Source organism: Vibrio neptunius (assembly GCA_019339365.1).
GTDB lineage: Bacteria > Pseudomonadota > Gammaproteobacteria > Enterobacterales > Vibrionaceae > Vibrio > Vibrio neptunius.
This window is the reverse complement of record CP079859.1, coordinates 2,479,874-2,710,559: the sequence shown is the minus strand read 5'-3', so window position 1 is coordinate 2,710,559 and position 230,686 is coordinate 2,479,874. Positions and strand designations below refer to the sequence as shown.

174 protein-coding genes, 36 pseudogenes and 1 other annotated feature (2 of these 211 cut by a window edge) are annotated in these 230,686 nt (G+C 45.1%); of the genes and pseudogenes, 120 read left to right on the top strand and 90 right to left on the bottom strand.

Annotation, left to right across the window (positions count from 1 at the left end):
* The 5 genes and pseudogenes from KW548_12820 to kdsB all read left to right on the top strand — a co-directional run.
* A pseudogene (locus KW548_12820) lies at positions 1 to 384 on the top strand (DNA internalization-related competence protein ComEC/Rec2) (it extends 1,853 nt beyond the left edge of the window).
* 31 nt (positions 385 to 415) lie between these two features.
* Positions 416 to 2,164, top strand: a complete 1,749-nt coding sequence (gene msbA, locus KW548_12815; GenBank protein ID QXX06008.1) for a lipid A ABC transporter ATP-binding protein/permease MsbA — start codon at positions 416 to 418, stop codon at positions 2,162 to 2,164.
* Between the two features lie 3 nt (positions 2,165 to 2,167).
* On the top strand, positions 2,168 to 3,175 hold the full coding sequence (gene lpxK / locus KW548_12810) for a tetraacyldisaccharide 4'-kinase (protein ID QXX06007.1): 1,008 nt from the start codon (positions 2,168 to 2,170) through the stop codon (positions 3,173 to 3,175).
* Positions 3,156 to 3,335: a Trm112 family protein gene (locus tag KW548_12805; protein ID QXX06006.1), complete on the top strand. Its 180-nt coding sequence runs from the start codon at positions 3,156 to 3,158 to the stop codon at positions 3,333 to 3,335. Before lpxK ends, KW548_12805 begins: the two co-directional genes overlap by 20 nt.
* Positions 3,335 to 4,087 carry a 3-deoxy-manno-octulosonate cytidylyltransferase gene (gene kdsB, locus KW548_12800; protein ID QXX06005.1) on the top strand — a complete coding sequence of 251 codons (753 nt, stop codon included), beginning with the start codon at positions 3,335 to 3,337 and terminating at the stop codon, positions 4,085 to 4,087. The genes KW548_12805 and kdsB overlap by 1 nt, the downstream gene beginning before the upstream one ends.
* 26 nt (positions 4,088 to 4,113) lie before the next feature.
* Here kdsB and KW548_12795 read toward each other — a convergent pair whose 3' ends face one another.
* The 3 genes and pseudogenes from KW548_12795 to KW548_12785 all read right to left on the bottom strand — a co-directional run bounded on the left by KW548_12795 (position 4,114) and on the right by KW548_12785 (position 9,004).
* Entirely contained in the window at positions 4,114 to 5,652 is a 1,539-nt protein-coding gene (locus KW548_12795) for a SpoVR family protein (GenBank protein QXX06004.1), read from the bottom strand.
* Between the two features lie 23 nt (positions 5,653 to 5,675).
* Positions 5,676 to 6,934: pseudogene (locus tag KW548_12790) on the bottom strand (YeaH/YhbH family protein).
* Positions 6,935 to 7,069: 135 nt separating this feature from the next.
* A complete protein-coding gene (locus KW548_12785; GenBank protein QXX06003.1) occupies positions 7,070 to 9,004 on the bottom strand; it encodes a PrkA family serine protein kinase in 1,935 nt (644 codons plus the stop codon).
* Between the two features lie 338 nt (positions 9,005 to 9,342).
* Between KW548_12785 and KW548_12780 the strand changes: the two genes are divergently transcribed.
* Positions 9,343 to 10,110, top strand: a complete 768-nt coding sequence (locus tag KW548_12780) for a MipA/OmpV family protein (GenBank protein ID QXX06002.1) — start codon at positions 9,343 to 9,345, stop codon at positions 10,108 to 10,110.
* A gap of 66 nt (positions 10,111 to 10,176) precedes the next feature.
* Here the strand turns inward: KW548_12780 and KW548_12775 are convergent, their stop codons facing one another.
* The 3 genes and pseudogenes from KW548_12775 to pflA form a co-directional block, all read right to left on the bottom strand.
* The gene (locus tag KW548_12775) at positions 10,177 to 10,677 is read right to left on the bottom strand and encodes a YfbU family protein (protein ID QXX06001.1); all 501 of its coding nucleotides are present in this window, start codon (positions 10,675 to 10,677) and stop codon (positions 10,177 to 10,179) included.
* 125 nt (positions 10,678 to 10,802) lie between these two features.
* Positions 10,803 to 11,468 carry an energy-coupling factor ABC transporter permease gene (locus tag KW548_12770; GenBank protein ID QXX06000.1) on the bottom strand — a complete coding sequence of 222 codons (666 nt, stop codon included), beginning with the start codon at positions 11,466 to 11,468 and terminating at the stop codon, positions 10,803 to 10,805.
* 69 nt (positions 11,469 to 11,537) lie between these two features.
* Positions 11,538 to 12,279: pseudogene (pflA, locus tag KW548_12765) on the bottom strand (pyruvate formate lyase 1-activating protein).
* A gap of 226 nt (positions 12,280 to 12,505) precedes the next feature.
* Here pflA and KW548_12760 point away from each other — a divergent pair.
* On the top strand, positions 12,506 to 14,386 hold the full coding sequence (locus tag KW548_12760) for a methyl-accepting chemotaxis protein (protein QXX05999.1): 1,881 nt from the start codon (positions 12,506 to 12,508) through the stop codon (positions 14,384 to 14,386).
* On the opposite strand, the pseudogene KW548_12755 reads toward KW548_12760, so the two are convergent.
* The 3 genes and pseudogenes from KW548_12755 to KW548_12745 all read right to left on the bottom strand — a co-directional run bounded on the left by KW548_12755 (position 14,383) and on the right by KW548_12745 (position 19,677).
* Positions 14,383 to 15,383 (bottom strand): annotated as a pseudogene (locus KW548_12755) (lipid A deacylase LpxR family protein). The gene KW548_12760 and the pseudogene KW548_12755 sit on opposite strands and share 4 nt — an antisense overlap.
* A gap of 170 nt (positions 15,384 to 15,553) precedes the next feature.
* Entirely contained in the window at positions 15,554 to 17,830 is a 2,277-nt protein-coding gene (gene pflB, locus KW548_12750; protein ID QXX05998.1) for a formate C-acetyltransferase, read from the bottom strand.
* Between the two features lie 299 nt (positions 17,831 to 18,129).
* On the bottom strand, positions 18,130 to 19,677 hold the full coding sequence (locus KW548_12745) for a DUF3360 domain-containing protein (GenBank protein ID QXX05997.1): 1,548 nt from the start codon (positions 19,675 to 19,677) through the stop codon (positions 18,130 to 18,132).
* A gap of 674 nt (positions 19,678 to 20,351) precedes the next feature.
* Between KW548_12745 and KW548_12740 the strand changes: the two genes are divergently transcribed.
* From KW548_12740 to KW548_12725, 4 genes are all read left to right on the top strand, one after another.
* On the top strand, positions 20,352 to 21,122 hold the full coding sequence (locus tag KW548_12740; protein QXX05996.1) for an ABC transporter ATP-binding protein: 771 nt from the start codon (positions 20,352 to 20,354) through the stop codon (positions 21,120 to 21,122).
* Positions 21,123 to 21,192: 70 nt separating this feature from the next.
* Positions 21,193 to 21,963, top strand: a complete 771-nt coding sequence (locus KW548_12735) for an ABC transporter substrate-binding protein (GenBank protein QXX05995.1) — start codon at positions 21,193 to 21,195, stop codon at positions 21,961 to 21,963.
* Between the two features lie 124 nt (positions 21,964 to 22,087).
* Positions 22,088 to 22,828, top strand: coding sequence for an ABC transporter permease (locus KW548_12730; protein QXX05994.1), 741 nt, complete (start codon positions 22,088 to 22,090; stop codon positions 22,826 to 22,828).
* A gap of 3 nt (positions 22,829 to 22,831) precedes the next feature.
* A complete protein-coding gene (locus KW548_12725) occupies positions 22,832 to 23,509 on the top strand; it encodes an ABC transporter permease (protein ID QXX05993.1) in 678 nt (225 codons plus the stop codon).
* A gap of 60 nt (positions 23,510 to 23,569) precedes the next feature.
* Here KW548_12725 and KW548_12720 read toward each other — a convergent pair whose 3' ends face one another.
* Together KW548_12720 and KW548_12715 are read right to left on the bottom strand one after the other, a co-directional pair.
* Positions 23,570 to 25,252: an aspartate:alanine antiporter gene (locus KW548_12720; protein QXX05992.1), complete on the bottom strand. Its 1,683-nt coding sequence runs from the start codon at positions 25,250 to 25,252 to the stop codon at positions 23,570 to 23,572.
* A gap of 189 nt (positions 25,253 to 25,441) precedes the next feature.
* Positions 25,442 to 25,708 (bottom strand): GrxA family glutaredoxin, encoded by a 267-nt coding sequence (locus KW548_12715; protein QXX05991.1) that lies wholly within the window; start codon positions 25,706 to 25,708, stop codon positions 25,442 to 25,444.
* Between the two features lie 700 nt (positions 25,709 to 26,408).
* On the opposite strand from KW548_12715, the gene KW548_12710 reads away from it, so the two are divergent.
* Both KW548_12710 and KW548_12705 read left to right on the top strand, forming a co-directional pair.
* Positions 26,409 to 26,783 (top strand): hypothetical protein, encoded by a 375-nt coding sequence (locus tag KW548_12710; GenBank protein QXX05990.1) that lies wholly within the window; start codon positions 26,409 to 26,411, stop codon positions 26,781 to 26,783.
* Between the two features lie 498 nt (positions 26,784 to 27,281).
* Positions 27,282 to 28,532, top strand: coding sequence for an iron-containing alcohol dehydrogenase (locus KW548_12705; protein QXX05989.1), 1,251 nt, complete (start codon positions 27,282 to 27,284; stop codon positions 28,530 to 28,532).
* A gap of 35 nt (positions 28,533 to 28,567) precedes the next feature.
* Here the strand turns inward: KW548_12705 and KW548_12700 are convergent, their stop codons facing one another.
* The 5 genes from KW548_12700 to KW548_12680 all read right to left on the bottom strand — a co-directional run bounded on the left by KW548_12700 (position 28,568) and on the right by KW548_12680 (position 33,972).
* Entirely contained in the window at positions 28,568 to 29,422 is an 855-nt protein-coding gene (locus KW548_12700) for a MurR/RpiR family transcriptional regulator (protein ID QXX05988.1), read from the bottom strand.
* Positions 29,423 to 29,700: 278 nt separating this feature from the next.
* The gene (panP, locus tag KW548_12695; GenBank protein ID QXX05987.1) at positions 29,701 to 31,347 is read right to left on the bottom strand and encodes a putative pyridoxal-dependent aspartate 1-decarboxylase; all 1,647 of its coding nucleotides are present in this window, start codon (positions 31,345 to 31,347) and stop codon (positions 29,701 to 29,703) included.
* Positions 31,348 to 31,488: 141 nt separating this feature from the next.
* Entirely contained in the window at positions 31,489 to 32,004 is a 516-nt protein-coding gene (locus KW548_12690) for a hypothetical protein (GenBank protein QXX05986.1), read from the bottom strand.
* 111 nt (positions 32,005 to 32,115) lie between these two features.
* A complete protein-coding gene (locus KW548_12685) occupies positions 32,116 to 33,021 on the bottom strand; it encodes a lysine exporter LysO family protein (GenBank protein ID QXX05985.1) in 906 nt (301 codons plus the stop codon).
* Between the two features lie 30 nt (positions 33,022 to 33,051).
* A complete protein-coding gene (locus tag KW548_12680) occupies positions 33,052 to 33,972 on the bottom strand; it encodes an HDOD domain-containing protein (GenBank protein QXX05984.1) in 921 nt (306 codons plus the stop codon).
* Positions 33,973 to 34,320: 348 nt separating this feature from the next.
* Here KW548_12680 and KW548_12675 point away from each other — a divergent pair, with 348 nt between their 5' ends.
* Complete coding sequence (locus KW548_12675; GenBank protein ID QXX05983.1) at positions 34,321 to 34,908, top strand: TfoX/Sxy family DNA transformation protein; 588 nt, start codon at positions 34,321 to 34,323, stop codon at positions 34,906 to 34,908.
* Positions 34,909 to 34,977: 69 nt separating this feature from the next.
* Here KW548_12675 and KW548_12670 read toward each other — a convergent pair whose 3' ends face one another.
* The 3 genes from KW548_12670 to KW548_12660 form a co-directional block, all read right to left on the bottom strand.
* Complete coding sequence (locus KW548_12670) at positions 34,978 to 35,532, bottom strand: hypothetical protein (GenBank protein ID QXX05982.1); 555 nt, start codon at positions 35,530 to 35,532, stop codon at positions 34,978 to 34,980.
* A 172-nt stretch (positions 35,533 to 35,704) separates the two neighbouring features.
* Positions 35,705 to 36,202, bottom strand: coding sequence for a response regulator (locus tag KW548_12665; GenBank protein ID QXX05981.1), 498 nt, complete (start codon positions 36,200 to 36,202; stop codon positions 35,705 to 35,707).
* A 9-nt stretch (positions 36,203 to 36,211) separates the two neighbouring features.
* A complete protein-coding gene (locus KW548_12660; GenBank protein ID QXX05980.1) occupies positions 36,212 to 38,149 on the bottom strand; it encodes a cyclic nucleotide-binding domain-containing protein in 1,938 nt (645 codons plus the stop codon).
* Between the two features lie 179 nt (positions 38,150 to 38,328).
* Between KW548_12660 and KW548_12655 the strand changes: the two genes are divergently transcribed.
* Positions 38,329 to 39,597 (top strand): DUF945 family protein, encoded by a 1,269-nt coding sequence (locus KW548_12655; protein QXX05979.1) that lies wholly within the window; start codon positions 38,329 to 38,331, stop codon positions 39,595 to 39,597.
* Positions 39,598 to 39,721: 124 nt separating this feature from the next.
* Complete coding sequence (gene serC / locus KW548_12650) at positions 39,722 to 40,804, top strand: 3-phosphoserine/phosphohydroxythreonine transaminase (protein ID QXX05978.1); 1,083 nt, start codon at positions 39,722 to 39,724, stop codon at positions 40,802 to 40,804.
* A gap of 53 nt (positions 40,805 to 40,857) precedes the next feature.
* Here serC and KW548_12645 read toward each other — a convergent pair whose 3' ends face one another.
* Both KW548_12645 and KW548_12640 read right to left on the bottom strand, forming a co-directional pair.
* A complete protein-coding gene (locus KW548_12645) occupies positions 40,858 to 42,870 on the bottom strand; it encodes a methyl-accepting chemotaxis protein (protein ID QXX05977.1) in 2,013 nt (670 codons plus the stop codon).
* Positions 42,871 to 43,037: 167 nt separating this feature from the next.
* Positions 43,038 to 45,318: pseudogene (locus KW548_12640) on the bottom strand (YgiQ family radical SAM protein).
* A gap of 212 nt (positions 45,319 to 45,530) precedes the next feature.
* Here KW548_12640 and KW548_12635 point away from each other — a divergent pair.
* From KW548_12635 to KW548_12625, 3 genes and pseudogenes are all read left to right on the top strand, one after another.
* A pseudogene (locus KW548_12635) lies at positions 45,531 to 48,005 on the top strand (EAL domain-containing protein).
* A 284-nt stretch (positions 48,006 to 48,289) separates the two neighbouring features.
* Positions 48,290 to 48,971: pseudogene (locus KW548_12630) on the top strand (hypothetical protein).
* A gap of 70 nt (positions 48,972 to 49,041) precedes the next feature.
* On the top strand, positions 49,042 to 49,242 hold the full coding sequence (locus KW548_12625) for a DUF4250 domain-containing protein (GenBank protein QXX05976.1): 201 nt from the start codon (positions 49,042 to 49,044) through the stop codon (positions 49,240 to 49,242).
* A 31-nt stretch (positions 49,243 to 49,273) separates the two neighbouring features.
* On the opposite strand, the pseudogene metR reads toward KW548_12625, so the two are convergent.
* A pseudogene (gene metR / locus KW548_12620) lies at positions 49,274 to 50,184 on the bottom strand (HTH-type transcriptional regulator MetR).
* A gap of 275 nt (positions 50,185 to 50,459) precedes the next feature.
* Between metR and metE the strand changes: the two are divergent.
* The gene (gene metE, locus KW548_12615; GenBank protein QXX05975.1) at positions 50,460 to 52,739 is read left to right on the top strand and encodes a 5-methyltetrahydropteroyltriglutamate--homocysteine S-methyltransferase; all 2,280 of its coding nucleotides are present in this window, start codon (positions 50,460 to 50,462) and stop codon (positions 52,737 to 52,739) included.
* Between the two features lie 65 nt (positions 52,740 to 52,804).
* Here the strand turns inward: metE and KW548_12610 are convergent, their stop codons facing one another.
* Positions 52,805 to 53,227 carry an organic hydroperoxide resistance protein gene (locus KW548_12610; protein QXX05974.1) on the bottom strand — a complete coding sequence of 141 codons (423 nt, stop codon included), beginning with the start codon at positions 53,225 to 53,227 and terminating at the stop codon, positions 52,805 to 52,807.
* Between the two features lie 119 nt (positions 53,228 to 53,346).
* Between KW548_12610 and KW548_12605 the strand changes: the two genes are divergently transcribed.
* Positions 53,347 to 53,805: a MarR family transcriptional regulator gene (locus tag KW548_12605; GenBank protein ID QXX05973.1), complete on the top strand. Its 459-nt coding sequence runs from the start codon at positions 53,347 to 53,349 to the stop codon at positions 53,803 to 53,805.
* 1 nt (position 53,806) lies between these two features.
* On the opposite strand, the gene KW548_12600 is transcribed toward KW548_12605, so the two are convergent.
* From KW548_12600 to KW548_12590, 3 genes are all read right to left on the bottom strand, one after another.
* Entirely contained in the window at positions 53,807 to 54,493 is a 687-nt protein-coding gene (locus tag KW548_12600) for a DNA-3-methyladenine glycosylase I (GenBank protein QXX05972.1), read from the bottom strand.
* A 506-nt stretch (positions 54,494 to 54,999) separates the two neighbouring features.
* Positions 55,000 to 55,599, bottom strand: coding sequence for a thiol:disulfide interchange protein DsbA/DsbL (locus KW548_12595; GenBank protein QXX05971.1), 600 nt, complete (start codon positions 55,597 to 55,599; stop codon positions 55,000 to 55,002).
* Positions 55,600 to 55,666: 67 nt separating this feature from the next.
* Positions 55,667 to 55,963 carry a hypothetical protein gene (locus tag KW548_12590; GenBank protein QXX08067.1) on the bottom strand — a complete coding sequence of 99 codons (297 nt, stop codon included), beginning with the start codon at positions 55,961 to 55,963 and terminating at the stop codon, positions 55,667 to 55,669.
* Between the two features lie 197 nt (positions 55,964 to 56,160).
* Here KW548_12590 and KW548_12585 point away from each other — a divergent pair, with 197 nt between their 5' ends.
* Positions 56,161 to 57,360, top strand: coding sequence for a hypothetical protein (locus KW548_12585; protein QXX05970.1), 1,200 nt, complete (start codon positions 56,161 to 56,163; stop codon positions 57,358 to 57,360).
* 61 nt (positions 57,361 to 57,421) lie between these two features.
* Here the strand turns inward: KW548_12585 and KW548_12580 are convergent, their stop codons facing one another.
* Complete coding sequence (locus KW548_12580) at positions 57,422 to 58,153, bottom strand: transporter substrate-binding domain-containing protein (GenBank protein QXX05969.1); 732 nt, start codon at positions 58,151 to 58,153, stop codon at positions 57,422 to 57,424.
* Between the two features lie 131 nt (positions 58,154 to 58,284).
* Here KW548_12580 and KW548_12575 point away from each other — a divergent pair, with 131 nt between their 5' ends.
* Entirely contained in the window at positions 58,285 to 58,746 is a 462-nt protein-coding gene (locus KW548_12575; protein QXX05968.1) for a carboxymuconolactone decarboxylase family protein, read from the top strand.
* Between the two features lie 22 nt (positions 58,747 to 58,768).
* Complete coding sequence (locus tag KW548_12570; GenBank protein ID QXX05967.1) at positions 58,769 to 59,515, top strand: helix-turn-helix domain-containing protein; 747 nt, start codon at positions 58,769 to 58,771, stop codon at positions 59,513 to 59,515.
* A 54-nt stretch (positions 59,516 to 59,569) separates the two neighbouring features.
* On the opposite strand, the gene KW548_12565 is transcribed toward KW548_12570, so the two are convergent.
* Both KW548_12565 and KW548_12560 read right to left on the bottom strand, forming a co-directional pair.
* The gene (locus KW548_12565) at positions 59,570 to 60,418 is read right to left on the bottom strand and encodes a sterol desaturase family protein (GenBank protein QXX05966.1); all 849 of its coding nucleotides are present in this window, start codon (positions 60,416 to 60,418) and stop codon (positions 59,570 to 59,572) included.
* 17 nt (positions 60,419 to 60,435) lie between these two features.
* Complete coding sequence (locus KW548_12560; protein ID QXX08066.1) at positions 60,436 to 61,449, bottom strand: DUF2804 domain-containing protein; 1,014 nt, start codon at positions 61,447 to 61,449, stop codon at positions 60,436 to 60,438.
* Between the two features lie 149 nt (positions 61,450 to 61,598).
* Between KW548_12560 and KW548_12555 the strand changes: the two genes are divergently transcribed.
* The 3 genes and pseudogenes from KW548_12555 to KW548_12545 all read left to right on the top strand — a co-directional run bounded on the left by KW548_12555 (position 61,599) and on the right by KW548_12545 (position 63,875).
* Entirely contained in the window at positions 61,599 to 62,627 is a 1,029-nt protein-coding gene (locus KW548_12555) for an AraC family transcriptional regulator (protein ID QXX05965.1), read from the top strand.
* Between the two features lie 90 nt (positions 62,628 to 62,717).
* Positions 62,718 to 63,489, top strand: a pseudogene (locus tag KW548_12550) (transporter substrate-binding domain-containing protein).
* A gap of 77 nt (positions 63,490 to 63,566) precedes the next feature.
* Complete coding sequence (locus tag KW548_12545) at positions 63,567 to 63,875, top strand: hypothetical protein (GenBank protein QXX08065.1); 309 nt, start codon at positions 63,567 to 63,569, stop codon at positions 63,873 to 63,875.
* A gap of 329 nt (positions 63,876 to 64,204) precedes the next feature.
* Here KW548_12545 and KW548_12540 read toward each other — a convergent pair.
* The 3 genes and pseudogenes from KW548_12540 to KW548_12530 form a co-directional block, all read right to left on the bottom strand.
* Positions 64,205 to 67,013: pseudogene (locus KW548_12540) on the bottom strand (hsp70 family protein).
* 55 nt (positions 67,014 to 67,068) lie between these two features.
* Complete coding sequence (locus KW548_12535) at positions 67,069 to 68,988, bottom strand: Hsp70 family protein (protein QXX05964.1); 1,920 nt, start codon at positions 68,986 to 68,988, stop codon at positions 67,069 to 67,071.
* A complete protein-coding gene (locus KW548_12530) occupies positions 68,988 to 69,620 on the bottom strand; it encodes a DUF2760 domain-containing protein (GenBank protein QXX05963.1) in 633 nt (210 codons plus the stop codon). The genes KW548_12535 and KW548_12530 overlap by 1 nt, the downstream gene beginning before the upstream one ends.
* 309 nt (positions 69,621 to 69,929) lie before the next feature.
* Between KW548_12530 and KW548_12525 the strand changes: the two genes are divergently transcribed.
* Positions 69,930 to 70,460 (top strand): exonuclease domain-containing protein, encoded by a 531-nt coding sequence (locus tag KW548_12525; protein ID QXX05962.1) that lies wholly within the window; start codon positions 69,930 to 69,932, stop codon positions 70,458 to 70,460.
* A 246-nt stretch (positions 70,461 to 70,706) separates the two neighbouring features.
* On the opposite strand, the gene KW548_12520 is transcribed toward KW548_12525, so the two are convergent.
* From KW548_12520 to KW548_12510, 3 genes are all read right to left on the bottom strand, one after another.
* The gene (locus KW548_12520; protein QXX05961.1) at positions 70,707 to 71,162 is read right to left on the bottom strand and encodes a TerB family tellurite resistance protein; all 456 of its coding nucleotides are present in this window, start codon (positions 71,160 to 71,162) and stop codon (positions 70,707 to 70,709) included.
* Between the two features lie 78 nt (positions 71,163 to 71,240).
* On the bottom strand, positions 71,241 to 73,148 hold the full coding sequence (locus KW548_12515) for an alkaline phosphatase family protein (protein ID QXX05960.1): 1,908 nt from the start codon (positions 73,146 to 73,148) through the stop codon (positions 71,241 to 71,243).
* Entirely contained in the window at positions 73,145 to 73,516 is a 372-nt protein-coding gene (locus KW548_12510) for a hypothetical protein (GenBank protein ID QXX05959.1), read from the bottom strand. The genes KW548_12515 and KW548_12510 overlap by 4 nt, the downstream gene beginning before the upstream one ends.
* A 150-nt stretch (positions 73,517 to 73,666) precedes the next feature.
* Here KW548_12510 and KW548_12505 point away from each other — a divergent pair.
* From KW548_12505 to KW548_12495, 3 genes and pseudogenes are all read left to right on the top strand, one after another.
* Positions 73,667 to 74,958: pseudogene (locus tag KW548_12505) on the top strand (MipA/OmpV family protein).
* A 236-nt stretch (positions 74,959 to 75,194) separates the two neighbouring features.
* A complete protein-coding gene (gene hrpA, locus KW548_12500) occupies positions 75,195 to 79,124 on the top strand; it encodes an ATP-dependent RNA helicase HrpA (GenBank protein ID QXX05958.1) in 3,930 nt (1,309 codons plus the stop codon).
* 102 nt (positions 79,125 to 79,226) lie between these two features.
* Positions 79,227 to 79,721, top strand: coding sequence for a porin family protein (locus tag KW548_12495; GenBank protein ID QXX05957.1), 495 nt, complete (start codon positions 79,227 to 79,229; stop codon positions 79,719 to 79,721).
* Positions 79,722 to 79,786: 65 nt separating this feature from the next.
* On the opposite strand, the gene KW548_12490 is transcribed toward KW548_12495, so the two are convergent.
* The 8 genes from KW548_12490 to KW548_12455 all read right to left on the bottom strand — a co-directional run bounded on the left by KW548_12490 (position 79,787) and on the right by KW548_12455 (position 88,413).
* Positions 79,787 to 81,046, bottom strand: a complete 1,260-nt coding sequence (locus tag KW548_12490) for a dicarboxylate/amino acid:cation symporter (protein QXX05956.1) — start codon at positions 81,044 to 81,046, stop codon at positions 79,787 to 79,789.
* A gap of 338 nt (positions 81,047 to 81,384) precedes the next feature.
* Complete coding sequence (gene trpA, locus KW548_12485; GenBank protein ID QXX05955.1) at positions 81,385 to 82,191, bottom strand: tryptophan synthase subunit alpha; 807 nt, start codon at positions 82,189 to 82,191, stop codon at positions 81,385 to 81,387.
* A complete protein-coding gene (gene trpB / locus KW548_12480; GenBank protein ID QXX05954.1) occupies positions 82,191 to 83,381 on the bottom strand; it encodes a tryptophan synthase subunit beta in 1,191 nt (396 codons plus the stop codon). Before trpB ends, trpA begins: the two co-directional genes overlap by 1 nt.
* 90 nt (positions 83,382 to 83,471) lie before the next feature.
* Complete coding sequence (trpCF, locus tag KW548_12475) at positions 83,472 to 84,899, bottom strand: bifunctional indole-3-glycerol-phosphate synthase TrpC/phosphoribosylanthranilate isomerase TrpF (GenBank protein QXX05953.1); 1,428 nt, start codon at positions 84,897 to 84,899, stop codon at positions 83,472 to 83,474.
* Positions 84,900 to 84,922: 23 nt separating this feature from the next.
* Complete coding sequence (gene trpD / locus KW548_12470) at positions 84,923 to 85,921, bottom strand: anthranilate phosphoribosyltransferase (GenBank protein ID QXX05952.1); 999 nt, start codon at positions 85,919 to 85,921, stop codon at positions 84,923 to 84,925.
* Positions 85,922 to 85,933: 12 nt separating this feature from the next.
* Complete coding sequence (locus KW548_12465; protein ID QXX05951.1) at positions 85,934 to 86,539, bottom strand: aminodeoxychorismate/anthranilate synthase component II; 606 nt, start codon at positions 86,537 to 86,539, stop codon at positions 85,934 to 85,936.
* Positions 86,540 to 86,541: 2 nt separating this feature from the next.
* Positions 86,542 to 88,107: an anthranilate synthase component 1 gene (locus KW548_12460; protein ID QXX05950.1), complete on the bottom strand. Its 1,566-nt coding sequence runs from the start codon at positions 88,105 to 88,107 to the stop codon at positions 86,542 to 86,544.
* 131 nt (positions 88,108 to 88,238) lie between these two features.
* Positions 88,239 to 88,341 (bottom strand) — a sequence feature (Trp leader region).
* Complete coding sequence (locus KW548_12455) at positions 88,288 to 88,413, bottom strand: Trp operon leader peptide (protein QXX05949.1); 126 nt, start codon at positions 88,411 to 88,413, stop codon at positions 88,288 to 88,290. Its footprint overlaps the feature before it by 54 nt.
* Positions 88,414 to 88,495: 82 nt before the next feature.
* Between KW548_12455 and KW548_12450 the strand changes: the two genes are divergently transcribed.
* From KW548_12450 to rluB, 5 genes are all read left to right on the top strand, one after another.
* Positions 88,496 to 89,347 (top strand): PHP domain-containing protein, encoded by an 852-nt coding sequence (locus tag KW548_12450; GenBank protein ID QXX05948.1) that lies wholly within the window; start codon positions 88,496 to 88,498, stop codon positions 89,345 to 89,347.
* 67 nt (positions 89,348 to 89,414) lie between these two features.
* The gene (locus KW548_12445) at positions 89,415 to 90,035 is read left to right on the top strand and encodes a threonylcarbamoyl-AMP synthase (protein ID QXX05947.1); all 621 of its coding nucleotides are present in this window, start codon (positions 89,415 to 89,417) and stop codon (positions 90,033 to 90,035) included.
* Positions 90,036 to 90,161: 126 nt separating this feature from the next.
* A complete protein-coding gene (locus tag KW548_12440) occupies positions 90,162 to 90,803 on the top strand; it encodes a hypothetical protein (GenBank protein QXX05946.1) in 642 nt (213 codons plus the stop codon).
* A complete protein-coding gene (locus tag KW548_12435; GenBank protein QXX05945.1) occupies positions 90,800 to 93,136 on the top strand; it encodes an EAL domain-containing protein in 2,337 nt (778 codons plus the stop codon). Before KW548_12440 ends, KW548_12435 begins: the two co-directional genes overlap by 4 nt.
* Positions 93,137 to 93,353: 217 nt before the next feature.
* Complete coding sequence (rluB, locus tag KW548_12430; GenBank protein QXX05944.1) at positions 93,354 to 94,298, top strand: 23S rRNA pseudouridine(2605) synthase RluB; 945 nt, start codon at positions 93,354 to 93,356, stop codon at positions 94,296 to 94,298.
* Positions 94,299 to 94,347: 49 nt separating this feature from the next.
* Here the strand turns inward: rluB and KW548_12425 are convergent, their stop codons facing one another.
* From KW548_12425 to trxB, 4 genes and pseudogenes are all read right to left on the bottom strand, one after another.
* Positions 94,348 to 95,148, bottom strand: coding sequence for a PhzF family phenazine biosynthesis protein (locus KW548_12425; protein QXX05943.1), 801 nt, complete (start codon positions 95,146 to 95,148; stop codon positions 94,348 to 94,350).
* 252 nt (positions 95,149 to 95,400) lie between these two features.
* Positions 95,401 to 97,121 (bottom strand): annotated as a pseudogene (cydC, locus tag KW548_12420) (cysteine/glutathione ABC transporter ATP-binding protein/permease CydC).
* Entirely contained in the window at positions 97,114 to 98,901 is a 1,788-nt protein-coding gene (gene cydD / locus KW548_12415; GenBank protein QXX05942.1) for a cysteine/glutathione ABC transporter permease/ATP-binding protein CydD, read from the bottom strand. The pseudogene cydC and the gene cydD overlap by 8 nt, the downstream one beginning before the upstream one ends.
* Positions 98,902 to 99,013: 112 nt before the next feature.
* A complete protein-coding gene (trxB, locus tag KW548_12410; protein ID QXX05941.1) occupies positions 99,014 to 99,976 on the bottom strand; it encodes a thioredoxin-disulfide reductase in 963 nt (320 codons plus the stop codon).
* Between the two features lie 397 nt (positions 99,977 to 100,373).
* Between trxB and KW548_12405 the strand changes: the two genes are divergently transcribed.
* The 3 genes and pseudogenes from KW548_12405 to KW548_12395 all read left to right on the top strand — a co-directional run bounded on the left by KW548_12405 (position 100,374) and on the right by KW548_12395 (position 103,217).
* Positions 100,374 to 101,033, top strand: a complete 660-nt coding sequence (locus KW548_12405; protein ID QXX08064.1) for a 2OG-Fe dioxygenase family protein — start codon at positions 100,374 to 100,376, stop codon at positions 101,031 to 101,033.
* A pseudogene (locus KW548_12400) lies at positions 101,017 to 102,251 on the top strand (cysteine desulfurase-like protein). Before KW548_12405 ends, KW548_12400 begins: the two are co-directional and overlap by 17 nt.
* Positions 102,252 to 102,384: 133 nt before the next feature.
* Positions 102,385 to 103,217: pseudogene (locus KW548_12395) on the top strand (TauD/TfdA family dioxygenase).
* A 22-nt stretch (positions 103,218 to 103,239) separates the two neighbouring features.
* On the opposite strand, the gene KW548_12390 reads toward KW548_12395, so the two are convergent.
* A complete protein-coding gene (locus tag KW548_12390; protein ID QXX05940.1) occupies positions 103,240 to 104,265 on the bottom strand; it encodes a hypothetical protein in 1,026 nt (341 codons plus the stop codon).
* A gap of 66 nt (positions 104,266 to 104,331) precedes the next feature.
* A complete protein-coding gene (locus KW548_12385) occupies positions 104,332 to 105,075 on the bottom strand; it encodes an SGNH/GDSL hydrolase family protein (GenBank protein QXX05939.1) in 744 nt (247 codons plus the stop codon).
* A gap of 280 nt (positions 105,076 to 105,355) precedes the next feature.
* On the opposite strand from KW548_12385, the gene KW548_12380 reads away from it, so the two are divergent.
* Positions 105,356 to 108,103: an insulinase family protein gene (locus KW548_12380; GenBank protein ID QXX05938.1), complete on the top strand. Its 2,748-nt coding sequence runs from the start codon at positions 105,356 to 105,358 to the stop codon at positions 108,101 to 108,103.
* A 72-nt stretch (positions 108,104 to 108,175) separates the two neighbouring features.
* Here KW548_12380 and KW548_12375 read toward each other — a convergent pair whose 3' ends face one another.
* From KW548_12375 to KW548_12360, 4 genes are all read right to left on the bottom strand, one after another.
* A complete protein-coding gene (locus KW548_12375; protein ID QXX05937.1) occupies positions 108,176 to 109,000 on the bottom strand; it encodes a DUF2797 domain-containing protein in 825 nt (274 codons plus the stop codon).
* Between the two features lie 402 nt (positions 109,001 to 109,402).
* Positions 109,403 to 110,185, bottom strand: a complete 783-nt coding sequence (locus KW548_12370; protein ID QXX05936.1) for a YdcF family protein — start codon at positions 110,183 to 110,185, stop codon at positions 109,403 to 109,405.
* Complete coding sequence (locus tag KW548_12365) at positions 110,158 to 110,472, bottom strand: DUF3392 domain-containing protein (protein ID QXX08063.1); 315 nt, start codon at positions 110,470 to 110,472, stop codon at positions 110,158 to 110,160. Before KW548_12365 ends, KW548_12370 begins: the two co-directional genes overlap by 28 nt.
* Positions 110,473 to 110,528: 56 nt before the next feature.
* Positions 110,529 to 112,217 (bottom strand): NAD-dependent malic enzyme, encoded by a 1,689-nt coding sequence (locus KW548_12360; protein ID QXX05935.1) that lies wholly within the window; start codon positions 112,215 to 112,217, stop codon positions 110,529 to 110,531.
* A gap of 142 nt (positions 112,218 to 112,359) precedes the next feature.
* Between KW548_12360 and KW548_12355 the strand changes: the two genes are divergently transcribed.
* From KW548_12355 to KW548_12345, 3 genes and pseudogenes are all read left to right on the top strand, one after another.
* Positions 112,360 to 114,705 (top strand): DEAD/DEAH box helicase, encoded by a 2,346-nt coding sequence (locus KW548_12355; GenBank protein ID QXX08062.1) that lies wholly within the window; start codon positions 112,360 to 112,362, stop codon positions 114,703 to 114,705.
* A 224-nt stretch (positions 114,706 to 114,929) separates the two neighbouring features.
* Complete coding sequence (locus tag KW548_12350) at positions 114,930 to 115,307, top strand: transporter (protein ID QXX05934.1); 378 nt, start codon at positions 114,930 to 114,932, stop codon at positions 115,305 to 115,307.
* A gap of 166 nt (positions 115,308 to 115,473) precedes the next feature.
* Positions 115,474 to 116,102, top strand: a pseudogene (locus tag KW548_12345) (porin family protein).
* A gap of 59 nt (positions 116,103 to 116,161) precedes the next feature.
* Here the strand turns inward: KW548_12345 and KW548_12340 are convergent.
* From KW548_12340 to KW548_12330, 3 genes are all read right to left on the bottom strand, one after another.
* Positions 116,162 to 117,352 (bottom strand): aspartate/tyrosine/aromatic aminotransferase, encoded by a 1,191-nt coding sequence (locus KW548_12340; protein ID QXX05933.1) that lies wholly within the window; start codon positions 117,350 to 117,352, stop codon positions 116,162 to 116,164.
* Positions 117,353 to 117,559: 207 nt separating this feature from the next.
* Complete coding sequence (locus KW548_12335) at positions 117,560 to 119,065, bottom strand: HD domain-containing protein (protein ID QXX05932.1); 1,506 nt, start codon at positions 119,063 to 119,065, stop codon at positions 117,560 to 117,562.
* A 245-nt stretch (positions 119,066 to 119,310) separates the two neighbouring features.
* A complete protein-coding gene (locus KW548_12330) occupies positions 119,311 to 119,556 on the bottom strand; it encodes a hypothetical protein (protein QXX05931.1) in 246 nt (81 codons plus the stop codon).
* 195 nt (positions 119,557 to 119,751) lie between these two features.
* Here KW548_12330 and KW548_12325 point away from each other — a divergent pair.
* Positions 119,752 to 121,142 (top strand): annotated as a pseudogene (locus KW548_12325) (PLP-dependent aminotransferase family protein).
* Between the two features lie 96 nt (positions 121,143 to 121,238).
* Positions 121,239 to 121,445 (top strand): hypothetical protein, encoded by a 207-nt coding sequence (locus KW548_12320; protein ID QXX05930.1) that lies wholly within the window; start codon positions 121,239 to 121,241, stop codon positions 121,443 to 121,445.
* A gap of 327 nt (positions 121,446 to 121,772) precedes the next feature.
* Here the strand turns inward: KW548_12320 and asnS are convergent, their stop codons facing one another.
* Positions 121,773 to 123,173, bottom strand: a complete 1,401-nt coding sequence (gene asnS / locus KW548_12315) for an asparagine--tRNA ligase (GenBank protein ID QXX05929.1) — start codon at positions 123,171 to 123,173, stop codon at positions 121,773 to 121,775.
* Positions 123,174 to 123,356: 183 nt separating this feature from the next.
* Positions 123,357 to 124,970 carry a methyl-accepting chemotaxis protein gene (locus KW548_12310; protein QXX05928.1) on the bottom strand — a complete coding sequence of 538 codons (1,614 nt, stop codon included), beginning with the start codon at positions 124,968 to 124,970 and terminating at the stop codon, positions 123,357 to 123,359.
* A 293-nt stretch (positions 124,971 to 125,263) separates the two neighbouring features.
* Between KW548_12310 and queD the strand changes: the two genes are divergently transcribed.
* Positions 125,264 to 125,626 (top strand): 6-carboxytetrahydropterin synthase QueD, encoded by a 363-nt coding sequence (gene queD / locus KW548_12305; protein QXX05927.1) that lies wholly within the window; start codon positions 125,264 to 125,266, stop codon positions 125,624 to 125,626.
* Between the two features lie 467 nt (positions 125,627 to 126,093).
* A complete protein-coding gene (locus KW548_12300; GenBank protein QXX05926.1) occupies positions 126,094 to 127,248 on the top strand; it encodes a tyrosine transporter in 1,155 nt (384 codons plus the stop codon).
* Between the two features lie 126 nt (positions 127,249 to 127,374).
* On the opposite strand, the gene KW548_12295 is transcribed toward KW548_12300, so the two are convergent.
* From KW548_12295 to KW548_12285, 3 genes are all read right to left on the bottom strand, one after another.
* On the bottom strand, positions 127,375 to 128,736 hold the full coding sequence (locus KW548_12295) for an L-serine ammonia-lyase (GenBank protein ID QXX05925.1): 1,362 nt from the start codon (positions 128,734 to 128,736) through the stop codon (positions 127,375 to 127,377).
* Between the two features lie 94 nt (positions 128,737 to 128,830).
* Positions 128,831 to 130,084, bottom strand: a complete 1,254-nt coding sequence (locus KW548_12290; GenBank protein ID QXX05924.1) for a septum formation protein — start codon at positions 130,082 to 130,084, stop codon at positions 128,831 to 128,833.
* 290 nt (positions 130,085 to 130,374) lie between these two features.
* Positions 130,375 to 130,983 (bottom strand): CoA pyrophosphatase, encoded by a 609-nt coding sequence (locus KW548_12285; protein QXX05923.1) that lies wholly within the window; start codon positions 130,981 to 130,983, stop codon positions 130,375 to 130,377.
* Positions 130,984 to 131,066: 83 nt separating this feature from the next.
* On the opposite strand from KW548_12285, the gene KW548_12280 reads away from it, so the two are divergent.
* Positions 131,067 to 131,609 carry a heme NO-binding domain-containing protein gene (locus tag KW548_12280; protein ID QXX05922.1) on the top strand — a complete coding sequence of 181 codons (543 nt, stop codon included), beginning with the start codon at positions 131,067 to 131,069 and terminating at the stop codon, positions 131,607 to 131,609.
* Positions 131,610 to 131,613: 4 nt separating this feature from the next.
* Complete coding sequence (locus KW548_12275; protein ID QXX05921.1) at positions 131,614 to 133,305, top strand: response regulator; 1,692 nt, start codon at positions 131,614 to 131,616, stop codon at positions 133,303 to 133,305.
* Here the strand turns inward: KW548_12275 and pabB are convergent.
* Positions 133,302 to 134,669 (bottom strand): annotated as a pseudogene (pabB, locus tag KW548_12270) (aminodeoxychorismate synthase component I). The gene KW548_12275 and the pseudogene pabB sit on opposite strands and share 4 nt — an antisense overlap.
* A 204-nt stretch (positions 134,670 to 134,873) precedes the next feature.
* Here pabB and KW548_12265 point away from each other — a divergent pair.
* The 8 genes and pseudogenes from KW548_12265 to KW548_12230 all read left to right on the top strand — a co-directional run bounded on the left by KW548_12265 (position 134,874) and on the right by KW548_12230 (position 142,556).
* Positions 134,874 to 136,397, top strand: coding sequence for a fumarate hydratase (locus KW548_12265; GenBank protein QXX05920.1), 1,524 nt, complete (start codon positions 134,874 to 134,876; stop codon positions 136,395 to 136,397).
* A gap of 105 nt (positions 136,398 to 136,502) precedes the next feature.
* A complete protein-coding gene (locus tag KW548_12260; GenBank protein ID QXX05919.1) occupies positions 136,503 to 136,688 on the top strand; it encodes a hypothetical protein in 186 nt (61 codons plus the stop codon).
* Positions 136,689 to 136,818: 130 nt separating this feature from the next.
* Positions 136,819 to 138,195, top strand: coding sequence for a YcjX family protein (locus tag KW548_12255; protein ID QXX05918.1), 1,377 nt, complete (start codon positions 136,819 to 136,821; stop codon positions 138,193 to 138,195).
* Positions 138,192 to 139,241 (top strand): YcjF family protein, encoded by a 1,050-nt coding sequence (locus KW548_12250; protein QXX05917.1) that lies wholly within the window; start codon positions 138,192 to 138,194, stop codon positions 139,239 to 139,241. Before KW548_12255 ends, KW548_12250 begins: the two co-directional genes overlap by 4 nt.
* Before the next feature lie 102 nt (positions 139,242 to 139,343).
* Positions 139,344 to 140,888: pseudogene (tyrR, locus tag KW548_12245) on the top strand (transcriptional regulator TyrR).
* Complete coding sequence (gene rimJ / locus KW548_12240; GenBank protein ID QXX05916.1) at positions 140,889 to 141,467, top strand: ribosomal protein S5-alanine N-acetyltransferase; 579 nt, start codon at positions 140,889 to 140,891, stop codon at positions 141,465 to 141,467.
* Positions 141,468 to 141,469: 2 nt separating this feature from the next.
* Entirely contained in the window at positions 141,470 to 142,057 is a 588-nt protein-coding gene (locus KW548_12235; protein QXX05915.1) for an HD domain-containing protein, read from the top strand.
* Positions 142,058 to 142,082: 25 nt separating this feature from the next.
* Positions 142,083 to 142,556 (top strand): DUF2947 domain-containing protein, encoded by a 474-nt coding sequence (locus KW548_12230; GenBank protein QXX05914.1) that lies wholly within the window; start codon positions 142,083 to 142,085, stop codon positions 142,554 to 142,556.
* A gap of 40 nt (positions 142,557 to 142,596) precedes the next feature.
* Here KW548_12230 and KW548_12225 read toward each other — a convergent pair whose 3' ends face one another.
* Entirely contained in the window at positions 142,597 to 143,016 is a 420-nt protein-coding gene (locus tag KW548_12225; protein QXX05913.1) for a BLUF domain-containing protein, read from the bottom strand.
* A gap of 256 nt (positions 143,017 to 143,272) precedes the next feature.
* Between KW548_12225 and KW548_12220 the strand changes: the two are divergent.
* Positions 143,273 to 145,241 (top strand): annotated as a pseudogene (locus KW548_12220) (PAS domain-containing protein).
* Between the two features lie 194 nt (positions 145,242 to 145,435).
* Positions 145,436 to 145,732 carry a hypothetical protein gene (locus KW548_12215; GenBank protein QXX05912.1) on the top strand — a complete coding sequence of 99 codons (297 nt, stop codon included), beginning with the start codon at positions 145,436 to 145,438 and terminating at the stop codon, positions 145,730 to 145,732.
* Positions 145,733 to 145,804: 72 nt separating this feature from the next.
* Here KW548_12215 and KW548_12210 read toward each other — a convergent pair whose 3' ends face one another.
* From KW548_12210 to KW548_12180, 7 genes are all read right to left on the bottom strand, one after another.
* Positions 145,805 to 145,963: a hypothetical protein gene (locus KW548_12210; protein ID QXX05911.1), complete on the bottom strand. Its 159-nt coding sequence runs from the start codon at positions 145,961 to 145,963 to the stop codon at positions 145,805 to 145,807.
* Positions 145,964 to 146,092: 129 nt separating this feature from the next.
* A complete protein-coding gene (locus tag KW548_12205; protein QXX05910.1) occupies positions 146,093 to 146,245 on the bottom strand; it encodes a hypothetical protein in 153 nt (50 codons plus the stop codon).
* 61 nt (positions 146,246 to 146,306) lie between these two features.
* On the bottom strand, positions 146,307 to 146,825 hold the full coding sequence (locus KW548_12200; protein ID QXX05909.1) for a hypothetical protein: 519 nt from the start codon (positions 146,823 to 146,825) through the stop codon (positions 146,307 to 146,309).
* 130 nt (positions 146,826 to 146,955) lie between these two features.
* Entirely contained in the window at positions 146,956 to 147,699 is a 744-nt protein-coding gene (locus KW548_12195) for a hypothetical protein (GenBank protein ID QXX05908.1), read from the bottom strand.
* A 17-nt stretch (positions 147,700 to 147,716) separates the two neighbouring features.
* Positions 147,717 to 148,475, bottom strand: a complete 759-nt coding sequence (locus KW548_12190) for a hypothetical protein (GenBank protein QXX05907.1) — start codon at positions 148,473 to 148,475, stop codon at positions 147,717 to 147,719.
* A 54-nt stretch (positions 148,476 to 148,529) separates the two neighbouring features.
* Complete coding sequence (locus tag KW548_12185) at positions 148,530 to 152,852, bottom strand: LysM peptidoglycan-binding domain-containing protein (protein QXX05906.1); 4,323 nt, start codon at positions 152,850 to 152,852, stop codon at positions 148,530 to 148,532.
* A gap of 134 nt (positions 152,853 to 152,986) precedes the next feature.
* Positions 152,987 to 153,184, bottom strand: a complete 198-nt coding sequence (locus KW548_12180; protein QXX05905.1) for a hypothetical protein — start codon at positions 153,182 to 153,184, stop codon at positions 152,987 to 152,989.
* Between the two features lie 326 nt (positions 153,185 to 153,510).
* On the opposite strand from KW548_12180, the gene metG reads away from it, so the two are divergent.
* Positions 153,511 to 155,070: a methionine--tRNA ligase gene (metG, locus tag KW548_12175; GenBank protein QXX05904.1), complete on the top strand. Its 1,560-nt coding sequence runs from the start codon at positions 153,511 to 153,513 to the stop codon at positions 155,068 to 155,070.
* A gap of 413 nt (positions 155,071 to 155,483) precedes the next feature.
* On the top strand, positions 155,484 to 156,854 hold the full coding sequence (locus KW548_12170; GenBank protein ID QXX05903.1) for a hypothetical protein: 1,371 nt from the start codon (positions 155,484 to 155,486) through the stop codon (positions 156,852 to 156,854).
* Between the two features lie 77 nt (positions 156,855 to 156,931).
* Here KW548_12170 and KW548_12165 read toward each other — a convergent pair whose 3' ends face one another.
* On the bottom strand, positions 156,932 to 157,699 hold the full coding sequence (locus KW548_12165; GenBank protein QXX05902.1) for a prolyl oligopeptidase family serine peptidase: 768 nt from the start codon (positions 157,697 to 157,699) through the stop codon (positions 156,932 to 156,934).
* 421 nt (positions 157,700 to 158,120) lie between these two features.
* Between KW548_12165 and KW548_12160 the strand changes: the two genes are divergently transcribed.
* From KW548_12160 to KW548_12120, 9 genes and pseudogenes are all read left to right on the top strand, one after another.
* Positions 158,121 to 158,297, top strand: coding sequence for a hypothetical protein (locus KW548_12160; GenBank protein ID QXX05901.1), 177 nt, complete (start codon positions 158,121 to 158,123; stop codon positions 158,295 to 158,297).
* Positions 158,298 to 158,458: 161 nt separating this feature from the next.
* Positions 158,459 to 159,097, top strand: a complete 639-nt coding sequence (locus KW548_12155; protein ID QXX05900.1) for a GTP cyclohydrolase II — start codon at positions 158,459 to 158,461, stop codon at positions 159,095 to 159,097.
* Between the two features lie 167 nt (positions 159,098 to 159,264).
* The gene (locus tag KW548_12150) at positions 159,265 to 160,527 is read left to right on the top strand and encodes a peptidase (GenBank protein ID QXX05899.1); all 1,263 of its coding nucleotides are present in this window, start codon (positions 159,265 to 159,267) and stop codon (positions 160,525 to 160,527) included.
* Between the two features lie 116 nt (positions 160,528 to 160,643).
* A pseudogene (locus tag KW548_12145) lies at positions 160,644 to 162,033 on the top strand (c-type cytochrome).
* A gap of 9 nt (positions 162,034 to 162,042) precedes the next feature.
* Complete coding sequence (locus KW548_12140) at positions 162,043 to 163,074, top strand: imelysin family protein (GenBank protein QXX05898.1); 1,032 nt, start codon at positions 162,043 to 162,045, stop codon at positions 163,072 to 163,074.
* The gene (locus KW548_12135) at positions 163,055 to 164,146 is read left to right on the top strand and encodes a DUF1513 domain-containing protein (protein ID QXX05897.1); all 1,092 of its coding nucleotides are present in this window, start codon (positions 163,055 to 163,057) and stop codon (positions 164,144 to 164,146) included. Before KW548_12140 ends, KW548_12135 begins: the two co-directional genes overlap by 20 nt.
* Positions 164,147 to 164,255: 109 nt before the next feature.
* Positions 164,256 to 165,809 (top strand): L,D-transpeptidase family protein, encoded by a 1,554-nt coding sequence (locus KW548_12130; protein QXX05896.1) that lies wholly within the window; start codon positions 164,256 to 164,258, stop codon positions 165,807 to 165,809.
* Between the two features lie 184 nt (positions 165,810 to 165,993).
* Positions 165,994 to 166,533, top strand: a complete 540-nt coding sequence (locus tag KW548_12125) for a DUF882 domain-containing protein (protein ID QXX05895.1) — start codon at positions 165,994 to 165,996, stop codon at positions 166,531 to 166,533.
* 83 nt (positions 166,534 to 166,616) lie between these two features.
* Positions 166,617 to 167,273: an MBL fold metallo-hydrolase gene (locus KW548_12120; GenBank protein ID QXX05894.1), complete on the top strand. Its 657-nt coding sequence runs from the start codon at positions 166,617 to 166,619 to the stop codon at positions 167,271 to 167,273.
* Positions 167,274 to 167,325: 52 nt separating this feature from the next.
* Here KW548_12120 and KW548_12115 read toward each other — a convergent pair whose 3' ends face one another.
* A complete protein-coding gene (locus tag KW548_12115) occupies positions 167,326 to 168,003 on the bottom strand; it encodes a DUF2982 domain-containing protein (protein ID QXX05893.1) in 678 nt (225 codons plus the stop codon).
* Positions 168,004 to 168,224: 221 nt separating this feature from the next.
* On the opposite strand from KW548_12115, the gene KW548_12110 reads away from it, so the two are divergent.
* The 7 genes and pseudogenes from KW548_12110 to KW548_12080 all read left to right on the top strand — a co-directional run bounded on the left by KW548_12110 (position 168,225) and on the right by KW548_12080 (position 174,580).
* A complete protein-coding gene (locus KW548_12110; GenBank protein ID QXX05892.1) occupies positions 168,225 to 168,596 on the top strand; it encodes a MarR family transcriptional regulator in 372 nt (123 codons plus the stop codon).
* Positions 168,597 to 169,028: 432 nt separating this feature from the next.
* On the top strand, positions 169,029 to 170,120 hold the full coding sequence (locus KW548_12105) for a TRAP transporter substrate-binding protein (GenBank protein ID QXX05891.1): 1,092 nt from the start codon (positions 169,029 to 169,031) through the stop codon (positions 170,118 to 170,120).
* Between the two features lie 138 nt (positions 170,121 to 170,258).
* Positions 170,259 to 170,797: pseudogene (locus KW548_12100) on the top strand (TRAP transporter small permease subunit).
* Between the two features lie 10 nt (positions 170,798 to 170,807).
* Positions 170,808 to 172,091 carry a TRAP transporter large permease subunit gene (locus KW548_12095; protein QXX05890.1) on the top strand — a complete coding sequence of 428 codons (1,284 nt, stop codon included), beginning with the start codon at positions 170,808 to 170,810 and terminating at the stop codon, positions 172,089 to 172,091.
* A 79-nt stretch (positions 172,092 to 172,170) separates the two neighbouring features.
* Positions 172,171 to 173,526 (top strand): cache domain-containing protein, encoded by a 1,356-nt coding sequence (locus KW548_12090; GenBank protein ID QXX05889.1) that lies wholly within the window; start codon positions 172,171 to 172,173, stop codon positions 173,524 to 173,526.
* A complete protein-coding gene (locus KW548_12085) occupies positions 173,519 to 174,157 on the top strand; it encodes a response regulator transcription factor (protein ID QXX05888.1) in 639 nt (212 codons plus the stop codon). Before KW548_12090 ends, KW548_12085 begins: the two co-directional genes overlap by 8 nt.
* 84 nt (positions 174,158 to 174,241) lie before the next feature.
* Positions 174,242 to 174,580, top strand: a complete 339-nt coding sequence (locus tag KW548_12080; protein QXX05887.1) for a DOPA 4,5-dioxygenase family protein — start codon at positions 174,242 to 174,244, stop codon at positions 174,578 to 174,580.
* A 110-nt stretch (positions 174,581 to 174,690) separates the two neighbouring features.
* Here KW548_12080 and KW548_12075 read toward each other — a convergent pair whose 3' ends face one another.
* Entirely contained in the window at positions 174,691 to 175,497 is an 807-nt protein-coding gene (locus KW548_12075) for a patatin family protein (GenBank protein QXX08061.1), read from the bottom strand.
* A 246-nt stretch (positions 175,498 to 175,743) separates the two neighbouring features.
* Between KW548_12075 and KW548_12070 the strand changes: the two genes are divergently transcribed.
* From KW548_12070 to KW548_12045, 6 genes and pseudogenes are all read left to right on the top strand, one after another.
* Positions 175,744 to 176,220 carry a DNA starvation/stationary phase protection protein gene (locus tag KW548_12070; protein ID QXX08060.1) on the top strand — a complete coding sequence of 159 codons (477 nt, stop codon included), beginning with the start codon at positions 175,744 to 175,746 and terminating at the stop codon, positions 176,218 to 176,220.
* An 87-nt stretch (positions 176,221 to 176,307) separates the two neighbouring features.
* A pseudogene (locus KW548_12065) lies at positions 176,308 to 176,533 on the top strand (hypothetical protein).
* A gap of 334 nt (positions 176,534 to 176,867) precedes the next feature.
* Positions 176,868 to 178,287 (top strand): annotated as a pseudogene (locus KW548_12060) (basic amino acid/polyamine antiporter).
* Between the two features lie 248 nt (positions 178,288 to 178,535).
* Positions 178,536 to 178,805 (top strand): hypothetical protein, encoded by a 270-nt coding sequence (locus KW548_12055; protein ID QXX05886.1) that lies wholly within the window; start codon positions 178,536 to 178,538, stop codon positions 178,803 to 178,805.
* Between the two features lie 616 nt (positions 178,806 to 179,421).
* Positions 179,422 to 180,906 carry a DUF1800 domain-containing protein gene (locus KW548_12050; protein ID QXX05885.1) on the top strand — a complete coding sequence of 495 codons (1,485 nt, stop codon included), beginning with the start codon at positions 179,422 to 179,424 and terminating at the stop codon, positions 180,904 to 180,906.
* A 5-nt stretch (positions 180,907 to 180,911) separates the two neighbouring features.
* A complete protein-coding gene (locus KW548_12045; protein QXX05884.1) occupies positions 180,912 to 182,258 on the top strand; it encodes a DUF1501 domain-containing protein in 1,347 nt (448 codons plus the stop codon).
* A 94-nt stretch (positions 182,259 to 182,352) separates the two neighbouring features.
* Here KW548_12045 and rarD read toward each other — a convergent pair whose 3' ends face one another.
* A complete protein-coding gene (gene rarD / locus KW548_12040; protein QXX05883.1) occupies positions 182,353 to 183,243 on the bottom strand; it encodes an EamA family transporter RarD in 891 nt (296 codons plus the stop codon).
* A gap of 296 nt (positions 183,244 to 183,539) precedes the next feature.
* On the opposite strand from rarD, the pseudogene KW548_12035 reads away from it, so the two are divergent.
* Positions 183,540 to 183,897 (top strand): annotated as a pseudogene (locus tag KW548_12035) (PilZ domain-containing protein).
* Positions 183,898 to 183,948: 51 nt separating this feature from the next.
* On the top strand, positions 183,949 to 184,233 hold the full coding sequence (locus tag KW548_12030; protein QXX05882.1) for a nucleotide pyrophosphohydrolase: 285 nt from the start codon (positions 183,949 to 183,951) through the stop codon (positions 184,231 to 184,233).
* A gap of 321 nt (positions 184,234 to 184,554) precedes the next feature.
* On the opposite strand, the gene KW548_12025 is transcribed toward KW548_12030, so the two are convergent.
* Both KW548_12025 and KW548_12020 read right to left on the bottom strand, forming a co-directional pair.
* Positions 184,555 to 185,973 carry a DUF1501 domain-containing protein gene (locus tag KW548_12025; protein ID QXX05881.1) on the bottom strand — a complete coding sequence of 473 codons (1,419 nt, stop codon included), beginning with the start codon at positions 185,971 to 185,973 and terminating at the stop codon, positions 184,555 to 184,557.
* A gap of 6 nt (positions 185,974 to 185,979) precedes the next feature.
* Positions 185,980 to 187,644, bottom strand: a complete 1,665-nt coding sequence (locus tag KW548_12020; protein QXX05880.1) for a DUF1800 domain-containing protein — start codon at positions 187,642 to 187,644, stop codon at positions 185,980 to 185,982.
* 461 nt (positions 187,645 to 188,105) lie between these two features.
* On the opposite strand from KW548_12020, the gene KW548_12015 reads away from it, so the two are divergent.
* From KW548_12015 to KW548_11960, 12 genes and pseudogenes are all read left to right on the top strand, one after another.
* A complete protein-coding gene (locus tag KW548_12015; protein QXX05879.1) occupies positions 188,106 to 188,495 on the top strand; it encodes a hypothetical protein in 390 nt (129 codons plus the stop codon).
* Between the two features lie 6 nt (positions 188,496 to 188,501).
* Positions 188,502 to 188,840 carry a DUF952 domain-containing protein gene (locus KW548_12010; GenBank protein ID QXX05878.1) on the top strand — a complete coding sequence of 113 codons (339 nt, stop codon included), beginning with the start codon at positions 188,502 to 188,504 and terminating at the stop codon, positions 188,838 to 188,840.
* Positions 188,841 to 188,955: 115 nt separating this feature from the next.
* Complete coding sequence (locus tag KW548_12005) at positions 188,956 to 189,369, top strand: hypothetical protein (GenBank protein ID QXX05877.1); 414 nt, start codon at positions 188,956 to 188,958, stop codon at positions 189,367 to 189,369.
* A gap of 110 nt (positions 189,370 to 189,479) precedes the next feature.
* On the top strand, positions 189,480 to 189,791 hold the full coding sequence (locus KW548_12000) for a hypothetical protein (GenBank protein QXX05876.1): 312 nt from the start codon (positions 189,480 to 189,482) through the stop codon (positions 189,789 to 189,791).
* A 67-nt stretch (positions 189,792 to 189,858) separates the two neighbouring features.
* Positions 189,859 to 190,110, top strand: coding sequence for a TIGR03643 family protein (locus KW548_11995; GenBank protein ID QXX05875.1), 252 nt, complete (start codon positions 189,859 to 189,861; stop codon positions 190,108 to 190,110).
* 634 nt (positions 190,111 to 190,744) lie between these two features.
* On the top strand, positions 190,745 to 191,977 hold the full coding sequence (locus KW548_11990) for a hypothetical protein (GenBank protein QXX05874.1): 1,233 nt from the start codon (positions 190,745 to 190,747) through the stop codon (positions 191,975 to 191,977).
* A gap of 34 nt (positions 191,978 to 192,011) precedes the next feature.
* Positions 192,012 to 192,152, top strand: coding sequence for a hypothetical protein (locus KW548_11985; GenBank protein QXX05873.1), 141 nt, complete (start codon positions 192,012 to 192,014; stop codon positions 192,150 to 192,152).
* 40 nt (positions 192,153 to 192,192) lie between these two features.
* On the top strand, positions 192,193 to 192,897 hold the full coding sequence (locus KW548_11980) for a winged helix-turn-helix domain-containing protein (GenBank protein QXX05872.1): 705 nt from the start codon (positions 192,193 to 192,195) through the stop codon (positions 192,895 to 192,897).
* A 10-nt stretch (positions 192,898 to 192,907) separates the two neighbouring features.
* Positions 192,908 to 194,526: pseudogene (locus KW548_11975) on the top strand (two-component sensor histidine kinase).
* A 185-nt stretch (positions 194,527 to 194,711) separates the two neighbouring features.
* Positions 194,712 to 195,704, top strand: a pseudogene (locus KW548_11970) (hypothetical protein).
* Between the two features lie 443 nt (positions 195,705 to 196,147).
* Positions 196,148 to 196,444 carry an antibiotic biosynthesis monooxygenase gene (locus KW548_11965; protein ID QXX05871.1) on the top strand — a complete coding sequence of 99 codons (297 nt, stop codon included), beginning with the start codon at positions 196,148 to 196,150 and terminating at the stop codon, positions 196,442 to 196,444.
* 263 nt (positions 196,445 to 196,707) lie between these two features.
* Positions 196,708 to 197,382 (top strand): hypothetical protein, encoded by a 675-nt coding sequence (locus KW548_11960; GenBank protein ID QXX08059.1) that lies wholly within the window; start codon positions 196,708 to 196,710, stop codon positions 197,380 to 197,382.
* Between the two features lie 350 nt (positions 197,383 to 197,732).
* Here KW548_11960 and KW548_11955 read toward each other — a convergent pair.
* The 3 genes and pseudogenes from KW548_11955 to KW548_11945 all read right to left on the bottom strand — a co-directional run bounded on the left by KW548_11955 (position 197,733) and on the right by KW548_11945 (position 199,833).
* Positions 197,733 to 198,451: pseudogene (locus KW548_11955) on the bottom strand (SIMPL domain-containing protein).
* 147 nt (positions 198,452 to 198,598) lie between these two features.
* The gene (locus KW548_11950; protein ID QXX05870.1) at positions 198,599 to 199,288 is read right to left on the bottom strand and encodes a winged helix-turn-helix domain-containing protein; all 690 of its coding nucleotides are present in this window, start codon (positions 199,286 to 199,288) and stop codon (positions 198,599 to 198,601) included.
* A gap of 218 nt (positions 199,289 to 199,506) precedes the next feature.
* Positions 199,507 to 199,833 (bottom strand): hypothetical protein, encoded by a 327-nt coding sequence (locus tag KW548_11945; GenBank protein QXX05869.1) that lies wholly within the window; start codon positions 199,831 to 199,833, stop codon positions 199,507 to 199,509.
* A 122-nt stretch (positions 199,834 to 199,955) separates the two neighbouring features.
* Between KW548_11945 and KW548_11940 the strand changes: the two genes are divergently transcribed.
* The 3 genes from KW548_11940 (at position 199,956) to KW548_11930 (ending at position 201,823) form a co-directional block, all read left to right on the top strand.
* Positions 199,956 to 200,342, top strand: a complete 387-nt coding sequence (locus KW548_11940; GenBank protein ID QXX05868.1) for a DNA/RNA non-specific endonuclease — start codon at positions 199,956 to 199,958, stop codon at positions 200,340 to 200,342.
* Positions 200,343 to 200,454: 112 nt separating this feature from the next.
* Positions 200,455 to 201,195, top strand: a complete 741-nt coding sequence (locus KW548_11935; protein QXX05867.1) for a hypothetical protein — start codon at positions 200,455 to 200,457, stop codon at positions 201,193 to 201,195.
* Between the two features lie 10 nt (positions 201,196 to 201,205).
* The gene (locus KW548_11930; GenBank protein QXX05866.1) at positions 201,206 to 201,823 is read left to right on the top strand and encodes a LysE family translocator; all 618 of its coding nucleotides are present in this window, start codon (positions 201,206 to 201,208) and stop codon (positions 201,821 to 201,823) included.
* A 359-nt stretch (positions 201,824 to 202,182) separates the two neighbouring features.
* Here the strand turns inward: KW548_11930 and KW548_11925 are convergent, their stop codons facing one another.
* Positions 202,183 to 207,264 (bottom strand): Ig-like domain-containing protein, encoded by a 5,082-nt coding sequence (locus tag KW548_11925; GenBank protein ID QXX05865.1) that lies wholly within the window; start codon positions 207,262 to 207,264, stop codon positions 202,183 to 202,185.
* A 787-nt stretch (positions 207,265 to 208,051) separates the two neighbouring features.
* On the opposite strand from KW548_11925, the gene KW548_11920 reads away from it, so the two are divergent.
* A complete protein-coding gene (locus tag KW548_11920) occupies positions 208,052 to 208,528 on the top strand; it encodes a hypothetical protein (protein QXX05864.1) in 477 nt (158 codons plus the stop codon).
* A gap of 72 nt (positions 208,529 to 208,600) precedes the next feature.
* Here KW548_11920 and KW548_11915 read toward each other — a convergent pair.
* A pseudogene (locus KW548_11915) lies at positions 208,601 to 208,816 on the bottom strand (phage integrase N-terminal SAM-like domain-containing protein).
* Between the two features lie 338 nt (positions 208,817 to 209,154).
* Between KW548_11915 and KW548_11910 the strand changes: the two are divergent.
* The 3 genes from KW548_11910 to KW548_11900 all read left to right on the top strand — a co-directional run bounded on the left by KW548_11910 (position 209,155) and on the right by KW548_11900 (position 210,345).
* Positions 209,155 to 209,625, top strand: a complete 471-nt coding sequence (locus KW548_11910) for a GNAT family N-acetyltransferase (GenBank protein QXX05863.1) — start codon at positions 209,155 to 209,157, stop codon at positions 209,623 to 209,625.
* A 133-nt stretch (positions 209,626 to 209,758) separates the two neighbouring features.
* The gene (locus tag KW548_11905; GenBank protein ID QXX05862.1) at positions 209,759 to 210,238 is read left to right on the top strand and encodes a hypothetical protein; all 480 of its coding nucleotides are present in this window, start codon (positions 209,759 to 209,761) and stop codon (positions 210,236 to 210,238) included.
* 14 nt (positions 210,239 to 210,252) lie between these two features.
* Complete coding sequence (locus KW548_11900; protein ID QXX05861.1) at positions 210,253 to 210,345, top strand: DUF3265 domain-containing protein; 93 nt, start codon at positions 210,253 to 210,255, stop codon at positions 210,343 to 210,345.
* 175 nt (positions 210,346 to 210,520) lie between these two features.
* On the opposite strand, the pseudogene KW548_11895 reads toward KW548_11900, so the two are convergent.
* Positions 210,521 to 212,049, bottom strand: a pseudogene (locus KW548_11895) (transposase).
* A gap of 145 nt (positions 212,050 to 212,194) precedes the next feature.
* On the opposite strand from KW548_11895, the pseudogene KW548_11890 reads away from it, so the two are divergent.
* A pseudogene (locus KW548_11890) lies at positions 212,195 to 213,092 on the top strand (hypothetical protein).
* 28 nt (positions 213,093 to 213,120) lie between these two features.
* Here KW548_11890 and KW548_11885 read toward each other — a convergent pair.
* A pseudogene (locus KW548_11885) lies at positions 213,121 to 214,078 on the bottom strand (IS110 family transposase).
* A 210-nt stretch (positions 214,079 to 214,288) separates the two neighbouring features.
* Between KW548_11885 and KW548_11880 the strand changes: the two are divergent.
* The 5 genes from KW548_11880 to KW548_11860 all read left to right on the top strand — a co-directional run bounded on the left by KW548_11880 (position 214,289) and on the right by KW548_11860 (position 217,113).
* A complete protein-coding gene (locus KW548_11880) occupies positions 214,289 to 214,432 on the top strand; it encodes a DUF3265 domain-containing protein (protein QXX08058.1) in 144 nt (47 codons plus the stop codon).
* A gap of 323 nt (positions 214,433 to 214,755) precedes the next feature.
* Positions 214,756 to 214,887 (top strand): DUF3265 domain-containing protein, encoded by a 132-nt coding sequence (locus tag KW548_11875; GenBank protein QXX05860.1) that lies wholly within the window; start codon positions 214,756 to 214,758, stop codon positions 214,885 to 214,887.
* 29 nt (positions 214,888 to 214,916) lie between these two features.
* Positions 214,917 to 215,513, top strand: a complete 597-nt coding sequence (locus KW548_11870) for a hypothetical protein (GenBank protein ID QXX05859.1) — start codon at positions 214,917 to 214,919, stop codon at positions 215,511 to 215,513.
* Positions 215,514 to 215,783: 270 nt separating this feature from the next.
* Complete coding sequence (locus tag KW548_11865; protein QXX05858.1) at positions 215,784 to 216,230, top strand: hypothetical protein; 447 nt, start codon at positions 215,784 to 215,786, stop codon at positions 216,228 to 216,230.
* A gap of 751 nt (positions 216,231 to 216,981) precedes the next feature.
* Entirely contained in the window at positions 216,982 to 217,113 is a 132-nt protein-coding gene (locus tag KW548_11860; GenBank protein QXX05857.1) for a DUF3265 domain-containing protein, read from the top strand.
* A 175-nt stretch (positions 217,114 to 217,288) separates the two neighbouring features.
* Here the strand turns inward: KW548_11860 and KW548_11855 are convergent.
* Positions 217,289 to 218,817: pseudogene (locus tag KW548_11855) on the bottom strand (transposase).
* A 136-nt stretch (positions 218,818 to 218,953) separates the two neighbouring features.
* Between KW548_11855 and KW548_11850 the strand changes: the two are divergent.
* On the top strand, positions 218,954 to 219,523 hold the full coding sequence (locus tag KW548_11850; protein QXX05856.1) for a hypothetical protein: 570 nt from the start codon (positions 218,954 to 218,956) through the stop codon (positions 219,521 to 219,523).
* Between the two features lie 138 nt (positions 219,524 to 219,661).
* Entirely contained in the window at positions 219,662 to 220,195 is a 534-nt protein-coding gene (locus tag KW548_11845) for a hypothetical protein (GenBank protein ID QXX05855.1), read from the top strand.
* Between the two features lie 34 nt (positions 220,196 to 220,229).
* Here the strand turns inward: KW548_11845 and KW548_11840 are convergent.
* The 3 pseudogenes from KW548_11840 to KW548_11830 all read right to left on the bottom strand — a co-directional run bounded on the left by KW548_11840 (position 220,230) and on the right by KW548_11830 (position 222,064).
* Positions 220,230 to 220,461: pseudogene (locus tag KW548_11840) on the bottom strand (IS110 family transposase).
* A 512-nt stretch (positions 220,462 to 220,973) separates the two neighbouring features.
* Positions 220,974 to 221,138, bottom strand: a pseudogene (locus KW548_11835) (transposase).
* A gap of 761 nt (positions 221,139 to 221,899) precedes the next feature.
* Positions 221,900 to 222,064 (bottom strand): annotated as a pseudogene (locus tag KW548_11830) (transposase).
* A 166-nt stretch (positions 222,065 to 222,230) separates the two neighbouring features.
* Between KW548_11830 and KW548_11825 the strand changes: the two are divergent.
* Positions 222,231 to 222,866, top strand: a complete 636-nt coding sequence (locus KW548_11825; GenBank protein ID QXX05854.1) for a LysE family transporter — start codon at positions 222,231 to 222,233, stop codon at positions 222,864 to 222,866.
* Positions 222,867 to 223,171: 305 nt separating this feature from the next.
* On the opposite strand, the gene KW548_11820 is transcribed toward KW548_11825, so the two are convergent.
* Together KW548_11820 and KW548_11815 are read right to left on the bottom strand one after the other, a co-directional pair.
* Positions 223,172 to 224,623 carry a hypothetical protein gene (locus KW548_11820; GenBank protein QXX05853.1) on the bottom strand — a complete coding sequence of 484 codons (1,452 nt, stop codon included), beginning with the start codon at positions 224,621 to 224,623 and terminating at the stop codon, positions 223,172 to 223,174.
* A 363-nt stretch (positions 224,624 to 224,986) separates the two neighbouring features.
* Positions 224,987 to 225,135, bottom strand: a pseudogene (locus KW548_11815) (IS110 family transposase).
* A 189-nt stretch (positions 225,136 to 225,324) separates the two neighbouring features.
* Between KW548_11815 and KW548_11810 the strand changes: the two are divergent.
* Both KW548_11810 and KW548_11805 read left to right on the top strand, forming a co-directional pair.
* The gene (locus KW548_11810) at positions 225,325 to 226,020 is read left to right on the top strand and encodes a hypothetical protein (protein ID QXX05852.1); all 696 of its coding nucleotides are present in this window, start codon (positions 225,325 to 225,327) and stop codon (positions 226,018 to 226,020) included.
* A gap of 622 nt (positions 226,021 to 226,642) precedes the next feature.
* On the top strand, positions 226,643 to 226,873 hold the full coding sequence (locus KW548_11805; GenBank protein ID QXX05851.1) for a hypothetical protein: 231 nt from the start codon (positions 226,643 to 226,645) through the stop codon (positions 226,871 to 226,873).
* 295 nt (positions 226,874 to 227,168) lie between these two features.
* On the opposite strand, the gene KW548_11800 is transcribed toward KW548_11805, so the two are convergent.
* Complete coding sequence (locus tag KW548_11800) at positions 227,169 to 227,408, bottom strand: RNA-binding protein (protein QXX05850.1); 240 nt, start codon at positions 227,406 to 227,408, stop codon at positions 227,169 to 227,171.
* 613 nt (positions 227,409 to 228,021) lie between these two features.
* On the opposite strand from KW548_11800, the gene KW548_11795 reads away from it, so the two are divergent.
* From KW548_11795 to KW548_11775, 5 genes are all read left to right on the top strand, one after another.
* Positions 228,022 to 228,477 (top strand): GNAT family N-acetyltransferase, encoded by a 456-nt coding sequence (locus KW548_11795; protein ID QXX05849.1) that lies wholly within the window; start codon positions 228,022 to 228,024, stop codon positions 228,475 to 228,477.
* A 205-nt stretch (positions 228,478 to 228,682) separates the two neighbouring features.
* Positions 228,683 to 228,970 carry a hypothetical protein gene (locus KW548_11790; GenBank protein ID QXX05848.1) on the top strand — a complete coding sequence of 96 codons (288 nt, stop codon included), beginning with the start codon at positions 228,683 to 228,685 and terminating at the stop codon, positions 228,968 to 228,970.
* Positions 228,971 to 229,119: 149 nt separating this feature from the next.
* On the top strand, positions 229,120 to 229,590 hold the full coding sequence (locus tag KW548_11785) for a dual specificity protein phosphatase family protein (protein QXX08057.1): 471 nt from the start codon (positions 229,120 to 229,122) through the stop codon (positions 229,588 to 229,590).
* A 330-nt stretch (positions 229,591 to 229,920) separates the two neighbouring features.
* A complete protein-coding gene (locus tag KW548_11780) occupies positions 229,921 to 230,448 on the top strand; it encodes a GNAT family N-acetyltransferase (GenBank protein QXX05847.1) in 528 nt (175 codons plus the stop codon).
* 123 nt (positions 230,449 to 230,571) lie between these two features.
* On the top strand, positions 230,572 to 230,686 hold the beginning of the coding sequence (locus KW548_11775; GenBank protein QXX05846.1) for a hypothetical protein. Its footprint extends 482 nt past the window's final position; only the first 115 of its 597 coding nucleotides appear in the window; the start codon lies at positions 230,572 to 230,574; its stop codon lies beyond the right edge, outside the window.

Below are 230,686 nucleotides of genomic sequence, written 5' to 3'. Positions count from 1 at the left end.
CATCCGGAATACAAGCAATCGATTTTGTTGCCTGGAGATATTGAGGCGATTGTTGAATGGCTTCTTGTAAGGGAACCCAAAGCTCTTCGCAGTGACATTTTGATTGTTCCACATCACGGTAGTAAAACGTCATCGACACCTAGGTTTATTGAAGTGGTTAGCCCTAAGGTTGCCATCGCCTCATCGGCATTAAATGGGAAGTGGCGATTGCCTGATCCCAATGTGGTGACACGTTATACAGGTCGAGGCGTGCAATGGTTTGATACGGGAGCAGACGGTCAAGTTAGTGTCAGTTTCTACGCAAACCATTGGAAAATTGATGCCATGAGAGAGTGGAAAGGGCTGGCTTGGTATAGGCAGATGCTACGGAAGGGAGTAGAATAGTACGATTATTGTAAGAAAAATAAGCAGTTCTATGTCTCTTAATCAAGATGAAACAACCTTGCAGACTTTCAAGCGTCTCTGGACCTATGTTCGTCTTTACAAAGCGGGTCTCGCTGTTGCCGTCGTTGCTCTCATTATTAATGCGGTTGCCGATACATACATGGTGTCGTTACTCAAACCTTTGCTTGATGAAGGCTTTGGGGATAGCGAATCTAATTTTCTTCGCGTTTTACCTTTCATTGTATTTGGCATGATGGTTGTTAGAGGGTTGAGTGGGTTTGTTTCTTCCTATTGTTTGAGTTGGGTGTCAGGTAACGTTGTGATGCTGATGCGTCGACGTATTTTTAGCCAATTCATGCACATGCCAGTGTCCTATTTTGATAAAGAATCCACAGGTGGGTTGCTGTCTAGGATTACTTACGATTCGGAACAGGTAGCGGGTGCGACCAGTCGCGCATTGGTGAGTATTGTACGCGAAGGCGCAAGTATTATTGGTCTACTCGTTCTGATGTTCTGGCACAGTTGGCAGCTTTCATTAGTCCTTTTCATCGTAGCACCTTTAGTGGCTTGGGCAATTGGGGTTGTGTCGAAGCGTTTCCGCAAGATCTCTAAGAGTATGCAGGATACTATGGGGCATGTGACTGCCTCTGCTGAGCAAATGCTAAAAGGGCACAAAGTCGTACTAAGCTATGGCGGTCAGAACGTTGAACGTCAGCGTTTTGATCACGTGAGCAACCAGATGCGTCAGCAGTCGATGAAGTTAGTCGCTGCACAAGCTATTGCTAACCCAGTGATTCAGATCATCGCTTCTATCGCTTTAGTTGTGGTCCTGTTCTTGGCGAGTGTGGACTCAATCAAAGAACATTTAACGCCCGGTACCTTTACTGTTGTGTTCTCTGCGATGTTTGGCCTATTACGTCCATTGAAAGCGCTGACTAACGTTACGTCTGAGTTTCAGCGTGGTATGGCGGCAAGTCAGACTTTGTTTGCGCTAATGGACCTAGAAACCGAGCAAGATAACGGTAAGTACGAAGCGAAGGCTGTTCGGGGTGACGTTGTCGTTAAAGACGTCACATTTACCTATCAAGATAAAGAATCACCAGCGCTGCGTAATGTCAGCTTTGATATACCTAGAGGGAAGACAGTTGCGCTTGTCGGTCGTTCGGGTTCGGGTAAAAGTACCATTGCCAATCTATTTACCCGATTCTACGACGTTGATTCAGGCAGCATCGAGCTTGATGGACACGATGTACGTGACTACAAACTGACCAATCTTCGCAGTCATTTCGCGTTGGTGTCGCAAAATGTCCACTTATTCAACGATACTATTGCCAACAATATCGCCTATGCCGCTACGGATGAATACAGCCGAGAGCAGATTGAAGAAGCCGCTCGGTTGGCTTATGCGATGGACTTTATCGACAACATGGATCAAGGTCTGGATACTGTTATTGGCGAAAATGGTACCAGCTTATCTGGAGGTCAGCGCCAACGAATCGCCATTGCCCGCGCTTTACTGCGAGACGCGCCAGTTTTGATTCTGGATGAGGCAACGTCTGCGCTCGATACCGAATCTGAAAAAGCGATTCAATCTGCGTTGGATGAGTTGCAGAAAAATAAAACGGTACTCGTTATTGCGCACAGGCTATCGACGATTGAAAGCGCCGATGAAATTTTGGTGGTTGATGAAGGTGAAATCGTTGAGCGTGGGGACCACAGCACTTTGATTGAGAAAAATGGTGCCTATGCACAATTGCACCGAATACAGTTTGGTGCTTAAGCTGTGATTGAAAAAATCTGGTTTGAAAATCATCCTCTACGCTATGCTCTGTGGCCATTACTTTGGCCGCTTAGTTTGGCGTTTGGAATGATCAGTCGTTCAAGACGGCGAGCATTCATGTCTGGTAGCAAAGCCAGTTACCAGGCACCTGTCCCCGTTATTGTGGTCGGAAATATTACGGCGGGCGGCAATGGAAAGACTCCTGTCGTCATTTGGCTGGTGGAGCAACTACAATCCTTGGGGTACAAGCCAGGTGTGGTGTCTCGTGGATATGGTGCCAAAGCGCCGAGCTATCCACTCATTGTTGAAGAACACACACCGACCAAGCATTGTGGTGATGAGCCCAAGTTGATTTTCAAACGTACACAAGCACCCGTTTCGGTGTCTCCGGTACGCAGTGATGCTGTCAAAGCCTTGTTACCTCTTGGCGTTGACATTGTTATTACCGATGACGGCCTACAGCACTATGCACTCCAAAGAGACATTGAAATCGTCGTGGTGGACGGTAACCGTCGCTTTGGTAGTAAACAATTGATACCACTTGGGCCCTTACGTGAGGCGACCAGTCGGTTGAACGAGGTCGATTTCATCATTACTAACGGTGGACGAGCTCACGAGAATGAAGCGGCTATGACTTTGACACCTAGCTTGGCAGTGAATCTAAAAACCAGAGACAAAACTCCAGTCAGTGAACTTGACCAGCTGGTGGCGATGGCGGGTATTGGTCATCCACCAAGGTTTTTTCAGACATTGGAAAAACTTGGCGCGAGAACAGTCGTCACTCAAGGTTTTCCCGATCATAAAGACTTTGAACCGTCAGAGTTGCAAACCTTGGCTAGCCGTGGACAACATCTGATTATGACAGAAAAAGATGCAGTAAAATGTGCGAGTTATGCAGAAGAAAATTGGTGGTACTTACCAGTAACTGCTAGCTTTAGTCCCGAAGATGAGACGCGCATTTTAAGTAAGATTAAAGAGGTTAAAGAAAAATATGGACCACCGACTGCTTGAGATTGTCGCTTGCCCAGTATGTAAAGGTAAGCTTACCTTCGATAAAGATAAACAAGAGCTGATCTGTAAGTTGGATCGTCTCGCCTACCCGATTAAAGAGGGCATTCCGGTTCTCCTCGAGCCTGAAGCGCGCCACATGAGTATGGAAGAGGGACGATAATGGCCTTTACCGTCGTTATACCTGCACGCTATCAGTCGACACGTTTGCCGGGTAAGCCACTCGCCGACATCAGTGGTAAACCAATGATTCAATGGGTCTACGAACAATCATTGCAGGCAGGCGCAGAGAAAGTGATTGTCGCAACCGATGATGAGCGTGTTGTGAATGCCGTCAAGAAGTTCGGTGGCGAGGTTTGTATGACCTCTGCTGACCATGATTCTGGTACAGAACGCTTAGCGGAAGTTGTCGAACTCATGGGCATTCCTGAAGATCATGTGATCGTTAATGTGCAGGGCGATGAGCCACTGATCCCGCCTGCGATTATTACGCAGGTCGCAAATAATCTAGCGAATAGCCAAGCTCCTATGGCAACGCTAGCGGTTGAAATATCCCATGAAGACGAGGTGTTCAACCCGAACGCGGTTAAAGTGCTGACAGATAAAGACGGTTATGCGATGTACTTTAGTCGAGCGACTATCCCTTGGGATCGAGACCATTTTGCCAATGGCGGTAAAGTGATTGCCCAACCACTGATGCGTCACATCGGTATCTATGCTTATCGTGCTGGATTTGTAAATACTTATATAAACTGGGCGCCAACGGTCTTAGAGAAAATCGAAAGATTAGAGCAACTTCGAGTGCTGTGGTATGGTGAAAAAATTCATGTTGAGGTGGCGGAGCAAGTTCCACCTGCTGGCGTTGATACACCAGAAGACTTAGAAGCAGTGAGAAAGCTCGTTGCCCATCAATAAAAAGGCCCGTTAGGGCCTTTTTATTGCTATATCTTGCCATCGTAGTCGTTGCGTTTTGGGCAGGTACCGAGAATCTCGCGTCGCCCTGACTCTTTCACTTCTTCTAAAATGACGTCGAATCCCCATAGTCGGTAGAGATGCTTCAGCACTTCGTCATAGCTATCATCGAGCGGAATACGATCATGTGGGACATATTGAAGAGTCAGTGAGCGGTCACCTCGCACATCAACATTAAACACTTGAATATTAGGCTCCAAACTACTGAGATTGTATTGACCAGCAAGCTTCTCTCTGATGCTCCGGTAACCGAGATCATTGTGGATCGCCGTGACTTCGATATAGTTTTTCCTGTCGTCGTCAGTAATGGCGAAGAGTTTGAAATCCCGCATTAGCTTAGGAGAGAGGTACTGGCTGATGAAGCTTTCATCCTTAAAATTTTTCATCGCAAAATGAACGGCTTCCAACCAATCGGTCCCCGCTAGCTCTGGGAACCACTCTTTGTCCTCGTCCGTCGGCTCTTCACAAATCCTACGAATATCGCGGAACATTGCAAACCCAAGTGCATAAGGGTTGATTCCGCTGAAGTAAGGACTGTTATAAGCAGGCTGTGCGACAACGCTTGTATGGCTGTGTAGGAACTCAAGAATGAAACGTTCGGTCACCAATCCTTCATCATACAGATGGTTAAGGATGGTGTAATGCCAAAATGTCGCCCAACCTTCATTCATTACCTGAGTTTGTTTCTGAGGATAGAAGTATTGGCTGATTTTGCGCACGATACGTACGATCTCTCGTTGCCATGACTCAAGTAGCGGCGCATGCTTTTCAATGAAATATAAAATATTTTCCTGAGGCTCAGAAGGGAAACGAACCTTTGCTTCTTCTTGTTCAACTTTACCTTTAGGGACGGTTCTCCATAGATCGTTCACTTGGGATTGGAGATAAGCTTCTCGTTCCTCCTGACGCATTTTCTCTTCTGCGATGGAGATCTTCTCCGGGCGTTTATATCGGTCTACGCCAAAGTTCATCAAAGCGTGGCAGGAATCCAGGAGCTCCTCCACCTCTTTGACGCCATGTTTTTGCTCGCAATCCGCAATGTATTTTTTGGCAAACAATAGATAATCAATGATAGAGCTGGCGTCGGTCCAGGTTTGGAATAGATAATTGCCCTTAAAAAATGAGTTGTGACCATAACAGGCGTGTGCCATTACCAATGCCTGCATGGTGACCGTATTCTCTTCCATCAGGTATGCGATACAAGGATCGGAATTAATAACGATCTCATAGGCTAAACCCATTTGACCGTGTTTGTAGCCTTGTTCGGTCTGAATAAACTTTTTGCCAAATGACCAGTGATTGTAATTGATTGGCATACCAATGCTTGAGTAGGCATCCATCATTTGTTCGGAAGTAATGACTTCGATCTGGTTTGGATAAGTATCTAAACGATAGAGCTCAGCCACTCGCTTAATTTCAATGTGATAACGTTCGAGAAGGTCAAATGTCCAATCTGGGCCATCTGGCAGCGTCTTCTTCTTGGTTGCCTTTTTCGTTTTCGTTGCCATAGCAGCCTCCCTAAGCGGTTTCTTTTTTTGAATAGCTCTCGGAATACTGGGAATATGTCTTCAACACTACGAATGTTTTTCATTGCGAAGTTGTCAAAGGCATCTTCCAGCTTCTCGTACTCATGCCATAGGGTCTGATGAGAGCGGCGAGTGATTTCGATGTAGGAGTAGTACTGACAATTGGGTAATAGGTTTCTGGTGAGTAACTCACGACAACGTGGAGAATCATCGGCCCAGTTATCGCCGTCGGACGCTTGCGCCGCATAAATATTCCATTCACCGACAGGATAGCGATCTTCAACGATTTCCTTCATGAGTTTTAGAGCGCTTGAAACGATAGTACCGCCCGTTTCTTGTGAGTAGAAGAACTCATGTTCGTCGACTTCTTTTGCTTGAGTGTGATGGCGAATGAATACCACATCAACGTTCTCGTAAGTGCGGGTTAAGAATAAGTAGAGGAGTACGTAGAAACGCTTGGCGATATCTTTTGTTGCTTGATCCATCGACCCTGATACATCCATCAAACAAAACATGACAGCTTGACTGGATGGAATAGGGCGGCGTTCGTAGTTTTTAAATCTTAAGTCGAAGGTATCGATGAAGGGAACCGTGTCGATCTTTCTTCTAAGGTCCTTAATCTCCTTTTTGAGTCTTTTTTCTTCTAGTAGCTGAGCTGGCTCACTCATTTTTACTTGATCGAGCTCTTCTTCTAATTCTCTCAACATACGTTTTTTACCCGCGGTCATCGCTGTTCGACGTGCGAGAGATTGCTGTAGAGACTTTACAATGGCGATATTAGCGGGCACACCTGCGGTTTGATAACCAGCGCGGTGAGTTTTCCACTCTGTAATTTTGTTGATTTGACTTTTTTCTAAATTCGGCAGCTCTAAGTCTTCGAACAGGATATCCAGATACTCATCTTTTGAAATCTGAAAAACAAATTCATCTTGGCCTTCGCCATCTGGGCTAGCGTCGCCTTCACCGGATCCGCCGCCTTGGCCTCCGCCTTTTGGGCGTTCGATCTTATCACCAGTAATAAACTGATCGTTACCTGGGTGGACTCGCTCTTTCATCCCCCTTTCCCTTGGTGAAAAACAGGTTCTTTGATGTCTTTATGAGGAATCGCGACATCCTCGCCCGTTTCTGTATTCGTGATTGAACGGCGATTGACTGCGTCTGCGACAGATTCTTTGATTTGTTCTTTATGACGACGTAAGAAACGCTGACGGTTTACCGCGCTCTTATTCTTCCCGTTCAGTCGTCGGTCAATAAATTGCGCCATGAGTCACCCCTCTTGTGGTACATGCACTTATTAAGCGCATGCATCTTGTTCGCATCCAATCTCCTGCCAGAGATTCACTCCGGCAGGTACTTCATTGGCTTTCCTCTCTCGTTCAGAGGAAGGTTGTCTTAGCTATTAAGATGATTTACGTACGCGTAAATACCATTCCGATAGCAAGCGGACTTGCTTCTCGGTATAGCCTTTCTCCATCATACGAGCGACAAAGTCGTCGTGTTTCTTCTGATCCTCAGAAGAGGTTTTCGCATTGAAGGAGATCACGGGTAATAGTTCTTCCGTATTTGAGAACATTTTTTTCTCAATCACAGTACGGAGCTTTTCATAACTAGTCCAAACTGGGTTTTGCCCATTGTTATTAGCACGCGCACGAAGAACAAAGTTGACTATCTCATTACGAAAATCTTTAGGGTTACTGATGCCTGCTGTTTTTTCTATTTTCTCAAGCTCGTTGTTTAACGCTGAACGGTCAAATAGCTGGCCTGTCTCTGGGTCACGATATTCCTGATCTTGAATCCAGAAATCAGCATACGTGACGTAGCGGTCAAAGATGTTTTGACCGTATTCAGAGTAAGACTCAAGGTAAGCGGTTTGAATTTCTTTTCCGATGAACTCGACGTAGCGCGGAACCAGATAGCCCTTCAAAAATTCCAAATACTTCTCGGCGGTTTCCTGAGGGAACTGCTCACGTTCGATTTGTTGCTCAATAACGTAGAACAAGTGAACTGGGTTTGCTGCGACTTCGGTTTGATCGAAGTTGAAGACTCGAGACAAGATCTTAAACGCGAAACGGGTGGATAGACCCGACATACCTTCATCAACGCCAGCGAAATCTCGATATTCTTGGTAACTTTTCGCTTTAGGGTCGGTATCTTTCAGAGTTTCACCGTCGTAAACGCGCATCTTCGAGAAAATAGATGAGTTTTCTGGTTCTTTAAGGCGCGACAGAATACTGAATTGGGACAACAGCTCCAGCGTGCTAGGAGAGCACGGTGCTTTTGCCAGTTCAGAGTGATCCAATAGTTTTTGGTAGATCTTCACTTCTTCAGCAACTCGTAAACAGTAAGGCACTTTGACGATGTAAACGCGGTCGAGGAAGGCTTCATTGTTCTTGTTATTGCGGAAAGTTTGCCATTCTGACTCGTTTGAGTGAGCCAGTATCATACCATCGAAAGGCAAGGCTGAAAGGCCTTCAGTACCGTTGTAATTACCTTCTTGAGTTGCGGTTAATAAAGGATGGAGCACTTTTATTGGTGCCTTAAACATCTCAACGAATTCCATCAAACCTTGGTTTGCACGGCACAGGGCACCTGAGTAGCTGTATGCATCTGGGTCGTCCTGAGAATAATGCTCAAGCTGACGAATATCGACTTTACCCACCAATGAGGAAATGTCTTGGTTGTTCTCATCTCCCGGTTCTGTTTTCGCAATGGCGACCTGATCCAAAATAGAAGGACGAACTTTCACGACTTTAAACTTAGTAATGTCGCCGCCGAACTCATGGAGACGTTTAGCTGCCCATGGCGACATAATCGAACGCAAATAGCGCTTCTCGATGTCGTATTCTCGTTTGAGCAGTTCGCCATCTTCACCGACGTCGAACAAGCAGAATGGATGGTCGTTTACTGGGCTTCGTTCACCGTTTGCAGAGAGCACGTAAATAGGCACTTGTTGCATCAGCGCCTTGAGCTTTTCAGCCAGCGAAGATTTACCGCCGCCCACAGGTCCAAGTAAATAAAGGATCTGTTTACGTTCTTCTAAACCTTGTGCTGCGTGTTTTAGGTAGGAAACGATTTGTTCAATCGCTTCTTCCATACCGTAGAAATCTTTGAAGGTTTCGTATCGGGAAATGACCCGATTTGAAAAAATTCGGCTTAAGCATGGATCTTGCGCAGTATCGATTAGCTCTGGTTCGCCGATAGCCATCAGCAAACGCTCTGCAGCATTAGCGTAAGCACTTTTATCATCTTTACATAGCGTCAAGAATTCCTGTAAAGATAATTCTTCATCCTTGGCAGCTTCGTAGCGCGCTTGGTAATGGTCGAAAATACTCATAATGAATTCCCCTCTGAACCTGTCTTTGTAGACAATCAACCCGCATAGAAAAAACAAATCCTTTCCTAGTTAAGACTAGTTGGTTTTTAGAATTCTGCTTAAAAAATATGTGTTTATTTGCAAATTGTGATGTTTGACCGATTGTCGGCTATTGGCTGAATTTGAGCGGCTCAAAGTGCAAATAAGTTGATATCTTCAGTATGAATGTGTTTTCTTACTGGTATAGTTAATGCTCATAAAAACAGGTGATTAATCGGTTAGAGAGGCATTGTTTTAAGGTGTGCCATTCCATATAATGTGTTCGGATGTCAATCCCTACCATAACTTAGGTGCTAAAATTGAAAACCTCTTGGCTTAAACTCGTCATGACCACGGCTTTGTTCACCTCTCCGGTTGTTAATGCAAAGATTTCTCAATGGTCTTTGGGTGTCGCAGCTTCTTATTCCCCTGCTGTGTACAAAGATACGCCGTCTAATGAAACGGTGATCCCTTTAGTGGGTTATGAAGGTGAACATTTGTTTTTGCGTGGCTTTAGTGCTGGCTATCGTTGGTTCCCCGCCGGTTCGCCACAAAACATCATCTTTCGCGTGGCTTATGACCCAAGAACGTTAAAACCGAGTGATTCTGATAACCGTGCTATTCAGCAAATGGACCAACGTAAAGCCACGATTTTAGGTGGAGTCAGCTACCAGTTAATTACGTTAGCGGGTGTACTTGAGGCTACCGCTGGTACGGATCTAGCCGGCAGGCATAATGGTCTATACGCTGAAGCTGCTTGGCGATTACCTTTTCGTCAAAAAGGGTGGGGAGTAACTCCTTCCATTGGATATGCCTACAACAGCGACAAAATCAATGACCATTTATACGGTGTCAGTGAGGCAGAAGCGGCACGAGCACAGATATACGACACGACTTTTAGGGCATTTGAAGCTGATTGGGATGGCCAGTATTTCATTGGTGTTTCTGCTTATGTGCATATTACGCCGAGTGTTCGATTTACGGGTGGAGTTCGCTATACCAACCTAGAAGGAGCGATTGAAAGCTCCCCACTTATTGAAAGTGGTGTGTCAACGTCCGCTAATATTGGTATCGCTTACGTATTTTGATGAAAGAGAGTAGGAGTAAAAAAGGGTTACTTTTGAGTAACCCTTTTTTAGTGTTTTGCGTAATGGCTACGCATTGAAAATCTGTTTCAATTCGGTGTTGCACAGATGGTATTGACGAGGGCAGGCACGCCAAGTGTTTAGCATACGTCGGTATTTGTCCAGCATTGGCATCTGGGCGTTAAAATGATGGTCAGCTTTGTCAAACTGTGGGTATAGACCTTCAGAGTCGACAAGGAATCGTACATAATTAACATGCTGGGCTTCTGTGGCAATGTCGAATCCCAAGAACATCAGGCGGCGTTGATCGACGTCGGCTTGTTCCGTTTGAGTTAGCATTTTGCTCGACTCTTGCATTGCGTGGAACATTTCCATTATATCAATAATTTCTCGACACTCTGTTTCTTGTAAACAGCCAAATTCTTTATCTAGCTCTCGAATCTGAAGCCCGTAGCCGCGTTCAACGATCGTTTGTAAACGACGGTATTTTGCCGCATTCTCTGGGTCCATTTGAGACATCAAATAGTACTGGTTAGATAGGATCAAGCGCTGAGCGTTGGTCATTTCCATAGTGGCCTCACTAAAACAATCTAATACATCTTTAATGTGCTTAGGTTATCTTTTCATTACGCACTGAAACATGATCTCAACACATGTTTATCGTTAAAAATGTAAAGAAATTTCAGTTTGAATAATCACTTCTTGTGGTAGTGGTTATAGATGTAATCACGGTCGGAGAAAACTCGCAACCACTCCGGTTTGAACACCGCAAACATTGCCATCGTCATCCCGTTGAGCAAGCCTTCTGGGAAAGCCAGCAGAGGAATAAACACCATATAATTGTCGAATATGGTGAGCCAATCGTGGGTACCCTGAACAATATGGTAGATAGAGTTAATGGTGAGGTGAACACTGCCTGTAAAAGCCCCGTTGAAGAATCCGGCAATGAAGATGAATACAAAGATGTTCCTCGGTAAGTATTGATAACTCAGCAGAAAAACAGAGTAGCTGACTAATATTGGAACCAAGCAGGAGAAAAGAATGTATTCTGGCAATTGGCTGAAGGTTAACTGGCCGAAAGTGGCAAGCAATAACGAAACGACGATTGAAAGCGCGTAAGCACTTCGCCAGCCATACATTAACGTTGCGGACGTCAAGGCTAAAAAGTGGATGGATAAGCCTTCTTTAACGCCTGCTTGTGCTGACCACAAAGCGAACAGAGCAAAGATAACTGCAAATGTAAGGTGTTGAAAGCCTCGTTCCGCCATGAGTTTTGGAAGTAATACTCGCAATACGTCTTTCCATATAAAACTCATTGAGAGCAGGATAACGAGTAATGCGAAGAGTTCGGAAAGCAGCACAATAGCCTCTCAAAAAAATACCAACCTCGGTCCGGTTGGTATTTTTTCTGAAATGTTCGCCAGATGGTATCAATATTTTACATTTGAGTGATACTGCTCAAGGATCGAGACGATATTGTCCATGGTTTCTTTCGACGGTGGATTGACGCCTTCCAGAGGATAATCCAGACCGAGTGCTTCCCATTTGTGGGCTCCCAACTTGTGATATGGTAACAGTTCAAGCTTTTCAATATTGTCCATATCTTTGATGAACTCGCCAAGCATATGCGCAGATTCATCATCATCAGTATATCCAGGTACGACGACGTAGCGAATCCAAGTCTTTTGTCCGATACGGTGCAAGTAGCGGGCAAAGTCTATGGTGCGTCGATTAGATACACCGATAAAGTCATGGTGAACCTCATCTTTCATGTGCTTTAGATCAAGCATCACCAGGTCTGTCGCCTCAAGCACTTCATCGATGACCTCAGTGTGTTTGCGAATGTAGCCATTCGTGTCCAGGCAAGTGTGGATACCTTCTGCTTTGGCAGAGCGAAAAAAAATCGCGCACAAACTCGGGCTGTAGCATCGCTTCACCACCTGAACAAGTGACTCCACCGCCAGAAGCATTCATAAAGTGACGATAGCTTTTGGCTTCGTTAATGATTTCTTCAACGGTCACTTCCTTACCACCATGAGTGTCCCACGTATCGCGATTGTGACAATACATGCATCGCATTAAACATCCCTGCATAAAGACAATAAACCGAATTCCTGGGCCATCAACTGTTCCACAGGACTCGAAAGAATGGATACGACCGGTTGCTGACATGTGCACATCTCTAATTAGTGATTTGTTCGTTATTTTATTACAAAAAGTAGGGTTTAAATAGCATTTCAGGTTTTTATACTCAAGATTTTACTGACTAATAAAAAAAGCGCACATAGACTAAAATGTATGTTATAAAAATGTTGCCAAATAAGGTTTTTATAATAATTAATAAACAAACTGGCTAGGCAAGTTTTAGTTGCATCCGACTGATGTTTAAGGATTTCTTATGGATATGCTTGCGCTATCACAAAAACAGAAAGTCACACTGTTTTTAATTGTACTGACAATGGGATTTGTCATGCTCGCAGTGTTTACCTCTTCTAGACTCACTCAAATGAGTGAACAGTATCATTCCAGCGGTGATGTCTCTTCTGGTTCCATTTCAATTTATCAGACCCAAAGTAAAATTCTGACCTTGAGTAGCGAGTTGGACAACCTAGAGGGCGCTCAGGTTGCGAAGGCAAAACAAGATATCAGCGATATTGTAGAAGCGGTTACCAATGATGTTGCTTTTCTCAATGTTTTAAATCTAAAGAGTTATTCCACAGGATTGAAGCAAAGTATCGGAGACTTTCAAGCGGCAGTTAATCCTTGGTTAGAGCTCAAGCAAGAACTCGGTTTTAACATCGACGAGGGTAAGTTGGGGGAGTTAAAAAAGCTCGCTAATATTATCGAACAGAAAATTGCTGAAACTGGGATGGTGACGCTCAACTCTGATTTTCAGGCCATGGTTAAATCACAGCAGAATTATTTACTCCAACCGAACGAAGAAAATCTGAAACTGTTCAATCGTGCCATGGGGGCTTTTGAAAGTATGTCCAACGTTTATGCCATGTTGGATTTATATGAAAAAGAGATAGAGCAATACAAAGCGACATTCGTTCGAGTGAGTGAGCTTTCTAAGGAATTGGGTAGTGTTGAACAGCAGCTAATTTCAACCAAAATGCAGTTGACCCAACTGATTGCGGCAGTAACAAGCGAGCTGAGCGGAATCAGTTCTCAGTATCAACTTTCTGCTGAGAAGTCCTCAGAGCAAACATTATGGTCCATCTTAGTCGCCTGTATTGTTCTGGCTGTATTGACCATTGCCATTTTCATTATGCAGAGCACCTCCCTGTCGCGCTCTCTGAACAAGACTCGTGAGATTTTGCACAATGTATCGGCTGGTGACTTGTCGAAACGTATGACTTTGACGGCAAACCGCAATGACGAATTCAACCAATTGGCGCTCAGCATTAATGATAGTTGTGAAAATTTGGGTGAACTGGTCTCAGGTGTACAATCCAGCGGTCAGGCTTTGTCTGGAAATGCTGTCGAACTTAATCAAGGTCTCGACAGGTTGGCTCATCATCAGTCTGAAGTGTTGGGGCAGACTCAGGTATTAGCTTCAGCGACAGAAGAAGTGAGTGTGACGACACAAGAGGTGTCTAATTCATTGGAATTTGTATCAGAAATCAGTCGCTCCTCTACGGAATCGGCGGAGAAAGGGGCGCAAATTATTGGAGCAGCGATTGGTTCGCTTGAAGAGGTGAGTACCATACTCACCTCTGCGGCGGGGCATATTCAGCAGTTGGAGGAAGCATCTTCGAAAGTTGACTCGGTGATGGATATTATTAATGGTATCGCCGAGCAAACCAACCTTTTGGCTTTAAATGCGGCGATTGAAGCGGCACGAGCAGGTGAGCAGGGGCGTGGATTTGCTGTCGTGGCAGATGAAGTCCGTAGTCTGGCGGTGAGAACCGTGGATGCAGTAGCAGAGATTTCTGAAACCATAGACACGATGAAAAAAGAAAGTGCTGAAGTTATCCAGTACATTGGTCAATCTGAAACGTCGATGCGAACCGGGCAGGAAAAAGGTCATGAGGCGATGCAAGCACTGCGCACCATTACAGAAAAAGCCGATGAAGCTTCGCATCAGACAGACGTCATCTTTGCTTCCATTAAAGAACTAGCAACAACCAGCCAATCTATGGCAGACAGCATGACTCAAATTTCCAGTGCGATGAAAGAGCTGGAAGAAAACAATGAACAACTGCGTTCCATCAGTCAGGTCGTGGAGCAAAGGGCTGGCAGCCTGAACAGTGACTGCCAGAGGTTTACTATTTAGAAGAATGCATACAATGCGAGGCCACCCGTACCGTACATTGAATCTTTTGCTTCTTTGTAGTCAGGAGTTTTTGCCGTTGCTGTAATGGTCGCGCCAAAATGCTGGTTATACCAAGCAAAGCCGGCCACTGCGCTGGCTTGCTTTTCTTCTAGCGTCACATTATAGATGCTCGGGTTTTCACTGTTGCGTTGAGCATAATCAACGACACCCGGTCGGTCCCCTTCAATGGTAATATCGTTAAATCGATAGCGAGCTTCAATACCCCCAAATATAAACCAACCCGCTTGTGACGCCCCCAGCATACCTGCGCGGAACGGGTTTTCATTATCAATGTTTGCGGCTCCCATACTTCCTGCCAAGTCCTTGCCCCAACGGAGCATAAAGCCCGTTGAAACATCACTGCGGAAGTTGCCGGCATTCACTTCAGAAACGTTTGATATTTCCCAATCGGTATTAGCAATGGCTCGATCGCGCCAAAGATTGAAGTGGCTAAGGTAGCCAAGGTTGCCGACAAACTCGTCGTCTACCTGATAGGCCCAGCCGCGAGGTTCGTCAGAACCGGTAATACCGTGGACGATATCTTGTGCTTGATCGGCAAGTGAACTCTCACCTGTTGTACCCAATGTCAGATTGAAACGCTGTGCCTGCTGAGGATGAAGACTGATGTAGTTAAACTCAGCGTGCAGGTATCCTGCATAAGGCCTATCATTGATTATTGGTGTGGTGGCCTCAATATCGGACGGTGTATACATTTTGTGGCCAAGTGTGAATTCGTATTTGTCTAGAGAAGCGCCCCCCAGAATGATAAGCTCATAGGGCTGGTTAACCAGTTGGGAGTAATAGCGCCAGAGGTATAGGTGAGAAACAGTCCGTTGGTATAATCCTGATCGACACCAAATACGCCATCATTGTCAATTGAGAACGAGACAGTCGAGCGCTCGGAAGCAACAGCAGTTGAGGCCAACAATATCAAGGGAAGAGTGCGTAATAGGTTCATTTAAATACATCATTTCTGAATGGAGTTTAGATATTACTCCATATCTTATTCATCAGAGAGCAAAGAAACAAAATTGAAATATAAATGTGGCTTGAGTCTAACTTTTGTTTTGCTTGGCAATAAAAAAGCCCCGCTCAATGAAGCGGGGCTTTCAAGTCAATCAAGCAATCTTATAGTGATTCGGTAAAAGTACGTGCGATAACGTCTTGCTGCTGTTCTGCAGTTAGAGAGTTAAAACGTACAGCGTAACCAGAAACACGAATAGTGAGCTGCGGGTATTTTTCTGGGTGCTTAACAGCGTCTTCTAGAGTATCGCGGTTAAGTACGTTGACGTTTAGGTGCTGACCACCTTCGATCCCCGCTTCGTGGTGGAAGTAACCATCCATCAGACCAGCAAGGTTAGCACGCTGTGAAGTCTCTTCTTTACCCAGTGCGTTTGGCACGATAGAGAAGGTATAAGAAATACCATCTTTCGCGTGAGCAAACGGCAATTTACCGACAGAAGTTAGAGATGCAACTGCCCCTTTTTCATCACGACCGTGCATTGGGTTTGCACCTGGAGCAAACGGAGCACCCGCGCGACGACCGTCTGGAGTATTACCTGTTTTCTTACCGTATACAACGTTAGATGTAATCGTAAGGATAGACTGAGTAGGAACAGCATCGCGGTAAGTCTTAAGCTTACGGATCTTGTTCATGAACACTTCTACTAGCTCGCAAGCAATGTCATCTACGCGAGCATCGTTGTTACCAAATTTAGGGTAATCGCCTTCGATTTCGAAGTCGATTGCAACACCATCTTCATCACGGATCGGTTTCACTTTCGCATGTTTAATTGCAGATAGTGAGTCAGCTGCGATAGATAGACCTGCAATGCCACAAGCCATGGTACGGTAAACGTCACGATCATGCAGAGCCATAAGCGCAGACTCGTAAGAGTACTTGTCGTGCATGAAGTGGATGCTGTTGAGTGCAGCCACGTACTGCTTAGCTAGCCAATCCATGAAGTGGTCTAGGCTGTTCCACACTTCGTCGAAGTCTAGTACTTCTGAAGTGATCTTAGGCATTTCTGGACCAACTTGCATCTTCAGCTTCTCATCAACACCGCCGTTGATTGCATAAAGCATAGTTTTCGCAAGGTTAGCACGAGCACCGAAGAACTGCATTTGCTTACCAACAACCATTGGAGATACACAACAAGCGATGGCGTAGTCGTCTGACTCCATGTCTGGGCGCATTAGATCGTCATTTTCGTACTGGATTGAAGAAGTATCGATAGAGACTTTCGCACAGAACTTCTTGAAGCCTTCAGGTAGCTGCTCAGACCATAGAACAGTGATGTTCGGCTCTGGGGAAGGGCCCATAGTGTATAGAGAGTTTAGGAAACGGAAGTTAGTACGAGTCACTAGCGTGCGACCGTCAAGGCCCATACCACCCATAGATTCTGTTGCCCAAATTGGGTCGCCAGAGAATAGGTCATCGTACTCAGGAGTGCGTAAGAAACGAACCATACGTAGTTTCATTACGAAATGGTCGATCATTTCTTGAGCTTGTTCTTCAGTGATCTTACCTGCAGCGATATCACGCTCGATGAAGATATCGAGGAACGTAGAAGTACGACCTAGAGACATAGCCGCGCCGTTTTGAGACTTAACAGCAGCTAGGTAACCGAAGTAAGTCCACTGGATAGCTTCTTGAGCAGTTTCAGCAGGACGAGAGATGTCACAACCGTATTTCTCAGCCATCACTTTCATTTGGCCAAGTGCACGGTGCTGCTCAGCGATTTCTTCGCGAAGCTGCATAGTCATTTGAAGATCTTCGCCATTCTCAAATTTCTCTTGTAGAGAAGCGAATTGAGCGAGCTTGTCTTTAATTAGGAAGTCGATACCGTATAGAGCTACACGACGGTAGTCACCAATGATACGACCACGACCGTATGCATCTGGAAGACCAGTCAGAACACCAGATTTACGACATTTTAGGATGTCTGGAGTGTAGATATCGAAAACACCCGCGTTGTGTGTTTTACGGTAATCTGTGTAGATTTCTTTGATCTTAGGATCAAGCTCACGACCGTAAACCTTGCAAGAACCTTCCACCATACGAATACCACCGTTAGGGATGATAGCGCGTTTTAGCGGGGCGTCAGTTTGAAGACCAACGATCGTTTCCAGATCTTTGTTGATGTAGCCTGCATCGTGAGCAGTGATGGTAGAGATAACTGAAGTATCAAAATCAACAGGTGCGTGAGTCGCGTTTTCCTGTTTGATACCTTCCATTACCTTTTCCCAAAGCTTATTCGTTGCTTCAGTACCTTCAGAAACAAGGAAAGATTCGTCGCCTTCATAAGGTGCATAGTTCTTTTGAATGAAATCACGAACGTTTACTTCGTTTTGCCAGTCACCTTCAGCAAAACCTTCCCAAGCTTTAGCAAATTGCTCTGCCATGACATACCTACCTTTTTAGTAGAAAAAACACGTACCTTTCTAACTATTGAGCTCGTTAGTGTTCCTTTTCAGGAGCGGTACACTCTTAATGAATAACAATATGTATAGTCTCTAAAATCGATTTCTGAGCGTGTTTTAAACTATAAATATTGCCACTAAGTTTTTGATGATTTGTTATTAACTTGGTTTCAAGGTTAAACTAAAAAAAAGTTGCAAACCTTAAACTAAATCAATAAATCCTCAATAAAGTTGATAAAAAGAGGGTGACATAGCTTGCCACCCACAAATTATTTTAATTTCTACAGCCAGGCTTTAATGCCGTATTGACCTTCAAGCATACCGACTGCCAACATGGCAATCAGACAAATAACCAATACGCCAACTGGAATGATGATTTTATCGACGAAAGACAAGCGAGCAGCGCGTTCTTTATCACCAATCAAGCCATTATTATCCAGCAGCATAGTTAAGGCCCAAGCAAGTACGGGGTTAACGACAGCGGAACCAAAGATACAAATGCCAGCGGCTTGGGAATCTTTCGAGTCTTTCACCATCTGCATGCCGGCTTCAAGTAGAGGCAGCGATACACCAACAAGCAATGCTACACGCATCACGGGTGGCCAGACTGCGATGTCCATCGGGAAGCCAAGAATTGCTATGATCATCACTAACAGGCCAAGAAGGATTGCACCGCCAGGGATAGGGCGCTTCGCAATTGCTGCCGGGATCATGTAAGTGCCCCATGATGAGGTAATATTACCGCCACCCACGGCAGTACCCACCATCTGACGAACAGAACACATGGTCATGGTGTCATCCACGTCCATCAGTACTTTTTCCGTCTTCTTAGGATAGTTTAGTTCTTGGAAGATACGATGACCTAAGAAATCAGGTGACCACATGGCGACAGCGAGAATGGCGAAAGGTAGTGATGCAATAAAGTGCTCCATGTTTGGTAGCCCAAGCATCCAGCCTTCTTCAGTACTGCCCCACCAGTAAACTGGGTTCAGGTTCGGTAAGCCTGTTTCTGTAACGAACTTAATGTCGAAGCCAGCCCCAAGCACGAGTGCAATCGCTAAGCCTGTAAATGCACAGACGGGAATAGCAAGCCAACGTTTATTCACTTTTGCCAAGAACGCATAAAGCGCAATGGTGACGGCCAAGACAATCAGGCCTACATAACCCATGCTGCCCGCAGCAATTGTGTCTGATTGAAGACCTACAGCCCAAGCTTGGATCGAGTTTATCTGACTCATCGTACCGGTGAGGCCTAAGAATATCAGCAATCCACCTGCAGTACCTTGTGATGTGAGGTTAACTAACTTGGACCCACCTTTCAGGAAGCTGAGCAGTAGACCGAAAACACCGATCAGGATAGCCAAGGCAAGAGGGTGTGCGCCAGCTAATGCGATGGTGCCGATAAGAGGGATCATTGGCCCGTGGTTACCTGCGAGGTTTGCTTTCGGGTTGATAAAACCAGATGCCAATACACAGAACAGAAGGGCTGGGATGAGCATTTCTACTCGTGCCACCTCAATGGCGAAGTCTTTGCCTAGGTTGATGTGATCCCAAGCTGCGGTCAGGCCCTCAGCCCAAGACATCATTACCGCTGAGTACATTGCGATAATGCCGATAGTCCCAGCTAGTGCGGGTACTAAGTCTTCGAGCTCGAAACGGAAGTCACGACCGGGTAAGTTTAAACCGAAGCGACGAGGCTTCATGATCTGAAGTTCATGATCTAGATAATCTGAACGGCTCTCAAATTCGGAAGCTGGACGGTGCAGCTCACGATAGCTCTTGTTTTCGATATCCGAATCAGAGTGCGACTTATTGACTGCGTCTGACATAGATTCCTCATAATTCTAAAAGTTAATGATTCTTCGAAGAGTCGCCGTTAGTTATTGTGGTTTGGCGATCTTATAAAAACCTGACTCAGCGTCCTGCATTTGGGTCCTTGAGCTATCGTCTGTAGAGCGTCTTTCACGTGCTTAAGCATAGACGATAGAAAAGACAAAAATTTGCTTATTGAGGCTTTTATCTTTGACGCGAGTGTAACGCGCCCCCTTAAGGAGTGATTGATTTAGATCACTTTATGAAAGAATGTGAAAGAAAACTACGTAGCTAAGGCCGTATAAGCGAGTCGTTGAAATATAAAGTGAAAATTATTTTCACATTGTGAGTTTTATAACTTTTGTTTGGAGGGACAAGCGAGCTCGAATGGACACTATTGAGAGAATTGTTGAGATAGATCTGGTTTTTATAAAAATGTTAAATTGCCACATCGGTAGATAATATGTTTGTTAAAATGATTTATGCGCATTATGGAGCGAATTACTCTATAAAATGAATGTTTAATCATATAAAGTGGCTATATATCCTTAAATTGAAGGTTAATAATTTGTTGCATGTTAGTCTGGGGAGTGCTAGTTTGTAGCAAAATGTGGGTGGAACCCAGCAATTCGCCGGCGATAAAGCCGTTTGTTAAGTCGGCAATTATAATAAAAACAGGGAGTATTAGCGCATGAATGATGTACCGGCGCTGGACATTAAGGAACTGCACAAAACATTCGGACAAAATGAAGTCCTTAAAGGTATCTCGCTTGAGGCACACAAAGGTGATGTTATCTCCATTATTGGTTCATCAGGTTCAGGTAAAAGTACCTTCCTAAGATGTATCAACCTTCTTGAAACACCGACTGAAGGTGAAATTTGGGTTAATGGTGAGTTGATCCAAATGAAAAACAATCGCCTTGGTGAGGCCGTTCCTGCCAACGAAAGACAAGTACAGCGTATCCGTTCCAGACTTGCTATGGTATTCCAAGGTTTCAACCTCTGGTCACATATGACGGTACTTGAAAATGTCATAGAAGCCCCCGTGCATGTGCTAGGCGTACCAAAAGCTCAGGCTTTGGAAAACGCTGAATTGTTGCTCAAGAAAGTAGGACTTTATGAGCGTAAAGATTACTACCCAGGACACTTATCTGGTGGACAGCAACAACGTGCAGCGATTGCGCGTGCATTGGCTGTCGATCCCGAAGTTATGCTATTCGATGAACCTACCTCAGCACTTGATCCTGAGTTGGTCGGTGAAGTGTTAGGTGTAATGCGAGATCTGGCTGAAGAAGGTCGAACTATGCTAGTTGTAACGCATGAAATGGCGTTTGCACGCGATGTTTCTAACCACGTCATGTTCTTGCACCAAGGTCTAGTGGAAGAGCAGGGAGACCCTGCTAAGCTCTTCACTAACCCGGACTCAGAACGTCTGCAGCAGTTCATCTCTTCTATTTATTAAGCTTGCACTTAAACGAGTTAAAGACAGACACAATTTATAAGATAAAAATCACAATCACAGGAGTATGGAAATGAAAAAGTGGTTACTAGTTGCAACTTTAGCTGCTACAGCAGCAACAGGTGTAGCTCAAGCGAAAGATTGGAAGACAGTTCGCTTTGGTATTGAAGGTGCATATCCTCCATTTAGCTGGACTGAAGCGGATGGTTCTCTTAAAGGCTTCGACGTAGACATGGCCAATGCTCTATGTAAGGAAATGCAGGTTAAGTGTAAGATTGTTGCACAAGACTGGGATGGCATTATCCCTTCTCTACTGGCGCGTAAGTATGATGCCATTATTGCAGCAATGTCTATTACTGAAGAGCGCAAGAAGAAAGTGGATTTCACGGGCAAATACGCTCTGATCCCTAACAAATTCATCGCGAAAAAAGGCGCAGGTCTAGATTTTGACAACCTAGATGGTAAAAAAATCGCGGTTCAACGTGCAACCACTCACGATAAGTACTTAACTGATAACTACGGTGACAAAGTTGAGATCGTACGTTACGGTTCTTTCGACGAGGCGTATCTTGATCTAGCAAACGGTCGTGTTGCCGCTGTTCTTGGTGATGCATCTGCACTGGAAGAAGGCGTACTCAATAAAGCCGGTGGTGAAGCTTACGAATTTGTTGGCCCGTCACTAACGGATCCAAAATGGTTCGGTGAAGGCTTTGGTATCGCAGTACGTAAGCAAGACAAAGATCTGACGAAGAAGCTAGACGCTGCCATCCTATCTCTACGTGAGAAAGGTGTTTACCAAGAGATTGCTGCTCAGTACTTCAACTACGACGTTTACGGTCAGTAAGTATCAGAAAGCGACCGCTGGTTCTAGTTCCTAGAAGTCGCCAGCGGTCGAATTATATCTATGGCTTGTTGATTGCTATTGAGTCAGTAAGCAAGCTTTGAGTCTAGGGATCAGGAACTCACCTATGCTGGATTTACAAGGATACGAAGCCTCTATATTTAAAGGGGCCATAGTGACCATAGAAGTAGCGCTACTTTCACTGCTGCTTGCGATGGTTTTAGGCATGCTGGGCGCATTGGCAAAAATGGCGCCATACCGCTGGGCACGCGCAATTGCAACCCTTTACACCACAGTGATCCGTGGTATTCCCGATTTAGTTTTAATGATGCTGATTTTCTTCGGCGGACAAATTCTTCTTAACAACAGCTTGTACGCCATTAATGAATCATTGAATGAGTGGTTTGCTTCAAGTGACCCAAATCATGAGTGGACGTCTTATCTACCAGATTACATTGATGTGAGCCCATTCATTGCAGGTGTTTTGACCATTGGCTTTATTTTCGGTGCCTATATGGCGGAAACGTTCCGTGGCGCAATTATGGCGGTAGATAAAGGTGAACTGGAGGCGGCCAAAGCATACGGTATGAGCCCAGTGTTGGCATTCCGACGTATATTATTGCCGCAGATGATTCGCCATGCACTGCCTGGTTTTGGTAACAACTGGTTGGTGCTGCTTAAGACGACTGCATTAGTTTCCATTATTGGTTTGGAAGATATGGTGCGTATGAGCTCTCTCGCTGCAGGCTCAACAAAAATGCCATTCACTTTCTACATGGCTGTAGCGATCATTTTCCTTTTCTTCACCAGCGTTTCAACAGGTTTACTCAAGCTAGTCGAACGTAAATTTAGTATTCATGCGAGGTAAGAAATGGACTTTTCACTGATTATCGAAAGTTTACCGATTTATCTTGATGGGCTCTGGAGGACGGTATGGCTGGTGGGCTTAGCTCTGATCATTGGCTTGTGTGTCGCAATCCCTTTAGGGGTAGCGCGTAATAGTACTAATTACTTTATAAATGGTCCGAGTTGGGCATTTATCTACTTTTTCCGTGGCACACCATTACTGGTTCAGCTTTACCTAATTTACTATGGTATGGATCAGTTTTTCCCAGTGAAGGATACTTTGTGGGAGAACGCATGGTTCTGTGCGCTTGTGGCATTTGTGCTTAACACCTCAGCGTATACAGCAGAAATTATCCGAGGTGCGATAAACGGTTTACCAAAAGGCGAGGTCGAAGCCGCTAAAGCCTATGGTATGGGTACGTTTATGACCTATCGCCGTATCATTTTGCCGAGTGCACTACGTCGTGCATTACCAGCGTACAGTAATGAAGTCATTTTTATGCTTCACGGTAGTGCCGTTGCAGGTATTGTTACGATTGTTGACCTTACGGGGGCAGCTCGCTTGGTAAACTCTCGTTATTACGCTCCGTTCGAATCTTTCCTCACAGCAGGTCTGTTCTACATGGCACTGACGTTTATGATTCTCTGGTGCTTCAAGTTAGCCGAGAAGCGATTCCTCGCGTACTTGAGACCGCTTAGCTGATCGAGTTTCAAAATCTAAAAAGGCTTCCAATTGGAAGCCTTTTTTGTGTCTAGGTATCCGTTAACTGAGGATAATCAACACGGTTCCCGCAAGTGTCATCAGAATATTCGCGATAGCGTAAGTGCCCGCATAGCCCAGCGCCGGAATGGTCGACTTGGCATAGTCGTTAACGATATCCATCGCTGGGGCACAAGTTCGAGCACCGATAATGGCACCGAATAGTAGTGCTCGGTTCATTTTTAAAATATAAGCACCTACAAGGTAAGCAAGGGCGACAGGAACCACGCTCACAAGGAATGACAGACCAATAACCTGTGGGCCGACCTGTGCTAAGTGTTCAAACATCTTACCGCCAGCACTTAAGCCAATCCCGACCATAAAGAACATCAACCCGAGATCTTTAACCATATTTAGTGCGCCCTGAGGAACATAGCCGAACGTAGGGTGATTAGCTCGTAAGAAGCCTAGCGTGATACCAGATAGTAGAAGGCCAACCGCGTTACCTAAGCCAAACGAAACTTGTCCAAAGGTCATGGTGATAAGGCCAAACATAATGCCAAGGATGAAAAAGCTGCAGAAAGCCAGTAGGTCTGCCATCTGACTGTGAATGGAGATGAAACCGATTTTTTCAGCTAAGCCGTGAACGCGACTCTTTTCTCCACTGACCTGCAGTACATCGCCTTTAGCTAGAACGATGTCTAGATCCATCGGCATTTCTATCTGCGCGCGTACTACTCGGTTAAGAAAACAACCATATTCGGATAAGTTCAGATCTGACAGGCGTTTGCCTGCAATAGAGTCACTTTTCACGACGATTTCTTCTTCGATAATCCGTAAATCTAAAAGATTGCGATCGAAAACTTCTTTGCCGTTCCTAAAACTAGGGTCTAGTCGCGCATGGCTATCGGGGAAACCAACCAGTGCAATTTCATCACCTTGTTGGAGAATAGCATCTCCATCTGGGTGGGCAAGTATGCCGTTTCGACGAATACGCTCGATATAGCAGCCAGTCTGTCGATAGATGCCAAGCTCCCGTAGGTTCTTGCCATCAATCCAATCGATCAATTCTTGACCAACGCGATAAGCTCGAATGATTGGCAAATAGACCTTTCGCTGCCCGGTACTACCTAACCCACGCTCCTGAGCAATTTGCTGAGCGGAATCGGATAGGTTTTGCTTTTGAAGTTTTGGTAGCAGCTTGGCGAATGTGATCATACTAATCAAGCCAATCAGATACGCCATAGCGTAGCCAACGGACAAGTTTTCAATAACCTGTGAAAAATCCATACCACGTGGAGTGGTGGCTAAGCCGGAGTTGAGAGCATCTTGCGCGCCTACTAATACTGGGGTTGCTGTTAGGGCTCCTGCCATCATCCCTGCCGACAAGCCAAAATCTAATCCCATGCTGTGGCTAGCGAAATAAGTGATACATACAGCGGTTGCAAGCACCACCATGCTTAGGATGAAGTAGTGTTTACCATCTCTGAAGAAAATACCGAAGAAGTTTGGCCCTGCCTCGATACCAACACAGTAAATGAAGAGCATAAACCCAATGGTTAAAGCATCGGCATTAAACGTAAAGCCAAGGTGTCCCATGATTAGAGAGGTAAGTAAAACGCCTATTGAGTTGCCAAGCTGGAGATTTCCAAAACGAATTTTTCCGATAGCTAAGCCAATAGCGAGAACTACAAAAATGAGGAGGATGGGGTTTTGCTCAAGCAAATTTACAACGTCGATGTTCACGGGGCAGCTCTTATGTCAGTGCCAGAGGATAAGTTAAGTGTACGAATTGTATCTGAATATAGAAAAATGATAAGTGAAAAATATGATAATTTACTATTCGCTGACTTAGGCTAAGAAATTACAATATTGATTTAATTTAAAGCAAAAAAAAGCCGCTTATAACAGCGGCTTTTTTTCAATTCGGAACGATTACTCGTCGAAAAGACCCAGATGCTCTTTGGCGTACGCTTCGAAGTCATCACAGCCACCGATGTGCTCTTGATCTACGAAGATTTGAGGAACAGTTTCAACTGGTTTACCTACTGTTTTTTCGAGGTCAGCTTTTGAGATACCTTCCGCGTGGATATCAACGTAGCGGTAGTTGAAGTCGTCACGTTTTGCTTTTAGTGTTTCGGCATGCTCTTTTGCGCGCACACAATATGGGCAAGCTGGGCGACCAAAGATAACTACGAACATATTGTTTTTCTCCTTCATTTTGTTACATGCAACTATGCCCGAATCAAAGTCGGAAATAAAGTCGCAATTGCCTGTTGCTTTGATAGGTAAAATCTATTGAGGTGTTTTTGCTCGGATTCTATGCAAGTTTGCCAAACAGTAGGCATAGCAACCAAGACAATTGCGTAAATGCGATGGTATCCACTCAATGTTCAATTGGTGTGTTTTACTATCTGGCAATCATGATACGAGTACGTAGTGCAGAACGGGCTATGCTCGAATTACTATCCACTTGTTTTGAGTGCCGTGAGTGTCCGTAATTCAGTAGTAACAACCGTGCTGCTGTTCACCTAATTATTAGAGGGGCCCCCAATACACTAGCTTGTTTTCTAAACGCTACGAGGTTTTGGCCACTCTCACGGTATAACTTCTCAATAAAACAACTAACGCATAATAAAGTTTGATTATTTAGCGTGGATGATATTTATTATTGATTACTGGATCGCAATTTGTCCCGTTTTGTATGGAGGTTTTTATGGGTTTATTCTCTCGCTGGAGAAAGTCCTCAAGAAGAACGAATAATATTGTTGATGAATATGTAATTCGTAGTTTGATTGATAAGCATTGGTCATGCCGCTCTTTTCAAAAAGGAGCGTTAAGAGGAACTGCTTTATACCGTGGTATTGTTTACAGGGGCGACCCAGGATGGGCGAATAACAGAATGCAGTACTTTTTCGATAACGGATTTACCCAACAAAATGAGCAAAACGTTGATTGGGAGAAGTTTTCAGGAAAGTTTGCTGGAGGACACACAGGGAAAGTTGGCATATCGACCACGACTGACTACGACTATGCGGCGAATTGGTGCCCGACAGACGTCTACGTTATTGACCTTAGCCGCCATCCTTTTGCCTATGATGTGAATAAGAGTGGTCTCGCAGCGCCAAATCCAGTAGACCGATATCATGTTGAACCCGTTCAGTGTGAAATAAACGTTGCTAACTGGATAAATGCAGAAATGGTATTTGGTCATTACAATCGAAACACCAGAGTATTCACCAAAAATCCAAAGTATGAAGGTGCTTTGGTACTTTAACCGTTACCTTAAAGCTGGTTGGGAGTCATCATCTGATATTCATAAGACAGTCATGCTCCCAGCATTTACGCAACTGATTCAATTCGTTAAGTCCATCAATCATCGGCAGGCGTGTCAACGTTGTGATGTTTAACCTGCCCAACCAGTCATTGATTTGGTTGAGATAAGGTGATGATCGAATAAAAGATCAAACCTCTCTTCGACAATTCGGCCTGCTAGCTCGATGGCATCAAAGATAAAAATGCCGTAAACCACTAAGTAACAAGTCAATACTCAAAGTATGCGCTGCAAGTCGTACTTTTGATAAGTCACTTTCCAAGAAGGCTAACCCGATGACATAAGACAATAAAACTAAACTAAAATCATGGTGTGCTGTGATGTGTGATGAACGTAGTTAGAAATCCGTCGCCTCTTAGTCGCTATTTTTAATTTTGCATTTTGGTTTTCTTTCTAAGTTTCTGAAAATTTACAACTAATTTTAAGAAAGGAGTCTTAGATATGTTCCAGTTTATGACCTCCACTCGAATTATTTTTGGTGAAGGTTCCCTAAAGTCCTCGCTTTCAATTCTCAATCAATATGGTTACAGCGTTTTACTTGTCTCTGGCCAAAGCTTAGTGAGAGCACAAGTTTTAGTTGATTACCTCAAATCTCAATCGATGCGCTATCAGCACGTTTCCGTTTCTGGTGAACCTAACATCGTTATGATTGAAGAAACCGCTTTAGTAGGGCGGAAGTTCAAACCAGATATGGTGGTTGCCATGGGAGGCGGAAGTGTTTTGGACATGGGGAAAGCATTGGCGGCTATTATTCCTAATCAAGGCGACGTCTATGACTATGTTGAAGTGGTAGGACGCAGTGTGCCCCTCAAGGCCAAACCGATTCCATTTATCGCGATTCCTACCACGGCTAGTACAGGCTCAGAAGTGACTCGAAACGCGGTTTTGCGTTCAGGTCAAGATCAAGTCAAAGTGAGTTTGCGAAGTCCTGAAATACTTGCGGATGTTGCAATCGTCGATCCGACGCTAACCTATGGCACTGATATTTATAAGTCAGGTAGAGGGGCGATGGATGCCTTTACACTATTAATGGAAGCTTATGTCTGTGGTGAACCAAACCCACTCACCGATATGATATGTGAGGAGGGGCTTCGTAGATTAAGCTCCTCGATTCTTTCTGGCTGTCTTGACGACAACCCGCAGGCCCGCGCTGATTTGTCTTTCGCTGCCTTGTTAGGTGGAATGGCGAGTTCGAATGCCAAGTTGGGAGCTGCCCATGGCCTAGCTTCGGCGCTTGGTGGCAAGCTGAGAGCGCCGTACAGTGTGATTAGTGCTCGTTTGGCACCACATGTGATGTCAGAAAACATCAAAGCTGCAAAAAGAATGGGTAGGCATGATGTCCTTGAACGCTACAGGAACATAGCCAGAATTCTGACAAGGCGAACCAATGCAAGACGCGAAGATGCGGTTCTTTGGGTTAATATGATGCTGGAGAAACTGCGCTTACCCATGCTAAACGAATTTGGTGTCTGCAGTACTTCATTTGAAGAAGTTGCATTAAATGCACTTAAGTCGGTAGCGATTAAAGGGAATCCTTTGCCTCTGACTCAAGATCGATTGATTTATATTCTTAAGCAAGTTTGTCGTTGTCAGAACGATTGCGCCCAGGAGAGTATTGCTCAAGTAGATGCGATTGCTCGTGTTATAGGTAGTAGCGATGAGCGCCCAGAAACGAAATTGCAAAGTTCTTAATTTGGTGAGTAAAAAAGGAGCCTGCGGCTCCTTTTTTAAAATTGGGATAGTTTGTCGTATCGAGAATCTTTTAGTGCGTCTTTTACGCGTTTCAAATTCTCTCTGAAGCCTGAGCCACGACGAAGTGTAAAACCTGTCGCTAGTACATCAATCACGGTCATCTGTACAACACGGCTTGCCATCGGCATGTATACATCCGTATCTTCGGGTACATCCAAGGAGATTGAAAGGGAACTAGCCTTATCCAGTGGAGAGTCTTTAGCGGTAATAGCAATAACCGTTGCACCATTTTCACGTGCTAAGTTTGCAATTTCTACCTGACTCTTAGTTCGGCCAGTATGAGAGATCAATACAATGACATCGTTGTCTGTACAGTTGATACAACTCATACGCTGCATAACTATATCTTCAAAACAGGTGATGGGAATATTGAAGCGAATAAATTTGTTTTGTGCGTCGCGAGCAACAGCAGATGAAGCACCAAGACCAAAAAACGAAATACGTTTCGCTTGGGTAAGCAAATCGACAGCACGGTTTATCTGCATTGAATCTAGACTATTTTTTGCCACATCGAGACAGGCCATAGTTGACTCAAAAATCTTGTGCGTATAAGCGTCAGGCCCATCGTCTTCTTCAACGTTACGGTTTACATAAGGTGTACCGTTTGCGAGGCTCTGTGCCAAGTGAAGTTTAAAGTCGGGGAAACCTTTGGTATCCAGACGCCGACAAAAACGGTTAACTGTTGGCTCACTGACATCCGCCATTTTGGCTAGAGTGGCAATGCTAGAGTGAATAGCAGTCTGAGGTGATGCCATAATAACTTCGGCAACTTTACGTTCAGATTTGCTGAAATTCTCTAGGTTTTTTTGAATTTTTTCTAATGTATTCATAGTGTTCACGTGGGGTATAGAGAACAACTCACTGGATATACCTGTTGGTTGAAAGGTTACAAGTCGTCACCTAAAGGCAATCACTATCCAGCGCCATGGCTCCAGTATAAACCTAAGAAAAAGGTTTCCAGTAATTTTTATACAGTTCAATTGGTGAGAATATGACAAGCCTCAAACTAACCTTTACCAAAACTACATAAATGATGGAAATATGCAAAGGTTCCCGAGAGTTTAGGCTATCAATGTTCGCCAAATTACAGCTTTTACGAAAGAAATTTTCAGATTTCTTTGATTTGTTGAGCTTTTGATTTGATTTTGGCCATCAGGTTCGGGGCTTGTTGAGCAATTTCTCTTTGCTCATCCAGAACCATACTCAAAATGTCTACCCCTGTCAGAGGATTAGCCAGCACAACTCGGAAAACTATCGTATTCAATCTGCCCCAGTGGTCAGGGTTTAATCGAGTTCGAGAAACAAAGGATTTACCTGTTTCCCGCTGTCGTTTCTGGATGAACTGAGTCAACTCATTCAGCAAGTCATTAAGTTCAGACTTTTGCTCAAGATTTGCTTTTTCTAGAGCATTGCGAATATCTGCAGGAATATAACGATAGGTGAGCAGACATAGCTCTGGCTCAGAAACCAATTCGAAATCATCCTGTTGCTTAATGAGATTGGCAAAGTACCTCGCTTTCTCGATACTTTGATCAATCAGCAATTCGTAACCCGGTCGGCTGATAATGTGCATCGCGGCATAAACCAACATCGCCATCCCAGATCGAGAACCTTCAAGTGTATGGCTGCCAAGATCCTTAGATCCCTTACGCAAAATATATTGCGCATGGTGTTCTATGGATTTCATTGCCTCTGGATCCTTGAACAGCACCATACCTGCACCCATAGGAATGTAGAGCTGCTTGTGAGCATCAATGGTGATGGAATCGGCAAGCTCTACGCCATCCAACAGGTGGCGATAATTGTTAGACATAAGCGTCGCACCGCCCCAAGCAGCATCAATGTGGAAATGACAGCTTTCACGCTGGCAAATAGCAGCAATATCTGCGATTGGGTCGATCGAGCCCGTTTCCGTCGTACCTGCAACACCAACCACTGCAAAAGGCTTGATGTTTTGTTGTTTTAGCTGAGATATTTTTTCCTGCAGCGCGTCAGGGCAAATACGGTTGTTGGCATCTGTTTTGATGGCGACTAGACCTTCCTGACCAATGCCAAGTACGTCAGCCGCTTTTTTTAAAGAATAATGACCGCGTTCCGATACCAAAACCGCTAAACCTTCGTAGCGGTAATGTTTCATCGCTTTGAACAGGCCTTCTTTCTCCACACCTTTAAAGTTGCCTTGAGCTCTCAGAGCATTGTTTCTTGCCACCCATAGAGCGGTGATGTTAGCGATGGTTCCCCCGGAGCAAAAAGCCCCAAGTGAATGATTTGCGCTGTGCATCCATTGAGAGTAAAACTCATCCTTTCGACCATAAACTAAACGATGAAGCATGCCGAGAACTTGGCGTTCAAGAGGAGTAAAGGCTTTAGATGTCTCGATTTTCACCAAGTTTTGGTTGAGCGCGATCATGATCTTTGAGAGCGGCATCAAGAAGTAGGGCAATGCTGATGTCATATGCCCAATAAAACTTGGTGCTGAGGTATGCACCGATTGGGAAACTAGAGTGTCAAGCAAGTGCTGGGTATGTTCGGATACGAACTCTGGCTGCTCAGGAAGCGTTGCGTTAGAGAAATCTTTCTCGATTTCCCTAAGTGGTTTTTCTTCCGCGACAATGTGTTCTCGCAAAAACTGATTCAGGTTTCGCGATAGCTTGTCTTCAATTTTGGTTAATGTTGAGTCTGGCCCTTCTGGGACTGTGAAGATTCGGAGTAAACTCTCGAAACTCACGTCAGCCGTCTTGTGTTCCGATACCATACAGCTACGTTGCTCTTATCTTTTTTGTTGCAGCGGGACAATCTAAACGAAAACGGGCGCAAAGTCCCGTCTTAATTGTTTGAACTTAGATACTGTGATTGGGGCATTACCGCTGAGCCAAAGGTCCAGCGGTAATGTGCACTATGTATCACATGAAATGGTTTCTAGATCTTTAATCGCTGCATTGTAGCGCTTGAGTGCGCCATCTATTTTAGTTGGATGACTCAATAGATCGGCAAATGCGGAGCGAAGGTCGTAGTTCTTGTCATGAGGTTTAGATTGACGATCACTGAAAGTAACTTGGGCTAATCTGCCCAATTCATCGCTGCGTGAAGACAAGGTTTTGATGTCTCTTTGCTCTAGCTGTAGCCAAGCCTCTACAGGTTGACTGGTTGCGATTTTAGATGGGTCGTTTTCAAGGTAATAGTGGACCGCAGCGCGATTCAACTCAAAATGGTTTTTTCGACCTTTCAGAAACCACTCGCTAACTTCTTTAAGATCAGGGTATTGCTCAGAAGTAAGCTTTGCGAGATCTTCGTACCAGTGTAGTGAAGCATCAACATAGGCGTCGTATTTCTTGGACAAACATGCATTATCAGCGGCAGCAACCATTGTCGAGGTCGCTCCCAGCAGCAATGCAAACAGTAGACGTGTCATAATGTTTCCTTTTGAAGAATAGTTATTATAACCTCATTAAATTAGCAAGAGCTAAATTATAATATGTGGTTGAGCCCTAATATAGTGAATCTGAAGATAAAATCATGCGATCTAGCCTACAAGAGAGACAAAGAAAAGCATCAATACGGGCACTAAAAGGCTTAATATAAATCCACTCACTATCGCAATTGGTACGCAACGTACCCCGCCAGTGGTTTGTATCACGGGTAACGTAAAGTCCATCGCCGTTGCACCAGCATAGCCAATCGCAGTACAGGGCTTAGTGCGGATAGCGAGTGGGATCAATACTAAGGCAACCAGTTCACGGAGTAGTTCAATCATAAATGAGGCTCCACCATAGACAGGGCCAAAAGCATCACCCATCAGAATTCCCGCTAAAGAATACCAGCCAAATCCCGATGCCATTGCCAAGCCACGGTAAAGATCGATGTCTAAAATCATGGCTGCAATAGCGCCGCCGAGCATCGATGTAGCAAGAATCAATAGGGCGATGATCATGCCATGCTTGTTCAGCAGTATTTGGCGAAGCGTGAGGCCACTGTTGCGTAGCTGAATTCCAATGAAAAATAGCAACACAAACAGAATCCACTCACTGGCTGTGTCTACCCAACTTAAATCAATAGGAAGCATCAAGCCCGCTATTAACCCGCCGCCAACAACCATGATCAGCTTGGCAGATTCCAAGGCCATACTAGATAAAGGCAGCTTGGTTTGCTTTGCGTCTGTTTCAATAGGCAGAAGTTTGTCGACAAATGGGAGCGCTGCTAAGTTACTCAAACTGATACAAACAAAGAAAATGGCGACATATTGAAGGATAAGTTGTAGGTTTTGGCCCAGATTATCGAGTGCAGCGAGGCTCAGCCCCATTAATGCCAGAATGACATAGATAAGGTTAGAAGTCGTGGCGTTAATTTTGGATAGAACCGATGGCTTGGAAATCGATATCATATACCCGACAACGAGCGGGGCAAAGATGAATATCATCCCTGAAAACATGTTGCTTCCTGTGTTCTGGTACGTATAGCGCTACAGTCCGCTTGCGCTAATTAAGTCACTGATCTGTGTATTGAACTCAATATCACTTAAATTACTGAGTTTGTACAGTATATCGGCGCCAGTTAGGTCAAATTCAACGGTGTGCTCGTCGATTTTGTCATCTTGTCTACGGAACATCAGAATATGATTGGCGATTCTAGCGATGTCGAGATAGCTGACATCAACACTCTGTCTTTGAGTGGCTTGATTGGTTGCTACTTCAAGAAAGTCGCTATCAAACCCCCAATGTTCAAGGACGAGTCGGCTCGCATTGGAGCATTGGTTGTTGAAAATTTGGAAAGCAATATCCTCATCGAGATAATTTCCTTGCTCAAGATACATGTAGTATTCGTTCACGATACAAAACAGGCCGATGTCGGCCAGTAGGCCTGTCAATAGGGCTTTGTCGGTTTCGAGATTACTGTATCTTGGGTCGTTTGCATCTTTGAAGCCTTTCACGACCATAACCATAGTGGCAGCCAGTTCTCGCGAATTGTAAGCACTGTTTATCAGCACTTCATTACAGCTACGGCTTAAGTTGACAGAGTGCTTAAGTTGCTCAATTGCCTGAGCGGTCACTATATCTCTGACTCGGAGAATGCCTAGGCGAGAAACCGCAGTGACTAGGTCAGTACAGGTGATGTTACGACGATTGAAGATCACAGAGTTCGCCACACGAATGACGATAGCAGCAAGGCCTGGGTCTTCAAGAAGACTATCCGCAACATCTAACACTGTGGTTGAGTCTTGGGTACATAATTTTTGGATTTTCAAAACGACATCGGAAATCGGTGGCAGAGTAATTTTGCCCGAGTTAATGGCGTATTCAACTAACGTTGAGAACTCAGACTCGATGCCTTTAACTAAAAGTTCGTTGTTTTCTGGAAGCCAATAAAAGGATAGATGGTTCATGCATGATCTGCTATAGATTCTACTGCTGACAGTTTAACTTCCCTTACTATTGCTATGCAAATTATTGATAAGTTAAATGCGAGTTCTTACTCGGTGTATTTTGGCTAGTTAAGTATGGAATTTTTGCATGTGTGATGTTAGTCCCGAATATCTATGAATTTAGTTTTGTTGGTGTGAGCTGTGCATAGACTTATTTTTTTGCGTTAACTATCATTTATTAGTCATTGCAGTCGGTATGCTGATAAAAATATAAACCGTAGTTTTTCCGGCTGATTGACATTTTTTCGCTTATAGCTGCTGCTATCTGGTGATCGAAAATAATCGGGGTTTTCTAGATTAGAAGGATCAATGGATATGACAGAGCAACAATTTATTAATTATGTCAACAAGTTTGGCAGTTTCCAAAGACGTTCAATGTTTGGCGGGACAGGTCTCTTCAAGCAAGAAGCTATGTTCGCGCTCATGAGTGCTGATAAAGTGTTTATTCGAGGTGGAGAGCATTTAGACGACAAATTGGCGACACTGGGTTGTATTAAGTACCGTCATGTGAAGAAACAGACAACAGCAACAGTCAATTACTACGATATTACTCGGCTAGTTGGTCAACAAGGTGAGTTATTGGATGAGATTGTAGAGCATTCTATTAAGTTTTCGGTTTCTCAACGATACCACAAGAAATCATCATCAAGTCGTCGTTTACGTGATCTACCCAACATGCAATTGACTTTAGAGCGTATGGTAAAGAAAGCGGGTGTCGATGATGTTGATACCTTTCTAAAGCTGGGTGCTCCGAAAGTCTTTTCAAGGGTTAAAGCCACTTATGGCAATGACGTTGACATCAAGCTGCTGTGGAAATTTGCGGGTGCTATTGATGGTGTACATTGGAAGTTAATTCAAGAGCCGCGTAAGCGCCAATTGTTGGCGAGCTGTATGTAAGGCTAAAGATTATAGCTTAAATTAAAAAAGCCGAGGTTGCCCCTCGGCTTTTTAGTATCTGGTGCTTTGTTAGAACTTAAAGCGAGTAGTGAACATTAACTGATCACCATAGAAGTCATTGATGCGTGCTTCACCACCAATAGAAAAGAGCTCAGTTGAATGGAAACGAACATACGCTGAACCAATCCAATCATCATTGTCTTCAATAGAGACATAACCGGCTTTACCACCTACTTCGAGCTGTGGACCTAACCATTGACGTACACCAAGGTTGAGTTCCATACCTGTATCGGTTCCTTTGCCATCTTTACCACCAAAATCAACTAGGCGGAACAACATTTCACCTGTGAAGTCAGCCCAGTTGTTAATTGGGGCATGGAAGCCAAAACCAGCTGCTGTGTCGTAGTCACCTTCGAACTCTGAGTCAACTCGACCAATAACGTGAGCGTTAGGGTGGATAGATTTGCTTACAGCTGCGCCAAAGGTTACAGGACTTGCACCAATACGAGCTTCTAAGTAATCGTAGCTGAAGTTACTCATTACGGTTGGGCTGTTTGGGTCGGTCTCTGCAAAAGTTTGACCAGATGCTAGCACTAGTGCTGCAGCTAAGATTGTTTTACGCATACGAAAGAAAAACCTATTGTTGTTAATTTCCTTGGTTAGGTGCGACGGAGCGCTGCCATATTGGGATATCATAATGCATTGCCGTCGTCCTACACTACCAAAAATGCCATTGTTTTGTCGCTATTTACATATTTAAGCAATCAATATGCCAAAATACACATGATTTAGTGATCTATTCTCCAAAATTGACTCGGTTTTTTGCGACAGCATCTAAGATTTTTTCTGTATCGAGAATGGCGGCCCAAGGCATTAAATCAGCGTTGTTCTCTACCATGTACAGGGTAAGCTGCTTTTTGATGACATCACGTAAGCTCTCTCCTTGCCAAGGTTTGGCTATGTAAAAGTGGAGGCTAGAGTGATTCACAGCTTCTACCGTATCTTCCAATCCAGCTTGGCCAGTTAATAACACCTTTCGAGCTGGTTGAGTTGAAGGGCTATCGTTCAGCTCGATCAAAAAGCTGATACCGGTTTGTTCTGGCATGACGTGGTCACAAAGAATGAGTGCGAGCTGTCCGCCTTCTTGCTCTATTTCTTCGATAATTGATTTTGCTTCGCTAACCGATTCTGCGGCTTCGAGTATGAAGTGCTCTTCAAAGCAGTGAAGGTCTTGAATAACGCTATCTAGTACTTCTCGCTCATCATCGACACATAAGATTAGATATTTAGTCATGTTTTTTCCTCATGATGATTGCTGCGTTTTAAAGGGTAACCAAACGGACATCCGCGTATACTTTCCTGCTTGAGACTGAACGTCAATTCGGCCTCCGTGGTGGTGCACTATTTGCTCGCTAATCGATAAACCGATACCTAATCCGAAGTTCCCTTCCTTTTTGGTGGTAAAATTGAGGGTAAAAATTTGACGCTGTAGGTGTTTTGGTATGCCTATCCCATTGTCTTGAAATGAGACCACCAACCATTTTTTTCCGTGCAAGCATCGAGTTTCCGAGCGGATTTGTAGCTTCCCCTTGTCTGGTAGTGCATCAATAGCGTTGGAAATCAGGTTAGTCCAGACTTGCTGGAGGGCTGTAGGCATACAGAGTATTGGTGGTATTTCACAATACTCTTTTTCTACCCTATGCATCTTTAATTTGTTCTCGAAGATCACGAGAGTATCTTCGATACCTTCATGGATATCGGATAAACGAAAGGTTTCATCGTCGGGGCGTGCGTAACCTTTTAGACTTTTGACCATATCAGCAATACGCAGGGCACAAACATTGATAGATCGTAACGTAGCGCCTGCTAAGTAATATTTTTCGAGAGCCGCCAGCTCTTCAAGCGCTTTTGTCGGGGTGTGACTAAGATGGGTTAGCCATCTTTGGTTCTCTTCTAACCCAAGCTTCACGAGTTTTTTAGCAATACGCCGGTCTCCAACCTGAGATTCAATGCTTCTTGCCAATTGACGTTCTTCTGAAGTCGACCTTGGCTTCGATGTGAGCGAATCTGAGAAAATCTTGGCTCCTAACTCAGTCAACGGTTGGTACTTATTGTCGTCGACTAGCGTTTTAATGGTAGTCGTCATGGTCTCCGTACCGCGCAAAATAGCCGCTATCGGGTTATTGAGCTCATGGGCAACCCCCGCCACTAGTTGGCCTAGCATGGCCATCTTTTCCCTTTCGAGCAATTGCTGATGCGCGGATTTAAGTGACTCAAGGGTTTTCTGCAGTTCAAGCTTTGTATTGATACTACGTTGCAAGCGGCGATTAAAATGTCGCAAAAGAAGGTTGGTAAAGAGTGGCAGCAATGCCGTATTTGAATGCATGACTTTTGCGAACACATCTCTATCGAGTTTAATAACTTCGGTCTTTTTCAACGTGATGGCAGTAGAAAAAGAGGGCTCGCCTGTCACAAATGACATCCCGCCAACTAGATTACCTTTTGTATGACGAACGACTTCCCGTTGTACACCCTGGTCATCTTTCTTATACAGAGCGACTTCGCCTTGAGTGATGAACCAAAGGAATCGATTTTCTTCGCCTTCTTCGGTGAGCAAGTGTTGTGACGAGTATGTCCTACATGCACAAGTATCATCAGTATCTAAAAAAAACTCATAAAGAGCAGAGATAACTTGTTCTGCCAAATCTTGGTCTGACAAGGTGTGTTGGTCTGTGATGAAACCTTCTCGATAGCTGCGCATCTGTAGTTCAATATGTGATCGAAGCAAGCGCTGCTGGTCGAGGGTCTCACTGTAGGCGAGCAGATTGTCTTTGTCGTTTTCTAGAACGAATGTCGTCAGTTCTTTTTTAACAGTGGTATACACCAAGTTATCTTGCAGTGGTTTGGTCAAACAATGATCGAGCCGCCCTTCATTGACAGCGGACAGGATTGCTTGGATGTCTTGTCCGCAACTGAGTAAGATTTTACGAGCGCTTTTTGTGTGAGGGTTTTTATCGAGCTGAACCAAGAAATCGGCGCCGTTAAAGTTTTCATGATGGCTAGCGAGAACGAGTGCCACGGGTTGTTGGCTCTCTTGGCAATAATCAAGCACCGCATGAGCATCTTGAAGTGTGTCAGCGGTATGAACATCGAACCTAGCAGAAAATTGACCGAGCTCTCGTCGTAGTTGCTCTATGCTGATAGGATTGTTGTCTAAACAAAGTAAGGCGTAATGATTCACGATTTCCGTTTGCCTCTTTCTTAACCCACTGATCTGATTTCACTCTAACAAGGAATTGTCAGATTGACTGAGACACAGGTTTTAGATTCCCCTATGATTTGTTAATAAAGCCAATAGTCTGATTTAACTCAATGTTTTTTGGTGTAAACTGCAATAAATACCTAAGTGAAGATAAATACATGCATCAGTTGAAAAAATACGGCGCTATTGGTGGCGCCATCTCTCTGGCTTTTTGTTGGCCGTTGGCTGTTGGCCAAATTGGGCATCACGTTATTAGTGATGGTATTGCCCATCTTAATAGTGGCTCTTTGAAAGCTGAAATCGTTTCCTACGAACGTGGTTACCTTTCATCTGAGGTGCAAACTCGATACACCGTTGCGGACCCCGAACTTGCTAGCCAACTTGAAATTGACGGTCTGCCTGCTGAATTTTTGGTCAACAGTCATGTCAGTCATGGATTGATTAGTCTGAAAGCGACGTCGACCTTAGACAATGTCGAAACTTTCCCTCTAACATTAACAACGATAACTCAGTTAAACGGAAATACTGACTACACACTAGCGATGGATAATTGGCATCAATCGATGGAAGGTGATGGCGGCGCAATGGTGTCTGTTACGCCTTCTACATTGAAAGGCCACGTTACTGTGCTTGGTGAAGTAAGCTATGACCTTAATATTCCCTCAGTTGAGATTGATTTTAATACTGGCGAGAAGATGCTGCTTTCCAATATGACTGGCTCAGGTCAGGGAAGGAAGCAAAACAGCTTCTGGCTGGGGGAGCAGGAAATCAATATTGCAGATATGTCAGTATTCGATTCAGGTCAAACCCCACTTTTTACAATGAAAAGCGGACAGTACAAATTTTCTTCTTCTCTTGATGATGCTTCAAAACGTGTGAATAGTCAGCATGTTGTGAGTGCGAGTAAACTACTTATGCCGGAAGGTGAAGCAGACAATCTCATTGTGGATCTAGAATTTGGTGATTTAGACAGTCACTCTTTTGAACAGTTGGTGAATATGTATCAGAACAACCCAGTTCTGACGGCGGCTGACGTCCAAGCTGCGATTCCTGATGTTGAGACATTGTTTTCGAAAGGTTTCTATCTTTCAATGAACAAGATGGCGGTCACTTTGGATGAGAATGGTCAATTTGAGAGTACATGGAAAATTACCGTGCCAGAAGGAACCAGCAACGTCACACAAAATCCAGCTATGATTCTACCTGCATTGACGGGTAACCTTGACACCTTTTTTTCTAACGGCTTAGTTGAACAGTACCCGTTTATCAAACAAGGTATCGATGAAGCAATGGCGATGGAGTTTATTAGCCAAGATGACAAAGGCTATCAAATTCGTGCCGAATTAAAAGATGGCAATCTGGTCTTTGAAAATGGTCAGAAGATTCCCTTGATGGCAATCTTGCTTCCTGCAATGATGCAACCATAAGTGAGTTTTTCTAACACTGACATGAAAAAGAGGTCTTAAGACCTCTTTTGTTGCTTTTTATACGTACGAAAACGTGTTATTAATCCTGTCAATCTCTATTGAAGTGTGAGCAAGGAAACTCGAAATGGACAATGTTTATAACTTTAGTGCAGGGCCTGCAGGTCTGCCTAGAGCTGTAATGGAAAAAGCACAGGCTGAATTCATTGAGTGGAATGGGCTAGGTACATCCGTGATGGAAATTAGCCATAGAAGCAAAGAATTCATCAAGGTAGCGGAAGAGGCTGAACAAGATCTTCGTGAGTTGCTCAATATTCCAGATAACTATAAGGTTTTGTTTTGTCAGGGTGGGGCACGTGCTCAATTTGCGGCTGTTCCTCTGAACCTGTTAGGCCAAGCGACAAAAGCAACATATATCGACGCAGGCTATTGGGCTGAGAGCGCAATCAAAGAAGCCCGAAAATATTGCGAAGTAGATGTTTTCAGTGCAAAAATCACAAAAGATGGCCAATTAGCGGTCGCAGACACGTCGGATTGGAAGATTGACCCTCAAGCGGCTTATGTACATTTTTGCCCAAACGAAACCATCGATGGTGTTGAAATCTCCGACTTGCCAAAGACTGACAAACCCATCGTCGCAGATATGTCTTCCAACATCCTTTCACGAGAGATAGACGTTTCTCAATATGGCGTTATTTACGCCGGTGCGCAAAAGAACATTGGTCCAGCTGGGATTTGTATCGCCATCGTCCGTGATGACTTGCTCGATCTTGCACATGAGCTTCTACCAAGTTTTATAAATTACAAAACTTTGGCAGAAAAAGACTCTATGTTCAACACGCCCCCGACTTTCGCATGGTACTTGTCAGGCTTGGTGTTCAAGTGGTTGAAAGATCAAGGCGGGGTTGCCTCTATCGAGCAGGTTAATCGCGAGAAAGCAGCGATGCTTTACGACTACATCGATAGCTCTGATTTTTATGAGAACAATGTACATCAACAGAACCGTTCACGTATGAACGTACCTTTTCAGTTGGCTAAGCCAGAGTTAGATGCGTTGTTCATCGAGCAGGCAGAGCAACAAGGGCTGGTGTCGTTGAAAGGCCATCGCGCTGTTGGTGGTATGCGTGCTTCCATTTACAATGCAATGCCTGTAGAAGGTGTAAAAGCTCTGGTTGAATTTATGAAGGAATTTGAAGCGTCAAACGCGTAATCCGGAGATAGAAAGTAAAAGGCTTAGCCAGTGAGGCTAAGCTTTTATATTTTCTAAAGCCTGAACCGTGCGACAACTTGCTCCAACTCTTCTACTTTTCGATAAAGTTGGCTAACTGCCTGAGCGCCATCTTGAGTGGTACGTACTGAGTTGTCGGCAATTTGGCTTATCGTATTGATATCACGTGACATTTCCTGTGCAGCAGTGGCTTGTTCGTTACCTGCTGTCGCGATCATATCGATCATCTTGTTGACGTCTTGAGCACGTGACACAATTTGCGTCAGGGCATCACCGGCAGAATTAGACTGGGTCACGCCTTCTGCGACCAAGTGAGTTCCTTCACTCATGCGCTCAACAGCTTGACGAGTTTCATTTTGAATTGAGCTGATCAAACCGCCAACTTCTTCTGTCGCTTTTGAGGTTCTCTCCGCTAAACTTCGAACCTCATCAGCAACGACGGCAAATCCTCGACCAAGTTCACCAGCTCGTGCCGCTTCAATGGCTGCATTGAGCGCGAGCAAGTTGGTTTGTTCGGCGATGTCATTGATGACTTTGATTACGTTACCGATCTCTTCTCCGCGTTTACCTAAACTGTCGACCGTTTCCGCCGTTTCGTTAACAACTTCGGCGATCCTATTCATGCCAGTTACGGTCTCTTGCATCAACCTACCACCGTTGGTCGCTTCTTCGCCAGCTTGACGCGAACTTTCAGCCGCGTCAGTACTTTGATCAGCGACCCGATTGACAGTGACAGTCATCTCTTCAACGGCGCTAGCGATCAGTGTGGCTTTGTCTGCTTGTTCTTCAATACCAGAAGCGACAAGTTTACTCGTGTCCTCGACCATTTGTGTGTTACTGGCAACTTCGGAGGCAACACTCGTGATGTTAGATAACACACTTCTAAGCGATTGCTGCATAGCGTCAATGGCTCGCGCAAGTTCGCCCAATTCGTCTTTATTGGTTTCGTTGATTGGCGGCTCTGATAGATCACCATCGGCGATGGATTTTGCTTTTGCAGCAATCACTTCCAGTCTTTGACGGATCATGTTCGATAGGCCCCAAGCTACGACAACGCTGACCACCAACACCACTATGACGTTTACGGTTAGCCATAGGATGATGGTCGACATGTTGTCATTCAATTCTGCTAGCGCTGCAATCGAGTCGCTGGTTTCTTCGGTGGCGGATGTATTTAGCAAGGTTTCAAGCGGCAAAATAATGGATTGTTTTAGTTGACCCACCAATGCGTTTGCTGATTGTTTTCCTGAAGGATCATAGCCATCAAACACTTCTTGTGCGATACGGATAATATCGTAGTAATACTGCTCCACCTCATCGATTTGACTGGACGCTTGAGGATCTGGCTCTAAAGGACGAAGCTTATCTAGATAATCGGCAAAGGCACCGGCATCGTTATTAAATGTTTCACGGGCGGTTGGATCACCCATAATATAGGCATTGAGCGTAGCGATCATATCGCCAGCTTCGTCAACAAGCTCAAGATAATAACGGATACTGGGCAAATCCTGATTGAGAGAACGGCTTAGGTTGGTGCTTTTGTAAGCTTCGGTAAAACGTTTATCTGCCAACTTATCGAGTAGCTCTTCTAATGGAGCACCGACGTCTTTAGTCAGTCGGTTTATTTTCTGGATCGCTTGTTGTTCATCGGCAGGGTTGTATTTAGTGAAAACGTCTTGATTGACTTGGTCTATGTATTGATTCGCTAAGCCTATGATGCGATCCATTTTATTTATATCAGACGCTTTGGCTGATTCTAGAGAGCGCAATTGCGAATAGTGTTTCTGGAATTCATTAGCATTCGCTTCAAAAGCATTGCGTTGTCCTGCATCGCCATTTAGATATTCCAGAGCGTTAGTTTGTAGGTTCCCAATGGCATCCAGTACGTTGAAATAGGCCAACACGCCGGGTACGTCATCAGACTCTATTTCCTGTGAAACGGTGGCAGATTTGTTAACAAGAGACCAAACGATGAAAGCTAAAATCAGAGTGGTGATGATGATTATAGAGAAGCCCATATAAAGGGCATGGGACAGACGAACATTCATCTCGATCTCTCCATCGGGAGTTGGATTTCAATGAACTAAGTATGGAGCCTATGAACCAAGGCGCAAATAATTAATAGATTTATCTTTAGAGGGTGAGTTAAAGGTTATACAGAGAAACAAAAATCGCAGCTTGAGCTGCGATTTCAAAAGACTTGAGAACCTATCGGTTATCGGCGTTTCGGTTTACGACCTGATGCCGGTTTTCCACCTGCTGGTGGCTTGTTATTTCCTTGGCCACCCGGCTTACCAATTCTCCCACCGGTTGGCTTGCCACTATTGCCTGAGTTGCGGCTATTGCTTGGCTTTTTCTGGCCAGAGCCGTTCATCTTTTCAAATCCTGGCTGACTTTTTGTGTGTTTAGTCGCGAAACGGTTTGAGCCATGACGACCAGACTTTCTGCGCTGAGCGGGAGTCTGGGCTTCACTGTCTTCTGCTGGTACCAGACAGCTCTGTTTGTCACCAATTAAGTGTTTTTTGCCCATGCTGATGAGCGCCTCGCGAATCAAAGGCCAATTAGCTGGATCATGGTAACGCAGTAGGGCTTTATGCAAGCGGCGCTGGCGCTCTCCTTTCGCTACTGGCACTTCTTCACGTTGTTTGTATTTAACACGCTTGAGCGGATTGGTTTCCGAGTAGTACATCGATGTGGCGTTACACATTGGTGATGGGTAGAAGTTTTGAACCTGATCACACTCGAAGTCGTTGTTCTTGAGCCATAGCGCTAAGTTCAGCATGTCTTCATCTTCGGTGCCCGGGTGCGCGGAGATGAAGTAAGGGATCAGATACTGCTTCTTACCTGCTTCCGCACTGTACTTTTCAAACATTTCTTTGAAACGATCGTAAGTGCCCATGCCAGGCTTCATCATTAGGTTCAGTGGACCTTTTTCTGTATGCTCTGGTGCAATCTTCAGATAACCGCCAACATGGTGAGTCACTAACTCTTTAACGTATTCAGGTGATTCGATGGCCAAATCGTAACGAACGCCAGAAGCTATCATCACTTTTTTTCACACCTTCCACTTTACGTGCTGCGCGATACAAATCGATAGTGTGCTTATGGTCGGTGTTCAGCTTGTTACAGATCCCCGGAAAAACACATGATGGACGGCGACAGTTTGCTTCCGCTTTCGGATCGCTACAACCGAGTCGGTACATGTTTGCAGTTGGACCACCAAGATCGGAAATGGTACCAGTGAAGCCAGGTACTTTGTCTCGGATCTCTTCAAGCTCGTTAATGATCGACTCTTGAGAACGGTTTTGGATGATACGACCTTCGTGCTCAGTAATAGAACAGAAAGAACAGCCACCAAAACAGCCACGCATAATGTTCACGGAGGTTTTGATCATATCGTAAGCAGGAATCTTTGCTTTACCATATTTCGGGTGTGGTACACGTGCGTAAGGCAGGCCGAAAACGTAATCCATCTCTTCCGTTGAGAGAGGAATCGGAGCTTGGTTAACCCAAAGTTCTCGATCACCGTGACGTTGAATTAATGCGCGCCCAGAATAGGGGTTAGTCTCAAGGTGCATAATACGGCTGGCATGAGCATAGAGAATTCGGTCATTATTCAGCTTTTCAAAATGCGGGATACGAACCGCAGTTGTTGCAGCATCATGACGAGAAGGGCGAATAGCGATAGGTTTCGCTTCAGGCTCTTCAGTTTTCGCCTTGGTGTCACACTGCTCTTCTACTGCATATGGGTTTGGTGGGATAAAAGCTTCTTTACGCGGTTTTTCAATACGTGAAGAGTCAATAATTTTGTAGCCTTCTGGCTCTGCTGGCAGGCTGACAACGGTACCGCGAATGTTAGTCATTGTACCAATTTCTTCGCCATCAGCCAGTCGGTGAGCAACTTCAACCAGTGCGCGCTCTGCGTTACCAAATAGTAGGATATCTGCTTTTGCATCAAACAAAATAGAGCGACGAACTTTATCTGACCAGTAATCGTAGTGAGCTAAGCGACGTAAGCTAGCTTCGATACCACCTAGCACAAGCGGAACACCTTTATAGGCTTCACGACAGCGCTGTGAATAGACCAATGTGGCCCGATCAGGACGTTTACCGCCTTCATTGTTAGGTGTGTACGCATCATCATGACGCAGCTTACGATCAGCGGTATAGCGGTTGATCATTGAGTCCATGTTGCCAGCGGTGATGCCGAAGAACAGATTGGGTCGACCTAACTGAGTGAAAGCCTCTTTATTGTGCCACTCAGGCTGCGCAATGATCCCCACACGAAACCCTTGAGCTTCAAGCAGGCGACCGATGATCGCCATACCAAAACTTGGGTGATCGACGTACGCATCGCCAGTGACGATAATAATGTCACAGCTGTCCCATCCTAGGGCATCCATTTCCTTTCGACTTGTCGGTAGGAATGGGGCATTACCAAAGCATTCTGCCCAGTATTTTTTGTGCTCATGAATAGGGGTGATATTGCTGTACATATTTTGTTCTCTGTTCCAGGGAGCGCGAATTATAGCGGCTTGAGAGCGGACTATCTACCTCTACATATCCCTAGGTTTTTTATGCCTAATGGACGTCCTATTAGTTATGCATCAGATTGTTTTTAGTTGTGTTAGCTATATAACGGATTACGCCGTCATATGGGACTAATATTATAGGGTGGTGATGAATATTAAACTTGAGGTGGGTGCTTATGCATGGCATAGATTCCGATATCGCTGTAAAAGAGTGTGTCTCTGCCAGTCGTCAGCGAAAATACCGGACCTACACTTGGCAGTTAGACCTTGTTACTCAAGAGTTTAGCTGTGAGCCTGAAGCGATGAAACAGCTTTTTGGCTGTCAAAAGCTCACCATTTCAGCCAAGGAGTTGCTTAAACTGCTACCGACGACTCAGCGTCGGATGGCTCGCACTATGTTTAAATCAGCCTTGTCTTCCGACAAAACACATTCATTCCACTGCTGTTTGCTGACTCCCAATAGCTTGTTCACTTACGTAGAATTCACCATAGAAGCAGAGAGTGAGTTTTTGCTAAAAGGAGCGGTAACACCTTGTTTGGTTATTCCATCGAGAATGGTGGCAGCGGATATTTTTTACTCTGTTTTTGAGAACAAACATCATGGCGTGTTGGTGACGGATTCAGAAACCCGAATCCTTGCATGCAATCGTCATTTTGAGCGAATTACAGGCCACCAGTTGGAGGATATTCTAGGCTTAAAAACGAATATTCTGAACGCAGAAAAACTTAGCGCAGATTACTACCGTGACCTTTGGCACAGCATTGAACGGCATGGTCACTGGAGTGGTCCTATGCTTACCAAAAAAGCAGACAACTCAGTTTTCCCTCAAGAACTCACTATTCATAAGATTGAACCGGGAAATGGAGAGTCATACTTTTTGGGGCTTTGCGCAGACCTATCTGATCAGCTGCACCGAATTGACGACCGAGAAACGGGCGGCGTTGATTTACTGACTCAATTACCCTCCCCTGAGCGCTTTTTAGAGCAGTTAGAGCAAGAGTATGGGGATAACCAAGATGAAGGTTTGCTGATAATGCTGGCGTTGCAACCGCAGTTTCCGTTGGCGAATGAGAAAGAGATTAAACGTCAGTTCGCAAGCTATATTGCAGAAAATGTTTTGGTTCCTTATGCCAGCTATATCGGTGATGGACGCTTTGCGGTGACATTGAAGGTCGAAAACTCGCAGGGTAATGAGAATGTTCGTTCCATCAGGAAGACGATAAAAGCCTTTTTTCACAGTTTCAAACATGCTCAGGGAACGGTTGCTCAAGCGCTAAAATTCGGTCTCACAGGGGTATCAGTACTGCACTCAGATGCTAAATCGCCTAAACAACTTCTGTCTCATGCTTTGCAGTGATTGTTGGAGCTACATTCAGGAGAAAGCAAGAGAATTGCGTTCTATGATCGCGAGATCCACGAGCAAGTGGAGCGCAAAAAACGGCTAGAGAATTGGGTTGAACAAAGTATATCCGCAGAGACAATAGAGGTCTATTTCCAACCAATTGTCGATATTAAAAAGAGTCGAATCGATAAATTTGAGGCCTTGTGTCGTTTTCCTGCCAATGAAGCGGCGAACGCTTCAACACAGGAGCTTATCAATGTTGTTGAAGACCTCGATCTGATTGTCAGCTTGGATGATGTTGTTAACCGAAAAGCCATGTCTGTGTTACCTGAGCTTCAACAACTGTTTGGGGAGCATGTCGGTCTGTCTGTCAATCGCTCTTTCAATTCAAAACGAGATATTGCCGAGATACTTCGACATAGTGCTCAGTTGATTGACCAAAGTGGCATTGCTCCCGATAAATTGACGATTGAGTTTACGGAGAGCGCTTATTTTGATGGGGACAGTTATCAGGAAAAGTTGCTCGCCGCGATTCGACAAGCCGGAGTTTCTATCGCAGTCGACGATTTTGGTACAGGATTTGCGTCCTTTGACTATCTCAACAAAAGCTACTTTGATGTGTTGAAGATTGACCGAAGCTTTGTCCAGGGTATTCGCCTTGCTAGTCGGCAATATCACGTTGTGACCACCATTATTCAACTAGCTCAGAAACTAAAACTCAAGGTAGTGGCAGAGGGCGTTGAAACAAGGGATGAATATGCAACGTTGCAAAGTTTGGGCGTGGATTGCATTCAGGGATATTATTTTTCCAAGCCATTGCCAATTGAAGCGTTGAGAGTTGCCAAGGACTATTGCCAGCTACCAACAAGTAGTGAGGTGGGAAAAGGCAATGCAGGGACTATTGCTGAACTGATGACGGAACAAGTCCCCCACATTGACCCAGGCGAGCCCCTTTCCTTGATACACATTTATTTTAGCAATGAGAACATCAATATTGTCCCAGTCATTGAGTCACAACATTGTGTTGGTGTCATTGATAGAGCTGTGCTGAATCTTCATATGACACCGAGTATGGGAAGTGATCATGAAACCAATAAAGAACATGGAATGTGGTATAAATCAGCCCATCGTATGATGCTTCCCCCTAAGTCATTGCTGTCTTGGCATACATCATTGACAGAAGTGGAAGACTTGTTGATGAGATCGCCATTGCCTTGGATATTGGTTGATGATGAATCACGATTTAAAGGCATTGTTGAACATGAACGGATTATTCAACATTTGCTCGGGGCTACAAGTAAAAAATAATACTATCAATAGCTATAAATTAACTTAAATTTATAAATGATATCGTACAATATAGTGCTTTTAGGTGAGTCTTGATGTTAGGAGAACCCAATTCCAATGGTTCGATTGAATCGTATGTCAAAGCTAAAGCTGAGCTAAATGCTATTGAGTGGCAGGTAAAACCTCACCAGTCAGGATTTTCTCTGCTGTTTTGCTAACGGCTAAGTAAAAATCGCTGGTGGCACTTCTCTAACCAAGTCTGCTATTATCCGCTTCCATTAAAAACAATAGTGATATCTCACATCATGGTTCAGCAATTGTTAGCAGTGTTTCCTCCTATGCTTTTAGGTGCTCAGTTGATTTTGACGCTTATTTTAGTCAAAGGAGATATTTGTCCAGGCCAGCGAGGTCGTATTCATAAAGTTCTCCCTGTGCTTGCCATTATGTGGTTGGCTGTCGCTTCATTGAGAATCGAAGCCATGATGGTGGTGTTTGCGATTGCTTATTTTTACTCGCAAGTTCAGACCAAAAAAAACTCGGGTACAAGGCCCATTGTGGGTGATGTACCTTGCTAATGGTTTGGCATTGGCTTATGTCGCCATCGGTATTGGTGAGCAGCCTGATTTAGCGGCCGGTCTAAACGTATTCGTTCAGATCATTCTTCTTGGCGCTCTGTTTGCTCATTTGCTTCTTACGGTCGCTCGCACTAGGCTTCAGGCTTTTCATCGTATTTTGCCAGTAACGGGCGTGATTTCTGCGATGTTGATGAGCCTAGCGATTCTTTTAAAAGCTATTGGTCTAGAAGAAGTCGCGTTAACTCAGGCGACTCAGCCTTTACTGATAGGTTTTGCGCTTCTGATTACTTCAGTCCTCATCTGGTGTTGGCACATCATTGTGTCGAAAACAGTGCACAAAGTTCAGTTAGCAGTAGCATTACTGACGCTAGTTTCAGCTACAACGTTTAATCAAGGCTTGTTCGTTCTTTAGAAGCGGCTCACTTTAAATTTGAGGATTTGAAGCTACGCTTTTGTTAGGTGATCAGCACAGGAGTGTAGCTATGGATCTAAGTAATATTGGAAGATTAGATAGCGTCATCTTGCTTGGTATCGTTAACGAAAAGCTGAGACTAGAATGTAACAGTTTTGAGGAGCTTGTGACCATGTACGAAATGGATATCGAAATTGTGATTGGCAAGCTCGATGTCCTCGGTTATCAGTATGATCCTCTCACCAATCAGTTTAAATCTTACGACAGATAACATGTAAAAAGGAGGCTGAATGCCTCCTTTTTCATACTGTTTTTATCCCTTCTAAATGGCTCTTCGATTGCTGTCGTGCGGTATTAAAAAACGCCTGAAGGTAACGTTTATCTTTGTCTGAGTTGCGAGTCGCGGCGAAAAGGCGTCGCCATAAACCATCACCAAGCGAAATACTGGTTATTAACCCCTGACGAGAGAATTCGCTGATGGCCCAATTTGGTAATGCGGCGACTCCCAAGCCTGCTGAGACCATTTGGACTAGCATCAGAGTGTTGTCAGCCTGCTTCCATTTTGCTGGTTCAATGCCTGCTGGGTGGAGAAAATGTTTTACCACATCCAGTCGGTTTTTTTGTACCGGATAAGACAACATGGTTTCGTTTCCCAAATCACTTGGCTCGACAGATGTGTTTGCCGCCAATGGGTGATTGGTCGCGGTGACAAGGCGCATTTCAAAATCAAACAAGGGTTCGTAATGGACTTCTGACCTAGGTTGGATATCCGAGGTAATGACTAAATCCAACTCGCCACTCATCAACGCAGGCAGAGGTTCGAAGCCAAATCCCGATGAGAAGTCCAGAGTCACGCTTGGCCAAGCTACTTGGTACTCCCTCAACGCTGGCATTAACCATTGGAAGCATGAGTGACATTCAATTGCCATGTGCAGGCGTCCATTGACGTCTTCTTTCAGGCTGGCAAGTTCATTCTCTGCTCGGGCTAATCGCGGAAGTACTTGATCTGCCAAGTTAAGAAGGATTTCACCTTCAGAGGTGAACCTTACCGGGCGTGTTTTGCGTAAAAAAGCTGGCCGCCAATTCTGGCTTCGAGATCTTTTATTTGATGAGACAGGGCTGACTGAGTCAGATGTAACGTCGTTGCGGTGGCGGTTAACGACCCCGTATCTCGCAACGTTACTAATGTTTTCAAATGCTTAAGCTCAATCATGAATTCCCTTCAACCCTAATCACAAATGATGAATAGAACTAACTTACCTGTATTTAATAGGTGTGTAAACATCTAGACGTCTAAAATTTGTATACCTTTGAATATGGAGATTTCACATGTAGCGCGTAATTAGCATGAAATTATCTAATAAACAGGTTGAATAATTAGAACTTGTTCCGTCACGACGTTGGCGAGATAGTTTAGCCATCCAGACGCCTTTTACATTGTCTGAACAGCACATGTATCTACGATTACAAACCAGAAGGATTAGGGCTATGACAACCACTCATATTTTGGGATACCCAAGAATTGGTGAAAAGCGTGAACTTAAATTTGCGTTGGAGAAATACTGGCGTGGTGAAATTGAGCAGGATGAGCTTAAAACCGTTGGCGCTGAGCTCCGTAACAAGAACTGGCAGACACAATCTGATGCAGAGCTGAGTTTCGTTACTGCCGGTGATTTTGCATGGTATGACCATGTTCTTACCACGACTTTATTGTTGGGCCATGTACCTAAACGCCATCGTGATGGCTTCCCGGATCTGGATACCTTGTTCAAAGTGGGGCGTGGGCAGTCGCAGGTGAATTGCGATTGTAATGGCTCTGCGGCATCAGACATGACCAAATGGTTCAACACCAATTACCACTACATTGTGCCAGAGTTCAGTGAAGACGATAGCTTTGACGTCAGTTGGCCGCAGCTGTTTGAAGAGGTGAATGAAGCAACAAAAGCAGGTCATAACGTGAAACCTGTACTACTGGGGCCCATCAGCTATCTTTATCTTGGCAAAGAGGTGGATGAAGGATTCGATCGCCTTACCTTGTTACCGCGCCTTCTTACGGCTTATCAGAACATCTTATCAAAGCTGTCTAAGCAAGGGGTTGAGTGGGTACAGATAGATGAGCCCGTCTTGTCACTAGAACTCGAAAAACCTTGGTTATCTTCGTTCAAACCCGCCTATCAAGTGATTCGCAGTGACATTAAAGTGTTACTGACAACGTATTTTGATTCCATCGATGACACATTAGATAAGATTGTTGAACTCGATGTTGACGGTTTGCATATTGACCTAGCGGCCGCACCTCAGCAATTGAGTACTGTAGTCTCTCGTTTACCCCAAAATTGGGTATTGTCGGCAGGCGTGGTGAATGGACGCAACGTTTGGCGTGCTGATCTCAGTACACAGCTTGAGCTTTTGCAGCCTGTTAAACAGCAATTAGGTGACAGGTTATGGGTCGCGAGTTCATGTTCATTACTGCATAGTCCGGTTGATTTAGATTTTGAACCAGAGCTGTCTGAAGAAGTTCGCAGCTGGTTCGCATTCGCCAAACAAAAGGTGCATGAAGTTGCTTTGTTAGGCAAAGCACTGGACGGCAACCAGCAAGCCATTCAAGAATGTGTTGTATATAGTGCTCCAATTGAGGCTCGAAAAACCGCAACACATGTCAACAAACCTCAGGTGCAGGAGCGATTAAATCAAATCACCAAATCGCTGGCAGAGCGTAGCGCACCCTATGAGGAACGCGCAGAGTATCAAAGTGCTGTGCTAGGTTTACCACTTTTCCCTACAACAACCATTGGTTCATTTCCTCAAACTGACGAAATACGAGTTCAGAGAAGCGCTTACCGTACAGGTCGATTGTCGGAATCTGAATATGTAGAAGTCCTAAAAGGGCATATCAAAGACGCCGTGAAGCGGCAGGAAGCATTGGATCTCGACGTGCTGGTTCATGGTGAAGCTGAGCGAAATGACATGGTTGAGTACTTTGCAGAGAACTTGGCCGGTTTTCAAACCACAAAGTTTGGCTGGGTTCAGAGTTACGGGTCTCGCTGTGTAAAGCCTGCGATTGTCGTTGCAGACATTGAACGCGAGCAGCCCATTACCGTTGAGTGGTCGACCTATGCACAATCGCTGACATCCAAACAAATGAAAGGTATGTTAACTGGGCCTGTCACCATCCTTTGCTGGACGTTTCCACGTGAAGACATCAGTCGCAAGGAGATCACCAATCAACTAGCGCTTGCATTGCGTGATGAAGTGTCTGATCTGCAGGAAGCGGGCATCAATATTATCCAGATTGATGAGCCTGCGATTCGTGAAGGTTTGCCACTTAAGAAACGTGATCACGCAGAATATTTAGAGTGGGCAGTGGATGCCTTCAAAATTTCTGCAGCCAGCGCAAAACCAGAAACCCAGATACATACGCACATGTGTTATTCAGAGTTTAACGAAATCATCGACTCAGTCGCAGCATTGGATGCAGATGTGATTACTATCGAAACATCACGCTCAAACATGGAGCTCCTTAAAGCGTTTGAAGAGTTCAATTACCCGAATGAGATTGGCCCGGGTGTCTACGATATTCACTCGCCTAACATCCCAAGTGAGGAGTGGATTGAAGGATTGATCAACAAAGCAGCAGAGAAGATCCCAGCGAAAAGGTTATGGGTGAATCCAGATTGTGGTTTGAAAACACGAAATTGGGCTGAAACGGAAGCGTCACTAGCCAACATGGTGTCGGCGGCGAAAAAACTGCGTAAAGAGTTTGCTTAGCCACAGGGACGCTGCGAATGTAAAAAATGCCGATCGATAGATCGGCATTTTGTGTTTGGATAGAGTTAGATAGATTCGCCATTCACGGTTACTTGAACATCAATATTACCGCGAACGGCATTAGAATATGGACACACCTGATGAGCAACGCGAGTCAATTCCAGAGCCTGTTCCTGAGGTAAATCAATGTCTGCAGCTAGGCTAACTGTCAATGCAAATCCGCCATTATCATTTGGGCCAATACCCACTTCTGCAGTGACCGGTGCTTGACTGATCGCCACTTTCGCTTCGCGAGCAACGTGCAAAATGGCATTTGAAAAACAGGCAGAATAACCAGCCGCAAATAGTTGCTCTGGGTTGGTCGCTGCGCCACTGCCGCCCATTTCTTTAGGGTAAGCCAGTTCTAGATCAAGTAAACCGTCGTCAGTTTTCACTTGACCGTTACGACCTGCAAGCGCTTTAGCTGAAGTTTTGTATAGAGTTGTCATGTCATCTTCCTTTTATTTAGGTTGCGTGCAATTTAATTGCTTGCAATATTAGATCGAAAATTATCTGGAATGCAACTATATTGTGCGCAATTTAAATATTTTTATTTGATAGGTGTCGAATGAGTAAGTGCCAAAATGTCGAAAAGATGACGGATGAAGAGAAATTATTGCTGGATAATCAGCTCTGTTTTCCACTTTACAGTGCGGCTAATGCGGTCATTCGTGCTTACCGACCTATGCTTGAACAATTGGATCTTACTTACTCTCAATACTTGGTGATGATGTTGCTTTGGGAGAAAGATGGAGCCAGCGTAAAAGATTTGGGAACAAGACTCCATCTTGATTCAGGCACATTGACCCCATTGCTGAAAAGGCTCGAAGTGAAAGGGTTTGTTGCCAGAGGCAGAAGCCAAGAGGACGAGCGTGTAAGAGTACTTAACCTGACCAATGCTGGCCAGGCGCTCAAGGAGTCGGCGAAATCAGTGCCCAACGCAATGCGATGCAGAATTGATCTTGAGGTCGAAGAACTGGTTACGCTTAAGCAACTGTGCGAGAAAGTTCTGAATAATCTAGTTTAGGTTATACGCGATTATCCCCTGAACTAAAGGCTATGGTTTGGCTGATGTGAGTCAGGCTGCGCCCACTTTGTTGTTGCCATTCGGCGAATGCTTTATTGGCAGCATCCAGAGAGCGTTTGGTGTCTCTGCCACCTTCAATAATTTTGCAGTTTCTTAGGTAGGCTTCGACGTCTCCAGACATAATAAAGGTGTCGACACCCATTTGACGAAGGCTATATGGGCCGGTGTTGCCTCCCAGTCGACTCCCTTTCTTCTTCAGGAAACGCCACAATTCGGTAATGGTTTCGCCCGGCCATTCGGCGATCATGTTACCGAAAGAGCCATGTTCCAGAGATGCTTCATGAATCATTTGTGCGTTAGCATGTATTGATTTTACTTTAGCGTGATGGCGAATAATGCGTTTATCCGCGGCTTTGTTATCCCATTGCTCATCAGACAACATCAATAGGGGTTCGATTTTAAAACCGAAGAAGACCTCTTCAAAGTTAGGCCATTTTTTTCGAACCACAGCCCATGAAATACCACTTTGAAATACCTTCATACTGAATGCAGATAACCAGCGATCGTTGGGAATGGCCGCGATTTCTGCTTTGCTGAGAGGGTTAGAAAGCAAGGCTTCCAGCTGCTCTTCACCCCCTTTGCGCTCTGCTGCTCGTTGATAGATATGTTCAAATTTTTCAACTGTCATGTGCTGTGTCCTTTTATTTTTCGTTATCATATCAGCCTGTTATGCCTTATCTCAATTGACCTTGTCGGCAATTATTAAGGAGGCAATCGGCAAAGATCCGATTTTTCAAAGAGAGTCGTTTGCTCTTATACAGCAAATGGATAGGTTTGGGATCAGGCACGTCTTGTTCGAGAGTCTATTAGTCGACCATTAGCTAGATCGTCGACAACGACTGGATGCAGGCTCTAGCTCGCCTTGATCAGGATGGCAATCTTTGTTGATTCTTCTGCGTTAATTCTTTTCAGTGGTGAGGTTACAGCCGAAGAGTATGGGTTCACGATGTTGGGAAGTGAAGGGGCGCAGACGTTCGATTTATCCTTTGGCTGGCAACCTAAAGCAACCCGTTCAGTGTGGCAGTGTATGAAATGCCACAGCGACAAGTCGAGGCAGCGGAACAAGGGGGATGGCTTTTAAACAGGTAATCTCAGAATAGTAAAAGGCCAGAGCAACAGCTCTGGCCTTTGTTGTTACAGCGTCAACAGGTAATTGACCAGCTCATTGTACTCTTCAAAAGAGCCAATTTTATCGGCGTTAACGATGTATTTATCATTTACTAACACGCCTGGTACACCAGTCAGCGTACTTTGCTTAAATTGCTTGTCGAAACGCTTTTGCATCGAGTTCACCACAAAGCTGTTGTACGTTGAGTCAAACTTTTTGGCATCAACGCCATTATCGATAAAAATTTGGCGAAGTGCGTTTTCATCTTTAGGTGCGCTGCGACGCTCGTGAATTTGCTTAAACATAGCCGGTACCAAGCTCTTTTCGACATCCAGTGCTACCATGGTCGCGTAGGATTTGGCCATTGGTATCGCCATGCCACCCCCCATAAAAGCAACGTGCACTTTCTCGAACTTTGCGCCTTCTGGAAGCGATGCTTTAAGGCGACCGATCGCAGGTTCAAAGTTATAACAATGTGGGCAGTAGAAAGAGAAAAACTCAGTGACTTTCGGCGTTTTCGATTTATCCGTTTCGAGCACTTTGTAATGTGTTCCTTCTTCGAACTTAGCGGCGTTAGCGGCGAGTGAAAATATCAAGGTGGCAAATAGGGCGAATAGTTTTTTCATTGAATAAATTCCTAATAAATACAGTTGTTTGCCGGTAAATAACCGGAGTGAACGTGAACATTAAGAATTACGCAATAGGAGGGCGGAACAGAGCCTGAATACGAGCCACTGCTTTTTCGGCCTTATCTTGATTGATAAGTGCCAGTGAAGTAGGGATTGCATCTGCAAAGATCAGTCCGGAGATATAAGGTACTTTCAGCAGGCAAACTGAGGCACAGCAGTGATGCGATGCCTTACCCTCACTGTGATTGGACTTTGGGCATTCTATTGGATGAACCTGAGAGAGGCTGTCGAGAGTTATTGTGCTGTGAGTCAACGCTATCGTTGCTTTTTCACCAGCTGGTACGCCGACCGCTACACCCATAAAAAATAGTGCAAAAGTGAGAAGAAAAACAATAGCTAATGAACGATTTTGTAACAAGGCAATCAACCCAAAATGAAATTGAAGTTAGCTTAACTGATTTGCCAGTGATGATAAATATTCAGTTTTTCGTTTTGTTGGTCGAACTTTATTTGTGTGGCGGATGTCCTACCAAACAAGTTTGCTAACTCTATAAATTTATGTCTAGTTTTAAAGATGTTTTGCTCTTTGGCACTTTGTTTGTCTCTAGCGGCGTATTTGCTAATCCCTCTCTCACCTATCAATTGTCGATTGACCCTGACGATGCAGACAAAGTCATCGTCAATGTAGATACAAGTGGCTTAGAGCAAGTAAAAGTATCACCTGCACGCACCTTAACCCATAGTGACCAGCCAGTAATATCCTGCCAAACCGCTTCGGGCACTATCACGGCTCTAGATGGTTTGCATTCTCAGAAATGCCAGCAGATTGAATGGTCTTTGAAAATGGAACACACACCTGATCACGGTATGGATATCTCACAACAAATTGATAGTCGAAGCGTTGATAAGGGTTGGTATTTCATTAGTGAGTGGAATTCTCTGCCACGTGTCAAAGGGAGTCGTAATATTCGCGTTTGCACTCCGGAGCAAAATTGCCAGGAGATGCCTGAGTTATCAGCGCCTCCCATGTTTGTTGTTTGGGGAATGGAAAGTACAGAACTAAACATCAATGACAAAAAAGTGACCGTTTTCAGCGATGCCCCTCAAGTGATGAAGCAAGTAGAGCAATGGAAACCGGTATTGGAAACGTCACTACGTTACTTGAACAGCGTATTCTCGAATACACAGCGACGAGACTGGCAGATGGCCTTTTTCAAAAAGGACCGTTCGTCAGGGAGCTTAAGTGGAGCCGCCGGCCAGAACATGATTTTGATTAATGCCTGGTTAGAGCAAGGAAAACTCACACCAGTTTCATTAAAGATGCTTCTTAAGATTGCTGCGCATGAGTCAGTCCATGTGTTAGATACAGCCAGCAGGCCGACTTGGGTAGCGGAAAGTCTTGCCGAGTACTACGCGATAAAATCACTGCAAACTACGCCTTATGCTGCGGATGACCCGATTCATTTCTGGCATGGCTTTGCTCAAAATTTCCCTTTCTCGGGCACAGGGCTTATTGAAGCAAACCGTCTCTTCAGTGAACAGGGAGCGGGGCAATACTATCCGATGTTTTACTTTAAAGGCTCTGCGTTTTGGTATGAACTGGATGCAGCCTTGAATCGCACAGGCTCAAGTCTAGACAGCTTGTTGAGTCAATTGAACTTTGAAACTGATGGAAGCTTATCTATAAAGTTTGTTAATGCAGTAACTGAGAAAATAGGTGATAAGCAATGGACAGCGATCAGTCATCGTTATCTGTGAGTCTGTTCGGTATGCGCAGCAAATGGGAACCTTGCTCCCATTTGCTTATGTCATACAAGCATTATTGATTGAAATAGTCGGCCATAATTTGATTGGCGTTAATCTTTTTCAACCCTTGATCAATAATCGATTTCCATTTCATGCCGGTTTCGTCGTTAGCAAATGCAATGAACAATTCTTTCTCTTCCAATAGTTTAGAGTTCATCTGCAGTTGGTTCTTCGCCCCTGCGAGGGCCTTATCACTGGCGAGTAAATAGTTGAGAACGTTACTGTCAATTACGGCGAGAGGGATGCGTTGCCCTGAAACTTTTTTCAGGTTTTGGCTATCACTGGTGACCGCTTCCGATTGAAGTGCGCCACTGGCAATCATGCTATCGAGTTCATCGGTATTCACATAACCACGAACCACGCCTATTTTGGTTGATTTTAAATCCTGCAAGTTACTCCACGATACAGGATTCGCTTTGTTCTCTACAAAGCCAAGAGGGCCTGTTCCTATCGGCTCTGAAAAGATTAGATCGGATGCCTCAAAATAGTACTCAGGAAAGTATCCGGCATATTTGGCTTGATTTTTTGCAAGGTGAACAGCTCGCTCCCAGGGGTAAAACTCAACAGTTAACTCATGTCCCATGGCTTCGACAGCGGCTTTAACAACGGCTACAGAGGCACCTTGAGAGTCGAGACTTCTTCCTGCATAGGGAGGCCATTCCAGAGACGTGAGGGTGAGGACATCACCGCGGACTGGTAACGCCAGTAGCATGAGACTCAAGAGCATCAGTGTCAGATTGCGCATATAGTTGCTTCCTTGTAGTAGAGAGTATTTTAAAAGCATAGACAACATTGGTTGGGAGGGATGTCGAAAATCTTCAATCTTTGGTTTTTTACTGCAGGTAATCTAATAATAGAAACTAAGGAGAACCGCAGATGAAAACGAGATTGAACTACTTCAATGCCGCCCCTGAAGGCATCCAGATTTTGATGGCTCAGGAAACCTACCTTCGCAATCAGTTTGAGCAACAAGACACGCTATCGATCACCATCTGGGAGCTGGTTAAACTTCGCGTGTCGCAGATCAACCAGTGTGCATTTTGTATTGACATGCACAGCAAAGAAGCATTGAAACAAGGAGAGTCATACTCTCGTCTCATTGGGCTCAATGCTTGGCGAGATATGCCCGAATATAGCGATGAGGAAAAAGTTGCGCTACATTGGTCCGAATGTATCACAAAAGGTGGCGATGTCGACGAAAGTGCATATCAGGCAACACTGAACACGTTTGGTGAGCAGGGACTGGTTATCCTCACGCTGGCTATAAATGCAATTAACAGCTGGAATCGCATTGCCAAAACGTTCAAGCCTGAAATAGGCAGTCTGTCGGCAGAATAACGACAGGAGCATTGCTCAACAAATGGATTTTGAAATAGTCAATCCAGACGGCCTGCTAGCCGACCATATTCAGGCAATATGGTCGGCTAAAGTGCCTTGTGGGCAAGCTGTCTCCAAACCTCTCTATTGCGATGGAGGCTCTGGGGTGATGTTTGTATTACAAGGGCAGGTGAGTTTAGAAGGCAAAACATATGGTGAAAGCGTGATGTATCAGCCATATAGCAGAGTCACTAAGAACATCACGATTTCCTGCGAGGCTCAGCTTTGCGGCGTCCGTTTTCATCCAGGTATGCAGTTTTCATTCTTGGAAGAGCTCGTTGAAGCAAATAGAGAAAGCCATCAAGACGTGTTTTGTTTTGAACCTTCAGAGTCTTTGGTTAAGCAACTATCCGAGCACCAGAGTCATACCAAGCGAATAGCGCTTCTGATGGATTGGTGCTCAGAAGCCGTATCTCAAATAGCTATGGATGAAGAGAGAGCTAAACTGATTCATCTTGCGCAGGATGGCAAGATAGGCGAGAGCTTTGGAGAAAACCAAAGGCAGGTAGAACGTAAATTCAAACATTGGGTGGGTATGAGCCCAAAGCATTTCCAACGTCTTCGTCGAGTCCACGCCAGCATTCAAGAGCTGAGAGACAACCCAGAACTCTCATTAGCCGAACTGGCCGCCTATCAAGGTTTTTCCGATCAAGCGCATATGACGAGAGAGTTCAAAAATTTCGCCTTGATCACTCCGGGGCAATTTAGTCGCAGGTTAAAACAAAAATAACTCTGCCATTAATCAGTGTTGAATGAAGCGCGTTTTATCAGGAACACGTATTCTTTAGTCATTGGGTGGGGAGAATATAATGCGCAGTTTTTGCCAAAAAGATAACTTCTTCTGGCGTAAATCGCGAAAGAGGTCTCCCCATTCTCTAAATGTCACTACCAGTGGATTGAAGCTGTTGATGGGTTTAGTGACACCGTAGCGTACGGTTTCAACTTCAGGTTCAAAGGTACCGAACAGTTTGTCCCAGATAATCAGTACACCAGCGTAGTTTTTATCGATGTACTGAGGGTTATGCCCATGATGCACTCTGTGATGAGAAGGGGTATTAAATAGATATTCCAATGGGCCAAGTGTTCGAACCCACTGAGTGTGAACAAAGAACTGCAAACCTAAGTTTAATAGTACGGCAAAAATGACCCATTTAGGCTCGAATCCTATGATCACAAGCGGCACCCAGAATAGCCACATCCCCGCAATGGGGTACATTAAGCTTTGTCGAAAAGCCGTGCTGAAGTTCATGCGTTCAGAGCTGTGATGAGCAACGTGCGCAGCCCACATCCAGCGAGTGCGATGACTGGCGCGATGAAACCAGTAGTAGAAAAAATCTTGCAGTATGAGCAGAATAATAAAGCTCGCAGCACCCATTTCTACGTCCATCAGTCGCCAGCCAAACAACCACATGTAAAGTTGAATGATTAAAAGCCCAGTTAACAGGTCCGCTAGTTGATGCAGGCCCGCGAGAGCAAAGTTACATAATACTTCTGGAAGAAAATAGGATGAGTTTTGTGGAAGGTGACCGCGTTTTTGGCCGATGAAGTACTCAGCCAACATCAAACCAATAAAAAGAGGTGCTAATAGCATCAGAAGCCATTCAGGGTTGTCGATAAGAATACTGAAATTCATACAAAGCTCCGAAAATATTACCAGCGAGCGAAGTGATCTTCGGTTAAACCAAGTTGCTGTTCTACTGTGTGAAGTGCGCCGTTTTCATCTTTGATAAAGCCAGAAAAGTAGCCGATAAACTGGCGGAAGTTGCTCTGCAAAACCCACAAGTTAAGTTTTTCACTTCTGTTGTTAAGTGGGGTAAAAGTCAAGTCGACTCGACCATCATCAGAGAAAATACGCCATTTCTTTTGTGTTGCTTGGCGATCAAAATGGAAGTGGACAGCCCCTAGTAAGTGCCGCTTTTCATTATCCCATAAAGCATTCTCATGACTGCCCGTTTCGTTAACCCCTGCAGCTAAGTTGAGGCCAAGCTTGCTCTTGTCACTGAAACCATTGATGCTTGCCCATCGCCAACTTGTTTCGCGTCGCATATAGCCCGCTGAAAAGTCATAGCCACCCAACGCGAGAGAGGTGTCAATCTGGTTTCCATCTACCGTAATATTTCCCTTAACGGCCAGCGCGTTGTGCTTTTTGGTGTAGGTCCAGCCGTTATAGCCAGTAGGCGTGCAAAGTGAGAGCGGCAAGCTGCTGCTTGGCGGTTGGAGCGAAACATCGAGTTGTAACAGCTCGGTGTTGGCTTTGACCTGCCAATTGGGGTAAGTAATCTCAAACACCAGCTTTTTGGCCGCGATGTGACTGGATCCTTGATATGGAGATGGGGACATTTGTTTGTCGATGTTTAAAGGTCTTAACCAGCTTTGCTCTACCAGAGTGTCGGTTTGGACGTCGTAAACATAACAAAATGCAGATCCTACATAGCGAATATCTGCGATGGCTAGGCCAATCACGTAGCGTGGTGTCATGATGCTGACAAATTGAAACTGCTTGTAGTGAAGGTATTTTTTCAGTCTACCGACTTTGCGATCCATGTTATTGCAGTATGTAAAGCGCTGGATTCCCAATTGTTGTGGTACGCCATCAAAATGACCGAAACAAGGCTTTCCATTCGATTGGATAAGGTATTCAGGGGCAGCTTGGCTCAGCATTATGATAACTTCACAATTCAATAACATTTCCATTAGTGTTGCGTGTTTGGGTGAGATTAAACAGGTCATTTTCGGTCATAAAGTTAACTAATATCACAATTAAAGAGAGTGAACTCCGTTATCCTGAAGATTAGGTCGAACGAGGAATAGGCATGGCGATCATCGCACAATATCTGCCGGTTGATCATCGATATCAGTTGGGGGTATTCGATATCTCTTTGCTGCTTAGTGTCGTGCAAGAATATGGCCTAGATGTGGATAGCTTACTCAACCAAGCAGGTTTACGGTCCATAGACTGGCGCAGCCAGGAAAGTCATATCAGCTATTCAGACAAGTTCTTGATATTTCGATACGTACAGAGATTCTTTCCCAATATCAGTTTGGGATTGTTGCTTGGTGAGCGAGCGACGCTGAGCCATTTTGGTATCCTTGGTTACGCTGTTTTGAGTAGTCGAACTGTCTTTGAAGCGATTAAGGCAGGGTTTAAATATCTGGATCTCAATGGCCCTATTTTTTCTGTAAGAGTATGTCGCGATGCTGACACAGCCTCCATTGAGATTGAAAATGATTTGGAGATTGGTCAACTACTCCCTTTTTGTACAGAGTACTTTTTTAGTTCTATTACCTCTTTATTTTTTGAACTGACTGGGCAGCGCTTGATGATAGATAAGCTGGAACTGCCATACCCAAAACCTGATTACGCCACTCACTACACAGAGCGTTTCTGCTGTAGTGTGTTGTTTGAACAACCACGCTGCGCGCTGACTTTTAATGCCAATGTTATGGATTGGAAGTTAGCTAGCCACAATTCAGATTTACTCAATACCTATCTCAACTCCTGTGAGTCTGTGATGGCAGTATTGCAATCACCTACACGATTAAGTAATCAGATCAAAGCCTTTCTCTATCAGAGTGTTGGTATGTTTCCTTCTATTGATGACATTGCCGTCCAACATGGATGCTCGGTTAGGACTTTAAGAAGGCAACTCAATCAGGAGCAAACCAGTTATCGAGAGCTTGTTGATGAAGTTCGCTTCGAGCTCTCTAAAGAATTTTTGCTAAGAACATATTTGACGATAGAAGAAATTGCTTTTCGGCTTGGATACAGTGACAGCGCCAATTTCAGGCGAAGCTTTAAGCGCTGGTCAGGTACGGTACCCAATGCTTTCAGAGCATTATGAAGTGGTATTAACAAGCTCTAAAGCACGTATCACCATCCATTGTTTAGATTGCAACTACAATTAATATTATTTATTGATATTTGTGTTTTTATGAACCTTATAAGACTCATCTCATTACTGTTTTCACTGTGTGTATTTTCATCGTTGGCCAATGATAAGACGGTTCGGTTTGCCGTGGGAGACTGGGAACCTTATACCAGCTCTCTCTCTGACCCAGAATTGAAAATATCGGAGACTCTGGTGCGAAGAGCGTTCGAAATTCGCGGCTATGCTGTCGAGCTAGAGTACTATCCTTGGGTCCGCTCTTATCAATATGCGATTCGAGGTGACTTTGATGGGTCTTTTCCTTGGATGAAAAATGAAGACAGAGTGAAAGACTTCATCTATTCAGAGCCATTTTTTAGTCAACGTGTACAGTTCTTTTATCACTCAGACATACCGTTTTCTTGGCACGATGCAAAAGACCTGAACAAATTTCAAATCGGTGCTACGCAAGGGTATCAGGCTACCCATATCATGGAGCAGTTGGGTGTCGACGTTGAAGTGAACAACTCAGAAGAAACCAATTTTCAGAAAATGGCGAAGGGGCGATTAGACGCTTATCCAACCGGTGTGGAACGGGGTTTGTATCTCATTAAGCACTACGTACCTGAAGCACTGAGACCCTATATAAAAACTCGATGGCAAACCTTTGATTGAAGATGACATGTTTGTGATCTTCAGTCGATTTGACAATGAACGCAGTAGAATCCTGGTGAAAGAGTTCAATGCAGGTTTAAAGCAACTGATGGAAACGGGCGAATATAAGGAAATCATGCAGTCGGAAGCTGAGTTTTTGCAAATGATACAGAGAAATGACTAATTCGTTGGTTGGACATAGATGAGGATAGTCAACATGTTTGCTTTATTTACGGCCTATCATGCTTAAAGGGCGTAATGATGTACAAGCGTATTAAGATAATTCTAATCACGGTCGCTGTGCCTATTCACGCCTTCGCTACCATCAATATGGCTGAGGTTAACGCCTACGCCTATGAAGGCCTTGGGGAAATATGTGCCAATTCGAGGAACATTCTCGGGCCAGAGCTGAAAGAGATAAAGGTTCTCTACCTGAGTAAGAAACGCTCAAGGCAGGCGATGTTTCCCGCGGACCCGAATTTTGCCCATTACGCGGCTAAGCAACTTTGGGACATCGCAACAGGTGATCATCCTTCTTTTGATGAATGCGTGACGCTACTGAGTAAGTAGTGGCCATTAATTCATTAGCGATGATCAACCCAATCCTTATCATTTTTATCTCCTAATACCAAAGATGGTCAAGAGCCTGAGACAAGCCAGACAACACAACAAGGTTTATTCTTCAGAACTGAACATTCGGTAACAAAAACTAATGTATAAGTTAGCAGTAGATCAATGGATGAATTGTGATGTCAATTCCATCAATTTTATAAACTGATCATGTTGTTGGAAAAGCCAAAAGGAGCCGTTGCGGCTCCTTAGTGTGAATCTGAAACTCAGTGATTTTTCCCCATTCATTAGCGCGCCTAGCGCAATGGCTGGTGAATAGCACTAACCCATTAGTTGTGAACGAGCGTTAGACCACTTGGCAGCGCATCACCAAAGACGCGCTTCGATTCGCTCTCAGATAGCTCTTTGACTTCTTCAACCAGCGAGACCCAAGACTCTGGAACCTTACTTTGTTTTAGCTTAGTTAGCACTTGTTCGCGGTAATCATCAGAGATATCGAATAAACGGTCACCTGTCTTACGACAAATCATCACGGTGGCGAATGCAATCATCGGTTCTTTGAGCCAGTTTTGTTCTAGCAGTTTAGGCAGCCACTGTTCCGCTTGTTCACGAGAAATCACACTATGCTGGCTACCGTACAAAGGTGTTCGTGACGCTAGGCGACCCAACGCCCACCAATGAGCCTGTTCAAATTGATTGTGGTTGATGGCTTTGCTTAAGAACCAGCTGGCTAACAGCACTTTATCTTCCACTTCAAGGTGCTCAAGTGATGCAGATAGTCGAACCATAGACTCGTAACCCATGTCTTGCGCTGCTTTGGCTGACTGAGGATTCTTCATCGCACCGGGGTGTAAGTATTTGGCAATATCAGCCAATAGTGTTTCTTGTTGTTCCTGACTTAACCCGCCCGCGATGCGACGCCAGAATACCCACCAGTCTGTCCAACCTTGGTGGTTTTTGAACTGAATACCTTGCTGATAGAGGCCCCACACTTGTTCTATTCGCCAAGAGTCGGTGGCATCGCCAAAGCCTGGTCTCAGTGAGAAGCCTGCTAGGCGAAGCCAGTTTTTCTCATGAGCTTCTGAGCGGCGACGGCGTTTACGGCCTTGTGCAAAAGCATCGAACAGGTGACGTAAGGTCGTGAAATCCCAGTCGTCTCGTTTACCTAACTTTCTTTCTAAGTCTTTTGCGAGTGTCTTGATTTCTTTTGCGTCGGCGCTTTTCTTGTTGCCGCTATAGAGGCGGGAGATGAGCTCTTTAGATTCAGAAAGGCGCGGGTGCAGTAGCTCTTGCTCTGTTTCGTCCGCTTGCTGATTGCGAACTTCGAATTCCAGTTCCCAGCGTTTGTTGTCATCTTCAACGCTGACACATTCCATTTTTAGCGTGCCAACCTCAGTGAGCTGGCAGGCCAGTTGCACCTCAACTCGTTCTTTCTGGTTAGCTTGAAGATCAATCCCTTCACTTTCCAGAGTTGAAATATAGGGAGGAAGAGGCGAGAAGATATCTGGGTCCACTTCGACCATCACACCGTTTTGAATTTCGGTGTTGTGAGTCAGAGTGTCGTGGGTAGACGTCAGCAGGTTAAAGCGAACTGGCTCACCCAGCGTTAAGGAGAATCGACGTCCACTTAAACGAATCTCATGCCCTTCGTCCGTGCCTTTCGCCAGAAGGCAAAGTGCTTTGCCCATCTTGTTTTTTTTCCTGTAAATGCAGGAAGTAGGAGCGTGCAGCTCCGCCGCCAATTTTGAGCTGAGCGCCACGGCGAGCTTTACCAAACGCGACGGCACCAAGAGCGACTGACCAATCAGGATGTGGGTTATCGAGCACGGTCACAGGAGCGCCGCGCCAGTTGCCAAGTAGGGTTGTGACTCGCTCGGTAACCAGCTCGCTATTAAATACACCACCGTTGAGTAGCAGGCCGACCGGAACGGCAGGCGTTGATGTGTCTTCCTGACCTAGTGCAGAATAAGAGACTTGTTGATGCTGATTAAGAAACTCTGCAACGTGCTTACTGACCGCAGGGTCTGCAACATATGGCAATCCAAACTCGACCATCGCACTGCGGCGTTTGTCTGGCACTTCACTGAAGTCAGAAAGTGGGAAAAAACCATCCAGAGCAATTTGATGGACTTCTTGTTTGCTGAGGCCAATACTCTTTGTCCCGCCAAGTAGCTTAGACCCGCTGCCCAGCATAGTGATTTTTACTTCGTCAGGCGCGCTCACTGACAGCAAATCTTCTTTTGCTTTACGAGTTTGTTGAATCAGTTTAGTTAGGCTTGCTGCGGTGAGCTTCTTACTTTGATTAAAGCGGCTTTCCGCGAGATGTGCTAATGCCAAGTCGAGGTTGTCACCACCAAGCATTAAATGCTCGCCAACACCAATTCGATCCAATGCCAATTCATCGTTGTGATACTTTGCTTCAATCAAACTCAAGTCGGTGGTACCACCGCCGACGTCGCAGACCAGAATCAGCGGCAACTCTTTGAGCTCGTTGGCAGCCGTTTTCTGGTGGCGCGCATACCAGTCGTAGCATACCGCTTGTGGTTCTTCGAGTAAGACGATCTTCTTCAAGCCCGCCAGTTCAGCAGCTTCCAGAGTGAGCTTACGCGCGGTCTCATCGAACGAAGCAGGAACCGTTACGACGACGTCTTGTTCTTCTAGCTTGTTGCTTGGGTGACGATAGTTCCACGCCTGGCGAATGTGGTTGAGGTAACTTGCGCTGGCAATCACTGGCGAGACTTTATCAACGTCTTGCGCACCAGCCCAAGGAAGGATATCCGAGCTACGATCCACCGCTTGGTGAGACAGCCAGCTTTTGGCACTGGAAACTTGTCGACCTTCTACCTTCGCGCCTAATTCACGCGCCCATTCACCTACGATGACATTACTAGTATCGCCAGAAACGGGTTCGTGTTCCCAAGGAAGTGTTAGGTCAGAAAGAGAGATTTGACCAACGGCCGGGTGGTAGCGGAAAGAGGGCAGCAGTGGCTTACGTACCACTTCACCCGGACCAATCAATTGGTCGATATCAAACAGGGATACTTCGGATTGTTCAAGGTTGTCGGTGACTTCACAGTAGGCTACCACAGTGTTTGTGGTGCCAAGGTCAATACCAACAAGAAAACGAGGAGATGCCATACAAACCTTCGTGTATTTAAAAACGGCACCCGATTGGATGCCGTTTGATTATTATTTATTCTTCTTCGTTTGAGTCGCTTTTCGCGTCTTCGCGTACATCAAACTCAACATGCCATTTTTGACCGTTATCTGCGGCAATAGCTTCTAAGTAAAGCGTACCAAGCTCTGTCACGCGAGAGGCTAGGGTGACTGGCACTACTTCACCTTCACGGCGACCTTCAGAGACAGGTAGAGTAACTTGAATCTCTGGTAGCTCTTCCAATTCATCAGGGCCCCAGTGATCAAGGTGTGTACCTGCGTCGTCGTCACGACGAACTGTCGAACCAAAGAACTGGAAGTTTACTGGTTGGCCGATGATAAGACCAAATTCCTGACTTGGTACTTCAACCGCAGAGCCTTCTTCCATACCAAATGGTGCGACACATAGGGCTTCCATTGGTGGAGCCATTCCCGGAATGGCTGGCATTGCACTCTCGATGCCGACATAGTAGCTCGATGCAATGCCGCCGCGAATTCGCACACCTTGGCCGCGACGTACAGAGCCATAGTAAGAAGCGCCACTTGCCACCGCCAGATCCAAATCCACACCCGTCAGACGTTGAGCCATCTCGGCATCGGCGTCTATCAACCACTCATTGATGGTTTCTTCTAGGCGATTCGCCAGCAGATCTGATTTTAAAACGCCACCGTTGAACAAAATGGCCGTTGGTTTGATAAAGTCGGCTGAAGGAGCTTCAGCGCCGCCCATGCCAGGCATTCCAGCAAATGGATTGAACTCGGTTGAAGCGCTTTCACCACCTTGGGCATTAGCCTGCTTTGCAAGGAAAGCTGCGATGTGTCGTGTAATCCCTGCATCCTGTGCATACGGAAGGCCCATTTGAGTCAGAGCACCGCGATTGCGTTGAACTGGATGCTCAGTAACGGCAACTTTCGGGAAGAAACCGTCCACCAGTGTTTGCTGAACTTCTTCTTGCGTCAGTTCCGTCTTCAAGGTTGCGCCGAGCAGTTTTGAGCCGCGACTTGGCACCACGATGGGCACTGACTGGAGTTCGCTGTCGTTCAATAGTGCTTCTTTAGCGTCACGGCAGGCGTGCGTCATTGCCTGAACTTGCCATGGTTGTAGCTCTTTACCCTCTTGCGCTAGCTTCATCTTCAAGCGGTATGCAAGGGCAAGGTCCATGTTGTCGCCGCCGAGTAGGATGTGTTCACCTACCGCGATACGGTTGAGCGTCAAGTTGCCTTCGTCTTCGGTGACTTCAACTAGAGAAAGGTCCGTGGTACCACCACCGATATCGACAACCAGCACGATGTCGCCAACTTCGACTTCATCACGCCATTTGTCATCGCTATTGTCGATCCAGTTGTATAGAGCTGCCTGAGGTTCTTCTAACAATGTTAGGTGAGTTAAGCCAACATTGCGTGCCGCTTCAGCGGTTAAATCACGAGCCGCAGGATCAAAAGATGCCGGTACGGTAATTGTCACGTCTTGTTCTGAAAGCGGGTCGCTAGGGTGAGTGTGGTTCCATGCCTCTTTGAGGTGCTCAAGGTACAGCTCCGTTGCACGAAGCGGAGAGACTTTCTCTACTTCTTCCGGACTGCCAGCAGGAAGGAACGCTTCACGTCGGTTGACACCAGCGTGACAAAGCCAAGATTTTGCACTTGCTACAAGGCGAATCGGCGTTTTTGAACCAAGGTTACGAGCGATTGCACCCACTAGGGCTTTAGGCTCAGATGACCAAGGCAATACACGAGCTGAAGGGTTCATCTCGTGCTCGTGTGGTTGATACAGGAACGAGCCTAGCTGGTTGCGAGTTTCTACGGTGCCCGGTGCGGTCAGCTGAGAAATCGACATGACTTCAACACGCGCGTCTTCGCTCGATGTATCCACATAGGACAGTACGCAGTGAGTGGTACCTAAGTCGATACCAACGCTAAACTTTGGCGTTTCAGCCTGAATGGTGTTCAGGTTTTCCATTACAGCTCAACCTCAGCAGGCGCAATGACAGAAGCATCATAGTTTTCAGCCAGTTTTGGAAGGTTCATCTCGCTCGCTTTCCAGCCTTTATGGACCAAGGTGCCATTAAATGGCGCACTGCCTGTCACGTTACCCGTTAAGCGAACCTCTTGCGGGTTAAAGCCTTCTTCAATAGTAACGCGTGTTTCTTCATCCTCATCACGGATGTGCTCAAGGCTCACGTAGTCGTTCAGTACCTTCTGACCGCCGGTATGAATTACACGCGCCGCAGCGCCGACATCTTCGTCTGAGAAGGATGTCAGGTCTTCTTTCAGGAAGTCAATCAGGCGAGCTTCTTGCTGCATGATTGATAGTAGCTGCATGGCAGAGTCGGTAGAAGCTGTAGCAAGCTTTGATTCCACTTCCACGACTTTCTCAATCACTTTTTCAACTTCGACCACTTTCTCTACTTCAACGATCTTCTCGACAGGCTTTTCAACTTCGACGATTTTCTCAACTGGTTTCTCAACCACTTTCTCGACGACTTTAGATTTGCGCGAAACCGCAATCAGAAGTAAAAGGACGCTTGAAGCCGTCAGGCCAGCGTGCAGCATATCGAACGTTTGAGGGATCATTTGTAAATCGAACGTCATGAGATTTCTCTTAATTGATGGAAGAAATAGCAGTCATACTTTTACTGCTATTGTCGTAATTATTGGGTTAAATTGGGGCAAATATTATCACATTCAAGTCTACAGACCTTCAGAAAAGAGGCGCTAACAGGCCTGATTGATTTGTTTTTAGTCATTTTTAGTCACACTATAGGTAAGTTGACCAAAATGACTGGGCAGTTCGACATAAGATTGCAGAAGATCTGCTCAATCAATTCGGTGGCATTCGAGTTTTGACCTCAACTGAGGTAGAATTCGGCGCTTTATTAGAATACTAAACATAGGCGAGCAATGAACCATAACCGTATAGTTTGTTTCGATCTGGAAATGTGCTGTTGGAATGAAAACGGTGTCGGTACTACGGGTGAAATCATCGAAGTCGGGCTGGCAGAAATCGATCTTGTGAAAGGCGAGATCGTCAAGCGTGCTCAGTACTATGTCAAACCCGAGCAGGATGAAGTCTCCCTGTTTTGTTCGCAGCTCACTGGTATTACACCACGCAAAATTGAAAAGCAGGGCCGCCCGCTTGAAGATGTATTGAAGTCGATGATCAAGAACTTTGGTGGTGCGAATAAGATTTATGCATCATGGGGTCGGGATGATCTTATTTTGGCGCAAGAGTGCCAAGACAAAGGCATTGAGATGCCGTTTAAAGAATTCATCAACTTAGCCACTCTGTATCGCGTCCAACATCGCCTCAAAGATAAACGCATTGGCCACAAAGCCGCTCAGGAAGCGCAAAATATTGAGTGGGAAGGGCGGCAGCATTCTGGGTACGTTGACGCGTATAACCTCGCCAAATTAGCCTTGACGATGCTTTGAATACATAAGGATGCAAAAAGAGAGCTTAGGCTCTCTTTTTTGACTTTAGCGCCTTTCTGATAGCAGCGTACATTATCGAAGTTTTATGACTAAGCTCGGTATAATGTTGGAGCTGCAATGTCCTAGATACTATGGAGTAAAGCTTATTAGGTTCGGCTGATAAAACTAAAGGTGACAGTCAACGTATCCGTTTTCGTTTCATAGGTAGAACTGGAGAGAAAATAAATTCACCCTATGAAAAGAAAATTACTCGCTATTCCCTTCCACTATCTGCAATTTGGCGCGAATAAATTCACTATGATCGACATACAATAGTTCTGCTGTTTTGCGAATGACGGCTTCTTCCAATGGGTCAATCTCGCCGTCGGCATGAGCAACTTCCCACATGGCTTTGATCAAATCGAAGCGGGTTTCTTGACCAAGTTCTCTCAGTTGGGAAGTGAATTCATAAAGGGAGGCGGACGCTTTGCTCTTTGCTTCTGCGCGCTCAAGTAGCACTGCGGCTTCTTCGTTGCTTAAAAGCAGCAATTTTGTCATAAGCAGCAGTTTGGCGTCGGTCTCTGCTTGATGGATTTGATGGTCGGCTCCCGCGACTTCGCAAAGCAAACAAGCGATGGCGAGATTTGGATCGCTGCCCACGTGGTTTCCTAAATCCTGACCATCGATGAGTTGCTTAAACAGAGTAGTGATTGAATTCAACATGTGATGCGCCTCAAAATTTGTTCCTATTTCTATAGATAGTGATTCTATGAAGCGAGTACAAGTGTTTTTACAAAAAGATTACTTTTCCTTTATGGGTGGGAAATCAATTTCTCTACCGTCACCCGTCAATATAGATATGCGTAAAGGCTTTCCATAGTTGTCAAGTTTCAGCTCGCCAATCGCACTGGTGTTGACCAAACGGCGTACTCCTTGCGTGTTGGGATCACGCTTTTTGATTTTCAGGCGCTTTCGTTTGGTCAGAAAGTTAAGTATTGAGCGAGGTGAGTAAAGCAATCTATCCATATGATCACATATTGCCAAAAGTGGCTCAGGAAACTGGTTCTTGAACCCGCTCGATGTAATCTGATAGATGTTGGGGCTGGAGCGTCGGAAACGCAATTTAATGTCATAAGCAAACGAATAATGCACGTCACCTGACAAAATGACAAAGTTGGTCGGTGTTTTGGTGTGCGTGAAAATACTCAGTAGCGTATTGGCACTCCCAGGATGGGCCATCCAGTTCTCTGCATCTATGACCAGTGGTTGACCGAGATTTGTCATGCCTTTTTGCAGCGCTTCGATAAATTTGACACCAAACATCGGTGCGGCGGACACCACAATGACTTTGTCTTGATGCATCAGTTCTTGTTGAAACTCAATCAGAGCTTCCCAGTCCATCAAACCAGATGGTTTGTTCATTCGAGATTCTGAGCGCCACCGTCGAGTTCGGGTGTCCAACACGACGACCTTAGGCGAGGTATGAATCGTAAAGTGCCACCTTTCAAAACGGTAAAGATAACGAATGAAGTCATCTTGGTGTTGTTCTGTGGGGCTTTTTAAATACTTGAGAGCGACAGATAAAAACTCATCATTGAAGTTATCTGGCTCATTTCCCCATCCTTGACATAACCAGTAAGCGATTAACCCATTACCAATAATCCGGTTAGAGAACGGGTTATTGTACGCCGCTTTTTCCCATCCGACCGTTAGATTCCAGTCATCTGTGACATCATGATCATCAAAAATCATGTAAGTCGGCACGTGAGCAAACAGCCTCTGAACCTGAGGTAAACCCTCAATGAAATCTTCCAGTATGTGCTTTTCTTCACGCCATTGCTGCTGCCATTTAGGCGACAGTGTTTTGCCATTGTGAGTGAATGCTTTGTCGAGCAAACGTGTCAGATTGAGGCACGGCCAAAGTGTCGGTGACCACACCAGAATATACATGGCGAAAAACTCAGCGAAGGTGATTAGATGGTTTTCACTCTCTCGGGAACTAAAAATTGGAACATGCCGTTTGGGAAATAACTTGGTTAACAAGGAGCCGTCATCCACATAGTGGGGCAGTATTTTATCCCGGCCGTAAAAGCAGTCTGGATGCGCGTACAAGGCTTGTGCGGATTCAATCGGCGCGTCACTGAACGATTCAGAAGGCAAGCCGAGCATATCGATGGTTTGAAGGATAACGTCCAACATCGGGCCTGCAACATGATCGGCATAGATCTGATCGCCGCTCATAACCAACATGTCTGGTCGGTCATCTAGTGATTGAGCCGCTATTTTTGTGTCCATGCTGACTAGTGCGTCTTTGCTTGGGTGATGTGGATTGCGACAGGAGCCATGCAGGACGTAATCTGCTTTGGTTGAAATCTTAAACGTGAGCTTCTCTTCATCCTTGTACAGCAAATGTGGACTTAGCTGGCTAAGCGGGCCTAGCTGAGTTTCAAATTCGTAACTGAGTGCAACGTCGGCTGGGAAGTTATGTTTGAAATGTGCCAAGGTGACAAAACAGTGAGCACCGATCTGAATCTGATGGCAGTGGCTGAGGTTGTCCTGAAATATCACCCCATGGTCCGGTTCGTGATGAAGGACAAATTGGCCTTCAAGAGGGCGACTTGTGACCAGCCAGAAGACAAGCTCTTTGGTGGTGGATTTTCTTAATATCGGGCCAGCAAGTAGGAGGGGGAGTTCAGGCGTCAGTTTCATTGGTTGTCTGTTGGATCCTTAGGCACTTCAGGGTCTTCCATGATTTCGATAATTTCAGAACTCGACATTTCATGGCCCATAAGAAAGAGCGCCAGCATAGCATCTGCTTTGGTTTTTGTATCGGAGCTTTCGTCAAGAATTTGTTCGAATCGTTGACGAATCATAGCAATTTCGTGCTCAACAAAGCCTCGACCTTCGTCTTCACCTTGGGTTTCTTCTGGGGCGTTATCAAACTCCAAGAACAGCATCTCATCATCGAGGTGCGTGTTGACCAGCCGTTCAGGCAGCCATTCTTCACCCGTGACAATGTTAGGGTTCTGGTCTTCAGGTAGCGCGTCGAGTAGTTTCTTTAAATCTGATGCTTTCACAATTACTGGATTTAGGCGAACATATACTCTTATATTAACGGTGAATTGAGCTTAAAGATAACTATTAACTTTATCGATTGGTGAGAATTTGCGTCGTTCAGTCAGTTTTGGACAAAAATGAGTAACATAAATAGACAGTTGGCACTGATGATGTTGGCCGCGAGTAATATCAGTTTTTCTGCGCTAGCCGAAGAAGAAACCAGTATCAGTGAACAGGATTGGGGTATTGCGGCTGTGTATCGTATGGCCTCTATCCCTTTTTACACGGGTAACAATGACCAGACAGTTGGTACCTTTGTTCCTATGATGTTCTTTCAGAACGAGCATGTATTTGTCGACGGCTTGCAGGGCGGAGCTTATCTTTATAAGCCAGAGGATGAAGCTATTCAGCTCAGTGCGTTGATGCGGCTTCGTTTCGTAGATATCCCTTCTTCAGAGCAAAACTCGAATGGGGGGATGCGGTCGATTTTGGTGGTCAGCTACGTTATTTCTTCGATGAGAATTGGTATTTCGATGCTGAATTGATGGCTGATGATGAATTTCGTTTTCACAGTAACTTGAGTATCTCAGGGGAGCTTGAGTACGGAGATTGGGCACTGAAGCCTCATCTCCGCCTACGTTATAAAGAGGCAGACTTTAATAGCCAGTATTACACCTTCTCAGACATTACTGGCGAAAAGATAGGTGGTGGTGTGGACCTGAATCTGGGTATCGATGCTCGTTATCACGTCTATTCCAATCTCTATCTGCTCGGTGCTACCAGCGTAACGCGTTTGGATAGCAATACTTACCATTCGAGGACGGTTGAAGAACGCTATCAAGGTGAATTTTATATTGGTTTTGGTTTCTTCAACGATCAATCTAAAGCCCCAAAGTCTGATCTCAAGAACAAACGTTACTTCCGCATAGCGCACGGCTGGGCGACACCGTCAAACATCGGCGAAATCATCAACCTCAACACACAGAAAGATCCATACAATAACCAGATGACGTCTTTCTTTTATGGACACCCATTGACCGATGAGTTATTTGGTGTGCCGTTGGATATCTATTTTACACCTGGTATTGTTCATCACTGGTCTTCAGAGGTGCAGTCTGCCAGTACAGAGTATGTCGCGGCGATAAAGGCTTACTATACTTTCGACTGGCCAACTCAGTGGCGATTTGGCTTCGCAGAGGGCATGTCGTTTATTGATAGTATCACCTATATCGAGCAAACTGAGATGGACTCGAAAGGCTATAATGCGAGCAATTTGCTCAACTATCTCGATTTCTCTTTTGATGTGAATGTCGGTGACTTAATAAATAACCGTGACTTGGGCAATATTTGGATTGGGTACTCACTGCATCACCGCAGCGCGATCTTCGAGCAAGCTTCTCAATACGGACGCATTAAAGGGGGCAGTAACTACAACAGCCTCTATGTGCAGTTTGCTTTTTGAGTAAAGTCGCCAGTTTGTTGCAAACTGATCATTTTCTTCTACTCCAAAGTTCATAAAATACACGGTATTGGCCCCATTGTTGGGGTTAATACTCGTGTGTTGATGGTTTGAGTGCACTTGTATTTTAGCAAGGGCTTTTTCTCAAGAAAAATTTGCATTTTGCATTGAGACATTTGCCATAGCGACTGTGATACAATCGGTGACAGTTTTATGTAGTGAAAAGAATAGGTAACGCTTTGACTTCGTCACAGCCAGAAAAAAATCCCGTCGCCGAAGATAAAACGCAGGCTAACAACGCCGCCTCTCTTCGCAAGGCATTGAATCAGTGTATGCTCAAGGACCGATTTCGTTTGAGCAAGCGTATTTCGGGCGCGAGCAAAATCAAGAAAGAAGCGTCCCGTCATGCGGTATTTGATGAGATTGCACTCGATATTGCCAAGTCCATGATGGATGTAGAACAAAGAGCCAGTTATAAACCCACCATTGAATATCCAGAAATACTGCCTGTTAGTCAGAAAAGAGATGACATTGCACAGGCGATAGAAAACAACCAAGTGGTTATCGTTGCTGGTGAGACTGGCTCAGGTAAAACGACTCAACTGCCAAAGATCTGTGCTGAACTCGGACGTGGTCAGTATGGCTTGATTGGTCATACTCAGCCAAGACGTCTTGCAGCACGTTCGGTGGCGAATCGTATCGCTGAAGAGATGGAAACCAAACTGGGTGAATTTGTTGGTTATAAGGTTCGATTTAACGATCAGATCTCAGACAATACCCAAATTAAACTGATGACTGACGGTATCTTGCTGGCTGAAATTCAGCACGATCGCTTCTTAAATCAGTACGACACCATCATTATTGATGAAGCGCATGAGCGCAGCCTCAACATCGATTTCATTCTCGGTTACCTCAAAGAGCTTTTGCCGCGTCGCCCCGATCTGAAAGTGATCATCACTTCTGCGACCATTGACCCCGAGCGATTCTCGAAACACTTTAGCGACGCGCCTATCATCGAAGTGTCTGGCCGTACTTATCCGGTGGAAACACGTTACCGCCCGCTACGTGGTGACGATGACGTCGATCGCGATCAGCTAGAAGGTATTTTTGAAGCGGTCGATGAACTGTGTGATGAAGGCTTGGGCGATATCCTGATCTTCATGAACGGTGAGCGAGAAATTCGCGATACTGCTGACGCGCTAGCAAAACGAAATCTCAAAAGCACTGAAATTGTGCCCTTGTATGCACGCCTCTCAGCGGGCGAGCAGAACAAAATTTTCCAACCTCATGCCGGGCGGAGAATCGTATTGGCGACCAACGTTGCTGAAACCTCTCTGACAGTGCCGGGCATCAAGTATGTCATCGACCCAGGTACAGCACGTATCAGTCGCTACAGCTATCGAACCAAGGTACAACGTCTGCCGATTGAACCGGTTTCTCAGGCGAGTGCGAACCAGCGTAAAGGTCGTTGTGGTCGTGTTGAGGAAGGTATCTGTATTCGTTTGTATTCGGAAGAGGATTTTGAATCTCGCCCAGAGTTTACGGACCCAGAAATTCTTCGTACTAACCTAGCCTCGGTTATTCTCCAGATGACAGCATTAGGACTGGGCGACATTCAAGCGTTCCCGTTCGTTGAAGCGCCCGACAAACGCAATATTCAAGACGGTGTGCGACTGTTGGAAGAGCTGGGAGCGATCAATGAAAATGCGAAAGATCCTAAAAAGCGTCTGACGTCGATTGGTCGCCAGTTGGCCCGCTTACCGATTGATCCGCGTTTAGCTCGTATGGTTCTTGAAGCGCCAAAATATGGCGCATTGAAAGAAGTGATGGTTATTGCTTCAGCGCTGTCGATTCAAGATCCAAGAGAGAGGCCGAGCGATAAGCAGCAGTCGTCAGATGATAAACACAAGCGCTTCTTCCATGAAGAATCGGATTTCCTGACGTTTGTTAATTTATGGGATTACGTTCAGAAGCAGCAAAAGGCATTAACAGGCAATCAGTTCCGCAAACAATGTAAGCAAGATTACCTAAACTATTTGCGAGTGCGTGAGTGGCAGGACGTCTATTTCCAGATTCACCAGTCTATGCGTGAAATGGATTTCAAGCTCAATGATGAACCTGCTAGTTATCAAGGTACTCACAGCGCGATTTTGGTCGGGTTGCTCTCTCATGTTGGTATGAAAGACCAAGAGAAAAATGAGTACCAAGGGGCGCGCAACGCAAGATTCCATATTTTCCCTGCATCAGGCTTGTTTAAGAAACAGCCGAAATGGATTGTGTCGGCCGAGCTGGTGGAAACTTCTAAGTTGTGGGGACGTATAATTGCCAAGGTCCAACCTGAATGGGTTGAACCGCTGGCGAAGCATCTCATCAAACGTAGTTACAGTGAACCACACTGGTCGAAAAAACGTGCTGCCGTTATGGCACACGAAAAGGTGATGCTGTATGGTATTCCGATTGTGCCTAAGCGTCTGGTGAATTACGGCAGTATTGACGCGACGGTGAGTCGAGAAATCTTTATCCGCAGTGCCCTTGTTGAAGGTGAATGGGATACCAAGCATGCCTTCTTCAAACAGAATCGTAAGCTTCTCCAAGAAGTGGAAGAGCTGGAACACAAGTCCCGTCGTCGTGATATTTTGGTTGACGATGACGAGTTGGCAGACTTTTATGACCAACGAGTTGGGACAGAAGTAGTCTCAGGCCGCCATTTTGATACTTGGTGGAAGAAAGCGTCCAAAGAGAACAGCGAACTACTGAACTTTGAAAAAGAGATGCTGTTTAAGGGTGACGCGAGCCACGTTACGGATCTGGATTACCCTAACTTCTGGCACCAAAATGGCCTCAAACTGAAACTGAGTTACCAGTTTGAGCCGGGTGAAGATAATGATGGTGTGACGGTTCACTTACCTTTGCCTATACTGAATCAGGTTGAACAAGCTGGCTTCGACTGGCAAATTCCAGGACTGCGTCATGAACTGGTCGTTAGCCTGATCAAATCGCTGCCGAAGACGATTCGTAAGAATTTCGTACCTGCGCCTAACTATGCAGATGCGTTTTTAGCTCGTGCAACGCCAATGGAAGCGCCTTTACTTGACGCTTTAGAAAAAGAGCTTCGTCGGATGACGGGTGTGGAAGTGTTGCGTGACGATTGGAACCTCGATCAGGTTCAAGATCACCTTAAAGTGACATTTCGTGCCGTGGACCACCGAAATCGAAAGCTCAAAGAAAACCGCGATCTTCATGAGCTAAAAGAAAGCTTGAAAGACAAAGTGCAGGAAACCCTGTCGAAAGTGGCAGATGATGATATCGAGCAACAAGGTCTTCATACTTGGAGCTTTGGTGAGTTGCCAAAAGTGTATCAACAGAAACGCGGCGGCTATGACGTGAAAGCGTATCCGGCGATTGTCGATAGCAAAGACAGCGTCGAAATAAAGCTTTACGAGACAGAGCAAGAACAGGTTTCAGCGATGAAAGCGGGTCAGCGTCGTTTGGTTTTGCTTAACGTGCCGTCTCCAATAAAGTATCTACATAGCAATTTGCCGAACAAGTCTAAGCTGGGTCTTTACTTTAACCCTTATGGCAAAGTACTCGACCTGATTGATGACTGTATCGCGTGTGGTGTCGATAAGCTTATTGAAGAGAAGGGTGGGCTAGTTTGGCAGCCTGAGCAGTTCGAGCAGCTTAAAGAACACGTGCGTGCTGAGCTCGGTGATACTGTTGTTGATATTGCAAAACAAGTTGAGACAATTTTGACGACTGCGTTCAGTATTAATAAAAAGCTAAAGGGTAAGATAGATTTCACCATGGCTTTTGCTTTGTCAGATATCAAAGCTCAGATTGAAGGACTGATCTTCAAAGGATTTGCAACGGAGTGTGGCTGGAAGCGTCTTCCAGATATATTACGTTACATGAAAGCGATTGAGCGTCGTATGGAGAAATTGCCGATCGATCCGAATAAGGATCGTCTGCACATGCTGAAAATTGAATCAGTGGCCAATGACTATAAAGAGTTACTCAACAAAATCCCGAAAGGAATGGCGGTACCAGATGACGTCAAAGAAGTACGCTGGATGCTTGAGGAGCTGCGCGTGAGCTATTTTGCTCAGCAGTTAGGCACACCATACCCAGTATCGGACAAACGCGTGAAAAACGCGATTGACGATTGCTAGGTATATAAATTGCATTAGAATTTAGACATAACAAAATTTTGACTGGAATTGGCAGAGGATTGCCGCGGTAGCCTCTGCTAAGCGAAAACAAAGAAGGTTAATATGAAAAAGACACTACTCGCACTAGCATTATTAGGTGCATCAGCAACAGCATCAGCAGACTCATGGATCTACGGCAGTGCAAGTGTAGGTCAAGGTGACTTAGGGGGAGAGTCAACAACGACATATAACGTACATGTCGGTACAGGTATTTTGCCTTTTATCGGTCTTGAAGCCGGTTATCAAGACCTCGGTGATTATGACCGTTTGGATTATTCAGGTATTAAAACCAACCTAACGGGTTCTTCTATTTACTTTGCAGCGAAGCCAAGTATTGATTTTGGTCCGTTGCATGTTTACGCAAAAGGCGGACTTCATTCTTACGATCTAAAAGCCGATGGCGGTTTTAAAGAGGATGAAATCGACGTAATGTACGGTGTTGGTGCGGAGTATTTCGTCATGGGCCCGATTTCTCTGGGGGCGAGCTACAGCGTATTCAATATGAAAGAAGACGATGTGAAAAACTTCTCGCTAAACGCGACGTTCCACTTCTTGTAATAGACACATCACGAAAAAGCCCGGCTACGTTACTAGCCGGGCTTTTTATTACCTGAAATCAGCGCTTAAGCTTGCTGCTTTTGGAGCTCAGCTTCTCTTGCTTCTTCTTCAATCAGTGAATCAACAATCACAGCACAAGCGGCGTCACCTGTGATGTTCAATGCAGTACGAATCATATCGAAGATACGGTCAAGAGCGAACAGCAGAGGCAGACCTTCGATAGGGATACCTGCTGCCAGAAGAACAGCAACCACTAGGAACGAAGGGCCAGGTACACCTGCTTGGCCCACTGCGCCAAGTGTCGAGGTAATAATGATGGCAATGTATGCGCCCATACCAAGATCGATGTTGAACAGTTGTGCGAAGAAGATCGCGACCAAACCGTAGTAAATGGCGTTACCTGACATGTTGATCGTTGCGCCTAGCGGGAGAACGAAAGACGCTGTCGAGTTTCTTACACCCAGCTCATGCTCACAGGTATCCATCGTGACCGGCAGAGTTGCCATTGATGAAGCGGTAGACAAAGCCACGGCTTGAGGCTTTTTCATCGCTGTCAGGAATTTCTTCGCAGAGGTCTTAGTGAAGATGTGAACCATAAGAGGGTAGGCCACGAAACCAAAGATAAGAATTGCAGCGATGTAGACAACAAACAGTTTGAATACCACCATTAAAGCGCCAAAGCCAAAGGTCCCTACTGCTTCTGCCATCAGACCAAATACGCCTAGCGGAGCAATGATCATAACCTTGTTGATCATCCAAACCATGGCATCAACAATGCAGTTTACGCCGTTAATGATTGGATCACGACGCTCTTTGGCCTGCTTAGAAATCGCAATGCCAAAGAACATACAGAATACTAGGATCTGTAGGATGTTTGCTTCATTCAGTGACTGGAAAACGTTTGTTGGGATCATACCTGTGATGGTTGCCCAGAAAGAAGGTAGTTCACCTTTAGAAGCGTACTCAGAAGAGAACATGCCCTCGATGCCTGAAACATCGATACCCATGCCCGGTTTGAATACTTCGCCCATAAACAGTGCTAGGGCGACGGCAAGTGCTGACGTTAAGCCAAAGTAACCTAAGGTGACTATGCCCACTTTACCAGCAGATTGGCTATTACCTAAGCCCGCAGCACCTGAGATCAAGGCTACGGCGACCAAAGGAATAACCAGCATTTTAATTAAATTGATAAAAATCGCGCCTAGTGGAGCGAAGATGGTAGCGCTGTCTCCCATGAAGGCACCCACGGCAGTACCTACAATCATGGCGATGACAACCTGAACGCCAATGTTGCTTAGCAAACTCTTTTCTTTTAACACTTCCATAACCTCTGTGCTAACAAAATTTAAATTCCCAGAATTACCATCTAAGTTAAATATTTTAATTAGATAATAATTTCGCCTCGCTTTTTACACGTTATTTTTACATTTAGCAATAAGGTGAAAAGTCAATCGAGCCAATTAAAACCACTTTCATTGATGAGTGATAATTTTTTAGCCAATTGCAAACGTTTGCTATTGGTTGGGGGGATGGGTTTGGGTTTTGTGATGCGTTTTGTGATTAAGAAGAGAGGAGGGAGAGGGATGCTTAAATGTTAACAAAAAGATCGGTTTCTTCGATGATTTAAGAAACCAATCTCATAGATGTTTAGACGGCTAATCTGTTACTTTTGCGTCGCAGCTTTCATCGGTGAAACAAAATTAGCGAGCTGATTTAACATATCTTGCGGAGATTCAATGTTCGATTCGATGATTTTTACGATGGCAGAGCCTGAAATCGCACCAGCAGCACCAGACTCAATGGCTTGCTTAACCTGCTCTGGTTGAGAGATGCCAAAGCCCAACAGTGATGGTGGAGCATCGTATTTATTGAGTTTATCTAAAAGATCACTTACTGGCATGTTGGCCTTTGTTTCTGCACCGGTTACACCAGCACGTGAGAGTAGGTAGGTATAGCCGCCACCTAGTTCAGCCACTGATTTTAGTGTCTCTTCTGACGCCGTTGGCGGTGCAATGAAGATAGGCTCAATACCGTGCTTCTTAGCCGCCTCAACAAACTCTTGGCTTTCATTGGTTGGTACGTCAGCAATCAACACAGAATCGATACCGGCATTCGCACAACGCTGGTAAAAACTATCGATACCGCGCGCGTAAACAAGGTTTGCGTACATCAGAAGGCCGATTGGGAGTTCTGGGTATTTGGCGCGGATTTTTCCAATCAAATCAAAGCAGATATCTGGAGTTGCTCCCGAATCCAGTGCGCGAATGTTCGCTCCTTGAATAGTAGGGCCATCCGCAAGGGGATCTGAGAATGGAATACCCAGTTCAAGTGCATCGGCACCTGCTTCAACCAGTGTCTCCATAATTTTCAGGGACTGCTCTGGGTTTGGATCGCACACGGTTACGAAAGGAACAAATGCACCTTGGTTTTTCTCGTTCAGGCGCTCAAACATAGACTCATAACGGCTCATTAGATAACTCCTTTTTCTTCTAGAATGGCGTGAACAGTAAAGATATCTTTGTCACCACGACCTGATAGGTTTACCACAAGTAGTTGCTCTTTGTCTGGGTTCTCACGAGCCATACGCAGTGCGTGAGCCAATGCGTGAGATGACTCTAGTGCCGGAATAATACCTTCACTGCGAGCCAGTTCTTGGAATGCGTCCAAAGCCTCATCATCGGTTACGTTGTCGTATTCCGCGCGGCCAATCGCATTCAGGTGAGCGTGTTGAGGTCCAACTGAAGGAAAATCAAGGCCCGCTGAAACAGAATAAGACTCTTCAACTTGACCATTTGGATCTTGCATCAGTGGCGCCTTCATACCAAAGAAGATGCCGGTTTTACCGTGCTTAAGAGGGGCGCCATGCTGGTCGGTATCGATACCTTTACCTGCAGGCTCAACACCGATCAGGCGAACCGTTTCCTCTTCAATAAAGTCAGCAAACATACCGATTGCATTTGAACCACCACCCACACAAGCGATGACTGCATCAGGAAGGCGACCTTCACGAGCCAGAATCTGGTTTTTTGTTTCTTCGCCAATCATGCGTTGGAAATCACGCACTATGGTCGGGAATGGATGAGGACCAGCTGCGGTCCCCAGTAGGTAGTGAGCGTCTTCATAACTGGCTGACCAGTCGCGTAGGGCTTCGTTACAGGCATCTTTAAGCGTGGCGGAACCGGAGTGAACAGGAATGACTTCCGCGCCCATAAGTTTCATACGGAACACGTTCGGGCTTTGACGTTCTACGTCTTTGGCACCCATGTACACGCGACATTTTAGACCGAGCAATGCACAGGCCAATGCAGTTGCCACGCCGTGCTGGCCTGCACCCGTTTCCGCAATGATCTCGTCTTTCCCCATACGTTTGGCCAACAGTGCCTGACCGAGTACTTGGTTAGTTTTGTGTGCGCCACCGTGCAATAAATCTTCGCGCTTGAGGTAGAGTTTGGTCTTGGTGCCTTTGGTCAGATTGCGAGTCAGTGTGAGTGCCGTAGGACGACCAGCATACTCTTGAAGCAGGCCCATAAACTCGCTACGGAATTCAGGGTCTTCCTGAGCATCAATAAAAGCTTGTTCTAGTTGTTCCAGTGCAGGAACGAGAATTTGCGGTACATACTGACCACCGTATTCGCCAAAGTAGGCATCAAGTTTTGCCATGGTTCTATTCCTTCAATTCGGTTTGGCATTGCTGTCTAGCACACCAAAAAATTTATTTAATTATGAGTCATTTATCTTTAATAAATCTGTTTAGTAGTTGCGGATCTCAGCAAATGCCTGCTGCAACTTTTCTGCATCTTTTTTGCCGGGAGAAACTTCAACACCTGAGTTTAAATCCAGACCTAGGCAGCCTTGTTGGGCAGCTTTCTGAGCATTGAAAGGGGAAATGCCACCCGCAAGCATGACTTTTGACCTATCACCAATCAAAGACCAGTCGAATACAAGACCTGTTCCTCCAGTTTGAGAACCAACTTGGCTGTCGAGTAGGTGGCGACTGACGGGAGCGTCTAGCAATGCTGGTGAGCTATCAGTCACACCGTAAGCTTTCCAAATTTCAACGCGCTCACCTAGTTGTTCATGGATCGCACTGACAAAGTCTTGGTCTTCATCTCCATGCAGTTGAACGGCGTATAGGCCAAGCTCTTGCGCCATACTAACCACAGTGTCGATATCGTGATTTTGGAACACGCCTACATATTTCAAAGGCGCACCAGACATGGTTAGGCGAGCGGTTTCTAAATCCACACAACGCTTCGACTTAGAGACAAAAATCAGCCCACCAAATACAGCACCCGCTTGATAAGCTTTTGCTGCATCATCTGGGTGAGTTAGACCACATACTTTGTTTTCACCTAGGGTAACTTTACGCACTGCCAGCTCTAGGTTTTCTTCTGCCATTAAGGAGCTGCCGATAAGGAAACCGTCGGCAAAACCGGCAAGGTCGCGTACTTGCTGATGGGTATAAATACCTGACTCTGAAATGATGGTTGCATTGGGTGCAAGCTCACGAATGGTCGGTGCCAGCGCTTTGGTGCGGTTCAAATCTGTTGTTAGGTCACGTAAATTGCGGTTATTGATACCAATCACTCTCGCGCCAAGTTTTACTGCGCGATGTAACTCTTCTTCATTGCTGACTTCTGTCAAGATGCCCATGTTGAGTGAGTGAGCGACTTCTTCCAGTGCTTTATACTCGGCGTCATCAAGCACAGATAGCATCAGAAGAATCGCATCAGCAGAGTAATGGCGGGCGAGATAAACCTGATAAGTATCAACCATAAAGTCTTTGCACAGAATGGGTTGAGAGGTTTGCTTTCTCACTTGTGGCAGGAAATCGAAGTTGCCCTGAAAGTATTTTTCATCGGTGAGCACTGAAATCGCATCAGCGTGATTATTGTACACGGAAGCGATGTAATCGAGGTCAAAGTCGTCACGAATTAGGCCCTTGGACGGAGACGCCTTCTTACATTCTGTGATGAAGGCAGTTTTTTTACTGCTTACTGCGTCATAGAAGCTACGATCAGACGGAGTGAGCGCCTCTTTAAACTGCGCCAAAGGTTGAGAGGCTTTACGTTCTTCCACCCAGATGTATTTATCACGAACGATTTTTGCTAGGACTTCTGCCATTTGCGCTTCTTTCAGAGACACGTGCTCTGAAAGTTTATCTTGCGTCTGAGTCATCTTTTGTTCCTTCCTTAAGGTACTTAGGCGTGAGCTGCTAGCTGATTAACCAGCTCAAACGCTTTACCAGAGTTCATAGCCTCAATCGCTTGCTGAGTATTAGCCTTGAGATCTTCATGACCAAATAAACGCATGAGAAGCGCTACGTTAACCGCTACCGCACCCAGCTGGGCATCGGTGCCTTTACCCGTAAGGATATTGGTAATAATGGCTTTGTTCTCTTCAGGATCGCCGCCTTTAATCGCTTCAAGCGGATGCACTGTCAGGCCAAAGTCTTCTGGAGTCAACGTGTATTCAGTAATTTGCCCATCTTTGATTTCTGCCACTGTGGTGTTGCCATGAATAGCAACTTCATCTAACCCACTACCGTGCACTACTGCCGCGCGCTTCATGCCCATCTTAAGCATGGTTTCAGCGATAGGACGGACCAACTCTTCGCTGTACACACCCATAAGCTCAATATTTGGGCGAGCAGGGTTAATCAGCGGGCCTAGGATGTTAAAAATGGTGCGGGTTTTCATGGTCTGACGCACAGGCATCGCATGGCGAACACCACTGTGGTATTGCGGCGCAAACAAGAAAGCAACGCCGAGTTTATCTACCGCAGAGCGTGTATCCTCTGCGCTCATGGCGAGGTTGATACCAAATGAATCAAGCAGATCAGAAGAGCCAGATTTACTTGAAACACTGCGGTTACCGTGTTTGGCTACTTTCAAGCCACATGCCGCAGCAACAAAGGCGGCTGTGGTCGAAATGTTGATGGTATTGTGACCATCGCCACCTGTGCCCACGATATCGGCAAAATCATAGTCAGGGCGAGGGAATGGATTGGCATTGGCAAGCAGAGCTTTTGCTGCACCAGCGATCTCATCCGGTGTTTCGCCTTTAATCTTCAGTGCTGTCAGCGCTGATGCCATAAGAATTGGATCAAGCTCACCGCGAATAATGATGTCAAAAAGCTGTTGGCTTTCTTCCTGAGTTAGCGGTTGTTGTTCATAGAGTTTGTTGATGATCGTTTCCATTTTCTCTTCTCCTTATTGCTGCACTGACGTTAGATTGGAATCTTGTAAAGCCCACTCGATCGCATTGGCTAACAGTGTTGCGCCATGCGTCGTCATGACGGATTCAGGGTGGAATTGGAAGCCACAAATTTTATCTTGTTCATGGACCACAGACATGACGAGGCCATCAACTTCTGCGGTTACGGTAAGTGTTTCCGGTACCTGTGTGGCTACTAATGAATGGTAACGCGCAATGGCAAGTGGTGAAGGCAGGTCGGCGTATGTCGGATGATTCTGGTGCTCCATCATCGACACTTTGCCATGGACAATCTCACCCGCGCCAGCAACGGTACCACCATAGGCTTCAACAATGGCTTGATGACCAAGACAGATACCGATCATCGGCACTTTACCTTTCAGGCGTTGGATGACTTCCGGCATGGAGCCCGCTTCAGATGGCGCCCCTGGGCCGGGAGACAATAACACTACCGGATTGTCTAGCTCGTTGACCGCACTTTCAATCGTTTCCGCGGCAATGTGGTTACGGTAGATTTTGACGTTGTGTCCGAGTGAGCGAAACTGATCCACTAAGTTATAAGTAAACGAGTCAAAGTTATCGATAAATACAATGTTAGCCATCTCTACGACTCCTTATGCGCTGACTGAATTGCAGAGATAACGGCTTGCGCCTTACCACGAGTTTCATCTGCTTCGGCTTGTGGTTCTGAATCAAACACCACACCTGCCCCCGCTTGAACTTGAGCGATGCCATTCTCGACATAAGCAGAACGGATAACGATACAGGTGTCTAATGTACCTTCGCCAGTGAGGTAGCCAACGGCACCGCCATAGCTACCACGGCGTGCTCCTTCGACGTCTCTGATAAGTTGCATCGCACGGATTTTTGGTGCACCAGTCAGAGTCCCCATGTTCATACAAGCCTGATAGGCGTGTAGAGCGTCCAGATCGTCACGAAGCTGACCAACCACTCGGGATACTAAGTGCATTACATGGCTGTAACGGTCGACTTTAAGCAAGTCTGCAACGTGGCGAGAACCTGCTTTGGAAATACGAGCGACGTCGTTACGCGCGAGATCCACCAACATCATGTGTTCGGCGTTCTCTTTCATATCAGTACGCAGTTCAAGTTCAATACGGCTATCTAGATCGAAATCGATAGCGCCGTCTGGGCGTTTGCCACGGCGACGCGTGCCTGCGATTGGGTAAATCTCGACTTGGTTAGTATGGGTTTCGTATTTAAGCGCGCTTTCAGGTGATGCGCCAAACAGAGTGAATAGCTCATCTTGCATGTAGAACATGTAAGGGCTTGGGTTGCTCAGCTTTAATTCTTTATATGCAGCGAGTGGTGACGGACAAGGCAGGGTGAAGCGGCGTGACGGAACAACCTGAAAGATATCGCCTCGCACCACGTATTGCTTTAGATCTCGAACAATTTGGCAGAAATCTTCATCTGAAACGCTTGGCTGTGGAGAAACGTCAGTTAATTTGGTCGCTTGCGGTAAATGTTTCAGGTTAGCGCACTGTGACTGAATGCTATCAATGCGTGCTTCCAGCGTCGATTTTTCTTCGCTATTCGCAAACAATGTCGCTTGTAAATCACAAGACTCGCTCTGATGGTCTACGACTAGCAGCGTTTCTGCGACGTAAAAAACGTAGTCTGGGCATTGGTTTGATGCTTCAGCATCACCTAAAGGTTCAAAGTTCGCCACCATGTCGTATGCGAACAGACCACCAAGGAAAACGGCGTGTTGCTGATGTTCAGTAAGGTCAAAACTGTGCTGGACTAGACGCAACGCATCAAAAGAAGACGCTTCTCGTAAGCGAGAATCTTCATCGAGTGTATCGCAAGGCGCTTCAAACTCTAGTGTCAGCGTTTGGCCATCAAATGAATGAGCCACATTGCTATGAATGTTGTGGGTCAAATGAGAAAGCAGGTGTTTACCGTTATTGGTCAGTGCTTGCATAGTCACAATATGACCGTTGCAAACGATGCGAACAGCGGAATCAACGATCAGCAGGCTTTTCAGATCCTGTTTTGAATCGATCTCTGCGGACTCCAATAACAGGCTGTCGGTTTTGTTTTCACACAGAGTATGAAACAGGCGCGTTGGGTCCTGCGTGTAAGGTGCAGACGCTTGAATAACTTCAAGGTGTCCCGGTTTTTTGATTTCAATGGCCTTGTTCACAAGACCTCCTTTTCATTTGTAATCTTTTTTACTTCCTGTCGTACATAGTCGCACAAAGAAAACATTCACCCAATGTTGAATTTACTGTGTTTGATGAATGTTTGACCAGTTGAGTGCTGAGTGTTCGACAAAACAAAAAGCCCGCTTTAATAGCGGGCTTGGTAACATTAATTTGGTAAATTAAAAGTACACGTTAGCCCACCAAGAACTTGTCCAAGTGCGCCACCAAGCAAGGTTTGCAGAACTGTCACGTAGAGAGTCAGCTGCAAGATTCGCTTTTTGGTTTTGGTTAATTTCTTGTAACATAGTGAGCCTTAATTCAGGTACTTCGTATTTGTGTACTAGTTAACTAGTGCAGAGGTAAAAAGTCAACTAAAAAAACATATTTATGAGAATTGATTTACACAGCCATACCACAGCCTCTGACGGACGATTACCTGCTAACGAATTGATAGACAGAGCGCTCGGTTTTGATATCGATGTGCTGGCGATTACCGATCACGATACGGTAGATGGTTTGGAGATTGCGCATCAGTATGTTCAAGACAACCAACTGCCCATAAAACTTATTAACGGGATTGAAATTTCCACGGTGTGGCAAAATAAAGACATCCACATTGTTGGATTGAATATAGACCCGCAGTCCGTCGAGCTAACACGGTTAATTGAACAGCAGAAAAAGCACCGTGAAGGGCGAGCGGCAATGATTGCTCATCGACTGAGTAAAGCGACCCGTGAAGGGGTGCTTGAAGAGGTGCAAGCTATTGCCGGAGAAGCGCCCATCACACGAGCACACTTTGCAAAATGGCTGGTGGACAATGGCTATGCTAAAACCATGCAACAGGTATTTAAGAAATACCTGACTCGCAATAACCCAGGTTATGTACCACCGAGTTGGTGTTCGATGGCTGACGCCGTCAATGCCATTCACAGTGCAGGCGGACAAGCAGTACTTGCGCACCCGGGGCGCTACGATCTTACTGCAAAGTGGCTCAAGCGACTGCTTGCAGCATTTGTTGAAGCGGGTGGGGATGCGATGGAAGTAGCTCAACCACAACAGGGCCAACAAGAAAGGCGCAACTTGGCCGATTATGCTATACAATACAAACTATTAGCGTCTCAAGGCAGTGACTTCCACTATCCGTCTCCTTGGATGGAACTTGGCAGGAATTTGTGGCTGCCAGCAGGTGTAGAACCTGTATGGAAAGATTGGGGTATTGAGCCTTCGCAAGTTAATTAGTCAATAGATTGCTATTAAATCAATACGTTAAAAATAGAGTCGAGAGACTCGATGATGAGGAATTACAATGAGCCAGTTTTTTTATGTTCACCCAGAAAACCCCCAGGCTCGCTTGATCAATCAGGCTGTGGCAATCATTCGTAATGGCGGTGTGGTTATCTATCCGACAGATTCCGGTTATGCATTGGGCTGTCAGTTGGAGAATAAACAGGCTTTAGAACGAATTTGTAAGATTCGTCGATTGGATGAAAAGCATAACTTTACTTTGCTGTGTCGTGATCTTTCAGAGCTGTCGCTGTACGCTCGTGTCGACAACACAGCGTTTCGCTTGCTAAAGAACAATACGCCAGGGCCGTACACTTTTATTTTCAAGGGGACGAAAGAAGTACCGCGTCGTTTGATGAACTCGAAACGTAAGACGATTGGTATCCGAGTGCCAGACAATCAGATAGCCTTGGATTTGCTGGAAGCGCTTGGTGAACCTTTGATGTCGACATCTTTAATTCTTCCGGGCAATGACGTCACTGAATCTGACCCAGAAGAGATTCGTGATCAATTGGAGCACGCGGTGGACTGCATCCTAAATGGTGGCTACTTGGGTGAGCAACCGACGACCGTGGTCGATTTCAGTGATGACGAGCCTGTTATTGCTCGAGTCGGGTCCGGTGATCCAGCAGCGTTCGAGTAACGACGCCTCTTTTCCAAACGTCCAATTATCTGAGCATAGTGTGTTGATACCTATGCTCTTTCAACCCGCAAAAAACCCGCGTGACTGCTATGCTGATTGTTAAGTCTAATAAATCAGATAGGCAATATGCGTCACTTGCTTCTTATTCTATTCTTGTTTCCCGCTATTTCTTCTGCTGCACCTATCGAAGTGCGCGTTGTACAAAGTAATGGCAAACCAGTCAAAGATGCGGTGGTCTATGTTACCGCGTCAAACTTACCCGTTGAGGAAACGACAACTAACAAAACGTTAGTGACCGAAGTATCTCAAAACGGGCGTGCTTTTAAGCCTTATATTTCAGTAGTAAGAGTCAACCAACCGGTCCTATTTACCAACAAAGACGACATCTCCCACCATATCTATTCCATTACAGGTCCACTCGATTTTTCTTTTGTGATTCGTGCTGCCGAACAGGAGGTCGAGAAATCTTTTCCTAGTGAAGGCGTGGTCGCCATGGGATGCAACATTCATGACTGGATGAGCGGTTACATCAAGGTGGTCGATACTCCTTATTACAGCATTACCGGTAGGTCAGGGGTTGCCAGAATAACGCTACCAGAAGGGTTGGAAAGTGCGACCTTAACCGCTTGGCACCCACAGATGAACGAAACACTGCAAACGGAAGTGTTAGGTAACCAAGAATTCGAACTGGTGTTAACCAAGAAAATGTCACCGATACCGAAGCAGAAAAATGCTCAGATGATTGATTTCTACGGGCCCTATAAATGAATCAATTTAAAAGTATTCAGACTCAAATCCTGTTCTCTTTTCTCGCGGTGTTGATCGCTGTTCAATGCATTTTGTTTTACTCCATTTTCCAATCGAATGAAAAAGAAAGAGAAGAGCGAGCGCAAATACACCTCAGTACAGCAAAGGCGGTGTTTGAAAACCAGTTTGAACAACGTACGCGTAATTTAACCGGGTTTGCTCAGACCGTCGCAAAAGATTTTGGCCTTAAACAGGCTTTGAGAGAGGACACGCGCAGTTTCTTGGTAGCGCTGAATAATCATCGCCAGCGGATTTCTGCCGACTTGGCGATTGCAGTTGATGAGAATGGTAATTTTATCGGCAAGCTGGTTTACGACAAAGGCAGTAATCGAACCCGCGCCGATACAGAAAACAATATGCTGACCATGGCGGATACCGCTGCTCCAGATGAAGACCGCCCAATACTCTATGACTATCAGGGCGCGGTGTTTCAATTAGTATTGGTTCCAGTCCAAAGTGGTGCTGAAACGGTCGCTTGGATAGGTTTTGGTTTTGCTATCGACCAGACTTTAGCGCAGCGACTCGCGCTACTGACAGGTATGAATGTCGATATCGGTTACCATGAGAGCGGGCAATGGTCACTGCTTGCCAGCAGTGTAGAACAGGCGGGCAATGGCCCTTCCGCTATAGAGCCTCAACAATCGGATGCACACACTATTGCGACTGAAGTGGCGATTGGCTTTAAAGACGAAAAAGATCTCATCGCATCCCTTTATCTCTCAAGAGCGGACTTGTTCGCAACACTACAAAATCGATGGCTACAGATCATGTTGATCGTCTTGGTGACGTTTGGTTGTTCGATCGTCGCTGCCTTTTTACTATCAAAAAGCATCGCTAAGCCATTGCAGGGACTTGTGAGTAAAGCGAAGCAAATTGCTCAAGGAGAAAACATCGAAGCCTTGGTGGTGAATCGTAAAGATGAACTTGGTGTACTAGCCCATGAGTTTAACCTAATGAATCAGGCCGTTAACGACCGACAGGCTGAGTTAAACTACCGCGCTTATCACTCTGATCTTACAAAAATGCCGAATAAGAAAAAGTTGTTTGAAGACATTGCGGATCTTATCAACAAATCCTGTGATGGTTTTTTGCTCATTCGTTTCAGAGTGTTGGAATTTGAAGAACTCAATTACAGCCTAGGGCTAGATACTGGCGAAGAGCTTCAGGTTGCGACGGTCAGTCGATTAATGACGTTAGAAGAAAAAGCACGATTTTATCAACTCGAATCGTCAGAATTTGCTTTACTTTCCCAATGCAAACCAACTCAGTCGGATGAGCACACTGCTAATGTCGTTCTACAATGTTTGGCCGGAGCGTTCAACTTACAGCGCATTTCGGTGACGGTGCATACGGTGTCAGGCTACTGCCGCTACCCTAAGCATGGTGAAACCGCCCGTCAGTTGCTACACAATGCCGGTATTGCCTTACAACAAGCGATGAAGATGAGAGTATCAAGTCTTGAATTTGCCTCCAGTATGGCAGAAAGCGCAATCCATCGCGTTCGTTTGACGCATGAACTGACGGAAGCCATTCAAGGCGAACAGTTGATACTTTACTACCAGCCAAAACTCAACCTTAAGACCTCGCGGGTGGATAAAGTCGAAGCGTTAGTAAGATGGATTCATCCACAACTGGGTATGATTCCACCGGATGAATTTATTGAAATTGCAGAAACCACTGGGCAGATAGATGCCTTGACGGATTGGGTCATGCGCAGTGCCTTGCAGCAGCTACAAGTCTGGCGAGAGAGCGGATTCGAATTAGGTGTGGCAATCAATATCTCCGCGGTTAATCTAAAGCAGAAGAACTTTGACGACAAAATACTGACTTTCCTATCCCAGTTCGAATGCAGTGAAAACGAGGTCACAATTGAAGTCACAGAAAGTGCACTGGCGGAAGACTCTGAGTACGCTTTGTCCATACTTAGCCGATTGTCTGAGAGAGGGTTGTCTATTTCAATTGATGATTACGGAACGGGTTATTCGTCGCTGTCGCAACTCAAACATTTACCGGCAACGGAATTGAAAATAGACAAATCCTTCATTCTTAATGTTTCCAGTGATCAGCAAGATCAGACGATTGCACAATCGACGATTAAACTCGCCAAACGATTTGGGCTTAAAACGGTCGCGGAAGGTGTTGAAGATCAAGCCTCGCTGGATTGGTTGGTTGCCCATGGCTGTGATCATGCGCAGGGGTATTTTATCAGTCGTCCACAAGCGGCTGAAAAGTTAACCAGTTGGTTAGAGTTGTTAGATGAACAACGTTGGAGCCAAACAGAGCTAAAGCCATAGAGATAGGTTCGGTGCACTCAGGACAGTAGTGCCGTCCAATTAACAGCGTATTTGAGGTTGTAAAATCTTACGCTCACTCGTTTTATGGCTCTGATTATTGCTGTTGGAAATGAAAATAATGCATGCGTTTTTTTAGAGAATTTGCGATAATACGCGACCGCGATTTAGGGTCGCAAAATAGAATCGACGTCTGAGAAGACGACACAAAGGTAGATTGATGAACGAAAAATTACAGAAAGTGTTAGCGCGAGCAGGCCATGGCTCACGACGCGAACTTGAAGCTTTGATCAAAGCGGGTCGCGTGAGTGTGAACGGCGTTGTGGCTAAGCTTGGTGAACGACTAGAAGACGAGAATGCGGTAGTTCGTATTGACGGCCACACTGTTTCTGCGAAGGCGCAGGAAGAAGTGGTGTGTCGCGTACTTGCGTACTACAAACCTGAGGGTGAGCTGTGTACTCGTCATGATCCAGAAGGTCGTCGAACTGTATTTGACCGTCTGCCAAAAATCCGTGGTTCTCGTTGGATCTCTGTGGGTCGTCTGGATGCGAACACATCGGGCCTACTACTATTCACAACCGATGGTGAGCTTGCTAACCGTTTGATGCACCCAAGTCGTCAGGTTGAGCGTGAATACCTTGTGCGCGTATTTGGCGATGTTGACGAGAAGAAAATACGTAATCTAGTTAGTGGTGTAGAGCTTGAAGATGGTCTAGCGCGATTTGAAGACGTTGTTTACGCAGGCGGTGATGGTATGAACCACACTTTCTATGTTGTGATCAACGAAGGTCGTAACCGCGAAGTACGTCGTTTGTGGGAATCTCAAGACTGTACGGTTAGCCGCCTGAAACGCGTTCGTTACGGTGATATCTTCCTTGATAAGAAACTGCCTCGTGGCGGATGGATGGAGCTAGATCTCAAAGAGGTGAACTACCTACGTGAATTAGTAGAACTGCGTCCTGAAAAAGAGACGATGCTTGATGAAAACAAAGCGAATACGTCACGTAAGCGTGAACGCTCACGTAGCCAGAAAATTCGTCGTGCAGTTAAGCGCCATGAAGAGCGAATGAATAACGGTGGTGGGCGTAGCAACAACCCAGCGCGTCGTAAACCGCGTAAAGGTGCAGGCGAGCAAGGAGCTCGTAATAAACAGCGCCAGCGTTAGAAGTATGAATAGAAAAGCAGCCGCACAGGCTGCTTTTTTGTATCTAAAATCAGATAAACAGCGTGCCTTTAAGCGCAATCACTGCGCTACCAGAAAGCTTGACTCGCCCATTTCCCACTCGTTCGATATCCAGATAACCGCCCCTTGAGGATGCTTGGTAGGCGGTGAGTACAGCCTTGTCGATTTTTCCTGCCCAGAACTCAGCTAGTGCACAGTGCGCTGAACCAGTCACCGGATCTTCATTCACGCCGACCCAAGGCGCAAAGTAGCGAGAGATGATATCGCTATTGGATTGGGTGGATTGAGCGGTGATGATGATCCCTCGCCCTGATTGCCTAATCAATGAAGAAAAGTCAGGGCTAAGATCATGCACTGCTTGTTCGTCGCTAAGCTCAAACAGCTCTTTAGAATCAAAATGGCAGTAGGAGACAACCTGTTGTTCAGATAACCCGAGTGCACGAAGTCTCTCTTCAGAACACTGTTGTTGGTACTCCAATTTAGGGGCGGGGAAGTCCAACGTATAAGTCGAACTCAGCACCTTCACACTCAGCAAACCGGATAAGGTATTAAAGGTAATGCTGTCGCCAGTTGCAATCTTTCCTTGCTGTTTAAGGACATGGGCAACAGCGAGCGTGCCGTGCCCGCACAGTTTGACTTCTACTTCAGGTGTGAACCAGCGCAATCGCATATCACTCAAGGACAAAAACGCTGTTTCAGACACCGCCATTTCTGCGGCAATAGCAAACATCAATGACTCATCAAGTGGCTGGTCCGTAATGCAGACACCCGCTGGATTGCCTTTGAAAGTTTCGGTGGTAAATGAGTCGACTTGATAGATGTCTAATTCCATGTCTTGTATTCCGCTCTGATTAAGTGTGATTGCGCATACTAAGTTGCTTAATGCTATCTCGCAACCAAGTGATTTTCGGATTGTATGCATTGCGCTTATGCCAAATCAATGTAAATGGAATCAGCTACTTTTGCTTAAACTCTTCTTCAACAGGAATAGGTAAGCTGGTGAGATTCGGGTGCAACTGTTTGGCATAATGCTCGCAGCAATTGGGAGGTGAACAAAAAGGGCAATCAACATTGCCCCTTGTGTTTATAGCGTTTGGTTGAGCGCGAAATACCGCCCTTGTTTTTCAAGCAGCGCCTGATGGCTACCATGCTCAACGATCTGACCTTGTTCAATCAGACAAATTGAATCCATCTTATCAAGGTTGACCAAGCGGTGAGTGATGAAAACGACGGTTTTGTCTTCAAAATGCTGTTCAAACAGCTGCATGATTTGTTGCTCAGTCTGTTTATCCAAGCCTTCGGTCGGCTCGTCTAGCAACAGAATAGGGCCATTATGAAGCAGCGCTCTGGCGATACCGATACGGCGTTTCTCACCTCCGGACAACTGTCGACCACCGTCACCTAACCAAGTATCCAAGCCCTGATCGTCAAGTAGTTTCTCAAGTCCTACTTTAGTCAGAGATTCGCTTAGCGCTTCATCACTAGCATCAGGGGAGGCCATCAACACGTTGTCACGCAAAGTGCCATTCAAGATATCAACCCTTTGGCTGACTACACTGATTGCCTGACGAAGCTGGCTTTCACTCCAATGACGAATGGATTGGCCTGCAATCTTAATGTCGCCTTGTTGGGTGTCCCAATAGCGATTCAGCAACTGCATTAATGTCGATTTACCCGAGCCGGTTTGACCCACCACTGCGATGCGGTGCTTGGCAGGGATTTGTAGGCTAATGTCTTGCAGTGTATTTGAGTCGCCATCCGGATAACGGAAAGTGACATTTTCGTACTCAATTGAATAGGTGTTGTTGTGCTGAGTGTTCTCCTCTGGGAACTGAACATCAGGCTCGGACAAGATGATGTCGTTTAATCGACGTGCTGAAGTCAGTGTTTGACCCAAATGCTGGAAAGCACCGGCAATTGGCATTAGAAGCTCGACACTGGCCATTGTGGCGAATACCACCAAGGCAATCATAGGGTCAGGCATATTACCGCCGACACCATCTGCCGCTAGCCATAGCATCAGAACAATTGTCCAACCGTTAGCAAGCATCAGCAATGCTTGTGCTAAACCCGCAAAGTGAGCGTTAAAATACTGATTCTTTAGTAAGCGTTCTTGCGCATTTAGAATCGCATTGCGGTAACGTTCTTCGGCTCCAAACAGGGTGAGCTCGCTATAGCCTTGTAACCAATCTAATGTTGCGATACGCAGGTCGGCTTTGTTTTGTGTCAGCTCTGCGCCATTAGTTTTACCTAATTTGTAGAACAATACTGGCCAGATAAGCAGTAAAGCCATAAGAATGGCGCCAAGCGTTAAGCCGAGCTCCATGTCAAACCAGCAAATCAGCGTTGTTAACCCTAGGATGCCAAGTGTGCCTACGACCATAGGGCTGACAAGGCGCAGATAGACGTGGTCCATTGCGTCGATGTCGGCAACTAGGCGGTTAAGCAAGTCTGCATCACGCAGGTTTGATACTCGACCCGGAATTAATGGTGCGAGCTTAGCGAAAAAGAAAATACGCAGATCGGTCAGTAGCTTGAAGGTGGCGTTGTGGCTGACTACGCGCTCCCCCATCGACCAGCGGTACGTCCCATGGCAAAGCCACGGACAAAAGCCCCTGGCAGCATGTAGTTGAAGGTTTCTCGGGCGATAGTTAGCCCGGCCACTGCAGCGGCAGATAGGAACCAGCCTGACAAAGTCAGCAAGCCAATAGAAGCAAATAGAGTCAGGAAAGCCAACAGCATGCCCAGCGATAGGCCGAACCAGTGCTTTTTATACAGTTTTAGATAGGGAATTAAATCACGCATCGAGATTCCCCTTATTGGCTTGGTTGAGAGCATTACTCGCCTGAAGCATATTTTGGAATAACCCCTCTTGATTGCAGAGTTTGTTGTAGGGACCACTTTGAACAATCTCGCCATTTTCCATGACCAGAATCTGTTCAACGCTTTGTAGATGGCTGAGTTGGTGGGTGACCATCAGTGTTGTTTTACCTTCTACCTGACCAGCCAAACCCTGCATAACCAAGCGCTCACTGCGTGTATCCAGACTTGCGGTTGGTTCATCAAGCAACCAGAACTGACCGTTTTGAACCATTGCCCTTGCCAAAGCAAGTCGTTGCGCCTGACCGACGGAAAGGCCACCAGAGCGATCAGATACGGCGTAATCGAGCCCGTGTTGCTCAACGAATTCTGCTGAGAAAGACTCTTGCAATGCGGTTTGGATGGCGTCATCTGAAACGTTGTCTTTGCCCAACGTGATGTTGTCACGAATAGAACCATGTAACAGCAACGGGTTCTGGCCAACCCAGCTGATTTTTTCTCGCCAGTTCTCGAGGTTCAGTTCTGTTCTTTCAATACCATTGATGATGAGTGAGCCTTGATATGGTAGGAATCCGAGTATCGCATTGATTAAGCTGGTTTTGCCCGCGCCACTTGGGCCAACTAAAGCTGTCGTTTGAGCCGTCGAGAGCTCAAAACTCACCGGGCCAAGCAATTTAGTGCCTTCAGGTGAGAACACCTCTAAATCTTTTGCTTGGATTGAAATTGCGTTATTCGCGCTGAGCGTTTTGTCACCTGAACGAACGGCACCGACATCAGTATCAAGGAACTCAACAATGCTTTCAGCAGCCCCAACCGCTTGTTGCTTAGCATGATAGAAAGTGCCTAAATCACGCAGCGGCTGATAAAACTCAGGAGCCAGCACCAGAATGAACAGACCAGCCATTAAGGTTACACCCGCACCATAGTCGCCAAAGTTAAGCTCGCCGATAAAGGCAAAACCGAAATAAACGGCAGTCAGTGCAATGGAAATAGAGGTAAAGAATTCCAGAACGGCAGATGAAAGAAACGCAATCTTAAGAACATCCATTGTGCGAGTTCGGAACACTTCGGAAGCGCCGCGCATCACTTCAGTTTCCGCTTTGGTTCGGTCAAACAGACGAATGGTGGTCATCGACTGTAAACGGTCATAAAAGTGACCGGACAAACGTTGCAACGCTTTGAAATTTTTGCGGTTTGCGTCGGCTGCTTTCATACCAACTAGGGCCATAAACATCGGCACTAAGGGGGCAGTTAGCAAGAAGATAAGTCCAGCTGCCCAGTTCACTGGGAAGACAACAATAAGAATCACGAAAGGAACCAGCACAGATAAGGACATCTGAGGTAGATAGCGAGCAAAGAAATCATGCATATCTTCTACTTGTTCAAGCAGCAGTGTGGCCCAAGAACCAGCAGGTTTACCTTTGATGTAAGCGGGTCCTAACTCTCGAAGTTTATCGAGAATAAGCTGACGTATATAGAGACGAATTTGCTCACCGCAGCGATAACCTGCGATCTCCCGACCCCATGAACACAGTGCTCTAACGCCAATAACGGCAGCTAAACCTAGGAAATATGGAATCAGTTCATATTTGTCGACCTGTTCAATGATCAATTGATGAAGAATGGTGGCGAGCAAGGCTGCTTGAGCTAACAAGAACACGCTTGAAAGTACGCCGAGGCCAACAGCAATCATTAGCCAGCGTTTCGCTAACTTACTTTGCTGCTTGAGCCATTTATTCAAGCTGCGCTGTTTCTTTTTGTCCATCGTGAAGGCTTAATGATAATTATTATGACTAATCGAAGCTCGCGATTATACAAAAGAAAGCCTCGTGGGAATACCACGAGGCTTTAAGGATTTGAGTCAAAAATGAAAAATATTATTTACTGTCTGCTAGCGCATCTAAATAACGCTCTGCATCTAGTGCAGCCATACAGCCTGTTCCCGCTGACGTGATGGCCTGACGATAGTTGTGATCCATGACGTCACCAGCGGCGAAAACACCGGGAACACTAGTCTCAGTTGCATTACCTTCAAGACCCGATTGAACGATGATATAGCCATCTTTCATTTCTAGCTGGCCTTCGAAAATGCCAGTATTAGGTTGGTGACCAATTGCGATGAACGCGCCCATCACCTCCAATTCTTCGATAGAATCTGACTGGGTGTCTTTAATGCGAACGCCGGTCACACCCATATCGTCCCCGGTAACTTCTTCTAGAGTACGATCAGTATGAAGAATGATATTGCCGTTTTCGACTTTGTCCATCAAGCGTTTAACCAGAATCTTTTCGGCTCTGAAGCTGTCACGACGATGAATTAGGTGCACTTCTGAAGCAATGTTAGAGAGGTAAAGCGCTTCTTCAACAGCGGTGTTGCCGCCGCCTACAACCGCCACTTTTTGGTTGCGGTAGAAGAAACCATCACAGGTTGCACATGCTGAGACACCACGACCTTTAAATGCTTCTTCGGATTCAAGGCCAAGGTATTTGGCAGATGCACCGGTAGAGATGATCAACGCATCACACGTGTATTCGCTACTATCGCCTTTTAGTTGGAATGGGCGCTGGCTGAAATCAACCTCGTTGATGTGATCAAACACGATCTCAGTCTCAAAGCGCTCGGCATGTTCTTTCATGCGCTCCATCAATGCTGGCCCTGTTAGGCCTTCAGGATCACCAGGCCAGTTCTCAACTTCGGTTGTCGTCGTTAACTGACCGCCTTGCTGCATGCCTGTGACGAGTACTGGATTAAGATTAGCGCGCGCAGCGTAAACCGCGGCTGTGTAGCCTGCAGGACCAGAACCAAGAATAAGTAGCTTACTGTGTTTTACGTCGCTCATTTGTGCTCCATTAGCGATGACGCTTATCAATTTTTCTCGATTGTATGGAATAGTTGCAGCTATTGAAAGCGTTAGCAAGTCACGGAAATGTAATTAATGGTTATAGATTAGAACGCAAACGATGACGCTTTCAACGTTGAATTTCCTTCTTAACTGCTTGAGCTTAAAGGTATATATTTCTGTTAACAGATAAGTCATCTGAATTTTGGACTGACAAAAGTTTTATTCTGGATTATTATGCTGAATTTGAATTTAATATTGGTTTTAAGTTCTTATTTATTATTTTTGATGGATGTAAGTGCTGATATTTGTTGATCTGGCGATATAAATGCGCAAATAATAATTGTGAACAAGATGTTAACCCCATATTTCAGTGTGAACATTCATTAAGGAGATGATGATGTTACCTAACCGCGAAACAACTCTGCAGCTCACTAAGCTAAGTGACAATGCTTTTGCACAGTTGGCGCCGTCTTTTACCAAGCTACCCAATACCGAGCATGCAGATGGCCAATATCGTTTGCGACGTTACTCTGTGATTCAGTTTAAAGATGGTCAGGTTATTGATCTTCAGAAAAATGAGTTTATGCAAACCGATGATATTAATCGTTTTCAGGGTAATGTCGTACGACAATTCGAGCCGATTGAAACACCGACTCTTCAAAGTGAAGGAATGCGTGAAATTTGCCAGTTATTTGTAGAGGCCAACAAGCTGATTGACGGTCAGGAAATTGAAATTCACCAAATGCGCATCTCTGCTATTTTCGATGAAACTCAGGTAGCCCCTGAAGGCGTGCATCAAGATGGGTTTGAGCATATTGCTCTGATTGGTATGGGGCGACACAACATCGAAGGTGGTGATGTGATGCTTTACAGCAGCTTCAACGAGGCACCTTTCTTCCGTAAAGTATTGCAAAACGGTGAAGTCGCTATGTTGGCCGATAATAAGCTTTGGCATAACGCGACGCCTATTCGCTCTGTAATTGAAGGTGAAGAAGGGTATATGGACGTATTTGTACTAACCGCGAAGGAAGCCGTGAATGAACTTCACTCCTAATTTGGTACGCGCACAGTTTCGTGCGCTACAGCAAAGTCACAATGATCTGCCGGTGATGTTTCTAGATGGACCAGGCGGTTCACAGGTACCAAATGGTGTTCTGGAAGCGATGACCGCATATCTGGGCTTTTTAATTCGAATCTGGGCGGTCACTATTTTTCCAGTGCCCACACTACAGATTTAATGAAACTAGCGAGAGAGTCCGCACAAGCACTGTTAAATGCAGAGTCGAGTGATAATATTGTCTTTGGTGCCAACATGACGTCTCTCACTTTTCAGCTTAGCCGAGCTATCAGTCGGAATTGGCAAGCGGGCGACGAAATCATTGTTACGTCTCTCGATCATTATTCGAATGTCTCTAGTTGGCAGCAAGCGGCCGATGATAAGCAAGCGACAGTCCTTCAGGCACGAGTTAATGAACAAGACTGTTCATTGGACTTAGAGCATTTGCTATCGCTGATCAGCTCTAAGACAAAGCTTATCGCACTAACTTACGCATCGAATACCACAGGTTCAATTGTGGATGTGAAACGTGTCGTTGAAGCAGCACACAAGTTCGGAGCGATGGTTTACGTTGATGCGGTGCACTACGCTCCGCACCATTTAGTCGATGTTCAACAATTGGGTTGTGATTTCCTTGCTTGCTCTGCCTATAAGTTCTTTGGCCCTCACGTTGGGGTAGCGTATGTGGCACCTAAGTGGCTGCATGCTTTGCAGCCCTACAAAGTTGAGCCTGCAACCAATACGGGACCTGGTAGGTTTGAAACTGGGACTCAGAGTTTTGAAGGATTAGCCGGTGTTATTGCGGCAGTGAAGTATCTGGCTCAATGGGGCAAGGATGGTGATGATCTCCGCACTCGACTGATCGACTCTTTCCAGCAGTTCAATCAGCATGAATCGGCGATCAGCGAACGTTTTCTTGCTCGTTTCGCAGAATTGAAAGGCGTGACGTTGTTGGGCCGTAATGAAGCCAACAGTGAACTCAGAACACCAACTTTTGCTCTAACGTTTGACCACCATTCGCCTGAAGAGATCGCTAAGAAACTTGGTAAGCGCAACATCTGTGTCTGGAACGGACACTTCTATGCCCTCGGTTTGGTTCGTCAACTCGGTCTCGAAGAATCAGGTGGTGTTGTTCGAATTGGCTTCATGCACTACAACACATTGGAAGAAGTCGATATCTTGTTTGATGAATTGAAACTAATCTTAGGACAATAGAGCAGTCTGAGATGTTTCATCTGGCTTCTGAGTCGCGATAAAGACCCTCATGTAGGGTCTTTTTTGATCGTGCGAAAGGAATTACTCTATCTAACGGTCTGATTTCTCTAAGCAGAATGTATAAGGATAAACCGTGAATCTAACTCCGTTATCAGAGCATATTGGCGCTTTAGTTGAAGGCGTTGATCTTTCTAATTTGAGTGAGCAAGAATTTGCTGCTCTTTACCAAGCTTACCTGAAACATAAGGTCTTGTTCTTTCAAGACCAAGGAATGACACCGCAGCAGCAGATCGGGCTAGCAAAGCGTTTTGGCGATTTGGAGCCAGTGCACCCGTTTTTCCCTCACCTAGATGATGAAGAACAAGTGGTTGTGATTGAGACTTATCCCGGCAATCCCCCGGCGAAAGCTTTTGGCACACAGATTTAACCTGGCAGGCTACGCCGTGCCGTTGTTCTATCCTGCAAGCACAGCACTGTCCTCCACATGGAGGAGACACCATCTGGACATCGATGGAAGCGGTATGGTCACGCCTAACGAGTGATGAGCAACAAGCTTTACAGGGACTCACGGTGACACATGGGCTGAATGCTTTCGAAGGCAGTCGTTATGACTCCGTTGATGAACAAGGGGAGAGCCGCGTTGCAACAGTATCTAAAGGCTACCCGCCGGTTAAACATCCTCTTATTGTCCGTCATCCGGAAACAGGTAATCTGACCGCATTCGTCAATGAGCAGTTTACCCTGCGTATTAACGAGCTAGAAGAAAGAGAAAGTCGAAAATGGCTCGACCAACTGTTTGCTTTAGCGCGACAACCTGAACATCAGGTACGGTTTTCATGGCAACCGGGCTCTGTTGCCATCTGGGATAATATCTGTACTCAACATTTTGCTGTGACTGATTATGGCGATCAACCGCGTCGACTTCACCGTGTAACGGTTCGTGGCTCAGACTTGCTGCCAGCCTAAACCAGACCCCACTGAGCACCGCCTAGTTTCTTCCGTATACGCGCGGACGCTCAAAGCGATAGAAACCTTGTTGCTCTTCTTTTTCGAGTGTGGAGGCCTGCTCGCCAAAATAGTCTATTCGAAGTTGGGTTAGCTGACTGTCCAGCTCTTCACCGGATAGACTGGCCAATAGTGCTTGCCTTTCTCCCATATATTGATAACCAATTTGCCAGCGAAGCTCATTGTCTCGATCTTGCTTTGCCGCTTTTTCGATTTGTGATTCGCTATAGCCCAAATCTCTGCGGATACTGGCTAGCTGCTCTGCTCGTTGGTAGGAAGACATGTTGCTCAAATCACGTTGAACAGAATCTAAACTGAAGAAAGTGCTTGCCATCATCGCAGGGCTAAGGATTTTACCTCCAGCATGTTCAACAAAATTGGTTTCAATCGTGGCTTTAAGTGAAAAAAGCCGCTGGTTGATTTCCATATCATAAGCGCTGTTGAGTAGTTCAATCGATTTTTGCGTATCGGCAATTCTTTGCTCTCGTTCAGCAAGCTCTGCAGACCATATGATATCGGCGTCATCGCCAAACAGCTCACGCCGTTTTGCCCATACTGCTATTTGCTTCTCTTCAAATGTCATTGTGAGCAGAGGTTTCATTTCAGAGAGTAGCCACTGTTCGTAATCTTCCATTAAAACAATTTTTTCAAAGATGATGTCTGCGTATCTCGGAAAAGCTTGTCTGATAACATCATAAAAAAGGAAGGGGGATTGGTCCGGATATGTTTCTGTTAGATAGTCTCTGAAATCACGCAAGCCAACTTGAATTTCGATCCGATTAACTCGATCACCTAACTCCTTTTGCAATTGAATCGCGAGGCGATCGGTAATGTTTGCAGCTTCCTGTTCTTCTTTGATTTTGGTTTGGCCGGATAATTGTGCTTCAGTATTATCCTTATTGTTGTACGCTGATATGACAACAGGAACAGTGTTGATACCGATAGGCGCAAACCAAGCGCCTACCCCTGCAATGGCACATACTGCGGAAGCCCACACCCACTTACTCATTGTTTTCTCCTTATCAGATATCCATAGCTCACCGATGGTTGACCACCGGTGAGTGTATTGAAGCGACTAGATTACGGCTTGTAGGTAAGGCCAGATTAGCTGCGCCAGTTTTTGAGATCCCGAAGTTGTGGGATGAATATTGTCCGATAGGACATCGTCTGGTGTGATGTGAGGTCTAGGGTCGACAAACTGACAGGATACTGTGGTGTTGGTACAAGCGTCAGCAAGTCGGGTATCGCCAAAATCGATAGCCTGATGAAGATTCTCCTTATCGCCCGTGGTGTAGTAGTAACCCAGATAGATGACCTGTTGTACACCATCTTGGTCCATTTCGTTGAGTAGATTAACGGTTTCCACATAGACATCATCAACCAAGCTTTTACATTTGCTGCTCAGCTCTGGGCGGTACCAAGTGGTTTTACATTTGTGAGGGTCAAAGATGGCGGCGGGCAGTAGGATGTCGTTACCGCCTCCATCCATCACAATAACATTGATATTGGAGTCATCGCTTTTGGCATCCTGATATTGCTCAACAACTGGCTTGGCAACGATTCCTCCGCTCAGCTTAGCACCACTTAAGGTGTAATCACGGAACGTGGTATTGGCCATTTCAGGTCCCTCAAGAAATTGTTGCAGTTCTCCTGAAAGGTCAAAAATGGAATCTCCTAAAGTAATGACATCGTTGCGTTCAGCCTCGGTTACGTACGGATTACCTGCACAGCCTGCAAGGGCGGCGACTAGAGCCGCGGTGGTCAAAGTTTTTAATAGAGGTGAAGAGCCAACTTTACTGTTCTTATAAATGGTTTTCATTTTTCTTCTCACTAATAGATTGACGTCACGCACTTAATTGCGTTCAGATTTAATCTAGTCGGCATATTGAAAACTTTCAAAGTATTGAAATAAAACACATTTAATGACAATAGTCTCATTTATTTGTTGGGAGCGATGCATAACGTGTAGTTGATTAAAAAGGCAACATCGAAGGTAGAAAAGGGGCGTAGATGAGTCCATTCATGTTAAATTGACTATCGACACAACAGTTTACCAGTTATATTCCGCATAAATAAAAAAACAAAAAAGTATTTCTATTATGAAGAAAATCCTGATTTTGGTCGTCTTGCTGCTGACAGCTTGTGCTCAGCAAACGACTAGCATTCCCATTGAGAAGAATACCAACTGGACGTCTGGTCAGTTAAACAACGGGTTAAAGTATCACATCTATCCGATTGATACCGAAGCCTTGTCTCTTCGCTTGTTTATTCATGCGGGATCTCTCGAAGAAACCCCAGACCAACTTGGATACGCTCATTTTGTCGAGCATATGGCATTTAATGGCAGTGAAAACTTTACCCCTAACGAAGTCATTGAACTGATGGAAAAAACGGGTGCGAGTGGGGACGATGTCAACGCTTACACTTCATATGAGGAAACGGTTTACACACTGAGTTTACCCAATCAAGATGAGCTCGATAAGGCGATGCTTTGGTTAAGAGATGTTGCCAATCGCGTCACATTCTCGCCTGATGAAGTTGAACGCGAAAAAGGCGTTGTACTTGCAGAATATCGCCGCAGGGCCCCGGAAAATCGCTCTTTCTACGATAAAGCTTATGAAAACAGTATTAAAGGAACGCCTTATGAGGGAAAGGCGGCGATCGGTACGGCAGAGAGCATTCAAAACGCGACATCTCAATCGCTCAAAGCGTTTTATGATACTTGGTATCAGCCCCAATTGAGTGAGCTAATTATTGTAGGTGACATTAAGCGCGAAGATGCCAGAGAGCTGATTAAAAAAATGTTCTCTGATTGGCAATCGACCAGTGACTCTCAACCTCCTGTTCGACCAAAAGCGAAGATCAATAAAGGTGATTTTGTCGCGCAAGTTAACATTGGTGAACCGTCTGTGGCCGGACTAACATTCTACCTTGGTGATGATGTGCTGCTAACGAGAGAAGATCTTATTGAGTATTGGAAAGACAGTATCGTTGCGCGACTTGTATCAAATCGCTTGGATGCCGTTTACTCAGAGCATGCGTTACCGTTACGCGACTTCGATTCTAGCATATACACTAGCGTGGATGAACGGATATACGACGTATCTATTGCATTTGCTCCACAAGACAGAGATAGCGTCCAGCCTTTGTTTTTTAGTACTTTGGCGTCACTGAGGGATCATGGTGTGAGTTCGGAGGAATTCGATGTTGTGATGGCGGGGTATCGTAGTAGTCGTAAACATGCTGATGATGATTGGTTTAAGCGTGGAGCAGAAGCTTTTGCTGAAGACAGAACGTACCAACTGGCGGAAGGCGAACCTTCTCAATCTTTAGCTGACTATAAGCGCAGCCTTGATCAACTGCTAGCAACAACCAGTCTTGATGATATTAATCAACATGCGAGAAATATGCTATCTTATTCATATGATATGTTCGTTGGCACTGATCACACAGAATCAATTGAGCAAGCGAAGCAAACTCTACCAGAGTGGAAAAGCATGTATGGAATGCCTGGTGTTACCAGTAATCGTATCAGTACAGACGTAGATGGGCTAATTGAAGTGGAGTCTGTTGACCCACTACCTGCCGCTATCGATGGGAAAAATGGTCAACTAACCTGGTCCTTGGAGAACGGCATCGATGTGTTGTTCGATCCTGAAAATGACAGCGATTTTGCCCACATTGTTTACATGTCAGCTGGCGGTAAAGCCGTATTGGATAGGGAGCTGCTACCTGCATCTCAACTTCTGCTTGCAACGATCATCAAGAGCGGTGTCGGTCAATTTAATGGGGTACAACTAAAAGCGTATGTCCGCAAAAATGACATTGATGTGCAAAGTTACATTAATGGCACGGAACATGGTTTCGAAATTAGTGTACCTACAGATCAGGTCAATGATGCCCTAAAACTTCTATACAACGTAATGACATACCCCAAGTTCAGTGAACAGCAGCTTGACGTGTTGAAGAAGGAATACTCTGATGAACTTCTGTCTTACGTCAAATCTCCACTTGGCCAATGGTATGACGCCATTGAGACGAATACCTACGCGCAGCAAAGCGTCTATTTTCCTACCAAAGCTCATGACTTTGAGAACGTAACGGTCGATCAAGTTCAACAAGTCTATGATGAACTATTCAGGAAATCACGAAATAGTAAACTGGTCATTGTGGCTGGTTTGGATTCAGCGCAGGTTGCAGAGGGTGTGAAGAATTTTGTAGCGACCATCTCACAGGAAGAGGCGCCAATGCCATCTTATCGGGTGAATTATAATGATCGCCCTGACAGCAAAGTTAATCTGGCGATCAACGATGAACAAAATAGCCGTTATAGATTACGCGCCATCAACAAATCGGCTCGGGCTCAGGATGCAAAACTGGTATTAGTTGATAAAGTTATTCAACGTATTCTAGCAAGACGATTGGATGCATATGTGCGTGAAGAGCTGAGTTTAGACTACGCTCCAGATAGCTACTATTCTACGGACTACAATGAACCTGCAACAGATTGGACGCTCGAAGCGCAAGTCGCCGCAGAGGATCTGCCCAAGGTAGAGCAAGCTATCGACAAGGTGATTCAAGAACTCATTGCTGAAGTGACCCAAGAAGAATTTACTATCGCTAGGGAACAACTGGATGCGTATATCAAAGACACGATCAACTACCCCTCTGATGTCGCTTGGTTCCGTGCTTTAACCTTGGTGAATGGTTTTGGTGAGGAAGCCTTTACTCAGGCAAGAGAGATGGCAAAAACCATATTGCTAGAAGACGTGAGAGTCCGTATCGTTGAATCATTTGGTCAAGGTGCAGAGAAATACAAATACATACTTAGTCCCCTCGATCAATAAGCCTCCGCACTTGAAAAAGCCCTTTCATTGTTTAATGAAAGGGCTTTTTTATTACATCAGGGTATCTTTCGATCAAACGCTGACTTCGACTTCGTAGGAAGTGAATTTACGGATGTTGATAACACCAGTATCAAAAATCATATACTGGCCTTTTATCCCCTGTAAGAGCCCAGTGACTTCAGGGTTCTTATCAAAGTTATGCGATGTGATTTTTGTTGGGTGCTGTAAAACTGGGTAGCTGATGGACGTGATATCAGCGTTGAGTATCTCAATCGCATCATCACCGAACTGATGTTTTATCTCAGCGATTTTGTCTTCAACCAACGGCAATAGCTCTGCAAACTTCTCTTCAAGCGGCATTGGCTCGCCATCTTCTTTCAGCAAGGTACGCCAGTTGGTTTTATCTGCAATGTGCTTAGCCAGTTCAACTTCAATCAGGCCAGAAATATGACGAGTTTTGACTTTGAATATGGGGAGACCTTGGGTTGCCCCTTGATCGATCCAACGAGTCGGGATTTGGGTATGGCGAGTAATCCCTACTTTGAGGCTGGATGTATTTGATAAATAGACGAAGTGGTCAACCATACAGTTCTCTTCACCCCACTGCGGTTCGCGACACGTACCTTGGTCGTAGTGGCAACTCTCTGGTTTCATAATGCACATATCGCAGCTGGCGAGTTTTTTCATGCATACAAAGCAGTGACCTTGGGAATAGCTCTTCTTGGTTTTTTTGCCGCAAGCGCTACAAAAAATGTTGCCCGTGTGGGTTAGGGTAATGCTCTGACCGATGAAGGGTTTAAGATCGACGAGTTCTTCGCCCACAGGAAGACGATAGTGGACCTCACCATCTAAGGAAGCACGCATTTTGTTTAGCGTACCTTTTGCGATTAAAGACATGACATTGCTCTTTTTTAATATTCTTCAGCTCTTATATCGATAAATGTTTTATTTAAGCTGATTCACTCGGCATTCAGTGTAGCAGAGAATTTCGACTGGCAATATGAATACCTTGGTTGTCCAGCGATCGTTGGATTTTATGATGGATTTATCGACGACTATTGTGGGAGTAGTGGCAATACACAGGTGCGTATGTTGTCTTCATTGCCAATACAATTCGCCTGCCGTGAAAACACGATAACGCAATTCAAGGTAAGTAGTAATAGGGAACTATTGATGCAACGTTATGGTGGCTTGTTCGAGGCTTACAGGCTGATTTAAGCTCAGAACACCACCTCGTGCTTTGGGTTGGGACACACTCTTGATTGTGAACGAATATAAACGAGCGCCAGATATTCAAATTCAATTTGTTGACAGTGACTCTACGCTACGTTGGGGATTAGCGTCTTCTATCGTAGTTGCTTCACCATTGTCGGTTTGGATGGGCTCTTTGGGGCCAAGGAATTTAGGTTTTGCGCGTGTGATATAAAGATCCAAGACAGCTTTAGCTCTTGCAAACACTTCCCTTAGCCTGATCTTATAACCAGAGTGTGCTGATGGACCTGGAACCGCAAAACACTTGGCATTGATATTATGAAAGTTAGCGATAAACAAGGCTCGTTCGCAGTGAAATTTCTGAGTAATGATCAAGAAGTTGTCGGTATCAAAAATTTCCTTTGCTCGAACTACTGAGTCAAGAGTTCGAAAGCCTGCATAGTCGAGGTAGATATGATTCTCAGGGACGCCAGCTTTGAGCAAGTCTCGTTTCATTGTCCAAGGCTCATTGTAAGAGCGATGGGCATTGTCACCGCTTAACAAGAAATTATCGACTTTCTCACTCTGATACAAAGCTATCGATGCACTGATACGATTGGCGTAGTAATCATTAAGGATTTTTCCAAGATACTTACTGGTTCCCAGTACAACGGCAACGTCGAAATTACCGATTTGCTCTGGACTTGTATAGAGCTGATCTTTGGTTTGATAGGAGACCCAACGATCAATCAAGAACAGAGCAATAGTCGCACAGATAAGCAAAAATGGGATCAAGCGAAGCCCCTTTAGCGCGTACGCCAAATAATGGTCAGAGGGTTTAGGTCTGTGAAAGAGTCTTCGCACTAAATTTGTCGATTCCGTTGTGCCCATGAGCCAATCAATACAAAGCTGACAATAATAATAGTGAACATGATGCCAGCGTCCATATCGCGTAATGTCCGAGCGAGGTAAGGGGTTACTTTGACAATGATTAAGCCGTAACCAAAAGCGTTAATCAAGATAAATACGACGGTTCTGAGTACAAAGTTGTGGTTTCTCAGTGTTCTTCTCAATAACGTGTTTATCTCACCGCCCGCCATCACCAAAAAGCAGGCAATCAGCGCTGTGGATATTTCAGTTAAATATGGAAATAGATATTGCCCCGCTGGGGAAAAAATTCAAAAATCATCATATATAAAAAGCCCCTGCTACCAGGGGCTGAATCAATAAAAAGTTAGAATGAAGTACGCTTGTAACGACGGTAAACTGGCTGCCAGAAGTGGTTTTCAATCGCTTCTTCCAGTGCCTCGTCAGTAATCTCTAGCGCCACGCCTTGTTCAATTGCCTTCTTCGCTACCGCAAATGCAATCTTCTTCGAGACTGAGTGGATCGCTTCCAGAGGAGGCAGTAATGGTCCTTGACCATTGATTGCCAATGGAGAGCAAGTGGCCAGAGCTCGACTTGATTCCATCAGCATTTCGTCAGTCACGCGCTTAGCCTGTACTGCAAGTACGCCTAAGCCAATCCCTGGGAAAATGTAGCTGTTGTTACATTGTGCGATCGGGTAGGTTTTTCCATCATGAACGACAGGATCAAATGGGCTACCCGTCGCCACTAATGCTTCACCGTTAGTCCAGCGAATAATGTCATTTGGCGTCGCTTCAACTCGGCTAGTTGGATTCGATAGTGGGAACACGATTGGCCTAGCGCAGTGTTTGTGCATCTCTTTAATGACCTCTTCACTGAACAGGCCCGGGGCGCCAGAAACACCAATAAGAACAGTAGGTTTTGCATTACGCATAACATCAAGTAGTGAATAGCCACTGCCTTCTGCTTCCCAGTCGTCAGTGTTGATGTGTTTTTGTACTAAGCGTTGCTGAAAATCAAGTAGATTTGGCATGCCTTCCTGTAGCAGACCCCAGCGGTCGACCATGTAAACCTGAGAGCGCGCTTGCTCGTCAGAGATCCCTTCCGAAACCATTTGGGCAATGATAGCTTCTGCAATACCGCAGCCTGCAGAACCTGCACCAAGGAAGGTTACGCGTTGTTCTGACAATTGTGTGCCTGCTGCTCGACATGCTGCCAGTAGAGAACCGACAGTGATAGCCGCTGTGCCTTGAATGTCATCATTGAAACAGCAGATTCGGTCTTTATAGCGCTCAAGCAAAGGCATTGCGTTTTTCTGTGCGAAATCTTCAAATTGAATTAGCGCATCAGGCCAACGACGCTGAACTGCTTGGATGAACTCTTCAACGAACGCATCATATTCAGCGCTTGTAATACGCGGATGACGCCACCCCATGTACATTGGGTCCGCAAGTCGCTGAGGATTATTAGTACCGACATCCAGTACGATAGGCAGCGTATATGCTGGGCTGATACCACCACAGGCGGTGTACAGCGCAAGCTTACCGATAGGAATGCCCATGCCACCGATGCCTTGGTCACCTAGGCCCAGAATACGTTCGCCATCGGTAACAACAATCACTTTAACATTGTGGTTGGATGCATTGTTAAGAAGATCATCAATACGATCCCGGTTTGCATAAGAAACGAAAAGGCCGCGACCACGGCGATAGATGTTTGAGAAGTTCTCACATGCCGCACCCACTGTCGGTGTGTAGATGATTGGCATCATTTCTGAAACATGGTTCTGCACTAGGCGATAGAACAAGGTTTCGTTGGTATCCTGAATGTTACGTAGGTAGATGTGTTTATCCATATCGCTTTCGAAGTTGCGATATTGTTGGTAAGCACGTTCCACTTGTTCCTGAATGGTTTCAGTTGTTTCTGGTAACAAACCTTCGAGGTTGAAAGAAGCTCTTTCTTCTGCTGAGAATGCACTTCCCTTATTGAGAAGAGGCGTACTAAGAAGCGCTGGACCAGCGAAAGGAATATATAAAGGGCGTTTGTCGTTATTCATTACTTGCCTTGTTGTAGGGTATTAAGGAACGGGAACCAGAAAATGATAGGGATTAGTGACCATATTGTAAACCGAATATTCCTGCATTCTGGCACAGATTAGTTATATACTTTCCGCCTTTTCCACGATTTCAATGCAAACGATGTTCAGCTTACCTATAGACACTCTCAAAACCGAATTTCTGAAACTTCTTTCTACTCACCATATGATAGTAGAAGCGGAAACCGGCTCGGGCAAATCAACACGATTACCATTATGGGCAGCGGAGCAGGGAAAAGTACTGGTGATTGAACCTCGGCGTATTGCCTGTACGTCATTAGCGCAGTTTCTGGCAGAGCAAAAAAATGAGCCGCTAGGTTGCTCAGTGGGCTATTCGATTAAGCTGGAAAACCGTTGTGATGAGAAAACAAACATTATTTTCGTTACGCCGGGTGTTGCATTGCGTTGGTACTCTGAAAATCGGCTCAGCGATTTTAAAACCATTATTGTCGATGAGTTTCATGAGCGCCGCTGGGATACTGACTTGCTGGTGGCGTTGTTGAATCAGCACAATCAGCATCGTTTAGTCATTACGTCAGCCACGATTGAGGGTGAGAAGCTTGCGCGATACGTTGGAGCGCAACGTCTACAAGCTAAGGGGCGCAATTTTGACGTAGCAATCGCTCATCGGGCCGGAGATTCAAGGCAGCTGCCAGATAGCCGTAACCTAGAACAAAGAGTCCGAGCAGAGGTGGAGAGTTTACTCGACTTAGAGGGGGATATTCTGGTTTTCTTGCCAGGGCGTAAAGAAATTACCCAATGCCAGAGTGCGCTCGCTCATCTTGACAAAGTGGTAGTCGTGCCATTGCATGCTTCTGTGACTAACAAACAGAGGGAAGTTGCGCTTAACCAGCAAGAGCTGCAAAAAGTCGTGCTTGCGACTAACGTTGCTGAAACCTCACTAACCATACCGAATGTGGTTGCCGTTGTTGATTCTGGTTTGGAGCGACGTACTGAACAGAGAAACGGTAAAACCACATTGAGCCTAAAACATATTTCTAAAGCAAGCGCGAGACAGCGCAGCGGTCGAGCGGGAAGAGTGATGGATGGCATTTGTATTCGCTTGTATGGTGAACACGCTGCGTTGGCTGACGTTACCCCTCCAGAGCTTCATCGAGAAACACTCACAGAAGCCATGTTGGCCTGCGCCAGTTGTGGGTATTCTCTTTCTGCACTGAGCTTTTTAGAACCACTACCTGAAAAGTCGCTTGTTCAGGCGACTGATATTTTGCACGCCATGGGTGCGATAGATGAATCTGGCCTAGTCACTTCACATGGACAACGTATTTACCCTCTGCCGATTGATGCTCTGTATGCTGATTTGGTGACGCGAATGCCACAGCGAAAGCTACAAGAAGCCATGGTGGATTTAACTGCAGTGCTCGCGACACCTGCATCTATGTACCGTTTATCGTCAAATGAAGAAGCACTAGAAGAGCTTGGCAAAGAAGAGCCTTTGGGGTGTGATGCTGAAGTCGCGATTAGAGTCGTACGTGGAGAAAAGCTCCCCGGTGTTACCATAGATGATGATGTACTCACAGAAGCGCAGGCACTTTCTCAACAAATGCGGACAGTGTTCGAGTTGCCCGAACTTAGTGTGGCTTCCCGTTACTCTCATAATGAGCTAGTTGAAGCTATTGCCTCTCTTCACCCTGAGTTGTTGTTTGTCAGAAGAGAGCGTCGTCGTGAGGCGTTGGGCAATGGTCAAATGGAAGTCACACTGGGCCGGGCAAGTCGTTTACCCGATGATATTGAGGCTGCACTCGTGCTAGATACTCACAGTTTACCGGGGCGAGGGGTTAAACAAACATTGACACTCGCGACGGTGACGATGCCAGTTAAACTATCGCTTTTTGAACAACTGGACATTGGGCACTGGGTAGAAGGCGAGGTGATCAGTGTGGAAGACGTCCCCTACATTCAACTCCATATGATGTATGCCGGGCGAAAAGTGGCCTACAAGAAAGCGCCAGCAAAAGGTGAGTTTGCGATTAAATCACTCGTTGAAGCCGTTAAACGTGAAGAGTTGTTACCGGGATTTGCTAAACAGCGACATCAACAGATCGAGCACTGGAAATTATACCACTCACTGGATAACCCCTCTGCATCGCCGATTCAGGAATCGTTGACATTTGACTCTTGGTTTACTGAACAGCTCGTAACATTGGAGCTGGCAGATGCGTCGGAGCTTGCGATGTTCAGCGCAGAAGATTTTCCTTTTGAAGGCATTCCTTACTGGGAGTATGAAGATTTTGCTGCCATGTACCCATTTGAACTCTATATTGGTGATTTGCAATTGAGCGTCGAATATCAACCGATGAAAAAGCGGGTCTACGTAGTGTATAAGTCGGGCTTACGTAAAGGCGACCCAAAGCGTTGGGAGCTACCGCGATGGGTAGGTTGGCGTGTGCAATACAAAAGAGCGAGTCGAATCATAGATATCCGCTAGCCAGGGGGATTAGCAAGTGGCTTGGGATAAATTCCTGCCCTGAAATATTACGCAACTGATTACCCATGTCTCTATCTTGTGCATCTTTTGTTATCGGGTTGGTTTTGATATAGCTTTTTGATCGAAAAAATAGCTATAAAAGATGATTGTTCTATATCCTATTGCTATATGGATAGTGATAGACGATATTGAGGACACTGTGTTGCCTACCAGAGGAGATTGATATGGAACATCAGGGCAAGGCAAGTGTGGTATTCGACTATACCTCTTTTCTTGGCGCGTCGTGCAGTAAGAAATGGACTTTCTTAGAGGCAATGAGTACCTTCGCACCTATTTTCAGTTTGGCTTGGAAAAGTACGATCAAAGAGGCGGTATCTGCGGAAGATCGCTTGTGGGATCAGGCGATGAAATCACTGTCGGTAAGTCGGAGTGATGAGTCCAATATTCTGACACTGATGCAATTAGCACGGAGTGAAGGCATTGAAGAGCTGAAACTGGTGATGCCTTATGAGCTCGAGCGAGAACAAATCGAAAAACTGAGGAACCGCTCCAATACTCATATTGAAAGCCATCAGCAAGATGAATTGATCATTACCTTCTAAGGCCCAAGTTTGGGCCTTTCTCTATTGTGACAATCCTATTGATCTCTCAATAACTTGCGTCAAACTGATCTATACTTTCAGATCCAGAACGGCAGTCATTTCTCATTATCGAGAATGCGTTCTCTCCCATAAATTAGCTTTATTCGTCTGTATTAAAGAGGTATTCATGGAAGTAAAACTGCTTTATCTCCTTATTCCAATTCTCGTGGCGGCATCATTGACTGCTCACGGGCAAAGTACGACAAACAACCTCAATTACAACTTTCTGTACGCCGACTTAAGTGCGGGCTCGCTTGATGAGAATTTAGGGGTAAATAGCAATGTGACTTCTTTAGCGGTGGGCGGCAACATGCTTATCGACAATCAGTTTCTTGCTACATTGGATTACGAAGCCAGGTTCATCCATCCGCAAAACACCACCACCGAGATTTATACGTTACTGCCTGGTGCTGCATTTAGGTACCCATTAGAGGATAAGTGGGATTTGGTCGCAGGCGCGAAAGCCGGCTTTATTTGGTCAACACAAACCAACGATATTACAGATGCAAAGATTTCGAGCGACAATAAGTTCATGTGGGGTGGAGATTTGACGCTTAAATATGAGTTAAATAAGTCCTGGGAGCTGTCAGTGACTGGTGGGTTAAGACGGAGTGATATTCTGGATGAGGATATCTTTAATATGCGGGGGATTATCAGGTGTCGACGAAGTTGGTCTTCGGTGGTTTCTATACGCATCGAAACAATGGTTCAACGACGACCAATGAAGGTGGCGTTAGCATACGCTATCTGTTCTAGGCGATATTATACAAAAAGAGCCAGCATCAGCTGGCTCTTTTTTATTGGATTCTGGTCGCTTATAGAACAGCGGCCAGTGCTTTACAAAGTGGTAGCATGTTTGAACGAGTCATACCTGCGACGCTGATACGGCCTGACCCAACAATGTAGATGGCGAACTCATCTTTAAGGCGTGTCACCTGCTCCTTTGAAAGGCCAGAGAATGAGAACATACCGTTTTGACGTTCAATGAAGCTAAAGTCAGCGTCAACGCCTTGTTCTTTTAGGGTGGTAACAAACAGCTCACGCATGTCTTGGATACGGTCACGCATTTCTTTGACTTCCGCTTCCCACTCATTGCGCAGTTCAGCATTGTTAAGAATGTGCGTCACAACTGCGCTACCGTGTGCTGGTGGGTTAGAGTAGATAGAACGGATGATGGCTTTCACTTGAGAGAAGGCAGTGCTTGCGGTTTCCTCTGACTCTGCGACCAAGGTAAACGCACCTACACGTTCATTGTAAAGGCCAAAGTTTTTAGAGAAGGAGCTCGCGACTAAGATCTCTTTGTTGTATTTAGCAAAAACACGTAAACCTGCCGCATCTTCTTCAACGCCTTTGGCGAAACCTTGATAAGCGAAGTCAAATAGAGGGAGTAGTTTTTTATCCGCAACCAGCTTGGCAAGTGTTTCCCATTCTTCAAGCGTTGGGTCAATGCCCGTTGGGTTATGGCAGCAGCCATGAAGAAGGACAATATCGCCTTCAGACGCTTGTTCAAGATCGGCTACCATTGCCGCGAAATCTTTATCTTTTGTCTCAGCGTTGTAGTAGCTGTACTGAGCGGTCTCTATACCTGCTGCAGTGAATACACCGTTGTGGTTAGCCCAAGTTGGGTTGCTGATCCAGATCTTCACATCACCCAACTGACGCTTGATGAATTCGCCTGCCACGCGCAATGCACCAGTACCGCCAGGAGCCTGAGCGGTTTTTGCTAATTTGTTATTAACAATATCAGAGTCTCCACCAAACAGTAGCTTCTGCACCGCTAGGCCATACTCAGCGGTCCCTTCGATAGTAAGGTATGACTTGGTTTTTTCGCTTTCAATTAGGGCAGCTTCCGCTTTTTTAACGGTGGCTAGAACCGGGGTTTCACCTTGTTCATTTTTATAAATACCAACGCCAAGGTTAATTTTGTCTGCTCGCGAGTCTTTTTTGAACTCTTCTGTCAGTCCAAGGATAGGATCTGCCGGCGCAGCAACTACTTTTTCAAACATAATTGTCATCCATGTGAGTCGAAGGGAGGATATAAATATTTCGGTTATTTATACCTTATCTGCGCTTGTCGAGACAACATCAACCAGTAAGAAAATGATAAAATAGGCACATTTAAGAATCACTCAGCGCCTAACCGGCTTTTTACCCATTAAAAAGGTGAAAAGCGTCTGAACCTTGAAAGGAGGCGTCAATTCGAGGCAGGAAGTTTAAGTCGGCTCATTGGCTTGAAGTTCTTCCAAAGCCATCGCGTTCTCTTCAGCTTCTAGGCTACGGTATTTATCGGCGATATTGACAAATTCTTGTTCTATTGTAAGGAAGGCGTCAACCAGCTCAGGGTCAAAATGACTGCCTTTACCCTCAAGGATAATGGATTTCGCTTTCTCATGGCTGAAGGCTTTTTTGTAAACACGCTCGGAGATTAGCGCGTCATACACATCAGCAAGCGCCATCAAACGACCAGAAAGTGGGATTTCATCGCCTTTTAATCCCTTCGGATAGCCACTACCGTCCCATTTTTCGTGGTGAGTTAGAGCGATCTCTTTCGCCAATTGAAGGAAAGAGTTACTGCCCAGATGTTTCTCTGCAATCGAGAGGGCCTTCGCCCCAATTTCTGGATGACGTTTCATTGTCTTAAACTCGTCGTCGGTGAGCTTACCGGGTTTGAGTAAAATACTGTCAGGAATACCCACTTTACCTACGTCGTGCAATGGCGCCGATTTGTATAACAGTTCTATGTAATTAGGAGTGAGCAACGCCCTATGTTTGTCAAATTGGCAAAGGTAGTTGGCCAAAGCGCGAATGTACTCTTGGGTACGCAAAATATGCGCGCCAGTTTCGTTATCTCTAGATTCTGCCAGTGCTGAAAGAGAGACAATAGCAACATCACGAGTGGTTTTGACTTCGTCTTGAGTCGATTGCAGGCTATCGAGCATCTTGTTGGTCAGAGACGCCATCGAACCGAGCTCATTGTGCTCAAAAATAGGTAAACGTCTGGCAATATTGCCCTGTGCGACTTCTTGTAAAGAACACTCCTGAGACAACAAAACTTTACGCATTAGTTTGGTCCACAGTATGAGAATCGTCGCGACGTACGCACCGAGCACCAATGACAAATAGATGAACTCTTTAATCACACTAACGGTAGCACTGCCATCGAGAATGCGCTCAGGATTATGTTGTAACCAGAATATATCTTTTACTGCAACCATGGTGAGCATGGTCGTTAAGGTGATGAGGAGCATAGCAATCATCATGATCATTTGTTTGACCATAGATTGACGCTCACCACTGAGTTCCAAATGATAGTGTTCTGTTTGTGTTAATTGATCAAATTTCTCGAGCTTGGAAGCGAGCTGCAAAATCAAACCAGAGAAAAAGCCGAACAAGGTCATCCCAAACAAAACCTTGAGATTACTGTCGAGCCCAAAATCGTAATAAACGTTATAGAATATTGCCAGAGGGACGCTGCCCATAAAAAACAGGGTGGCATCGAGTCGGGCTTGGCGCTGCTCTTCAAGTAAAGAGTGGTCATTGAGCAAAAAATGTCGAACGAGAAACAGCGCGCCAAAGGTTACACCGACGTGGAATAAAATCTCTTGGGTTGTAAGAGTTTCTAAAAATGGGCAAACCCGCCCGCCATAAGTACCGAAAACCACAGCCGCAATCGCGTACAGTTTTAGCGTTAGAGGCGCGTTATAGTTGGAGTTAGCCATTTTCTAGCCCTTACTTTTAAAGCGGAACTCAGCGTACTCAAAGCCAAGTTTCATCGTCTTCACTTATAAAATGACCCGCGATACTATCGTTTAATTTCGAGTTTAGATACATTTTTGCTACTTGAGTAGTAGTGGTAGTACCAATTGAGAGGAGTGCATCGAACTGAAGGCGATTAACAAGCCACACGGTGTGAGATCAGCGTGTGACTTGTGAAAGGTAGGTGGTTGAATAAGACCGAAAACAATTACTTTAGCTTTTTCGCTGCCCAGTCATTTAGGTGTGAAAGAATTGCTCTTATCGCATGCTTTTCAGTCGCTTTCTCATTCTGGTCTACTTCTATGTCTTTCTTAGGGTGTGAACCAGTAGCGTCTTCGGCGATATGCAGCCAGTCTGGGTGCCAGTAATAGGGTTGACCGTGTGGAGCAATCCAACTGTGGACACCATTGCTTTCACCTTTGTATTCGATATGTGATTCATCGTATTTTTTCATTCTTACCCGGTCCTTACGTTGAGTTATTCGGATCACTGATACGTGATTAAATGTAACAGAGAAGTAAATATTTAATGTGATAAGTGTCAACAAACGGGGTGCGTTAAAAATTAATAAAATTGTTTAGTGAGCTTAAGCCAGTGTCAATCAAATGTGTGATATCTTTTGTTTCCTGAATGACAAGGTGAGGGAAGTATGAATCGCTATCAACAATTGGCCGAACAGCTTAAGTTACAAATTGAGAATGGCATTTGGCGAGCAGGGGAGAAAGTGCCGTCGATTCGAATGACCAGCCGTAACCGCTCAGTCAGCGCTTCAACTGTCCTTCAAGCTTATCAACTTCTTGAATCTCAAGGTTGGTTACTCGCCAAACCGCAGTCAGGCTATTTCGTCACTTCGATCATGGAACGGGTTATAACGCCTGAGCCAGAAAGCAAAGTGGTTGCACCTGAATTTAACGACAAGCTATACGAGTTCCTACAAAGCAATAGTAAAGCCGATATTGCGCTCGGGTCGGCTTTTCCTGATCCTAACTTATTCCCTCTACAAGCATTGAATCGTCATCTAGCCAGCGCTGGCAGAAAAATGCCACTCAATAGTGTGTTTGACAACATGCCACCAGGTAACGAAGCGCTGCGCCGTCAAATCGCCCAACGTTATCTTAAGCAAGGTATAACGGTCGCTCATACTGATATCGTTATTACCTCCGGCGCAATGGAAGCGTTGAATCTAGGGTTGCAGGTGGTCACTCAGCCGGGTGATACAGTGATTGTTGAAGCACCGGCATTCTATGGCGCTATTCAGGCGATTGAGCGATTAAATCTCAAAGCGATAGAAGTTCCGGTCCACCCTGAAACCGGGTTGTGTATAAAGAAGTTTGAACGAGCGATTAAGAGGCACAAAGTATCAGCGTGCTGGTTAATGCCAAATTTTCATAACCCGACCGGCGCGAGCTTGGCGCCCAGTGGTAGGAAAAAGGTGGTCGAGCTAGCGAACCGATACCAGATCGCGGTCGTCGAAGATGACGTGTATTCTGAATTGTATTTTGGTGATGATAAACCTATGCCGCTTAAGTACTGGGACCAAGAAGATAGGGTTCTTCTGTGCGGCTCATTGTCTAAATCCTTATGCCCGGGGTATCGGGTTGGTTGGGTGGTCAACGGTCAGTTTAATGAGCGACTACAGAAGCTGCAGCTGGTATCGACGTTATCAGGCAGTGTGCCCGTTCAGGAAGGCGTCGCGCACTTCCTTCAATATGAAAGCCTTGATAATCACCTCAGAAAACTGCGTAAGGAATTAGCGGTTAGACAACAAGTTTTTATTGAGGTCGTGAAACGTTGTTTCCCTCAAGGGACTAAAGTTAGCCAGCCTCAAGGGGGTACTTTGTCTGGTTAGAATTGAGTAAGGGAGTAGACACTTACTTGCTTTACCAAAGATTACAACAGCGTGGAATTACTATTGCTTATGGGCGGCTGTTTAGCTCCCGTGAGCAGTTCCAGAATTGTATCCGTTTGAACGCTTCATATCCTATGACCAGTAAGCTGGAGCAGATCATGATGGAAATTGCTAAGGCGATCACTGATTAATCACTGTTTGGTCATTTTTCGCTTCAACTGTACTGCGCTTACCGATCAACTCTGTGATGAAATACTCCAGAAATGTATACAGTTAGCGAGGCAAGTATGGAAAAACAACGCCATAAGCAGGAATTTCGTTTGATTATCGTCGCGATTTTCTGTGCATTCTTATTGATTTTTGGTCACCTGATTCTTGCTAAGTCTTTTGCTGATATGGTTTGGACAGAATATACGGCTGCCGCCATTCCATTTGTCATGTTTGGGCTTTGCCTGTTTGGTATCAAATACGCCTCAAAAGCACAAGATTCTTAACAGCGAACGAAAGCCTCCCTATATGAGGGAGGCTTATTCTTATACTCTATTTCTCAGGATTTGCGGAGGTTGGGCGACTATTATCGGGATAGAAGGCCATCAAATCTTCCGCATTCTGCAACGCGCTGCTACCTCGACATAGGGCTTGTATGCTCCTAATCCATGTTCGTGGTTTCCATGCTTAATACAAATCATCCAACCCAAACACCTTGGTGTTGCGCGCTTGATAATAAAGTGACGTTTTCACTACGGTCAAATTTGAATAGTGGCAGACATTAAAAAAGCCTCCATGAGGAGGCTTTTTAATGTTATCAGTGTGCTTTTTGCTTAGAAATTAGCTGAGCGCGGTGTACGTGGGAATGGAATAACGTCACGTACGTTACCCATACCTGTTACGTAAGAAACCAGACGCTCAAAGCCCAGACCGAAACCTGAGTGAGGAACTGTGCCGTAGCGACGAAGGTCACGGTACCAATCCATGTGCTCTGGATCGATGCCGATATCGCGCATGCGGGCATCAAGAACGTCCAGACGCTCTTCACGCTGAGAACCACCGATGATTTCACCAATGCCCGGTGCAAGTACATCCATTGCTGCTACTGTTTTTCCATCTTCGTTGAGGCGCATGTAGAAGGCTTTGATGTCTTTCGGGTAGTTCTTAACGATTACTGGTGCCTTGAAGTGTTCTTCAGCGAGATAACGCTCGTGCTCTGAAGACATATCGATACCCCATTCAACTGGGAATTCGAAGTCACGGCCAGAGTCGAGAAGAATCTGGATGGCATCAGTGTAATCAACCTGAGCGAAATCAGACTCAACAAATTTCTCTAGGCGAGTAATCGCTTCTTTGTCGATACGTTGTGCAAAGAACTCAAGGTCATCACGACGCTCTTCCAGTACTGCTTTAAATACGTACTTCAGCATGTCTTCAGACAGTTTCGCGATATCTTCAAGATCAGCAAAAGCAACTTCAGGCTCAACCATCCAGAATTCCGCTAGGTGACGGCTGGTGTTTGAGTTTTCTGCACGGAAGGTAGGGCCAAATGTGTACACTTTGCTTAGTGCACAAGCGTAAGCTTCGCCATTAAGCTGGCCAGATACCGTTAGGAATGTCTCTTTACCAAAGAAGTCTTCGTTGTAGTCCACTTTACCTTGTTCTGTGCGCGGTAGGTTTTCCATGTCTAGCGTAGATACGCGGAACATTTCACCTGCACCTTCTGCATCAGAAGCGGTAATAAGTGGCGCAGACACCCAGAAGTAACCTTGCTCGTGGTAGAAACGGTGAATTGCCTGAGACAAACAGTTACGTACACGCGCGACAGCACCAATAACGTTCGTACGTGGACGAAGGTGTGCCACTTCACGTAGGTATTCAATCGAGTGACGAGTTTTCGCCATCGGATAAGTATCAGCATCTTCAACCCAGCCAACGACTTTTACTTCTGTCGCTGCAAGCTCAAAGTCCTGACCTTTTGCTGGAGATTCAACGATAGTACCTGTTACTTCAACAGAACAACCTGTTGTCAGTTTTAGAACTTCTTCGTTGTAATTATTTAGATTATTAGGGACCACGGCCTGAATCGGGTCGAAACAAGAGCCGTCGTAGATGGCAAGGAAAGAGATTCCAGCTTTGGAATCACGACGCGAGCGGATCCAGCCGCGGACAGTTACTTCACTGTCAACTGCTAGCTTACCGCTTAATACGTCTGATACAGGCGCGTAAGTCATGTTGTAAATATTCTCCATTGAGTAAAAAATCAACCCAATGTTTTATTGTGGACTCACCGAATAAAAAGTGAGCAAACATTGGGTTGGGTTGAATTTCATCTATTCAGTGGAACATATTACCTTTCAATTCTTAGGCTTCAACCTTTATTCGCTAATAGTGGCGCAAAAAATGTCCAAATCGACTCAATTCTTCCGCGAAAGGGTAAATTGGTTGATCAAAGACTCCAAATGTTCTGAAAGTTGTTCTAGATTCATGCTGATGTCGCGCGTTTTTGCGGCAGATTGAGAGGTGTCATCGGCATGCTGGGTGATGATTTCGACTTTATGTTGTACCTGCTGACTAATGTGAGTGGTATTGCTGGTTTGCTGCTGAATACTTTGTGCATGAGAGAGTGCTTGCTGCATTTCCGTCACCACTTCAGACATTGCCACAGACAGCGCTTCAATCTCATTGGAGCGTTGATGAGCGGTTTCGCACACGGTATCAACCGAGGACAGTGAGCTTTCACTGTCTTTTTGGAACTGAGAAATGATGTTTTCGATACTTCCGGTAGCCTGCGACGTTCGACTTGCTAGCTGACGTACTTCATCCGCAACCACGGCAAAACCACGACCTTGATCACCTGCTCGTGCCGCTTCGATAGCAGCGTTCAGCGCTAGCAGATTAGTTTGTTCCGCAATACCTTTGATGACTTCCAAAATAGTCGATACTTCTACCGTTTGATCGTTGAGTTCAACAATGTTGACTTTCACTTGTTCAATATCGGTGACTAGGCTCTTAATTTCAGTACTGGCGTTATGCGCCTGAGTCGCGCTTTGTTCAGCGATGCTGGTGGTGTGTTTGATCAAGCTAGAGGCATCATCAGTGGCTCGCTCAACTTGTACCTGCTGGGACTGCATTTGCTCGATGTTGGTTTGGACATCCGAGGTTTCATTTTGCTGATTGTGCGCAGCTTGATCTGTGACTCGAGCAACATCAGTGAGTCCCGTTGCTGAATGGGTCAGATGGTGGGAGGTTTCTTGTACTTTCTCTAAACTGTGACTAACAGTATCCATAAACGAGTTGATCGCCATGGACAGCTGGCCAATTTCATCCTTGTTATTATGCTGAATCCGTTTCGAGAGATCTTTACTTTCACTCACACTCTGCATGTAACGTGATGTTTTCTGGATAGGGCGAACAATGAATTTACGGATCAGGAATAGAGTCAACAAAAAGCCGATGAAGCCAAATGTTGCCATAATGGTTACGGCGATCATTGTGCGCTGGCTGATCATACTATTGACATGAGATAAGTTGTACTCTAAGCGAATAGCACCGAGTACCTCGCCTTCTGGGGCCATGTGACAAGAGACACAATTGGTACCACGATAGTTTTCACTGGCCTTCATAGGTAAAGCGACAACTAAACCATTACCCCATGCGGCAGAAATGGGCTCGATAACTAGTTCGCCACTGAGAGCACGTTGATCAATCTCGTCTTCAGGCGCTTGGTTTGGTTGGCCAGGACCATACAGCTTACTGACTGCGTCAGCACGAAGGACTTTGACCTGCTCGATACCATCCTGAGCTAAGGCTTTTTGGCGAAGCGTTTCTTTTTGCGCCATGGTTCCGGTTAGCATCATCATATTGAGGCTGTCGAAGTAGTTACTGGCTTTGTCGTGTAGCTGTTCGCTGAGAACGGAATTCATCAGTTCTTTTTGTTGCCAATACTGATAGGCGGTGGAGGAAGCCAGTACCAGTGAGAATACGGTGACTAGGGTTGCCAGCAACTTGGTAGTAATGGTTGAGCTCATTTACAACTGCTTAATTGTTAGAATTGGAATAGACGTCAAATATAATGACTTATATGCACATTCACTCAATGGATGTACATGGTTATTGTGACCCTACACAATGTGTGGATTATGTAAATGTGATGTGGGGCTTATGTAATCAAAACTTTGACGTAGCGACATTTTTTCGGCGTGCTACAAAAATTGAGAATTCACTATCTTATAAATAATTTTATTAATCGCTGAGTGCACCTTGTCACTACTACACTATTTCCTTAGTATTGCGTGTCTTTTTGTAATGCCTGAGATCCAAAATGAAAACTGAATTATACAAAGAGTTTATGTTTGAAGCGGCACATCACCTTCCACATGTACCGGAAGGGCATAAGTGCGGTCGACTGCATGGCCACTCTTTCTTAGTTCGTCTATATGTAGAAGGCGAAGTTGATCCTCATACCGGGTGGGTTGTCGACTTTGCGGAAATCAAAGCCGCGTTTAAACCTATTTATGATCAACTTGACCACTACTACCTCAATGATATTGAAGGTTTAGAGAATCCGACCAGCGAAGTACTGGCGAAATGGATTTGGCAGAAAGTGAAGCCAACCTTGCCACTACTGAGCAAAGTTGAAATTAAAGAGACGTGTACCGCAGGTTGCATTTACGCAGGCGAATAACATACCTATATGTTTGAAAAGAAGCGAAGCACAGAGCTTCGCTTTTTTGATACTCATCCGCCAGCTTTAAAGCGTATTCTGTGTTTTTGTCAGTGAATAGCGCATTTTCTCTCTTGGGGGAGATTGCAATCCTATCGTCAATGTTTAAGATGTTTATTCTCTTCATGCTGAAGAGTAGGTAGCAGAGGAATTGCTGCTTTGTTTTAAAGGACTGTCTCACTTAATCGGACACCTCAATGATCTTCAAAATTACAACCCCGATCATCGAACCGACAGAAGGTTCGCCACACGCTTTATCGACGTCACTCGTTAACCTCTCAATGTTCAACTGCGTTTTTTCTCTGCGCCACTCTTTCCTAAGCCTTTTTTTCTATAAAGCCCGCTATTCGTATCGTTTTTGATTCTTGGCCCCGCGCTAGGCACGCGCACATCTCAATCTTTTATTTATTAAAACAGATACGACAATTATGAATACTAAACTTCTGGGTAGCTCCCTGATTATTTCCGGTACTGCACTCGGTGCTGGCATGCTAGCCATTCCGATGGTTCTAGCACAATTTGGTTTGTGGTATGGATCATTATTAATGATTTTTATCTGCTTTGGGACAACTTACGCGGCTTTGTTGTTACTCGAAGCGACGTTAAAGGCAGGCGGTGGTTTGGGCCTTAACTCTGTGGCTCGTCAGACACTAGGAAAAGTGGGGCAGTTAGTAACGAACCTGCTGCTATACGCTTTATTGATTTGTTTGCTAATGGCTTACATTCTTGGTGCGGCAGACCTGTTAGGTCAGTTTACCAAAGCAATAGGTATTGAACTCTCTGCTAGCCAGACTCAAATCCTCTTCACGCTTATTGCTGGTGCGGTTATCGCCTGTGGTACAGGTGTCATTGACAAACTCAACCGCTCACTGTTTTTTATCATGATTGCCAGTCTAAGTTTGAGTTTGGCTCTGCTACTGCCAGACTTTCGTTTCGCTAACATCACTCAGGTGATGAATCATGACCATTTAGCCCTGTTCAAAACCAGTGCTGTACTGTTTACTAGCTTCGGGTTTATGGTTGTTATACCTTCTCTCGTCTCTTACAACCATGAAGCGACCGATCACCAATTACGAAACATGGTGATTGTTGGTTCAGTGATTCCCTTGCTTTGCTACTTATGCTGGTTGTTTGCTGTTGTCGGTAACTTACAACCCGAACAGCTAGGCGAGTTCTCCAATGTGTCAGAGCTTATCCAAGCCTTTGAACATCACTCGCCTTGGATTGGAACCATTCTATCGGTGTTTACCGGGTTGGCGCTGTTGACGTCGTTCTTTGGTGTGGCCATGTCTTTGTTCAATCAAAACCGTGATATGTTCCGGCAGAACCATCTTGTCACCTACGTGATTACGTTCATTTTGCCACTTGCAGGAGCCTTGTTGGCTGCAGACAAGTTTTTGGCAGTGTTGAGCTACGCTGGGATCATTCTGGTGTTTTTGGCAGTGTTTGTACCACTTGCTATGGTATACAAGATCAGGCTTGCCAATGCAGAGACGACGCGATACACCGCAGAAGGTGGAAGCATAATGTTGATGTTTTCTTTGTTTTTTGGTGGCTTCTTGCTTGTTTCCCAGGTTATCTAAACAAAAGGCGGGTCTCCCGCCTTTTTTTAACTTAGATGATAGAGATTGAAGCTAACAGTAAGAAAAAGTGGACTGGCAATAAAAAAGCCCGTTAAAACGGGCTTTGAAGAGAGGTAGAGTGTGGCATTAGCAGATAACTTTTACTGCAAGACCACCTTGGGATGTTTCGCGGTACTTGGCGTTCATGTCTTTACCGGTTTCTAGCATGGTTTCAATAACCTTGTCCAGAGACACCGTAGGGGCTGATGAACGACGCAGAGCCATACGAGAGGAGTTGATCGATTTTACGGCGGCAATACCGTTACGCTCGATACATGGAACCTGCACCTGACCAGCGACAGGATCACAGGTGAGACCTAAGTTGTGTTCCATAGCGATTTCCGCAGCCATACAAACTTGCTCTGGGCTTCCACCCATCAGTTCCGCAAGACCAGCCGCTGCCATTGAACATGCTACACCGACTTCGCCCTGACAACCGACTTCCGCACCAGATATTGAGGCGTTACGTTTATATAGGCCACCTATTGCGCCAGAAGCCGCAAAGTAGCGGATGTAATCTTTCTCAGTAACAGTCTGAATAAACTTGTCGTAGTATGCTAATACCGCAGGGATAATGCCACACGCGCCATTGGTTGGTGCCGTTACAACTCGGCCACCAGCAGCATTTTCTTCATTGACTGCGAAAGCAAACATGTTGACCCAATCGACGACAGCCATTGGATCGTTAGTCGTTTTTTCCGAAGTCATCAATTGTTGGCGAAGAGCCGCAGCACGACGAGGTACACGCAGTGGACCTGGTAAGATACCTTCTGTATTCATACCGCGATCCATACACTCACGCATGGTTTTCCAGATCTTAGCGAAGTAAGTGCGAGATTCTTCCTCAGAGTGAAGAGCAGCTTGGTTTTTCATCACAAGCGTGCTGATGGAAAGACCACTTTCTTTACATTGGTTGACCAGCTCTTCTGCCGTGGTGAACTCATAAGGTGCTTTAACCGGGTTTGCTTGCTCCTTGCCGAAGTTCTCTTCATCGACGATGAATCCCCCTCCGATCGAGTAATAGGTTTTTGAGTAGACCTTCTCATTCTCGATCCATGCATGGATCTGCATACCATTTTCGTGCAACTCAAGGTTAGTTTTATGGAAGTTCATTCCACCTTCTTTCGGGAAGGATACTGTATGACAGTGCATGCCAACAGGAAGTCGTTCCGTTTCCTCTACGCGAGCGATAAAGCCCGGAATAGAGTCAATATCTACTTTCTCAGGGGTATTGCCTGCAAGACCCATGATGATGGCGATATCGGTGTGGTGACCTTTCCCTGTCAGTGATAGCGATCCATAAACGTCAACGGTGATTTTAGTGATGTCGCGCAATTTTCCCATTGAACGTAAATCATCAATAAATTCTTTACCCGCTTTCATTGGGCCTACAGTGTGTGAACTTGAAGGACCAACACCGATTTTATAGATGTCAAAAACACTAATCATATCGATTTCCTCAAAACAAAGCCTCCCAACGGGGAGCGGGAGGCTTATTATTATCGTTATATTTTTTATTTAACCACTTAATTCACTAGCGTGATTAAAGTGCTCCGTAGATTACAGAACTAATTGCCGCAAGACCACAGATTGTTGTGAAAATCTGAACAGGCGCAGAAGTTTTGTACTTCGCCATTGCTGGCACGAGTTGCATGGCAATAACAGGCATTAGGAATAAGATTGCTGCAATCATAGGCGCGCCCATGGTTTCAATCATGCCGAGGATGCTAGGGTTAGCAATAGCCACAATCCAAGTGGTGATAACGATAAATACTAAAGAGAATTTTTCAATCTGATCCACGGGTACTGAAGATCGAGATTTGATCAGACCAACCATACCTTCATGAGCACCTAGGAAGTGACCAAAGTAGCTTGATGTAATCGCCGCAAACGCGACTAGAGGGCCCATGTAAGAGATCAGAGGTGACTCGTGAACGTTCGCTAGGTAAGACAATACCGAGATGTTTTGCTCTTGCGCCATGGCAAGTTCTTCTGGTGACAGAGACAGCACAACAGAAAATACAAAGAACATCACGAAGCCCATCAGCATCATTGCCGCGCCGCCAGTAATCGCATCGGTTTTCTTTACTGCACCTTCTCCGTATACACGGCGTTGTTCTTTGGTGAACTGAGAGATAATTGGGCTGTGGTTGAAAGAGAATACGATGATAGGAATCGCTAGCCATACGACAGAAGGAAGGGCAGACCAGTCAGGTGCGACTTCCACCATAGAGCTATTCCAATCTGGAATCAGATAGACAGAGAGTGCCAGTAGAACCAATACCAATGGGTAAACCATGGCAGAGGTCGCTTTCAGCATGAGTTCTTTACCAAATACTACGCCAGCGGTCATAGCCGCAATAAGTGCCCCAGACAGCAACCAGCGAGGTATGGATTCCATGCCCATTTGGTTTACTAGGAAAGAATCTACGGTGTTTGTAATACCAACACCATAGATAAGAACAATAGGGTAAATAGCGAAGAAGTAAGCGAAAGTGATAAGGTTTGCGCCATTTTTACCGAAATGTTCTTCCACTGTATCAGTGATATCAGCTTGAGGGTTTTTCGCAGAGAGAACGAAGCGAGCAAGAGATTTGTGAGCGAACCAAGTCATTGGTGCTGCGATGAGAGCAAGGATTACTAATGGCCAGAAACCACCAGCTCCCGCTTTAATTGGTAGAAATAGTACGCCAGCACCTACCGCAGTACCGAAAAGTGACAGGCACCAGGTGAAGTCTTTGTAAGAAAACTTACTAGACGATTGTGCGGTCGAAACCGCTGATTTTGTAGCATTCATTTTGTGATACTCATTTTTGGGAACAGGAAATAAGTCGGGTGCAATTTTGCATAAAAATCTTGCACGAAAAATAGATCTAAATCATGAATTGATGCGAGTCATAATATGATATGTCAAAAACAGGTTTTTGCTCACGAAAATGATGTGCTACTAGTGATTTATGCTAATCCAATTCATTAGAAAAACTAATCTTGTTGCAAATTTGTTTTATGTATGTCGCGAGAAAACGTTTGCTTTATTGATGAATAGTTTAACTAATGTGATTAAACGTCGAACAATACCAATAAATGTTAATGTTGCGGCATGATATGGTTTTGCATAGCGTGGATAATTTGTGCTGTCATCCCCCAAATAAAGTGCTTTTCGTAGGACAGGCCAAATACACGGTGTGAATGGTTACGAAACTGGAAGCGTTCGCTATGCAAGTGACGTTTGTCGAGCACGATTTCAGCGGGCACTTCGAACACTTCGTCCACTTCATTGGCGTCAATGGTTGCTCGGTAATCAGGGGACACGAAGGCGAGAAAGGGGGTCACCGTAAATTTACTGATGGTGATGAGTTCTGGCATCTGGCCAAAAATGGCAATTTGCCGGTGTTTGATACCAATTTCTTCGTAAGTCTCTCTTAATGCTGTATCCGCTAATGAGTGGTCCCAATCTTCATATTTACCACCTGGAAAACTGACTTGCCCGGGGTGATGTTTTAGGTGCTTTGCGCGTTTGGTGAAAATGATATTCAGCCCGTTCCCTCTTTCTACAAACCCTATAAGTACTGAGGCTTTACGTAATGATTCATGATGAATATGTGCAACTCGTTTTAAAGCTTCATGGTGATAATCGACGGTTTGCTGTAACTGGAACTTTTGAATTAATAGGTTTTTATTGAGTTCTGACAACACGTTAGCTCCGAATGCTTATTTGAAAAACTATACTTTATGACTCATGCTTGAGAGACCATCATATACTAAGGATAGCTCAATATATGAAAGGACTTATCTTTACAGAATTTATGGACTTAGTTGAAGAGAAGTTTGGCCTCGATGCTCTTGATAAACTGCTTTCTGATGCAGGCGATGAAGGTGTCTACACCTCAGTCGGCAGCTATGATCACAGAGACTTGGTAAAGCTTATCGTTCAGTTAAGCAAACAAACGGGTATTTCTGCCGAAGAATTGCAGCGTGTTTTTGGCCAATCTGTGTTTGAAAACCTCTATCAGTCTTTGCCTGAACGAAGTAGCTTACAAGGGTGTAAAAACTCACTTCAGTTTATTCGTTTGGTTGAAGACTATATCCACATTGAAGTGAAAAAACTGTATCAACAAGCCAATCCTCCACGCTTTGAATTTATCTCTGAAACCGAAACAGAAATGGTCTTTGATTACAAAAGCGCCCGCTGTATGTCCCATGTCTGCTTGGGTTTGATTGAAGGGTGTGCTCAGCATTTTAATGAATCGCTTAACATTGAGATGGAAAACAATCATAAAAGCGGCAATGATGTTAGGTTCAAGGTAGCAGTCGTAGGGTAAATGAATGAGTAATCAGTCTGCGCTGGAACGGAAAATTGCCAGAGAAATTGCTGCACGCAAGCAAGCGGAGTTGTTGCTAGAGCAGAAAAGTCTCGAACTTTATGAGGCGAATGAGCACTTAAAGTTGGTGCTTACCCAACTGAAAAGGCAAACGCACAAAGATTTACACAAACTGGCTTTTGAAGAGCAAATAAACGAGATTCTGATTCACTTCGGCCGAGCTTTCCTTAGTCGCATGTTAGATGATGGTTTGCTGTCCAACCTGCTTGAACGCCTTGATTCCTCTTCCGCGTTGACAGAGTCTGGGCTTTTTCTCGACCCTGGCATTGCCTCGACGATTCACGATAGCCACTTTGGTTACCAACAGCGAGACACAATAGATGGAATTAAGCCTTATGCATATTGGCAAGAAGAAAGGCTCTCTCTTCCATTGGAGGTCGATCATCAGGTGGTGGGTGAGTTGTCAGTATTTACCGAAGATCATGATATTGAACCTGAGTTTATCGTTAGCCAAATGCGTTTGGTTGCGGATTTGCTTTGCAGCGCCATTAGCCGACAAATTATGCTGACCAATACTCAAGAGGCGAGAGCCAGAGCAGAAGAATCAGAGAGGGCGACCAAAGAGTTTGTCGCCATGATAAATCATGAGTTGAGAACACCATTAAATGGCTTGCTAGGGAGCGCTGAATTACTGTCAGATACCTCGCTGGATGAAGAGCAACGTACCTTGCTAACCAACCTTTCTCATACTGGTGATTTCTTAAGGCATATCATCAATGACATCCTTGATTTTAGTAAAATGAGCGCAGGTATGATGGAGCTAATTCCATCGACTTTTGCTTGGCTAGAACTGACCAATATGCTCCATGGTGTGTTTGCGAATAGAGCACAGGACAAAGGGATTCATTTTTCAATTGACTCGGCGCCAGAAGTACCAGAGTTTCTGATAGGGGATTTTGACCGGATTTGCCAGATTCTGATCAACCTCGTCGGCAATGCCATCAAGTTTACTTCAGCAGGCTCGGTGCAAGTCAAAGTGCTCTGGCTTGAAGACAACCTTAAAGTCATGGTGAAAGATACGGGCATAGGTATACCAGAAGAAGCAAAAGCGATTCTTTTTGATCCTTTTGTGCAGGCCGACAGAACCGCTAAACGTCATTTTGAGGGAACAGGTTTAGGTTTGGCAATCTGCAAAAATCTCATCGATCTGATGAAAGGAGAGATCGGTTTTACCAGCCAAAAAGGTGTAGGCACTGAGTTTAAGCTATCTATTCCGCTTAAAGTCGCTACTCAAGCGTTGCAGAGTGAAAGCACGGAGAACAAGGCGACAAAGCCGCTGGAAAATTTGTCTATCTTAGTGGTGGACGATATCCGCATGAATCAAGTTATTATCAATCAAATGTTGAAAAAGCTGTCGATCACGCCGGATATCGCTAACAATGGTGTGGAAGCCATCAAAGCCGCATCTGGAAGCCGATATGATCTCATTTTTATGGATTGTCGTATGCCAGAGATGGACGGTTTTGAAGCGACCAGTTACTTACGTGAACAAGAATTCGAACTGCCTATCATAGCTTTAACGGCGGGGACAACGCTGGAAGAGCGTGAAAGATGTATTCAAAGCGGCATGAATGACATTTTAACCAAACCGTACACGGCAAAAGACCTAAAACTCATGCTCGAAAAGTGGGCTTAATTCTCGAGCACGGGCAGAATTCTGCACAGCTTGTCTAATGTTTCCTGATATTCTGCTTCACTGTCACTGTCGGCGACCAAGCCGCCACCTGCCCAGACATGAATTTGATGGCCCTCAGCGATCAGTGTTCGGATAGTAATACTCGTATCCATCGAACCATGGCGGCTGATGTAGCCGATGCTACCACAGTAGGCACTGCGGCAATGTGGCTCCAGTTCTTCGATGATCTCCATGGCTCGAATTTTAGGAGCGCCTGTGATTGACCCCCAGGAAAGCTAGCACGCAGCAGATCGGCAGGTGAGTATTGAATATCTAACTCAGCTCTTATTGTACTCACTAGGTGATGCACGGCTGGAAAACTCTCAATATCGAACAGTTTGGGAACATGTACTGAACCAGGTTTTGCAACCCGTCCGACATCATTTCTCAGCAAGTCGACGATCATCAGATTTTCCGCTTGATCTTTCTCTGCCATCGCCAGTGCTTTTGCAGAAGCGGAATCTAATTCAGCGTCTTGATACCTAGGGCGAGTGCCTTTGATGGGCTTTGTTTCAATCAGACGGTCGTGTACTTGCAAAAAGCGTTCAGGTGAAACACTCAGGATTGCGCTGCATTCAGTACGGACAAAGGCGGAAAAAAGGCCCTTTGTTGACTGATTCGAGTTTCTGATACGCATGCCACTCACTACCTGAGTATTGAGCACTAAATCTCTGAGCCAGATTAATCTGATAGCAGTCTCCCGAGCGCAAATACTCTTGGACTTGATGAAAGCGATCGCGATACGCTTGCTTTGACATGTTGGACTGCCAAGGACTGCATAGAGAAAAGCCCTGCGAGCCTTGATTGGTTTGCGACTCGAGCCAATGATAATGACGTTCAACGTTCTCGCCGACGACGAACGCTTGTTTCTCTTTATGATCAACCACCACGGCCCACTCATAGATACCTACCGCCATATCTGGAGATGAGAGATCTCGCTCAGCCATCTTGGGAAGTTTTTCTACTCTGCGACCTAAATCGTAGGCAAAGTAGCCCAGTGCTCCACCAATAAATGGCAAATCACCTTTGTATTCTTGGTTGGGCAGCCATTGGTTCTGTTGTTGCTCTAAGAGTGTAAAAGGGTCTTGACCAGATTCAAATTGCCCAGCGGGGTTAACGATCTTCGTTAATTCGCCACAGGTGGTGAGTTTAACGATGGGATCAGCAACTAAAATATCAAATCGGCTATCTATGTGGTTATCGGATGCAGAACGTAACAACATCGACCACGGTTTGTCTTCAATTCGGCTAAAAAGCCGTTTTGAAAGCTCTGGATGGTAGTTAATCGGTTTGATTTCTAAGCAATTTAGTGTGCTGTTATTCATTTGTTTAATTTGTGACAAAGAGATCGTTCACTGCATAGCAAGAGAGGGAAACCAAGAGTATCATATTGCCAACTATCGCCGCTACAGTGACGTTTTATAATAAAAAGGTGGTGTCAGTCTTCTAAACTTGTGGTTAAAAGCAAGAATATAAACTGGCGTCTATACGGCGGTGTTAAAGGAAGCATAACTATAACGAGGCATGCAATGACGGTAATTCGCAAGCAAGATGTGATCAGCAGTGTCGCTGATGCACTTCAGTATATTTCTTACTATCACCCTCTAGACTTTGTTCAAGCCCTTGAAGAAGCCTATCACAAAGAAGAGAGCCAAGCGGCGAAAGACGCGATTGCTCAGATTCTTATCAACTCTCGTATGTCTGCAGAAGGTCATCGGCCAATCTGTCAGGACACAGGTATCGTTACCTGCTTTGTCAATATCGGTATGGAAGTCCAGTGGGACTCTACCGATATGACGGTTCAGCAAATGGTCGATGAAGGTGTTCGTCAGGCATACACAAACCCTGACAACCCTCTACGAGCGTCTGTTCTGCTCGACCCTGCAGGTAAGCGAATCAATACCAAGGACAACACGCCTGCGGTTGTTCACATCAACATGGTGCCGGGCAATACGGTTGAGATACAAATTGCTGCCAAAGGCGGCGGTTCTGAAAATAAGACCAAGATGGTCATGCTTAATCCGTCTGATGATGTGGCTGAATGGGTTGAAAAAACACTGCCGACAATGGGGGCGGGTTGGTGCCCTCCGGGAATGCTAGGCATAGGTATTGGTGGTACAGCTGAAAAAGCAGCAGTACTGGCAAAAGAATCTCTGATGGAGCACATCGACATTCAAGAGTTGATTGAGCGTGGTCCTGAAAACGCAGAAGAAGAGCTACGTCTCGACATTTTCAACCGTGTCAACAAACTAGGCATTGGTGCTCAAGGTCTGGGTGGTTTAACCACCGTCGTGGATGTGAAAATCAAGACAGCGCCGACGCACGCGGCATCCAAGCCAGTGTGTTTGATTCCCAACTGTGCTGCAACGCGCCACGTGCATTTTACCTTAGATGGTTCAGGTCCAGCGGACTTGACGCCACCTAAGCTTGAAGAGTGGCCAGATATTACTTGGGAAGCAGGAGCCAATACCCGCCGTGTCAACCTTGATGACGTCACACAAAAAGACGTTGAAGAGTGGAAGACGGGCGAAACGGTACTGTTATCAGGAAAGATCTTGACGGGGCGTGATGCGGCGCATAAACGTATCCAGACAATGCTGCAAAATGGTGAAGGCTTGCCACAGGGCGTTGACCTTAAAGGCAAGTTCATTTACTACGTTGGCCCAGTTGATGCTGTGGGCGATGAGGCTGTCGGTCCAGCAGGCCCGACGACCTCAACTCGTATGGATAAATTCACCGACATGATGCTCGAAGAAACAGGCATTATGGGCATGATTGGTAAAGCAGAGCGTGGCCCAGCGACCGTGGAATCCATCAAAAAGCATAAAGCGGTTTATCTGATGGCTGTTGGTGGTGCTGCCTACTTGGTGGCAAAAGCCATCAAGAAAGCGCGTGTTGTGGCGTTTGAAGACTTGGGCATGGAAGCGATTTACGAATTTGAAGTGGAAGATATGCCAGTCACGGTTGCTGTGGATTCAACGGGGGCTAATGCTCACCAGATCGGCCCAGATACGTGGAAAGTAAAAATTCAGGAAATGGAGTCTCAATCATAGCACGGGTGAGCAACCGCTGAATGAAAGGGTAAACAGTGGATAAAGGTGCGGTATGCCGCCCCTTTTTTATCAGATTTTTCGCGTTAAAGAACTCAAGGAGCATTCATGCCACGATTTGTTCAAATCCTACAACTGATTATTGCCGTAGTGGTCGGTACGTTGCTCGGCTACGATTTATTCCTTAATGGGATGAGCATTTTTGAGCAAAAGTACGTCATCATGACTTTTGCTTTATTGGTTCTATTGGAAATCGCTTTGTTTGTGATCTACAAGCTGATAGAAGATGACTAACGCTATCTGTTGGGTTTGCCCACGTTTAAAGCCTCTAAGCCTCTGATTTTTATCAGAGGCTTTTTTATTCATCTTTCATTAAGATTACAATGATTAGGATGAATGTGTGTTGCAAGCAAAGAGACGGTCAATGAAGAACATAACTCAGGAAGTGAATGATTTTATAAATCGAAGTGTTGATTCCCATGTACGGGTAGCCGTGACGGGGTTATCACGCGCTGGTAAAACAGCGTTTATTAGTTCACTCGTCAATCAACTATTACACACTTCCACTCATGACAACCTCCCTCTACTGGCATCGGCTCGCGATAAACGTATCGTGGGTGCAAAGCGAGAACCTCAAGCCAATATGATGGTACCGCGCTTTGCGTATGATGAAGCGATGGAAGACGTATTCTCTGAGCCGCCAACATGGCCCGAGCCGACGCGCGATGTCAGCGAAATTCGTCTTGCTGTGAAATACAAATCGACGAGAAAATCCAAAAAGCTGTTTAGCAGCACATCAAGGTTACACATCGATATTATTGACTATCCTGGTGAATGGTTGCTCGATCTACCGTTACTGGACATGAGCTTTCACCAATGGTCACAGACACAATTCAACGCACTTAAAGGTCAACGTGGAGAGCTGGCACAAGACTGGTTAGCTAAACTCGAACAACTAGACTTGACTGGTGACGTCAATGAAAGAGAGCTTGAAGCGATCGCACAGAGTTACACTCAGTATTTGCACGATTGCAAGGCGACGGGGTTGCACTGGGTTCAGCCTGGTAGGTTTGTTTTACCAGGTGAGCTGGAAGGTGCGCCAGTGTTACAGTTTTTCCCGTGCAGCTTTGATACAGAGAGCAAAGTGAGCAAGGACTCCAATTTAGCTATGCTCGAAGCGCGCTATCAGGAATATCAACAAAAAGTCGTGAAAGCGTTTTACAAGCATCACTTCTCGACGTTTGACCGTCAAATCGTTTTGGTGGACTGCCTACAACCTTTAAACGCTGGTTACGAATCGTTCCACGACATGCGCCATGCGATTGAACAGATCATGCATAGCTTCCGCTATGGCCGAAGCAATATACTAAAGAGATTATTTGCGCCGAGAATCGATAAGATATTGTTTGCGGCGACTAAGGCCGACCATGTTACTCCAGAGCAGCATCCTAACCTTGTTTCTCTGTTGCAACAGATGGTTCATCCCGCTTGGCAAACAGCGTCCTATGAAAACATCGAAATGAGCTGTATCTCTATGGCGTCTATTCAGGCGACCAAAACAGGTTTCATCAACCGTGGTACTGAATCCTTTCCTGCTATACAAGGAATAAACCTTGATGGACAACCCATGACAATATTTCCTGGAGAGGTTCCGCAAAAACTGCCTCACCAACGTTTTTGGCAAAACGAGGGATTCGAATTTATAGGCTTTCGGCCACTCTCTAGCTCGGCAGATGATCCTATTCCTCATATTCGTCTCGATAAAGCGCTGGAATACCTGATTGGAGACAAGCTGAAATGACCGATTATCAAGACCCAAAGTTGAAGCAAAAACAAGTCTTCACTCAAACATTGGATCAAGAACCTTTGGGTGGCGACCCAGACTTGACCTCGCAAATGCAGTTCGAAGAACGAGAAACGTTTACACCAACGGCAATCAGCTCTGAAGAAACGTTGAGTGAGGCTGAGGAAAACCTAGCACAGGTGATTCGACCTAAAACCGGGCGTCGATGGCTAGCGAGTGGTCTACTTACGGCTTTTTCTGGCTTGGTCGGCTGGCAAGCCATCGACAGTATTGTGGTGTCTGTTCAAAATGCAGATTGGTTAGCGCTTGGCTGGGCTGGTTTTATGTCGACACTGGCGGCGCTAGGCATAGGGGCATTGGGTAAGGAACTATGGAAGCTTAAGACGTTACGTCATCACTTTTCGGTTCAAGAACAGAGTGAAGCGCTGATCGCTGGCAATAGCGTCGGTCGCGGAAAAGCTTTTTGTGAAGCGATCGCTAAGCAAAGCGGCATTAAGCCAGAATCACCAAGCTATGACCGCTGGACACACAGTGTTAATGCTTCTCACAGCGACTCCGAGGTACTCGACATGTATGACGCGATGGTCGTGAGTGAACAGGACAAGAAAGCGAGCAAAATCGTCACTCAGTACGCGACGGAATCTGCCGCTTTGGTGGCGATTAGCCCACTGGCCATTGTTGACATGTTGCTGGTCGCATGGCGCAATTTCAAAATGATCGACAGTCTCGCCGATGTCTACGGTGTAGAGCTCGGATACTGGTCTAGATTGACGCTTTTCAAAGCCACATTGATCAACATGGCCGCGGCAGGGGCAAGTGAACTGGCGATAGATGCCAGTATGGATCTAATGTCGATGGATCTTGCGGGGAAAGTATCAGCGAGAGCAGGGCAAGGGCTTGGGGTTGGCATACTGACCGCAAGGCTAGGAATCAAAGCGATGACATTACTCAGACCTATACCTTGGCATCAGGAAAGAAAAGTTAATTTGGGTGCGATAAGAAAGCAGATTGTAGAAAAAATCGCCGCCATAACAATCAAATAGTGTGAATGTGAAGCAAGTAATGCTGGTTTGCTTGACGAGGATCTAGGCTTAAGGGAAACTACTGTCAACTTTTCCTGACACCTAAGACTAGGGATTTAATCAGTGCGTTTAGAAGTGATATGTGAAGACAGATTAGGGCTCACCCGTGAGCTGCTCGATATTCTGGCTTCTAAAAATATTGATTTGCGAGGGATCGAAATCGACACCATAGGTATTATCTACCTCAACTGTCCTGATATCGATTTCGATACTTTCAGTGAACTTATGGCCGAGATACGTCGAATTTCAGGTGTGAGAGACGTACGTAAAATTCAGTTCATGCCGATGGAAAGGCACAATACAGAACTTATTTCTCTGCTTAATAACTTGCCTGAGCCAGTATTGGCGATTGATTTGAAAGGCAATGTTGATATGGCGAACCACGCGGCTTTAGGCTTGTTCAGGTGTGAAGAACAGGAGATGATTGGTCACCAAATCAGCACTCTGCTACCCAGCTTTAACTTTTCTAAGTGGGCCGAGGGGAAGATCACCCGTCAGCGAGAAAACATTGTGATTGGCGGTCTCGACTACAGCATGGAGATCATGCCAGTTTACATCACTGATGAATCCAACGAATCGATCTTGGCCAGTACAGTGATGATCATCCGCTCTACGCAAGAAAAGTCGGTCTTAGAAGATTCATTACCTCTGCACAACAATCTCGGCTTTGAACATTTTGTCGGCATATCTAATCGGCACAAGGCACTAATGAGCCAAGCGAAAAAAACTGTCGATGCTTGAGCAGCCATTGCTGATTCAAGGAGAGACGGGCACAGGTAAAGAGATGCTGGCCAGAGCGTGCCATAATCGTTCCCACCGAGCGGCTTCACCATTCCTTGTTCTGAGTTGTGCTTCAATGCCCGATGATGTGGCTGAAACCGAGCTGTTTGGTCATGCCCCGGGATCGTTCAACCATGAACAGGGTCATAAGGGCATTTTTGAACAAGCGGACGGCGGCACGGTTTTCTTAGATGAAATTGGCGAAATGAGCCCTCATCTACAGATTAAGTTATTACGCCTACTACAAGATGGCACTTTCCGTCGCGTAGGGGCTGAGCAAGAAATTCATGTCGATGTTCGAGTGATCGCTTCTACTCGTCATAACCTTGCTGATCTCGCGGAGTCTAAATCGTTCCGTGAAGATCTTTTTACCGCTTGAATGTTTTAACACTTAATATCCCTGCACTGCGAGAGCGCTCAAATGATATTGGCCCGCTTCTCGACCTGTTTGTTGTCAAATATGTCAAGCAGCTTGGTATTAAGAAGCCCGATATCGATGAAACCTTAGTTGCTCAGTTGGTTAACTATCAGTGGCCAGGGAACATGCGACAGTTAGAGAATATGGTGTTGAGAGCGCTAACTGAGCTAGATACAGAGACGTTGACTGTCGATCTATTTCATTTGCCACAACTCGACACTCCTTCCACCAGTGGGGCGACCATTAATCTAGATGGTTCACTCGATGAAATCATGAAAGATTATGAATCTCAGGTTCTGGAACGTCTCTATCAGTCGTTCCCATCAAGTCGAAAACTGGCCAAACGCCTCAACGTTTCCCACACCTCAGTGGCCAACAAGCTACGTGAATACGGAATAAGAAAAAACTAGATGGAACGAATCAGTACTCCTCAACAGGTGTTTGAGCACGATGAAGGTATTATTCTGCGCACCGCGGAACCTACCGACGGTCAGTTGATCTCTGATTATTTTATTGCCAATCGAGAACACCTCAAGCAGTGGGAACCCAGACGGGAAGAGGCTTTCTTCTCAGAGTTTGGCTGGACACAGCGTTTGATTAAGCTCAACGAGCTTCACCGTATGGGATTGGGTTACTACTTGCTCATCATTGATAGTGAAACGAACGAAATGTTGGGTACGGTTTCGTTTAGCAATATTTCTCGATTCCCTTTTCACGCCTGTAACCTTGGCTATTCGCTTGGTAAAACTGCGCAGGGGCGGGGCGTGATGACGCGAGCTTTGAAGATGGCCGTCCGCTATATGTTTACTATTCAAAACATCCATCGAATTATGGCGGGCTATATGCCACGAAATCATCGTAGTGAAGCCGTGCTTGAACGTCTTGGGTTCAAAAGGGAAGGGTTCGCTAAAGATTACCTACTGATTGATGGGAAGTGGGAAGACCACAACCTGACGTCATTGCTTAACCCCAACTGGGTAGAAGGCTGAGCATGGCTAGATTAGAGAAACAACTGGCTTTGGTGATGGAGCTAGACCAACTGAAATCCGTTTTGCGAAGAACCCGTGTCAAAAGTGCTCAAGGTCGTCTTGAAAATAGCGCTGAACACAGCTGGCATGTTGCTCTAATGGCGATATTAATGGAAGAACACGCTAACGAGCCCGTTAACATTGCTCGTGTTGTGAAGATGCTACTGCTGCACGATATTGTTGAAATTGATGCTGGCGATACATTTGTATACGACACGGCGGCCTCAAAAGTACAGGCAGAGAAAGAGCTTGTCGCTGCACAGCGATTGTTTGCTTTGCTTCCTAATGATCAAGGGCAGGAGCTTCTTGAGCTATGGCTTGAATTTGAGCGAGCGGAGTCAGCCGATGCTAAGTTTGGCAAAGCCCTTGATAGGATAATTCCAATGTTACTTAATTATCACAATAATGGTCAGAGTTGGCTGGAGCATGGCGTGACTCGTGAGCAAGCGCTGACGGTAAACCAGAAAATAGAATATGGCTCGCAAGCTTTATGGGGTAAGGCTCAGCAAGTCATTGAAGAAGCCACTCAAAAAGGATGGCTTAAAGCCTGAACAGGCTATACAACGAGGAAAATGAATGTCGTATCTCACTTTGGATGAATACCAAAGAAAATGGATTTTCACTCACCAATCTATGCCCGTACCAGAGCAAGATCTTGAGCAGATCAAGCCGATGACACAGGCGCGTTCTGCTCAGTTATGGAAAGAGAACATCAGTACTCAAAGCCCAGATGCAGAACGCCTGAGTTCAAGTGACTGGCCGATGAAAGCATCCAACTGGAAAGACAGTCTTGATTGGATGGCGGCGTGGGAAGCCGACGAAGACGTGTTGCCACAAGGCGTCGCCGAGTTTATCGATTGGCAAGATGACGTCACCGTCTATTTTTGCTACGAAAAATACAACGTCATCGAAACCAAATGGCGTATTTTTAAGAAACATTGGAAAAACTTTTTGTTCTACGATGATGGCCCGATTTTAATCGGTCGTCGACGCAAAGAGTCTTTATGGTTTGATTCCGATGGCAAGGTTAAACTCGGTTATCGAGGCTAAAAAAAGCAGCCATTTAAGGCTGCTTTTTGCTGTTTATTGGCTAGACAAGGGTCACTACATTACGCAGGCTGAGTAGTAACTTATGCGCACTACCACCAGACATACTGTAAGGGTCAAATTTCGCATGAACCGAGTATTTAAGGTTGATGGGTGTGGTTAGGCTCATTTCGGGGATATAGCCCATACTCCAGTCCCCAAATTCTCGTTCGAAGATTTCGCTGTAATCGAGCAACAAAATATCTTGATGTCGCTGGTCATTAAGAATTTGATGATAAATCTTGTTTACCTGAGCTCTTGAACCCTCGAGGCACTGCAAAAAGTAATTGCGATTAAATAACAGTAAACCCGTCACATCGACTAGCGCGTTGTTTTTTCTCGCCACATCAAGAATATTTTGAATATCGGATTCGGTAATCCCTTTTGTTATTGTGCTTGCGTAAACCAACCTGACTAAGTACATAGTGTTCTCCTTGCTCGCCTCGTGCTTTCGTTCCCACTAACAGTATATGCAATAAAACACACCTTGTGATGTTAACTTGTACCTGGCTAAGCCGACGGGTTTACGCTGTGTGACAACCAGCCTGACGCTGCAAATAATGGTTTTTCTCATACTAAAGTTCATCTACCTTATGCATGGTAGTTGAGCTATTCTAATAAAATAATTATTAAAAGTGTTGTCGTTGGCTTTCAACAGTACAGGCGTTGGAGAAAGCACTATGAAAGACAATGGACCCGTTACTCAGAGGGAAGTGTTCTTTGATGACAGAAACGATTTGGTTTCGGTCACCGATATTCAGGGAAAAATAAAGTTCGTTAACGATGACTTTGTGTCCATTAGTGGTTTTTCACGAGAAGAGTTGACAGGGAAAGACCATAATATTGTCAGGCATCCCGATATGCCGCCAGCCGCGTTTAAAAGTTTATGGAGCACAGTACGAGCCGGAAAAATTTGGCGAGGCATTGTCAAAAATCGTTGCAAAAATGGTGATCATTACTGGGTCGATGCTTTCGTCTCTCCGATCATGAAAAACGGCAAGCTAGTTGGCATACAATCGGTTCGTTCACAACCATCCAAACAACAGGTAGCTGATGCGGAAGCCTTATACAAACAAATGCGCAGTAACGCCTCTCTTGATCTTCCTGGTCCAACACTGCTAGAGCGAGTGACATTCAACCAGTTTTTCTCACTCTCTCATCTGATGTTGATTGTCGGTGGAGCACTTTTTGCCGGCCAATCTTTCTTCTCCGACCACCTGACCAACGCTTTGGCCGCGGTGATTTTAACGGTTATTGCCGCCCTCAATTGGTTCGTTATTCGATATCGAATCTTAACTTCAGTGAAAGAGACTGAAGATCTGGTCAAAAAGATGTCTCAAGGTGACCTGTCTACGAAAATCAACTTGTCCAGACAAGACGAGATCGGCAGTCTAAACCAATCAGTCAAAATGCTGCAAGCACGCTATAAAGCGATTCTGAGCCAAGTCGTTGGAGCGTCACAAAAAGTCGTCGAAGACTCAGATAAGGTGTCGTCGGACAGTTTCCACATGCAGCAGATGATGGCTTCACAATCATCCCACACTTCTCAAATCGCCAGTGCAATGACACAAATGGCGGCCACCGTGCAACAAGTGACGGAAAATACCATCCAAACCTCGCACACAGCGCTCGAAACGCAAAAAAAATGTCCAGGCTGGCGATGAGCTGATAGAGCAAGGTTTAGAGAAGCTTTCCAACTTCTTGGTTGAGCTAGATGCAACCATTACTCAGATAGCACACGTGTCTGAACAGAGCCAAAGTATAGGGCAAGTAACCAAAACGATAAGTGAGATTGCAGAGCAAACCAACCTACTGGCATTGAACGCCGCCATTGAGGCGGCTCGTGCGGGAGAGCAAGGGCGTGGTTTTGCTGTGGTGGCTGATGAGGTGCGCAGTTTGGCGCAGAGAACACAAACCGCGACAGAAGACATTAATTCGATGTTGGAGAGCCTACAGAAAGGCGTTCAAGACTCGTCGACAAGAATTTCTGAAAACAACACTCTTGCTCAGAATGCCTATGAAGGTGTCTCTAAAGCCAGAGAAACCTTCTCCGAGATTATTCATCAAGTCAGCCATGTCAATGATATGAGTACGCAAATAGCGGCGGCATCGGAAGAGCAATCTACAGTCGTTCAAGATATGAACAAGTCGGTAGAAGTCATCAGCGAAAAGAGTGTTGACACTGAAGAGAGCGCCCTTAGTTTGCAGAACAAGGCCAAAGCGTTAAGCCAGCAAGCCTTAGAGCTAAGAGAGCAATTAGCAGACTTTAAACTGAGTGGTGTTAAACGGATTGATTTCACTGATATTAAAAACGCCCACCTAGCGTGGAAAACCAAGGTTCGTTCTTACTTGAATGGGGATCATCAAGCACTAGACAAAAAAGTCGCCTGTGACCATCATTTCTGTGCATTGGGCAAATGGTACTACGGAGAAGGAAAAAGCCTTTATGGTACTGAGGCCACATTCAAAGCGCTAGAGCCACCTCATGCGAAACTCCATGGCGTGATTAAGGATGTGCTCGAATTGTTAGATCAAGGTCAACACGAAGATGCCAATAGAGCGTTTGAACAAATAGAGCCAATATCCAAGGAGGTTGTGCGTAAAATTTCCGATCTTGAGCGAGCGATTAATCAGAAGATATCGCGATGAAACCGCCCAGAGCCGATTAAAGAGGAAAGGGTATTCACCTTTGATTGGCTCTGATTTGCTACAAAATCGCTGAGCATCAGTGCCAAGAGTTTGTTGTGCCTATGTCCACTTTTCTTAAGTTGTACTAGGGTCAATAGACTTTCTATCCATGACATCTTTCAGGTAAGGTTCGTTTATGCCTTCGAGGTTAGCCGATGATAACATTTTTGGAGTTAGTTTTAATTGTGGTCCCCATCACGGTTTATTTTGCTGGGGATGAAAAAGTGATTTCGTCTACCTTCGCGCTGGTGGTTTTAGTGACGTCTTTTATCGTACTGATTTTGGAGCTATCAGTGGGCTGGCTTATAGTGATTGGTGTCATCGATTCTGAGTTCCCTGAGCCGAGTATATTTGTCGGTACCGAGATTTGGAATCTCTTGGTAGGCCCGCTGATACTAACACTGTATGTTTATGTTATCTCCGAAGTCGTACAAAACTCACCACGTGTTTAAGCTCTTTTCGCTTTATAGCTGGTGTCATGGAACACTGAGGTTGTGAAACATCGAGTTTCCGGTTATTGATGCCTAACGCCAGCTTAGCCAAATCGAGATTGCCCAATAATCAATAGGTGGCACTTTGACTACTTCAAATTGATACACCACCTTGGCCTCTTGTACCGCTTGCTGCTGGGCGTGTTGATATTCTGGGGTCAGCTCTGGTAATGAGTCGACAGAGACAAACATCAGTGAGGCCCCTCCATTGGTAGTTGATACGTTGGATTCAGGGGGACGTTCTACTCAGCTTTTGATTCACCACCAATCGCTGTCCCCCAGTACATACACAGGCTCCCTGTTTAGCGAGTCTGTGACTATTTACTCTTCTTCTATAACAGTAACTAATTGCCTGAGGTGTTGTAGAAACTGCTTTTGCTCTTTAGGTGAGGCGGCATAGCGAGAAAAATAAAATATCCTATTTTCACGATAAATAGCTTCCATCTTTTCACCTTCTACTTCAGGGTCAATCATTGGTGACATATGCCATTGTAAAAGTCCGTTTTTATAACGGCATTCTGGAACAATATAAATTCTATAATTTGTATGGGGAGGGAAAGGGCAATACTCGCTGCCGAGGTCTATTGACTACACCAGCCATTTTAAACGACATTAATAGCCCAGCACCGGCGCCAACAAACATCATCGGCCCGACCAGCACCACACCAATAAGCGAAATAGCAATACCGGCATAGCCAGAGTAACGTAAGGCGGCAAAGCAGGCATCAGGGACGAGAGTCAGGTCTGTGACTATCATCCCTTTTTCGGATAGGGTTACTGTTTGTTTTGTATCTGGATTGCCGGCGTAGTAGTAGTAACTGCTCAGCGCGAAGACAAGTATGGAAAACAAAACAATGCCTACCCAACCTATTAAAGAACCTAACCACAAAAGTAGGACCGCTGTCGCTGCCCATATCGAGATTGCCCAATAATCAATAGGTGGCACTTTGACTACTTCAAATTGGTACACCACCTTGGCCTCTTGTACCGCTTGCTGCTGGGCGTGTTGATATTCTGGGGTTAGCTCCGGTAACGAGTCGACAGACACATACATCAGTGAGGCCCTTCCATTGGTACTTGATACGTTGGATTCAGGGGAACGTTCTACTCAGCTTTTGATTCACCAACAATCGCTGAACCCCCAATACATACACAGGCTCCCTGTTTAGGGAGCCTGTGACTATTTATTCTTCTTCTATAACAGTAACTAATTGCCTTAGGTGTTTTAAAAGCTGCTCTTGTTCTGCCGGTGAAGCAATATAGTAAGAAAAGTAAAAATGCCTATTTTCCCAATAAATATCCTCGTTCTCTTCACTCTCAGTTTCCATTTCAAAAATTGGAAACAAATGCGATTCAATCAGTCCATTTTTATATCGGCCTTCCGGAACGCAACAAAGTCGGTAACTCGCGGTAGGGGGGAAAGGTTGTACTCGCTGCTTAGGTCTATTGACCACTCCGGCCATTTTCAACGACATTAACAGCCCAGCGCCGGCACCAACAAACATCATCGGCCCGACCAGCACCACTCCAATAATCGAAATAGCAACGCCCACATAGCCCGAGTAGCGTAAGGCAGCAAAGCAGGCGTCAGGGACCAGAGTCAGCTCGGTGACTATCATGCCTTTTTCGGTTAAGGTCACCGTTTGTTTTGTATCTGGGTTACCAGCGAAATAGCAATACGTCAGAAAGCCTCCGGAAAACAATATAACAAGAAGAACACCTGCCCATAGACCGTCTTGCACTGCGATCCACATCATCCATAAGGAAAATAAGCCAAACAACGACCATATAGAAATTGCCCCGTAATCGGTAGCAGGAACTATCACCCCCTCATATTGATACACCACCTTGGCCTCTTGTACCGCTTGCTGCTGGGCGTGTTGATACTCTTGGGTTAGCTCCGGTAACGAGTCGACAGACACATACATCAGTGAGGCCCCATCAACTACACCTGATGGTAGTAGTCTTCATGTTCAACTTTGATGAACCTCTTCAAGTGGCGCATCATTTCTATTTGCTCTTGCTCTGTACTGGCATAGGTCAGGAAATAAAATTCTTTGTTATCGCTGAACAGGTCATCTTTTTCACCACCGTCATTTTCTAGCTTTATACGAGGCACGACTCGCCGAAGAATGAGGTTATTTTTGAACTTCATACATTGATTGTCCGCCATTTCATATTCAATGTTAGGGTTGAAAGGGCGAACTCTGACTCTAGGTTGATTAGTAACCCCAGCCATTTTAAACGACATTAACAGCCCAGCGCCGGCACCAACAAACATCATCGGCCCGACCAGCACTACCCCGATAATCGAAATAGCAACGCCCACATAGCCCGAGTAGCGTAAGGCAGCAAAGCAGGCGTCAGGGACCAGAGTCAGCTCGGTGACTATCATGCCTTTTTCGGTTAAAGTCACGGTTTGTTTTACATCTGGGTTACCAGCAAAATAGCAATACGTCAGAAAGCCTCCGGAAAACAATATAACAAGAAGAACACCTGCCCATAGACCGTCTTGCACTGCGATCCACATCATCCATAAGGAAAATAAGCCAAACAACGACCATATAAAAATTGTGCCGTAATCGTTGGGACGCTGTCTTACGATTTCAAATTGATAGACCACTTTGGCCTCTTGTACCGCTTGCTGCTGGGCGTGTTGATACTCTGAGGTCAGCTCCGGTAACGAGTCGACAGACACATACATCAGTGAGGCCCCTCCATTGGTACTTGATACGTTAGATTCAGTGGTCGCATAAGGCTATTCCTCTTTACTCTGGTTTTTTACTGGCTGACTCTGGCTGGGCGCTGGGTGGGTTGGCATGGGGGGCAGCCGCAACTGAACCTGATGGGTTGGCATCAGTGATAGCTTTGACTCCGCGAGCGCTGGCATGGTTTTGTGCTCGCTGACCCCCGCTAAGGTTTGCGCCTGATAGACGCTAACCAGTGCATTGCCGTTATCATACGGGTTATTGGCATGGCGACCAACAAACACGTTGAGTCTTTCTTGTCTGATGGTCCCTTGCCCTTGCGCCACTAGGTGTTGCAGTGGTTGAGGTAAAGGTAAGTGGTAGCGGCACAGGGTCGGCTCATTTTTATCGCGTGTTACTTGGCCGCTGAATAAGGTGTGAGCGGTAAAGTTCTGATAATCCGAGGGCGGAAAGCCGCTTTCGATGCTCAGGGTCACGGCTTCATTGGCATAAGCGTTGGGCAAAAGGATGGTCACCTCTTGTTTAAAATAGACGGTCGCGCTGTTGCTCGACCCCGCTCTATCAATACGTCGCGCAGTGGTGCGAAACTGGATTGACGGCTGGTTAAGCAAAGCCAGTAAGGCGTGGTATTCATCCACAGCGCTGCGGTTAAAGTCTGGCTCTTTGCCCCATATTGAATGGCGCAGCCAGGTTTCCAGCGGGGTTCGTTTAGTCAGCAACAGCAGTATGGTCACTGCTGCATACAAAGCCGCGCCCCAGAAGTTGATGGCTAACATCCAACCTTGTAATACTTCACCGACGAATATCAGGCCTAAACGAGTTCTTAGCGAGTTGTAGACCAATCCACCCCAACTTGCAAATTGCCCAGCCAGAGCCACGCCTTTACCAAACAATAAGAATCTTTCTGTCGAACTTTTTGATGACGAGAAATCTTCTACGACTTGCCAGCCTTCTAGACCCGCGGCGAGCACCCCTGCAACTCCGGCAATCAGTGAATGGGCAATATAGCGTTCAACATTAATTACATCCGCAATTTTAATACTCTTTGCCGATTTTAGCTGTTTGAGAGAGGTGGTCATTAGGTCACTATTAGACTGAATTTTACGCAACGATAGCCCTTTTAGCACCACGCCTGTGTTATTAACAAACCACGCGATACTGTAACCTACGGTGGTTTGTTGGCGACGCGTATCCGGGTAAGGGGCCGACTTTTCCATCTCTTGCAGGGTTTGTATTTGTGAGGTGATATTAATTAGGTTGAGGGACGCCACCACCAAATCCGTGCCGCCAAGGCGGTCAAAGGCATGGCTGACCGAGCTCGCGGCGTTGCTGAAGGTGTATTTGCCAACGGTTTGGCTCTGGTATTCGCTGAACACTGGTGGGATAGACTCCACATAGCGACTGATTTGTTTGTTTATCTGACGTAACGACGTCGACATTCGGCGATGTTCCGCCGATTCAGCAGGGAGCTTGGACAAGGCAGTATTGGTACTGTGCGCTTCCATTAACAACTGGTGGTAACGGCCATTGGCCGCTTGGGTTTGAGCGCTAAGGCCCTCGTTAAGAAACACCTTACCTTGACTCAATTGAGCTTGCCCCCACAGCGACATTGCCATGGCGCGCCGCGCCGACAAACCGGGCAGTTTCATCACGCGGTTAATGATACGAAAGCGCAGCATTTGTAGGCTGCGCACCGCTTTATCCCCTTTGTCTTTGACCGCCTGTGTGGCCTGATTGATTTGCCTTTCAAGGGGGATGAGTAAGCTCTTCGTCGCCGTAAACAAGGTCGAATTGGGGTCGCTGAACCCAATTACATCGTTAAACGCCGAGATAAACCCGCTTAGCGGGATACGTGTTTGGCCAGTAAAATCCGAGAAGGTCACGCCACCGAGCAGTGGTTCGGTGGCGGCATAAATCTCCGACGAGAATCCGTACACCGCCAAGCCTAACAAGTTATCCGGTTCGGTGAGCAATTCATCGATGCTGTCGCTCAACTCGGGCACCTGCTGGGCACTCAATTCGAGTTCATTGAGCGCCGCATCCATCAGGGTACTTAGCACTCGGTGGTGGGCATGCTCGCCGACGTCGAGGCCAAAGCGCCGCGGGTCGGTGCCTAAGGCGGTGATGGCCTTTATCATATGGGGGGCGTCGTGCTTTATCATGGCGACGCCATGATGAAGCGTGTTGAGGTAGTCTTTATAGAAGGTGTCTAAGTCTGCCCAGTTGACTTGGCGGTGCGCTTTGCGCCGCTCCACATACTCTCTAAAGCGTGACTCGAGTAGAGCTGGTGCAATGCCGTATTGATTGAGTCTGGCTCTGGCTTCAGGGTAGGCGGCGATAATGGGCTGCGCTTCTAAGGCCAAACTGGCGCCCCAATTGCCGACGGCATTACCGTTCTTCAATTGCGCTTGATAGTAGTGGTACTCCAAACAGGTATCTAGGTCTTGCTCGACCTCAACCACCTTGTCGACCGGGACATTATCTAAGGTACCCGGCGGCAGGGAAATGCGCACCAAGCTCCGAATGGCTTCCGCCACCACGATTTTTCGCTGCGTGTGGTCGTCTTGCAACAAGGGCAATACTGATTGCGCCAAGCGCAGATACAAGTCGGTGAAGTCAGCCAAGGGGTCATCCAAAGCGACAAAATGGTGGGCGCACAAGAGGGGCGCTTGATACTGATAGCTGATGAGGGACGCGGGCTGCAGTGGGGTGATGAGCCCTTGTTCATCGGCTTCGGTGACGGTGGGAGAAGCGCAGGTCAAATAATACGCGCTTAAGTCTTCTTTGCCGACGTCGGCCACTTCTTTTGAGATTTGTTCAATCGGCAGACGATGGGTTGGGGCGGTGATATCGCGCAGCCAGGCTTGTCTTGCTTGCTGGCTCTCTGGGGTATTGCCTGTGTAGAAATCTTGCAGGTTTTGTGTCCAGCGCTGGCTCGCATAACCGATAAAATAGGGCCGGCCAGTTTGATAAAGCACGTAAGCGTGTGGCTTTTCAGCGTCTGCGTTATATCGCGTTTCGGCCAGGTCGCCAACAAAACGGTAGAACTCGCCTTTGACGACTTGGTATTCGGCCACCGACCAGACGTCGGTTTCTGGGTCTTGGCTTAGGGCATAGAGCCAGCCATCGCGCAGCTGCCGCAAGGTGTAAGGGAGTTTGTCTGAGCGCAGCACGCCGCCCGGGAAGAGCGCGGTGTCAGTGATGGGGTTAAGCCCTTTGACCACCTCATCATTGAGTGTGTCTAGGTTTCGGTTGTCGATGGCATAGCGTACCGGAGCTAAGGCGGCAAAGGCACTTTGATTCGCCGTGGCGACCTTCACCACGGGAAACGGTTTTTCACGGGCGATGCGGTCTATCGAGAGCAGCCCTTCACTGAGCCGGGCGGTGAAGGCTGGGTAACCGACATCCAGCGCATGGTTGTACACCCTCACGGGCTCGGTATAGATGACTGCCCGCTTGTCCAGTGGCGATAATGGCAACGTCGGGTTTAAGGTTTGTAAGGTCTCAAGAGTGACGCCGTGCTGCTGAGCAATCTGCTCTAGGGTTTCCCCTTGAGCCGCCTGATGAGCGGCTCGGCGACTAACCTCTTCCACGACAGGCCCTTTGGTCAAAGGGATGATGGCGTCCATATCGAGCTGGACGCCATGCTCATTTAAAAAGGCCGCGTCTACCGCCGACATGGCTTGGTCATCCATGGCGTGTCGACTAAACAGCAAGTGCTGGTTGACCACCACCTGACCCTCTCGTTTCCATAGGGCTAAGACAAAGTCGCTGCCAAACTGGCTTCTAGGCTCTGGATTCATCGCCCCCGCAGTGCTTTGCGTGACCAAAAAGTGATACCGAGTGTCCCCTTGGAAGCGGTATTCATGCAGCAGTTCACCATCGACAAAATGGTACAAATAGCCTTCGGTCGGTAAGCCGAGCATTTCGCCGATTTGGATGGCGGGGCGAATGGGCACAAACGCGTATTCGATAGTGAGGTGGTCTTTGTCTTGAGGCAGGATGTCTGACCAACGGAGTTCGGCATTGACCGGAAGCGGGGCTTTGCTTCCCACCCACAATTGTTGGGTTTCTTGCTTGTCTATCGAGACAATGCTGCGGGTATGAGGGCCATTGGCGACTTGACGCCATTGAGAGAACCGGCTTTCTTGTGCGGTCTTGCCTAGCAGGCTGCCTATGTGTGGCTCGACTGCCTTGCTGTACAAACTCATCTCGCACGCGTATTCGACCGCGTAAGCGAAGGCTGGCTCTTTCTCTTCGGGTGGAGAAATGGTTGGCATCGGGCCAGCCGGTTTCTCTTCAATAATCGGTTTGTAGCCAGCCCTCATATGAGGTCTTTTGGTTTTAAACGGGTCGGGGTATTTACGCTCCATGTCCATGCCCTCTGTCGAAAGTTGAGAGGGAGTGTAGGCGCGTACGTTGTAGGCAAAGAGTTAATTATTGGTGATTTATTCTAAATTATTTTATTGGTAGATTTCCATTCAACGTTATATGTAAACAATGCTAATCAAAGTAGTATATTACTCTTCATGGCTAACACTTTTTCAAGGCGTGTTTTCACCCCAAATCTGTGTTGAACCAGCCCCTTGAGATTAATACGTACAGAAATCACCACACCAGAACAGGTATGGTTGTGTTTTATTGTTAGCCAGTCACAAGACCGCTCACTGGCAATCAATACCGAGGTAACCAAGGCCAATTTCATTTTGTTGGCTTCGATGTCTCACCGAGTAAGAATTTGCCAGATGCCTTGAAGTTTGAAGATAAGGAAACGCTTGTTGGATAAAAATCACTCTGATAGAGTGAAGATAAGAACACAAAAAAACAGTACAACCAATGGCCTATATTTTTGTCACAAATATCATGATGAACATGCCTTCTCAGCGAATGCTGGGAGGGATGGGCTGCGTGTTCTAAATTATCTATTCACTGCATCACCATTCCTGAACATATTGTTGGAAAGGTGGTGCAACTAAGCCGAAATCAAGATCTCTTTCCGACTATTGTAATGGAATCAAAGGAGATTATACGATGAGCTTAAAGCAATCAATTGCCACTAAACCCTCACTATTACCTAAGCAATGTTTTATCACTACGCCTATTTTTTATGCCAATGGCGAGCCACATTTAGGCCATGCGTACTCCGGCATTATCGCTGACATCTTTCACCGATTTTCTTTGCTATTGGGATCGGAAAGTAGGTTAATCACGGGAACGGATGAACATGGGCAGAAAATTGCGCAGACCGCTTTAACCCGACAGCAATCGACACAAGAATTTGTAGACGCAACCTCGAAGACTTTTCAGGCCTTATGGCCGCAGTTGGCAATAGAACCCAATGTGTTTATCCGTACAACAGCAGAAGACCACCAAGCGCATATTCAGGATATATGGAGAACCTTAGAAAGCCAGAACGATATTTATCTTGGGCAATATTCGGGCGAGTATTGCGTAGCATGTGAACAATATTATCCACAACGAGAGCTCGTCGATAATCGCCTCTGTCCAGTACACAAGCAACCCGTCGTTCAGGTCGAAGAACAAACTTATCTATTTCGCTTAGATAAGTACCGTATAGCTTTATTAGAGTACTATCAAACACATCCAAACGTGATTACGCCGCAACACTTTCAGAACACAATCATAGAGCAATTGAAGTCAGCGCCGCTGGCTGATTTATCAATTTCTCGAATCAACAATAAGTGGGGTATTCTGGTTCCAAGCCATCATCAGCATACTGTATACGTTTGGATTGATGCCCTATTTAGTTACATTACCGCTATACAACGTACAGGTGCGCAAAAGGCTGACATAGCCAATACTCAACACATCCTTGGTAAGGACATTCTGCTTTTCCATGCTGTGTACTGGCCCGCTTTTTTATTGGCTTTAAATCTCCCTCTACCGAAAAAGCTCATTGTGCATGGGTGGTGGACCATTGACGGTGAAAAGATTTCTAAGTCCAATCCTGGGACCACAGTCAACCCTAGTGTCTTTGCACAGCAGCTAACCACTGATGGACTACGTTATGCTCTGGTACGTCAAAAACCGCTTTATCGAGATGGTAACGTCGTCTTGGACGAATTCGCGGAGCTCATCAACGCAGATTTACTCAACACTCTGGCTAATTTGGTAAAACGGAATCACACTTTAATTGCCAACGTTTTCGCTGGAGAAATAACTCTCGAAGAGATCGGTCAACTGGACCTAGAGTGCGCCACATTCGTAGACCAGTTTACGCCATGCCTGAATGATATAGTTGATGCTTACCAAGACGGCGATCTCCACCAAGTAACCAAAGTTATTCTTGCTCTGTTAGCGGAGTTGAACGGTTTTTTCCACCATCGTGCTCCGTGGCTTGTCCGCAAAGGGCAACCCGCTCAAAAATCGAAGCAGACTTGTTCGGTGGTCACCAATTTTTTACGCGAGTTAGCATGGTTATCGTCACCTATTATCCCCAAACTGAGCCAACGAATTATCGCTGAGTTGGGTGAACAACCATGTTCGGTGTTGAAGCAGGGTAGGTTAGTTTTTGCAGGAGTAGCCGTTAAATCTGCGAATAGCCACTGGCAGCGAGTTGAGATTGCCTAATTATTCATGAATTGCCCGATAACAAAGGGCAATTCTTTTATAGTTCAATAAATAGCTCGGAGTCTTGCTTAATAAAATGCATAAATTCATATGATCGACAACCATAATGGTTATTTACAACATGATAAATATTTTTCGTTTCATGTTTTCTTTGGTTTAAATTAAAAACAATAATATAAATTTAATTATTATTTATCTTATTAAAACTTAGTTTCAATTTTTATGCATTTTTTGGTTAAGTGCCCTGTGGATAAAGGGGCTGCTGCGAGTTATATTAGGTTGTTGAGATAAAATGTCAGTCTATTCAAACACAATGCCTATCAGATTAGTTACTTTGCTTAGTGTGTGAAGAATATCTAATCGATATAATAAACGTTCAAATTGGTAACAAATATTTAGAACGGGAATGAACAGTGGAAGAGAGACGTCAGTTATTACGTAGAGGATTGAAAGCAGCCATATTTGGTATCCCGCTGCTGGCAATAGGGTTAACAATTAATAGTTCAGTTCTGATGACCGATGCTGGTTACAGCTATGTGCATCAGAACAACCTCACTGGTGAGTTGGATGTATTCACTGAACCTGGCATTCATTTTCGGATGCCGTTTCTATCCAAAATCACCAAGTATGACCAATTGGTCACGGTGTCATTTGGTAACAACAAAGGCGAAGACTTTTATCAACGTCTTGATGCGGTGCAGGTTCGCTTTGCTGATACCTATATTGGTGAGATACCCGTTACCTTCCGTTTTAAACTCAGTAATGACCCTGAAGCGGTCAAGAAAATGCACCGTGAGTTCCGCAATAATAACAATCTGATTGATGCATTGTTGGTGAAAAATGCGCGTAACGTGACAGTGATTACTGCCACTCAATACACGGGTGAAGAGTTTTTCCAAGGCGGTTTAAACCAGTTCAAATCCAAATTGGGTGATCAGCTGCGTGCAGGTATTTACCTGACTGAACGTCGTCAGGTAGAAGTGGAACAGTTAGATCTTGCTCCTGTTGGCGTCGATCAATCAAACGCGAACCAACTGCAACGGACTAACCAACTGGTTTGGAAGACGGTGCCTGTCTCCGATGACACAGGTCGCCCAATCCGTCAGGATAACCCATTGCAACAATACGGTATTCAAGTGACGCAGGTGACTATCGGTGATCCGCAGCCTGAAAAGCAACTTGATCAACTACTGGCAGACAAAAAGCGCTTAGTTGCCGATCGCATCCGTGCTATTCAGGAGCAAGAAACCTCGAAGGCGCAAGCAGAGACCGAGCAGTTGCGTAAAGAGATCCAGCGTACTCGTGAAGTCCAAGATGCTCAGCGTCGCAAAGAGCTTGCGATCATCGCGCAACAAAAAGAGGTCGAAGTGGCGCGTCAGATAGCAGAGCGTGAAATTGTTGAAGTCGAGAAAACCAAGCGACTCGCTGAGGTAGAAAAAGAAAAAGAGCTAGCGATAGCAGAAGCTAACCTAGCGATTCAAAAAGCCAATGCGTTATCTGCAGAATTTGAAGCGAAAGCGATTCGTGAAAAAGGTCGTGCAGAAGCGGAAGTGTTAAAAGCAAAATACGCAGCACTGGGTGCAAACCGAGAAGTTTACTTAGCAGAGTTGAACCGCGATGTGGCCAATTCTCTGTACAAGAATTTGCAAAACTTCCAAGTGCAGATGCCACAAAACTACATCGGCGGTGGTGCAGAAGCTGGCCTGAAAACCAACCTTGATGTGATTACTGGATTTGGTGCTCTTGGCTTGATGGAACAAACCAAAAAAGTCGCACAAAAATAAGACCTTATGGGCTTAACGCTCTGAGTGCCGTTTCAAAACAATCGAAAGGCTGATACTTGGTATCAGCCTTTTTTAGCTCACAAGTTTTTCTTTAACCATTTAATCGTATGATCACGCATATGGTTAGAAAAGTAATGCGATTCATCAGCTAATTTGAACTCAATTTCAGTATTATTGTTAGCGTACCTAGTTTTCAATTTTTCATAAAAATTCTGAGCGAAGTTGGCAGGAACCCAATCATCTTTCGCGCCATTTATGATTAACATAGGGCGATGTTCATTTTCTATGAGGTACAAACAAGGATCAATGTCTGCCATATACTGGATAGCTAGCTTGTCATCATCACTAAGGGGCTTTTTAATGGAATCGGTTTCTAAGGCAAATTTTTCCAAACCGACAAAATCAGGAGAGCCAAGAATGGGGACTGCAACTTTAATCCGTTTGTTTTGCGTCAAAGAATAAAAGGTGGACATTGCCCCCATAGAGATCCCCACAAGTGCAATCCTTGAGGGATCAATCCGACTATCTTCTTGATAGTGTTCAATGAGGGTATGGATATCATCTGAATTCTGCTTGATCACACCCACCATTCTTTTACTAAAGTCCGAATGAGTAATCTCGTTTTGAGCATTACCATCATCTCTTTCGCCGTGTTTATCCGCATCGAAGCAGATAACAGAATAACCCTGTAGGGCTAAGTTTAAAGCCAGATTAGAACCCTCGTATTTGTCGTTATTCCACCCATGACAGATGATGACCAAAGGATTATTTACCGACTCTTTTTGAGCGTAAAGAAGATAGACAATCTCACCTATATGACTTTTTTCGACTAGAACATCTTGCATTAAAGTTCCTTCTATCTAGACCAGTCGTTTCTAAACATGATTAACCACCAGACTGCAGAAAACCGCTTACCGCCCTTATTCAGACCACTGGCAACAGAATGGACATTACCGAAGCAACAACGTTCTAGCTCTTGGATATTGCCTGCTCTTAACTGCAGTGAAAACGATGAAAACAGTACTCTGGTTAGAAATTAGCCTGACGACAATGATCTTTTTCATGGTGCGCAATGCTACTAAAAGATCAAACTTGATCAAGCAATTTATTGAATTGTAAAGGGTATATCCATACATAAAATGTGATTTATTGCCCAAAAATACTCCATGTCATTGCGCAATTTATGTAATTTGCTATCATTTTTGAGAAAAAGGGTTTAAGTCACCATTTTGTACTGGTTTTTAGAGAGAAACTTAGGAAACAGTAGTGGATACAAACATATCTCAGTTACGCAAAGATTTTTACGCTCAAATAAGTGCACTGCAAGCTTATTCTTTGCCGCAAACTAAACCCACACTTTCTCTATTGACCGAGGAAGAGCTTGAAGTGCTTGAGGCGCTTTGGATAGAGCTCTCCATGTGGAAGAAAAAACATAACCACTAGTCTTACTATTCGTCTATTTTCATAATCGACCTCGCGAATGCAATTCGACGAGGTTTTTTATTGTCTTAAAATTAAAATGTTATATTATAACAAAAGAGTGATCTGACCATTGATTTATAGGCTATCAGTCCCCATAGTTAGTCACATAAGAGATTTCTAAAATGATAGAAATAGAAGATAGCAAGATTCAAGTGAGTAGGGATATGGCGCAAGTTAGAGCCAGAGTAGATTTTAAAGTCGGTAAAAACAGTGATATAGAAGCAGAGCTTCTCTCTTTCAAAGGACTCAAGACCGACAAAGAGCATGTAGCGGTTATTTTCAAACAAGCCGATAAGACTCAGTCCAGCCCCTTAGTTCGCTTACATTCAGAATGCCTGACAGGCGATGTGTTCCACTCTTCGCGATGTGATTGCGGTGAGCAACTCGACGAAACCATTAATAAAATGGCTCAATCCGGTGGCATTATTCTTTATTTGCGTCAGGAAGGTCGTGGCATCGGCCTGTATAATAAGATTGATGCATACAAGCTGCAAAGCGAAGGGATGAACACTTATGAAGCCAATAATCATCTTGGTTTTGGCGATGATCTACGTGACTTCACTGAAGCGGCGCAGATGCTCAAGGCGTTAAACGTCGATAAAATTCGTCTGATTACCAACAACCCGAAAAAGATCCGTGAATTGAAAGCGCATGGTGTTGAAATTGAAGATACTGTCAATACCTCGGCACATATTAAAGACGGAAACGAAGGCTACTTGCAAGCTAAGGTATCTCACGGTAAGCACGACCTTAAGCTGTAGCCTGTTGAACAATCTATTTTGATAAAAGCCTCACTTTTGTGAGGCTTTTTTGTATATCTCTTGCAAAAAAAATGTAAGTTTGTATCATTTGCTGCCGTGAGTGTAAATGAGAATAATTAGCACTTATGATTCAGAATAATTATTAAGCTCAACAAGGATGCTTTTCAATGAATGTAAAATTACTTTTAGCGCGCTCGGTAGCAGCTTCGCTTGTTATTGCGAGCAGCTCTGCGTTTGCTGCAAGCGTAACAAAGGAGCAAGTCGTCGCGCACTACGCGGATGTCGCTCACGCTGTATTTGCTGACGCACTGACGACAGCTAAGACACTAGACCAATCTATCGAATCTTTCCTTTCCGCTCCTTCTGATGCCAAACTTGCTGAAGTAAAACAAGCTTGGATCGACTCTCGCGTACCATACCAACAGTCTGAAGTATTCCGTTTTGGTAACGCGATTGTTGACGATTGGGAAGGTCAGCTAAACGCTTGGCCACTTGACGAAGGGTTGATCGACTACGTTGCAGCGGACTATCAATATGAGCTTGGCAACGAAGGCGCTAGTGCAAATATCGTTGCCAACAAAACACTGACCATTGGTGCTACCCAACTTGATGTGGCCCAACTGACGCCAGAAGCGATCGCTGATCTAAACGAAGTAGGTGGCTCTGAAGCTAACGTTGCATCAGGGTATCACGCGATTGAATTCCTACTATGGGGTCAAGATCTAAACGGCACTAACGCTGGTGCGGGTGAGCGTGCTTATACTGACTTTGTTGTTGGTAAAGGTTGTACTAATGGCAACTGTGACCGTCGTGGTGAGTACCTAAAAGCCGCTGCAGATCTACTTGTTCAAGATCTAGAGTGGATGGAGAAACAGTGGTCTTCAGAAGTGAAAGGTAACTACCGTGAAGAGCTTCTGAACGACTCTGCGGACAACGGCCTACGTAAAATGCTATTCGGCATGGGTTCCCTTTCTCTGGGTGAGCTTGCGGGTGAGCGTATGAAAGTCGCTCTAGAAGCCAACTCGACGGAAGATGAGCACGATTGTTTCTCTGATAACACGCACAACTCTCACTACTACAACGAGCAGGGTATCTACAATGTATACACTGGTGTGTACAAACGTGAAGATGGCACAATTCTGTCTGGTCCTAGTATCGCGGATCTCGTGGCTCAGAAAGACAAAGCAGCAGCGAAAGAAATCCAAAATCAGTTTGATACGACACGTTCCCAAGTTGGCCAACTGGTCACTTCTGCAGAGAAGAAAGGTCAGTACTTTGACCAGCTAATTGCCGCGGGTAATGCGCAAGGTAACGCCCTAGTAAACGAGACAATCATGTCTCTAGTTGCTCAGACTGCGTCTATTGAACGTGCGGCGAAAATTGTTGGTATCAGCAGCCTGAACCCAGACACAGCTGACCACGAATTCTAAAAAAAATTAATTAATTTTAAGGGCTCTTAGTGAGCCCTTTTGCTGTTTCTATAACCACACTTTTAATGAGAATATTTCTTAATAAAGCGTTGGTGTTTTGCCCGAGAACTATTGGTATGAAGTCGTATAAAAAGTCCTTATTGGCCTCTGTGATGATGCTTAGTGCATCTGTTTCCGCATATGAAGTGAAATCAGGCGGAGGCACTGCAGTGAAGAAAGAAGGTGCCAACGCATTTTCTTTACCTGCTGGAAATCTTCCAATGACCAAGCGTCTGGATTTCAGTGTGGGTAACAGTTTTTTCCGCAATCCTTGGGTGCAAGCGCCAGCTTCGACGGATGCTCGTGATGGTTTAGGGCCTTTGTTCAATACCAATGGTTGTCAAAATTGTCACATCAAAGATGGTCGGGGACATCCACCGGAAGAGGGTGATATTCATGCGGTCTCTATGTTAGTTCGTTTGAGCATTCCTGCGATGACGCCCGAGCAGAAAAAAAGCCTTCATCAAAGACGGAGTGGTCCCTGAACCTACGTATGGCGGTCAACTTCAAGACTTTTCACTTCAGGATCAAACTCCAGAAGGGCAGATCAAGATCACTTATTCGGACGTACCAGTGACGTTTGCTGACGGAACAAAAGTCGTATTACGTAAGCCAAAGCTTAAAATTACTGATCTGGGTTATGGTGAGATGCACCCAGAGACTCAATTTTCCGCGCGCATCGCGCCACCCATGATTGGTCTAGGTTTATTAGAGAGCATTGCCGATGAAACGCTACAAGCTTGGGCGGATGAAAATGATGCCAATGGCGATGGTATTTCGGGCAAAGCCAATAAAGTATGGGATGTACAGAAGAATGATTTCGCCATTGGTCGCTTTGGCTGGAAGTCTGGGCAACCTACGCTGATGCAGCAAAATGCTGCGGCTTTCAACGGTGATGTTGGCCTAACCAGCAACCTGTTCCCGAATGAGAACTGCACGTCAAAGCAATCGATCTGTGCTGAATTGCCAAACGGTGGAGCCCCAGAAGTAAGCGACAACATTCTTGATTTCGTTGAGTTCTATTCTCAGCACTTAGCCGTACCGATTCGTCGTAATATTAATGATCCCCAAGTTAAGCTCGGTCAGCGTTTATTTGCCAAGGCAGGTTGTGATAGCTGCCATAAGAGCGAAGTGAGAACCATGACAAGAGAAGGTTTACCGGCTCTGTCGAATCAGAAAATTCATCCCTACACCGATCTGCTGCTTCATGATATGGGCGAGGGGTTAGCAGACAACAGGCCAGAGTATTTGGCGAATGGACGTGAGTGGCGAACTGCGCCATTATGGGGTATCGGTTATACAGAAGAAGTGAACGGCCATACCTATTTCCTTCATGATGGCCGAGCACGTAACCTGATGGAAGCGGTGTTGTGGCATGGCGGTGAAGCGGAGCCGGCGAAACAAACCGTTCTCAAGTTCAATCAAAAAGAGCGCGATGCATTGATCGCTTTCTTGAATTCATTGTAAGGAATCACGATGAAGATCTTTTCTTTATCAGCACTGGCTGCCTCGATGATGCTACTGGCGGGTTGTCAGTCAACTACCAGCCCAACGCCTATTGCCCAAAAAACCTCTCATCCTAGTCAGGGCGTTTACCAAGTAGAGTTTTCAGCCGCGCATACTTTCTCAAATCAAGCTGACAAACTGGCCAACCTAATGGCCGTTTATTGTGCTGATGAGACAAAACTGCCGTCACTCAAATCGCAATGGCATCAAACCATGATGGCTTGGATGGCACTGCAAGGTCAGGAAAGAGGGCCTGAAAAAGCCCTTGAGCAGAGCTGGAATATACAGTTTTGGCCAGACAAGAAAAACACCACAGGTCGCAAGATGGCTGCTCTGACCGGCCAAGATAAGGCTTGGACGCAAGAGCAAATTTCACAGCAGAGCGTAACGGTCCAAGGCCTAGGCTCGGTGGAATGGTTGTTGTATGACCAAGCCTCTTCTTTAAGTTCATCACACACTGCCTGCCAAACCGGTATTGCGATCACTGAAAACATTGCCCTCAATGCTCAGAGCATTGCCACGGCATGGCAGACGAACCCTTGGGTTGAACTGAACGAAAAAGCATGGACGTCTGAATACATTTCTCTGCTGTCTAATCAGCTTGAATACAGTATGAAAAAACTCAGCCGTCCTTTGGCTAACTTTGGTAAACCAAGGCCATATTTTGCCGAGTCTTGGCGCTCAGAAACGTCAATGCTCAACCTCAAGGCTAACATTGAAGGGATGCAGGCCTTGTACCTAGCAGAAGGCGATGGGCTGGATGCGTTGCTGCGCAAGCGCGGGAAAGTGCAGCTCGCTGACAGCATCACCCAACAGTTTGATACCGCCTTAGTCACATGGCCAACCGATGAAAGCTTGTTTGATATGTTGCAGACAAAGGAGGGGTATCGTAAAGCCTACGCTCAATATAATAAGTTGGAGCAGTTGAAGTACCTTATCCACGAAGAAGTGGCGATTGAGCTTGGTGTTGTAATAGGGTTTAATGCAACTGATGGTGACTGATAATACAAGAAGAAATCTCCTCAAAGCAGCGCTGTTTGGCGCTGCTGCGCCTTTGCTACCTTTTGGTTGTGCAAGCACGTCAGAGAGAGTGGGCCAGCCATCACTGATAGGTTGTGCTTTATATGGCCGAGACAAATACTCGGCTGTGGTCGCGGATGAGTTTGGTTATCCGATAAGACAGGTCCCTCTTCCGGCAAGGGGGCACGGCGTTGCAACAAATTCGCCACTCAACCATGCGGTGGCGTTTGCTCGTCGGCCTGGTACGTTTTTCGTGGTATTTGACTACATGACGGGTGAAGTGATCAAATCTTCTGCTGCCAGTTCAAATCGTCATTATTACGGTCATGGCGTGTACTCAAACGACGGAAAGTGGCTGTACGCAACGGAGGGAGAACGTGGCACCAGCCGAGGCATTATTGGCGTTTATGATGTACTGGCCGGATATGACAAGGTCGCAGAATTTACTCACTTTGGCCTTGGCCCTCATGAAGTGATTGCTATGCCCGATGGTTCATTGGCCATTGGTGTTGGCGGTGTGCATACCAATGGCAGACAACCGCTCAATATAGCGACCATGAAACCTAGCCTGAGCTATTTGGACTCCAACGGTGAGCTAACGGAACAAGTGTCTTTACCCGATCACCATTTGAGTATTCGGCATCTCGCGCATGACGGCGATAAAACCGTCCTATGTGGTCAGCAGTATCGTGGTGAGCCGGACGAATACCCCTCTCTATTAGCCATGCATACCCAAGGTGGTCAAATGATCCCACTAGCAGCGGAGCCGGAACAGTGGGCAAGATTCAATCATTACATTGCGAGTATAGCGGCGACTGATGAGTGGATCTTAGCGACATCACCTCGCGGAAACTGCTACGGAATTTGGTCTAAACAAACCGGTAAAATGGTTGAATTGGCTTCCTTGCCAGACGCTTCTGGTGTCGTTGTGCAAAACGGCTTTTTCCGAGTGAGCTCGGGGGCTGGCGGCGTGATCACTCAATATGCACCACAAGAGAAGAAAAAAAATCAGTCGGGAATTCAATGGGATAACCACTGGTCTATGATTTCTTAGCCTACTGCATTGTAAAGCTTGGGAAAATTAATATTCTCATCAACATTTCATTCTAGCCTCTTATTTCTCTGCCATACTTTGATCTCGGGCGATTAGAGTGGAGAGTAAGATGGCTAGACTTAACCCCCTTCTATTACTGCTGATCATGATTCCTCTACCAACTTGGGCCAGTAGTTACTTTGAGCGTATTGGTTGGTTGGAACCGGATAATCACGTCCTTCGGGTGCTGCAATATTCCCAAGATGTTGAACACATTTATCAGAGCAATCACAACCAGTTGATCTGGTTTGATCTTCAACAGAGTACTCGGCTTGAATTCCAACTTGAAATCATCACCAGTGCAGGGTTCAGCCCACTGTTTTCTCGTCAGTTGAGATACCTTGAGTACTACCGAAAAAGTAATCGCTGGCATGAATATGATCTTCTCGCGACGGACACCTTACTACTCTATATTAGCTACGCTGAGCAAGCCAAGGTGCTGGGTTACTATTGGTTTTTCGAATCCAAGCTCTACAAACCTTTACCAAGGTTGAATCAGTCGGATTTGATCGCGGTTTCCGTTGCCGTTGAGTATCAGCAGCTCAGTGAGCTCATCGAAGCCTATACCCCTGACAGTGACGACTATCAGGAGCTGATTGACAGCTATTTGCATGTGGTCAAGTTTGAAGAGCTGAACCTCCCTAAATACAAACAAAAAGGGTTAAGGCAAAGAGGAGGCACGCTCAAAAATAGAGAGGTATTGTTACTTAGAATGGAGATGGTGGACGTCGATCTATCTAATGTACGGCGAGATATTGATTGGTATGACGTGACATTGGAAGCGGCGGTCAGGCAGTTTCAGCAGCTCCATGGCTTAACGCAAGATGGGGTGATTGGCCCTGACACGATTCGGTGGCTAAACACCAGCCCAACTGAGCGGCTGTCTATTTTGGCGCTCAATGCAGAGCGGAGTCGGTTGTGGCCCATTGAACGTGACACCATTATAGTCGTGAATGTGCCGGGCTTTGACATGAAATATTGGTATTCAGGCCAGGAGGTGTTTGAATCTAAGGTGGTGGTTGGACGAAGAGCGAGACCCACGCCTATGATGACCATTAACTTAGACTCGCTCATTCTCAATCCGACATGGAATGTTCCATGGAAAATCATGGTAGAAGACATCATTCCCAAGGTAAAAGAAGACCCGGAGTATTTGATCAGGCAGAATATTACGATTGTGCCCAAGTGGGGGTCAAAAGAGCAGATCAATCCCGAAGATATTGATTGGCATAACCTGCGGCCGAGTGCGTTTCCTTATCGGATGACGCAGCTATCAGGTGATAAAAATGCCTTGGGTTTGTATAAGTTTAACACACCAAACCGGCGTGCTATCTTTCTCCACGATACACCGAGTAAAAACTTGTTTGATGAAGCAAGTCGAGCGTTCAGTTCGGGCTGTATTCGGGTCGAACACGCCGATCAATTTGCTTCTCTTCTACTAAAGAGTCAGGGGCTGGATATGTCGACCTTAGAGCAAGAGGAAATCGCTGCAAACAAAGCGATTCCGCTCAAACAGCGAGTCCCGGTACATATTATTTATCAGACGGCATGGTCAGAAGGTGGCAAGGTTCATTACCGGGACGATATTTACCGTTGGGATCGGTTTAGTTACGGCAAAGGGTGACTCTGAACAAAAAATAACATTTTCTCACAACAATGTTTTTTATTAATAAGGTCAAGCATTAAGCAAAAATCAACGCTCAAATCCTTTGAATGAGCACGGTTTATGCATTTGCACTTCATATTAGAGTTAGGTAGTGTCGCCGTTCGACACGTTTCCATTAACGATTTTATGAAGGCTTTTTCCTGTGGATTTTTCTCGTAGAGACTTTATCAAGTTAGCTGGTAGTGGTTTAGTAGTAGCCAGCTGTACCCCCTCTGTCGCGTTTGCTTCTCTTCCGGACCAACCTAGAGCATTGGCATTTAACAACCTTCACACAGGAGAGGCGTTGGAATCGTGTTACTTTGACGGTCGAGATTATGTGGCGAATGAACTGGGTCGTATTGACAATATTTGTCGCGATTTCCGCCGTAATGAAGTTCACAAGATGGACAAGTTCCTCTTCGACCAGATCTCCTTGATTCAATCTCAACTTGGGGTGGATGCAGAAGTGCAGATCATTTCAGGTTATCGCTCTCCAAAGACTAACGAAGTACTGCGTGCTAAGTCGAGTGGGGTGGCCAAGAAGAGCTACCATATGCTGGGACAGGCGATAGACTTTCGGCTCGAAGGTGTAGATCTGAAAAAGGTCCGTGATGCCGCTATTGAACTTCAAGCGGGAGGCGTCGGCTATTATCCGAGAAGTCACTTTGTTCACATTGATACCGGACCAGTTCGTCGCTGGTAGACGAGATTGAGTAACACAAGGTTGTCAAAAACCTTACCAAATGTCATAGTTTCGCCAGTTTAGATATTCAGTAAGGTTTCAATATGTCTCTGAAGTACCAAGTGGTGCCCGTCACTTCTTTTTCACAAAACTGCTCCATCGTGTGGTGTGACGAAACCATGGAAGGTGTCGTGGTCGATCCAGGCGGTGATGTAAAACAACTGGCCGCTCTGATCAAAGAGCTGGGTATTAAAGTCACCAACTTGGTACTAACCCATGGCCATTTGGATCATGTTGGCGGCACTGAGTCTTTGTCTGCTGAGTTGGGTGGCATTGAAATTGTTGGACCACACAAAGATGATCACTTCTGGCTTCAGGGTTTGGCTGGGCAGAGTCAGATGTTTGGCTTTCCACTCACTGAAGCGTTCGAGCCGCAAAAGTGGTTGAATGATGGTGATACGGTAGAGTTTGGCAAGCAAGTCTTTAATGTCTACCACACCCCAGGGCATACGCCGGGTCACGTGGTGTTGTTCAGTGAAGAAGCGAAACTGGCCTTTGTTGGTGACGTTTTGTTTAATGGATCGGTTGGGCGTACTGATTTTCCTAAGGGGGATTTCGACACCTTGATTCATTCAATCAAAACCAAACTTTGGCCGCTTGGCAATGATGTTCGATTTGTGCCGGGCCATGGCCCTGAATCCACTTTTGGCAGAGAGCGCGCATCCAATCCATTTGTGGCCGATGAAATGCCGCTTTACTAACCACTGAAAAGGTCGCCTCGCGCGACCTTTTCTTATACTGTCTTCCATTCCATTATTGGTGTTCTTCTTCAGGCTCTGCAGCGGCAAGATAGCGTCTCGCTAGCCCGACAAATTCTTCGGCAGAACGGTCTAGGTCATGTGCAGAAATGAAGATATCATAATCAAAGTAACTTCTCTGATAGCGCATTCTGTTGGCCAGCATCGCTTGTAACCCTGAATACTGTTCGCCTTGCGTGTTGGTGTAGGGTTTAGAGTCCAATACTATATCCTCAAATTGGGTGCCTTGTTGCCTCTGCTTAGCGCCAAGATACAGCAAGGCTCTTTGACTAAGTAGGATCTCAGTGGTGATTCGTGGGCAAATGCTATCAAGATAGGGTGAATAGTGTTTGAGTTTAATGCCGATCCAAGGCAGAGGTTGCTGCCAACCTTCCTGATCGTAATGGCAAATGCCAATTTTGCTGACATTACTCCACTTAACAACCCAGCCCCCTTTGAATAAGTGCTGTTGGAAATGAGTGGCAGTCAGGGTATAGGCGACCTTGCTCTTGAGAATCATCAGATAGCCAAAACCGAGCAATGACAAAATGGTGATTAGAGTTAACACCGCTTGCTGAAAATCAGGTGAAAACATCACGATTGAAATCAGTATAATGGATGCAATAGTCGCAACCAGTTTAGCGATCGGTGAAGAGAGCCGAATCGGTTGATTAGTGAGATGTAAAGTCTGCATTTACGACTCCCTGACGATGACCTAAACCTCTGTTTATATATTCAGTAGTTATGAAAAGGATCATAATAGGTACTGATTAAATTGTAGTCTGATGACAGCATATCACGCATTTTTGCTCGATAAAGCCCCTCGTACCCTGTAAATAGCTGCAAATTTTTGGTATAAATCGCGCTTCAAATTTTCACCACTGCTCCGTATGCAGTGAAATGGAGAGAAACTCGATGAGACTTGCTCATAAGCGTAAAGTGCAGATGAAATTGCAAAAACGCGTCAAGGCAACAGTTGCAAATGTAGAAGCAACAAAGAAAGCTAAGCCTGTAGTTGAGAAAAAAGTAGCTGTAGCACCAGCAGCGGAGAAAGTTGTCACGGCTAAAGAAGTTAGCGTTGCACTGACTCCTAAGCAGCAACAAGTATTAGACATTGTTGTTGCAAATGCAGAAGGCATTAACCCTAAAGGCATCGGCCTTGCAGCAGGTCAAGAAGAAGCAAAAGCGGCTTCATGGGCGACGGGCGCGCTGAAAAAACTACTAGAAGAAAACCTAGTGGCAAAAGAGCAGTTAGCAGGCAATAAAGTTATCTACAAAGCCGTTTAATCGATCCTGTTAGCGACTTTTTTCAACGACAGTCGACTCTGCCGTTTGAATAAATTAGAAAAACCTCGACGTTATGTCGGGGTTTTTCTCGTTTAAGGACTGAGAGGAACTTATTTACCGTTATATCTGTCAATATTTAATATTTGTCACAATTATATAATCTTTCTCCGTATCCACACGCCGCATTGTTCCTTACGTATTATTCAATAAATAGTGATGATTCAATAAACCATAACTCTATGATTTAAATTGACTTAAAATATTCTTACCATTCTTCCTACGTATAAATACGTATTTTTTAAATGGTGGCAGGTTTAAGTTTGTTAATTTTTATCCGTGTTCTCGCTGATTTCCAATTCGCCGTAGATAAACCACTCTGTAATGGAACAGAAAGTAATTGGAAAGTTACTGAATCTAACAAAGGACGTGAACATGAGTCTCATCAGACAATCTTTGAAACGAGTACTAAAAGGTACAGCGATGGCGGCTGCACTTGCCGTTGCTGCGACATCCGTTAGCGCGGCTGAAAAGGTATACCGCCTTAAATTGGCGGAAACTTGGGGGCCGAACTTCCCAATTTTTGGTGATGCCACCAAAAACATGGCGAAGATGGCGGAAGAAATGTCGAACGGTCGTCTGCAGATTCGTATCGATTCTGCAAACAAACATAAAGCCCCGCTTGGTGTGTTTGATATGGTCAAATCCGGTCAGTACGACATGGGGCACTCTGCGTCCTACTACTGGAAAGGGAAAGTGCCGAACACACTTTACTTCACGTCAATGCCATTCGGTATGCTACCAACAGAACAATATGCATGGTTCTACTACGGTGGCGGAATGGAGCTGATGGAAAAAGTCTATTCTCCGCATAACATGATGTCGTTCCCGGGAGGTAATACTGATACACAGATGGGGGGATGGTTTCAGAAAGAGATTAACTCTGTCGAAGACCTCAAAGGTCTGAAAATGCGTATTCCTGGTTTTGCAGGTGAGATTCTGGCAGAGCTGGGGGCTAAACCCACCAATATCGCACCAGGTGAGCTTTACACTTCGCTTGAACGCCGCACTATCGATGCCCTTGAGTGGGTAGGTCCATCACTTGATCTACGCATGGGTTTCCACAAAATTGCGCCTTACTACTACACAGGTTGGCATGAGCCAGGGACTGAGCTGCAATTCCTCGTCAATAAACGCAGCTGGGATCGCTTACCTGATGATCTGAAAGCGATTCTTCAGGTGGCAATGAAGACAGCCGCTTACGATATGTACACTCAGTCTAAACATGAAAGTGGTAAAAACTGGGCCTCAATTCAGTCTGAGTACCCGAATGTTCAGGTCAAAAATTTCCCCACTGAAGTCATGAGTGCACTGCGTGAAGCAAATGATCGTTTGCTTAAAGAACATGCCGCAAAAGACGAGATGGCGAAAGAGATCCAAGCGTCTCAAGCCGCTTACATTGAACAGGTGCGACCTTGGTCTGACATCTCTCACCGTGCTTACCTCAACAGTCAGGCACAGCAATAGTCTTAGCAACGGGTTGCCAGTTTGATGTCACTGGCAACAAAAAGCCCAAGAAAACGCTCTCACATTGTGAAGAGCCCATAACAAAACTCCGCAGGCTTCGGCCCAGCGGAGTCATTTCAACGTTCCATGGAGTAGGGAATGAGAAATCTAATCTATATAGAGCGTATTTTTAATCGCTTCGGTGATTTCCTAGGATGGTTATCCAGTATTCTGTTTATCTTGCTGCTCGCCAATGTTGTATACGATGTGGTGATGCGCTACGTATTCAATGATGTATCCATTGCGTTTCAGGAAATGGAGTGGCACTTGTTTTCTGCTGTATTCCTACTGGGTGTTCCTTATGCCATAAAAGCAGGGGGCACGTCAGAGTTGACCTGTTTTACGAGCGCCTGTCCCATCGAGCACAGGCGATCATAGATATCATTGGTACCTTGGTTTTTCTTTTCCCGTTTTGTTTGCTGGTGGCTTGGTATGGCATTGACTTCGCTAAAGAAAGTTTCGCCTTAGGTGAAACTTCCGGTGATCCGGGCGGCTTGCCATACCGTTGGATTATCAAGGCTATGATCCCTCTGTCATTCTTGTTTATGGCCATCAGCGGCGTTGGTTTACTGGTCCATTCACTGAACAAGATTTTTAATCCGCATTTGGTTTACGCCAACTCAACAGAACAAAAGTAAGGAAACAACAATGGTCGGTATTGTAATGTTTTTTGTGGCCTTGTTTGCTTTACTACTTGGCTTCCCTGTGGCGTTTACCTTTGGTGGTATCGCACTTATTTTCGGTGTTTGGGCGGAAGGCATGGAAATGTTTGCCTTCATGCCATACCGTATCCAATCCATTATGGAAAATACGGTACTAATGGCAGTGCCATTATTTGTTTTTATGGGTTTGGTTCTGCAAAAAACACGTTTGGCGGAGCAACTGCTTGAATCCATGGGTAAATTATTTGGTGGGGTACGTGGTGGTATAGCGATTTCCACCGTGTTAGTAGGTGCTTTGTTGGCGGCTTCCACTGGTGTGGTCGGGGCATCGGTTGTCGCGATGGGGCTTATCTCTTTGCCAGTAATGCTTAAGTACAATTATGACAAAGGCTTGGCTTGCGGAACCATTTGTGCCTCAGGCACCTTAGGTCAGATCATTCCGCCATCTATTGTTTTGATTCTGCTCGGTGATGTTTTGGGCGTGCCTGTTGGTGATCTGTTCCAAGCCGCCGTTTGGCCGGGCTTAGTTTTAGTTGGCGCTTACGTTCTCTATATTTTGATTTACGCCAAGTTAACCCCTGAAGCTGCTCAGCCGATCCCGCGTGATGAATCCGTCAGCCGTAAGCAAGAAGTCATTGCTGCGCTTAAAGCTGTGATCCCACCATTAGCGTTGATTGTGGTTGTTCTCGGTTCCATCTTTGCTGGTGTTGCAACGCCAACAGAATCGGCCGCTCTTGGTGGGGCGGGTGCCATAGTCCTTTCTCTTTTGTACAAACAATTCAGCTTCAACATGGTGTATGAGGCGGCGAAAGAGACAGTGAAAGTGACTGCTATGGTGTTTGCGATCCTGCTGGGTGCAACCGCCTTTTCTATGGCATTTACTTACACTGGTGGTGACTATCTGGTGGAAGAATGGATGTTACAATTACCGGGAGAAAAATGGGGCTTCCTGATCATCACAATGTTGGTCATTTTGGTGCTGGGTTTCTTCATCGACTTTGTCGAAATCTGTTTTATCATAGTGCCAATCATCGCTCCTGTTGCCGAAATTATGGGAATCAACATGACTTGGTTTGCGATCTTGATTGCGATGAACCTACAGACTTCTTTCCTGACACCACCGTTTGGTTTCAGCCTATTTTATCTCAAAGGTGTTGCACCAAAAGGCGTTACGACACGAGATATATACCGTGGTGTGATGCCATTTATTGTTATTCAGATCCTTGTACTGGCATCATTGCTAGTCTTCCCTGGATTCTATGGAATGTGATCACCCGATTACAGAAATGTAACAACTCTTGCTAAAGTAAAGCTGCTCGTATGGGCAGCTTTTTAGTATGGGAGAAGGAATGCCTCTAAAAGCTAAGTTGATTTTGTTGAGCTTGCTACCACTATTATTAGTGATGGCGCTGACCAGTTGGATCGCTATCTATCAAACCAAAACGCTGGGTGATAAAGAAGTAGAAATCTTTCATACCAGCCTCATTAAGTCAAAAGAATCAGCACTTAAGGATCTGGTTGATTTGGCTTTTGATGCGATCGAGCATATTTACAACGATCCCAATATTGAAGAGCAGCAAGCCAAACAACAGGTCAAAGCGATCATCAGTCGTTTGCAGTACGGCACGGATGGTTACTTCTTTGTCTATGATCAGAACGGTACTAATTTGGTCCACCCTATTATGCCGGAACTGGTGGGACAAAACCTGCTGCACATTCAGGACGAAAATGGCAATCAATTAATCGAATCTTTGCTTGCACAGGCGCAATCAGGCGGTGGTTTTCATCAATATCTGTGGCAAAAGCCATCCACAGGAGAAAGTGTTCCCAAACTGAGCTATGCCGCTTGGTTAAGTAAGTGGAATTGGATGATCGGTACTGGGCTTTATATTGAAGATGTGACAGAGGAAGTGGCTAACCTGCAATTAGCGGTTAATGACAACATCGAAACGACGTTTTTTTCATTGATTGTGATTGTCGCCGTCACGATTGCGGTCATTTTGGTTGTGGCGCTAGCAGTCAATTTACATGAACATCGATTGGCCGATAAGAGCTTGAAAGAGCTGGCCCATAAAACCGTGATGTTTCAGGAAGATGAGAAAAAGCATTTGGCACGAGAACTTCATGACGGCATAAACCAGCTATTGATCTCAAGTAAATGTCACTTGGAATTACTCGGTACAAAACTGGATGACGATACACAAAAGCAACACTTGGCTAAGTCGCAAAACTCACTCATGACGGCGATCAATGAAGTTCGGCATATTTCCCATCAGCTAAGGCCCAGTGCGCTTGATGACATAGGCCTTGAAGCGGCGATGACGACCTTGTTGACCGATTTTAAAGCGCATTCAGGGGTTGAGGTTGAGGCATCATTGTCAACCAGCAAGCGCAGGCTAAAATCAGAGGTAGCGACAACACTTTACCGAGTGGCGCAGGAATCACTAACCAATATAGAAAAGCACTCGCAAGCCAAGCAGGTTACTGTGATATTGCAGCAATTAGGCGATAGGCTGCAATTAATCATTCGTGATGACGGTGTGGGGTTTGATGTGGACTCAACGTTAAGGAAGTCAGGAATCGGTCTGCGTAATATGCGTGAACGGGTAGAGTTTTTAGGTGGAGACTTCGAGCTCGAAAGTGAGCCGGGGTTTGGTACAGAAATGACCGTACTGTTGAAATTAGATGGACTAGTATATGGATAAACCGATCAGAGTGGTGATCGTCGATGATCATCAGGTTGTCTTAGATGGATTTATCGCTCGGCTGCAATTAGAGCCAGAAATAGAGGTGATTGGTTCCGCCAGCAATGGATTGGAGGCGATTGAAAAAGTCAAAGCACTTACACCTGATGTCGTGTTGATGGACGTTAGCATGCCTCTGATGAATGGTATTGACGCCACTCGTCTTATTAAAGAAGAGCTGCCTGATATAAAAGTTCTGATGCTGACCATGCATGATAACCGTGAATACATTATGCAAGTCATGCAGGCGGGAGCAGTAGGCTACATGCTTAAAGAGATTTGCGCTCGGCGTATGGTGCAGGCGATTAAAACCGTATACCAAGGATCGACGTATTTCTGTGAATCGGTGACACAAACTCTGTTTTCACAACAAGTGATACCAGTGGCACAGAAGCCTAATCCGCTCAGTCGCCGTGAGGAAGCGGTGCTGAAGCTTGTTGCCGAAGGGAATAGCAGTAAAAAGATAGCGGCCTTGCTGAGCATCAGCTACCGAACCGTGGAAACACATCGCCAAAATATTAAACAGAAACTGGATTTACACAGCACTGCTGAACTGGCTAAATACGCCGTTGAGCAAGGGTTGCTTGGTTAGCCAATTGTAATGAATGTAAGTGTTAGAGAGTTGATATCGGTGACGTGCTAGGATGAACGAATCGTACACGTCTGGTTTATTGTTATGACCTATCCAAAAAATACCCATCAAGATTACCACGCGCATATCTACTTTGATGCGGACAGTAACGATTTCGCCGCCCAGTTAAGAGAGCGGATCAGCGCTGATTTAGAGCTCACGGTTGGACGTTTCAACCAGAAATTAGTCGGACCGCACACCATGTGGAGTTTTTCTGTTACGTTTACAGCCGATGACTTCGATGTTTTGATCCCTTGGTTAGATAAAGCCCGTGGCAACCTGTCTGTTTTGGTCCACGCATTGACAGATAATGATCTCAAAGATCATACCGAGTTTGCTTATTGGTTGGGCGAACCCGTCGCATTGAACCTGTCGTCGTTCTAGCGATGACTCTAACGTCGGTCACTACGTGATCGATCTTTAGTGCTTAAGCTCATACCGAAGAGCGCCATCGGTGCTCTTTTACTACAGACAAAAGTGACAATTTTCTCTATCTAAGCCATATAGGCCTTTTCGGCTAGCCACATGTTTTTCCCCTCTTCGATACCCATAAAGTAACCTGTATCAAGTGCTAACTTGTTCATGGTCAGTCGCTTGACGGAGAAGTTTTCTGGGGGAGCGATAACCCTGATTTTTACCCCTTGAGGAGGATGGCGGATAAAGGTCAAAGCTTGATTGTAGCCCTGTGCCCGTTTCGTCAGCGCTTCGGCAATTTTTGGGTGCTTATGCAGTAAACGTTTGATCACCCAAGAGCTCTTAGGCTTTGGCATCTCATAACTGAGCGGGTGGGACAGTACCACTGTGATATCTGTTGCTCCACGTCGATACGCTTCCACAACAGGGATCGAATCTGCCACCCCACCATCTGTATAGCATCCACCGGAAAAACAAGGCGTTGTTTTATAGGCGATAGGCAGTGCGCTGGTGGCTTCAATGATCTGGCTGAGATTGTTGTGATTCAGCTGATAGTAGTCGGCTTGCCCCGTATTAATATTCGTTGCTACAGCCAGCATAGGCGCCGTTTCAAACACTTGCTTTTTATCTAAAGGGAATCGCTGCTCAGATTCAGAGACTAACCAATGAACGTCGATTAAATCGCCGCCTTTGATGAACCGTTTGGGGCTAAAGAACTTAGGATCCGTTGCCAGTTCAGTGATGACTCGATAGCTACGTCCTGATTGTTTTCCCAGATAACCGAGCAAAGTAGACGCGCCCGCCGATACACCAATCACAAAGTCGTAGGGGTAATAGTTCGTGTCAATCAGTGTATCAAGTACACCGGCAGCGAAAATGCCACGCATAGCACCGCCTTCAACAACAAGAGCCTTCACAACGTTTCCTCAACCAATAATTTTGTACAGAGTAACGCTTGTTAACGTTTGAGGATAATCGGCTCTAAACATCATTGAAATAGATAAAACCTATAGATAGTTAATGCCTATTAAATGTATAGGTATGAACGTTTTTAACTATCAATTGTAATTAAGTAAAGTGAAGTCATTGAAAGGCAACAGCTTAACAACATTGAATTTGATGAGGAATGCATGATGACAAACCAAATTAACTTAATCGGCCTGAACAACGAAAAATCACAAGCATTGGCGACTGAGTTGAATGCGTTGTTGGCTCACTATCAGGTCCTGTACATGAACACGCGTGGCTATCATTGGAACATTAAAGGCCAGCAGTTTTTTGAACTACACGTCAAGTTTGAAGAGATTTACACAGACCTGCAAACCAAAATTGATGAGCTAGCAGAGCGTATTCTTACCATAGGTTCGACACCGGATCACAGCTTTAGCCAGTATTTGGAAAAAAGTGAGATTGAGGAACATCAAAATGCGACAACGGGGAAAGAGTGTGTGAGAGGCCTAGTCCACGGCTTTAGTGTTCTGCTGACACAACAGCGTACCATCTTAAGTCAAGCCGAAGATGCAGAAGATGAGGGCACGGCAGCTTTAATGGGGGATTATATTCGAGAGCAAGAAAAACTGATGTGGATGCTGAACGCTTACTTACAGTAAAAACAACTGTTCAAATAAACAGTATTCACTTGAGTTATTAGTGAGGATATCTATACTGTATATAAATACAGATTGTGGAGGTGAGTTATGTTGTGGGAAACCCTTGAACGTGTCAATCGCCTACGTCAGAAGGCGCTAAACAACCCAGAATTCATTCGCTCAGCAAAAGCGCATGAAAAGGCTTTGGAGTCACAGGAAGCATATGATGTTGGTGCTTCAAGACGCTCTACCAAGTCGAAAAAAAGAAAAAGCGCTGGCCGACATTTACCAACAGTCAGATTTCGGCTTTGACCCAGCTGGCACTCCTCACTAATCAACGTAAAAACAGGGCTATTGAGGCCCTGTTTTTGTTCTCTTTGCTGATGTTATGGCTCATTTTTAAGCCCCTCTAGTGGTATTTTCTAACTGGAAGAACTTACTAGTATCTCTATCCTGAAAGTTGCCTTGGTTAATGGCATTAAATTCTATTTATATTTCAAATTGCAAAATTAAATATTAACATGTGAGTTTGGTTTGATCGGTCACAATGAAGTGTCTGATAGTCAGCCTTTGTTTGCGATAGAAGTCATAATAGCTCTGCCTCTTATTGGGGTTTCTTCGTAATATGGCTATTGGCGAAACCGTTAAATTTAAAATCCGGGATATAAATGAACAATAAACTCGGGCTAAGCTCTCTCACTGCCATCGTCATTGGTTCAATGATAGGTGCTGGTGTATTCAGCTTGCCACAAAATATGGCCTCTGTAGCCAGTCCAGCGGCAGTCATGATGGGTTGGTCGATCACTGGAATCGGTATGGTCTTCCTTGCATTCTCATTTCAAAAGCTTGCGTTCCATAAGCCTCATATAGAGAGCGGTGTGTTTGGTTATGCCAAAGAAGGCTTCGGTGATTTTGTCGGCTTCTGCTCTGCTTGGGGATACTGGCTCAGCGCTATGCTTGCCAACGTCTCCTATCTGGTCATTGTGTTTAGCACCTTAGGCATGTTATTCGATACGCCCGATAACGTGATTTTTGGCCAAGGTAACACCTGGGTGTCAATCATAGGGGCTTCTGCTCTTCTGTGGATGGTACATGGGTTAGTATTGCGTGGCGTCCAAACGGCTGCCTTGATCAACCTGGTTACGACATACGCCAAGCTAATACCACTGCTCGTTTTTATACTTTGCGCGCTGTTTGCGTTTAGCTGGGATACCTTTACCGTTGACTTCACTGGCCTGCATTTTGGGCAAGAACATACGTTGCTTGAGCAAGTAAAGAGCACCATGCTAGTGACGGTTTGGGTGTTCATTGGTATTGAAGGCGCAGTAGTGGTCTCTAGCCGAGCTCGCAATCGCAAGGATATTGGCCGAGCGACCATACTGGGTCTACTCACCGCGTTAGCCATCTATGTATTGGTGACCTTGCTTTCGATGGGAGTGATTAAGCCCACTGAGTTGGCGCATTATCAAAACCCATCAATGGCAAAAGTGCTGACTCATATCCTTGGTCCATGGGGGCAATACATCATAAGTCTTGGCTTGTTAGTGTCGGTGTGTGGTGCCTTTTTGAGCTGGACGGTTTTAGCATCTGAAGCGCCTTATTTGTGCGCTAAAGAAAAAATGTTCCCCGCCAGTTATGCGAAGTTAAACAAGGCTGGCAGTCCGGTAAGGCCGTTAACATTGACCAACATCTGGGTGCAGATTTCTCTTATTTTTGTCATGTTTGCGGGTAGCACGTATGACACCTTATTGATCATCGCTTCCGAAATGATTCTCGTACCATACTTTTTGGTCGGTGCTTATGTGCTTAAGTTGGCCATTGAACAAAAAAAATCGCGGCAGTTTACTTGCCGTAGGGGTAGGGGCGACCTTATATGGGTTTTGGTTGTTGTATGCCTCTGGCCTCAATTATCTGTTACTTTCCGCGATTCTGTATGTGCCAGGCTTGGTTTTCTTTGTTCGGGCCAAGAAAGAGCAGGGTATCAATCCGTTTGAAGGTAAAGAGAAGGCGGGGGTTGGTTTACTGAGTGTGGTGGCTTTGCTGGCGATTGGTCTACTGTGGCAAGACGTGCTTAACCTTTCATTTTAAATTGCTTCCATTCATTGCGTCGCAAGGCTGATTAAGGTGGTTTAGCTTGAGTAATGAAGCTCTCTATGTGGGAGCTATTGATACAGGGCGACACACCGCCTTTTTTACCGCCAGTGGTTTTAACATAAAAATGACAGTGTTAGAGGAAGTAATCCATATATAGTATCGTGTTTTTTAACTGGGATGGGCTGCTTGGATTAGCCAAGTATAGCCGACCGTAGAAAGAGAATCAGTGCACGATGCTGTGGGTGCTAAAAGTTCATATCAAGCAAAAAGATAGGGCGACGGGACAGGTGGTTTGGTTCAGTCATTACGTAACAGAAATAAAAAGAGATGGAAAAAACTATGAAAGCAGCATGGATGTCGCATTGGCAAAGGGCTTTCATTGTCGCCAATATCGGACACTACTGGACCATTTTGATGCATTGAATATCAGTTACACACTACTACCTGTGGGTAGCAAGGCATTAACCTCTTGCGGGAACTCTAACAACGTACCGCGAGAGGTTGAGGCTTAGCGAACTTGGTGACAATTGTGCTGCCCTGCTGCTGACTGTGGCCAAGACGGATTTAAACTTCTTTTTAAACCTTCTCCTGCTTGAACTGCCCCTCAATAAGTGGACAACCAATTATTGAGGGGCAGTTCAGTTGGTCTTATCGATATTTTTTAAAAAATCACTGGTATAAATTTAATCACTGTAGAGATTAAACATCGCCCATATGAAGGTTGTGGGTTGCCTATTTCATAGATAGGGGAGTTTTGACTCCAATCAGTTGAATGACCAACACTGTCTGCTTGGTGGATGCAGGCTACATTGCGCGTCATCAATCGAGCAATATTCGCCGATCTCAGACTCGAAGAAAGCTTTCCCATTGTTTCGCCTCATGTTTTGCCAAATCGTTTCTTTTCGTCACTGTTCTACCGAGTAACTGGTGACAAAAATAAGTCTCTTTTGATTAAAAGATGCCCCATTTAATTCTCAGATTGTGCAGCAAAATCACAGTAAATCTGTGGTTGTTACATTATTGATATCAAAAATATCAATTACGATTTAAAGGTGCTGGGTACCTTTAAATATTGCCGTAACAAAGGACGCTTAACTAACAAAGATAAGACACCTACGGGAAATAAAAATGAATCAGGCTTATATAGACGCAGCACGAACGCTGCAACAATGTACGTTCGGGGGTTCCCAGCGTGACATTAATGACCTTGTTCAATCAGGAAGCATTGAAAATTGGGTCGCTCAACAAACACTTATTCCTTCCTCTTCTTGGCTGGCGCACTTTGAGCAAGATGAACTCAACGTACCCGACTTATGGCAAAGCTTATATTACGCCAGCAGTTGGACACGCATGACGGTCGAAGGGCAAGATATTCTGCGCCAACGCATCGCATATACGCTCTCCCAGCTGTTTGTGGTGAGCGTAAAAGATCCGGCATTGAGTGCGGCCTCTAAGCGCCGCTATATGTGCCAGTACTTTGATGGGTTGCTCGATAATGCGTTTGCTAACTTCCGTGATGTGATTCGTTTTGTGTCAACATCGCCAATCATGGGTGAATACCTGACCTTCGTAAACAACGTTTCTAATGAGCTCACAGCTCCAGATGAAAACTACGCACGAGAACTGCTACAACTTTTCACGCTTGGGCCAGTTAAACTGCGTAACAACGGTGAGGTACGTTTAGACGCAGAAGGTAAAGAAGTCGCGTCGTACACCCAAGAAGACATTGAAGAGCTAGCTCGTGTGTTTACAGGTTGGAAATTTACCGACATTCGCGGTAACGACAAGTACAGCCAGCCTATGGAGCCACGTGGCGAACACGACATGGGTGAAAAACGCATTCTTGGTAAGAAGTTCCCGGCTGGCGTAAGTGCAGAAGACGAACTTGAAGCTGTGATTGAACGGTTGATGAACCAAAACACGCTTTACACCTTTGTGAGCAAATTCTTCATCAACAAGCTTGTGACTAGTAACCCTAGAGCGGGCTATATTCGTCGTGTACGCCGTGCATTCAAGCGCTCCGGTGGTGATATGCAAACTTTAGTGATTGCGATTTTAACCGACAAAGACGCCCTGCGCTCCGGTAACACAGTAGGCAAACTGCGTGACCCACTGTCAGTCTTTATCCATGCGATGCGCGCGCTACAAGTGAAGCGACGTGACGGTGTGATGATGTGGCCTAAACAGTTCAATTGGTATAACCGAACCTTGCCGCTATCTGCCCCTTCTGTGTTCTATTACTACCAACCGGATGATGCGCCAAACCACACTGATTTTAATGGTCTGGTTGCGCCTGAGTTCAACGTGTACCAATGGCACGACATCTATCAGTACGGCAGTCAATTCCGTGGGTTGATTGCTCAGGTTGAACAAGCAGGGCAAGATTGGTACATGGATGAGACGTTATTCACACGTTACCTTGCTTTTGATGACGAAGGTGTTGTGGATTACCTTAACGAACATTTGTTTGCTTACCGAATGAGTGAACAAGCACGCCAATGCTACATCGATTACCTTGTTAAGTGCCCAAGTCGCCAATCTGACTCGCACAAAGAGATCAAGAATCTTGTCATGAACGCACTGCTTTCACCAGAATTCATCACACAGGGGTAACCATCATGAACTTAACTCGACGTCGATTTTTACAAGCCGGTTCCGCTGGTGTGGGTGTTTCTGCGCTGAATCTCGCGGCATTTCCTGCCTTTGCTGACTCGTTTAATCAATGCCAAAACGGATATCGTGCCGTTGTTGGTATTGACCTTGCTGGCGGTAACGATGGCTACAACATGCTCATCCCAACCGCTGCGAATGCCAACAGTCAATACCGTGCGCTGCGTGGCGACTTGGCCATAGATGAGACAACCTGTATTGACTTAGACGCAATCAACGACGAGGCCAAACTGGCACTTAACCCAGCGATGGCTGCTCTTAAACCTTATTGGGACAGTGCTAACCTTGTACCTGTAGTGAACCTAGGTCCATTGACTCAGCGCGTCAACAATGTGAATTACGATCAAAGCACTCGTCCGGCACACCTGTTCAGTCACTCACATCAATCCACTATGGTTCAATCTCACGCCACTAAGTCACTGTCGAAAGAAGGTTTTGGCGCGAAGACATCCACCGAGCTTGGCTCTATGCTGCGCAGTTTGAATGAGTTGTCACCGATGTTTGATATGGGTGGCACACAAGTGTGGACTAACTGCATTGAAGCCCAATCCAACTCGGTCGGTTCTAAGCCACCCAGTGACATTTTCAACGATCAACGTTCGCGTGATCTGTTCGATCAACTGCAAAGTACTGGCAGTTACAGCAATATCTTCCAATCTCATTATGCAGACGTTGCTGTCGACTCAACCAAAATGTATAAGCAGTTCAGTACCATTCTCAATGCCGAGATCCCAGACGTATTTCCAGCAACGAGCATCGGTAAACAATTGAAAGCCGTCTTTAAACTGCTGCTGCATAAGGACCAGTTCCAACATCCAGCACAGTACTTTAGTTGCAAGTTGGGCGGGTTCGATACCCACTCAGCTCAAATCAGCCGTCAAACGGCTTTGCTACAAGAACTGGCAGAAGCGATGGCCGCTTTCCAATTGGCACTGGAAAACAATGGTTTGTTTGAGCAAGTGACAACCTTTACCCATTCTGAATTTGGTCGAACCCTGATTCCAAACGGCACAGATGGGACTGATCACGGCTGGGCTAGCCATGCGTTAGTCTTGGGAGGCAGTGTGGCAGGGCAAGCCATTGTCGGTGAGTATCCGGATTTATCTGAGACCAGTCCTTACTTGCTTTCGCGTGGCCGAGTGATTCCAACTATCTCTTCAGATCAGCTTCATGCGAGCTTGATGGCGTGGTTAGGGCTGACTGAGACAGGAATTAATCAGTTATTCCCTGCGCTGGACAACACGTTGACAGATTCAATCCAACCTCAGACTCTCCCTCTGTTCAAAGCTTGCTGATACTGAAAGAGATAAGCAACTTAAAGCCAAAGTGAGCGGTTGAACGACCCTCGACAGCTGTCAAAATCCAAGTGTACTTGATGCACTTGGATTTTTATGAGCGATTCAGAACCATTCGCTTCTTGGCACTTTCTGCGATCGTGAACAGCAAGCCCGCCCAGATCAGACTGAAGCTCACCAGTTTGACTTCATCGAAAACTTCGCCGAACAAATAAATCGCCAGAAGAAACTGGATCGACGGCTCTATGTATTGCATCAATCCAACCGTTGACATACTGGTCCAACGAATGGCAAGAGAATAGAACACTAGAGGGATCAAGGTGGCAGGCGCAGCACCTACGTACAGAGCAAAGGTTGCCCAGCCTGAGTGCAGCGATTCTGCTCCAACGGTGACTTCTTTGAATACAAGGTAACCGAGTGCAAACGGTAATAGTACAAGCGCTTCAACAAATAGGCAGGTGCTCCATTCGTATTGAATTTTCTTCTTACACCAACCATACAAAGTAAAGAAAATCGCCATAGTCAGAGCGATAGTGGGCACTTGCCCATATTGCATCACCTGATAGCTTAATCCGGCGGTCGCCAGAATCAACGCCACTTTTTTGCCCAGCGACAGTTTCTCACCCAGTACGAAGACACCCAGTGCTGTCATGGTTAATGGGCTGATGAAAAAGCCCAAGCTGGCATCGATAACGCGATCGTTGGTGATGGCCCATGTGAAAGCGCACCAAGAAATCGACATTAAGGTACTGCCCAACAAAGTGATGCCCAAAGATCGGCGATCACGCACGATAGCCGAAAAGTCTGGCATTTTTTTAGTGACCAACAACACAATCAAAACGCCAAAGGGTACCGATGCGACCAATCGAACGGTCAGTAATTCGTCCAGAGCGGCGTTGGGGAGATATTGATAATAGAGTGGCAATAAACCCCACAAAAGGAATGACAACGCAGCCATCCAGTTGCCAGTACGTTGTTGTGACATGGAATGAACCTAATGATTAAGATGTGTGCAATGTATGCGCAAAACTTCGTGTTGTAAAGCGGTTTGTAATACTGGCTTTTTGAGGTTTTTAGTTATTTAAAATCAGTGGGTTACGGATTGTTGGTGAAAGGTTGTATGGCGAGCCAAGATCACAAGCGCAAAAACTAGCACTAAAGATTTTCTTTCAATAGTCGACAGTTATACTATCGGGGAATTTGATTAATCTGAATAACTGTTGGTCACTAGATATGTAAGACTCTTCGGGACGTTATCACTCGAAGTAATAGGAGATTGTGATGAGTGATTTTGAACAAAAACGTAAATACTATCGATTGAAGTACCCCAGAAGGGCGAGACCTTCCGTACGTATTTCTAATGAATTGTTTCATGTTACCGAAGTGTCTGAGGGTGGGATTCGAGTGGTAAAGAACACGTTTACCAACTGGTATAAAGGCTTATCCATGTCTGGCACGATTCACTTACATAATAACAAGCAAGTGACCTTTGAAGGAAGTGTGCTTCGATTTGATCAAAATGAGGTGATTGTTAAGCTGAAAAAAAGGCCCATCTTTTAAAAACATGGTTGAAGAGCAGCGCCATATTCGCCAGACGTATCCAACTTATTTCTCGAGACCGGTAACAGAAGTCGCTTAACCCGCGCATTGCGCTTCAATGCTGTTGAACAAAACATGAATAAAGGATGTGATGAAGCTATCTGAATTACAAAACCACATTAAAAGCTTTGACCATGCACCAGAGCAATCCGAGCACTACTTTTTAAAACTAATAGAAGAAGTGGGTGAATTATCTGAGTCAATCCGCAACGGTCAAAGTGGTCAACCCTCACTAGAAGAGTTAAAAGGTTCGATAGCCGAAGAGTTGTATGATGTGCTGTATTATGTTTGTGCCATAGCCAATATTCATGGTGTTAATCTAGAACACACACATCAACTTAAAGAAACGTTAAATAAGGCCAAGTACAACCGATAGGGTGCTGAGATACTACGGCTGAAGACTGGCTAACAACGTTTTCTGAAACGTTGACACTGTGTTTGGGTAGTTTATTGGCGTCTTGTTTTATCAGGTGATTAGCTGAGCGATGTGCGCCCAAGCCAGAGTGGCGGCTCGGCAGACTAGTTGTTCTCGTCAATCCGACCAATCCAAAAGTAGGACAGTGAAAGAGTTGCTAGGGAATGGCGCTATTACAGCACAATATAGAGTTCGTGTGTATCAATGATGCACACATGTTCAAAAATAGGTCAGGTTACCTGACCTATATAAACCTCATTTAGACTGGAAATAGACGCACACTCACACCAAAAACACGGGCCTAACTCCTAGCGAATCGAGATTGACAAACAATTTACGAATCTCCTTTTCTTCCAAGCCCATCCAACTAGCGAAGTTCGCAGCGTATTGATCTATAGAAGTGGTAGGAATAAGGCGGCCGTTTCCCGCATCGTATTCATGCCCAAAATCTGCTTTGGGTAAATCACCATAAATTTGACCTCCTCTAACGGATTCGCCGATCACAAAATGATGGGCTCCCCAGCCATGATCTGTACCATCCCCGTTACAAGCAAGAGTTCTGCCGAATTCCGATGCGGTAAAGCTCACTACTTGATTGGCTAAACTGTGATTCTCGAGAGCGTTATAAAAGGCCCCAATAGCTTCGTCCAATTGAGTTTGCAGCTTGGACAATGACTCAGGCTGGCCTGAATGCGTATCAAATCCTCCCATGCTAACGACAAACGACTGTCTGTTTGGGCCTAATTGTTTCTGCGCTAAAATAGTCGAAAAGACACCTTTCAACTGATTGCCAATGTGTGTATTAGGAAATTGTACCGATACTTTATCAGACGCCACGCGATTGAAATGTGAATTATACGAGTAAGACTTCGCTTGTTTACTCGCCAAATCTCGTTCAAATGGCTTAGAGTAGATAGCTTGTCGGTCGTTACTAAAATACGTTTTGAGATCACTCGGTAAACCATCCACTGATGAAGTAATATCGCCTTTGTAAGTGGACTCAGAGTCCGGTTGTCCAGTAACTCCTGGTGTGGTTAAGGTAATATCTGGCGCTCGCCCATCAATTAAGTGATAGGGTGCCGTTTTCTTTCCAGATATGAGGAGTTCGCCATTCGACAAGGTAATGGTACTAAACGGGTTGCTTTGGCTGGTGCCCTGCTCAAGTAATTTGTCATGGATGCGTCCTGCCCACCCGAATTGAGCCCCTTCAGTATCTCCAGACATCCAAGTCGACTGCTGATCATTATGAGAAAATAGTCTACTAGGCAGTGACACGGAACCTCGTTTGTACTGTTCTGCATTAGTCGGCACATGCAATGGGCCAACATTCCCGATAATGGCGGCGTTACCTTTTTGATATAGAGCATGAATGTTTTTCATCTCAGGGGGAAGAGCGAATTGGCGAGGACCAAAACGACCGGATGAGTTTATCTTCAAGAGGTTCTCTTTCCTTCTTGGTACTGGATACGCCTCAACCATATCTTTTCGAATATCGGCCCAACGAGCATAGCTTGCATTATCATAGGGAATAATGGTGTCGTGATTGTCCATACCGCCATAGAGAAAAACACATACCATGGCTTTATAATCATTGACTTTTGCTTGTGCCGGTAACGCACTTAACAATGAAGTCATGCTCGTGATCGTGGTTGCTGCTAGTGAGGAAGCGGACATTTTGATAAATTGACGTCGTTTCATCATAGTTCCTTATCGTTGTACGAGGTAGTCTGGTGATATCATTACCAACAAGATTGCTAGCTTCACTCGCGTTTCCAACGAAGTCACTTGAGTAATTTTTTCTACTATATGAGTTTTAGTTGCTGGTGCCATTATCCCTCCTGTTAGCAAGGAGTTTAAGTGTTCGACAAGATCTGAAGGTTGTGCAGCTAGAGCCATTTGAGGCGTGTATTGAGTTGAGAAACGATCAACGGCATGGTGTGCTTTTATTGGCATACCGTAATCAATATAGGTTTGTTCCAATTCATACACATTTATATTTTTTTGCTGATTAAAGACAAAGTAAGTCATAAAGTTGACATAGCCAGATATAGAGGTTGCATTGACAATTTGCATCTCTGGTGCGACTAGGTTTTGTTGGGCTGATATTGTTCCTGGAGCTTTATAGCCTGGACGATAGAAATTAAATACACTAGGTGATCGGTAAGGGTGTTGAGCCAATGAGCTCGCAGAGCTTGTATCCCAAAGTTTAAACAAATATTCCGCATCTATATTTGTTACATTAAAAGCTCTTGCCCAGTGGGTAAAACGCAAAATAGGTTCACGAACTTTGCTATGGGGCCTTCCTCCAACAGAGGAATGATTTTTGGCCTCAAAAAGAACTGCCATTAATGTAGCGCTCAAATCGCCACGAATCCCTTGTCCAATAACTTTACCCGGTGCTAGTTCATAACTACCGGAATCAAAAGCAGAGGAAACACGTGCAATGTATGCAGGGCTTGGGTTACTCGTTACTAAACGTTGAATTAATTGCTTACTAATAAAGGGGCCAACATTGGGATGAGCAAAAATGGCATCCAGTGCTAGGGTTATAGAACGTTTACTTGGAGTATTCTTTGGAATCACCGTTCCTAGAAAGCGTTTCTCTTTTGAAGAGTGCAGTTCTTCATCTGCCACTGTCATTGGTACACTGAATGCTTCACCCGGTTTATCATTGGTATTAGATTCATCCACATTGAGACCAGTAAAAACCCTCGCGAGTCCTCTCACATCGGAGTTTGAATAGGTCTCTATAGGTTGTCCGTTAGTATCAAGGATAGGAGAACCATCAGGATTGAGTTGTTCTACACCAATCGTAAACAGCTGTAACAACTCTCTCGCATAATTCTCATCAGGTTGATTACCTCTCTCTGGATCGGCTTTAACATTTCCCAGATACGTCAAGTAATAACCCATCGCGGGAGAGTAGGTGACCTCTTCGAGTAATGTCCGAAAGTTACCGAAAGCGTGTTTTATGAGCAGATCTTCGAAACTTGCCACAGCTTCAGGGTGCTCAGTTAATTCATCACCAACCCCATTTGAAACGACGAAGATTTGAGATAACGCAAATGCCATCCTTTGTCTCAACTGATCATGGCTTTCAATAGCGTTTTTCCAAAACGCGAATGATGTGGAAGCAAAAACAAACTGACTTTGTGGCTGAGCGTTGATGTACTGTTTTACTCTGGGCATTAAATAACTAGGTGGTAAGTTGAGTTGTGATTCAATCCATGCCACTGGACCAACTTTGGAGAGTAGGGAAATATCAGATGGTTGAGCTCCAAATGTTGTTTGGTTTAAAAATCTCACCGCGTCGTTGTAGGACATATGCGGTGAAGCGGAAACAGTAAATGAGCAGTCACCTTTGGCGGTCAAAGATCCTATTTCCAATGTGTCCGTACAGGAAGATGAGTGCCCATACGAGCTAAAGGTTAATATTATTAGCACCGTCGGGAGTAAGAACTTATAAAGCATAATTTCCTCAAATGTTGTTTTGAACAGGTACAAAGAAGAAACTAAACAGTAGTTTGGTTTATTTTGTATGCCAAAATCTTGTTCTATCTATATTTTCTAACTTTGATATTGATTCAATAAATATTATATTGAGGAGAAAGTGAACCGCGTTATCTAAGATAGCAAAGTCAACATTCGTTGACCGAAGAGTTAATCTGGGGTCTGCACGGTTATTTTTAATAGTGGAAAACTCGTCGGTTCGAACTTACAACACTCATTACTAAATTTGATAAATCTAAGTACAACCGATAGGGTGCTGAGTTAACCTTCATACGATAGGCTGATAATCTGCTGCGCGTTAACGGAAAAATTTGAGATGACACATGTATAAAATCGCTAGGCTTGGCATGGTTGCGCTGCTGGTCAGTGGCTTGCAAATCCCCGTAGGTGCACAAGACACCACCTCCAATCTTGATAATGTGCTTGTCTATGTAGATGAAGTCGGCGGGCCGTATACTGACACTTGGTATGTCCGTGGCGACTTAAAGCGGCTGAGCGACATTGATATTGTTCGTGAAGGTAAGTCAGGCTCATTTGAGGCGACAGTGGAGGTTGACTGCCGGTTATCAAGGGTCGCAATCAAGAACACGGGTTTACTCTTTACTTCGATAGTTCTGACAAAAGAAGAATCGGCTGAGTATATCTCTGACGACGTTACCGAGGCCCTAGTTAAGACTCTGTGTTCCTCATCGCCCAATATACAGCAAGAGTAGAACCATATGCTTTATCACATACTGACGAAAAGTGAATACCACAAATATCAAAACAGCGACACATACGCACCGGAATCTTTGACAACAGAAGGTTTTATTCATTTAGCATACCAAGAACAAGTACAAAAAATAATTGACGTTTTTTTTGCTGGAGTGAGTGAGATTTACCTGCTTGAAATCAATAAAAGTGCTGTCGCTCAATGCCTAAAAGATGAACCACCCGCAGGCACGCAAGATGATGGAGAACGCTATCCGCATCTATATGGCTCATTGTGTAAGCGAGCCGTCATTAAGACGATCAACTTAATCGCGGATGCGAACGGTGAGTTGAAGTTCACTCACTAGAAATCAACCAGGGTGATATCACCGTAACCTCATTTAGGGCTAGAAACACTCGGCAATACTTATTTCGGTTTATTATCGAGTTTGTTGTGATGTGAATTAAAGGAGTTAACCAACTATGTATAAACAAACACAAGTAAACACCGTATTGATCTCCCTTCTTTTGATTCTAAGTGGGGTGATTGTTGCAACCTCTGATTCTATCGCCAGTGCGCTTATTGCGTTGACAATCAATTTTGTTATAGGGGTATTATTTTACTCCATGACAGTCGAGGTAAACGCAAATAAAGTGAGCTGGTATTTTGGGCTTGGTTTTCTTCGTAAGGAAGTCGATGTCGTCAATATTACTGATATGTCATCTTACGACACTAAGTGGTATCAAGGCATTGGAGTTCGTATGTTAAAAGATGGTTGGTTATATAATGTTTCAGTCGGTCAAGCTCTAAAACTCACATTAGCTGGAGGCAAAACGGTTTATCTTGGATGTAAAGATATCGGAGATCTTAAGCGCGCGTTAGAATCAGCCAGCTAACAGGCTAGCCAAGGTGTCATCGGGGTACATGGCAGAGTGTGATGAGCGGCAGCCCTTACGCCATATTGGCAAATAGTCCACTCCTTAGTTAGACGTTAAAGGTGTATAGAATGAGATTCCAGTTTGCTATCGTTTTAGCGGCAGTGTGTGCAATGACGGTACCTGCAGCCGCCAACGACATCGATTTTTCTCAATTTAAAGGTAAGGCTTACGAGGTGGTGAAACATGATTTGTTGGCCGAAGGGTGGGAGCTTATCCCTCTTCAAGAAGGTGAGACTTCATTTAGCAAGCAATACCCCGAGGTGACATGTGGTTCGGGCTCAATGGCTATTTGTTCTGTTGGCTTTCGCCACAAACCGCATTCCGTGGCTTTTATCGTTATAGAATCTAATGATCAACTGATCATTGCTGAGGAATACTGAGTTTGCATTTGAACCAAGGCTCAATTTTGGTCGTAGAAATGTCGTTTTCACAAACAGGGGATGGGAAATGCAACTGACCTCAGAAATAGAGTCGAGAATAATAGAAATGGCATGGGAAGACCGTACGCCATTTGAGGCCATCGAATCTCAATATGGTTTGAATGAATCCAGCGTTATTCAGTTTATGCGCAGACGGCTCAAACCGAGTAGCTTTAAATTGTGGCGTGAACGTGTGTCAGGTCGTAAGACAAAACACAACAAGTTACGTAGCCCAGACGTGACTCGAGGTTACTGCCCAACTCAGTACAAGCCGCGTTAGCGGCCCGCAGCCAAGAAGCCGCTAAAAAGTACAGCTGACTATTGAACTTTGGTTGCCTTGCTTACTCAACACCGCATTGACATAAAAAGACGTCCGAGGACGTCTTTTTAGTATCTAGCCGCATCCACATTATCGTTTGAACAGCATCAAGGCAAGATTTCTATTGTTTATTAATATCTGCTTTTAATTCAATATATTAAAATTATTCTCAGGGTGAATTTGACTAATTGATGGGTAATTTATTTGATAGCTTTTAATAATGTATTGATTTAATTTAAAGGTGTATTTTTTATTAAATTAAATGCATAAAAAACTGTGGTTTAAATTAATTGTAGAGCTACGGCGTAGTTTCTAAATAAATCACTTCTCTTCGGTCGCTATGAATTTGTCTTTACTGCCGCAACCTTTGGTCAAGCAAAAGCAAAGGTCAGTGAGGCCGGCGAAAGCGGATCTTTATTTCACTATTAACATTATACTTATCTAGTTTCATATGGAGTGAAAATTTAAATAGAGTGCCTTTACGAATAGAGATTCGCCACCAATACTTATCGATAAAAATAATTTTAAAGCTACGATGGGTTTGTGACTCCTCAAACCTTTGGGATGCATTTTGTGTGAATATAGAGAGGTCAAAGTGGACAATAATTTAGCAACTGCAATTCGAAATTACCGTAATGGCTTACAAACTTTGCCCGTTGTTACCAATATGAACACTGGATTCAAAGGTTACAATTTTCTAAATCGTACTCATGGCGTTAACGTAGCTAAGCTGGATAACTGGATTAAAGAACTGGTCTCCAGAGGCGGAGTTTTGGCTGATAGACCTCTTGCTACCTATACTCTGCCCGGTGCGCATGATGCCATGACTTTCGCCTATCGCGGCAGTTTCTTTACCCGTAATATCGCCACTTTCGTGCGTGGCGGCACCGTTACCCAAACCCTGAACTTAGCGAGTCAGTTTAAAGCTGGAATTCGCTACTTCGACATCCGCGTCAAAGAGAAGAAAGGCAAGATTTATGGTTTTCATGGCGGTGTCACCTTCGACAAGGTGGATGCGAGACAAGAAATACGCCGGCTATTTATCTTAGCGGCATGCAAAAAAGAACCCATCGTCGTAAAGTTTGTATACAAAGGTAATGCGTTCCCGATTGTCAAACGGATCGCCAACGATTTTGGTCCGCAACTTATGCCTACGTCTGACTACTGGCACAAAAGTGTCGGCGAGTGTATCCGCAAAGGAAAAGTGATCTGTCTATTTCATAAAGCCAAAGATAAGCACCGTTTAAAATGGGGTAACTCAGTCGATACTTTTGGTGACTATAATCAACATAAATCAGGTGGAACCTCTAACCAGCACAATTTGAAGCGTCACGAAAAATACCTAGATAAGCTGATGAACACCAGTTTTAGTCTTGATGAAGAAAAGCTGAAAGTCATGTCGCTTAATATTCCATGTGTGCAGACTGGGGGTAAAAACCTAGCGAGGAATTCCCCCGGCTTGTTACTGGAAGGTTTAGTTGTCGTGGCCACAGGCAGTATTATCCGGCCGGGAACTCTAATACACCATATCAGCAATAAGTTAGGTGTGCCCCAGAAAAATCGTTGGTTAGGCTTTTACAAGAGCGTCAAAGACACGGAAAAACACGCTGGTGTTAAAGCAATAAATAAGGCTTTTGTCGGCAAGCTCAATGCGCTGGTTGACTCTTGGTACTACTCGATCTACCAAACCGGACATGGTGTGAGACGAGCGGTGCCGACGGCAGATACGATCACACAGAAAGCGTCGGGTGCTGTCAGCATGGATTACGTAGGGGAAAAAGGGCAACTCATTTTGGAGCTCATCGAAGTCAATAATCGAGATTTTTAAGCAGATTACCTTACTCTTCAATCAAGACTGCATAATGACATTTAGTGTCAAGGCGGTTAAAAACAACGCTCAACATGCCTATGTTGAGCGTTTTTTATCGATTCGTCCTAACTATGGGGCGGGTCACAAGTTTGCGGATTGGTCACAAATGGTCACACTGATTAGCATGTTATAAATGTATAGTTTGCACTAAAAGCATTCACTGGAAGGTGGCTATGACGGTGCAATCGGCCCATCGAGTCCTGCTCGTTGAAGACGACGTAGAGCTCGCTGAATTGATCAGAGATTTTTTGCAGAACTACGAGTTTTCCGTAACCATAGTGACCGATGGCTTGGAAGCTGTCGACCGCATTCTTACGGATTCCCCTGATTTGGTAGTACTGGACATCATGCTACCGGGACAAAGCGGCATGGAAGTATGTCGTGCTGTCCGGCCGCATTTCGAGGGCATGATTTTAATGCAAACGGCGTTAGACGATGACTTGGACCAAGTCATGGGCTTAGAATTGGGCGCCGATGACTATATTGTTAAACAGGTGAAGCCGCGGTTGCTCCTGTCTCGCATACGGGCTTTACTCCGTCGTCATGCTCGAAGTTTGGGTGGAGAGAAAACGAATGAACTCAGGCTGGGAGACTTGGTGATCAATCTGCAACATCGCAGTGTTGTCCTCAGCCAACAAGCGCTGAAGCTAACGACCTCGGAATTTGAGTTGCTGCTGTTGCTCGCTCAGCATGTGGGGCAAGTGGTATCGCGAGATGACATTGCTCAGCGTATCCGTGGCTTTGAGTACGATGGGCTGGATCGTTCGATTGACCGGCGTATCTCTCGCTTGCGCAGAACACTCAATGATGACCCCCATGATCCGGCACTGATCAAGACGGTGCGTGGCGTGGGATACCAACTGTGTGTTGCCAGCTAAGGAGCCCAACATGATCCGCGCATTTTCTGTGCTCTGGCTGGCGGTTTTTGTCCCTATTATCCTGCTTCTTATCCCTACACAGTGGAGCCCCATTCAACGTCTCAACGAAAGCTTTTCTGAAGAGTTCTATCAGCAAATCTATGCGAACAATGTCTCGACAATGACACAAACACTGCTGACTTATCCGCAAACACAATGGCCGTCTGTGGTAAAGCGATACGCACAGCACTTTGCTTATCCGCTCAAGTTACAGCCCCTAGTGCAATATCAAGACAATGAGGTTAAGTATCCAAGCCTAGTCGAAGGCCGGATCACCTTTCTCTATGGTGATCCAATGGCGCTGTTGCAGCGAGTAGGAGACAGTGATCAACTGATCTATTTCGCCCTCAATGAATCGACGCAGCAGGCGGCGCTGAATCAGGCCAAAGGTACCTTGTACCTGATGGCAGAATCTCTGCGCGCGCAGCCATCCTCGCAATGGGAGGAACATTTGGCTGTGCAAACCGCTTCCATTCCGTTTGTGGTGAGCTTGATCAGAGACGAGCAATTACTGCCTCAGGCGCAGGAGGCGATTGCCCTTGCTCCGGGTGAGGCAGTGAGTTATCTCAACCAAGAGGGGCTGGTCGAACTGCTCGCGCCTGTGGCACCGGAGGTGTGGTTGCAAGTGGCAGATCATTTGTCGCAGACCACGCAAGTCAAACTCACCAGCGCCATTGGTGGGTTGTTCTTTCTGTCTGTTTCACTGGCCTTGGTGATCTGGGTGTACCCGTTGTGGCGTGACCTTAAACGCTTAGTGGTTACCGCCAATGCCTTCGGCCACGGGCAGCTCTCCCAACGGGCGAAAGCGAGTCGATTGTCTGTGGTATCCCAATTGAGCGTTTCTTTTAATACCATGGCCGATAATATTGAAACCCTGATCGCAGGTCAGAGAGAATTGACCAATGCGATTGCTCACGATTTGCGCACCCCTCTCTACCGTCTGCGTTTTGCACTAGAAATGCTTGAGGATGATACGCTTGCTGTCGCGCAAAAGGCTAAATACCAACGTTCAGTGCAAAACAGCATTGAGGATTTGGATCACTTGATCAACCAAAATCTGCTCTTGGCGCGCTACAGTCGCATGACGGATTGGCGCCAGTTTTCGCACGCTCGTCTGGTTCCTGCATTGCAGCAAGAAGTGGAAGAATATCGCTTGGTGCACCCGCATTTAACGGTCGAGTGGGTGCCCCCCACGCCTTAGAACAACATTCGCTGTTTATTGATCACACGGGGCTGATGCGAGCGGTAAAAAATGTGCTCTCCAATGCTGGGCGATATGCCCGTACGACAGTACGCTTGACCTTTGAACAACACGAGAGCGACTACGTGATTGGGGTGGAAGATGATGGGGTTGGCGTCTCACACAATGATGCCGAGCGATTGTTTGAGCCCTTTGTTCAACTCGATAACCAAACGCGCGCGAGCGGCAAAGGCCACGGTCTGGGGCTGGCCATTGTCAAGCAAATCATGTTGTGGCATGAGGGCAGTGTTCAGGTGACCACCTCTTCACTTGGTGGGGCGAAGTTTGAGTTACGCTGGCCCTGCCAAGCGTCACGCCCTAGTGAGGACGAAGGGTTTGTGACCAAATAGGACACAATTGGTCCATAAAACGCCAACGATTTATTTACTTTGTGAATGTAATTTTGAGACACCGTTTATTCAGTGACTCAAAAGGACCTCACATGGAACTCAAACTCTCGACGCGAATCAGCCTTGTCCCTCGCTTATTCTTGGCCTCACCAAAGCGCGCGCTGCTGGCTACCATTTGGCGGTTATTGTCTACGCTGGTGCTGGCATTATTGGTTGGCTGTGGCGGCGATGCCAGTGATGGCGAAAAGTACGCCAAACCGACAGTGAATGCAGGTAGCGATCAAGCACATACCCTGCCGATCGACAACCTGACTTTAAGCGGTTCCGCTAAGACTTATCCTGCTTATCTTTACTCGATCAAAGACACGCGTTGGCGTCAGGTATCGGGGCCTCAGCAATTGGCCTTGTTGAATGAAGACGAGCTAACAGCGACCGCACTCAACCCAACTGCAGCGGGCACCTATGAGTTTGAACTTTATGCCAAAGACAGTCTCGGTCGAACTAACACCGACCTTGTTACGATTGTTTTGCATGAGGCTGTCGCTCAAAGTAAGGCTGCGAGCACACGAGGTTATGCCGATGACTTTGACGTTATGTGGGCATCCGTGACCGATCACTATGCTCAGTACGAGGCAATCCAAGACCAATGGCAACAACTCTATCAGCCGTATTTGCTCAGAGCCAGTACCATTGAGTCACAGGCACAATGGGACCAGCTATTGATGGATCTTAGAGCACAGGTACAAGGTGATCAGACAATCTTACCGAATACGGATCAGGGGGCATGGGTAGAGAGTCACAGCGCCAATGGTATCGTGACGTTACGTATCCTAGGGATACCCAGTGGGCAACCACACCAACTTGAACAAGCCATCCTCAATGAACTTCACTTATACTCTAACGCTCAAGAGTGGGTGCTGACGGGGCTGACAGCGTATGCCACTGACTTGCAGACTTGGTTGACCCTTTTTAAGCTTTTTGCCTATCAAGACACATCGGTATGTTTGTGGCGTCGCTCGGCAGAACCTGAATGTTATACGCTCCCTGCCAACGCGCTGCTAGCAGGCAAGCCTGTCCGGACTGATAACCAAGAGCGCTCGATGTTAACGCAGTTTTTAGCCGCACAAGAGGCAGGGGCACCGTCCGTGTTGCTTTACCCAGACTGGGCACTAGGACAGGGTAGTGGAAGGCTAGAGACAACACTTTGGGGTGTCATGTCACCGTATGTTGACTCGGTTGTCGCATTCTAAGCCATGGTTATCGCGTAGCCGCGACCTGGTTTGCGCCAAGCGGGAACCATTCTGGCTGTCAGTGTGGCTTTTTCAGTATTGCGATTCCCACCGATTGTTTATCGATCTCTGTTATTTTGAGAACGAAAAATGTCCCTGAATTTGAGGGCATTTGGTAGTATTGTCAGAGGCTTAGGTCAGGGTGGATCGAAAAACTCGTACTCTTAACCCGATGATGGGTTGAGAGGACGAATGCCGTTAAGACCACCCACACGGTAAGGCGTGCCGTTGCTCGCCACCATCAAGGCCAACGTCTGTTGCTGATAGGGCAAGGTGGCAGCCTCCGCCGCATTGAGACAGGGTTCAATAAACAAAGATAAGGAGAGTTTAGGGTGTTTCGAGTGATTTACGAATGGCGTGTCGTCGCTGAGAAGATGACCGAGTTTCAGCTTGCTTGGCAAGCAGTGACGGACACTATACATGAAACGGTGCCGGGCGCACTTGGCAGTGCCTTATACCGCTCGACACAAACGCCAGACAAGGTTCTCACTATCGCTAAATGGCATACTCGTCAAGACTGGGAAGCCTTTTGGGGACAAAGCGACCCTGAGTCCATGCGCCCTATGCGCCAGTTGGGTGAACGGGTCGGTGTCGAGACGTTTGACGAAGTGGAAGATCGCACACGATGAGAGCACAACAAATCAGCCTCTCTCCCTTGGGTGATTGGCACTGGATAAGATGGGTTGTCTTGGCAATTGGTCTGCTCAGCTCGGCACTGAGCGCAGCGTGCGAGATCGGCGAGATCCGCGCGATACGTAATAGCGCACTGGCCGCTTATCAGGCCAATGAAGTCAGCGATGCAGCCCACCAACTCAGTACCTTTTATGAACAGAAATGCGACTTCTACGCCATGGCGCAAAAGTCGGACGCCGTCCTCAATGAAGGGCTCTGGTTGATCAGCGATTTGATGCTTTATTACCGTAAAACCAACCAGCTTTTAGCCTGTTTGTCGTTGGACGATGAGGTGTATCATTCTTGGATGGTGAGTGATCGTTCACGTTATTCATCCAGGGCAGAAAGCGCGCTGCAAACCAATGTGAACCAATGTAGCCAAACATTAGATACTCAGTTTGTGTCTCCTGAACCCTGTCCGATCGCGGGCTACGAGAGTCTGTCTGCGATACCAGCCTCTTGGCGCGACAACAACCCGTTGTTTCATGAAGTCGCGTGTATCGGGTTGAAGGATAATGAACCTAACCTTATCGGAGGACAACGTGATGGCCCCCAGCTACGCAGTGAGGGAATGCAGTCCTATTTGCAATTGCCGGTGTTGTACGTAAAAAATGTCGTACCTGCCGAGGGAATACCAGAGGAGAATGAACAGTGGGTCAATCAATACGCTCTTGACGTTTTGTACTTCTCTTCGGCGGATGAGTCACTCATTGGTGGTGAGCAATGCTACGCGCTTGAATTCAAACTAGGGCAAGAAGCCGGAAGCTTATTATTGGAAGGTGGATCGCACTATTGCTCGGGTGGGACTGCCACTTTCATCCACCGGATGATAGCCACTATTGATTATCCTTTTCGGGTCAGAATGCTTCAACAGCGAATGCATGCGGTCAAGTAAACACAGAATGACCACTCGTGGACCATGACGGCTGAGGCCAGCGGCGGGCGCAACATAGGTTTCAGCACATCTACTGTTAAAAGTGATAGTTATTGTTGTTACTTTTATGCGCCTGATCCCATATAAAATTAAAGAAACTGTCTAGACTGTTACCGTCTTTTTAACGGTAACGGGATGAGAGTATGACAGTCGCCACGAGAGCTGCCAAGCGGGTTGAATGGATTGCCCAATGTTTGCCCTTGGTCTGGTTTGTGCTGCTGGTTGTCGCGCAGCATTCATGAGCGTTTTGTGCACCGCGAATATAACGAAAGCCAGCGTATAAGCGCTGGCTTTGTGGTATCAGTGACTGATCAATCCGACAGATAGTATTGCACGGTTGACACGACACGTACTTTTTGATGTAGGGTGTATTACTGTCACGATCGTAAATTGAAAATTGCCCTTGTGTGGCACGCTTTATTTTCCCCAGCGAACTGTCCGAATCTTTGGCAAACTTCTCGGCCACCTCACGCGCGTTTTTGGTTGCCTCTTCAATCATGTCAGGCTTAATGTCATTTAACTGAGTAAAACTGTAATCGACACGGTTGGTGTAGGGATCTTGATTGAGCAACACACCTTGCTTGCCTAATTCGCCGATTTCGTTGATGGCCGTCCGCACCATTTCAATATTCTGGCTGTATACGGTGAGGGTTCTGGTCGCTAAGTAACGGTATTCAATGTTCGGCTCTCCGCCGTATTGCTGGGCTTTACGGTCAGTGACTGCAGGGGATGACAGCGAGACACTCGATGAATCCACTCCCTTGCTACTCAGAAATTGCTGAACAAGGGCCGTCTGTTTGTCAATGTCGCGAAACAGGGCGACCATATCATTACCTGCAACGGTGAACTGAATCGGCCAAATCACAGTGTCAGCAGGGTATTCACGTTCTGATAGGCCCTTAACGGTAACAACGCGTTCATAGGCTTTGTACTGGATAGCGGTTTGCTGGATAAAGAACCCTAATACGCCCAAACCGATAATAAGGCACAGGCCTAACCACATTGCTGACTTAGTGGACATTCGCTCCATCTCTCCTCCTTTTAGTGTCGATAGCCATCGATGGAATCACTATCATAACGAAGGCATGTCAATAGTGTGGCATAGAAAGGTTAAGATTTGCCGTGATTCTCGACATAGCGACTTGCGATCAATAAAGCGAAAGAAACAAAACGTGATTCAGTCTCTACTCGTCTTGTCCGTGCCCAGTTGATAGGTCTTGGCGAAAGCCGTTAAGCCCTGTGGCGAAAACGTTATCGCTCGCGAGTCTAAATCACGCTTAGCCCACTGGCGTTTGAGGAGGTCGTCCAGTATCCATTGACCTAAACTGCCCGCAAGGTGACTACGCCGTTCACTCCAATCTAGGCAGGCTTTACACAGAGGGCGCCGGCCAGTGGTCAGGGCTTCAACATCCGCCCCTAAACGCTCGAACTGGCGACGACCCTTGTCGGTTAGGTGGGCGTGATGACTTGTGTCAACCAGCCATTGGTTCTCGACCATGGCATCGAACAGGCGTACGCCAAGTTCGCCAGCCAAGTGATCGTAACACACGCGTGAACGCCTGAGGCGTGGATCGGTTGTTCCCCTCAGGCGAGGGATTGCAGCGGTGACGGTAAGCAACTGCTCTAACAACTCGGCAACTTGGGCGTCTTTCAACTGAAAATACTTATGCCTACCTTGCTTGCGCACGACGAGCAGTTCACCTGACACCAGCTTGTTCAAATGGCTACTGGCCGTTTGGGCTGTGATGTCTGCTTCTAGTGCCAACTCCGTGGCTGTTAACGCTTGGCCTCCCATCAGCGCAGTTAGCATCCTAGCGCGCGCTTGATCGCCGATGAGGCTAGCCAAAATGGCAATATTCGGTTCCATGGTTTCCTTGGTTCTATAGCTGACGCAGGGGTTTCTTATTTAGCAATGGGGGTTACTGTTTCTGAAGTCTCGGAGGTTTACACCTAACACATATCTGCTTTCAGCCCGTTTTAAGGCTACCACACTCTATTGGCTGCGATAGCAGCCAATGCTTTTCAAACAACAAAATTATCTATTTCGGCGTGCTATTTCGGTAATGCTCGGTGATATCGGTATGACTACTTGATTTTGTTTGACAGTGCCTTAAGGCCGAGGGCAGTCGCCTTTGTAATACTGGTTTCTTTATACAGGTAGTCATTGGTTCCAGAGTCTGTGACTTCAATAACCAAGTCTGACGTTGTTTGACGCAACGTCAGTGCGTTAGTATCAAAACCTTGTGGCTTTATCGCAATTTTATTATCACCTCGATAATTCCAGTTGAACGTATGGCCTGATTTTGATTCTAGGGTAAGTTCTCTGCAAAGCAGCTTGGCTAAATCTTCGAATTCCATCATTGAGCTCGGTTGTTTAATGATTGAATAGATAGGATAATCAACAAATTGCATTTAGCAATCCATTTAAGCGGATTCGCAACGCTTGTCACTTTCGGTATGTACCCGCTTCAGTGTTTACAGCACAATTGCGATTGTGGCTGCCCACGACCTAATTAAAACCTAACGGAGAAGATATGAAAAAGCTCATCGCAGTGGTTTTCAGTTTTTTATTGATTGCTGTGGTAAATGCAGAACCCACTCCTGATTTCTCAAAGGTAGACACACGAGAAAAAGCATTGAAACTCGTACAGCAAGGTGAACTCTTTGAAGTGCTGCTCTTACCGACTGAATTAGGTGGCAAAAATGAACCTAGGAATATCGTGTTCGTCCCTGAAGATATTTCGGCGGCACACGAACAAAATACACAGAATGTACTTAGTTTAATCAAGGATAAGCTGATTAATCGCTTAGAGGTCCAACCCGTTTACAAAGAAAATAGCTTTGTGCCTTCGCAAGTTAAAATGATTGGCAGGCACTCTGTTGAAAAGCGCAGGTTTATTACGGTACTTAATATTTGGTAGTAATGGCAAAGTCGGCAATGGCGCATCGCCATCCAGATGACTGGTTACATTTGGTGGTCTTGATTATTTTAGTTCGCCAGTGAGTTGTCTTTGAGATGACCTCGATGAAAACATGATTAAACTCAGTGAGCATATAGGATTGGACAAAAAACCAATAAATTTGGACAACAACGACCAACGTGGTTGGAAAGCGCTGATAGCACGAATAAAACCCAAGACATTGTTAGGCGGGCTGGTTTTTATTTGGACGATGCTGTCTTTGATTGGGTTTGTTGTTCTTATGTGGCCAGACAATTGGTATAAGTTTGATTGGCCAGAGCAGATAGTGGATATCAACTGGATGCTGTATATATCATCTGGCGTAGTCTGCTTTGCGTGGCTAGTTAGAAAACAGTGCTCTTCAGATGAGAAATTATCCTGCAAAGATATGTGCTACTCATTTTTGGGTTTTTTAATGATACACGGCTTCCTTTTTGCCGGCGTGCTAACCCTTTTTGTGCAAGTGGTGCACACTTACAATAGTAAGGAAGCGGCATTGCATTTAGCAGTAAAAGGGAAAACAAGTCGATTTATAACAGGAGCAAAACCGGCGTGCAAAGGTGGCTTATATTTAGAAAGGTTTGAGCGTATTTGCTACGGAGACAAAGAGATTTGGGCCGCCGCTGAAAAAGGGATGAGCGTGATAGTGATAGGCAAGTTTTCAAATGTAGGTATGGATATCGATGACATGTACCTAGTGACTAACAAAAACTATCGACCTCGGGGTACCGTCATATTGAACCCGAGTGAACATACTCGAGTTATGATATATGAGGCGCTACCTAAACAAGACGCTTTCACTCCGGATAAATAAGGAGAGTAGTATGGAACTTGAAGTTTGGCTTACTTACGTGGCAACCGTTTTGGTGTTAATGAGTACACCGGGCCCAAGCCAGTTACTTATGTTGTCGAATAGTATTGGCAATGGATTTCGGCGGTCGGTCTATACGGCGGTCGGAGATCTAACAGCTAATCTAATTCAGATGCTCGTTGCAGCATTAGGTTTAGCTACCGTTATCGCGAGTTCTGAGCATTTTTTCAGTATAGTGAAGTGGGCTGGTGTCACGTATTTGTTATATTTAGGCATCAAGCTCATTTTCTTTAACTCAGGCAACTCAGTCGACCAACGAGTAAAACAACACTCTAAATCCTCGTTATACTGGCAAGGTTTTATAACATCAGCAGCCAACCCAAAAGCAGTGATCTTCTTTGCCGCTCTGTTTCCTCAATTCATCAGTCAAGACTCGAGTCTGTTGATGCAATTTGTCATATTAAGTTCGACTTATCTGATAATCGATGGCATGTTCTTATGTTGTTACGGCAAATTTGCCGAGTCGATAGCATGTCGACTAAGTGACAACATGAAGCAGCAGTTAGACCGAATGTCGGGTATGTTTTTAGTTGTGGCCGCTATACTTTTAGGTAATAAAGATCTGGAATAGCTGTAAATTTGGCTTTCAGCAAGTATTTGATTAAAAATCAATAATTGACGAATTTATCGCAAGCAGGCTCTGTTTCACTGTGGTTTTTAGGTTGTAAACCCACCACTTACTTAGCAAGGAAGAGAATAAAAACTGTTTTGTATACAGTCAATAACCATCATAAAACTTTCAAGGTGCTAAAGCTAATATTGCATAACAAAAAGAAAGTGAACTCATTGAGGTTAGGAAATTGATAGCACTCGTAAGAAAAGACGCCCGAGGACGTCTTTTTTCGTCTCTAACCATATTAACAGTAAAGTAACTAGCAATAGACAACCTTTTGCATTAGTAATTGCGCTCAACCTTTAATACATCGAAAACTATGGATTAGAAAGACAGGCGGCGAAGAGCATGTCTGATGGGTTACGGGCTACCCATGAATGCCCAGGTCGAGCTGGTATGTACTTATACGCATAATACGATGATGGGCCCTGTTTACTTGAGGTCCAGTAATAGAGGGTATTATTCCACCCTTTAACGTGATTATTTTTTTTGTATATATCTTTGATTTCACTAACTGTCGGTAATCTCCAGTTAGTGCGCCCCGCAAGATTAAATTCGCTGTATTTATTGCATAGTGCTACCGCCTTAGTGTGGTTGAATTTGTAATAGTCTCCCATACGAATAAAACGATGCACACCACTTGTATAACCACTTCCACCGATGCCTAGGCTGTCTAAGTAAGCGACAGATGGGGAGTTGGTAAACAAATTATTGTTGCCGACATTCAAGGTGTAAATACACTTACCATCTGGACTACGATTACTAGTGCTAGTGCATACGTTAACCTTAGTTATTTGTCCAAAAGTTTTGTATCTAGCCGTAATGCTGCTCGTCCCTGAATTGAGCCCTGTGACGAAGCCTCCGGCAGTTAATGAAATGGTATTCCCTTGTGATGCCGACCAACTGACGGAATTAGTTACATCGATCAAGGTGCCGTCACTGTATGTGGCAGTGGCTCTCATCTGCTGAGTACCATTGGGCATCAACCCGACAGCGGGCGGGTTTACAGTTAACTTTGTCATCACCGCGTTAGTGACTTTCACTGAGGCTACGTTGCTCGCAAAGCCGTCTTTTACGGCGGTCACTGTGGTGGTACCTATGCCCACTCCGGTGGCTTTCCCACTAGAGTCTACGTTTACGACTCTGGTATTGACTGGCACCCAATTGACAGAGCGACTGATGTTGGAGGTAGTGTTATCACTGTAGGTGGCGGTGGCCGTCAATGCTCGATTTTGCCCTTTGGCGAGTGATATCTTGGTCGGTGTCACACTAATACTGGTGAGCACTGCGTCACTGACCTTAACGTCTACTGTGAGGCTGGTAACGCCATCTTTTATCGCGGTGAGGGTGGTCATTCCAACCTTGGCTCCCGACAACACTCCGCTCGCGGTTACGTTGGCGATATTAGAATCGACCGGGGCCCAAGTGACGGAGTCACTCACATCTGACAAGGTGGCATCACTGTAGATAGCGGTGGCGGTCAAGGTTTTGTTTTGTCCTTTGGCGATATTGACCAGTGATGGGGTCACGTTAATCGCGGTGATCACTGCGTTGGTCACTTCGACATCGACCGTGTTACTGGTGACCCCGTCTTTAAATACGGTAAGGGTAGTTGTGCCCGGAGTGCTACCAGACAATACTCCGCTAGCGTTGACCGTCGCGGTCTTGGCATCGACAGGCACCCAAGTGACAGAATCGCTGATATCCGATGAGGTGCTATCGCTGTAGGTGGCGATGGCCCTCAATGTTTGTCTTTGTCCTTTGGCAATATTAACAACAGAGGGCATCACGCTGATCTCTGTGATGACAGCATCGGTGACGTCAATATCAATGGTATTGCTGGTGACGCTATCTTTTACAGCGATGAGGGTGGTGGTACCGACATTACTGCCAGACAAAACCCCGTTTGAAGTAACCAAGGCAGTATTGGTATCGATAGGCTTCCAAGTGACTGAATCACTGATATTGGCAGAGGTGTTATCACTGTAGATGGCGGTGGCGGTTAAGGTTTGTGTTCGTCCTTTTGCGAGAGTGATTATGGGTGGGGTGACGCTAATGCTGGTGATAACGGCGTCGCTGATCACTGCGCCCACCTCGTTGCTGGTAACGCCATCTTTTATCGCGGTGAGGGTGGTCATTCCAACCTTGGCTCCCGACAACACTCCGCTCGCGGTTACGTTAGCGATACTGGAATCGACCGGGGCCCAAGTGACCGAATCGCTGATGTTTGAAGAGGTGGTATCACTGTAGATAGCGGTGGCGGTCAAGGTTTTGTTTTGTCCTTTGGCGATATTGACCAGTGATGGGGTCACGTTAATCGCGGTGATCACTGCGTTGGTCACTTCGACATCGACAGTGTTACTGGTGACCCCGTCTTTAAATACGGTAAGGGTAGTTGTGCCCGGAGTGCTACCAGACAATACTCCGCTAGCGTTGACCGTCGCGGTCTTGGCATCGACAGGCACCCAAGTGACAGAATCGCTGATATCCGATGAGGTGCTATCGCTGTAGGTGGCGATGGCCCTCAATGTTTGTCTTTGCCCTTTGGCAATATTAACGACAGAGGGCATCACGCTGATCTCTGTGATGACAGCATCGGTGACGTCAATATCAATGGTATTGCTGGTGACGCTATCTTTTACAGCGATGAGGGTGGTGGTACCGACATTACTGCCAGACAAAACCCCGTTTGAACTCACCAAAGCAGTATTGGTATCGTTAGGCTTCCAAGTGACTGAATCACTGATATTGGCAGAGGTGTTATCACTGTAGATGGCGGTGGCGGTTAAGGTTTGGGTTTGTCCTTTTGCGAGAGTGATTGTGGGTGGGGTGACGCTAATGCTGGTGATAACGGCGTCGCTGACCACTGCGCCCACCTCGTTGCTGGTTATGCCATCTTTTTTTGCTGTAAGGTTAGTCATGCCGGCCTTGACACCTGATAATAATCCGCTTGCAGTGACGTTGGCGATATTAGAATCGACCGGGGCCCAAGTGACCGAATCGCTGATGTTTGAAGAGGTGGTATCACTGTAGATAGCGGTGGCGGTCAAGGTTTTGTTTTGTCCTTTGGCGATATTGACCAGTGATGGGGTCACGTTAATCGCGGTGATCACTGCTTCGGTCACCTCTACGTCGACCGTGTTACTGGTGACCCCATCTTTAAATACGGTAAGGGTAGTTGTGCCCGGAGTGCTACCAGACAATACTCCGCTAGCGTTGACCGTCGCGGTCTTGGCATCGACAGGCACCCAAGTGACAGAATCGCTGATATCCGATGAGGTGCTATCGCTGTAGGTGGCGATGGCCCTCAATGTTTGTCTTTGCCCTTTGGCAATATTAACGACAGAGGGCATCACGCTGATCTCTGTGATGACAGCATCGGTGACGTCAATATCAATGGTATTGCTGGTGACGCTATCTTTTACAGCGATGAGGGTGGTGGTACCGACATTACTGCCAGACAAAACCCCGTTTGAACTCACCAAAGCAGTATTGGTATCGTTAGGCTTCCAAGTGACTGAATCACTGATATTGGCAGAGGTGTTATCACTGTAGATGGCGGTGGCGGTTAAGGTTTGGGTTTGTCCTTTTGCGAGAGTGATTGTGGGTGGGGTGACGCTAATGCTGGTGATAACGGCGTCGCTGATCACTGCGCCCACCTCGTTGCTGGTGATGCCATCTTTTTTTGCTGTAAGGTTAGTCATGCCGGCCTTGACACCTGATAATAATCCGCTTGCAGTGACGTTAGCGATACTGGAATCAACAGGGGCCCAAGTGACCGAATCGCTGATGTTTGAAGAGGTGTTATCACTGTAGATAGCGGTGGCGGTCAAGGTTTTGTTTTGTCCTTTGGCGATATTGACCAGTGATGGGGTCACGTTAATCGCGGTGATCACTGCGTTGGTCACTTCGACATCGACCGTGTTACTGGTGACCCCATCTTTAAATACGGTAAGGGTAGTTGTGCCCGGAGTGCTACCAGACAATACTCCGCTAGCGTTGACCGTCGCGGTCTTGGCATCGACAGGCACCCAAGTGACAGAATCGCTGATATCCGATGAGGTGCTATCGCTGTAGGTGGCGATGGCCCTCAATGTTTGTCTTTGCCCTTTGGCAATATTAACGACAGAGGGCATCACGCTGATCTCTGTGATGACAGCATCGGTGACGTCAATATCAATGGTATTGCTGGTGACGCTATCTTTTACAGCGACGAGGGTGGTGGTACCGACATTACTGCCAGACAAAACCCCGTTTGAACTCACCAAAGCAGTATTGGTATCGTTAGGCTTCCAAGTGACTGAATCACTGATATTGGCAGAGGTGTTATCACTGTAGATGGCGGTGGCGGTTAAGGTTTGGGTTTGTCCTTTTGCGAGAGTGATTGTGGGTGGGGTGACGCTAATGCTGGTGATAACGGCGTCGCTGATCACTGCTCCCACCTCGTTGCTGGTGATGCCATCTTTTTTTGCTGTAAGGTTAGTCATGCCGGCCTTGACACCTGATAATAATCCGCTTGCAGTGACGTTAGCGATACTGGAATCAACAGGGGCCCAAGTGACCGAATCGCTGATGTTTGAAGAGGTGTTATCACTGTAGATAGCGGTGGCGGTCAAGGTTTTGTTTTGTCCTTTGGCGATATTGACCAGTGATGGAGTCACGTTAATCGCGGTGATCACTGCGTTGGTCACCTCTACGTCGACCGTATTACTGGTGACCCCGTCTTTAAATGCGGTGAGGGCAGTAGAACCGATACCATCACCTTTGACTAAGCTGTAATCGTTCAGCGATGTAATTGTCGCTATGGACGTATCGTCCGATGTCCAAGTGACAGAGTCGCTGACGTTCATCGAAAGACCGTTGCTGTATATCGCGGTGGCGGTTACCTGCTGGACATGACCTTTGGCAACTTTCATCACTGAAGGTGTAATGACAATATCTGTGATGGCGGCATCGGCAACAGCCACTTCCACTGAGTTACTGGTTAGGTTACCTTTGGTGAAAGAAACAGTCACAACGCCTGCGTCTTTGCTCTGCAAAACTCCGGATTGAATGAACTCACCCACCTCTGTGTCACTGGATTGCCAATCATCAATAGTTAATTCCTTGGTCAACACTTGAGATTGACCATTCGAGTATTCAGCCACCGCGAGAAAAGATTGCTTGTGGCCCATAATAAGGGTTAGTTCGCTCGTTCCCTTGGTTTTGACCGGAAAGGGGGTAAGAGTCAGTCGCTCTAACTCTAACTCGGCAGTAACCTCATCTTGTTGTTGGTTTGGTTTTGAAGAGGGTGTCGAGTCGCTGCCTCCTCCTGAACCATCACAACCAGAGGTGAATTGCGCCATTAAGGCTAACGCCATGAGGAGCAACAAACCCTTAAAGTTAAATTGCTTGTCCATTTGTTTCAGTTCTCCCAAGTTTGTTGTTTAAGTTCTATTGATTGAAAATTAACCGCCGGGAGGTTTTGAGTAATTAATGGGTAATTAATGGATGAATTTTGATAAATCTCTTGTATTCAACTTTGTGCGTATTAAGGGGTGTGTGGTTCTGACTGACACCATGGGGAAGGTTGAAATTTTATGAACTTGGCTCGATGCATTGCGCTGAACGTCATTGTTTAGCCTTGATTGATCACAACTATTCGCTGGCTATTTTCATCTCCTATTTCTGTTCATTGAAACAGCTTATTGGGGTTAGACTCGGTTTGAGCATGAAAAGTGGCTTGTTTTCCGACAGTTTAGTCTCGTTTAGCAGAGAGAAGATTTTATAAGTTATTGTTAGCCATAGGATTAGCGCTATTCTTGCTAAGATAACGCGCATGGTTAAAAAGTGATAACACGCACGCTCGTTTTTACACAATGACAGAATGTATAGTTTGATACATTTACTTTAATTTTTAGTGGTTTACTATAGGCTGATGGTAAATTAGGCATAGAGAAAAACGAGACTGCCTGTTATTAGGAATGTTAGCCGCTACAACACACAGGAGACATCAGAGTGATACCTTTACCATCTAATTACGATGATTTTGACCCCCATTTTTCCTCAGGTTGGGATAAGGTTTCCTATCCGGTGGAGACGACTCCATGAGTATATTTAGACTTTGCCATTGAAGACTTCGAGTCCTCGAGTGAAGAAAAGCAAAGTCGAACCTTAGTAAACGCACTATCCAATGCGAAACGCGCGTTGCATTTACAAGTTGAAACCATTGCTAAGTCATTAGGTTTTGTTCAACAGAAGCGTGGCTTTCCTAATTTTCACGCTTATTTAGGGTTTTGTGAAAAGTGTGGAGTTGTTACTCCGAGGATCCTTAAAAAATTAAATACTGTTCGCAATGCTGTTGAACATGAGTATTACATTCCTACGGAATCTGAAACTGAAGACTTCATTGATGTAGTTGAGTTGTTTTTAGCCGCAACCGATAAATTTATCTACCAGTTTCCAGTGGATCTTGAATGGCTACCTGGAAAGGTAGATGAGTCGATTAAGTTTGATATTCGCTACGTAAAACTTAAGCCTAACTCCGGAACTTTAACGTTGATTTCGTATGAGAAAGGAAAAGACGAAAGCTTGGAGCTAGATCCTTCGATGGACGAGTATTTTGTTTGGCTAAAGGTGCTTTGTGATGGCGTTCATAAGGGTAGCTTTAACCATCGCAGCTAACAAGATAATTGGGTCTTTTGGTGTGTGTCCTGAATTTATGGATTGTTAAGGTGTCTGTCCCAATTAGATTTTGAGCGCTACTTTTTGAGTGTTGATTGCTACGTACTGCTCGTTGGCAAGATAAGAAAGAAAACTCGTTACTTCATTTTCGCCCATATCTTTTGGATGTTTTAGTTTGTTGAAGCGAATAAAGTATTTGATCCAATATAAGTAAGCCTTTTCTGTTTTGAGACTGTATCCCCGCATTCGCATATGTCGTCGAATTTCTTCTAAAAATTTGCTTGCCATCTTTACGCTCCATAACTGTGTATTTACACAGTTTATTGGGTTTGAGTTCGGTTTGAGTATGAAAAATGGCTTGTTTTGTTGAGAGTTCAGTCTCGCTATTGTCAATAGAAGATTAAATAAGTTATTGTTAATCAAAGGATTGGCACTCACCCTTCCTGGTATAACGCGCATTGTTAAAAAATGATAACGCGCAGTCTCGTTTTTATGTGATGGTAGGGTGTGCAATATGACGTATATTCGATAGTTTTTAATGAGTTATGGTAAGTTGATAAAAAGTCAGGTAGAGACAAAAACGAGACTGCCTGTTATTAAGAATGTTAGCTGCTTGGAGAAGATTTATGGTTCGTGTAGCCCAAATCAAAGATTTAGATGTGTTGGTTAGCCTTTTCATTGCTGAGAACGAGCACAACTCAGACTTAGCCCCAGATGTTGTTCGCAAAACTGAAGATGTACTAAATGAGACTGAGCTTCAAGACATTCTATCTGATGAAAATCAGTTGCTTATTGTTAGCGAGCACGATGGAAAGGTAGTCGGAGCTTTATTGGGGAATCTCACTGACGTTAAAGAGCGTCGTTGGACGCAATCACGAACGTATGGATATATTGAAGAGTTAATCGTTTCTAGCGAAGCTCGAAAGTTGGGTATAGCTACAGGGCTAGTTTCTTACTTTTCTAAGTGGGCTAGTGCTCTTGGCGCTAGTTCAGTTGACCTGCATGTTTGGTCAAATAACACAGGAGCTATCGGTTTTTATACTAGCGCCGGATTCGAATCAAAACAGAACCTGCTCTCCAAAAAGCTACGCAGCTAACAAAGCGTTTAAGACGGATTCCCAACGCTTGGCATTTTCGGTTTGCTTTGAATTTAGTGTTTACAGCACAATGGTTTAGGTAGGGTGGTAGCGTTGCTCACCACTTAACGCGGCGTTATGTACTTGAGGGGATATGAAAGTTTCTGAACTACAGGAAGTATTTCTGACTGAGCTGTGTTCTCTTCTTCCTGAGTGGAAGTATGTTAAATCACAGCGCACTTTTAAGTTAAAGTCTGGTAATTGCAATTGGTATTTGCATATCAGTTGTATTAATCATGTGTCAGATTTTGATGTAACAGCTGATGTTGCAGTTGAATTTTTGGATAAAAGGAAGAAGTTGATAATTGGTGGGGCTGAGCTTGGAAACATAGAGGGTGTTGGTCAACGACGCTTTCCTGTGGCTTCGTATGACGATGCTGTAGGTTCTGCACGTAGATTGAAGCTCTACTTCGAAGCCGTCGGTCTTCCTTTCCTTAATTTATATAGTGATCCAAAAATAGTTCTATTGTCACTTAAAAAAGGCGGTAAAGAGGCTATGTTAATCAGTCCTTTGCTAACTTTACACGAACAGCAAATTGAAATATTAAGCCAATACATTGAAGCGCGTACATAACAAGCAATTCAAGAGTGATTCGCAACGCGTGCCAGTTTTACTATGCGTTGCGTTTAGTGTTTAAGGCGGTATGCGGCAGCTTCGGTATTGCGTTGCTCACACCTTAACAGGGCGTTGAGGCTGTAGAATTTCTTGGTTTTTCTCCAATTTCACCTGATTTTTCGACAACTTTCCCTGTCTAAATTGGCTTAAATACTGAGCCGTGATATTGGTGCTTACGGTGATAATTTAAGGTATAGGCGTCGTTGCTGGTTCTGGCAGGTTTTAGAGGGGTTTCCCCCTCTAATGAATGTAATTTCTCAGCTTTTCTATGTTGTGAAGCAAGCTAAACATCGCCCATTGTGCGTTGACTTTCTCTTTACCTCTCAGAGTGAATCGATTCATCTGTTTATTAACGGTGATATTGCCGAAAACGGGTTCAACACACCCAAGGCGCTTACTGTATTGCCGCCTTCCTTCTGGGCTATCAATTTTGCTTTTCATCGCTTGCATATGGTCAAAGTCTTTGGTGTTTTTGTAGATAAAGAAGACTTGTCGGCCTTGCTGTTTACCGGGAGGCTTCCTCATACACTGAGATTGGTGAATGCACTGTCGACAGTCGTTGAGGTAGCCACAAAACTGAGCGCCTCGCTCTCCACGTATTACGGCAATTTTGCTGCTAAGGCGCATCATCTTCCCAGCGGGACATCGGCAAGTCATCGCATCTTGGTCAAACTCGAACATGGCAATGGGATAACAGGTTTTGCCTGTTTTGGACCGCTTCTTACGTTTCTTTGCTTGCTCGGTTTGGTAGGTTTCACTGCTTTGAAAGAGTGGATTGCGGCTGCGAAATGCCGTGTCAGCGATGTAACAATCGTACGGAGTGCCCGCCAAGAACTTGAGATTGGCTTTGCTATGAAAGCCACTGTCAGCCGTGAACTTGATCGTGTGCTCGGCAGAATTCGGCAGTTTGTCCATCTGTTCGTTTAAAGCGAGTACCGCAGGTTTGAGCGTTTGCTGCTCACCGACACTGCCCCATACTTGGCTGTACAAAATAATTTGGTGTTTGTCATCAGTGATAGCAATGCCGTTATAGCCTTGAATCGTGCCCTTCGAGGTAGTCATTTTTGCACTATCGTTGTCAGTTATGTTGCTTTTTATGGGCTTGTTATTAGAGCCTAACTTGTCGTAAGTACTTGCGAGAAATGTACCTATTTTATTGGCGCTGTTATCGAGCTTTTGTTTTTGTCTTAAGTCTTGTGCGAGCACCTCGTTAGGTAGGGCGTCTTGATTTTGATGGCGTTCGATAATGCGGCGACTCGCACGCTCTAGTTTCTCTTTTTGCGTTGGAGTTCCTCGTGTGTGCCACTCCATTCTTTACTGGCATTGGAGGATATTTTACATCCATCAATGGCAAACATGTTACGCCCGATAAGACCTTGTTCATCACATATCATCAAGACTTGAGTAAAGAGTGGTTCAATGGTGTCTTTCATTTTAGCGATGAAGGCAGCGATGGTGGTGAAGTGTGGTCTGACATCGCCAGATAGACACATGAAAGTGACATTGTTGATACAAGCTTTTTCAATGCGTCGACTGGATAGCATGCCGAGAGAATAGGCATAAAAGATAACCTTGAGCATGATGGAAGGCGGATAGGCGGCCGCTCCGTTTTGGTCATTGCAATAGTGGACATCAAAAGGTGATAGGTCGAGGTGATTATCGACGATATGGGCTATCGCATACTCGATAGTGCCAGGGATGAGTTGCTCATCGATGATGACAGGGACAAACATGTTTTGGTTCGAGTAATCGGTTTTGAAGTTGGGCATAACCGTGTCTCATGACGAATAATTTAGATTAGATCATAAGGTGTTGATGCGTTCAAGTTCATATCATGATGAAATATAGGTAAGATCAGAATTAAGAACGAGTAAGGAAGAAATCCTACAGGCTCGTTAGTTTCATGGAGGACATATGAACAATTCGGAATTGTTAGAACAAGCTTTACATAGTGGGGCAATAATTCATCAACCTCATGCGTTGAAAGCATTTTTGTCTGCAAATTACCTTGCTGAACGTTTTGGTGAAAATAACAAACTTTTTTTCTCATACATCTATTTTGATGGGTAATGATTCAGTGTCGGTGCATCCAACATATGAGGAATCTGTTCAAGCACCTGCATTACAAGACTTTCGTATTCAAAGAATACTGAATAGTGGTATTTATCCTGTAGCTTATCAAGCTACTTTTCAGTGGCATCAAAACAAAGGTTTTGAGGAAATTTTTCGTCATTTTGCTACCAAAGCAGCATCTGCTAACGAATACCTATCCCATAATGTGACGATATTGCTTGCAATGAATAGTGTCTACAGACATTTGAGTGAACATCAGATTCCAGCCTTTCTCAATCGTTTTACAGAGTTCGTTACGTCTACGTTTTCAAATATAGATAAGGTTAAGTCGACCCCAGCGCCAGTAAAGACCAGTCTCTCAGATGTATTATCATCTTGTATTGAACAGTTTGGTTTCTTTGGACACAACTTGATCACTTTGGCTTGGCTATTGCGTTGTAAAGAGCAGTTATCAACACCACAGTATGAAGCGATGTTGTCAAACCTATATGTTCAGGCTAATAGCCCTTTGGAAGACCCTGAAGATGAAATCGACCAAGTCATGTGGGAGCAATGCAAGGCTGAATCGGGTAGAGAATCGTTTGAATCACGTATAAATAGCTTAATCTTTGATTACACGTCAAATTTGCATCAAATTACATTTGCTGATGCTCTGTGTTTGTTACAATCTGAGTTTCCGCAATATACAGCAGATTTAAATAAAATAGCCCAGTATCAATGTCTTGTGCTTGAAAAATGAAACTAACAAACGACTATTGCGTCAATAACTAATTTTTAGCTATGTTCCCATCCCACATGACGCCATCTCTTAGCATCGTATTTAAGATCACTACCATCTTGCGAACACATGCAATGATAGCGACCTTTTTGGGTTTTCCTGCTGCTACAAGTCTTGTGTAAGTGGCCTTGAATACGGGGGTTACATTGCATTGCTGACATCATAGCCATGTATAGAACTGTCCGAACTTGTGTACGTCCACCTTGGATTACTCGCTTGCCCTTGTAGCGCCCACTTTCTCTCGTTATTGGGGCAACGCCAATGAGAGAAGCGGCTTGTTTATTGGTGATGTAACCTAACTCAGGTACATTACTGATTATCGATGCTGCTGCGATGTTTCCGATGCCTGGAACGCTTTGTAGAATTGTATTTTTAGCCTGATATTCCGGACTATTTTCAATGAGTTTAACAAGCTTACTTTCAATCTTGGTAATTTGATTCTTCATAGCTGTAAGCATTGGTTTGATTGTTGAATGCAGATTTTTAGGCAGTACTTGTATACGGTTCTTTTCCATTGTCTGCATTGATAGTAACTGATTTCTTCGAATGACTAAGTCACTCATTAATCTTATGTTTTCTGCTTTTATGATAGTTAATTGAGGCTTAATGGCTTCACCATAGTGTGCAATGAGTTCAGCGTCTAAACGATCATTTTTAGCTCTTCGACCAATAGCACCAGCAAAGCGTTTAATGTGTACAGGGTTGGCACGCACAATAGGTAAATTGGCCTCGGCGCAAGCTAGCACAAATGGCATCTCTAAGCGGCCTGTAGCTTCAATTACGATGCGTTCAGGACTGTATTTATTTATGACTTTTAATGCTTCTTTGATCCCTTTGTCTGTGTTTTCTACTGAGAAAAATATGTCTAACGGTCTGATGTGGATATCTAATTGTGTTTTCCCTGTATCAACTCCGACGTTGATGCTTTGCTTCAATTTATTATTCATAATAAGCTAACTCTTGCTTGCGTAATGCGGGTTCGAGACCCAGTCGACTATTCGAGGTTTATGCTTGGAGTCCTATGTAGTGTTCATGTTTGTTATCGGTCTCTCAACAGAGGAGCCAGCGTTTAAACGAACTACTACATGGAAAGCTTTAGTTGCAGCTAAAGCCTGGGTCTCACATTACCCGAAACTTGTCGTTGAGATGGAGATATTATCCATACAAACGCTTCAAGACGGATTCGCAACGCGTGGCATTTTTACTATGCGTTGATTTTAGTGATTAAGGTGGTATGCGGAAACACCGTATTGCGTTGCTCACCACTTAAGCGGGCGTTATGTGCTTTGGGCAAAAAGTAGGTTATCTGGTATGAAGATAAAATATTCGTTTCTTGCAGTTCTGTTCTTAGTTGGTTGCTCTAGTGATCCAAATGTGAAATATGCAAAGTCTGTAGAAACAGGTGGACAACTTTGTTTCATCGAAAACAATAAGTTTCAAGTAGGTAATAAATGGGAAAATCCCTATAAAACAAATCACGTAAATATTGTTTCGTTACATCATCAATTAACGATTCACTGCAATAATGGTGAAAGATGGTCACAAGACCGAAACTCAACTATTCATCTAGAAGTTAACAAAACAAAATGGTTGCCCTGTTCCGAACATGTGAATTTCTGTAAAAGTGAACACAAATAGCACGCACATAACAAACTGCTTAAGAGGGATTCACAACGCGTGGCATTTGCACTATGCGTTGAATTTAGTGACTAAGGTGGTTTGCAGCAACATCGGTATTGCGTTGCTCACCACTTAAGCGGGCGTTAGCACTACAAGGAAAAATTCGTGGATTGGAAGTACATAAAATTCATATCAATGATTGTTGGTATAGTTCTAATAGCTACATTTGCCTTTATTCTAGGTATAAGCTTTGGAGTTAGCTACGATAAAGGCTCTCTAACTGAAATTGTTATACCTGCACTAAGTGCTCTGGGAGGTTGGGTTGCAGGGTTAGGTGCGCTTGGTGCGGTTTTCACTTCCCTTTGGCTTGCTGAGCAACAAAGAAAAAACAGTGGTGAGAATTTAAAGTGTGTATTTGACGTATTCGTAATCCAGGGGATGCCCGATGATGCTCTAGGTGTTGTTGTTACGAGCCATGGTAATAAACCAAGCAATATTAACTCGATTACAATACACTCTTCAGATTCAACTGTTGCAATGTCAATTCAGCAATTTGAGCCATCAAGTGCGGTTTTACCTACTTACTTACCATACGGGCAACAAGCATCATACCTTTTGTCCTCTGACTTTAAGCAACATATCAATGATTATGTTGATAAACATTGCTCAGGTTCTTATCGAAATCTATTATTGTCCGTCAACACAACTACTGACTCGTTTAAAGTTAAATTTGGTAAAAACGTTCTGGAGCACTTGAAGTAGTTTCTATAATGCTATCAAGTCCAAAAGCACAAACTAGTTACTTACGGTTTAAATTAATAATCAACAAAGGTTCAGGTTTGATAATGGGATCATTAGGTGGCAAATTTGTAGCTGACGGTCTCAAGCCCTAACAAGTTGCTTAACAGGGACTCCTAACGCTTGGCCACTTTCATGCAAATCAGCTTCGGCGTCTAGGGTACAAATTTTAAGTTGGGTGGTATAGCGTTATCGCCCGTTAGCAAGGCGTTAGGCATCCAAAGGAGTATGACTATGCGTACTAAGTTAATACCAATAGAAAACGTGTTTCCCGATATTATGGTAGGAGCACCAAGCCCAATGGTTTTTGCTGATGAGCATGTTGTTAATTTAGCTTACTACGATATTGAAAATGATGTGGCATTAGTAACTTTTTCTCATTGCTTTGAGTTCCGTATGGGTATGCCGGGAGAGGATGCAATATCTAAAAGCCCTTATAGTGGTTTAGGTATTCTAAATTTTGAACCACATGTAGTGGAAAATTCACCTTGGATTGATGAGTTAGAAAATCGCTACGAGGTTGTATCAGAGTTTTCCCATGACAATAGACATTATGTTCATTATTTATTTGCCTTTCATGATCGAACGTTTGAGTGTATTGCAAGTGGATATGAAGTAAAAAAACATTCGTCTATGACAGTCGAAAAGGCCTTAATAGACCTTGTGAGCACGAATGCCTAACACATATGAGCCTTCTGCCTGTCAATAGGCAATAACATCCTGTTGGCTGCGTGAGCAGCCAATGCTCTTCGAACAACAAAGTTATCTACTTCGCTTTGTCATTTCGGTCATTAAGCATGGCTTACGACAAACACATATTGAGGAGCTCTTATTGCGGTCTGGCATGTTTTTCCGACAGTCCAGTCTCGTTTCGTAGAGAGAAGATTAGTAAGCTATTAATCATAGGATTAGCGCTACTCTTGCTAAGATAACGCGCATTGTTAAAAAATGATAACGCGCAGTCTCGTTTTTATGTGATGGTAGGGTGTGCAATATGACGTATATTCGATAGTTTTTAATGAGTTATGGTAAGTTGATAAAAAGTCAGGTAGAGACAAAAACGAGACTGCCTGTTATTAAGAATGTTATGTGCTTTGGGCAAAAAGTAGGTTATCTGGTATGAAGATAAAATATTCGTTTCTTGCAGTTCTGTTCTTAGTTGGTTGCTCTAGTGATCCAAATGTGAAATATGCAAAGTCTGTAGAAACAGGTGGACAACTTTGTTTCATCGAAAACAATAAGTTTCAAGTAGGTAATAAATGGGAAAATCCCTATAAAACAAATCACGTAAATATTGTTTCGTTACATCATCAATTAACGATTCACTGCAATAATGGTGAAAGATGGTCACAAGACCGAAACTCAACTATTCATCTAGAAGTTAACAAAACAAAATGGTTGCCCTGTTCCGAACATGTGAATTTCTGTAAAAGTGAACACAAATAGCACGCACATAACAAACTGCTTAAGAGGGATTCACAACGCGTGGCATTTGCACTATGCGTTGAATTTAGTGGCTAAGGTGGTTTGCAGCAACATCGGTATTGCGTTGCTCACCCCTTAGCAGGGCGTTGAGGCTGTAGAATTTCTTGGTTTTTCTCCAATTCCACCTGATTTTTCGACAACTTTCCCTGTCTAAATTGGCTTAAATACTGAGCCGTGATATTGGTGCTTACGGTGATAATTTAAGATATAGGCGTCGTTGCTTGTTCTGGCAGGTTTTAGAGGGGTTTCCCCCTCTAATGAATGTAATTTCTCAGCTTTTCTATGTTGTGAAGCAAGCTAAACATCGCCCATTGTGCGTTGACTTTCTCTTTACCTCTCAGAGTGAATCGATTCATCTGTTTATTAACGGTGATATTGCCGAAAACGGGTTCAACACACCCAAGGCGCTTACTGTATTGCCGCCTTCCTTCTGGGCTATCAATTTTGCTTTTCATCGCTTGCATATGGTCAAAGTCTTTGGTGTTTTTGTAGATAAAGAAGACTTGTCGGCCTTGCTGTTTACCGGGAGGCTTCCTCATACACTGAGATTGGTGAATGCACTGCCGACAGTCGTTGAGGTAGCCACAAAACTGAGCGCCTCGCTCTCCACGTATTACGGCATTTTTGCTGCTAAGGCGCATCATCTTCCCAGCGGGACATCGGCAAGTCATCGCATCTTGGTCAAACTCGAACATGGCAATGGGATAACAGGTTTTGCCTGTTTTGGACCGCTTCTTACGTTTCTTTGCTTGCTCGGTTTGGTAGGTTTCACTGCTTTGAAAGAGTGGATTGCGGCTGCGAAATGCCGTGTCAGCGATGTAACAATCGTACGGAGTGCCCGCCAAGAACTTGAGATTGGCTTTGCTATGAAAGCCACTGTCAGCCGTGAACTTGATCGTGTGCTCGGCAGAATTCGGCAGTTTGTCCATCTGTTCGTTTAAAGCGAGTACCGCAGGTTTGAGCGTTTGCTGCTCACCGACACTGCCCCATACTTGGCTGTACAAAATAATTTGGTGTTTGTCATCAGTGATAGCAATGCCGTTATAGCCTTGAATCGTGCCCTTCGAGGTAGTCATTTTTGCACTATCGTTGTCAGTTATGTTGCTTTTTATGGGCTTGTTATTAGAGCCTAACTTGTCGTAAGTACTTGCGAGAAATGTACCTATTTTATTGGCGCTGTTATCGAGCTTTTGTTTTTGTCTTAAGTCTTGTGCGAGCACCTCGTTAGGTAGGGCGTCTTGATTTGATGGCGTTCGATAATGCGGCGACTCGCACGCTCTAGTTTCTCTTTTTGGCGTTGGAGTTCCTCGTGTGTGCCACTCCATTCCTTACTGGCATTGGATGATATTTTACATCCATCAATGGCAAACATGTTACGCCCGATAAGACCTTGTTCATCACATATCATCAAGACTTGAGTAAAGAGTGGTTCAATGGTGTCTTTCATTTTAGCGATGAAGGCAGCGATGGTGGTGAAGTGTGGTCTGACATCGCCAGATAGACACATGAAAGTGACATTGTTGATACAAGCTTTTTCAATGCGTCGACTGGATAGAATGCCGAGAGAATAGGCATAAAAGATAACCTTGAGCATGATGGAAGGCGGATAGGCGGCCGCTCCGTTTTGGTCATTGCAATAGTGGACATCAAAAGGTGATAGGTCGAGGTGATTATCGACGATATGGGCTATCGCATACTCGATAGTGCCAGGGATGAGTTGCTCATCGATGATGACAGGGACAAACATGTTCTGGTTCGAGTAATCGGTTTTGAAGTTGGGCATAACCGTGTCTCATGACGAATAATTTAGATTAGATCATAAGGTGTTGATGCGTTCAAGTTCATATCATGATGAAATATAGGTAAGATCAGAATTAAGAACGAGTAAGGAAGAAATCCTACAGGCTCGTTAGGTGCACATGAAAACAATTGTTAACCCCTTGACTCCTGGTGACGTTATAAGAACCCATCCGCAAAAAGGCTTTTGGGGATGTGCCGTTGTTTTAACTGCTCGGGATAGTACTGAAGATTTTCATCCTTGTTGTCATATTGCAACTTTGGACCTTATACACAAGCGAAAATTTTCATGGAAAAGTGTAACACCTGCCGACTTGAAAATTGTAAATTCAACTCGAAGTGTCAGAGTCGCCCCCCATGAGTACATTGAAGAGCCTACATCCCGTTTAAGTATCGGGATTTATACTCTCAAGAAGCTTGATGGGTTGGATATTATTGCTCGCATCGACCCTCAACAAGTTTACTCTAAACCGCTTACGTTTGAGGTTGGGGATGGAAGTAACGGTACATTTCCATTATGTGGCCCTGTTAAAGGGTTCACGGGTAATGATGCAGTAATTAACTGGCGTAAACTCTATGACCGAGACAAGTTTGAACTTGAAGCAATAAAAAGTAAGCAACAGTTTGAAGTTATGGAGCATAAAAGGCTTTTAACTCAAAGAGAAAAACGTAAATCGATCAAGTGCACCTAACAAGCGTTTAAGACGGATTCCCAACGCTTGGCATTTTCGACTTACTTTGGGTTAAGTGTTTATGTCACGATGGTTTAGGTAGGGTGGTCGGCGTAGCTCACCACTTAACGCGGCGTTAAATTCACAAAGGAGAGCTCAGTGTTTGATGTAAAGGATTGTAAATTCCCTGAAACTACCACTGATGAGTATTTTAAATACACATCAAAAAAAGTCGTTGGCTTTGCTGGTTTACAGATACGAAACGGTGCATATGGGAGTATCTCAAGTCCTGAGAAATCGGATGGTACAATCCACTTTTGTTGCGATAAAGACTTACCTTCAGAAGAGTTTCTTGATGTAGTGGTTTGGATTGAAGAAAATGCACTAGATGTACTGGATAAATCACTTGAGTCTTTTGTTCAACAATATAGGTATATGCGTGATTTAGTAATTGATAGCCTAACTCACGAAAAAGCTGATGATGTAGTTCCTCAAATTGCAACGCATAAAGACCTTTCAAGATTGTGTGGAATTGTAGCTGTACATATCAAAGGTAGTAGTACTGTAGGTATTCCTCGGTTCGGAATTGAATTCGGTTGTAATTGGGAGGAAGAGCATGGTGCGGGAGTTAATTTTGAAGGCTTGGAATTAGTAGAGACTGGAAGTGCCTCAGAGGGCTTTGATTTCGAGTGAGAGCTCGTAGCAACGTGAATATAACACAGATTTAATGCCCCAGATTATTGAGTGTTCTGCCCAATAATGTGCACCACCACACGCTTCAACGCCTATACGAATGAGTGTAGTGGCATATCTGCTATTAGTAGTTAGTAGTTAGTAGTTAGTAGTTTAGAGCGAGTTACCGACTTATGAAGTATGACCTTACCATTTTGGTCTACGGCATGAAGACTGAAGTGGTTTTTAGCTAAGTCGATACCGCAGAAATAAGAATAGTCAGACATGGTGCCTCCGATGCATTTAAGTGCCACATCAATGTGGCAGATCCTCGGTGGGGGAATCCATGTCGTTCGTTATAAGTATTATCGGAGCTTCAAATATTATGATAATTACTTTGCCAGTAGGTTGGGTTGGACATAGGAATGCTGATACTGGAGCCCTCTCTTTTCAAAGGACCTATTCAGACGGACTAGATGTTTTACTATCAATAGAGCTTAGAGATAATGCTTATGAGTTGTGGTCATCCGCTGAAAATAGGTGTTCCGGTCCGTCGAAGCATATAGACTCTATTCATCAAACTATCGAATCAGCTGTGGAAGCGGCACTAGTAGAAATGGATGAATGGGACAGTGAATAAATACTTATAACACATATGAGCCTTCTGCCTGTCAATAGGCAATAACATCCTGTTGGCTGCGCGAGCAGCCAATGCTCTTCGAACAACAAAGTTATCTACTTCGCTTTGTCATTTCGGCCATCAAGCACGGATTGTTAAGGTGTCCGTCCCAATTGGATTTCCATTTTGGTCATTGCAATAGTGGACATCAAAAGGTGATAGGTCGAGGTGATTATCGACGATATGGGCTATCGCATACGCGATAGTGCCAGGGATGAGTTGCTCATCGATGATGACAGGGACAAACATGTTCTGGTTCGAGTAATCGGTTTTGAAGTTGGGCATAACCGTGTCTCATGACGAATAATTTAGATTAGATCATAAGGTGTTGATGCGTTCAAGTTCATATCATGATGAAATATAGGTAAGATCAGAATAGGGAACGAGTAAGGAAGAAATCCTACAGGCTCGTTAGAAGTTTTAGGAATAAATATGGGACGCAGGAGAGAACTAGGTAGTATTGCAAGCGGTATTATTGGCTCGTTTCGGAGTAGAAACAATGATGTTGAAGGTTATTGGGGTATCGGTAAGCTTTACCTGTCCGTAGACCACCTTCAAAGCAAGTGTGTTTCAATAGACCTTTGCTCCCAACAGATTGCTCCATATTACCTGCACTTTGACCTCATGACTGAACGCTATTCAAAGATGTTTAAAGGGTTGCTTGTAAAACATTCAATTCCGTTTGAATGGGTTCGCTCAGCATACATTTACGTTGAATTTGAAGCAGAATATGAGGAGCGTCATCACAATTGGCGGAGTGCATTGGGAAATCCGTGCAATCTCGTTTGTGTAGTCATAGATGATAATGGCAAAAGTCATGTCGCTCGTGCGTATACAAACTGTTTCCCACATGACGCGAAAAGGGAAAGTCGGAGCACTAGGTGAGCAAACTTCTAACACATATGAGCCTTCTGCCTGTCAATAGGCAATAACATCCTGTTGGCTGCGTGAGCAGCCAATGCTCTTCGAACAACAAAGTTATCTACTTCGCTTTGTCATTTCGGCCATCAAGCACGGATTGTTAAGGTGTCCGTCCCAATTGGATTTCCATTTTGGTCATTGCAATAGTGGACATCAAAAGGTGATAGGTCGAGGTGATTATCGACGATATGGGCTATCGCATACGCGATAGTGCCAGGGATGAGTTGCTCATCGATGATGACAGGGACAAACATGTTTTGGTTCGAGTAATCGGTTTTGAAGTTGGGCATAACCGTGTCTCATGACGAATAATTTAGATTAGATCATAAGGTGTTGATGCGTTCAAGTTCATATCATGATGAAATATAGGTAAGATCAGAATTAAGAACGAGTAAGGAAGAAATCCTACAGGCTCGTTAGGGCTCATGGCACTAGCCAGAAAGGAGATTACTATAGATGGCGGAGCAATACTTATTTCTACTCCCAATAGCCACCCTATTACTATTCGGAGCGATGACGCCGGGACCATCGTTTATTTTGGTTGCGCAAACGGCAATGGCAAAGTCTCGAATTGAAGCTATCTGCATCGCTATTGGCTTAGCTCTAGGTGCAACTACATTCGCTTTCATTGCATCAATCGGGCTCATTACACTTTTTCAGTCAGTACCCAAGCTTTATGTGGCCTTCAAAGTGCTTGGTGGTTTGTATCTCTGCTATCTAGGTTTGCAGATGTGGCGGGTGGGCAAAAACAGCGTGACTTATACTGACTCAGAACTGTCGAGCAAACCTGCTCATATTAAGGCTGTAGCTTTAGGATTAACGACGCAATTGAGCAATCCCAAAACTGCAATTGTGTTTAGCAGTGTGTTTGCAGCGATGCTACCTGTTAACGTTCCCGATTATACAACTTCAATACTAGTTGTTGGTGTGTTCGTTTTAAATTTCTCGTGGTATTTTGTAGTTTCTATATTGCTATCAAGTCCAAAAGCACAAACTAGTTACTTACGGTTTAAATTAATAATCAACAAAGGTTCAGGTTTGATAATGGGATCATTAGGTGGCAAATTTATAGCTGACGGTCTCAAGCCTTAACACATATGAGCCTTCTGCCTGTCAATAGGCAATAACATCCTATTGGCTGCGTGATCAGCCAATGCTCTTCGAACAACACCGTTAGAGAAGAAGCAGTAAAGTGATGCCAAAGTAGCGTGTTGGTGTCATGGCTTCATCTTTGATTTCTCAGAGTTAGAGCGCGGAGGAGAAATGATGAAACTGACAGGTTGAAGCTTTTCTTATAGTCTGTCTTTGAAAGGGCTCTTTTTCGGGAAGGGATATAATGGCACCTTGATTTCGCAAGGTGCTCTGTAATCGGCAAAAATGCTGCTAATCTGTTGGTTCTATTTGGGGAGTAAGTCTCTTGATATAACGACGCTTAAATTAAGATCGTAATTTTTAGTTAACCGAGAGACTTCATTTTGCACTTTTTCATATTCGGGTAGAAATAAGCAGTAATTTCGATAGGACGAATCATTTTGTGTGTCTCGTATAATTTTCTTTTGCTCACTGGCTTTGTGGTCAAGAAAGTATTCACAGGCAAGAAATGTAGCTAACGTACTGCACTCTCCAAATTTCTCTCTGTTGGTTACGCTGAGCCTAGAAGTGGCAATGGCTTGTTCGTAGTATATTTTTGTTTTGTCTTTTTTCTTAGCACTTTCATAAGTACTACTCATTTCTTCGTTAAACGTTCTGGTGTGATTGAAATCGGAAAAGACGCTATCGACAGCTCTATCCGGAATGTTTTTACGAACCGCAACGAGCTTTTTTGTAACCAAAAACTTCCAGAGATCTGTTGATAGGTTCTGATTGTTGTTAAGTACGCTGGTTCGATTTTGCGTTAAGGTTTCTGCGATAACAGATTTTAGAAACCATGCCTTTGATAGTTTTGGAATGTAAGTGCCTGAGAGGTTAGCTAGGTGGGTAAGGTAACCATGGATGCCCAATAGGTGGATACGCGCTCGACACCTCTCAACGACTTGTTGAACTCTTTCCTGCGAGGGAAGAGAATTCAGAGATGTACTATTGTTCTTAAAGTACTCCTCGATCTCATCCGCGACAACGGCATTCAGGAGCCGTTGAACTAGGTCTAACCTGAGATTTAAAATTTCTAGTGGCATCAATACTCTTTCGAGTAGAGTGGCGTAATTTCCAGCCGTGACTCTGCATCCATTCCTTGAAACTTGGACCCATCCAACAATTTTCTCTGTTACGCCTTGCTCGACGACATCATACCCTTTACTCAACGCCAACTCAGTAAAATCGCTGGCTAACTGCCTTCCAAAAATTTCGGGATTGATTTCTTTTAGTGCCTGACCGTAACCAGCCTCTCTTCGTGCGATAACATTGATTGTTTGGCCATCTGATGTTTTTACTTTGACATTTTGTTTGTTGCTTTCAAAGGGTGAGGCCCCATGGGTATCCAACGCATCATGCAAACCATCTATGATAATGCCACCAGCGGCTTGTGTTGCCATATTCAATGCAACTTTTAGTAAGGTTTCAGCAACAAACCAACCGAATTTTGCCGTCTTGGTCGCATCGGTAAGTTGAATTTGTGCGAGGGAGCCGTCAACACAGTCGACAACACATTCACTTATGTGTTTTGAGAAGTCAGCACGTAATTTGAGGATGTTGTGCGTCGTAAATGCCTCGAATATCTCGGGAATATTTTGATTTAGAGCCGTTATAATGGCTCGCTGGTGATAATTTTTCTGAATGTTGATATTTAAACCTTGCCACTCAAGCTTTTCAAATAACTCAGCTTCTGCTGTTGCTATTTTTTCTCCCGCCATGTTATGCCCCTTGCTATTCTATAGATAGTGTTTTTCGTTTATCTAATGAGAGTGAATGATTCTCCGGTTGTTTTCGCGGACTAACCTCGGGTAAATTTGGGGATACTTACGGCAAGTTTTAGAGATAGATACAAATCATGATCGTTGTCAGCAGAATCAATGATATAAAGTGATTCAGCAATCCATAAAGAATATGAAGAACTATCAGATAAACTATTTAATCTAATAACTCTGTCATTAATAGTTGCCTCGAACCCTTTTCCACGCCCCGAAGGAATAGTGGAAAAAAATCGGATGATCGTGAAAACAAAAAGTGGTGGCAGTTTTGGCTGAAGGGCTAACAAGATACTATGGCGTCATTAGTTAATTTTTGGCGCTATTGTTATCCCACATAGCACCGTCCCTAAGCATTGAATTTAGTACTACTACCATCTTTCTCATGCAGGCAACGATTGACACTTTTTCGGTTTTCCTGCCGCAACTAATCGTTCATATGTAGCCTTAAATACTGGTCTTTTGGTGTGTGTCCTGAATTTACTGAATTTACTGTGTCCTGAACTTACTGGGTTTATGATTCGCACAAATGAGCCTGTCATCAAGTTAACGCGATAAATTACTGTAGTTCATTTGCTTTGGTGATATTATTAACAGTTTAATTTTACATTTTGGCAATCGTATTAATATAACAAGGGTAATTGACGTTGAAAAAGTATCTATTTTTGGTTTTGTTTGGGTTAGCTAATGTGGTGTCGGCTAATGAATCTGAGACAAAATTCGCTGATGTATCACAAGAAATTAAAGATAACGTAAAGGTATATCAGGAAGAAGAAGTTGGTAGATTATTAACTAGTGTATCAGAAAAAGACTACTATCCCATGATTAAACCTGGTAACTGGATTGGGATGAAAATAGGAGCAGTATACCAGAACTTTATCGGATCCGATGAGAATCCCGACTTGGTTATTGCGTATGCGGTTGATACTCCTGAACAATACTTTTTTCTGAACCGTTCAGATGAGCCGAAGATTGATATTGAAAGCGCAACAAAACATGCTTTCAAGAATCTGCGAGAATTAGAAATTGAATACTACTTTCCAAAAGGTTTCCATAGTGAAGTTGTTGCAATAAAACCGGGACCTTTTGCTAGTGAAACTATTCTTTCTAAGAAACACATGACAAACTTACAGGCTAAGATTAATGCAGATGAATTTTTTGTATCAATCCCTACTAGAACAGTGTTGAAAGCGATTTCTATGACTTCTTCAGATGAAATGTTTGAAAAGTTTGTTGTCGACCATATCAATTCATGGACTGAGCACAAAAACGCTCGCATAAGTCCATATTTATTTATTGTGAAAGATGGAGCTATTGTAAATTACGTCGATCTAACTAAGTGAATTGGGGCACACCTAAGGTATATCGAATAACTTCAAATTAGTCATCTAATCCGAAAAGAAACTAGAGGTTTATATTGAGGAAGTAAATGCTATTTCTATATCTTTCAAAGAAGTTTAAGAAAGAGTATTCAGTTTTATTAAACACACATAAACATAACCAAGGTGATACATTTTATTCGGCATTTTTGGCTTGGAGTTAGGTGAGTCTTTTGGTGTGTGTCCTGAATTTAGTTTGTCGATAGGTAATAACATTCTATTGGCTGCGCGAGCAGCCAATGCTCTTCGAACAACAAAGTTATCTACTTCGCTTTGTCATTTCGGTCATTAAGCATGGCTTACGACAAACACATATTGAAGATCTCTTATTGCGGTCTCGCCGCTGCCTATGACTTGCATAGGGTCACTAGACACTTATGGGATTGTTAAGGTGTCTGTCCAATTAGATTTTTTCAATTAGATTTTTAAAAGTGATAACACGCACGCTCGTTTTTATACAATGACAGAATGTACAGTTTGATACATTTGCTTTAATTTTCAGTGGCTTATTATGGGCTGATGAAAAATCAGGCAGAGAGAAAACTAGATTAGCTGTTGTTAAGAATGTTATGTGCAAGAGGGATAAATGAATAAGTCTAAGATGTATCTGTTATTTTTGTTGCCACTTATCATCGTAGGTCGAGAATACTACCCACGCTATAAGGAAAATCAGCAGTTAGAAGAGTTAAAGTCGCAGTTTCAGGGGCTATTGTTCGGAGAAGATGGAAAAGTAAAGGTTACTTCTATAAGGGTTGAAGAAAAAGTAATTTCTTTGCAAGTAAATATCTCAAATGTAGAATCTAAGCGATACGAATAAAGATGTCCTGACTCGAAATTCTCGGAAAATGTTGCCAGCTAAGATATGTAATAGCGTGGGAATAAGTGAGTGGTTGTCGAATGGTAAGTGGATTTCTGTAGATATCATCGCTAATGGTAGCAAGCCCGTAACCAATGTGAGAATTACAAACGACAATTGCACATAACACATATGAGCCTTCTGCCTGTCAATAGGCAATAAAAATGCCTTAAGGTGTCTGTCCCAATTAGATTTTAGATACAAGGCGGAATAATTGAAAAGGGAGCCTTTTTGAGTGGGCCCCCTTTGTCTGGTTTTAGCTTTGAGCGAACTTAACTCGAATCTTGCTCTTGGCTAAGCTTGTTAGGTTTAAGCTGTTTAAAGCAGCCTTAGCTTCGTTCTCATCAGGCATTTCAAGGAAAGCGAATCCCTTAGATTGTCCTGTCTCCTGATCTAGAACTAAATCACATTGTGTAACAGTACCGTGAGCAGAGAATAGAACTCGAACTTCGTGTTCTGTTGTGGTTCGCGCTAGATTGCGGACTAAAAGTTTCATAATATTTTGCCTAGTATAATTTGCGGCTTGATTGTCTCAGGTATGGTCTAGTAAACCAAGAAGAGTTTGGGGTTTGGCGCAGTATTGAAAATTGTACCTAACAAACAAGGATTCGGCGCTGCGCAGCCAGCGTTAAATCCCGAGTGTTGAACAAGCCCGAGCGTCTATATAAGTAAATTGTGCGATCTGCTTTAGAAGGACGGTTACCTCGATGATTTTCTCAAGGCGAACACCGCCATCGCAAGAGAGAGTTCGACCTTATCAATGAGTTTACTGATTTATGTTGCCTTTTTTCTTTTCATTTATACAGCGTATTGGGGTTAGATTCGGTTTGAGTATGAAAAGTGGCTTGTTTTTCCGACAGTCCAGTCTCGTTTAGCAGAGAGAGGATTTAATAAGTTATTGTTACTCATAGGATTAGCGCTATTCTTGCTAAGATAACGCGTATCGTTAATAAGTGATAACACGCACGCTCGTTTTTATATGATGAAAGAATGTACAGTTTGATATGTTTACTTTAACTTTTAGTTACTTATGATAGGTTAATGGTAAATCAGGCAAACAGAAAACTAGATTGGCTGTTGTTAAGAATGTTATGTGTAATCGAGGAAATATGAAAATTTCATTATTAGCGGATTGTCCTAATGAAGCATCGAAAATTGCCAATTGGTATCTACAAGAGTGGTCACATAATGACCCAGAAGCAACATTAGAAAGTGTGACTCAAAAAGTGGCATTAGGTGCCAATAAAAGTGAAATACCAATGGCTTTTGTTGTGCATGTTGGAAGTGAATTAGCGGGCGCTGGTGAAATTAAATATCGTGAATTACCAGAGTACCAGGAATTTCATTATTGGCTTGATGGAGTCTATGTTCCTGTTGAGCATAGAGGAAAAGGTATCTCAACAATGTTGATTGAGTTTGCAAAATCTAAAGCTCTTGAGTTGCAGGTGCCAGCTTTGTATCTACGCTGTGAGAAGCATAACGTTAAGCTATATGAGTCTCATGGTTTTAATGTTGTTTGTTTAGAGCAGAACAAGTTCATTATGGAGCTTCAAGTTAACACATAACAAATAATGATTAAGCGCTGCGCAGCCAGCGTTAAATCCCGAGTGCGTGTTAAGGTGTCTGTCCCAATTCGATTTGAGTGCTTATTATCCATACAAGCGTTACAGGCAGATTCCCAACGCCTGACGTTTTGTATTCAATGCCGATTTAAGTGTTTATGGTGTAAAGGTTTAGGTCAGGTGGTTGGCGTTATAAGGTTTCAAAGGTATGAGTGAAGAAGAACAATATGTCGAGTGTCGTACTCACGGAAAGCAGCAGGCTACGTATGTATGTCAGCATGTCGTAGAAAGCCTTCGCGACGGAAAGCCGAGAGGATTCTGGTCGGCAGAAGCGGTGATTGGTAATGAACGTCCGGATTCCTGGTGCAGTGCTTGTGAAGACAAGGTAAACAGCGTTGGTGGTGAGTGGAATGATGAATCTGAAGCGTTTGCTGGCGTGACACTAATATGCGGTGCTTGCTATGACCGTGCAAAAGAAATGAATGTTGACAACTAGTTACATTGTATGACCTTAGAACAAATGCTTAAACCTGACTGCCAACCTGTGCCATTTAGGGTTTGAGTTTGGTTATTACGGAGGTCTGCTTGATTGTAGAGCATTGGCGGCCGCTTAAGTAGGCGTTATTTGTAACAAGGAGCACCAAAATTAAAGAGTTATTTTTCTTAGATACTAACTTAGCTGGTAGGTGTGGTCCTGACTCTTCTATGTGGGATATTGAGCAGTTAAAACGAAATGGTGTAGTCGCTATCCTCTCGGTTAACGATGGTGAAATGGTTCACGAATCTCTAATCAAATCACATAATATCGTGTACATGAAGCTACCCCTTTCTAGTAATGCTCCTCCTCGAACAGGCGACTTCGAGCTTTGTGTTAACGTTCTTCCTGAAATAGTTGCCTTCATTAAGCAACACTACCTGCTCGGTACCGTCGTCATACATTGCAAATCAGGAAAAGACCGTACGGGCTTAGCGTTGGCTGCATTTTTGATGAGTACTAAATCAATTACACCTCTAGAGGCTATTACTCTAGTTAAGTCCAAGAGAAACATCGCTTTTACAGCTCCAAAGTGGGGCACTTTTGCATTAAAAGTCTTAAAGGCGTTAGAAAACACATAACAAATAAGGATTAAGCGCTGCGCAGCCAGCGTTAAATCCCGAGTGTTGAACCAGCCAAATCCTGGTCTTTTGGTGTGTGTCCTGAATTTATGATGGCATGTTTCACTGTGGTATTGGTGTCGAGAGCTCTTCCAATTTTGGTGAGTGTTAGGTCAGAGCCATCAAGAACCGTTTTGGTTGCAAGTATCAAAGAACTAAGTCGTTTTTTGTGAATTTTAGGGCATTGATTCTCAATAGTTTGCTGTAGAATTTGAACACTGCGCATCTACTCATTGTTTTATATAGAAATTATGAGGTGATTAGTAAAATAAATTTGAGTATTCTCTCTGAATGTTAACAACAAAAATTGAAACAGAGCGACTAATACTAAAGGTTTTAACTGAAGGTGACGCAAAAGAACTGTTTGATATCTTCTCAGACCATGAGGTCATGAAATATTGGAATACTGAACCTTGGAGTTCTATTTATAAGGCTAAGTCATTTATAGCCAGTAGCACAGAAGCAATGAAGAAAAATATGGACGTAACGTTAGGCATTTACCTAAAGGAGACGGGACAACTTCTAGGTAAGATAATGTTGTTTAACTATCATAAAGAATCAAAACGCGCTGAAATAGGTTTCGGTATAATCCGCACGTTCTGGGGTAAAGGTATTGTACTTGAGGCCGGTAATGCACTAGTCGATCACGCATTTAATATTCTACATTTACGTAGAATTGAAGCTGAGATAGATCCAGATAATATATCTTCAAGCAAAGCATTGGAACGACTAGGGTTTGTAAAAGAAGGTTATCTGAGGCAGCGTTGGGAAGTTAATGGTGTTGTATCAGATTCTGCTATTTATGGCTTACTAGCTTAATGTTTGGTAAGCGCATCACAAGACGCTCAAACTGAATCAAACATGTGGCATTGTTGCTTCGCAAAAGTGTAGCCACATGTTTTCTGCAGCCTAGCTCTGCGTTATATTACATAGGGAGAAATCATGAAATCTACATTCATAAAGTTGTTAGCGCTTTGCGCAGTCATTGTGCTCTTTGGCTGTGCTAGTACTCAGGGGCAGATCGAGGATGACATTTATACCGCAAAAGATGCGAGTT

Bases quoted from the DNA above. Each gene is read 5' to 3' on its own strand.
- rarD (QXX05883.1), bottom strand. From the start codon at position 183,243: ATGTCACAACAACGTACTGGCAACTGGATGGCTGCGTTGTCATTCCTT.
- KW548_12185 (QXX05906.1), bottom strand. From the start codon at position 152,852: ATGGAGCGTAAATACCCCGACCCGTTTAAAACCAAAAGACCTCATATG.
- KW548_12440 (QXX05946.1), top strand. From the start codon at position 90,162: ATGCGTCACTTGCTTCTTATTCTATTCTTGTTTCCCGCTATTTCTTCT.
- KW548_11850 (QXX05856.1), top strand. From the start codon at position 218,954: ATGAAAACAATTGTTAACCCCTTGACTCCTGGTGACGTTATAAGAACC.
- KW548_12730 (QXX05994.1), top strand. From the start codon at position 22,088: ATGCTGGATTTACAAGGATACGAAGCCTCTATATTTAAAGGGGCCATA.
- KW548_11935 (QXX05867.1), top strand. From the start codon at position 200,455: ATGATTAAACTCAGTGAGCATATAGGATTGGACAAAAAACCAATAAAT.
- metE (QXX05975.1), top strand. From the start codon at position 50,460: ATGACAACCACTCATATTTTGGGATACCCAAGAATTGGTGAAAAGCGT.
- KW548_12745 (QXX05997.1), bottom strand. From the start codon at position 19,677: ATGTCAGACGCAGTCAATAAGTCGCACTCTGATTCGGATATCGAAAAC.
- KW548_12675 (QXX05983.1), top strand. From the start codon at position 34,321: ATGGATATGACAGAGCAACAATTTATTAATTATGTCAACAAGTTTGGC.
- KW548_11905 (QXX05862.1), top strand. From the start codon at position 209,759: ATGAAAGTTTCTGAACTACAGGAAGTATTTCTGACTGAGCTGTGTTCT.
- serC (QXX05978.1), top strand. From the start codon at position 39,722: ATGGACAATGTTTATAACTTTAGTGCAGGGCCTGCAGGTCTGCCTAGA.
- KW548_12050 (QXX05885.1), top strand. From the start codon at position 179,422: ATGAATCAGGCTTATATAGACGCAGCACGAACGCTGCAACAATGTACG.
- rluB (QXX05944.1), top strand. From the start codon at position 93,354: ATGAACGAAAAATTACAGAAAGTGTTAGCGCGAGCAGGCCATGGCTCA.
- KW548_12225 (QXX05913.1), bottom strand. From the start codon at position 143,016: ATGTACTTAGTCAGGTTGGTTTACGCAAGCACAATAACAAAAGGGATT.
- KW548_11910 (QXX05863.1), top strand. From the start codon at position 209,155: ATGGTTCGTGTAGCCCAAATCAAAGATTTAGATGTGTTGGTTAGCCTT.
- KW548_12120 (QXX05894.1), top strand. From the start codon at position 166,617: ATGTCTCTGAAGTACCAAGTGGTGCCCGTCACTTCTTTTTCACAAAAC.
- KW548_12095 (QXX05890.1), top strand. From the start codon at position 170,808: ATGGTCGGTATTGTAATGTTTTTTGTGGCCTTGTTTGCTTTACTACTT.
- rimJ (QXX05916.1), top strand. From the start codon at position 140,889: ATGGAACGAATCAGTACTCCTCAACAGGTGTTTGAGCACGATGAAGGT.
- KW548_11985 (QXX05873.1), top strand. From the start codon at position 192,012: ATGACATTTAGTGTCAAGGCGGTTAAAAACAACGCTCAACATGCCTAT.
- KW548_12290 (QXX05924.1), bottom strand. From the start codon at position 130,084: ATGAATGCTACAAAATCAGCGGTTTCGACCGCACAATCGTCTAGTAAG.
- KW548_12355 (QXX08062.1), top strand. From the start codon at position 112,360: ATGTTCAGCTTACCTATAGACACTCTCAAAACCGAATTTCTGAAACTT.
- KW548_12340 (QXX05933.1), bottom strand. From the start codon at position 117,352: ATGTTTGAAAAAGTAGTTGCTGCGCCGGCAGATCCTATCCTTGGACTG.
- panP (QXX05987.1), bottom strand. From the start codon at position 31,347: ATGGTATCGGAACACAAGACGGCTGACGTGAGTTTCGAGAGTTTACTC.
- KW548_12705 (QXX05989.1), top strand. From the start codon at position 27,282: ATGTTCCAGTTTATGACCTCCACTCGAATTATTTTTGGTGAAGGTTCC.
- KW548_12115 (QXX05893.1), bottom strand. From the start codon at position 168,003: ATGCAGACTTTACATCTCACTAATCAACCGATTCGGCTCTCTTCACCG.
- KW548_12605 (QXX05973.1), top strand. From the start codon at position 53,347: ATGAGTAAGTGCCAAAATGTCGAAAAGATGACGGATGAAGAGAAATTA.
- KW548_11805 (QXX05851.1), top strand. From the start codon at position 226,643: ATGAATAAGTCTAAGATGTATCTGTTATTTTTGTTGCCACTTATCATC.
- KW548_12490 (QXX05956.1), bottom strand. From the start codon at position 81,046: ATGGAAGTGTTAAAAGAAAAGAGTTTGCTAAGCAACATTGGCGTTCAG.
- KW548_12320 (QXX05930.1), top strand. From the start codon at position 121,239: ATGGAAAAACAACGCCATAAGCAGGAATTTCGTTTGATTATCGTCGCG.
- KW548_12655 (QXX05979.1), top strand. From the start codon at position 38,329: ATGCATCAGTTGAAAAAATACGGCGCTATTGGTGGCGCCATCTCTCTG.
- KW548_12195 (QXX05908.1), bottom strand. From the start codon at position 147,699: ATGTATGTGTCTGTCGACTCGTTACCGGAGCTAACCCAAGAGTATCAA.
- KW548_11790 (QXX05848.1), top strand. From the start codon at position 228,683: ATGAGTGAAGAAGAACAATATGTCGAGTGTCGTACTCACGGAAAGCAG.
- KW548_11925 (QXX05865.1), bottom strand. From the start codon at position 207,264: ATGGACAAGCAATTTAACTTTAAGGGTTTGTTGCTCCTCATGGCGTTA.
- KW548_12435 (QXX05945.1), top strand. From the start codon at position 90,800: ATGAATCAATTTAAAAGTATTCAGACTCAAATCCTGTTCTCTTTTCTC.
- KW548_12250 (QXX05917.1), top strand. From the start codon at position 138,192: ATGACCGATTATCAAGACCCAAAGTTGAAGCAAAAACAAGTCTTCACT.
- asnS (QXX05929.1), bottom strand. From the start codon at position 123,173: ATGACTTACGCGCCTGTATCAGACGTATTAAGCGGTAAGCTAGCAGTT.
- KW548_12005 (QXX05877.1), top strand. From the start codon at position 188,956: ATGTATAAACAAACACAAGTAAACACCGTATTGATCTCCCTTCTTTTG.
- KW548_12030 (QXX05882.1), top strand. From the start codon at position 183,949: ATGAAGCTATCTGAATTACAAAACCACATTAAAAGCTTTGACCATGCA.
- trpCF (QXX05953.1), bottom strand. From the start codon at position 84,899: ATGACTCAGACGCAAGATAAACTTTCAGAGCACGTGTCTCTGAAAGAA.
- KW548_12000 (QXX05876.1), top strand. From the start codon at position 189,480: ATGAGATTCCAGTTTGCTATCGTTTTAGCGGCAGTGTGTGCAATGACG.
- trpD (QXX05952.1), bottom strand. From the start codon at position 85,921: ATGGAAACGATCATCAACAAACTCTATGAACAACAACCGCTAACTCAG.
- KW548_12680 (QXX05984.1), bottom strand. From the start codon at position 33,972: ATGAACCATCTATCCTTTTATTGGCTTCCAGAAAACAACGAACTTTTA.
- KW548_12265 (QXX05920.1), top strand. From the start codon at position 134,874: ATGACGGTAATTCGCAAGCAAGATGTGATCAGCAGTGTCGCTGATGCA.
- KW548_12425 (QXX05943.1), bottom strand. From the start codon at position 95,148: ATGGAATTAGACATCTATCAAGTCGACTCATTTACCACCGAAACTTTC.
- KW548_12740 (QXX05996.1), top strand. From the start codon at position 20,352: ATGAATGATGTACCGGCGCTGGACATTAAGGAACTGCACAAAACATTC.
- cydD (QXX05942.1), bottom strand. From the start codon at position 98,901: ATGGACAAAAAGAAACAGCGCAGCTTGAATAAATGGCTCAAGCAGCAA.
- KW548_12260 (QXX05919.1), top strand. From the start codon at position 136,503: ATGCCACGATTTGTTCAAATCCTACAACTGATTATTGCCGTAGTGGTC.
- KW548_12210 (QXX05911.1), bottom strand. From the start codon at position 145,963: ATGTTTGTCTCTGTCGACTCATTACCAGAGCTGACCCCAGAATATCAA.
- KW548_12330 (QXX05931.1), bottom strand. From the start codon at position 119,556: ATGAAAAAATACGATGAATCACATATCGAATACAAAGGTGAAAGCAAT.
- KW548_11950 (QXX05870.1), bottom strand. From the start codon at position 199,288: ATGGAACCGAATATTGCCATTTTGGCTAGCCTCATCGGCGATCAAGCG.
- KW548_12360 (QXX05935.1), bottom strand. From the start codon at position 112,217: ATGAATAACGACAAACGCCCTTTATATATTCCTTTCGCTGGTCCAGCG.
- KW548_12255 (QXX05918.1), top strand. From the start codon at position 136,819: ATGAAGAACATAACTCAGGAAGTGAATGATTTTATAAATCGAAGTGTT.
- KW548_11795 (QXX05849.1), top strand. From the start codon at position 228,022: ATGAAAATTTCATTATTAGCGGATTGTCCTAATGAAGCATCGAAAATT.
- KW548_12390 (QXX05940.1), bottom strand. From the start codon at position 104,265: ATGAGTAAGTGGGTGTGGGCTTCCGCAGTATGTGCCATTGCAGGGGTA.
- KW548_12805 (QXX06006.1), top strand. From the start codon at position 3,156: ATGGACCACCGACTGCTTGAGATTGTCGCTTGCCCAGTATGTAAAGGT.
- KW548_12085 (QXX05888.1), top strand. From the start codon at position 173,519: ATGGATAAACCGATCAGAGTGGTGATCGTCGATGATCATCAGGTTGTC.
- KW548_11800 (QXX05850.1), bottom strand. From the start codon at position 227,408: ATGAAACTTTTAGTCCGCAATCTAGCGCGAACCACAACAGAACACGAA.
- KW548_12445 (QXX05947.1), top strand. From the start codon at position 89,415: ATGAGCCAGTTTTTTTATGTTCACCCAGAAAACCCCCAGGCTCGCTTG.
- KW548_12625 (QXX05976.1), top strand. From the start codon at position 49,042: ATGGATCTAAGTAATATTGGAAGATTAGATAGCGTCATCTTGCTTGGT.
- KW548_12610 (QXX05974.1), bottom strand. From the start codon at position 53,227: ATGACAACTCTATACAAAACTTCAGCTAAAGCGCTTGCAGGTCGTAAC.
- KW548_12110 (QXX05892.1), top strand. From the start codon at position 168,225: ATGAGACTTGCTCATAAGCGTAAAGTGCAGATGAAATTGCAAAAACGC.
- KW548_11865 (QXX05858.1), top strand. From the start codon at position 215,784: ATGCGTACTAAGTTAATACCAATAGAAAACGTGTTTCCCGATATTATG.
- KW548_12215 (QXX05912.1), top strand. From the start codon at position 145,436: ATGATAACATTTTTGGAGTTAGTTTTAATTGTGGTCCCCATCACGGTT.
- KW548_12600 (QXX05972.1), bottom strand. From the start codon at position 54,493: ATGACAGTTGAAAAATTTGAACATATCTATCAACGAGCAGCAGAGCGC.
- KW548_12205 (QXX05910.1), bottom strand. From the start codon at position 146,245: ATGATTGACCCTGAAGTAGAAGGTGAAAAGATGGAAGCTATTTATCGT.
- KW548_12585 (QXX05970.1), top strand. From the start codon at position 56,161: ATGTCTAGTTTTAAAGATGTTTTGCTCTTTGGCACTTTGTTTGTCTCT.
- KW548_12070 (QXX08060.1), top strand. From the start codon at position 175,744: ATGACAAACCAAATTAACTTAATCGGCCTGAACAACGAAAAATCACAA.
- KW548_12665 (QXX05981.1), bottom strand. From the start codon at position 36,202: ATGACTAAATATCTAATCTTATGTGTCGATGATGAGCGAGAAGTACTA.
- KW548_12015 (QXX05879.1), top strand. From the start codon at position 188,106: ATGTATAAAATCGCTAGGCTTGGCATGGTTGCGCTGCTGGTCAGTGGC.
- KW548_12570 (QXX05967.1), top strand. From the start codon at position 58,769: ATGGATTTTGAAATAGTCAATCCAGACGGCCTGCTAGCCGACCATATT.
- KW548_12690 (QXX05986.1), bottom strand. From the start codon at position 32,004: ATGACACGTCTACTGTTTGCATTGCTGCTGGGAGCGACCTCGACAATG.
- KW548_12380 (QXX05938.1), top strand. From the start codon at position 105,356: ATGAAGAAAATCCTGATTTTGGTCGTCTTGCTGCTGACAGCTTGTGCT.
- KW548_12155 (QXX05900.1), top strand. From the start codon at position 158,459: ATGATAGAAATAGAAGATAGCAAGATTCAAGTGAGTAGGGATATGGCG.
- KW548_12180 (QXX05905.1), bottom strand. From the start codon at position 153,184: ATGAAATTGGCCTTGGTTACCTCGGTATTGATTGCCAGTGAGCGGTCT.
- KW548_12535 (QXX05964.1), bottom strand. From the start codon at position 68,988: ATGGAAAACCTGAACACCATTCAGGCTGAAACGCCAAAGTTTAGCGTT.
- KW548_12725 (QXX05993.1), top strand. From the start codon at position 22,832: ATGGACTTTTCACTGATTATCGAAAGTTTACCGATTTATCTTGATGGG.
- KW548_12375 (QXX05937.1), bottom strand. From the start codon at position 109,000: ATGTCTTTAATCGCAAAAGGTACGCTAAACAAAATGCGTGCTTCCTTA.
- KW548_12385 (QXX05939.1), bottom strand. From the start codon at position 105,075: ATGAAAACCATTTATAAGAACAGTAAAGTTGGCTCTTCACCTCTATTA.
- KW548_11780 (QXX05847.1), top strand. From the start codon at position 229,921: ATGTTAACAACAAAAATTGAAACAGAGCGACTAATACTAAAGGTTTTA.
- KW548_12525 (QXX05962.1), top strand. From the start codon at position 69,930: ATGAACCATAACCGTATAGTTTGTTTCGATCTGGAAATGTGCTGTTGG.
- trpB (QXX05954.1), bottom strand. From the start codon at position 83,381: ATGGCAAAACTTGATGCCTACTTTGGCGAATACGGTGGTCAGTATGTA.
- KW548_12555 (QXX05965.1), top strand. From the start codon at position 61,599: ATGGCGATCATCGCACAATATCTGCCGGTTGATCATCGATATCAGTTG.
- KW548_12075 (QXX08061.1), bottom strand. From the start codon at position 175,497: ATGCGTGGCATTTTCGCTGCCGGTGTACTTGATACACTGATTGACACG.
- kdsB (QXX06005.1), top strand. From the start codon at position 3,335: ATGGCCTTTACCGTCGTTATACCTGCACGCTATCAGTCGACACGTTTG.
- pflB (QXX05998.1), bottom strand. From the start codon at position 17,830: ATGGCAGAGCAATTTGCTAAAGCTTGGGAAGGTTTTGCTGAAGGTGAC.
- KW548_12350 (QXX05934.1), top strand. From the start codon at position 114,930: ATGGAACATCAGGGCAAGGCAAGTGTGGTATTCGACTATACCTCTTTT.
- KW548_12795 (QXX06004.1), bottom strand. From the start codon at position 5,652: ATGGCAACGAAAACGAAAAAGGCAACCAAGAAGAAGACGCTGCCAGAT.
- KW548_12135 (QXX05897.1), top strand. From the start codon at position 163,055: ATGCAACTGATGGTGACTGATAATACAAGAAGAAATCTCCTCAAAGCA.
- KW548_12710 (QXX05990.1), top strand. From the start codon at position 26,409: ATGCAGTACTTTTTCGATAACGGATTTACCCAACAAAATGAGCAAAAC.
- queD (QXX05927.1), top strand. From the start codon at position 125,264: ATGAAAACTGAATTATACAAAGAGTTTATGTTTGAAGCGGCACATCAC.
- KW548_11825 (QXX05854.1), top strand. From the start codon at position 222,231: ATGGCGGAGCAATACTTATTTCTACTCCCAATAGCCACCCTATTACTA.
- trxB (QXX05941.1), bottom strand. From the start codon at position 99,976: ATGAGCGACGTAAAACACAGTAAGCTACTTATTCTTGGTTCTGGTCCT.
- KW548_12310 (QXX05928.1), bottom strand. From the start codon at position 124,970: ATGAGCTCAACCATTACTACCAAGTTGCTGGCAACCCTAGTCACCGTA.
- KW548_12670 (QXX05982.1), bottom strand. From the start codon at position 35,532: ATGCGTAAAACAATCTTAGCTGCAGCACTAGTGCTAGCATCTGGTCAA.
- KW548_12450 (QXX05948.1), top strand. From the start codon at position 88,496: ATGAGAATTGATTTACACAGCCATACCACAGCCTCTGACGGACGATTA.
- KW548_12530 (QXX05963.1), bottom strand. From the start codon at position 69,620: ATGACGTTCGATTTACAAATGATCCCTCAAACGTTCGATATGCTGCAC.
- KW548_12105 (QXX05891.1), top strand. From the start codon at position 169,029: ATGAGTCTCATCAGACAATCTTTGAAACGAGTACTAAAAGGTACAGCG.
- KW548_12295 (QXX05925.1), bottom strand. From the start codon at position 128,736: ATGATTAGTGTTTTTGACATCTATAAAATCGGTGTTGGTCCTTCAAGT.
- KW548_12455 (QXX05949.1), bottom strand. From the start codon at position 88,413: ATGTTACAAGAAATTAACCAAAACCAAAAAGCGAATCTTGCAGCTGAC.
- KW548_12595 (QXX05971.1), bottom strand. From the start codon at position 55,599: ATGAAAAAACTATTCGCCCTATTTGCCACCTTGATATTTTCACTCGCC.
- KW548_11945 (QXX05869.1), bottom strand. From the start codon at position 199,833: ATGCAATTTGTTGATTATCCTATCTATTCAATCATTAAACAACCGAGC.
- KW548_12645 (QXX05977.1), bottom strand. From the start codon at position 42,870: ATGAATGTTCGTCTGTCCCATGCCCTTTATATGGGCTTCTCTATAATC.
- KW548_11995 (QXX05875.1), top strand. From the start codon at position 189,859: ATGCAACTGACCTCAGAAATAGAGTCGAGAATAATAGAAATGGCATGG.
- KW548_12715 (QXX05991.1), bottom strand. From the start codon at position 25,708: ATGTTCGTAGTTATCTTTGGTCGCCCAGCTTGCCCATATTGTGTGCGC.
- KW548_12275 (QXX05921.1), top strand. From the start codon at position 131,614: ATGAGTAATCAGTCTGCGCTGGAACGGAAAATTGCCAGAGAAATTGCT.
- KW548_12230 (QXX05914.1), top strand. From the start codon at position 142,083: ATGTCGTATCTCACTTTGGATGAATACCAAAGAAAATGGATTTTCACT.
- trpA (QXX05955.1), bottom strand. From the start codon at position 82,191: ATGAGCCGTTATGAGTCTATGTTTGAGCGCCTGAACGAGAAAAACCAA.
- KW548_12370 (QXX05936.1), bottom strand. From the start codon at position 110,185: ATGGGCACAACGGAATCGACAAATTTAGTGCGAAGACTCTTTCACAGA.
- KW548_11980 (QXX05872.1), top strand. From the start codon at position 192,193: ATGACGGTGCAATCGGCCCATCGAGTCCTGCTCGTTGAAGACGACGTA.
- KW548_12565 (QXX05966.1), bottom strand. From the start codon at position 60,418: ATGAATTTCAGTATTCTTATCGACAACCCTGAATGGCTTCTGATGCTA.
- KW548_12760 (QXX05999.1), top strand. From the start codon at position 12,506: ATGGATATGCTTGCGCTATCACAAAAACAGAAAGTCACACTGTTTTTA.
- msbA (QXX06008.1), top strand. From the start codon at position 416: ATGTCTCTTAATCAAGATGAAACAACCTTGCAGACTTTCAAGCGTCTC.
- KW548_12520 (QXX05961.1), bottom strand. From the start codon at position 71,162: ATGTTGAATTCAATCACTACTCTGTTTAAGCAACTCATCGATGGTCAG.
- KW548_12140 (QXX05898.1), top strand. From the start codon at position 162,043: ATGAAGATCTTTTCTTTATCAGCACTGGCTGCCTCGATGATGCTACTG.
- KW548_12045 (QXX05884.1), top strand. From the start codon at position 180,912: ATGAACTTAACTCGACGTCGATTTTTACAAGCCGGTTCCGCTGGTGTG.
- KW548_12190 (QXX05907.1), bottom strand. From the start codon at position 148,475: ATGTATGTGTCTGTCGACTCGTTACCGGAGCTGACCTCAGAGTATCAA.
- KW548_12090 (QXX05889.1), top strand. From the start codon at position 172,171: ATGCCTCTAAAAGCTAAGTTGATTTTGTTGAGCTTGCTACCACTATTA.
- KW548_12080 (QXX05887.1), top strand. From the start codon at position 174,242: ATGACCTATCCAAAAAATACCCATCAAGATTACCACGCGCATATCTAC.
- KW548_12735 (QXX05995.1), top strand. From the start codon at position 21,193: ATGAAAAAGTGGTTACTAGTTGCAACTTTAGCTGCTACAGCAGCAACA.
- KW548_12580 (QXX05969.1), bottom strand. From the start codon at position 58,153: ATGCGCAATCTGACACTGATGCTCTTGAGTCTCATGCTACTGGCGTTA.
- KW548_11940 (QXX05868.1), top strand. From the start codon at position 199,956: ATGAAAAAGCTCATCGCAGTGGTTTTCAGTTTTTTATTGATTGCTGTG.
- KW548_12590 (QXX08067.1), bottom strand. From the start codon at position 55,963: ATGGGTGTAGCGGTCGGCGTACCAGCTGGTGAAAAAGCAACGATAGCG.
- KW548_12495 (QXX05957.1), top strand. From the start codon at position 79,227: ATGAAAAAGACACTACTCGCACTAGCATTATTAGGTGCATCAGCAACA.
- KW548_12515 (QXX05960.1), bottom strand. From the start codon at position 73,148: ATGAAACTGACGCCTGAACTCCCCCTCCTACTTGCTGGCCCGATATTA.
- KW548_12335 (QXX05932.1), bottom strand. From the start codon at position 119,065: ATGGCTAACTCCAACTATAACGCGCCTCTAACGCTAAAACTGTACGCG.
- KW548_12200 (QXX05909.1), bottom strand. From the start codon at position 146,825: ATGTATGTGTCTGTCGACTCGTTACCGGAGCTAACCCCAGAATATCAA.
- KW548_12130 (QXX05896.1), top strand. From the start codon at position 164,256: ATGGCTAGACTTAACCCCCTTCTATTACTGCTGATCATGATTCCTCTA.
- KW548_12785 (QXX06003.1), bottom strand. From the start codon at position 9,004: ATGAGTATTTTCGACCATTACCAAGCGCGCTACGAAGCTGCCAAGGAT.
- KW548_12235 (QXX05915.1), top strand. From the start codon at position 141,470: ATGGCTAGATTAGAGAAACAACTGGCTTTGGTGATGGAGCTAGACCAA.
- KW548_12010 (QXX05878.1), top strand. From the start codon at position 188,502: ATGCTTTATCACATACTGACGAAAAGTGAATACCACAAATATCAAAAC.
- KW548_12700 (QXX05988.1), bottom strand. From the start codon at position 29,422: ATGAATACATTAGAAAAAATTCAAAAAAACCTAGAGAATTTCAGCAAA.
- KW548_12775 (QXX06001.1), bottom strand. From the start codon at position 10,677: ATGGAAATGACCAACGCTCAGCGCTTGATCCTATCTAACCAGTACTAT.
- KW548_12300 (QXX05926.1), top strand. From the start codon at position 126,094: ATGAATACTAAACTTCTGGGTAGCTCCCTGATTATTTCCGGTACTGCA.
- KW548_11820 (QXX05853.1), bottom strand. From the start codon at position 224,623: ATGGCGGGAGAAAAAATAGCAACAGCAGAAGCTGAGTTATTTGAAAAG.
- KW548_11930 (QXX05866.1), top strand. From the start codon at position 201,206: ATGGAACTTGAAGTTTGGCTTACTTACGTGGCAACCGTTTTGGTGTTA.
- KW548_12685 (QXX05985.1), bottom strand. From the start codon at position 33,021: ATGTTTTCAGGGATGATATTCATCTTTGCCCCGCTCGTTGTCGGGTAT.
- KW548_12405 (QXX08064.1), top strand. From the start codon at position 100,374: ATGATGTTACCTAACCGCGAAACAACTCTGCAGCTCACTAAGCTAAGT.
- KW548_12465 (QXX05951.1), bottom strand. From the start codon at position 86,539: ATGGCTAACATTGTATTTATCGATAACTTTGACTCGTTTACTTATAAC.
- metG (QXX05904.1), top strand. From the start codon at position 153,511: ATGAGCTTAAAGCAATCAATTGCCACTAAACCCTCACTATTACCTAAG.
- KW548_12545 (QXX08065.1), top strand. From the start codon at position 63,567: ATGTACAAGCGTATTAAGATAATTCTAATCACGGTCGCTGTGCCTATT.
- KW548_12165 (QXX05902.1), bottom strand. From the start codon at position 157,699: ATGCAAGATGTTCTAGTCGAAAAAAGTCATATAGGTGAGATTGTCTAT.
- KW548_12575 (QXX05968.1), top strand. From the start codon at position 58,285: ATGAAAACGAGATTGAACTACTTCAATGCCGCCCCTGAAGGCATCCAG.
- KW548_12150 (QXX05899.1), top strand. From the start codon at position 159,265: ATGAATGTAAAATTACTTTTAGCGCGCTCGGTAGCAGCTTCGCTTGTT.
- KW548_12025 (QXX05881.1), bottom strand. From the start codon at position 185,973: ATGATGAAACGACGTCAATTTATCAAAATGTCCGCTTCCTCACTAGCA.
- KW548_12280 (QXX05922.1), top strand. From the start codon at position 131,067: ATGAAAGGACTTATCTTTACAGAATTTATGGACTTAGTTGAAGAGAAG.